At 55.9% G+C, this 227,125-nt stretch carries 216 protein-coding genes, 1 tRNA gene, 2 pseudogenes and 1 riboswitch (2 of these 220 only partly in view); of the genes and pseudogenes, 98 read left to right on the forward strand and 121 right to left on the reverse strand.

The features are described 5' to 3' along the window. From ACT3RW_RS14000 to ACT3RW_RS14015, 4 genes are all read left to right on the forward strand, one after another. A protein-coding gene (locus tag ACT3RW_RS14000) for an alpha/beta fold hydrolase (RefSeq protein ID WP_444614153.1) crosses the window boundary here: on the forward strand, positions 1–20 show its 3' portion. 523 nt of this gene lie to the left of the window's left edge; only the last 20 of its 543 coding nucleotides appear in the window; the start codon falls outside the window, past its left edge; the stop codon is at positions 18–20. A 100-nt stretch (positions 21–120) separates the two neighbouring features. Beyond that, positions 121–1,116 carry an NADP-dependent oxidoreductase gene (locus ACT3RW_RS14005; protein ID WP_444614154.1) on the forward strand — a complete coding sequence of 332 codons (996 nt, stop codon included), beginning with the start codon at positions 121–123 and terminating at the stop codon, positions 1,114–1,116. 46 nt (positions 1,117–1,162) lie between these two features. Further along, positions 1,163–2,017 carry an alpha/beta fold hydrolase gene (locus ACT3RW_RS14010; protein ID WP_444614155.1) on the forward strand — a complete coding sequence of 285 codons (855 nt, stop codon included), beginning with the start codon at positions 1,163–1,165 and terminating at the stop codon, positions 2,015–2,017. 39 nt (positions 2,018–2,056) lie between these two features. After that, a complete protein-coding gene (locus tag ACT3RW_RS14015; protein ID WP_444614156.1) occupies positions 2,057–2,851 on the forward strand; it encodes a strictosidine synthase in 795 nt (264 codons plus the stop codon). A 94-nt stretch (positions 2,852–2,945) separates the two neighbouring features. On the opposite strand, the gene ACT3RW_RS14020 is transcribed toward ACT3RW_RS14015, so the two are convergent. Beyond that, positions 2,946–3,548 carry a TetR/AcrR family transcriptional regulator gene (locus ACT3RW_RS14020; RefSeq protein ID WP_444614157.1) on the reverse strand — a complete coding sequence of 201 codons (603 nt, stop codon included), beginning with the start codon at positions 3,546–3,548 and terminating at the stop codon, positions 2,946–2,948. 165 nt (positions 3,549–3,713) lie between these two features. Here ACT3RW_RS14020 and ACT3RW_RS14025 point away from each other — a divergent pair, with 165 nt between their 5' ends. From ACT3RW_RS14025 to ACT3RW_RS14040, 4 genes are all read left to right on the forward strand, one after another. Next, complete coding sequence (locus ACT3RW_RS14025; protein WP_444614158.1) at positions 3,714–4,790, forward strand: alkene reductase; 1,077 nt, start codon at positions 3,714–3,716, stop codon at positions 4,788–4,790. 44 nt (positions 4,791–4,834) lie between these two features. Next, the gene (locus ACT3RW_RS14030) at positions 4,835–5,548 is read left to right on the forward strand and encodes an SDR family oxidoreductase (RefSeq protein ID WP_444614159.1); all 714 of its coding nucleotides are present in this window, start codon (positions 4,835–4,837) and stop codon (positions 5,546–5,548) included. Positions 5,549–5,680: 132 nt separating this feature from the next. Next, positions 5,681–6,859, forward strand: a complete 1,179-nt coding sequence (locus tag ACT3RW_RS14035) for a S8 family serine peptidase (protein ID WP_444614160.1) — start codon at positions 5,681–5,683, stop codon at positions 6,857–6,859. A 4-nt stretch (positions 6,860–6,863) separates the two neighbouring features. Then, complete coding sequence (locus ACT3RW_RS14040; protein ID WP_131089082.1) at positions 6,864–7,091, forward strand: hypothetical protein; 228 nt, start codon at positions 6,864–6,866, stop codon at positions 7,089–7,091. A 19-nt stretch (positions 7,092–7,110) separates the two neighbouring features. Here ACT3RW_RS14040 and ACT3RW_RS14045 read toward each other — a convergent pair whose 3' ends face one another. Genes ACT3RW_RS14045 through ACT3RW_RS14060 form a run of 4 tightly spaced genes read right to left on the reverse strand, consistent with a single transcriptional unit; the run spans position 7,111 to position 12,131 of the window. Next, positions 7,111–7,716 carry a sarcosine oxidase subunit gamma gene (locus ACT3RW_RS14045; protein WP_444614161.1) on the reverse strand — a complete coding sequence of 202 codons (606 nt, stop codon included), beginning with the start codon at positions 7,714–7,716 and terminating at the stop codon, positions 7,111–7,113. Then, positions 7,709–10,606 carry a sarcosine oxidase subunit alpha family protein gene (locus ACT3RW_RS14050; RefSeq protein ID WP_444614162.1) on the reverse strand — a complete coding sequence of 966 codons (2,898 nt, stop codon included), beginning with the start codon at positions 10,604–10,606 and terminating at the stop codon, positions 7,709–7,711. The genes ACT3RW_RS14045 and ACT3RW_RS14050 overlap by 8 nt, the downstream gene beginning before the upstream one ends. Beyond that, entirely contained in the window at positions 10,603–10,902 is a 300-nt protein-coding gene (locus tag ACT3RW_RS14055) for a sarcosine oxidase subunit delta (protein ID WP_262199408.1), read from the reverse strand. The genes ACT3RW_RS14050 and ACT3RW_RS14055 overlap by 4 nt, the downstream gene beginning before the upstream one ends. 11 nt (positions 10,903–10,913) lie before the next feature. Then, on the reverse strand, positions 10,914–12,131 hold the full coding sequence (locus ACT3RW_RS14060) for a sarcosine oxidase subunit beta family protein (RefSeq protein WP_262199407.1): 1,218 nt from the start codon (positions 12,129–12,131) through the stop codon (positions 10,914–10,916). Between the two features lie 152 nt (positions 12,132–12,283). On the opposite strand from ACT3RW_RS14060, the gene ACT3RW_RS14065 reads away from it, so the two are divergent. Beyond that, a complete protein-coding gene (locus tag ACT3RW_RS14065; protein ID WP_444614163.1) occupies positions 12,284–12,916 on the forward strand; it encodes a GntR family transcriptional regulator in 633 nt (210 codons plus the stop codon). Between the two features lie 105 nt (positions 12,917–13,021). Here ACT3RW_RS14065 and ACT3RW_RS14070 read toward each other — a convergent pair whose 3' ends face one another. Beyond that, on the reverse strand, positions 13,022–13,438 hold the full coding sequence (locus ACT3RW_RS14070; RefSeq protein WP_262199405.1) for a hypothetical protein: 417 nt from the start codon (positions 13,436–13,438) through the stop codon (positions 13,022–13,024). A 1,106-nt stretch (positions 13,439–14,544) separates the two neighbouring features. On the opposite strand from ACT3RW_RS14070, the gene ACT3RW_RS14075 reads away from it, so the two are divergent. From ACT3RW_RS14075 to ACT3RW_RS14085, 3 genes are all read left to right on the forward strand, one after another. Continuing rightward, positions 14,545–15,792: an aminopeptidase P family protein gene (locus ACT3RW_RS14075; protein ID WP_444614164.1), complete on the forward strand. Its 1,248-nt coding sequence runs from the start codon at positions 14,545–14,547 to the stop codon at positions 15,790–15,792. 236 nt (positions 15,793–16,028) lie between these two features. Continuing rightward, positions 16,029–17,267, forward strand: coding sequence for an MFS transporter (locus tag ACT3RW_RS14080; RefSeq protein WP_444614651.1), 1,239 nt, complete (start codon positions 16,029–16,031; stop codon positions 17,265–17,267). 10 nt (positions 17,268–17,277) lie between these two features. Continuing rightward, complete coding sequence (locus ACT3RW_RS14085) at positions 17,278–18,072, forward strand: IclR family transcriptional regulator (RefSeq protein ID WP_444614165.1); 795 nt, start codon at positions 17,278–17,280, stop codon at positions 18,070–18,072. Between the two features lie 119 nt (positions 18,073–18,191). On the opposite strand, the gene ACT3RW_RS14090 is transcribed toward ACT3RW_RS14085, so the two are convergent. Further along, a tRNA-Ala gene (locus ACT3RW_RS14090) sits at positions 18,192–18,264 on the reverse strand. A 191-nt stretch (positions 18,265–18,455) separates the two neighbouring features. Here ACT3RW_RS14090 and ACT3RW_RS14095 point away from each other — a divergent pair. Beyond that, entirely contained in the window at positions 18,456–18,881 is a 426-nt protein-coding gene (locus ACT3RW_RS14095) for a VOC family protein (RefSeq protein WP_444614166.1), read from the forward strand. On the opposite strand, the gene ACT3RW_RS14100 is transcribed toward ACT3RW_RS14095, so the two are convergent. Further along, positions 18,878–20,104: an MFS transporter gene (locus tag ACT3RW_RS14100; protein ID WP_444614167.1), complete on the reverse strand. Its 1,227-nt coding sequence runs from the start codon at positions 20,102–20,104 to the stop codon at positions 18,878–18,880. The two genes, ACT3RW_RS14095 and ACT3RW_RS14100, sit on opposite strands and share 4 nt — an antisense overlap. A 143-nt stretch (positions 20,105–20,247) precedes the next feature. Between ACT3RW_RS14100 and ACT3RW_RS14105 the strand changes: the two genes are divergently transcribed. After that, entirely contained in the window at positions 20,248–21,189 is a 942-nt protein-coding gene (locus tag ACT3RW_RS14105; protein WP_444614168.1) for an endonuclease/exonuclease/phosphatase family protein, read from the forward strand. A 5-nt stretch (positions 21,190–21,194) separates the two neighbouring features. Here the strand turns inward: ACT3RW_RS14105 and ACT3RW_RS14110 are convergent, their stop codons facing one another. Next, the gene (locus ACT3RW_RS14110) at positions 21,195–21,869 is read right to left on the reverse strand and encodes an alpha-ketoglutarate-dependent dioxygenase AlkB family protein (RefSeq protein ID WP_444614169.1); all 675 of its coding nucleotides are present in this window, start codon (positions 21,867–21,869) and stop codon (positions 21,195–21,197) included. A gap of 290 nt (positions 21,870–22,159) precedes the next feature. Between ACT3RW_RS14110 and cobA the strand changes: the two genes are divergently transcribed. The 5 genes from cobA (at position 22,160) to hutU (ending at position 28,368) form a co-directional block, all read left to right on the forward strand. Continuing rightward, a complete protein-coding gene (gene cobA / locus ACT3RW_RS14115) occupies positions 22,160–23,161 on the forward strand; it encodes a uroporphyrinogen-III C-methyltransferase (protein ID WP_444614170.1) in 1,002 nt (333 codons plus the stop codon). Beyond that, entirely contained in the window at positions 23,161–24,261 is a 1,101-nt protein-coding gene (locus ACT3RW_RS14120) for a uroporphyrinogen-III synthase (protein WP_444614171.1), read from the forward strand. The genes cobA and ACT3RW_RS14120 overlap by 1 nt, the downstream gene beginning before the upstream one ends. A gap of 83 nt (positions 24,262–24,344) precedes the next feature. Beyond that, on the forward strand, positions 24,345–25,124 hold the full coding sequence (locus ACT3RW_RS14125) for an IclR family transcriptional regulator (RefSeq protein ID WP_444614172.1): 780 nt from the start codon (positions 24,345–24,347) through the stop codon (positions 25,122–25,124). Positions 25,125–25,230: 106 nt separating this feature from the next. Continuing rightward, positions 25,231–26,307: a S66 family peptidase gene (locus ACT3RW_RS14130; protein WP_444614173.1), complete on the forward strand. Its 1,077-nt coding sequence runs from the start codon at positions 25,231–25,233 to the stop codon at positions 26,305–26,307. 390 nt (positions 26,308–26,697) lie between these two features. Beyond that, positions 26,698–28,368 (forward strand): urocanate hydratase, encoded by a 1,671-nt coding sequence (gene hutU, locus ACT3RW_RS14135; protein WP_444614174.1) that lies wholly within the window; start codon positions 26,698–26,700, stop codon positions 28,366–28,368. Between the two features lie 243 nt (positions 28,369–28,611). Here hutU and ACT3RW_RS14140 read toward each other — a convergent pair whose 3' ends face one another. The 3 genes from ACT3RW_RS14140 to ACT3RW_RS14150 form a co-directional block, all read right to left on the reverse strand. Further along, positions 28,612–29,022, reverse strand: coding sequence for a hypothetical protein (locus ACT3RW_RS14140; protein ID WP_444614175.1), 411 nt, complete (start codon positions 29,020–29,022; stop codon positions 28,612–28,614). 160 nt (positions 29,023–29,182) lie between these two features. Next, entirely contained in the window at positions 29,183–29,692 is a 510-nt protein-coding gene (locus ACT3RW_RS14145; RefSeq protein WP_444614176.1) for a Dps family protein, read from the reverse strand. 187 nt (positions 29,693–29,879) lie between these two features. Continuing rightward, a complete protein-coding gene (locus ACT3RW_RS14150) occupies positions 29,880–30,107 on the reverse strand; it encodes a hypothetical protein (protein ID WP_444614177.1) in 228 nt (75 codons plus the stop codon). Between the two features lie 895 nt (positions 30,108–31,002). Between ACT3RW_RS14150 and hutH the strand changes: the two genes are divergently transcribed. Together hutH and panD are read left to right on the forward strand one after the other, a co-directional pair. Then, the gene (hutH, locus tag ACT3RW_RS14155) at positions 31,003–32,550 is read left to right on the forward strand and encodes a histidine ammonia-lyase (RefSeq protein ID WP_444614652.1); all 1,548 of its coding nucleotides are present in this window, start codon (positions 31,003–31,005) and stop codon (positions 32,548–32,550) included. Between the two features lie 108 nt (positions 32,551–32,658). Continuing rightward, positions 32,659–33,081 (forward strand): aspartate 1-decarboxylase, encoded by a 423-nt coding sequence (panD, locus tag ACT3RW_RS14160; RefSeq protein ID WP_444614178.1) that lies wholly within the window; start codon positions 32,659–32,661, stop codon positions 33,079–33,081. 6 nt (positions 33,082–33,087) lie between these two features. On the opposite strand, the gene ACT3RW_RS14165 is transcribed toward panD, so the two are convergent. Then, on the reverse strand, positions 33,088–35,544 hold the full coding sequence (locus ACT3RW_RS14165; RefSeq protein WP_444614179.1) for an ABC transporter: 2,457 nt from the start codon (positions 35,542–35,544) through the stop codon (positions 33,088–33,090). A gap of 53 nt (positions 35,545–35,597) precedes the next feature. Continuing rightward, on the reverse strand, positions 35,598–35,870 hold the full coding sequence (locus ACT3RW_RS14170; RefSeq protein WP_444614180.1) for a hypothetical protein: 273 nt from the start codon (positions 35,868–35,870) through the stop codon (positions 35,598–35,600). A gap of 274 nt (positions 35,871–36,144) precedes the next feature. Here ACT3RW_RS14170 and ACT3RW_RS14175 point away from each other — a divergent pair, with 274 nt between their 5' ends. Beyond that, complete coding sequence (locus tag ACT3RW_RS14175) at positions 36,145–36,627, forward strand: DUF6328 family protein (protein ID WP_444614181.1); 483 nt, start codon at positions 36,145–36,147, stop codon at positions 36,625–36,627. A 9-nt stretch (positions 36,628–36,636) separates the two neighbouring features. Here ACT3RW_RS14175 and ACT3RW_RS14180 read toward each other — a convergent pair whose 3' ends face one another. Beyond that, positions 36,637–37,443 (reverse strand): oxygenase MpaB family protein, encoded by an 807-nt coding sequence (locus ACT3RW_RS14180; protein WP_444614182.1) that lies wholly within the window; start codon positions 37,441–37,443, stop codon positions 36,637–36,639. A 109-nt stretch (positions 37,444–37,552) separates the two neighbouring features. Continuing rightward, entirely contained in the window at positions 37,553–38,740 is a 1,188-nt protein-coding gene (locus ACT3RW_RS14185) for a glycoside hydrolase family 32 protein (RefSeq protein ID WP_444614183.1), read from the reverse strand. Positions 38,741–38,936: 196 nt separating this feature from the next. Between ACT3RW_RS14185 and ACT3RW_RS14190 the strand changes: the two genes are divergently transcribed. Then, positions 38,937–39,875, forward strand: a complete 939-nt coding sequence (locus ACT3RW_RS14190) for a carbohydrate kinase family protein (protein ID WP_444614184.1) — start codon at positions 38,937–38,939, stop codon at positions 39,873–39,875. Between the two features lie 32 nt (positions 39,876–39,907). Here ACT3RW_RS14190 and ACT3RW_RS14195 read toward each other — a convergent pair whose 3' ends face one another. From ACT3RW_RS14195 to ACT3RW_RS14205, 3 genes are all read right to left on the reverse strand, one after another. Then, entirely contained in the window at positions 39,908–40,351 is a 444-nt protein-coding gene (locus ACT3RW_RS14195; RefSeq protein ID WP_444614185.1) for a hypothetical protein, read from the reverse strand. 159 nt (positions 40,352–40,510) lie between these two features. Next, positions 40,511–40,894 (reverse strand): D-ribose pyranase, encoded by a 384-nt coding sequence (rbsD, locus tag ACT3RW_RS14200; protein ID WP_131089113.1) that lies wholly within the window; start codon positions 40,892–40,894, stop codon positions 40,511–40,513. A gap of 35 nt (positions 40,895–40,929) precedes the next feature. Next, on the reverse strand, positions 40,930–41,853 hold the full coding sequence (locus tag ACT3RW_RS14205) for a ribokinase (protein WP_444614186.1): 924 nt from the start codon (positions 41,851–41,853) through the stop codon (positions 40,930–40,932). A gap of 158 nt (positions 41,854–42,011) precedes the next feature. On the opposite strand from ACT3RW_RS14205, the gene ACT3RW_RS14210 reads away from it, so the two are divergent. Together ACT3RW_RS14210 and ACT3RW_RS14215 are read left to right on the forward strand one after the other, a co-directional pair. After that, positions 42,012–42,689, forward strand: coding sequence for a metal-dependent transcriptional regulator (locus tag ACT3RW_RS14210; protein WP_444614187.1), 678 nt, complete (start codon positions 42,012–42,014; stop codon positions 42,687–42,689). A gap of 201 nt (positions 42,690–42,890) precedes the next feature. Then, the gene (locus ACT3RW_RS14215; protein WP_444614188.1) at positions 42,891–43,850 is read left to right on the forward strand and encodes an HNH endonuclease family protein; all 960 of its coding nucleotides are present in this window, start codon (positions 42,891–42,893) and stop codon (positions 43,848–43,850) included. Positions 43,851–43,941: 91 nt separating this feature from the next. Here the strand turns inward: ACT3RW_RS14215 and ACT3RW_RS14220 are convergent, their stop codons facing one another. The 6 genes from ACT3RW_RS14220 to ACT3RW_RS14245 all read right to left on the reverse strand — a co-directional run bounded on the left by ACT3RW_RS14220 (position 43,942) and on the right by ACT3RW_RS14245 (position 49,184). Further along, positions 43,942–44,817 (reverse strand): metal ABC transporter permease, encoded by an 876-nt coding sequence (locus ACT3RW_RS14220; protein ID WP_444614189.1) that lies wholly within the window; start codon positions 44,815–44,817, stop codon positions 43,942–43,944. After that, positions 44,814–45,569, reverse strand: a complete 756-nt coding sequence (locus ACT3RW_RS14225; RefSeq protein ID WP_444614190.1) for a metal ABC transporter ATP-binding protein — start codon at positions 45,567–45,569, stop codon at positions 44,814–44,816. The genes ACT3RW_RS14220 and ACT3RW_RS14225 overlap by 4 nt, the downstream gene beginning before the upstream one ends. Then, a complete protein-coding gene (locus ACT3RW_RS14230; protein WP_444614191.1) occupies positions 45,566–46,510 on the reverse strand; it encodes a metal ABC transporter substrate-binding protein in 945 nt (314 codons plus the stop codon). The genes ACT3RW_RS14225 and ACT3RW_RS14230 overlap by 4 nt, the downstream gene beginning before the upstream one ends. Before the next feature lie 134 nt (positions 46,511–46,644). Continuing rightward, positions 46,645–47,601 (reverse strand): formimidoylglutamase, encoded by a 957-nt coding sequence (hutG, locus tag ACT3RW_RS14235; RefSeq protein WP_444614192.1) that lies wholly within the window; start codon positions 47,599–47,601, stop codon positions 46,645–46,647. A gap of 86 nt (positions 47,602–47,687) precedes the next feature. Then, positions 47,688–48,341 (reverse strand): peptidyl-tRNA hydrolase, encoded by a 654-nt coding sequence (locus ACT3RW_RS14240; protein WP_131089124.1) that lies wholly within the window; start codon positions 48,339–48,341, stop codon positions 47,688–47,690. 24 nt (positions 48,342–48,365) lie between these two features. Next, positions 48,366–49,184, reverse strand: a complete 819-nt coding sequence (locus ACT3RW_RS14245; protein ID WP_444614193.1) for a hypothetical protein — start codon at positions 49,182–49,184, stop codon at positions 48,366–48,368. A gap of 463 nt (positions 49,185–49,647) precedes the next feature. Here ACT3RW_RS14245 and ACT3RW_RS14250 point away from each other — a divergent pair, with 463 nt between their 5' ends. Both ACT3RW_RS14250 and ACT3RW_RS14255 read left to right on the forward strand, forming a co-directional pair. Then, positions 49,648–49,800 carry a MerR family DNA-binding transcriptional regulator gene (locus ACT3RW_RS14250; protein WP_444614194.1) on the forward strand — a complete coding sequence of 51 codons (153 nt, stop codon included), beginning with the start codon at positions 49,648–49,650 and terminating at the stop codon, positions 49,798–49,800. A gap of 12 nt (positions 49,801–49,812) precedes the next feature. Beyond that, positions 49,813–50,436, forward strand: a complete 624-nt coding sequence (locus ACT3RW_RS14255) for a MerR family transcriptional regulator (protein WP_444614653.1) — start codon at positions 49,813–49,815, stop codon at positions 50,434–50,436. On the opposite strand, the gene ACT3RW_RS14260 is transcribed toward ACT3RW_RS14255, so the two are convergent. The 4 genes and pseudogenes from ACT3RW_RS14260 to ACT3RW_RS14275 form a co-directional block, all read right to left on the reverse strand. Continuing rightward, positions 50,423–50,629, reverse strand: coding sequence for a helix-turn-helix domain-containing protein (locus ACT3RW_RS14260; protein ID WP_131089832.1), 207 nt, complete (start codon positions 50,627–50,629; stop codon positions 50,423–50,425). The genes ACT3RW_RS14255 and ACT3RW_RS14260 overlap by 14 nt on opposite strands. Before the next feature lie 160 nt (positions 50,630–50,789). Next, a complete protein-coding gene (locus ACT3RW_RS14265; RefSeq protein WP_037161208.1) occupies positions 50,790–51,608 on the reverse strand; it encodes an AAA family ATPase in 819 nt (272 codons plus the stop codon). Beyond that, the gene (locus tag ACT3RW_RS14270; protein WP_444614195.1) at positions 51,605–53,125 is read right to left on the reverse strand and encodes a Mu transposase C-terminal domain-containing protein; all 1,521 of its coding nucleotides are present in this window, start codon (positions 53,123–53,125) and stop codon (positions 51,605–51,607) included. Before ACT3RW_RS14270 ends, ACT3RW_RS14265 begins: the two co-directional genes overlap by 4 nt. Further along, a pseudogene (locus tag ACT3RW_RS14275) lies at positions 53,010–53,605 on the reverse strand (recombinase family protein). The gene ACT3RW_RS14270 and the pseudogene ACT3RW_RS14275 overlap by 116 nt, the downstream one beginning before the upstream one ends. 193 nt (positions 53,606–53,798) lie before the next feature. Here ACT3RW_RS14275 and cmtR point away from each other — a divergent pair. The 3 genes from cmtR (at position 53,799) to ACT3RW_RS14290 (ending at position 55,540) form a co-directional block, all read left to right on the forward strand. Then, positions 53,799–54,158, forward strand: a complete 360-nt coding sequence (gene cmtR / locus ACT3RW_RS14280; RefSeq protein WP_038992393.1) for a Cd(II)/Pb(II)-sensing metalloregulatory transcriptional regulator CmtR — start codon at positions 53,799–53,801, stop codon at positions 54,156–54,158. Then, positions 54,155–54,766 carry a cadmium resistance transporter gene (locus tag ACT3RW_RS14285; protein ID WP_444614196.1) on the forward strand — a complete coding sequence of 204 codons (612 nt, stop codon included), beginning with the start codon at positions 54,155–54,157 and terminating at the stop codon, positions 54,764–54,766. Before cmtR ends, ACT3RW_RS14285 begins: the two co-directional genes overlap by 4 nt. 285 nt (positions 54,767–55,051) lie before the next feature. Further along, positions 55,052–55,540, forward strand: a complete 489-nt coding sequence (locus ACT3RW_RS14290; RefSeq protein WP_131089127.1) for an Lrp/AsnC family transcriptional regulator — start codon at positions 55,052–55,054, stop codon at positions 55,538–55,540. Here ACT3RW_RS14290 and ACT3RW_RS14295 read toward each other — a convergent pair. Beyond that, the gene (locus tag ACT3RW_RS14295) at positions 55,537–55,941 is read right to left on the reverse strand and encodes an arsenate-mycothiol transferase ArsC (protein WP_131089128.1); all 405 of its coding nucleotides are present in this window, start codon (positions 55,939–55,941) and stop codon (positions 55,537–55,539) included. The two genes, ACT3RW_RS14290 and ACT3RW_RS14295, sit on opposite strands and share 4 nt — an antisense overlap. A 212-nt stretch (positions 55,942–56,153) precedes the next feature. Here ACT3RW_RS14295 and ACT3RW_RS14300 point away from each other — a divergent pair, with 212 nt between their 5' ends. After that, positions 56,154–56,987: an IS5 family transposase gene (locus tag ACT3RW_RS14300; RefSeq protein ID WP_444613281.1), complete on the forward strand. Its 834-nt coding sequence runs from the start codon at positions 56,154–56,156 to the stop codon at positions 56,985–56,987. Positions 56,988–57,017: 30 nt separating this feature from the next. Here the strand turns inward: ACT3RW_RS14300 and ACT3RW_RS14305 are convergent, their stop codons facing one another. The 3 genes from ACT3RW_RS14305 to ACT3RW_RS14315 form a co-directional block, all read right to left on the reverse strand. Then, on the reverse strand, positions 57,018–58,541 hold the full coding sequence (locus ACT3RW_RS14305) for an APC family permease (RefSeq protein WP_444614197.1): 1,524 nt from the start codon (positions 58,539–58,541) through the stop codon (positions 57,018–57,020). 88 nt (positions 58,542–58,629) lie between these two features. Continuing rightward, positions 58,630–59,502 (reverse strand): universal stress protein, encoded by an 873-nt coding sequence (locus tag ACT3RW_RS14310; protein ID WP_444614198.1) that lies wholly within the window; start codon positions 59,500–59,502, stop codon positions 58,630–58,632. Between the two features lie 3 nt (positions 59,503–59,505). Further along, complete coding sequence (locus ACT3RW_RS14315; protein WP_444614199.1) at positions 59,506–60,933, reverse strand: flavin monoamine oxidase family protein; 1,428 nt, start codon at positions 60,931–60,933, stop codon at positions 59,506–59,508. A 105-nt stretch (positions 60,934–61,038) separates the two neighbouring features. On the opposite strand from ACT3RW_RS14315, the gene ACT3RW_RS14320 reads away from it, so the two are divergent. Continuing rightward, complete coding sequence (locus ACT3RW_RS14320) at positions 61,039–61,695, forward strand: TetR/AcrR family transcriptional regulator (RefSeq protein WP_444614200.1); 657 nt, start codon at positions 61,039–61,041, stop codon at positions 61,693–61,695. Beyond that, a complete protein-coding gene (locus ACT3RW_RS14325) occupies positions 61,688–61,909 on the forward strand; it encodes a hypothetical protein (protein ID WP_444614201.1) in 222 nt (73 codons plus the stop codon). The genes ACT3RW_RS14320 and ACT3RW_RS14325 overlap by 8 nt, the downstream gene beginning before the upstream one ends. Here ACT3RW_RS14325 and ACT3RW_RS14330 read toward each other — a convergent pair. From ACT3RW_RS14330 to ACT3RW_RS14370, 9 genes are all read right to left on the reverse strand, one after another. Continuing rightward, positions 61,906–62,094 carry a hypothetical protein gene (locus ACT3RW_RS14330; RefSeq protein WP_131089134.1) on the reverse strand — a complete coding sequence of 63 codons (189 nt, stop codon included), beginning with the start codon at positions 62,092–62,094 and terminating at the stop codon, positions 61,906–61,908. The two genes, ACT3RW_RS14325 and ACT3RW_RS14330, sit on opposite strands and share 4 nt — an antisense overlap. A gap of 161 nt (positions 62,095–62,255) precedes the next feature. Continuing rightward, positions 62,256–62,627 (reverse strand): hypothetical protein, encoded by a 372-nt coding sequence (locus ACT3RW_RS14335; RefSeq protein WP_444614202.1) that lies wholly within the window; start codon positions 62,625–62,627, stop codon positions 62,256–62,258. Between the two features lie 264 nt (positions 62,628–62,891). After that, positions 62,892–63,131: a hypothetical protein gene (locus ACT3RW_RS14340; protein ID WP_262199374.1), complete on the reverse strand. Its 240-nt coding sequence runs from the start codon at positions 63,129–63,131 to the stop codon at positions 62,892–62,894. Positions 63,132–63,333: 202 nt separating this feature from the next. Continuing rightward, the gene (locus tag ACT3RW_RS14345; protein WP_131089137.1) at positions 63,334–63,822 is read right to left on the reverse strand and encodes an Lrp/AsnC family transcriptional regulator; all 489 of its coding nucleotides are present in this window, start codon (positions 63,820–63,822) and stop codon (positions 63,334–63,336) included. A gap of 53 nt (positions 63,823–63,875) precedes the next feature. Continuing rightward, positions 63,876–64,388 carry a DedA family protein gene (locus ACT3RW_RS14350; RefSeq protein ID WP_444614203.1) on the reverse strand — a complete coding sequence of 171 codons (513 nt, stop codon included), beginning with the start codon at positions 64,386–64,388 and terminating at the stop codon, positions 63,876–63,878. Between the two features lie 2 nt (positions 64,389–64,390). After that, a complete protein-coding gene (locus tag ACT3RW_RS14355; RefSeq protein ID WP_444614204.1) occupies positions 64,391–65,647 on the reverse strand; it encodes an MFS transporter in 1,257 nt (418 codons plus the stop codon). Positions 65,648–65,649: 2 nt separating this feature from the next. Then, entirely contained in the window at positions 65,650–66,786 is a 1,137-nt protein-coding gene (locus tag ACT3RW_RS14360) for an NAD(P)/FAD-dependent oxidoreductase (protein ID WP_444614205.1), read from the reverse strand. Then, positions 66,787–67,104, reverse strand: a complete 318-nt coding sequence (locus ACT3RW_RS14365; protein WP_131089141.1) for a bifunctional 3-phenylpropionate/cinnamic acid dioxygenase ferredoxin subunit — start codon at positions 67,102–67,104, stop codon at positions 66,787–66,789. Positions 67,105–67,201: 97 nt separating this feature from the next. After that, positions 67,202–68,131, reverse strand: a complete 930-nt coding sequence (locus tag ACT3RW_RS14370; RefSeq protein WP_444614206.1) for an N-acetylglucosamine kinase — start codon at positions 68,129–68,131, stop codon at positions 67,202–67,204. Positions 68,132–68,696: 565 nt separating this feature from the next. Here ACT3RW_RS14370 and ACT3RW_RS14375 point away from each other — a divergent pair. The 3 genes from ACT3RW_RS14375 to ACT3RW_RS14385 all read left to right on the forward strand — a co-directional run bounded on the left by ACT3RW_RS14375 (position 68,697) and on the right by ACT3RW_RS14385 (position 71,525). Continuing rightward, positions 68,697–70,544: a S8 family peptidase gene (locus tag ACT3RW_RS14375; RefSeq protein WP_444614207.1), complete on the forward strand. Its 1,848-nt coding sequence runs from the start codon at positions 68,697–68,699 to the stop codon at positions 70,542–70,544. A gap of 233 nt (positions 70,545–70,777) precedes the next feature. After that, the gene (locus ACT3RW_RS14380) at positions 70,778–71,071 is read left to right on the forward strand and encodes an NAD(P)-dependent oxidoreductase (RefSeq protein ID WP_444614208.1); all 294 of its coding nucleotides are present in this window, start codon (positions 70,778–70,780) and stop codon (positions 71,069–71,071) included. Positions 71,072–71,081: 10 nt separating this feature from the next. After that, positions 71,082–71,525 carry a MarR family winged helix-turn-helix transcriptional regulator gene (locus ACT3RW_RS14385; RefSeq protein ID WP_444614209.1) on the forward strand — a complete coding sequence of 148 codons (444 nt, stop codon included), beginning with the start codon at positions 71,082–71,084 and terminating at the stop codon, positions 71,523–71,525. A gap of 15 nt (positions 71,526–71,540) precedes the next feature. Here the strand turns inward: ACT3RW_RS14385 and ACT3RW_RS14390 are convergent, their stop codons facing one another. Continuing rightward, the gene (locus ACT3RW_RS14390; protein ID WP_444614210.1) at positions 71,541–74,780 is read right to left on the reverse strand and encodes a DEAD/DEAH box helicase; all 3,240 of its coding nucleotides are present in this window, start codon (positions 74,778–74,780) and stop codon (positions 71,541–71,543) included. A gap of 114 nt (positions 74,781–74,894) precedes the next feature. After that, positions 74,895–75,015, forward strand: a riboswitch (SAM riboswitch). Positions 75,016–75,047: 32 nt separating this feature from the next. Here ACT3RW_RS14390 and ACT3RW_RS14395 point away from each other — a divergent pair. Then, positions 75,048–75,599, forward strand: coding sequence for an OsmC family protein (locus ACT3RW_RS14395; RefSeq protein ID WP_444614211.1), 552 nt, complete (start codon positions 75,048–75,050; stop codon positions 75,597–75,599). A gap of 85 nt (positions 75,600–75,684) precedes the next feature. On the opposite strand, the gene ACT3RW_RS14400 is transcribed toward ACT3RW_RS14395, so the two are convergent. Both ACT3RW_RS14400 and ACT3RW_RS14405 read right to left on the reverse strand, forming a co-directional pair. Further along, complete coding sequence (locus ACT3RW_RS14400) at positions 75,685–76,740, reverse strand: L-idonate 5-dehydrogenase (RefSeq protein ID WP_444614212.1); 1,056 nt, start codon at positions 76,738–76,740, stop codon at positions 75,685–75,687. Next, positions 76,730–77,500, reverse strand: coding sequence for an SDR family oxidoreductase (locus ACT3RW_RS14405; protein WP_444614213.1), 771 nt, complete (start codon positions 77,498–77,500; stop codon positions 76,730–76,732). The genes ACT3RW_RS14400 and ACT3RW_RS14405 overlap by 11 nt, the downstream gene beginning before the upstream one ends. Positions 77,501–77,618: 118 nt before the next feature. Here ACT3RW_RS14405 and ACT3RW_RS14410 point away from each other — a divergent pair, with 118 nt between their 5' ends. Further along, a complete protein-coding gene (locus tag ACT3RW_RS14410; protein WP_444614214.1) occupies positions 77,619–78,350 on the forward strand; it encodes a hypothetical protein in 732 nt (243 codons plus the stop codon). A gap of 255 nt (positions 78,351–78,605) precedes the next feature. Here the strand turns inward: ACT3RW_RS14410 and ACT3RW_RS14415 are convergent, their stop codons facing one another. Genes ACT3RW_RS14415 through ACT3RW_RS14425 form a run of 3 tightly spaced genes read right to left on the reverse strand, consistent with a single transcriptional unit; the run spans position 78,606 to position 80,547 of the window. Beyond that, on the reverse strand, positions 78,606–79,382 hold the full coding sequence (locus tag ACT3RW_RS14415) for a TM2 domain-containing protein (protein WP_444614215.1): 777 nt from the start codon (positions 79,380–79,382) through the stop codon (positions 78,606–78,608). A gap of 50 nt (positions 79,383–79,432) precedes the next feature. After that, positions 79,433–80,068: a hypothetical protein gene (locus ACT3RW_RS14420; RefSeq protein ID WP_444614216.1), complete on the reverse strand. Its 636-nt coding sequence runs from the start codon at positions 80,066–80,068 to the stop codon at positions 79,433–79,435. After that, complete coding sequence (locus ACT3RW_RS14425) at positions 80,068–80,547, reverse strand: hypothetical protein (protein WP_444614217.1); 480 nt, start codon at positions 80,545–80,547, stop codon at positions 80,068–80,070. The genes ACT3RW_RS14420 and ACT3RW_RS14425 overlap by 1 nt, the downstream gene beginning before the upstream one ends. A 222-nt stretch (positions 80,548–80,769) precedes the next feature. Here ACT3RW_RS14425 and ACT3RW_RS14430 point away from each other — a divergent pair, with 222 nt between their 5' ends. From ACT3RW_RS14430 to ACT3RW_RS14460, 7 genes and pseudogenes are all read left to right on the forward strand, one after another. After that, entirely contained in the window at positions 80,770–82,803 is a 2,034-nt protein-coding gene (locus tag ACT3RW_RS14430) for a helix-turn-helix transcriptional regulator (RefSeq protein ID WP_444614218.1), read from the forward strand. Positions 82,804–82,847: 44 nt separating this feature from the next. Next, positions 82,848–84,416: a class I SAM-dependent DNA methyltransferase gene (locus ACT3RW_RS14435; RefSeq protein ID WP_444614654.1), complete on the forward strand. Its 1,569-nt coding sequence runs from the start codon at positions 82,848–82,850 to the stop codon at positions 84,414–84,416. Next, on the forward strand, positions 84,416–85,600 hold the full coding sequence (locus tag ACT3RW_RS14440; protein WP_444614219.1) for a restriction endonuclease subunit S: 1,185 nt from the start codon (positions 84,416–84,418) through the stop codon (positions 85,598–85,600). Before ACT3RW_RS14435 ends, ACT3RW_RS14440 begins: the two co-directional genes overlap by 1 nt. A 344-nt stretch (positions 85,601–85,944) precedes the next feature. Beyond that, positions 85,945–89,142, forward strand: a complete 3,198-nt coding sequence (locus ACT3RW_RS14445) for a type I restriction endonuclease subunit R (protein ID WP_444614220.1) — start codon at positions 85,945–85,947, stop codon at positions 89,140–89,142. 176 nt (positions 89,143–89,318) lie between these two features. Then, positions 89,319–89,894 carry a hypothetical protein gene (locus tag ACT3RW_RS14450; protein ID WP_444614221.1) on the forward strand — a complete coding sequence of 192 codons (576 nt, stop codon included), beginning with the start codon at positions 89,319–89,321 and terminating at the stop codon, positions 89,892–89,894. A 114-nt stretch (positions 89,895–90,008) separates the two neighbouring features. Continuing rightward, positions 90,009–90,683, forward strand: coding sequence for a hypothetical protein (locus ACT3RW_RS14455; protein WP_444614222.1), 675 nt, complete (start codon positions 90,009–90,011; stop codon positions 90,681–90,683). Between the two features lie 173 nt (positions 90,684–90,856). After that, positions 90,857–90,994: pseudogene (locus tag ACT3RW_RS14460) on the forward strand (ISL3 family transposase); the annotation flags it as partial. A gap of 89 nt (positions 90,995–91,083) precedes the next feature. On the opposite strand, the gene ACT3RW_RS14465 reads toward ACT3RW_RS14460, so the two are convergent. Beyond that, positions 91,084–91,791: a FadR/GntR family transcriptional regulator gene (locus tag ACT3RW_RS14465; protein ID WP_444614223.1), complete on the reverse strand. Its 708-nt coding sequence runs from the start codon at positions 91,789–91,791 to the stop codon at positions 91,084–91,086. 26 nt (positions 91,792–91,817) lie between these two features. Next, positions 91,818–93,494, reverse strand: coding sequence for an L-lactate permease (locus tag ACT3RW_RS14470; protein ID WP_444614224.1), 1,677 nt, complete (start codon positions 93,492–93,494; stop codon positions 91,818–91,820). Positions 93,495–93,640: 146 nt separating this feature from the next. Here ACT3RW_RS14470 and ACT3RW_RS14475 point away from each other — a divergent pair, with 146 nt between their 5' ends. The 3 genes from ACT3RW_RS14475 to ACT3RW_RS14485 are packed head-to-tail and all read left to right on the forward strand — an operon-like array spanning position 93,641 to position 96,503. Then, positions 93,641–94,405: a (Fe-S)-binding protein gene (locus tag ACT3RW_RS14475; RefSeq protein ID WP_444614225.1), complete on the forward strand. Its 765-nt coding sequence runs from the start codon at positions 93,641–93,643 to the stop codon at positions 94,403–94,405. Between the two features lie 17 nt (positions 94,406–94,422). Continuing rightward, a complete protein-coding gene (locus tag ACT3RW_RS14480) occupies positions 94,423–95,874 on the forward strand; it encodes a LutB/LldF family L-lactate oxidation iron-sulfur protein (protein WP_444614655.1) in 1,452 nt (483 codons plus the stop codon). Continuing rightward, a complete protein-coding gene (locus ACT3RW_RS14485; protein ID WP_444614226.1) occupies positions 95,871–96,503 on the forward strand; it encodes a LutC/YkgG family protein in 633 nt (210 codons plus the stop codon). Before ACT3RW_RS14480 ends, ACT3RW_RS14485 begins: the two co-directional genes overlap by 4 nt. A gap of 80 nt (positions 96,504–96,583) precedes the next feature. On the opposite strand, the gene aztD is transcribed toward ACT3RW_RS14485, so the two are convergent. Genes aztD through aztB form a run of 4 tightly spaced genes read right to left on the reverse strand, consistent with a single transcriptional unit; the run spans position 96,584 to position 100,806 of the window. Beyond that, positions 96,584–97,750, reverse strand: a complete 1,167-nt coding sequence (gene aztD, locus ACT3RW_RS14490) for a zinc metallochaperone AztD (RefSeq protein ID WP_444614227.1) — start codon at positions 97,748–97,750, stop codon at positions 96,584–96,586. Positions 97,751–97,769: 19 nt separating this feature from the next. Further along, positions 97,770–98,693, reverse strand: a complete 924-nt coding sequence (locus ACT3RW_RS14495) for a metal ABC transporter solute-binding protein, Zn/Mn family (RefSeq protein WP_444614228.1) — start codon at positions 98,691–98,693, stop codon at positions 97,770–97,772. Further along, positions 98,693–99,940 (reverse strand): ABC transporter, encoded by a 1,248-nt coding sequence (locus ACT3RW_RS14500; protein ID WP_444614229.1) that lies wholly within the window; start codon positions 99,938–99,940, stop codon positions 98,693–98,695. Before ACT3RW_RS14500 ends, ACT3RW_RS14495 begins: the two co-directional genes overlap by 1 nt. After that, positions 99,937–100,806 carry a zinc ABC transporter permease AztB gene (gene aztB / locus ACT3RW_RS14505; RefSeq protein WP_444614230.1) on the reverse strand — a complete coding sequence of 290 codons (870 nt, stop codon included), beginning with the start codon at positions 100,804–100,806 and terminating at the stop codon, positions 99,937–99,939. Before aztB ends, ACT3RW_RS14500 begins: the two co-directional genes overlap by 4 nt. 53 nt (positions 100,807–100,859) lie before the next feature. Here aztB and ACT3RW_RS14510 point away from each other — a divergent pair, with 53 nt between their 5' ends. Further along, positions 100,860–101,507, forward strand: coding sequence for a metal ABC transporter ATP-binding protein (locus tag ACT3RW_RS14510; RefSeq protein WP_444614231.1), 648 nt, complete (start codon positions 100,860–100,862; stop codon positions 101,505–101,507). Positions 101,508–101,565: 58 nt separating this feature from the next. On the opposite strand, the gene ACT3RW_RS14515 is transcribed toward ACT3RW_RS14510, so the two are convergent. Next, complete coding sequence (locus ACT3RW_RS14515) at positions 101,566–102,219, reverse strand: LysE family translocator (RefSeq protein WP_444614232.1); 654 nt, start codon at positions 102,217–102,219, stop codon at positions 101,566–101,568. A 158-nt stretch (positions 102,220–102,377) separates the two neighbouring features. Between ACT3RW_RS14515 and ACT3RW_RS14520 the strand changes: the two genes are divergently transcribed. Next, positions 102,378–102,824: a hypothetical protein gene (locus ACT3RW_RS14520; RefSeq protein WP_444614233.1), complete on the forward strand. Its 447-nt coding sequence runs from the start codon at positions 102,378–102,380 to the stop codon at positions 102,822–102,824. 119 nt (positions 102,825–102,943) lie between these two features. On the opposite strand, the gene ACT3RW_RS14525 is transcribed toward ACT3RW_RS14520, so the two are convergent. From ACT3RW_RS14525 to ACT3RW_RS14545, 5 genes are all read right to left on the reverse strand, one after another. Then, complete coding sequence (locus tag ACT3RW_RS14525; RefSeq protein ID WP_262199326.1) at positions 102,944–103,492, reverse strand: YceI family protein; 549 nt, start codon at positions 103,490–103,492, stop codon at positions 102,944–102,946. 379 nt (positions 103,493–103,871) lie between these two features. Then, positions 103,872–104,849 carry a glycine betaine ABC transporter substrate-binding protein gene (locus tag ACT3RW_RS14530; protein ID WP_131089182.1) on the reverse strand — a complete coding sequence of 326 codons (978 nt, stop codon included), beginning with the start codon at positions 104,847–104,849 and terminating at the stop codon, positions 103,872–103,874. After that, positions 104,846–105,574 (reverse strand): ABC transporter permease, encoded by a 729-nt coding sequence (locus ACT3RW_RS14535; protein ID WP_131089183.1) that lies wholly within the window; start codon positions 105,572–105,574, stop codon positions 104,846–104,848. Before ACT3RW_RS14535 ends, ACT3RW_RS14530 begins: the two co-directional genes overlap by 4 nt. Further along, entirely contained in the window at positions 105,571–106,773 is a 1,203-nt protein-coding gene (locus ACT3RW_RS14540; protein ID WP_444614656.1) for a betaine/proline/choline family ABC transporter ATP-binding protein, read from the reverse strand. The genes ACT3RW_RS14535 and ACT3RW_RS14540 overlap by 4 nt, the downstream gene beginning before the upstream one ends. A gap of 52 nt (positions 106,774–106,825) precedes the next feature. Further along, complete coding sequence (locus ACT3RW_RS14545; RefSeq protein WP_444614234.1) at positions 106,826–107,467, reverse strand: ABC transporter permease; 642 nt, start codon at positions 107,465–107,467, stop codon at positions 106,826–106,828. A 214-nt stretch (positions 107,468–107,681) separates the two neighbouring features. On the opposite strand from ACT3RW_RS14545, the gene ACT3RW_RS14550 reads away from it, so the two are divergent. The 4 genes from ACT3RW_RS14550 to ACT3RW_RS14565 all read left to right on the forward strand — a co-directional run bounded on the left by ACT3RW_RS14550 (position 107,682) and on the right by ACT3RW_RS14565 (position 111,507). Continuing rightward, positions 107,682–108,539 (forward strand): fumarylacetoacetate hydrolase family protein, encoded by an 858-nt coding sequence (locus ACT3RW_RS14550; protein WP_131089186.1) that lies wholly within the window; start codon positions 107,682–107,684, stop codon positions 108,537–108,539. A 100-nt stretch (positions 108,540–108,639) separates the two neighbouring features. Beyond that, positions 108,640–109,680 carry a GTP-binding protein gene (locus ACT3RW_RS14555; protein WP_444614235.1) on the forward strand — a complete coding sequence of 347 codons (1,041 nt, stop codon included), beginning with the start codon at positions 108,640–108,642 and terminating at the stop codon, positions 109,678–109,680. A gap of 38 nt (positions 109,681–109,718) precedes the next feature. Beyond that, complete coding sequence (ykgO, locus tag ACT3RW_RS14560; protein ID WP_131089188.1) at positions 109,719–109,841, forward strand: type B 50S ribosomal protein L36; 123 nt, start codon at positions 109,719–109,721, stop codon at positions 109,839–109,841. Positions 109,842–110,016: 175 nt separating this feature from the next. Next, entirely contained in the window at positions 110,017–111,507 is a 1,491-nt protein-coding gene (locus tag ACT3RW_RS14565) for an alanine/glycine:cation symporter family protein (protein WP_131089189.1), read from the forward strand. 125 nt (positions 111,508–111,632) lie between these two features. Here the strand turns inward: ACT3RW_RS14565 and ACT3RW_RS14570 are convergent, their stop codons facing one another. After that, positions 111,633–112,478 carry an HpcH/HpaI aldolase/citrate lyase family protein gene (locus ACT3RW_RS14570; RefSeq protein ID WP_131089190.1) on the reverse strand — a complete coding sequence of 282 codons (846 nt, stop codon included), beginning with the start codon at positions 112,476–112,478 and terminating at the stop codon, positions 111,633–111,635. A 180-nt stretch (positions 112,479–112,658) separates the two neighbouring features. Here ACT3RW_RS14570 and ACT3RW_RS14575 point away from each other — a divergent pair, with 180 nt between their 5' ends. Next, complete coding sequence (locus ACT3RW_RS14575; protein ID WP_444614236.1) at positions 112,659–114,161, forward strand: amino acid permease; 1,503 nt, start codon at positions 112,659–112,661, stop codon at positions 114,159–114,161. A 346-nt stretch (positions 114,162–114,507) separates the two neighbouring features. On the opposite strand, the gene ACT3RW_RS14580 is transcribed toward ACT3RW_RS14575, so the two are convergent. The 3 genes from ACT3RW_RS14580 to ACT3RW_RS14590 all read right to left on the reverse strand — a co-directional run bounded on the left by ACT3RW_RS14580 (position 114,508) and on the right by ACT3RW_RS14590 (position 116,578). Then, a complete protein-coding gene (locus ACT3RW_RS14580; protein WP_444614237.1) occupies positions 114,508–114,663 on the reverse strand; it encodes a hypothetical protein in 156 nt (51 codons plus the stop codon). Positions 114,664–114,722: 59 nt separating this feature from the next. Further along, positions 114,723–115,259, reverse strand: coding sequence for a hypothetical protein (locus tag ACT3RW_RS14585; RefSeq protein WP_444614238.1), 537 nt, complete (start codon positions 115,257–115,259; stop codon positions 114,723–114,725). Between the two features lie 143 nt (positions 115,260–115,402). Beyond that, positions 115,403–116,578, reverse strand: coding sequence for an NAD(P)-dependent malic enzyme (locus ACT3RW_RS14590; protein WP_444614239.1), 1,176 nt, complete (start codon positions 116,576–116,578; stop codon positions 115,403–115,405). Between the two features lie 380 nt (positions 116,579–116,958). Here ACT3RW_RS14590 and ACT3RW_RS14595 point away from each other — a divergent pair, with 380 nt between their 5' ends. Then, positions 116,959–117,348, forward strand: a complete 390-nt coding sequence (locus ACT3RW_RS14595) for a helix-turn-helix domain-containing protein (protein ID WP_444614240.1) — start codon at positions 116,959–116,961, stop codon at positions 117,346–117,348. Between the two features lie 178 nt (positions 117,349–117,526). After that, entirely contained in the window at positions 117,527–118,768 is a 1,242-nt protein-coding gene (locus tag ACT3RW_RS14600) for an aminotransferase-like domain-containing protein (RefSeq protein WP_131089195.1), read from the forward strand. A 14-nt stretch (positions 118,769–118,782) separates the two neighbouring features. Here the strand turns inward: ACT3RW_RS14600 and ACT3RW_RS14605 are convergent, their stop codons facing one another. From ACT3RW_RS14605 to ACT3RW_RS14615, 3 genes are read right to left on the reverse strand one after another with little or no spacing between them, the layout of a single operon-like run. Further along, positions 118,783–119,553: an IclR family transcriptional regulator domain-containing protein gene (locus ACT3RW_RS14605; RefSeq protein ID WP_444614241.1), complete on the reverse strand. Its 771-nt coding sequence runs from the start codon at positions 119,551–119,553 to the stop codon at positions 118,783–118,785. Between the two features lie 18 nt (positions 119,554–119,571). Next, positions 119,572–121,425 carry a bifunctional sugar phosphate isomerase/epimerase/4-hydroxyphenylpyruvate dioxygenase family protein gene (locus ACT3RW_RS14610; protein WP_444614242.1) on the reverse strand — a complete coding sequence of 618 codons (1,854 nt, stop codon included), beginning with the start codon at positions 121,423–121,425 and terminating at the stop codon, positions 119,572–119,574. Further along, positions 121,425–122,297, reverse strand: a complete 873-nt coding sequence (locus tag ACT3RW_RS14615; protein WP_444614243.1) for a shikimate dehydrogenase — start codon at positions 122,295–122,297, stop codon at positions 121,425–121,427. Before ACT3RW_RS14615 ends, ACT3RW_RS14610 begins: the two co-directional genes overlap by 1 nt. A gap of 152 nt (positions 122,298–122,449) precedes the next feature. On the opposite strand from ACT3RW_RS14615, the gene ACT3RW_RS14620 reads away from it, so the two are divergent. Continuing rightward, positions 122,450–123,787 carry an MFS transporter gene (locus tag ACT3RW_RS14620; protein WP_444614244.1) on the forward strand — a complete coding sequence of 446 codons (1,338 nt, stop codon included), beginning with the start codon at positions 122,450–122,452 and terminating at the stop codon, positions 123,785–123,787. Positions 123,788–123,930: 143 nt separating this feature from the next. On the opposite strand, the gene ACT3RW_RS14625 is transcribed toward ACT3RW_RS14620, so the two are convergent. Beyond that, positions 123,931–124,851: a LysR family transcriptional regulator gene (locus ACT3RW_RS14625; protein ID WP_444614245.1), complete on the reverse strand. Its 921-nt coding sequence runs from the start codon at positions 124,849–124,851 to the stop codon at positions 123,931–123,933. 84 nt (positions 124,852–124,935) lie between these two features. On the opposite strand from ACT3RW_RS14625, the gene ACT3RW_RS14630 reads away from it, so the two are divergent. Then, entirely contained in the window at positions 124,936–125,973 is a 1,038-nt protein-coding gene (locus ACT3RW_RS14630; RefSeq protein ID WP_444614246.1) for a YeiH family protein, read from the forward strand. A 34-nt stretch (positions 125,974–126,007) separates the two neighbouring features. Here ACT3RW_RS14630 and ACT3RW_RS14635 read toward each other — a convergent pair whose 3' ends face one another. After that, on the reverse strand, positions 126,008–126,787 hold the full coding sequence (locus ACT3RW_RS14635) for a 3-hydroxybutyrate dehydrogenase (protein ID WP_444614247.1): 780 nt from the start codon (positions 126,785–126,787) through the stop codon (positions 126,008–126,010). Between the two features lie 276 nt (positions 126,788–127,063). Between ACT3RW_RS14635 and ACT3RW_RS14640 the strand changes: the two genes are divergently transcribed. The 6 genes from ACT3RW_RS14640 to ACT3RW_RS14665 all read left to right on the forward strand — a co-directional run bounded on the left by ACT3RW_RS14640 (position 127,064) and on the right by ACT3RW_RS14665 (position 131,213). Next, positions 127,064–127,453, forward strand: coding sequence for a hypothetical protein (locus ACT3RW_RS14640; protein WP_444614248.1), 390 nt, complete (start codon positions 127,064–127,066; stop codon positions 127,451–127,453). Between the two features lies 1 nt (position 127,454). Continuing rightward, the gene (locus tag ACT3RW_RS14645; protein ID WP_444614249.1) at positions 127,455–128,402 is read left to right on the forward strand and encodes an FAD:protein FMN transferase; all 948 of its coding nucleotides are present in this window, start codon (positions 127,455–127,457) and stop codon (positions 128,400–128,402) included. Beyond that, complete coding sequence (locus ACT3RW_RS14650) at positions 128,395–128,964, forward strand: ferric reductase-like transmembrane domain-containing protein (protein ID WP_444614250.1); 570 nt, start codon at positions 128,395–128,397, stop codon at positions 128,962–128,964. The genes ACT3RW_RS14645 and ACT3RW_RS14650 overlap by 8 nt, the downstream gene beginning before the upstream one ends. Beyond that, positions 128,961–130,202, forward strand: a complete 1,242-nt coding sequence (locus tag ACT3RW_RS14655; protein WP_444614251.1) for an NADH-ubiquinone oxidoreductase-F iron-sulfur binding region domain-containing protein — start codon at positions 128,961–128,963, stop codon at positions 130,200–130,202. The genes ACT3RW_RS14650 and ACT3RW_RS14655 overlap by 4 nt, the downstream gene beginning before the upstream one ends. Then, positions 130,199–130,429, forward strand: coding sequence for a ferredoxin (locus ACT3RW_RS14660; protein ID WP_444614252.1), 231 nt, complete (start codon positions 130,199–130,201; stop codon positions 130,427–130,429). The genes ACT3RW_RS14655 and ACT3RW_RS14660 overlap by 4 nt, the downstream gene beginning before the upstream one ends. 61 nt (positions 130,430–130,490) lie before the next feature. Next, positions 130,491–131,213 (forward strand): NUDIX hydrolase, encoded by a 723-nt coding sequence (locus ACT3RW_RS14665; protein WP_444614253.1) that lies wholly within the window; start codon positions 130,491–130,493, stop codon positions 131,211–131,213. A 13-nt stretch (positions 131,214–131,226) separates the two neighbouring features. Here the strand turns inward: ACT3RW_RS14665 and ACT3RW_RS14670 are convergent, their stop codons facing one another. Further along, positions 131,227–131,607: a winged helix-turn-helix transcriptional regulator gene (locus ACT3RW_RS14670; protein ID WP_444614254.1), complete on the reverse strand. Its 381-nt coding sequence runs from the start codon at positions 131,605–131,607 to the stop codon at positions 131,227–131,229. 84 nt (positions 131,608–131,691) lie between these two features. Between ACT3RW_RS14670 and ACT3RW_RS14675 the strand changes: the two genes are divergently transcribed. From ACT3RW_RS14675 to ACT3RW_RS14695, 5 genes are all read left to right on the forward strand, one after another. Then, positions 131,692–132,300: an NAD(P)-dependent oxidoreductase gene (locus ACT3RW_RS14675; RefSeq protein ID WP_131089217.1), complete on the forward strand. Its 609-nt coding sequence runs from the start codon at positions 131,692–131,694 to the stop codon at positions 132,298–132,300. 131 nt (positions 132,301–132,431) lie between these two features. Next, positions 132,432–134,093: an ABC transporter substrate-binding protein gene (locus ACT3RW_RS14680; RefSeq protein WP_444614255.1), complete on the forward strand. Its 1,662-nt coding sequence runs from the start codon at positions 132,432–132,434 to the stop codon at positions 134,091–134,093. A 6-nt stretch (positions 134,094–134,099) separates the two neighbouring features. Then, complete coding sequence (locus tag ACT3RW_RS14685; RefSeq protein WP_444614256.1) at positions 134,100–135,032, forward strand: ABC transporter permease; 933 nt, start codon at positions 134,100–134,102, stop codon at positions 135,030–135,032. Continuing rightward, positions 135,029–135,826, forward strand: coding sequence for an ABC transporter permease (locus tag ACT3RW_RS14690; protein ID WP_444614257.1), 798 nt, complete (start codon positions 135,029–135,031; stop codon positions 135,824–135,826). The genes ACT3RW_RS14685 and ACT3RW_RS14690 overlap by 4 nt, the downstream gene beginning before the upstream one ends. After that, positions 135,823–137,427 carry a dipeptide ABC transporter ATP-binding protein gene (locus ACT3RW_RS14695; RefSeq protein WP_444614258.1) on the forward strand — a complete coding sequence of 535 codons (1,605 nt, stop codon included), beginning with the start codon at positions 135,823–135,825 and terminating at the stop codon, positions 137,425–137,427. The genes ACT3RW_RS14690 and ACT3RW_RS14695 overlap by 4 nt, the downstream gene beginning before the upstream one ends. Here the strand turns inward: ACT3RW_RS14695 and ACT3RW_RS14700 are convergent. The 6 genes from ACT3RW_RS14700 to ACT3RW_RS14725 form a co-directional block, all read right to left on the reverse strand. Further along, complete coding sequence (locus ACT3RW_RS14700) at positions 137,424–139,112, reverse strand: long-chain-fatty-acid--CoA ligase (RefSeq protein ID WP_444614259.1); 1,689 nt, start codon at positions 139,110–139,112, stop codon at positions 137,424–137,426. The genes ACT3RW_RS14695 and ACT3RW_RS14700 overlap by 4 nt on opposite strands. Before the next feature lie 53 nt (positions 139,113–139,165). Then, positions 139,166–139,795 (reverse strand): hypothetical protein, encoded by a 630-nt coding sequence (locus tag ACT3RW_RS14705; protein WP_444614260.1) that lies wholly within the window; start codon positions 139,793–139,795, stop codon positions 139,166–139,168. Between the two features lie 45 nt (positions 139,796–139,840). After that, positions 139,841–141,382: a nicotinate phosphoribosyltransferase gene (locus ACT3RW_RS14710; protein ID WP_444614261.1), complete on the reverse strand. Its 1,542-nt coding sequence runs from the start codon at positions 141,380–141,382 to the stop codon at positions 139,841–139,843. Between the two features lie 16 nt (positions 141,383–141,398). Then, a complete protein-coding gene (locus ACT3RW_RS14715) occupies positions 141,399–142,226 on the reverse strand; it encodes a ribose-phosphate pyrophosphokinase-like domain-containing protein (RefSeq protein ID WP_444614262.1) in 828 nt (275 codons plus the stop codon). A 114-nt stretch (positions 142,227–142,340) separates the two neighbouring features. Further along, complete coding sequence (locus ACT3RW_RS14720) at positions 142,341–143,441, reverse strand: alanine racemase (protein ID WP_444614263.1); 1,101 nt, start codon at positions 143,439–143,441, stop codon at positions 142,341–142,343. 106 nt (positions 143,442–143,547) lie between these two features. Next, a complete protein-coding gene (locus tag ACT3RW_RS14725) occupies positions 143,548–144,336 on the reverse strand; it encodes an IclR family transcriptional regulator (protein ID WP_444614264.1) in 789 nt (262 codons plus the stop codon). Positions 144,337–144,406: 70 nt separating this feature from the next. Between ACT3RW_RS14725 and ACT3RW_RS14730 the strand changes: the two genes are divergently transcribed. The 5 genes from ACT3RW_RS14730 to ACT3RW_RS14750 all read left to right on the forward strand — a co-directional run bounded on the left by ACT3RW_RS14730 (position 144,407) and on the right by ACT3RW_RS14750 (position 150,349). Further along, complete coding sequence (locus tag ACT3RW_RS14730) at positions 144,407–144,862, forward strand: VOC family protein (RefSeq protein ID WP_131089228.1); 456 nt, start codon at positions 144,407–144,409, stop codon at positions 144,860–144,862. Between the two features lie 163 nt (positions 144,863–145,025). After that, entirely contained in the window at positions 145,026–145,730 is a 705-nt protein-coding gene (locus tag ACT3RW_RS14735; RefSeq protein WP_444614265.1) for a CoA transferase subunit A, read from the forward strand. Between the two features lie 2 nt (positions 145,731–145,732). Beyond that, positions 145,733–146,383, forward strand: a complete 651-nt coding sequence (locus ACT3RW_RS14740; protein ID WP_444614266.1) for a CoA transferase subunit B — start codon at positions 145,733–145,735, stop codon at positions 146,381–146,383. Continuing rightward, positions 146,380–147,549 (forward strand): acetyl-CoA C-acyltransferase, encoded by a 1,170-nt coding sequence (locus ACT3RW_RS14745; RefSeq protein ID WP_444614267.1) that lies wholly within the window; start codon positions 146,380–146,382, stop codon positions 147,547–147,549. Before ACT3RW_RS14740 ends, ACT3RW_RS14745 begins: the two co-directional genes overlap by 4 nt. 238 nt (positions 147,550–147,787) lie before the next feature. Further along, a complete protein-coding gene (locus tag ACT3RW_RS14750; RefSeq protein WP_444614268.1) occupies positions 147,788–150,349 on the forward strand; it encodes a hypothetical protein in 2,562 nt (853 codons plus the stop codon). A gap of 70 nt (positions 150,350–150,419) precedes the next feature. Here ACT3RW_RS14750 and ACT3RW_RS14755 read toward each other — a convergent pair whose 3' ends face one another. Continuing rightward, the gene (locus ACT3RW_RS14755; RefSeq protein ID WP_444614269.1) at positions 150,420–150,980 is read right to left on the reverse strand and encodes a histidine phosphatase family protein; all 561 of its coding nucleotides are present in this window, start codon (positions 150,978–150,980) and stop codon (positions 150,420–150,422) included. Between the two features lie 63 nt (positions 150,981–151,043). After that, positions 151,044–151,874 (reverse strand): metallophosphoesterase family protein, encoded by an 831-nt coding sequence (locus ACT3RW_RS14760; protein WP_444614270.1) that lies wholly within the window; start codon positions 151,872–151,874, stop codon positions 151,044–151,046. A 247-nt stretch (positions 151,875–152,121) separates the two neighbouring features. Between ACT3RW_RS14760 and ACT3RW_RS14765 the strand changes: the two genes are divergently transcribed. The 6 genes from ACT3RW_RS14765 (at position 152,122) to ACT3RW_RS14790 (ending at position 158,370) form a co-directional block, all read left to right on the forward strand. After that, entirely contained in the window at positions 152,122–153,072 is a 951-nt protein-coding gene (locus ACT3RW_RS14765) for a beta-ketoacyl-ACP synthase III (protein ID WP_131089235.1), read from the forward strand. Positions 153,073–153,213: 141 nt separating this feature from the next. Further along, positions 153,214–153,918, forward strand: a complete 705-nt coding sequence (locus ACT3RW_RS14770) for a FadR/GntR family transcriptional regulator (RefSeq protein ID WP_444614271.1) — start codon at positions 153,214–153,216, stop codon at positions 153,916–153,918. Then, entirely contained in the window at positions 153,915–154,910 is a 996-nt protein-coding gene (locus tag ACT3RW_RS14775; RefSeq protein WP_444614272.1) for an asparaginase, read from the forward strand. The genes ACT3RW_RS14770 and ACT3RW_RS14775 overlap by 4 nt, the downstream gene beginning before the upstream one ends. Positions 154,911–154,954: 44 nt before the next feature. Further along, on the forward strand, positions 154,955–156,370 hold the full coding sequence (locus ACT3RW_RS14780) for an aspartate ammonia-lyase (protein ID WP_444614273.1): 1,416 nt from the start codon (positions 154,955–154,957) through the stop codon (positions 156,368–156,370). Positions 156,371–156,384: 14 nt separating this feature from the next. Next, positions 156,385–157,863: an amino acid permease gene (locus tag ACT3RW_RS14785; RefSeq protein WP_444614274.1), complete on the forward strand. Its 1,479-nt coding sequence runs from the start codon at positions 156,385–156,387 to the stop codon at positions 157,861–157,863. Between the two features lie 180 nt (positions 157,864–158,043). After that, positions 158,044–158,370 carry a hypothetical protein gene (locus ACT3RW_RS14790; protein WP_444614275.1) on the forward strand — a complete coding sequence of 109 codons (327 nt, stop codon included), beginning with the start codon at positions 158,044–158,046 and terminating at the stop codon, positions 158,368–158,370. A gap of 69 nt (positions 158,371–158,439) precedes the next feature. Here ACT3RW_RS14790 and ACT3RW_RS14795 read toward each other — a convergent pair whose 3' ends face one another. After that, positions 158,440–159,210, reverse strand: coding sequence for a hypothetical protein (locus tag ACT3RW_RS14795; RefSeq protein WP_444614276.1), 771 nt, complete (start codon positions 159,208–159,210; stop codon positions 158,440–158,442). Between the two features lie 280 nt (positions 159,211–159,490). Here ACT3RW_RS14795 and ACT3RW_RS14800 point away from each other — a divergent pair, with 280 nt between their 5' ends. Beyond that, positions 159,491–161,557: a S9 family peptidase gene (locus ACT3RW_RS14800; protein ID WP_444614277.1), complete on the forward strand. Its 2,067-nt coding sequence runs from the start codon at positions 159,491–159,493 to the stop codon at positions 161,555–161,557. A 27-nt stretch (positions 161,558–161,584) separates the two neighbouring features. Here the strand turns inward: ACT3RW_RS14800 and ACT3RW_RS14805 are convergent, their stop codons facing one another. The 8 genes from ACT3RW_RS14805 to ACT3RW_RS14840 form a co-directional block, all read right to left on the reverse strand. Then, positions 161,585–164,161 carry a hypothetical protein gene (locus ACT3RW_RS14805; RefSeq protein ID WP_444614278.1) on the reverse strand — a complete coding sequence of 859 codons (2,577 nt, stop codon included), beginning with the start codon at positions 164,159–164,161 and terminating at the stop codon, positions 161,585–161,587. Beyond that, positions 164,161–165,657, reverse strand: a complete 1,497-nt coding sequence (locus tag ACT3RW_RS14810) for a hypothetical protein (RefSeq protein ID WP_444614279.1) — start codon at positions 165,655–165,657, stop codon at positions 164,161–164,163. The genes ACT3RW_RS14805 and ACT3RW_RS14810 overlap by 1 nt, the downstream gene beginning before the upstream one ends. Before the next feature lie 57 nt (positions 165,658–165,714). Beyond that, entirely contained in the window at positions 165,715–166,611 is an 897-nt protein-coding gene (locus tag ACT3RW_RS14815; protein WP_444614280.1) for a sigma factor-like helix-turn-helix DNA-binding protein, read from the reverse strand. 29 nt (positions 166,612–166,640) lie between these two features. Then, complete coding sequence (locus tag ACT3RW_RS14820) at positions 166,641–167,081, reverse strand: carboxymuconolactone decarboxylase family protein (RefSeq protein ID WP_444614281.1); 441 nt, start codon at positions 167,079–167,081, stop codon at positions 166,641–166,643. A 136-nt stretch (positions 167,082–167,217) separates the two neighbouring features. Beyond that, positions 167,218–168,633, reverse strand: coding sequence for a dihydrolipoamide acetyltransferase family protein (locus ACT3RW_RS14825; RefSeq protein ID WP_444614282.1), 1,416 nt, complete (start codon positions 168,631–168,633; stop codon positions 167,218–167,220). Between the two features lie 21 nt (positions 168,634–168,654). Continuing rightward, positions 168,655–169,632: an alpha-ketoacid dehydrogenase subunit beta gene (locus ACT3RW_RS14830; RefSeq protein WP_444614283.1), complete on the reverse strand. Its 978-nt coding sequence runs from the start codon at positions 169,630–169,632 to the stop codon at positions 168,655–168,657. Beyond that, the gene (gene pdhA / locus ACT3RW_RS14835) at positions 169,633–170,775 is read right to left on the reverse strand and encodes a pyruvate dehydrogenase (acetyl-transferring) E1 component subunit alpha (protein ID WP_444614284.1); all 1,143 of its coding nucleotides are present in this window, start codon (positions 170,773–170,775) and stop codon (positions 169,633–169,635) included. Positions 170,776–170,896: 121 nt separating this feature from the next. Further along, positions 170,897–172,012 (reverse strand): histidinol-phosphate transaminase, encoded by a 1,116-nt coding sequence (locus ACT3RW_RS14840; protein WP_444614285.1) that lies wholly within the window; start codon positions 172,010–172,012, stop codon positions 170,897–170,899. Between the two features lie 82 nt (positions 172,013–172,094). Here ACT3RW_RS14840 and ACT3RW_RS14845 point away from each other — a divergent pair, with 82 nt between their 5' ends. Continuing rightward, entirely contained in the window at positions 172,095–172,481 is a 387-nt protein-coding gene (locus tag ACT3RW_RS14845) for a phage holin family protein (RefSeq protein WP_444614286.1), read from the forward strand. A 96-nt stretch (positions 172,482–172,577) separates the two neighbouring features. On the opposite strand, the gene ACT3RW_RS14850 is transcribed toward ACT3RW_RS14845, so the two are convergent. Together ACT3RW_RS14850 and ACT3RW_RS14855 are read right to left on the reverse strand one after the other, a co-directional pair. Next, positions 172,578–173,933, reverse strand: a complete 1,356-nt coding sequence (locus tag ACT3RW_RS14850) for a hypothetical protein (RefSeq protein WP_444614287.1) — start codon at positions 173,931–173,933, stop codon at positions 172,578–172,580. Between the two features lie 2 nt (positions 173,934–173,935). Further along, the gene (locus tag ACT3RW_RS14855; RefSeq protein ID WP_444614288.1) at positions 173,936–174,208 is read right to left on the reverse strand and encodes a hypothetical protein; all 273 of its coding nucleotides are present in this window, start codon (positions 174,206–174,208) and stop codon (positions 173,936–173,938) included. Between the two features lie 139 nt (positions 174,209–174,347). On the opposite strand from ACT3RW_RS14855, the gene purB reads away from it, so the two are divergent. After that, complete coding sequence (gene purB, locus ACT3RW_RS14860; protein WP_444614289.1) at positions 174,348–175,757, forward strand: adenylosuccinate lyase; 1,410 nt, start codon at positions 174,348–174,350, stop codon at positions 175,755–175,757. A gap of 96 nt (positions 175,758–175,853) precedes the next feature. Here the strand turns inward: purB and hxlA are convergent, their stop codons facing one another. Together hxlA and hxlB are read right to left on the reverse strand one after the other, a co-directional pair. Beyond that, positions 175,854–176,477: a 3-hexulose-6-phosphate synthase gene (hxlA, locus tag ACT3RW_RS14865; protein WP_444614290.1), complete on the reverse strand. Its 624-nt coding sequence runs from the start codon at positions 176,475–176,477 to the stop codon at positions 175,854–175,856. A 62-nt stretch (positions 176,478–176,539) separates the two neighbouring features. Further along, complete coding sequence (gene hxlB, locus ACT3RW_RS14870) at positions 176,540–177,136, reverse strand: 6-phospho-3-hexuloisomerase (RefSeq protein WP_444614291.1); 597 nt, start codon at positions 177,134–177,136, stop codon at positions 176,540–176,542. Positions 177,137–177,297: 161 nt separating this feature from the next. Here hxlB and ACT3RW_RS14875 point away from each other — a divergent pair, with 161 nt between their 5' ends. Then, positions 177,298–178,614: a LuxR C-terminal-related transcriptional regulator gene (locus ACT3RW_RS14875; protein WP_444614292.1), complete on the forward strand. Its 1,317-nt coding sequence runs from the start codon at positions 177,298–177,300 to the stop codon at positions 178,612–178,614. On the opposite strand, the gene ACT3RW_RS14880 is transcribed toward ACT3RW_RS14875, so the two are convergent. From ACT3RW_RS14880 to ACT3RW_RS14905, 6 genes are all read right to left on the reverse strand, one after another. After that, positions 178,611–179,120 carry a flavin reductase family protein gene (locus ACT3RW_RS14880; RefSeq protein ID WP_444614293.1) on the reverse strand — a complete coding sequence of 170 codons (510 nt, stop codon included), beginning with the start codon at positions 179,118–179,120 and terminating at the stop codon, positions 178,611–178,613. The genes ACT3RW_RS14875 and ACT3RW_RS14880 overlap by 4 nt on opposite strands. Then, entirely contained in the window at positions 179,117–180,451 is a 1,335-nt protein-coding gene (locus ACT3RW_RS14885) for an NtaA/DmoA family FMN-dependent monooxygenase (RefSeq protein ID WP_444614294.1), read from the reverse strand. The genes ACT3RW_RS14880 and ACT3RW_RS14885 overlap by 4 nt, the downstream gene beginning before the upstream one ends. 96 nt (positions 180,452–180,547) lie before the next feature. Continuing rightward, positions 180,548–181,747 (reverse strand): MFS transporter, encoded by a 1,200-nt coding sequence (locus ACT3RW_RS14890; RefSeq protein ID WP_444614295.1) that lies wholly within the window; start codon positions 181,745–181,747, stop codon positions 180,548–180,550. Positions 181,748–181,811: 64 nt separating this feature from the next. Continuing rightward, complete coding sequence (locus tag ACT3RW_RS14895) at positions 181,812–182,186, reverse strand: MerR family transcriptional regulator (protein ID WP_444614296.1); 375 nt, start codon at positions 182,184–182,186, stop codon at positions 181,812–181,814. Between the two features lie 166 nt (positions 182,187–182,352). Beyond that, on the reverse strand, positions 182,353–183,072 hold the full coding sequence (locus tag ACT3RW_RS14900; RefSeq protein ID WP_444614297.1) for a hypothetical protein: 720 nt from the start codon (positions 183,070–183,072) through the stop codon (positions 182,353–182,355). A 93-nt stretch (positions 183,073–183,165) separates the two neighbouring features. Continuing rightward, positions 183,166–184,602: an amino acid permease gene (locus ACT3RW_RS14905; RefSeq protein ID WP_444614298.1), complete on the reverse strand. Its 1,437-nt coding sequence runs from the start codon at positions 184,600–184,602 to the stop codon at positions 183,166–183,168. Between the two features lie 141 nt (positions 184,603–184,743). Between ACT3RW_RS14905 and mmuM the strand changes: the two genes are divergently transcribed. Then, a complete protein-coding gene (gene mmuM, locus ACT3RW_RS14910; protein WP_444614299.1) occupies positions 184,744–185,679 on the forward strand; it encodes a homocysteine S-methyltransferase in 936 nt (311 codons plus the stop codon). Here the strand turns inward: mmuM and ACT3RW_RS14915 are convergent. After that, positions 185,676–186,515 (reverse strand): helix-turn-helix transcriptional regulator, encoded by an 840-nt coding sequence (locus ACT3RW_RS14915; RefSeq protein WP_444614300.1) that lies wholly within the window; start codon positions 186,513–186,515, stop codon positions 185,676–185,678. The two genes, mmuM and ACT3RW_RS14915, sit on opposite strands and share 4 nt — an antisense overlap. Positions 186,516–186,664: 149 nt before the next feature. Between ACT3RW_RS14915 and ACT3RW_RS14920 the strand changes: the two genes are divergently transcribed. Then, positions 186,665–187,846 (forward strand): MFS transporter, encoded by a 1,182-nt coding sequence (locus tag ACT3RW_RS14920; protein ID WP_444614301.1) that lies wholly within the window; start codon positions 186,665–186,667, stop codon positions 187,844–187,846. Here the strand turns inward: ACT3RW_RS14920 and xdhC are convergent. From xdhC to ACT3RW_RS14945, 5 genes are all read right to left on the reverse strand, one after another. Next, positions 187,843–188,685 (reverse strand): xanthine dehydrogenase accessory protein XdhC, encoded by an 843-nt coding sequence (xdhC, locus tag ACT3RW_RS14925; RefSeq protein ID WP_444614302.1) that lies wholly within the window; start codon positions 188,683–188,685, stop codon positions 187,843–187,845. The two genes, ACT3RW_RS14920 and xdhC, sit on opposite strands and share 4 nt — an antisense overlap. Positions 188,686–188,687: 2 nt before the next feature. Then, positions 188,688–191,015 carry a xanthine dehydrogenase molybdopterin binding subunit gene (gene xdhB, locus ACT3RW_RS14930; protein ID WP_444614303.1) on the reverse strand — a complete coding sequence of 776 codons (2,328 nt, stop codon included), beginning with the start codon at positions 191,013–191,015 and terminating at the stop codon, positions 188,688–188,690. Beyond that, positions 191,015–192,502, reverse strand: a complete 1,488-nt coding sequence (locus ACT3RW_RS14935; protein ID WP_444614304.1) for a xanthine dehydrogenase small subunit — start codon at positions 192,500–192,502, stop codon at positions 191,015–191,017. Before ACT3RW_RS14935 ends, xdhB begins: the two co-directional genes overlap by 1 nt. 178 nt (positions 192,503–192,680) lie before the next feature. Next, on the reverse strand, positions 192,681–194,165 hold the full coding sequence (locus tag ACT3RW_RS14940) for an NCS2 family permease (protein ID WP_444614305.1): 1,485 nt from the start codon (positions 194,163–194,165) through the stop codon (positions 192,681–192,683). Positions 194,166–194,174: 9 nt separating this feature from the next. Continuing rightward, on the reverse strand, positions 194,175–194,660 hold the full coding sequence (locus ACT3RW_RS14945; protein ID WP_131089262.1) for a nucleoside deaminase: 486 nt from the start codon (positions 194,658–194,660) through the stop codon (positions 194,175–194,177). A 367-nt stretch (positions 194,661–195,027) separates the two neighbouring features. Between ACT3RW_RS14945 and ACT3RW_RS14950 the strand changes: the two genes are divergently transcribed. Genes ACT3RW_RS14950 through ACT3RW_RS14960 form a run of 3 tightly spaced genes read left to right on the forward strand, consistent with a single transcriptional unit; the run spans position 195,028 to position 199,992 of the window. Continuing rightward, complete coding sequence (locus ACT3RW_RS14950) at positions 195,028–196,410, forward strand: MFS transporter (protein ID WP_444614306.1); 1,383 nt, start codon at positions 195,028–195,030, stop codon at positions 196,408–196,410. Position 196,411: 1 nt separating this feature from the next. Continuing rightward, on the forward strand, positions 196,412–198,526 hold the full coding sequence (locus ACT3RW_RS14955) for a molybdopterin oxidoreductase family protein (RefSeq protein WP_444614307.1): 2,115 nt from the start codon (positions 196,412–196,414) through the stop codon (positions 198,524–198,526). Then, positions 198,523–199,992, forward strand: coding sequence for an FAD-dependent oxidoreductase (locus tag ACT3RW_RS14960; RefSeq protein ID WP_444614308.1), 1,470 nt, complete (start codon positions 198,523–198,525; stop codon positions 199,990–199,992). The genes ACT3RW_RS14955 and ACT3RW_RS14960 overlap by 4 nt, the downstream gene beginning before the upstream one ends. A 212-nt stretch (positions 199,993–200,204) precedes the next feature. Here the strand turns inward: ACT3RW_RS14960 and nirD are convergent, their stop codons facing one another. Further along, a complete protein-coding gene (gene nirD / locus ACT3RW_RS14965) occupies positions 200,205–200,582 on the reverse strand; it encodes a nitrite reductase small subunit NirD (RefSeq protein ID WP_131089266.1) in 378 nt (125 codons plus the stop codon). Positions 200,583–200,941: 359 nt separating this feature from the next. Here nirD and nirB point away from each other — a divergent pair, with 359 nt between their 5' ends. After that, positions 200,942–203,545, forward strand: a complete 2,604-nt coding sequence (gene nirB, locus ACT3RW_RS14970; protein WP_444614309.1) for a nitrite reductase large subunit NirB — start codon at positions 200,942–200,944, stop codon at positions 203,543–203,545. A gap of 53 nt (positions 203,546–203,598) precedes the next feature. On the opposite strand, the gene ACT3RW_RS14975 is transcribed toward nirB, so the two are convergent. Further along, positions 203,599–204,588 carry an aldo/keto reductase gene (locus tag ACT3RW_RS14975; protein ID WP_444614310.1) on the reverse strand — a complete coding sequence of 330 codons (990 nt, stop codon included), beginning with the start codon at positions 204,586–204,588 and terminating at the stop codon, positions 203,599–203,601. A gap of 114 nt (positions 204,589–204,702) precedes the next feature. Here ACT3RW_RS14975 and ACT3RW_RS14980 point away from each other — a divergent pair, with 114 nt between their 5' ends. Then, a complete protein-coding gene (locus ACT3RW_RS14980; RefSeq protein WP_444614311.1) occupies positions 204,703–205,584 on the forward strand; it encodes an SPFH domain-containing protein in 882 nt (293 codons plus the stop codon). Positions 205,585–205,651: 67 nt separating this feature from the next. Here the strand turns inward: ACT3RW_RS14980 and ACT3RW_RS14985 are convergent, their stop codons facing one another. The 3 genes from ACT3RW_RS14985 to fdhD all read right to left on the reverse strand — a co-directional run bounded on the left by ACT3RW_RS14985 (position 205,652) and on the right by fdhD (position 210,427). Further along, positions 205,652–207,133 carry a nucleobase:cation symporter-2 family protein gene (locus ACT3RW_RS14985; protein ID WP_444614312.1) on the reverse strand — a complete coding sequence of 494 codons (1,482 nt, stop codon included), beginning with the start codon at positions 207,131–207,133 and terminating at the stop codon, positions 205,652–205,654. Between the two features lie 84 nt (positions 207,134–207,217). Continuing rightward, positions 207,218–209,539, reverse strand: coding sequence for an FdhF/YdeP family oxidoreductase (locus tag ACT3RW_RS14990; RefSeq protein ID WP_444614313.1), 2,322 nt, complete (start codon positions 209,537–209,539; stop codon positions 207,218–207,220). A gap of 57 nt (positions 209,540–209,596) precedes the next feature. Next, positions 209,597–210,427 (reverse strand): formate dehydrogenase accessory sulfurtransferase FdhD, encoded by an 831-nt coding sequence (gene fdhD / locus ACT3RW_RS14995; RefSeq protein WP_444614314.1) that lies wholly within the window; start codon positions 210,425–210,427, stop codon positions 209,597–209,599. A gap of 63 nt (positions 210,428–210,490) precedes the next feature. On the opposite strand from fdhD, the gene ACT3RW_RS15000 reads away from it, so the two are divergent. Beyond that, positions 210,491–211,288, forward strand: coding sequence for a GNAT family N-acetyltransferase (locus ACT3RW_RS15000; protein ID WP_444614315.1), 798 nt, complete (start codon positions 210,491–210,493; stop codon positions 211,286–211,288). Positions 211,289–211,303: 15 nt separating this feature from the next. Here ACT3RW_RS15000 and ACT3RW_RS15005 read toward each other — a convergent pair whose 3' ends face one another. Further along, positions 211,304–212,071, reverse strand: coding sequence for a VOC family protein (locus ACT3RW_RS15005; protein WP_444614316.1), 768 nt, complete (start codon positions 212,069–212,071; stop codon positions 211,304–211,306). Positions 212,072–212,239: 168 nt separating this feature from the next. On the opposite strand from ACT3RW_RS15005, the gene ACT3RW_RS15010 reads away from it, so the two are divergent. After that, the gene (locus tag ACT3RW_RS15010) at positions 212,240–213,787 is read left to right on the forward strand and encodes a long-chain-fatty-acid--CoA ligase (RefSeq protein WP_444614317.1); all 1,548 of its coding nucleotides are present in this window, start codon (positions 212,240–212,242) and stop codon (positions 213,785–213,787) included. A 35-nt stretch (positions 213,788–213,822) separates the two neighbouring features. Beyond that, complete coding sequence (locus tag ACT3RW_RS15015; protein ID WP_131089290.1) at positions 213,823–214,323, forward strand: DUF456 domain-containing protein; 501 nt, start codon at positions 213,823–213,825, stop codon at positions 214,321–214,323. Here the strand turns inward: ACT3RW_RS15015 and ACT3RW_RS15020 are convergent. Genes ACT3RW_RS15020 through ACT3RW_RS15035 form a run of 4 tightly spaced genes read right to left on the reverse strand, consistent with a single transcriptional unit; the run spans position 214,320 to position 217,718 of the window. Further along, entirely contained in the window at positions 214,320–214,925 is a 606-nt protein-coding gene (locus ACT3RW_RS15020) for a response regulator (protein WP_444614318.1), read from the reverse strand. The two genes, ACT3RW_RS15015 and ACT3RW_RS15020, sit on opposite strands and share 4 nt — an antisense overlap. Then, the gene (locus ACT3RW_RS15025; RefSeq protein WP_444614319.1) at positions 214,922–216,052 is read right to left on the reverse strand and encodes a sensor histidine kinase; all 1,131 of its coding nucleotides are present in this window, start codon (positions 216,050–216,052) and stop codon (positions 214,922–214,924) included. The genes ACT3RW_RS15020 and ACT3RW_RS15025 overlap by 4 nt, the downstream gene beginning before the upstream one ends. Continuing rightward, positions 216,049–216,804: an ABC transporter permease gene (locus ACT3RW_RS15030; RefSeq protein ID WP_444614320.1), complete on the reverse strand. Its 756-nt coding sequence runs from the start codon at positions 216,802–216,804 to the stop codon at positions 216,049–216,051. The genes ACT3RW_RS15025 and ACT3RW_RS15030 overlap by 4 nt, the downstream gene beginning before the upstream one ends. Then, positions 216,801–217,718: an ABC transporter ATP-binding protein gene (locus tag ACT3RW_RS15035; RefSeq protein WP_444614321.1), complete on the reverse strand. Its 918-nt coding sequence runs from the start codon at positions 217,716–217,718 to the stop codon at positions 216,801–216,803. Before ACT3RW_RS15035 ends, ACT3RW_RS15030 begins: the two co-directional genes overlap by 4 nt. A 372-nt stretch (positions 217,719–218,090) precedes the next feature. Between ACT3RW_RS15035 and ACT3RW_RS15040 the strand changes: the two genes are divergently transcribed. Further along, the gene (locus tag ACT3RW_RS15040) at positions 218,091–218,738 is read left to right on the forward strand and encodes a DedA family protein (protein WP_131089841.1); all 648 of its coding nucleotides are present in this window, start codon (positions 218,091–218,093) and stop codon (positions 218,736–218,738) included. Between the two features lie 3 nt (positions 218,739–218,741). Here ACT3RW_RS15040 and ACT3RW_RS15045 read toward each other — a convergent pair whose 3' ends face one another. The 3 genes from ACT3RW_RS15045 to ACT3RW_RS15055 form a co-directional block, all read right to left on the reverse strand. Then, complete coding sequence (locus ACT3RW_RS15045; protein ID WP_131089295.1) at positions 218,742–219,098, reverse strand: DUF2695 domain-containing protein; 357 nt, start codon at positions 219,096–219,098, stop codon at positions 218,742–218,744. A 108-nt stretch (positions 219,099–219,206) separates the two neighbouring features. Next, entirely contained in the window at positions 219,207–220,403 is a 1,197-nt protein-coding gene (locus ACT3RW_RS15050) for a pyridoxal phosphate-dependent aminotransferase (protein WP_444614322.1), read from the reverse strand. Positions 220,404–220,539: 136 nt separating this feature from the next. After that, positions 220,540–220,806, reverse strand: a complete 267-nt coding sequence (locus ACT3RW_RS15055) for a hypothetical protein (protein ID WP_444614323.1) — start codon at positions 220,804–220,806, stop codon at positions 220,540–220,542. Between the two features lie 154 nt (positions 220,807–220,960). Here ACT3RW_RS15055 and ACT3RW_RS15060 point away from each other — a divergent pair, with 154 nt between their 5' ends. Then, positions 220,961–221,218 (forward strand): hypothetical protein, encoded by a 258-nt coding sequence (locus ACT3RW_RS15060; RefSeq protein WP_131089298.1) that lies wholly within the window; start codon positions 220,961–220,963, stop codon positions 221,216–221,218. Positions 221,219–221,282: 64 nt separating this feature from the next. Here ACT3RW_RS15060 and rlmN read toward each other — a convergent pair whose 3' ends face one another. The 5 genes from rlmN to ACT3RW_RS15085 all read right to left on the reverse strand — a co-directional run bounded on the left by rlmN (position 221,283) and on the right by ACT3RW_RS15085 (position 226,314). Next, positions 221,283–222,581, reverse strand: coding sequence for a 23S rRNA (adenine(2503)-C(2))-methyltransferase RlmN (gene rlmN / locus ACT3RW_RS15065; protein ID WP_242632499.1), 1,299 nt, complete (start codon positions 222,579–222,581; stop codon positions 221,283–221,285). A gap of 111 nt (positions 222,582–222,692) precedes the next feature. Then, a complete protein-coding gene (locus tag ACT3RW_RS15070; RefSeq protein WP_444614324.1) occupies positions 222,693–223,313 on the reverse strand; it encodes a hypothetical protein in 621 nt (206 codons plus the stop codon). Between the two features lie 332 nt (positions 223,314–223,645). Then, positions 223,646–224,308 (reverse strand): GOLPH3/VPS74 family protein, encoded by a 663-nt coding sequence (locus ACT3RW_RS15075; protein ID WP_444614325.1) that lies wholly within the window; start codon positions 224,306–224,308, stop codon positions 223,646–223,648. Between the two features lie 53 nt (positions 224,309–224,361). After that, positions 224,362–225,519: a hypothetical protein gene (locus tag ACT3RW_RS15080; RefSeq protein ID WP_444614326.1), complete on the reverse strand. Its 1,158-nt coding sequence runs from the start codon at positions 225,517–225,519 to the stop codon at positions 224,362–224,364. A gap of 51 nt (positions 225,520–225,570) precedes the next feature. Beyond that, entirely contained in the window at positions 225,571–226,314 is a 744-nt protein-coding gene (locus tag ACT3RW_RS15085) for a sulfite exporter TauE/SafE family protein (RefSeq protein ID WP_262199223.1), read from the reverse strand. 106 nt (positions 226,315–226,420) lie between these two features. On the opposite strand from ACT3RW_RS15085, the gene ACT3RW_RS15090 reads away from it, so the two are divergent. Next, positions 226,421–227,125, forward strand: the 5' portion of a protein-coding gene (locus ACT3RW_RS15090; protein WP_444614327.1) for an FAD-dependent oxidoreductase. 468 nt of this gene lie beyond the right edge of the window; only the first 705 of its 1,173 coding nucleotides appear in the window; its start codon is at positions 226,421–226,423; its stop codon lies beyond the right edge, outside the window.

Consider the following 227,125-nt stretch of genomic DNA (forward strand, 5'->3'; position numbering starts at 1 on the left):
GGCATGGTGTTGTCTCCTAACACCGTGCATCAATTTCACAAACCATCACTAAATTCTTGAGTCGCTGACCGAGCGACGTTTCGACAAATATCCATACACCAGCCAAGAGGAGCACGTAACATGCGAGCATTCGCTATCGATAAATACAAAGGTACGCTCAGCGAGACCAACGTTCCCGAGCCATCCCTCGGCGAGCACGACGTACTGGTGAAGGTACTGGCAGCTGGCGTGAACCAGCTGGACGAAAAGATTCGTGAAGGCGAATTCAAAACCATCCTTCCCTACGAGACTCCGCTAGTCCTTGGCCACGACGTTGCCGGTACTGTCATCAGTGTCGGCTCCCAGGTCCGCGGATTCAAAGTCGGGGACACGGTCTACGCTCGCCCCCGCGATTTCCGCGTTGGCACCTTTGCCGAACGCATCGCCATCGATGAGGCCGACGTTGCTTTGGCTCCAACCACCATCACTATCGCAGAGGCCGCTTCGTTGCCGTTGGTTGCGCTCACTGCATGGCAGGCCCTAGTAGTCCGCGCAAATATTCAGCCGGGACAGAAGGTGCTGATCCATGCTGGCGCCGGTGGCGTTGGCTCAATCACGATCCAGCTCGCCAAGCACCTCGGTGCGTATGTGGCCACTACTGCGTCTGCCAAGAATGCCGACTTTGTCCGCGAGCTGGGTGCCGATGAAGTTATTGACTACCGCAACCAGGACTTCGAAAAGGAGCTCTCCGGATACGATCTAGTGCTCGATTCACTCGGCGGCGAAAACCTGGAGAAATCACTGCGTATCCTGCGTCCGGGCGGCAAGGCCATCGGCATCTCAGGACCACCAGATCCTGCCTTCGCAGCTAAGGCGGGTCTGAACGTAGTGTTCCGTTTGGCCGTCACCGCGTTGAGCGCCAAAATCCGCAAGCAGGCCAAGAAACTTGGGGTCAGCTACGAGTTCTTGTTCATGGATGCCAGCGGCGAACAGCTGCGCGAAATCGCCAAGCTCATCGACAATGATGTGCTCAATCCGGTAGTTGGCAAGACCTTTGAATTTGATCAGGCACCTCAAGCTTTGGAAGCTCTAGCCAAGGGTGGCGCCCGAGGCAAAGTTGTTATCCTCGGCGCCTAGTTCTCATACCATTTAGCATTCCCCAAGCTCAGGAGGTGCAGAAATCATGTCCACAAATGAACCAGTCATCACTTCCTACGCGCAAGCACCGGCAAAAACCATCAGTGCCGGTGGCGTCAATTTTGCCTACCGCGAGTTGGGCCCAAAGGGCGGCATCCCGGTTGTCTTTTTTGTCCACTTGGCAGCAACCTTGGATAACTGGGACCCACGCATTGTTGATGCCATCGCAAAAAACCGCCACGTTATCACCTTTGATCAGCGCGGCGTAGGCGCATCTTCTGGCACAGTTCCCGACACCTTGGAGGCAGCCGCTGACGATGCGTACAACTTCATTACCGCACTGGGCTACGACAAGATCGATATCTTCTCGTTCTCTATGGGTGGCTTCATCGCTCAGGACCTAGTGGTCAAGCACCCAGATCTGGTGCGGAAATTGGTGCTCACCGGCACCGGACCACGTGGCGGCCGGAACATCGACAAGGTGGTTGCGGTGACCTACTGGGACATCTTCCGCGCCACCATCACCCGCTCAGATCCTAAAGAATTCTTGTTCTTCGAACGCAACAAGGAAGGCAAAAAAGCTGGCAAGGCTTTTGTGGAGCGTTTGAAGGAGCGCACCGTTGACCGCGACAAGGACATCGCATTTAAAGCGCTGCAAACCCAGCTCAAGGCCATCGTGAAGTTTGGCCGTTCGACACCTTCAGATCTGTCAAAGATCACCATCCCAACTTTGATCGCCAATGGCGATCATGACCGGATGGTTCCATCGATCCTTTCGGTAGACCTACACCAGCGCATCGCCGGATCCGAACTGATCATTTACCCGAACTCCGGTCACGGTGGCGTCTTCCAGTACTGGGAGAAGTTCGCGCCGGTCGCCGCCGAGTTCCTGTCCGAGTAGTCCCGTTTTCTTCGCAAGAATCAATTGGAAGGCATGAAAATGAGTGAGAAAGCAAAACCAGAGGTCGCTAAGCACTTCACTTCATCGATCTTGCTGTGGATGCGCAAGGACCAGCCACGCCAAACCGGCATGGACTATTGGAAAGGCCCCCATTCGGGGATTATCGCCAATACTCCGGGCTTGACCGAATATCGGCAGATTCATCTGGCAGAAGCTAATCCTGGACGGTGGCCAGCCCGCCCGTCCTTGGAGACGCTCACTCCCGAGGATCGGAAGATTGACGGCATCGCCGAAGTAACCTTTGAAAATGCTCTGTCCCCTTTGGCTGGGCGCGAGCAAACTGCATTGGCCTTTGCAGACGAGGTTAATGTCTTCCGCCGCACCTTGCTCTACGCCGGACCTCCGAGTTCGTCCCGGTGGTACGACGTGGCTCCTGGGTCCCATCCGGGATCTCGCGCAGTGCTGTACCTACGCCGCGGCAAGGACACCGGCACGGTGGCCTTCCATAAGTTCGTGAAGAAAACTTTGGTACCAGCTCTAGTAGAGACCGGGGTGCTTACTGAACTTCGCACCCAGGTATTTCTACCTTGGAGTCAGAAGCTGTGGGATACCCCAAATGTGGCGCACGATAATCCTGAGGACCAGCATTTACATGCTTCGGTGATTCTTGGCTTTGTTGACGACGAGGCGCGTGAGAAATTTTTCGCTGGAGGTCAGGCTGCCAATCTTTCGGAGCTAATTGCGCCTTTTACCTCGGCAGTTCACGCCTACGATGTGGAAACGACACTGCGCTACGTAAAGGGTGGCGAGATTCTCGCAGCACCCGAATCCTAGCCGCCCGGCAAACTGCTAAGGCCTGCGCCATTCGGTCAGTCCAACCCACTGACCGAATGGCGCAGGCCTTAGTGCACTGCTTGATTGCCTCAGCTTAGCTTGGCAGTATCGAGGAAATTTGGGTGCGAAGTCGCCCCATGATTTCCGAGTTGCTGGACTGGGCATTGACCGTCGCAGACAATTCCAAGAACATGATCGATGAGATCACCGAAGCAAAACTCTTTGCCTGATCCTGCGGCATATGGGAGCGCTCGACTAGAAGGTCCGCCGTCGCCGCTTGAGTCTGCTCAACGATAGCTAAGGCTTCAGCGTGGTGAGGTTCTTCCGGATCTCCAAAAACCATCTCACGCAGGTAGGTACGGCCATTTTCTACCTGGACGCGGTTACATTCAACAATTGGTTCAATAAAGGCCAGAATTCCATCCAGCGCAGTGGAGGACTTATTCGCTGCCGACAATCCGCGTTCCAGAGACTGCGCATAGTGCAGATTTTGCACCAGCAGTAGCAGTTCGCCTTTGTTCTTGGCATACAGGAATAGTGTACCGGTGCCGATATCGGCAGCGTCGGCAATTTGTTGTGTGGTCACTTCGTCTACGCCGTACTTGGCGAAGAGCTTACTGGCGGCCGCGGTGATGCGTTCAAGCTTTTCCTGCTTGTTCCGCTCACGCCGCCCTAGGGGCTGGGACGCCACTGACATTTTTTATCCTCCGGGAATAAACTATGACTACACTCAGTTTTGATTATAGTCACCGTTTGCTGGGGTTGGAAATTTACACCTTCCATTCTTCCACGATGGCGTGAGGCAACAAGGCCTCAACCCTAGGACAGTGCCCACAATTAGTAGATAAGGAAACCGCTCGTTATGACTTCCCCGTCCCTTTGGCAGCCGTTCACTCTCGGCCGGATCGAACTCCCCCACCGCCTTGCTTTGGCGCCGATGACCCGCAACCGCTCAAATGCAGACGGCACCCCGGGCGAGCATGTCGCACAGTACTACGCACAGCGCGCATCCCTCGGCTTGGTTATCACCGAAGGAACCCAGCCATCGGCTGACGGCCAGGGCTACTTCAACACCCCAGGCATCTACACCGAAGAGCACATCGCAGGCTGGCGCAAGGTCGCTGATGAGGTTCATGCTGAAGGTGGGCACCTGTTCATTCAGCTCATGCACGCTGGCCGCTCGGCTCACCCGGATAACACCCCACATCATCGTCAGCCGGTAGCGCCGTCAGCGATCTCCGCCGAGCAAGAGATCTTCACCCTTGAGGGTCAAAAGCAGACTCCCGTGCCACGCGAACTGAGCCGCGAAGATATCCAAGAAGTCATTGGCGAATTCCGTCACGCAGCTGCTTCGGCCATCGCGGCTGGAGCTGACGGTGTAGAAATCCACGCCGCTAACGGATACCTGTTGCACCAGTTCCTGGCCCCAAATGCCAACGAACGCACCGACGAATACGGTGGCTCGGTAGAAAATCGTTCACGCTTTGTCGTTGAGGTCGCTCAGGCGGTTGCCGAAGAAATTGGAGCGGATCGCACCGGCATCCGCATCTCGCCTGCTTTCCCACTCGGAGGCCTGTTCGAGGGCGAGCCAGCAGATGTCCATGCCCAGTACCAACACTTGGTCGGAGAATTGGCCAAACTGAATCTGGTATACCTGCACGTTCATCACTTGGGCGATGACGTACTACTGTGCTCCTTGCGCCAGTCTTGGCCAACGGCCGTGCTGGTAGTGCGCTATGGCCGCGAACGCGAAACTATCGGTGCGGACATCGAGGCAGGATTGGCAGATATCGAACCACTGGGACGCATTGCCCTAGCTAACCCAGATGTTGTTGAACGCCTGCGTACCGACGCACCGGTTAATGATTTGGACCCAGCCACACTCTATGTCGGTGGAGCAAAGGGCTACATCGACTACCCAACCCTGGCCCACGCCTAAAACCAACAGAAACAAATTCACAAAAGAAAGTAGGAAGCATTCTCATGACTTCACTTAAAGATGCAGTTGTTCTAGTCACCGGCGCAAACGGCGGAATCGGTGGCCACTTTGTCCGCGAAGCTCTGGCCCGTGGCGCAGCCAAGGTCTACGCCTCAGCCCGCAACCCACAAGTTTGGGATGACGAGCGTGTTGTACCGCTGACCTTGGATGTCACCGACTCGGCGTCCATCAAGGCCGCCGTCGAAGCTGCACCAGATGTCACAGTGTTGATCAACAACGCCGGCGCCTCGACAAGCACCTCGGCGATTCTGAGCCACAGCGACGAAGAAATCCGTGCCAATGTTGAGACGAACTTCTTGGGCCCACTGTTCCTGGCTCGTGCCTACGCTCCACTGCTGTCAGCCAAGGGTGGGAACACCGCAATCATCGATATCCACTCGGCTCTGGCTTGGTATGCGGTCGCCGGAATTTACTCGGCTACCAAGGCAGCCCTCTGGTCCGCAACCAACTCGCTTCGCCTGGAACTGCAGCCTGCAGGCGTGCAGGTAGTCGGCGTGCACGTAGGTTGGGTTGATACCGCCATGGCCGCTGCAAGCACCGATCCAAAGCTGGATCCAGCAGTGCTGGTGACCAAGGTACTTGATGCTACCGAGGCCGGAGAGTTTGAAGTTCTTGCTGACGAAACCTCCGTACAGGTGAAGTCCGGTCTGTCGGCACCATTGGAAGCTCTCTACCCACAATTGGCACAGGGCAAGTAATAAGGCAAGTAAAAACAGCCAAGTAAAAGCTCGCTGGGTATTCGGTGGCGAGCGTGGTGACATGTCGGGCCCTGCTTGTACAGTACGAAGCACTCGCAGGTGCAACGTCCACGAACCAGCAAGGAGCCCGACATGTTCAGCAAAAACTCTCCACGCTCAGCAGCCACCGAAGTTCCCGACCGCTTTGTGATCATCTTTGATTCGGCGGATCCGGCAACCCCGGGCATCGCTGCCGAAGCTCGCGAGCAGCAAGTTCCTCAACTGCTAACCGAACAGGGCTACTCCATCAGCGAGTACTTCCCAATGTTGGGCATCGCGGTGGTCACCAGCAAAGCTGACCAGCTTGATAATTTCCGCCAACGCTGCGCAGGCCACCGATTGCCAGCCGAGGTGGTACCCGAACTGATCTACCGCATCCTTCCGGATGCTGTAGCCAAGGACAGTTTCACCGACACGGGGCAGTTCACTTGGGGACTGCAAGCTGTGGGCGCAGATCTCAGCTCTTACACCGGCAAGGGCATCAACCTCGCGGTTCTGGATACCGGCTTTGATGCTAACCACCCGGATTTTGCCGGACGCAACGTCACCACCAAATCCCTGGTGGACGGCGAAGATGCTGCCGACAGCCACGGTCATGGAACCCACTGCATCGGCACCTCCTGTGGACCACGCACTCCTGAGCAAGGCCCGGGTTATGGCGTGGCCAGCGAGGCGAATATCTTTGCCGGCAAGGTGCTCGGCGCCGACGGCTCAGGTTCTGACTCCAATATCCTCGCTGGCATCAACTGGGCGCTGGAAAACAAGTGCCAAGTCATTTCAATGTCTCTGGGCGCCGATGTAAAAACCGTGCACCCGCCCTATGTCACCGCAGGCCGGCGCGCCTTGGAACTAGGATCTTTGATCGTGGCCGCCGCCGGCAACAATGCCCAGCGTTCAGCGGGAAACCCCGGCTTTGTAGGTGCACCAGCTAATAGCCCGTACATCATGGCGGTGGCCGCGGTGGACTCAAAACTGGCGGTTGCTGACTTCTCGGCCCAAGCGATCAGCACCGAGGGCGGCGAGGTGGACATTGCCGGTCCTGGTGTAGATGTTTATTCCTCTTGGCCAGGCTCCCGGCGCTACAACACCATCAGCGGTACCTCCATGGCGACCCCGCATGTGGCTGGACTTGCTGCACTGTTGGCAGAATCCACCGGGTTACGTGCCCAAGAACTGTGGGACAAGTTAGTCCAAGAGGCTCGCAGCCTGTCCTTGCCTGCCACCGATGTGGGTGCCGGCCTGGCCCAAGCCCCCACCAGCGCAGAAAGCTAGGCTCATGTCCGACTCTGAATTACCGGTATATGTCATCACGCTCGCCGAAGGCATTGAAGCCACCGGCGCGGTGAGTGAACTTGAATCTCACGGTTTACAAGTTAAACGAGTGCTCGCTGCCCTGGGCCAAGTTATTGGTCAGGGCAGCGAGCAGGTTGCTACACAGTTACGTGGATTAGATTCCGTGCAATCGGTGGATGCCCAACGCACCTACCGCGCACTAGACGAGTAGCCCGTCCAGGCTAACCCGGCTAGATCGATTCGGTACGAAATTCGATCATCGCATCAATGAGCCAACGCGTGGTGTGCTCGGTGAAGGAAGCTCGCGGCATGATCCGCCAGCTTTCTTCACCGGTACGCCAGAGCAATACTGGAATGTTAGCCAGTGATGTAGTGATCGCGTGATTCACCGCAAATGCTCGTGGATGAAGATCTGCCGGACAGCTCTTGCGTAGCACCAGCGGGGCTCTAGCGCCGGTAAGTTCCAGCACGCTGCGGTTGGCCGAAAGGTCCACTACCTGTCCTGGATTTTCCCCTAGAGCTTGATCGAGTTTAGCCGCCAGTTGCGCATCCTCCGGGGCCGCCACCAAGAACTCGTCCGGGCCCAACCAGAGCACTGCCACGGTATCCACTTCACCACGCACCTCTCCGACCTTTTGAGGCAAACCCACACCGGTAGCTGTTGCCACGGCGTCAAAGCCAGCACTGCCCGGTGCACAACGCACCGAGACCTTGGTGCTGAAGGCAACTTCACTCAACGACAATGCGCCGGGCACCGAAGCGTCAGCCATTTCTTGGTACAGGTGCGCTGCAGGGGACACACGTGTTTCATTTTTGATCAAAGTGTCATTAGCCATCTCGACGGCTTCCTTCCGGGTCAAAGAGGACGGTTTCACCGATGGTGACCTCAACAAGCTGGCCATTTACCGGGGTTCGCAGGGTTTCACCAATGCGGTTGCGCCCATTTTTGATTAGCGCCAAACCAAAGGTTCGACCCAATGCAGCCGAGTTGTAGGAGCTGGTGACCCAGCCGTCCATTGGGGTGATCCCCTCGGCGGCCAGTTCCTCCACCGATACCAGTGCTGCACCTTCTGGCAAGAGTAGGTTCTTATCTACCGGCAACACCGAGACCAGGTGCTTGCGGTCCTCGCGCTGGTTATCTGCTCGTGAGTAGGAGCGGTTACCGACAAAGTCCTTAAGCTTGGAAACAACCCAATCCATACCGGCATCTTGCGGGGTGACCGTACCGTCGGTGTCCTGACCGACAATAATGAAGCCCTTTTCTGCACGCAGTACGTGCATGGTTTCGGTGCCATAGGGGGTGATACCAAATTCTTGGCCGGCCTCGTACACGTCCTGCCAAACCTTGAGTCCATGCCAAGCCGGGATGGCAATTTCAAAGGCTAATTCTCCAGAGAAGGAGATGCGCGATAGTCGTGCTTCAATCCCGGAATCCAGCACGATGTCTTGGAATGCCATGAACTTAAAGGCTTCGTTGGAGACATCAACGCTGGAGGCGAGCTTGGCGATTACTTCGCGGGACTTTGGCCCCACTACTGCTACGGTGGCTAGCTGTTCGGTCACCGAGGTGCACACCACGTCCAGCTCTGGCCATTCGGTCTGCAACCATTCTTCCAACCAGTCCAGTACCGCCGCCGCGTTACCGGTGGTGGTGTGCATCAAGAAGCGATCTTCAGCCAAACGCAGGGTTACACCATCATCAAAGATCATGCCGTCGGGCTTGCACATCACGCCGTAGCGCCCCATGCCAACCTTGAGCTTGGTGTAGCCGTTAGTGTAGATGCGGTTCAAGAATTCTGCGGCGTCTGCTCCGCGAATTTCAATTTTGCCTAAGGTGGTGGCATCAAGCATGCCCACCGATTCACGTACGGCCTTGGACTCACGGTAAACCGCGGTTTCCATATCTTCGCCGGCTTGTGGGTAGTACCAAGGGCGCTTCCACTGTCCGACATCTTCAAATTCTGCACCGTGCTCTACATGCCAGGAATGCATTGCGGTCAACCGTGCAGGATCCAACTGATCCCCGCGGTTGCGTCCAGCCAAGGCGGCAAAAGCCACCGGGGTGTACGGGGCACGGAAGGTGGTGGTGCCAACGGTGGCCGGGTTTTCAATGCCCAGAACCGCAGCAATCACACCGATGGCTGCCACACCGGATGTCTTGCCCTGATCATTAGCGGTGGAGATCGAGGTGTAACGCTTGATATGTTCCACCGACTGCATGCCAGCGCCTGTAGCGCGCAAGACGTCAGCTACCGTCTGGTCACGTTGCAGGTCCACAAAGTGGAACTTGTAGTTGGCTGCGTCATCACCAAATCGTGAGGGCACCAGCCAGACCGGACGGCTTTCGCCCATCGTTGTATCCAGGGCTTGTGGCACCCGAGCAATGGTGTCAAAACCGGCAGCACTCGCTGCGGCTGCACCGGTGGCAGCACCCGTGGACAAGGCACTAGCGGTATCAAGTAGTCCGGTCACGGCACCAGCCAAATGCTGGTTGGCTACCGCGTGGCCGGGGACAAAAGCATGAATGTTGGTATTCCAGTCCAGCTTGCCCTGACGCTGCGAATGCAGGTGCACTACCGGGTTGAAGCCACCGGCCACAGCCAGCACATCTGCATCAATACGGGTCACTTCGCCCAGCTCACGCTGTTCATCTAAGGTGGCAACAAAGATGGCTGAAAGCTCCCCATCCTCATTGGCTTCGGTATCAACCACAGCAGAACCCGAGATGACTTGCACCCCGTCGGCTACCGCTTGGGCAGCCGCTGCGGAAATGCTCTGCCGTGCATCAATGACTGCCACCACTGAACCGGAGGCAGCTAATTCGCTGACCAATTGGTAGGCCGAGTCATTGGTGGTGAAGACCGCGATCTTATCCCCTGCACGAACCCCGTAACGGTTCAGGTAACTGCGCACCGCACCGGCAAGCATGATGCCCGGACGGTCATTGTTTTCAAATACCACCGGGCGCTCGTGGGCGCCTGTAGCCAGCACGACCTGTCCGGCACGGATGTGCCAGATGCGCTCGCGGGAAACACCGGCCGCTGCCGCAGCATCTAGGTGCACAGTGCGACGTTCAACTGCCACCAGGTAGTTGGCATCATAGGATCCAAAAACCGTGGTGCGCTGTAGGTGCGTGGTTTCCTCGGCCTGGGCCAATTCACCGACCACTTCGCTGATCCAGTCGGTGGAATCCTGTCCATCGATCTGCTCGCCGGCAGTATCCAGGAGTGTGCCGCCAGCTTCGGGGCGCTCATCGAGCAGCATCACCCGGGCGCCGGAACGCGAAGCTTCACGCGCTGCGGCCAAACCAGCAGGACCTGCACCAACCACCAGAACATCGGTGTGTACATGAACGTGGTCATAGTAAGCAGTGTCGGTATTGGGATCCAGCACACCCAAACCGGAGAGCAGGCTAACGGCTACGCCCTCGGTGACCGAGACGGTCGTTGCCGGAAGCATGGATTCGTTGATGTCTGCTTCATGACGAGCAGCCACGGTAATCAGTGCATTGGGCTCTTCTACCCCGGCGGCCAGGATGCCACGCGGACGCTTCAGGTAGAGCGAAGGACCACAGGCACGAATCTGGTTGGCCAACATCGCACTGGCGACGGTGTCTCCGCGGTAGGCGGAGATCTGGTGACCATCGATGCTCAAGTTCAGCGGTTCGTCTCGGTTGATCCGGGCACGTGAGCTGAGTTCTTCGCTCAGACGTTGCGGCTTGCTCATCGGGTGCCTCCTTGAAGCTGCTGGATCTCAGGTTGCGCCTCACCGGCGCCATAAACGGCCAAAAATTCGTAGCTGACGGTATCGCGTAGGGCGTTGAACCACTTGCGGCAGCCACCGGAGTGGACCCAGCGTTCGGCAAAAATGCCTTTTTTATTGCCTCGGTAGAACAGGTAACGAGACCATTCTTTGTCGCTTAGCTCGGCCGGGTTTTCTGGATAGGCAACGTGTGCTTCTCCGCCGTAGCCGAATTCGTTTTCATTGCGTGGCCCGCAGTGCGGGCAGTCAATTAGCATCATGGTGGCTGCTCCTAGTGTGCGACGGCTGCCGCGCCGTGTTCATCGATCAGGTGGCCGGTTTCAAATCGTTCCAAGCTAAATGGGGCATTTAGCGGATGGGCCTCATCGTGGGCGATGGTGTGTGCCAGCGTGAAGCCAGCACCCGGGGTGCCCTTAAACCCTCCGGTGCCCCAGCCGCAGTTCACATACAGGTTCTGGATTGGGGTCTTGGAAATAATCGGTGAGGCGTCCAAGGTGGTGTCCACAATGCCGCCCCAGGTACGCAATACGTGGGCTCGGGCGAAGATTGGGAAGAGCTCCACGGCCGCTGCCATCTGCTCTTCAATCACGTGGAATGCACCGCGCTGACCGTAACCGTTGTACGAGTCAATGCCTGCACCCATCACCAGTTCACCCTTGTGAGCTTGGGAGACGTAGACATGGATGTGGTTGGACATGACTACCGTGGGGTGTACCGGTTCAAAGAGTTCAGAGACCAGTGCCTGCAGTGGGTGAGACTGGATGGGCAGTTCAAAACCGGCCATTTCGGCCAGTACCGAGGAGTGCCCGGCTCCAGCTAGTGCGACCTTGCCCGCGTTGATGGTGCCGCGGGTGGTCTTCACTCCGGTAACCTTCTCGCCATCCTTGATGAAGCCGGTGACTTCGCAGTTCTGGATGATGTCTACGCCCAGCTCATTGGCTTTGCGGGCGAAGGCCCAGGCAACGTGGTCGTGCTTGGCGATACCGGCGCGTGGCTGCCAGGTAGCGCCCATGACCGGGTAGCGGATGTTGTCGCTGGTATTGATGATGGGGCAGGCTTCCTTGACCTGGGATGGGTCAAGCCATTCTGCGTCTACCCCGTTGAGCTTATTAGCTTCCACACGACGTACCGATTCGCGTACGTCGCCTAGGGTGTGAGCCAGGTTTAGAACACCGCGCTGGGAGAAGAGGAAGTCGTATTCCAGATCTTCGGGTAGTTGTTCCCAGAGTTTCAGTGACTTTTCGTAGATGCCAGCCGATTCATCCCAGAGGTAGTTCGAGCGGATGATGGTGGTGTTGCGGGCCATGTTCCCGCCAGCCAACCAACCCTTTTCTATGACTGCCACGTTGGTGATGCCGTGGTTCTTCGCCAAGAAGTACGCAGTAGCCAAGCCGTGGCCACCTCCGCCGACGATAACTACGTCATAAGACTTTTTAGGGTCCGGGTTCGCCCACAGGAACTCCGGGTGCTCAGGTAGCAGATCAGCCACAGTGAATCTCCAATCTCCGCCAGGACCATTTCAATGTATGAATTGCCGACAACTGATATATCAATCTGCAATTCACTGTATGATAGAAAACGAAACCCGGTCAATGGGTTGGCGAAAATTACGTGGATGCTACGCACAGCAGGAGGACTTCAGTGAGTGAATCTCTCTCAGATCGCGCCTACCAGATACTGCGCGACCGTTTAATCATGTTGGACATTGCTCCAGGTGAGCCGATCAATGAGGCTGCCTTGGTGCAAGAACTGAACATCGGGCGCACTCCCCTACGCGAAGCTCTCAAGCGCTTGGAAGTTGACCATCTAGTTCATTCTTATCCGCGTCGCGGAACCTTTGCCACGCGGGTGGACATCACTGAACTTGCGGCCATCACCGAAGTCCGCCTTGCCCTAGAGCCACTGGCAGCTGATCGCGCGGCAGCATTAGGCGGCGGATCGTTACGTGCCCAGATTGAACAGACCCTGCACGCCATTACGAACTTCAAGGGTGATGAGTCACGGCGCACGCTGATGGAAAATGATTTGGCCGTACACCGGCTGATCTACCAAGCTGCAGCAAACCATCACATGGAAGAGACGCTGATCAGGTTGGACAACCTAGCTACCCGCATCTGGTGCCTGACCTTGGACCGCTTGCCGAGCATTGAAGAACACATCGCTGAACATCAGGCGTTGTTACAGGCCGTACTGGATCAAGACTCATCTACCGCCAGCGAGCTTGCCCGCGAACATATCGCCAGCTTCGAGTCTTCGGTGCGCGCAGTACTCTAGGTTCCGCCTGTCGGTGCCTCTCACCTGCCTCGCGTGAACCATCCATTCTCTTGGGCCCCTCGCCACGATTTCGGGTTCATCATGGGAAGCGATCAAGCAGGATCACTAGCGACGGTCTGGAAAGTCTCCTTCGTAGTCATTCCATGTACCTGCTAGTTCTTGCATCGCCCATAGCTGGTGCTCCACAGAAGCGTCTTTGCCCGCAAAGTCCATGACGATGTAGTTCATTGTGAACCCGTCCTGAAGCGTATCGCCGAATTCCTTGGCGCGGTCTTTGCTCTCGAATCGAAAATAGTTGGCCTCTGTGGTGCTGTAGCTTTCAACGCAATCCACCGATGCTGCGCAGGCAATTTCAGTATTTTCTTCCGGCTGAGTCGTGACATCTACTGATCCCTGGCTGTCGGAGTTTACAAGCTCCTGCAGAGTCAGAGCACGCTGCGGGTCCGCTATCGAACACCCAGCCAACGATGGCACAGCGAGAAATACTGCGCCTAAAAGGACGAGACCCGAGCGTGAATTCATTCTTTTATTTCAACCCTTCACTTGGGAAGTACATCCTACTTGCGGATGATTTACCCCGAGCAACGAGTGTTTTTGGCATCCTCCATACACAAAGAATCCGATGCCCGAGGCCAGCGTTGAAGGTCCTACGAGTTGACCAGATGAGGTGAGCGAAATACTTGCAAGCAAGACACCTGATACTAACGCCGCAGGCACAACACGACGATCTTTCATCTCAACCTGCTTTCCATTCTGTTCTGGTAAAGCTTGCACGCTGCATCGTTAGATGCCCTGTCGATTGCGCTCAGCCTTGGCGCATGACCGAACTCGTTCGAGGTTATGTTACGGCGCTGGCTCCAAGAGCGTGGATTCATCGTATGCCTGCTGAGCTCCGAGTTCCAGCATTCGACGTCGCTCCTGAAATTTTCAAATCAAGTGAGACCATCAAGTCTTTGGCCAACGTCTTTTTCCCTTTGCCCCGCTTGAGCGGTTCGTCAAGCCAAGCCACTTCATACATCAGCATTTTTCTTCGGTAACCAGTACTTACTGAACCACTCTGAATGCTCCGCCCATATCTGACCCAACACCGTCAGTCGCTGGTCATCCACGTGCCCAGGCATCCCGAAATGCGCGTCAACAGGAGCACGAAAGCCCAGAACTGGATGGCGATGCACAGTGTTAAACGCATGATCAAACCGACCCATGAAACCTCGCACATACTCCAACGGACCGAACTTTTCTGAGAAGGCGGGCAAACAGTTCAATATTTCGCCAAGGCCTCTTTGATGCACCCAAAAATGCATTCCTTGGTCGGCTTAGCATCCCGTTACGCTGTTGAATTTGAGCATCATGAGACTGCAAAAACCCATCTCTAACGTAGGGGTAACACGTTAGAAACAAGCGACTGACCACGAGTTTTCGCGGTCTGACCTGCATTTATAAAACTTTCCCCCATTTAGAGAATATTTTTCTTGACAGTGACAGAGTGCACCCATAACCTGAATGCAACGTCGTTGCAATGAGTGCAACACAACCAATATTCTTTGCGGGTCGCCCTAGACCGACGTCCACGCAACGAAGGCGTAGTTCTTCCCCATACATTTGATGACTGATCAGGAGCTGGACCAATGACAACCATGAACGTCACCACCAACATCACCGAGTTGGCTCGTCTGAAGACTCTGCACAATGGCATTAAGCAACAACTGACGTTTTCGGATGCAGAGTTTGAACGTCGGTTGGACGGGCTTCGCCAGATCATGGCAGCCAAGGCCTTAGACGCGGTCATCCTGACTAGTTACCACGGCATCAAGTACTACTCTGATTTCCTCTACACGACATTCGGGCGCAACTACGCCTTAGTTGTCACCGCGAACAACTCGACCACGATCACCGCCAACATTGACGCCGGCATGCCATGGCGCACCAGCTACGGCGAGAACATCGTCTACACAGACTGGAAGCGCGACAACTTCTATTTTGGTCTGCAAGAGGCCCTCAAGCGCGATGGAGTAAAGGCTTCACGCATTGGTGTGGAAGATGACTTCCTACCTGCTCTAACCCGCGACAAGATTGCTGCCGCGTTCGCTTCAGCAACCTTGGTTGATATCTCGCAAGATGCCATGCGTCAGCGCATGATCAAGTCAGCAGAGGAAATTGAGGTTATCAAGCACGGTGCGCGTATCGGTGATCTTGGTGGCGAAGCCATCAAGGCAGCCATCCGTGAAGGTATCAGCGAGTATGAAGTTGCCTTGATCGGTACCGAAGCTATGGTGCACGAAATCGCCAAGACGTTTCCCCATCGCGAAGTTCGTGACACGTGGGTCTGGTTCCAGTCTGGAATCAACACCGACGGTGCTCACAACTGGGCGACTACTCGCAAGCTGGAACGTGGAGATATCCTCTCGCTGAATTGCTTCCCGATGACTTCGGGCTATTACACCGCGCTGGAACGCACGCTCTTCCTCGGCGAGCCAGATGCACGTTCCTTGGAACTTTGGAACATCAATGTTGAGGTACACAAACGTGGTTTGGAACTGATCAAACCCGGCGCAGTCTGCAAGGACATCGCAGCGGAACTCAATGAGATCTATATTTCCCACGGACTGCTGCCCAACCGTACTTTCGGTTACGGTCATTCCTTCGGAGTCCTCTCGCACTATTACGGTCGAGAAGCCGGTCTTGAACTACGCGAGGATATTGAAACAGTCTTGGAGCCAGGAATGGTTGTTTCCATGGAACCAATGATCACGGTGGCTGATGGCCAACCGGGAGCTGGTGGTTACCGCGAACACGACATTCTGGTGATAGGTGAAGACAACAGCGTCGAAAACATCACCAAATTCGGCTTCGGCCCGGAAAACAACATCATCTAAACCAATGAGCCTTCCGCAATGGTGGGGTGGGAACAGCAGCCCGCCCCACCATTGCTTTATCAGGCAACACCGTCAAGAAACTAGGATCCAAACTTTTTCGGCACGACTTCCAGAGGATTTTCACCATGAGCCCCCTACGCAATACTCATCGCAGTGCATCTCTTGCCACTGCTCAGAGCGCATCCACCACTTCCGAGACAGGTTTGATCGATACGCAAACACGTCGCAAGGTGGTCATGGCCAGCTTCATAGGCAACTTTGTGGAATGGTTCGACTACGCCGCCTATGGATATTTGGCAGTCACTATCGCAGCGGTATTCTTCCCCACCGAAGACCCCAAAGCCTCGCTACTTATGACTTTCGGTGTCTTCGCGATTTCCTTCCTAGTACGCCCAGTTGGCGGTTTCATTTGGGGTCACCTCGGCGACAAGATCGGTCGCCGATCCGCACTGTCCTTGTCAATCTTGCTGATGACAGGAGCAACTTTCTGCATCGCTTTGCTGCCGGGCTATGCGTCAATTGGTTTCGCTGCTCCGTTATTGCTTCTGTTGCTTCGTGTGGTCCAAGGCTTCTCAGCCGCAGGTGAATACGCGGGAGCTTCGGCATTCCTTGTCGAGTACGCACCAGGTAACCGGCGCGGGCTTTATGCTGCGGTTGTCCCGGCAAGTACTGCGGCTGGATTGCTCCTGGGTTCATTACTTGCTGCCGGACTAACCAGCTTGCTCTCCACTGAGGCAATGGAATCCTGGGGATGGCGCCTGCCATTCTTATTGGCAGCACCCATGGGGCTGATCGGCCGCTACATCCGCACCAAGCTGGAAGACTCACCGACTTTCCGCGAAGCGTCCAGAGGCGTTGAACATGAAGGTTCACCGGTGCGCTCACTGTTGAAGAACCACTGGCGACAGCTATTACTCGCTGCTGGTGCAGTTTTGCTTAACGCTGTTGGGTTCTACGTGATCTTGTCATACATGCCGACCTATCTATCCCAAGAATTAGGCTTGGATGCAACTCGGTCTTTCTTAGCAACAACCATCGCTCTGGTTACCTATGTCGGATTCATTTTCCTCACAGGAATGCTCTCTGATCGTTTTGGACGCAAACGTGTCTTGATCACTGCTTCAATCTTGTTTGTACTATTGACGGTTCCTGCTTTCATGGCTCTTGATTCAGGAAGCTTCCTAGCCATCGTCTTGGTGCAGATCCTACTAGGTGCCATGTTGACCTTGAATGACGGAACCCTGCCAAGCTACTTGGCTGAAATGTTCCCTACGAAGGTCCGCTATACGGGCTTCGCAGTTTCCTTCAACGTTTCAAATGCATTGTTCGGCGGCACCGCACCTTTTGTAGCCACACTACTTATTTCCGCCAGTGGAAACCTACTGGCACCAGGATGGTATTTGATGGCAGCGGCCGTAATCTCATTGATAGCTGTCCTCTGCTCGGCCGAGACCAGCCGCAAACCTCTGGGATAACCGTAGGATAGTGAGCGAGCAAGGAGGCGCAGTGACCGAATTACGCAGTGAAGCCCGAGGCACTTCGGTGATAGTCAACGTACTAGATGTGTTGCGTTGTTTCACCGTTGAACGTCCACTCAACGGGGTGACGGAAATTGCCGAGCAAGTAGGGCTCCACAAGTCGAGTATCTCGCGCATCCTTTCAACCCTCGAACAAGAACGAGTGGTTGAACGCGACGAGCAAACTCGCAAATATCGCTTGGGAGTAGGGCTCATTGCTATCGCTGGCCCATTGTTAGCGAACCTAGACGTTCGGCAGGTTGCCTACCCGATCTTGGAAGAATTGCGCGAAACTACGAGTGAGACAGCTGTGCTGAATATCTGGGATGGGAGCGAATCTATCTCCGTTGAACAGATCCCTTCGAATCGTCTGGTCAAGCACACCTCGGTCATGGGTTCGCGGTACCGTTCAGGGCTCAGCGCCTCTGTGCAGATTTTCTTGGCTCACGAAGACCCCGAGCGTTGCGCTGAGCTATTGGCCTCTGGGGAGATTGAGTTGTCCGGTCTGAGCGTGGAGGAATATTCTGCACGATTACAGCTCGTGCGAGAGCGGGGCTATGCCGTGAACTATGGCGAGACTTCCAATGAGGAAGTCGCTGTGGCAGCAGAAATTCTAGACCACCGTTCAGAAGTAGTTGCCTGCGCCATGGTCGCCGCTCCGTTTTACCGCGTCGGATCCTCCGAATTGGAAGAACTGAGCTCGGCGGCGTTGAGGGCTGCACGCAAAATTAGTCAGCGACTGGGGTACCAGCACAATAAATAGCGAACGCTAACCTGATCGCTTTTGGGCAATACACGTTGCTGCTTCTCAGGCGAAGGACTTCGCGCGAGGAAAAGAAAAATCTCCCGGTCAAATGACCGGGAGAATTTTATTCAAATTTGTGGAGGTAAGGGGATTCGAACCCCTGACCTTCTGCATGCCATGCAGACGCGCTACCAACTGCGCCATACCCCCAAAAGAGTCAGTATCAAAGATATTACTACCGTTGAACCGAGATAAGACTCTACCGGAGGGTATCGAAAAACACCAAATCCGCTCTCAGAGACCCTAATCACAGGCCACTATTCTAATTGCCCGTGCACAGTGATAAGAATGATCTCGGAGCCGATCGGTTCCAACAGACATTGAGTGAAAGGTGCGTTCCCATGGCCATTGGAATGACCCCATACCTTCGCTTCGCCGGTGATGCCCGCGAAGCCATGGAATTCTACAACGCAGCCCTCGGCGGCGAGCTATCGATGATGACTTTCCAGGAGGGAATGAACGATGGCAATCCAGCTACGGCTGATTTGATCATGCATTCCTCACTGTTCATTGAACGTGGCATCCACCTGATGGCCTCGGACACCCCACCAGAAATGAACGTCACCGGCAACGGCGTCATCGCTCTAAGCAGCGACGCCACCAACACCGCCGACGACGACGTGCTCCACAAGTGGTGGGAAGCCCTCGGCGAAGGTGCCACTATCGAAATGCAATTGGAGAAGGCCCCGTGGGGCGACTCCTTCGGTCAGCTCCGCGACAAGTTCGGCGTGGTCTGGATGTTCAACATTTCAGCTGTTCGCGACTAATCAGCAACGGTATGTTCGCGGGCCGCGACAGCGTCTCGGCCCACGAGCAGGCCAATCTTCTTGGCACGCATCTGCGTAATCAAAGCAATAAGCAAGCCCAAGACGGCCAACCCTGCGCCCACCAACGACGGTGCACGGTAACCGAAGCCAGCGGAAATCACTGCCGCGCCCAAGGCAGCGCCCAAGGCATTAGCCACGTTCAGTGCCGAGTGATTCAGCGATGCCGCTAGCGACTGGGCATGCGGTGCCGAGTCCATCAGCAGGGTCTGCAAACTTGGAATCAACAGGGACCCAACGGCACCCAAAATGAAGACCATGATCATCGTTGGGATGACCCAGCTAGCCACAGCGGCGAAGACCAGCATGGTTGCAGCCATCAGGATGCTCGAAAGCTTGATGGCACCAAACACCGACCAGTCAGCCAAACGGCCACCAATCAAAGAACCAATCACCATGCCTAGGCCATACAGCGCCAAGGCAATAGGTACTAGGTTGATCTCCAGCCCGGACTCTTCGGTCAAGGTTGGTGAGATGTAGGAATACACCGCGAAGAAACCACCGAAGCCCACGATTCCGGTCGCCATGGCCAACCAGATCTGGGGACTTTTCAAAGCGGTAAGTTCACGTCTAATACTTGCTCCGGCTTCTACCTTGCGCCACGGAACAAAGAGCGTAATTAGTGCGGCGGTCACCAAACCGATAAAGGCAACAATGTAGAACATTGAGCGCCAACCAGCTTGCTGTCCAAGCATGGTTACCAGCGGAACACCACCGACGTTAGCTACCGATAGCCCGAGCATGACCCACGCAATGGCGCGGCCACGCATGGTTCCTGGAACCAAGCTACCGGCCAGCACACCGGCCAAGCCGAAGTACGCGCCGTGGGGAAGCCCAGCAAGGAAACGGGTGATAAGCATGGTGTTGTAATCAGGAGCAAAAGCCGAAGAAAGATTTGCCAGGGTGAAGAAAAGGATCAGCAGCTGCACTGCACGCTTGCGCGGGATTTTGGCAGCCATAGCAGTCAGTACGGGCGCACCAATAACTACACCCATGGCGTAGGCACTAATCATCAGACCCATTTGTGAGTTGCTGACATTTAGATCGGTGGCGCCTTCTTGAAGCAGGCCCATCATTGAAAATTCGGTAACGCCGATACCAAAGCCACCCATGGCCAGAGCGAGGATCGCTAATAATAATTTTCCGCCGGACAGGTAGGCAGTCATTTAGTACTCAATTCTAGGCTGTTGCTTGATCGCGGCATCCTCGGCGCTCTATTCCTATCGTAGTGACTGTGTCGAATCGCCGGGGTACTTCTCCAGCTCAAAATTACGAATCCCACAGTATTTTGTGCCACTGTTTAAGTCCTATGTCTCATGCATCGCACCAACGCCTTCCGATCTCGCTGATTATCGCGAGGATCTTTTTTGTTCTGCTCTGCCTAGCGCTGGCAGGGCTCTTGGTATTCCATCAGCAGATCCCCGATGTCTTGGGACTTGGACTTGTTGTAGATAATTTGGCTCCCTGGGCAGGACTGGGCATCCCGGTGCTATTCCTTATTGCTCTGGTGGTGCGAGGCCGGGCTAGCTTCATCGGACTGCTTATTCCTGTGGTAGTCTGGGCGGTCCTGTTTGGACCTAACTTCATCCCTGCTACCCAACGTGCACCGCAGGCTGCCCTGAAAGTCGCGACCCAAAACGTGCACGAATCAGCCGGCGTAGAGGCAGCCAAGGAGTTAGCTGACGCAGGGGCAGAGGTTATTACTCTGCAAGAAATCGGCGAGGGCCAAGAAGACCAGATCAGTGAAGAACTGGCCAAATCTCATCCTTACAAGTACATGGTCAGTACCGTCGGAGTGTGGAGTGCCTACCCGCTGGAGAACCCGGAACCACTAGATTTGGGGCTGGGTTGGAATCGAGCCCTACGCGTTGATGTGAATACCGGGCAAAGTACCGTGCGGCTGTATTCAGTTCATGCTGCCTCGGCACGTCCCACCGGACACGATGAACGCGACATGATGCTAGCGTCGCTGGCTAACTTCGTCTCCAAAGATCAATCAGCAAAGATTGTTGCCGCCGGTGACTTTAACGCCGCCAGCACCGACCGTCACTTTGCCCCCATTGCCAAGGCCATGGATGAGGCCAAATACAGCAAGTGGGGACTGGCCCTGACTTGGCCGCGCTCCCCCTTCCCGATGCTGGGCATTGATCATGTGATGCTGCGTGGGGTCGAGTCTGCCGGACTTGAACGCCTAGAGATTGGCGATTCTGACCATTACGCCCTGCAAGCCACCGTCGATTTGGATAGCTAAAGCAGCTAACTGTCGCTCAGACCGGTCTGTCGGAGGGTGATGTTGATGCGTCCGGCGCCCAACTGACATTCGGCCGGGGCGGTACCCGGATGGATCTTTGTCACCCCGTGATAGGCAAAGCGCGCCGGGCCGTCAAAGATGAATAGGTCTCCTGAAGCCAAGCGCAGTTCTTGCCAGGGACGATTGCGATTTTCCGTATTGCCAAGCCGGAAGGTTGCCGAGTCCCCGATGGAAAGAGATACCACCGGGGCGTTGATACGTTCCTCGGCATCTTGATGCATGCCCATCGTGGCGTGCTGATCATAAAAATTCACAATGGCTGCGTCCGGTTGGTAGGCGGCAGCACGTGCGGCATCACCGGTAGCTTCTGCGAGTGCTTGCTGGCCTAAACGAACCAACCATTGTTCCATGGGTGCCACTGATGCACCGCCGAGGTCATCGGCGGTTTTTGAGTACCGGTTGGGACTCCAGTGCCAGCCCAAACTTAAAGATTGCACGCTCATGGGATGACCATTAATTTGCGTGCGGTGGGGAGGAACGGGTCCGTGTCCCCACTGGAAAAAGCGTGCGACAATCCAATCCTGCGCGGTAGGGCTTAGCCAACCGGGCAGGTGCCACGCTCCGGGGCGAACTTGTCCCCCGGTGCGTTCAAAGGCACTGTCATCAAATAGTGACTCCATGTACCCAGCGTGCCTGTTGCAGGCATCGACCGGCAAGCTCCCGTGTATTCGCTCACTGAATTTTGCAGGTTGACCGGCCCAGTGCCTTGCAACACTAATCACACTAATGTCGTTGTGTTTCTTCCTGCCGACTCGAAGATTTCCAGAAGGTTAACCTTTATTCGAATTATTACAGCCGAAACATTTGCGATACCTCTGGGAAAAGCTGGCACTCTAGGCTGGAAAGCACCTACTTATTCCAAGGAGCACACCATGTCATACACGAAATTCCGGCAAGGATCGAGGCAATCATGATCGGCGTTGACCTCGAACTTGCCCAGTGCATGGTGTTGATTGTTGGTAACCGCACCGCAAACAGAACCGTTACGGAGCGCTTTTTGGCCCAGGGAAGCACACTGCTGTTCGCCGAGGATCCGCAGCAGGCCGCTGAGCTAATCGGCCAGGCCGGCTTGCTGGTGGTTTGCGATGCAGAGCCAGAACGCTTCGACGCTGTGGTGAGCACCGCGCGAATCCCGGTGATGCGCGCTCAGCCAGCTGCTCCTGCCGGTTCAATTACTCTGCTCGGCGGAGGCCCCGGAGCTTTGGATCTTATGACCCTTCGCGGAGTGCGTGCGCTGGCCGAAGCCGAAGTGATCTACGCTGACCGATTAGGTCCTAGCGAGCACCTGGCCGTTCTGGCACCGCAGGCAAAAATTATTGACGCCGGCAAACTGCCGGGGCACCACAAACTTACCCAACGTGAAATTGAAGCCCAGATGATTCAGTCGGCCAAGGCCGGAGCCAAAGTGGTTCGACTAAAAGGTGGAGACCCATTTGTCTTCGGTCGCGGATTTGAAGAAGTTGATGCGGCCACCAAAGCCAATGTTCCAGTCAGCGTGATTCCAGGGTTGAGCTCCTGCATCACTGTGCCTGGCGCAGCCGGTATCCCGGTCACCGCACGCGGGGTGAACACCATGTTTACCGTCGTTTCCGGCCATGACCCGCTGAGCCTGGATCAGCTAGAACACCTTGCCAAGCTTGGTGGCAGCATCGTGATTCTGATGGGCATGGGCACCGTGGAGCAGACCGTCTCTGGACTTCTTCACGTAGGCATGCCCAAGGATATGCCGTGTGCCATCATCCAGTCCGGAACTACGGACATCCAACGCACCAGCCACACCCAACTTGATCAGTTGGCTGGCACAGCCCGCAATCACTCCAATCCTGCAGTGATTGTCATTGGTGAAGTTGCCGCCTTGCCACAATCACTGGTTCAAGCGGTACCTACAGAACAAATTTTGGAGACCGCCTAATGAATATCGTCAAACCTTTAGCCGGATTCCGAATTGCGGTTACCAGTGACCGTCGCTCAGCTGAACTGATTGAAGCTTTTGAACGCCGTGGCGCCGAAGTCACGCACACCCCCCTGCTTCGCCTGGCCCCGCTAGATGATGAACAACAGCTGCTTGCCCAGACGCACAAACTCATCGAGGCTAAACCTCAAGTTGTGGTGATTACCACCGCTTACGGGTTCCGCCGCTGGCTGGACACCGCTGAGGCTGCTGGTATTGGTGATGAACTGATTACCGCGTTCAGCCAGTCCGATCTCTATGTTCGTGGGGCCAAAGCCCACGGTTCGGTCCGTGCACTGGGTCTTGAACCTGCCGCGTTGGCTAAGGATGGACGCAGTTCCACACTCATCGAGTTGCTTAAGGGCAAGCTTGAAGGCGCCACGGTGGCCCTGCAGTTGCACGCTGACTCGGATCACGGGATGCCGCAGCAGCTTCGTGAGCTAGGTGCCAAGCGAGTGATCAAGGTTGAACCCTACCGTTGGCAAGACACCAGCAGCGACACCGGGATCTCCGCCTTGGTTGAAGGACTATGCGCCGCCCACTTTGATGCGGTGACCTTCACCAGTGCACCAAGTGTGCACGCACTGTTTGCGGCAGCCAATGCTCGCAATCGCTTGCCTGCCCTGCAGCGGTCACTAGCCGAACGTGTAGCCGTGGCCACCGTTGGGCCGGTCACTGCCTCGCCTTTGGTAGAAGCCGGCATCAGCCCCTTGGTTCCCGAACGCCACCGCATGGGTGCGATGATCGGTCAGCTCGTTGAGCACCTCGGCTCGCTAGGTACCTTGCAAGCAGAAACGGTCCACGGGCAGGTACAACTACGTGGACGAACGCTGTCTATTGATGATCAGAACTGCGAGTTGACTCCCGGTCAGGCCGAATTGGTCAGGGCGCTGATCGAGGCCGGCGGCAGTGTGCTCTCACGCGATGAACTAGGTGCCGCTTTGCCTGAGGTGAGCTCGCGTCATGCCTTGGATATGACCCTGAGTCGTTTGCGCCGGGCCTTGCCACAGCCGGAAATCATCACCACCGTGATCAAACGCGGCTACCGGCTGAACGTATAAACCACTGACGGGACCTCAATAGCTACCGGAGCTCTGCCCAAGACTAGAGTGTCTTGCAGAGCACCATGTACTAAGGAGGTCCCATGGGCAGTAAGGTCCCCGCAGCTGATAACACCTTGAGGATTCTTAGGCTTTTAGCTAGCAGGAAAACTCCCACTCCGGCCGCGATGATTGCCACCTTGTTGGAACTTCCACGTTCTAGCGTCTACCAGCTACTCTCGGTCATGCTTGATCAAGGATTTATCACCCATTACCCGGAAGAAAAATCCTACGGTTTAGGCATTGCCGCCTTCGAATTATCAAGCGCCTACACCCGCCAGGAACCTCTGGCTCGACTTGGGGCACCACTAATCGCGCAGCTGGTGGATAAGGTCGGAGAAAGCGCGCATCTGGCCATCCTCCATGGCTCGGACGTTCTGTACATCGTGGAAGAACGCGCCAAGGGCCGCCCCTCGCTAGTCACCGACGTAGGTGTTCGTCTACCCTCGCACCTTACCGCTTCGGGGCGTGCCATTTTGGCGGCGCTGCCCAAGTCCCAGGCTCGTGCCCTCTACCCCAATGCGGCCAGCTTTTCGGATCGAGTAGAACACTCATCGATCAGCAACTATTCGCAATTACGGCGCGACCTAGAACAGTGTGCACAACGCGGATATGCAATAGAACGCGGGGACGTCACCCCAGACTTCCACTCTCTTGCAGTGGAAATTCGTGACGCGAATAATTGGCCAGTTGCTGCTATCGCAGTCACTTTCCTCGCAGACCGGGTCCCAGAGCAACAATGGGACAAACTGCTGACACAGATCCGGTCCACGGCGGCAGCCTTGACCACACGGATCCAAGGACGCCGACTGAGTCAGGCGTAAATACGACCGGCAGTCAAGGTTTACACTTGCCAGGGATTCATGCCGAAAGCGGTGGTTCAGCTACGTATTCAAATTCAACACTAACGTCAGCTTAAGAAGACGACACGTGGAATGTATTCTGGGCTCACTTGGATTGGCATGGAAGTATGAATCCATGGAGATTCGATACCCGCAGCCGCTCATGACCGGTGACATCATCGGCGTTACATCACCATCAAGCGGTGTTCCAAGCGAGCTCGTGGGGCGTCTTGACTTCGCTCTACAACACCTGCGAGATCTGGGTTTTGTGGTGGATCTTGGTAACTGCATGGATGGCGCTACACACATTAGTGCGCCGGTCGAACAACGCGCCGAAGAACTCATGAGGATGCTCCTTGATCCGAAAATCAAGGCCGTCGTTCCGCCTTGGGGTGGAGTCACAGCTATCGACATATTGCCTCATCTGGATTTTGAGGCAATCTCCGCGGCGGAGCCGACCTGGCTTGTGGGATACTCCGACATTTCAACGTTGATCGCGCCCCTCACCTTGCTAACCGGAAATGCAACCATCCACGGCGGCAACCTGATGGACACGCCTTATCGGGTTCCCGATTCATTGCGGTCCTGGCTTGATGTCGCTTCATTATCTGCTGGTGACACTTTCAAACAGTCTCCACCGGGCGTTTACAGAATCAACGACTGGGATGACTGGAGCGTGGAGCCAGAAGCCACCGAACATGCATGGAACGGCAAGGGAACTTGGGAGCGCTTGGATGCAGGGCTCGATGAAGTGAGCGTGTCAGGTCGGTTGATTGGCGGATGCATCGAAACGCTTGCCAATCTTGCCGGCACTCCGTATCTGAGAACCGAATCCTTGCGGAACGACCCGGCCGATCCGCTAATCGTTTACATTGAAGCCTCCGGCGTCGAGGCCACCACGATCTGCCGTCATCTGCACGGCATGCGTTTGGCTGGATTCTTTGACGGAGCCGCCGCCATCCTTGTCGGGCGTACTGGCGCACCAGATTCTGACACTCTCACCCAAAGCGAGGCAGTTCTCGACGCTCTGGGAACGCTCGACGTTCCCATCATCGGTAACGTTGAATGCGGTCACGTTCCACCACATCTAGCCATCATCAACGGAGCCCAAGGACGGTTAGTGTTCACCAACAAGGAGCAATATTTAGCACAGACGCTGGCCTGATTCGAGCCGGATAGTCCAGTCCACGGCATCAAAAATGGTCCCATTCCTAGTTCATGCCCCAATGGCGGCGAGTGCGGCCCCTTCTAGGAGTTCGGCATCGTATGGAACTCGAAGCTCCAAATTATTGGTCATTAGCTCAAGCGATCTGTTGGACCACCTGCTGGTAGGCATGTGGTCCGCCTGGCACGGTGTCGCCTTGCTGATGGTCTTAGGTTCATACGCGAACTGATGACCTGACCGGCCAGCCAATCCTGGCCGATCCAATTCAGCGGACCCAAATTCTTTCGCATTCTGAAATACCGGACACCTCTGCCTGTTCGGAGGTACTCAGCGGATGCCCCATGACCAATGATGTAAATAGTTAGCTACGTTACATTGTTAGGAATTGTCATGAGCCACGAAGCCCGCGTCGTCCGCGCCCCCAGGGGTACTCAACTCAATGCAAAGTCATGGGCCACCGAAGCCCCCTTGCGCATGCTGATGAACAACCTTGACCCCGAGGTGGCAGAGCGCCCTGATGATCTAGTGGTGTACGGCGGCACCGGCAAGGCAGCCCGCTCTTGGGAAGCCTTTGATGCCATCGTGGAAACGCTCAAGGATCTTGAAGACAATGAAACTCTTCTGGTGCAGTCGGGTAAACCGGTTGGCGTCTTCAAGACCAACAAATGGGCACCACGAGTACTCATCGCCAACTCAAATCTCGTAGGTGATTGGGCTAACTGGGAGCACTTCCGCAAGCTGGAAGCAGAAGGCCTGATGATGTACGGGCAGATGACCGCTGGATCTTGGATCTACATCGGAACTCAAGGCATCTTGCAGGGCACCTATGAAACCTTCGCTGCCATTGCTGACAAGCGTTTTAATGGTTCCCTTGCTGGAACCCTCACGCTGACCGGCGGTTGCGGTGGCATGGGCGGGGCACAACCACTAGCGGTGACGCTCAATGGCGGTGCCGTACTGATCATCGATGTTGATGAGGCACGCTTGCGCCGTCGCTTGTCCAAGCGATACTTAGACGATGTAGAACTGGATTTGGAGCAAGCTCTGAAAAAGGTGTTTGCTGCCAAGGCCGAGGGCAGGGCGCTGTCCGTTGGCTACGCTGGCAACGCGGCAGAGATTTTCCCCGCCTTGCTCGAACGCCACAAGGCCGGTGAGTTCACCTTCGATATCGTCACCGATCAGACCAGCGCCCATGACCCACTGAGCTATCTTCCGTTGGAATTCTCTCTGGATCAGTGGCAGTCGCGGGCCTCGGCGGATCCTGCTGGCTTCACCAAAAAAGCTCAAGCATCCATGGCCAAGCACGTCGAAGCCATGGTTGGCTTCCAAGATGCCGGCGCCGAAGTCTTCGATTACGGAAACTCCATTCGCGACGAAGCCAGAAAGGGTGGTTTCGACCGCGCCTTTGAGTTCCCTGGTTTTGTTCCTGCCTACATTCGTCCGCTCTTCTGTGAAGGACTTGGCCCATTCCGCTGGGTGGCTCTGTCCGGAGATCCGGAAGACATCAAGGTCACCGACCAAGCCCTGAAGGATCTCTTCCCCAACAATGAGCATCTTCATCGTTGGCTCGACGCTGCCCAAGAGCATGTCGAATTTGAAGGACTACCCGCTCGAATCTGCTGGTTAGGTTACGGCGAGCGCCATAAGGCAGGGCTGCTGTTCAACCAGTTGGTAGCCGAGGGCAAAGTATCAGCGCCAATAGTCATCGGCCGCGATCACTTGGACTCAGGTTCTGTAGCTTCGCCTTACCGTGAGACTGAAGCGATGAAGGACGGCAGCGATGCAGTTGCAGACTGGCCGTTGCTCAATGCGCTGACCGCTGCCAGCTCAGGCGCATCGTGGGTGTCGATTCATCATGGAGGCGGAGTTGGCATGGGGCGCTCGATCCACGCCGGTCAAGTGTCCTTGGCTGACGGCAGCGAGCTAGCAGCCGCGAAGCTGGAAGCCTTGCTCACTAATGACCCAGGCATGGGTGTCATCAGGCATGTGGACGCCGGTTACGACCGGGCCATTGAAGTCGCCAAAGAGCGCTCCGTGCGTATTCCTATGAACGGTAAATGATCTGATGATTAGTTAGCGTGCATTGCCTGTTGATCTACTGGCAATGCACGCTAACCCCTTGCTTCGTCAGCCGTCAAAGAACGAAAAATTGCGTCTGACATGGACACAATGAACGGTTTCTTAACGTGTAATGACGAATACCTCAAGGCTTCCGATTAAGCCTTGAAGGAGAATTTACTCCTGCATAGCGTAGGTCAGGTCAGGAACTACCGACCCACGGAGGACGTCATGTCTGAGCAGGATTCAAACCAGCAGTTCGGAAATTTCGAGAACAACCAGTCGGAAGAAAACGGCGGCTTCGGCTCGTCGAATGACCAGCAGAACGGTCAAGAACAGTCGTACGGCGGCGGCAACGAAGAGCAGTCGTACGGTGGCGGTAACGAACAGTCCGGCGAGCAGTCCTTCGGCGGTGGCCAGGACCAGCAGTCGAGCCATGGATCCTTCGGTGGCGGTAACGGACAGTCCGGCGAGCAGCCCTATGGCGGAGGCCAGGACCAGCAGTCGAGCCAGGGCTCGTACGGTGACACCAACAGCGAGCAGTCCCTCGGTGATGACAGCGAACAGTCCAACCGCGGATCGTTCGGTGACGACAACGAAGAACAAGGCTTCGGCAACCAGGGCCAGAACGAGGGGTTCTAATCTTCGCTCTAGCACTCGGCTGCTTTCACTGATTGCAGTTGCGGTGTTTCCGTAGAGCTAAGCTCTACGGAAACAGTTCAAGAAGAAGTCGCCTTGTCTCTGACCTTTCAGAGACAAGGCGACTACTTACTATCTAAGCGGCTTTCGTTTCGGTGGCCGGTCGGAATGGCGCTAATTATGGGCGTCGGGTTTCCGCGCTGATGAACCATGCCTGCTGCTCTAGATCAGCAATGTACTGGTGCAAGATGTCAGCGGTGGTTGGATCCGCTTCGTCCACCGGATCATGCACTTCTCGGATGACACCCACTGTGCTCTGCAGTGCCTTGACCACCATGTCAACTGCATCTGTGGTCAGGATTTCGGTGTTAACTGGTTGCTCCAGCTTGCTGTACTTGGTGACCGTTGCAGCCAATCCATCTGGAGTGACGTGAAGTGCACGCATGCGCTCAGCAATTTCGTCTGATCCACGGCGGGCAATGTCTACAATCTCGTCGAGGTTCTGATGTAAATCCCTGAAGTTTGGACCCACTACGTTCCAATGGATCTGCTTGCCAACCAGTTGCAGGTCGAGGAGCTGGACAAGCACGTTCTGCAAAGCGTCGCCAAGTGAGGCTGGAGCGATAAAGCCCTGCTCGGCATTTTCCTTCGTCGTTTTCTTAGCTGTGGTTTTCCTGATGTCTGTCATGGCATCTCCCTTGCATTGAAGTTGACGTTGCCGACACCGGTTGAGTTCCGGTGCACTTCTTTGCACGTTACTTCCGCTGCACGGCGATTCCGAATTGAATCAACAATTTTGAGAAGACTTTCAGCAAGTGACCATAACGCGTCAAGACTCAAAAAACTGGCGAGCAATGATTGCTCGCCAGTGATCGTTATGCTCCGGCGACGGTTCCACCGTTCACACGGTCCAACGTTGAAGGACCGGCGATCATCCGGAAGATTCCCCATGCCATGGCCAAGCCACCCCAAATGACTCCGAGCCACATTGGAGTCAAGGCGCCGGCCCCGCTTTCTGCGGCGGTGAATATGAATAAGAGAAACAAGGTGGCGATGAGTCCTCCACCAACAACAAGACCTATCCCGTGAATTTTTTTAGGCATCTGTCCGCTCCAAGGTAATTCATCATTGAATGGACCACTGGATACGCCGTAACTCGTGATGGCTACAGTTTCCCAGGCTGTCTTTGGACTGTTGCTTCCACATTGCCTCCCATTCGCGCACCCTTGGCACACAGAGTCGCTGATAGGTAAAGGGTAGGCCTGTTTACTGCGCAGAACTAGTGGCATTTGACCTGCACTTTTCCGCAAACGCCAATTTGATTTCTACATCGTTGATCTTTTAGCTCAGCGCAGATGGACAATGAATATTCAGACGCTAAAAACTAAACGACAAGCTACTGAACCGGGAGGTTGGCCATGGACTCATCCCTAGCAAGACACTACGGGCTCGCAGTAGCGATCGGACTTCTCGCAACCTCACTTGCAGGGTGCGTGAGAATTCAAAGCTCCTCCGAATCTGAGCCATCATCCTCAAGTTCTGCAAAAACTATTGTTCGCAGTGCAGCTCCCATTGAAGGCACTGTAACTGAGCGCCGCAAGAATCCAGAAGGTGTGGCTTCCGGAACGGGTATTGTTCCCAAAAAGACTTCAGAGGATTCCGTCCGGAAGAATTTTAAGCGGGACGAGTCTCAAGCCACCGAGAAAAAGCGCTCTCGAGAATGAACCTGAATGGCGATGGACAGATCTTCAGACTCGTTGGGAACTGCATGCAGGTGAAGAACAGTGGCTTGGCGAAATAGGAATGCTTCGGGACAAGACTGTGGCCAGTCCAATACTCTTGACCCCAACGCTCATTCTCGCGTAGATCAAGGTTTCTAAACACCGATCACACCACGTCCGGTATTTCAGACATAACCCCTGATTATCCCCCACCAACCAATCATTACTGCCGAACAATAGAAGCTGGAGACCACCTTGTACAGTATCGAACGGACTGATTTTCGTGACTTCTTCGCCCCAAGTAACCCTTGAACTTCGCGGTGTCACAGCCGAGGATGTCATCGCAGTAGCCCGCCATGATGCGCACATCGAGATTTCCGCCTCGGTACTTGAAGAACTTGCTTCTGTCCGCGCTCACATTGATGCTCTAGCTTCCGCAGACACTCCCGTGTACGGAATATCTACCGGTTTCGGAGCCTTAGCAACACGCCACATTGCTCCCGAAGACCGCGCCAAGCTTCAGCGTTCACTGATTCGTTCCCACGCTGCGGGCATGGGTGCCCCAGTTGAGCGTGAGGTCGTGCGCGCGTTGATGTTCCTGCGCGCCAAGACTCTGGCATCGGGCCGCACCGGCGTACGCCCAGTGGTGCTAGAAACCATGATCGGATTGCTCAACGCTGGAATCACTCCAGTTGTGCGCGAATACGGTTCCTTAGGCTGTTCAGGAGATCTCGCCCCACTCTCCCATTGCGCTCTTGTACTCATGGGTGAAGGCGAAGCAACCGACCGCTTCGGTGTGCAGCGCCCAGTGCCCGAGCTGCTAGCAGAAGCCGGAATCGCCCCAGTTGAATTGGCCGAAAAAGAAGGCCTGGCACTAGTCAACGGCACCGACGGAATGCTCGGTCAGCTATTGATGGCTCTGGCAGATCTTGAAGAATTAGCCGATATCGCTGACGCCACGGCAGCCATGAGCGTTGAGGCTCAGATGGGCACCGCACAGGTATTCCGCGCTGAACTTCATGAGGCGCTTCGCCCGCATCCGGGCCAAGGCCGAAGCGCAGCCAACATGTTTGCGTTGTTGTCCGACTCTCCTATCGTCAATTCCCACCGTGAAGGTGATGGCCGAGTCCAGGACGCCTACTCACTTCGCTGCTCACCGCAGGTTACCGGCGCGGTGCGCGACACCATCACCCACGCGCGAATGGTTGCCACCCGCGAACTTGCCGCAGCAATCGATAACCCAGTGGTTCTTCCTAGTGGAGAAGTCACCTCAAACGGAAACTTTCACGGTGCACCGGTGGCCTACGTCTTGGACTTCCTAGCCATTGCAGTAGCCGACTTGGGTTCTATCGCCGAGCGTCGCACCGACCGCATGCTTGATCCTGCCCGTTCGCGTGACCTGCCAGCCTTCCTGGCCGATGATCCCGGAGTTGATTCGGGCATGATGATTGCCCAATACACCCAAGCTGGTCTGGTCGCGGAAAACAAGCGTCTGGCAGTTCCGGCCAGTGTTGATTCCATTCCTTCCTCGGCTATGCAGGAAGACCACGTGTCCCTAGGCTGGCATGCCGCACGCAAACTGCGCACCGCGGTAGCAAATTTGCGCCGTATCTTGGCAGTGGAAATGCTCATTGCTGGCCGAGCACTAGACATGCGAGCTCCGCTGCAGCCGGGCGCCGGCACCGGGGCGGTACTTGAACTGTTGCGCACCAAAGTTGCAGGTCCAGGCGAGGACCGCTTCCTTTCCGCTGAGCTAGAAGCTGCAGATCAGCTACTGGCAACCGGTGCGGTGCACCGAGTACTGCGAGAGCACCTTCCCGCCTAAAGAAGCAGCCCAGGGATGTGATTTCGCAGTCAGAAAAGTTCTGTGCACTAGAAGAAGCGTAAACTTTACTACTGGGAAACCACTCACCTGATGTGAAAGAAACGTCTTATGCAACGCACCATGTTCAAGTCCAAGATCCACCGGGCAACCGTCACCCAAGCCGACCTGCACTACGTCGGCTCAGTAACCGTTGACTCGCAGTTGCTGGAGGCCTCGGATATTTTGCCCGGAGAACTGGTGAGCATCGTGGACATCACCAACGGCGCACGCTTGGAAACCTACACCATCGCTGGTGAACCAGGCAGTGGTGTCATTGGAATTAATGGTGCTGCTGCACATTTGGTTCACCCCGGCGATCTAGTCATCTTGATCAGCTTCGCACAAATGGAAGATGCCGAGGCCCGCAACTACGTGCCTAGCGTGGTTCACGTAGATGCTGATAACCGCATCATTCACCTCGGTGATGACCCGGCTGAAGCTGTAGCCGATGGTGTGCAGACTCCCCCATTCGCTCAGCTACGCAGCAACTAACGACGTTTACGAGGCCAGTCGGCGCGCAAGATATTGCGCAGTTCGGCTGGCCTTGTTTTGTGCCACCTGTTCTGGTGCGCCCTCAGCAACGATGCGTCCACCGCCGTCGCCACCTGCTGGACCCATATCAATGACCCAGTCACTGGCAGCAACCACATCCATATGGTGCTCAACCACGATCACCGTATTATCTTGATCCACAAGCTGTTGCAACTGGGAGACCAGAAGTTGAACATCGGCAGGATGCAATCCCGTAGTCGGCTCATCAAGCAAATAAAGCGTATGACCACGGCGCTGACGTTGCAGTTCGGTAGCCAACTTGATGCGTTGGGCTTCACCACCGGACATTTCAGTTGCCGGTTGGCCAAGGTGAAGGTAGCCCAATCCGACTTCTCGCAAGGTCGCCAGTGCTCGGGCAGCAGCAGGAATATCAGCCAGAAATTCCTCGGCTTCTGTGACACTGAGTTCAAGAATCTGCGCGATGTTCTTGCCCCGGTATTCAACTTCTAAAGTTTGTTCGTTGTAGCGAGTCCCATGACACTGCGGGCAGGGGCCGTAAGTTCCTGGCAAAAAGAGCAACTCAATTTCCAAGAATCCTTCGCCTAGGCAGTTTTCGCAGCGTCCCCCTGCAACGTTGAATGAGAATTGGCCAGCGTTGTAGTTCCGTTCCTTAGCCAAAGGCAGCTGCGCATAGATTTTCCGGACCGCGTCAAAGAGCCCGGTGTAGGTAGCCACATTTGAACGTGGGGTCCGGCCAATAGGTTTCTGATCCATGAGCACCACACGATTAACCTGCTCAGCACCCGTGATATCTGTAATGGATGCGTGCTCAACTACCTCGGCGTCGTCGTCGGAAGCTTGACTAGCTGCCCCGCCAACGGCTTGGGCCAATGCTCCGGTGACAAGGCTTGATTTTCCTGAACCTGATACCCCAGTCACGCTGGACAAAACTCCCAAGGGGAATTTCGCTTCCACGTCCACTAGGTTATGCAGATTGATCCCGCGCAGTTCAAGCCATTGTGTTGCCGTCCTGAGTTCACGGCGTGCAGCTGGCTCCGGATCCAAGAATTTTCGAGTCACCGACTCTTCAATTTTATTAAGACCCTCCACTTCCCCGCTGTAGAGAACGCGGCCACCTCCACTGCCAGCTCCAGGGCCCACATCGACTATCCACTGCGCACGGCGAACCACATCCATATTGTGCTCCACCACAAAGACGGTATTGCCTTCTGCTTTGAGTGCAGAAAGTACCTCAATGAGCGGTTGAACATCAGCCGGGTGCAATCCTGCCGATGGTTCATCAAGGACATAAATGACCCCAAAGAGACCCGCGCGTAGCTGGGTGGCGATACGCAATCGTTGGGTCTCACCCGGTGACAAGGTCGGGGTGGCACGGTCCAAACTCAAGTAACCCAATCCGAGATCTACAAGGACTTCAATCCGATCCAGCAGATCAGCGCTGATGGTGCTCACCACATCGGCTTTCGCTTCACCACCGGCTTGGTGGGCGAAAGGACGCAACAACTGCGCCAGTGCCTGCATGGATTCATTGTTGAATTCAGAGATGTTCAGCCCAGCAAAGCTGACCCGTAGTGCTTCTGGTCGGAAACCGGTCCCGGAACATTCAGGGCAGTCCTGAGAGATCATGAATTCCAGTGCTTTTGCCCGGAGGTTCTCGCTCTTGGACGTCGCGACGGTATTGCGAACATAACGTTCAGCGCTCCAGAATTTTCCCTTATAAGGTTTGGCGACACGGTCTCGCTCTGGGGTGACTTCTACGACCGGCTGTTCCTCGGTGAATAACAACCAATCTCGTGTTTCTTTAGAAAACTGTTCAAAGGGCAGGTCAATGTCATAGCCCAGGTGCGAGGTGATGTCCCGAAGATTTTTTCCTTGCCAAGCTCCGGGCCAAGCAGCTATTGCCCCGTCTCGAATACTCAATGAGGGAACCGGAACCAGAGTCTTCTCGGTGACTGAATGAACTGTGCCTACACCGTGGCACTGAGGGCAGGCACCCACGGCAGTATTTGTAGAGAAAGCATCAGAGTCCAGCCGGGAAGCTCCTTGAGGATAGTTGCCCGCACGAGAGAACAGCATGCGCACCGAATTCGACAGGGTTGTCAGTGTTCCTACTGTTGAGCGAGAGCTTGCGGCACCACGGCGCTGTTGTAATGCGACCGCTGGAGGCAAACCGGAGATGAACTCAACCTTGGGCGTGTGGCCCTGTGCGATGAGTCGACGTGCGTAAGGTGCTACCGATTCTAGGAAGCGACGCTGGGATTCGGCAAAAATTGTCCCGAAGGCCAGTGATGACTTTCCCGACCCGGAGACCCCGGTGAAGGCGACCATTGAATCTCGTGGGATCCGCACTTCCACGTTGTCCAAGTTATTTTCGTTGGCACCACGAACATGGATAAATCCGTCCTGCGTGGCCGTTGGCTGAGGCGATGCAAAGCTGTTCATCTTCTCCACAGTATGCGTCCGGTTCAACTCAACCCAATTTCTGCGTCTGCAGCTCAGTGCCCAGGCTCATCGTCCCAGCTGGTGCAGTCTGCCTCTGGACAGCCCTGCCACGTTTTGGAGAAGTATCCAACAATGGATAGGGCTTCGCGCAGTGGATATCTTTCATCGATTCCACCATGAATCCGTTGTGCTGATTCTTCGAGTGCAAGGTGGAAAAAGCGACAGACTTCGTCGTAGCTCCAAACTTCTGCGGTCAACTCAACAAGCTCACTGTGGGTGAGCATGTGGGCTGGGTTCAGCCCGATATCTATCAAGGTATTGAACACAAATTCTTCGGTTATCTCGTGGTCCGCTCCGCAGTCACACCACGTGATCCCTCGGCTAGGCATGCTCCAAACATCAAGGCGGCTACTTGAGCTATTTGCCGGCGCCATCGTTTCCTCCCTGGTTAGTTGATGCGGGTCTGCCCAATCTAGCCGTGAGCGCCGACGCTTTAGGCTCGTCGACTATATTTGTTAGCAGGTGAGGTGCCAACAATTAACATAGTCTTTGAGATCAGATGGCAGTTTCGAATTGACGATACTTCTCAGGAGTCTTCTAATGAACACACCTTCTTACCCGGATAGCCAAGATAGCGATTCGCACCGCAAGTGGAACGAACTACTTCAAGAAATGCGTGTGATGCAGACCGGCGTGCAGATCCTTGCTGCGTTCCTGGTTGTGCTGCCCTTCCAGGCTAGGTTTGACATTCTCAACCGGCCCGAGGAGATGATCTACATAGCGCTATTGATCGCTGCAACGTTACTAATTCTTCTGATGATTACCCCTGTGGCTGTCCACCGTTATTTCTTCGGTCAACGCCTCAAGGATCAGACCGTCCAGCTGGGCCACAATGTGCTAAAAATCGTTGGCATAGGCGTGGGCCTGCTAGTTTCGGGCTGTGTTTGGTTTGTCCTGCAGGTGCTTTTTGGTTGGCAACTTGGAGCGTGGGTCGGTGGCTCACTGGTTGTAGTCACCCTGTTCCTTTTGCTCGCACTGCCACGGATTTTGATTCCAAGTCACGCACGCGAATCTGGCGACTAATTCCCGAAGCTAAACCATACGATCGATTCGTCGTAGCATCATGCGCATGGGTAAGTGCCTAAGCCGAACAGGCAAGATGCGCGTACCCATGCGCACAAAACTCACCGTCACCCGGTTGCGTCGTTGGACTTTTTGGGTGAGATCAAACCCAAATTGTTCGTGCACTGCCCGCGGCAGTTGAGCGATAGTCACGTCCCGCATCAGCGGTAGCCCTAGCCGAATCCACCACGGCGCATTGCGGCCTAGAAACAATTCGTTGGCTAAGGCTCTTGTTTGGTCAGTGACCTTTAAGGACGCCAAAGTTGTGTTCATGTACTGGTCAAACTCTTGAAGTGTTGAAGGCCAATAGTCCGTTGGCATTTGCAGGGCATCACCTAGCTGGGCGTATTGCCGATACAGCTGTTCGTCATGCTCAACTTCGTGAGGCAACACTTGAGCGGCGATCACTCGGGCTGAGTCGTAGAGCGAAGCGGCAACCCACAATTGCAACTTGGGATCCAATGCAGAATAGGCCGGCGTTCCCTTGCCCAGATCCCTCGTGCCGCGCACGTTGCGGTGTGCGTTATCTACATGACGGATCATCTTGCGCTGTTGTTCGGCGGTGCCATTACTGAGCGCATAAATGTAGCCCAAGGTGTGAATTAGCCGGCTAAGTGGGTTGCTGGCAAAATCCGAATGTTCTGCGATAGCTTGGCCGATCTGCGGGTGGGCCAGCTGCATGAGGATTGCGCGTCCAGCGCCTAGTAGCAGGCCGGCTTCCGGGGCAATTCGAGTGAACTGCTCGCGACCTCGGCTTTCAGAACCTTGGTGACTCATGACTCTGATTTTAGGCGTCAAAATAGATGGTTCGCTTAAAAGTGCAGTGTGGATGATGCCACGAATTTCTTTCGTGGCAGCATCCACACTGGTTTACACCGATGTGTTGCTATTTATCGGTGTTGGTGAACATCGATTGCTGCAATGGGGTGACCTTCAGTGTCTTGAGTTTCGCAGTGCCTCCCTTGGCAAAGAGCGCCAACTGATCTGCTCCCTGGTTCGGGAAGACCTGGTCGGTGAGGGTGCGCTGCCCGTTCTGAGCGAAAACTTCTACCGAAGAACGGTCAAGGTAAACCTGTAGGGTTACCTCACCATTGCTGTTGAGCTTCACCGGCATTTCTTCAACGGAAGCGAAGTTAGGGTTGAAGCCCACGTTCCCTGAATTGGTGCGGTCAACGTAAACCTTCTTTGAATCTGCGTCGTAACCGATCACTGTTGAACTCTTAGCATCCCCATGTACGGTGATGCCCGAAGTCTTTGCAGTTCCTGGATCAAAGGTCAGATCCACCTTGGCGGTAGATCCTGAGGCCTGGGATGGTAGCGTGCGGGTTCCTTCAGCGATCGAGCGATTGCTTTCGATGTAGCTTGGCTTGCTTCCTAGGGTCTTGACCTGGTCAACCGGCGTCTGGGTAAGCCGAGGTCCTTCTGCGGTTTGAGTCAGTCCTACCTGGCGTGGCAGCGAATTTGCACTACGCCACGGATCAGTGGGAATGTCATTGGCATAGTCCCAGTTGTTCATCCAACCAAGCATGATTCGCTGGTCCTGTGGCATGTTCCCGAAGGAAACCGACGCGTAGTAATCACGTCCGTAGTCCAACCAGTCATAGCTCTCCAAAGAGGACTTTGCTGCAGTGTCCGAAAGCGTAAATTCATCGGCAAGGATATGCCCCCAACCGTCCCGATTGTTATCAACAATCTCGATTTGGGCCTGCTTGCCAGCGAACTCTTTAACATTCCATGAGGAGAAGTCCAGGCTCTCACTATCTGAGCCTGTAGTGGTGCGCACGGTCTTATCGTCAACCACCAGATTCACTGTGGTCTCATCTGAGCGTGGAACAACTTGTTCATCGGTCTGAACTAGATTGTCCAGGGTGAGGTGTCCCCAACCGCCGGTAGCCTGATCAACGACCTTGATCTGGGCTTTCTGGCCTTTGTATTGGGCCACTTCCCATGATTTCCAGTTCATTGCCCCGGCGTTGTCTCCGGCGATGGTGTCCACGATCTTGCCGCCCACCATCAACTGCACTTCTAGTTGTTGGCTAGGGTCATTACGCCGGTGTCCACCACCAACGAGCATGCCAATGCGATCCTTAGAGATGGTGAATTCTGGGGAGGTGGCGGTGCCGACCTGGTCATCATGACCGGTGCCGCCACGGCCTAAGTTGGGCTAACGCCCTGTACTATCTAGGGGCACTGGGCACGGAACCACACACCGTGCCCAGTGCCCTAATTTCCGCCATTTTCGCCCCACCGCCCAGCTAAGAGAAGACATAATGACTACCAACGCCGCACCAACCCCATCGCACGAGATTCTGGTCATCGGCGAAGCGCTGATCGACATTGTCGCCACCGATCAAGGCTCTGTTGCCCACCCGGGTGGTTCACCTGCCAACGTAGCCTTTGGGTTGGGGCGACTCGGTGTACCTGTTGCACTGCTTACCGCCTTGGGCGATGACGAATTTGGCGCAAAAATTCAGTCACATCTAGCTACCGCCGACGTACAGTTGCTGCCCGATTCGGTGAACCTAGAGCGCACTGCCTCGGCGACCGCGGTACTGGCCGCTGATGGCTCGGCTCGCTACGAATTTGATATCAACTGGGATCTCGCACCACACACCCTTGACCCGATGCCAAAGATTGCTCATGCCGGATCCATCGCTACCTTCTTAGAGCCTGGCGCTGAAGCCGTGGCGGCACTGTTGGCCCAAGCCAAGGGTCAGGCATTGGTCACCTATGATCCGACTATCCGTCCGGCGTTGGTGGGCGAACACGACTTGGCCCTGTCCACCTTTGAACGTATGGCCTCACTGTGCGATGTGGTGAAACTCAGCGATGAAGACACCGAATGGTTGTACCCAGAACTAGATCAGCAGCAGGTCGCTACGACTATTCTGGCCCTTGGCCCCAAGCTCGTCGTGCTCACTCGTGGCGGCGACGGAGCAGAACTGACCAGCAATACTTCGCAAGTGCAGATCCCTGCAATTCTCAGCGAAGTGGCCGATACTATCGGCGCTGGAGACGCGTTCATGTCAGCCCTGCTTCATGGCCTGCTCGCACTCGGAACGGCAAATCTGACAACTACGCAGCTCGAAAAGCTGGGCCGCAGTGCCGTCGCCGCAGGCGCCGTAGCTGTTCGTCGCTCGGGCGCCATGCCACCAACTCTCCAGGAGCTGACTGCCTTGTTGGAAGAGCAAGAACTAGCTGCGAACTAGTTCGGTCAGATTTGAAAAGTAGCTCAGTAGCACTAGTTTGCACCATGCCGGATTCGAGCCCGTCGCTGCAGTGAGTATTCAATGACTCCCGCGATAACACCGAACAATGCCATGACAATAATGCCAAGCATCGGTGAATAGACGAGGCCAAGGCTGTTATTCCAATCGGCTGTGTCAGCTTGATGGCTGCTCGGATTCCAAGTGGCAATACTGACCACTACACCGAATAGCGTCGCGCCCGCAAAAACTCCTACGAGATCACGAATCACCGAGCGAGTCCTTTTAAGAATTGTCGGCGCAAAAGCAAAAAACATGACAGAGGTAAAGGGAATGAGGACGCCGCCCCACAGGGTGTAGTAACCAAACGGAGTGTCCTGCGACTTACTTACTCCCAGATCGACAAATAATGCTAAAAGTGTGAAAACCGGCAACGACAGAATCTGCGCATAGAGTCGGTTTCTAACGTACGTTTCCAACCCTGTGGACCTTTCAAAATATGCGGAACAGCTGTGATTCATCTAATCGGCAACTTCGCTGTTCGGCCCTATGCATTGGTGCCACAAGTTACGACAAGCCATCTTGCCAGTCTTTTATGGGCCGGTACCTTTATCGTAGTCACCGGCATTCCAGGAGTACTAAAAAGCGACTCCACAGTGCAATATCACGTTGGCGTAGGGAGTTGATTCCCCGGTGCGCACAATGATTTTGGCTGCAGGCAGTTCTGCTTTGAGCTCTTCATGGGAGATGAATCCAGGCTCCAGCCCCTTGCTCTCGCAGAGCTCTTGGACTGAACTGTCTTTGGCTTCCGTAGCCAAAGTGCTGTGCTCGATCACCATATTGCGGACCAGCACATCAAGCACCTGCTCAAAGCTCAATAGACCTTGAACCAGAGCCAGATCGATCACCGTTGGTCCTTTGGGAAGAGGCAAACCACAGTCGGCAATCACCACGGTATCGGTATGGCCACAGGTAGCCAGCGCTCCAAGTAATGGCGCGTTGAGAATTTCAGATTTCAGCACGAAGGCTTCCTTTGAGTCTTGCTTAAAAAGTTGTTTTAGAGGTTCGTGATCGAACGCGGGTAGGAAGCTTGGGCACCGTGTGCCTGTACCGTCAGGGCCGCAAATTTACCGGCAAATTCTGCGGCCTGAGCAAGGTCGTCACCATGAGCTAGCCGTGCCGCCACGGCACCGGTGAATGCATCACCGGCACCGGTGGTATCTACTGCTTTGACCTTTACCGCGGGCAGTGCACGAACTTGGACCCCACCATTGTCTAGGGCCACACGGTCCGCAACTAGGCAGCCGTTGGCCCCGAGCGTGATGACCACGCTGGCGATGCCCTCTTCCACCAGCATGTTGGCCAGTCGCTCATACTTGCCATCAAATTCACGGGCTGGGTGCGGGTTCAGCTGCTGGAGCACCGCTTCAGCCTCATGCTCGTTGACTACCAAAGGGTTGGCCTTGAGCAGGTATTCACGTTCCAGTTCAATCACTGGTGCCAGGTTCAGCACAATGCGATCGGTGGCGGCATCCATCGCGGCTTTGATGCCGGAAGCAGGGATTTCACCTTGTAGAACCAGAATGCCGTTAATAGCCTCTGCTGCTTTGACCGCCTCATCGGTGACGGTGGAGTTGGCTCCTGAGACCACGGCGATGGAATTTTCTGCCGCCGAGTCCACCTGAATAATGGCCACACCGGTCGGTTCGCTACTTCGGGCCACCCGGTCCAGTTTCACGCCTGCTTCTTGCATTTGACCCAAGGCAACTTCAGAGTGTGAATCGTTGCCTACAGCGCCGATGAATTCGGTAGCCGCTCCGGCCAGTTGAGCAGCCAAGGCTTGGTTGGCACCTTTGCCGCCGGGTGAGAGTTGGTAGGAATTAGCCAGCACGGTCTCTCCTGGACCGGGCAAACGTGCCATCAACGCGGTGATGTCTACATTGCTTGAGCCCACGATGGTGACCTGGATGTCCTGCTGCATTCTTTTCCTCTTAACCGCTCTTGGTGTTAATGGCCGTTACCAATACCTATAGGAAGATTACCTGTTAATAGGCCGACCACGATTCTTCAATGGTTCGGCAGTGATAAGAGGCCGGCCGAGGCCACCCCGAGGCGTCCAAAATCGCTAAGATGAAGATTGTGTCGGTAAACCAGCTCTCAGATAGCGCGCAAAACTATCTCAAGATCATCTTTGGACTCACTGAGTGGTCCAACGATCCAGTGACAGCCAGCGTCATTGCGACCAAAGCTGGCATGAAGCTTTCCACGGTCTCCGGCGCATTGAGTAAGCTGCGACAGCAGGGTCTTTTGGATCATGTTCCATACGGTGCCGTTACCCTCACCGACTTAGGCCGTGGCTACGCGATGACCATGGTTCGGCGCCATCGATTAGTTGAGACTTTCCTTGTCCAGATGCTTGGCTACCGCTGGGACCAGGTGCATGACGAGGCCGAAAATCTAGAGCACGCCGTCTCTGATTTCATGATTGAGCGCATTGACGATCTTCTAGAACATCCGACCCGTGATCCTCATGGCGATCCCATTCCCACCGCAGAAGGCCACATCAACATCCCAGAAGCGATCAATCTCAGTGACGCCGCCGACGGCAGCCGCGTCGTAGTCGAGCGCATTGCTGATGATGATTCTCAGCTGCTTCAGTATTTCTCGGATCAAGACATCCGCGTTGGAGTTCAGCTCAGCGTTTCGGTTGCAGAAGATTTCTCTGACACCGTCACCGTCAAGGTCGCTGGGAAAAAATCAACCGCTCAGCTCGGAACCCGTGCAAGCACCGCAGTTTGGGTCTCACACGTAGCTTGATGCGGTACCTACAAAGCTTTTGTCGAAGCTTTCAAATGCTGCGCTAGCACAAGTAACAATCCTCGAACGGCTTATTTTGTCGGAATGTGGATTAGAGTAAGAATCAACCAAACTTACTGAAAAGTTCAAGTTTCTTTTCCTTGGATCGATCCACCGAGTTTTGGTCATCACTCGTATTCCTTCCTGCCGAAAGACTTCACCTTGCCAAGGAAAATCTTTGCCCTGCTCTGCGCTGCAATTCTGGTTCTCGCCGGTTGCAGTGCCCCAGCAGATTCGCCCTCGTTGGCCAGCCTTTCTGAAACAGTTCCAGCACCGTTGACCACAGGTCAGACCTTGGTCATCGAACGCGCTTCGACCAGCTCCAAGAAGGTCAGCGCCGGCCCCAAGCTCAACGGTCCCAAGGCCACGACTATGCTCAAATCGCTACCGGTCAAGGGTAAAGCGGCCGCTACTGGATACAACCGAAACAAGAAATTCGGCAACGGCTGGAAAGACTTCGACAAGGACAAATGCGACGAACGCCAAGACACCCTCTCCCGAGATATGTCTAAGGTGAAGTTCAAGGATCGCAAGAAGTGCACGGTCGCTTCCGGTACGTTGAATGACAAGTACACCGGCAAGAGGATCAATTGGAAGGTCAAGTCTGGCAGCGTCGATATTGACCACGTGGTTGCCCTGAAAAATGCGTGGATTTCCGGTGCGCAAAAGCTTTCACAATCTCAGCGTCAGGCACTAGCTAACGATCCGCTGAACCTTATTGCTGCTGATGCGTCCGCTAATCGCCAGAAGGGCGAGAAGAATACGGCTGAGTGGTTGCCAAAGAATAAGAGCTTCCGCTGCCAATACGTGGCCACACAGATTAGCGTCAAGAAAAAGTACGCGCTTTCGGTGACAAAACCCGAAAAGAACGCCATGACCAAGGTGCTGAACTCTTGCAAGAACCAAAAGGGCGCCAAAGTCACCGCGATTAAGCCTGCTGGTTCAACGCCAAAAACTACTCCAAAGAAAAAGACCACTAAGTCCCCTGGCACGGTCAAGGGCACCGTACATCCTGGTTCTTACTGCAAGAACGTGGACAAGGGCAAGCGTGGAAAATCTGCCGCAGGCAAGCTGTACACCTGCAAATACGATGCCAACGGAAAGCTTCGCTGGCGCGCATAATCGAGAAATGAACATGGCGGAGGTCTTCGACCCCCGCCATGTTCATTTCTGCTGAAGCGACAGCCGCTTCGTGAATATTCGTGGATTCGTTCTAGCTAGCGGCCGCCAATGACTTGCGCCGATTTTTTGTTGCGATGTAAGCGGCAATCAATCCTTGCCGAGGGCTGAACAGGTAGACCACGGTGAAGATTAGACCTTGAGCTAGAACCACCATGCCGCCGGTGGATGCGTCGAGGAAGTAGCTTACGTAGACGCCCAATATCCCGGCAGACGCAGCGAGCGCCGGTGCAATGATCAACATCTTTGAAAACTTGTCAGTTAGCAAGAAGGCTGTGGCCCCGGGGATGATCAGCATCGCGACCACCAAGATGACTCCGACAGCTTGCAAGGCAACCACGGATGTCATGGCCAGCAACCCGAGAAGTACTGCACCAATCAGTCGTGGGTTCATTCCCAATGCGTGTGCGTGCGTCTGGTCAAAAGCGTAGAGCGTGAAGTCCTTACGTTTGAAGATCAGAATTGAGAAGGTCACCGCTCCCAAGATCAATACTTGCCACAGATCCTCAGCAGAGACACCCAATAGATTGCCGAAGATAATGTGGTTGAGATCGATGTGGCTTGGAGTGACAGAGATGAGAACCAGTCCGAAGGAAAACAGAGTGGTGAAGACAATGCCTATTGCTGCGTCTTCTTTCAGTTTGGTTGTGTCCCGCACTCCCCCGATGAGCGCCACCGCTAAGAATCCAAAGATCAATGCTCCCAGTGCAAACGGCGCTCCAACGATGTAGGCCAAGACGACCCCTGGCAATACTGCGTGCGAGACCGCGTCACCCATCAAGGACCAGCCAATAAGCACCAGCCAGCAAGAAAGTACCGCGCAGAGCACGGAAGCAATAACCGTCACCGACAAGGCGCGGATCATGAACGTGTAGCTCAGGGGCTCGGCGAGCAGTTCAAGTAGGTTCATGAGACATCTCGTTTCATCGGATCTAGCCCGAAGGCCAACGCCAAGTTCTCTGCCTGCAGCACGACCTCGGGTGCACCGTGCATCAGGACCTTGCGCATCAACAGCACCGCTTCATCAGCGAGCTGTGGCAGGGCCTGCAAATCATGGGTGGAGATCAAGATGCTTCCACCATCATCGGCAATTTCGCGCAGTAGCGTGGTGATGGTTGCTTCACTGCGTTTATCTACGCCGGCGAACGGTTCATCTAGCAGCATGATGCTGGCACCTTGGGCGATGCATCTGGCAACGAAGGCACGTTTCTTCTGACCTCCGGAAAGTTGGCCGATTTGCCGGTCTGCGTACTCGGTCAGTTCCACCCGTTCCAACGCTTCGTTGACTGCCGCATGGTCCTTCTTCTTGGCCCTTCGACTCCATCCCATCTGTCCGTACCGGCCAGTCATCACTACATCGCGTACCGATATGGGAAAGTTCCAATCCACCGCTTCGCTCTGTGGAACATAGGCGAGCATTCCGCTCTTACGCGCTTGGAGCGGATCGGTACCACCGATTTTTACGCTCCCACTGTCGGGCTTGATTTGGCCCATGATCGTTTTGAAGAGTGTGGACTTCCCGGATCCGTTCATGCCCACCAACCCGCAGACGGTGCCTTGGGCCAGCGCCAACGATGCGTTATCCAAAGCCAGCACGGGACCGTAATGAACGGTGGCCGATGAAACGTCAACGGCCAACTCAGTAGTACTTGTGACGATCATGGCGTTTGGCCTTTCAACGATCGGGCAATGAGCTGGGTATCGTGCGTAATTAGTTCCAGGTAAGTCGGCACTGGTCCATCAGCTTCTGAGAGTGAATCTACGTACAGTGTTCCGCCGTATTTTGCGTCGGTAGATTCCACCACTCGTTGCATCGCCGCATCAGATACGGTTGATTCGCAGAAGACTGCAGGAACGTGGTTCTCTCGTACATAGTCAATGGTGGAGGCGACCTTGCGTGGCGTCGCCTGAGATTCCGCGTTGACCGCCCAAAGGTACTTTTCTTTGAGCCCGGCATCTTTAGCTAGGTAGCTAAAGGCACCTTCACAAGTAACCAAGACCCGTTGCTGCGCGGGAATTGATTTGAGTTCCGTGGCAAGATCATCTTGAACTCTTTGTAGTTCAGCTTGATACCGCTTGGCGTTAGCTTGATAGTCAGCGGAATTGGTTGGATCAAGTTTGCTGAAGGCCTCTGCCATCCGGTTCACGTATTTTTGCACGTTCATTGGACTCATCCAGGCGTGAGGGTTCGGTTTGCCAGCACCTTCCCCCTGAACAATTCCAATCGGCGTGATGTCGTCACTGACGGTGACATGCGGTGCCGGGCTCTCTTGAACAAATTGGGCGAACCACGCTTCAAGGTTTAGCCCGTTATCCAGGATCAAATCAGCTTGGGAGGCACGGCGCAGGTCATCGGGGGTTGGCTCATAACCGTGGATTTCAGCTCCTAGACGAGTCAGTGATTCCACCCGCAGGTGATCGCCTGCAACGTTTTGAGCGATGTCCTGCAGCACGGTAAAGGTCGTGATCACCACAGGTCGGGAGTCAGCTGATTCGGCCATACCCGGCTGCGACTTACTTGCCGGAGTACATCCCGTAGCCACCACCAAAAACGACACAACAAGCAATGCCATCATGCGCGATGGCTTGCGTAGTCCGGACATTATTAGCACTTGTGTCCTCAAATCCTGAGCTTCGTGGCGCTACTCCTGCCTCGTTGCAAGAGAACGCGAGCGACAAACTTCGCTTACACACAGGATAATGTTTGAGGGGTCAAACAATCAATCTAATGACGCCGTTACCCCACCGCAAGATCGTAGATCAGTCGCGCTGCGCTACGCGCGGTTCGAGAGTCAACATCAAATTTCGGGTTGAGCTCAACAACATCTGCGACAGCTAGCTTTCCACTCTGCACAACCTGACGGCACACGGCATCAATGACTTCAAAAGCAACGCCAAATCCGGCGGGAGCACTGACCCCGGGAGCCACGCTTGCGGGCAATACATCAAGGTCAATGGTCAGATACAGCACGTCGATACGATCCAAGAATTCGGATACAAAACGCTGCGCGCGATCTGGCTGACACTGCTCATCAAGCAAGTAGCTAACACTTAGCTTGTCAGCCCTGGCGAAGAGAGCCGAGGTATTGCTCGGACGGCTGATCCCCACAACGGCATAGTTGAATTCTCGCCCAGATTTTTCCATGACTCGGGCAATGTCAAGAAACGATGTGCCACTGCTGCGCCGAGGTTCATCACGCAGATCAAAGTGGGCATCAAGATTAAGAATGCCAATGCGTTTCGACGTCTGCGTAGCCAGGAAATTCAGTAATCCGCTGGCTGTCCCGTAGGCGGTTTCATGCCCACCACCGAGCACTATCGGCAGAGCGTCAGCATCCAAGGCTTGCTCCACCACTGCTGCTAACCGATCCTGGCCCTGCTCCAAATCGTCACCGGTAACCACAACGTCGCCTAAGTCCACTAGTGCCCGCTGGCTATGGATGGCCAAGGGGCTCAGCGCGGCCCGCAAGCTAGCGGGGCCATCAGCTGCACCGGTGCGTCCTTGATTGCGTTGCACCCCTGCATCCGAGCAGAACCCGATCAGCGCTACGGCGCCAGAAAGATCTGGCTGAACCTGCTCACTCACACGCTGATGCCAGCGGGTGTGTTCAGGTCCATCTCCGTCGACTCGACCAGCCCATTTTGGTGCCACACGGTCCACGGAGTTTTGTTGTGCTTCTGGTAGTTCGCCCATACCTACAGCAGAACAGACTCAGCAAGAATCAACCAGAGCATTGTTTCAGGCGCTGTCTGACATTCCAGACTCAACAAGAGTTCTCGCTAGTCGGCTTGAACGAGAACAAATGCGGTAGTAGATCCGGGTTCTATCTCGGTACGGCCGGCATCCTGGATCACCGGCCCACTTGCTCGCCGTGACAATACTTCAAAGTCCTTTTTAGGCAGGTGTCGAATCCCTACCGGAGCATGCACTTTGAGCCATCCCTCAATGTCTTGACCTCTGCTTTCGGTCAACCATGCAAACAACGCGTGGGCACACTGAGCGGCTGCCTTGCCGGTAGACATTTCAAGGGAGGCATTGACGGCGATGATTACTTTAGAATCAAGGATTTCATCGCTCTTGGGTAGCTGCGTGCCTGAGACCTGAAGCTTGGCAATAAGCTTGGGAAGATCCGCGGCCGGAAGCGGTGGCAAACCGACAGCTTGAGCCTTGCCCACTTCGCTAACCATTTGCTCTGGGAACAACTCAAGGACCTTGGCGAACATCTTCGGATTCGCTCGCCGCACCGACTTAGCGAAAGCTTGTTCCGCCCACTTCTGCCAGTCCTCATTATGCGGGTCCTGAAGGTATGCAATGACCGCTGCGCGAGAAACTGCCGAAAGCCCCTCATCTTCAGTTGAAGGATCTTCTTTGTCGATCCTCAAGATTATGGGTTGGACCAGTTCTTCGGGATCGCGTTCGCGCAGTTCATCCATGAGTTCATTCTAGGTCGTATCGCCCTAGCGCCTACGTGCCTTGCGAACGATCACGATAATGACGCTGGTGAGCATGGCCGTCGCGAGGCTGATAATCAATGGCGTTTGCCATGGCACCTCAAGCACGGTTGCGCTGAAGTTCTTACCAAAAGCACGCAGTCCCTTGGCGAAACCAACCTCTGATTGGATGACGCGCGCTGCACTGTCTACTACCGCGGGCATGACCCATTGGGTAGCTAAGGACAGTACCCAAAAAATCAGATTCGAAGCACGCAGGAATCCAACAAAACCAAGGATGAGACCCAAGACTAAGGCTCCTGCATAGCCCAGATAGATTGCGTAACTTTGGGCGCCGGCGATGAGCGAAGCAACGATCTGCAACCAGTACCCAAGGCTGACCGTCAACATGGCGTAGAACAGTGCTGCCACGGGTAAACGCAACTTTGCGCTCAAGAAGTACCACGCTTGGCTAATGACCAGAAGCGAACCAAATACCCAGAGCTGGTGTACTGAAGCTTTGGACAGATCTCCACTGAAAGCCGCCGGGTTTGTCGCTTGAATTCCTTGAGCACCAAGGGCAAGCATGCCCAGGAACATTCCTACCGCGGTCACCACCGCGAATCCGGTTCGTCCTCGACCTATTCGGCGAACACACCAGCTACCAAGCAGTGCTGTCAAAGCGAATACGATAATCAATCCAAGAGCATCGTCACTAGCTACCGGGAGTATCGCTCGGTCGTTTTCACCGATCCACAACCACGGCAAGACAGCGATGGCCGCCATCAAAATGCCACCGACTAATTGCATCCACCAGTTTTGCCAGACACGCCTCATTGAACCCACAATGCTCCTTCATGTACCTACGGGCTCATTGTTCCAGAGCCGACCGAGCACTGCGCGAAGGGCACGAGGTATGTTCGCAGTTTAGGTAGGCTCACAAAAAAGATGGCCCGCAAGCATTCCAACAAACAAGAATGCTCACGAGCCATCGATAAAGTTCTTTCACCAAGTCCTGGCGTGGGTGGCCAGTTCTTCTTTAGCGATGCAGATGCAGGTGGTCTACAAACACGTTAGGTCGTAGTTGGATTCGGCGATTACCTTTCCAACGTCGTCTGATTTCATTGAACTACACATGATTCACCGTGCGCAACGGACGGTCGACACAGTAGTCAATATGATCAACGAGAATCACTTTTGCTCAGAATTTTTCGTCATTCTGGCGAGATACCTGAATCACAAGTTGCGAATAACAGATTCTTAGCTACCCGTTGACATTGACGTAGCGTCAACCGGTAGCGTGTGGCCTATGAACGAGCCAACAAACTTTGAAGAGCCTGACGAATTCTCTATTGCGTATTTGGCTCGGACCGCAGGGATCAGCAGCCGCACCCTGCGCCATTACGACCACATCGGACTGTTTAGCCCGCACCGCGTGGCTTCAAACGGCTACCGCTTCTAAGCTCAAGACCAGCTGGTTCGACTTCAACGAATCCTGGTACTCAAGGACATGGGACTTAGCTTAGAAAATATCGCCGAGATCTTAGAGCGCCAAAGCGATGAACGTGAGGCGCTCAAGAAGCACGTCGAGCAGCTTCAGCTTCAACGAGAAACGTTAGACCGGCAGATTCTCGCCCTGAAGCACTCAATTACCGCACTAGAAACTGGAGAGACCATGAAACCCGAAACGAGCTTTGACGGATTCAATGAGCAGTACAAACAAGAAGTCACCGAGCGTTGGGGGTCCGAGGCCTACAACAGCTCAAATAAATGGTGGCGCAGTAAGACTAAGCAAGGGCAGAGTGAATTCTTCGCGCTGGTTCAAGAACTAAACGACGCGTGGATCCAGGCAGGCAACGACCAAGTGAGTGCAGAAAGCGAGGTGGCCCAGTCGCTGGCCGCACGTCACCTGCAATGGTTATCTTCCGTTCCTGGAACGCCATTGGGTGCTGAAGGTCCTGAGAAACATGCTCAATACATTGAATCTTTGGCCGACATGTACGTCGCCGACGAACGGTTTGCTAAGAACTATGGCGGACATGCGCCGCTGGTACGTGACGCCCTGAAGTTCTATCTGAAGAACACTACTCAGCCCTAAGAGTGGAGTCGTTCGTGATCTCTTCGCGAGCTTGCGCATAGCGTTGCTGAATATAGTTTTCCAACTCGACGCGTTCTACGCGCCACATGCCACGGCCACCAATTTGGATTGCTGGTAGCTCGCCGCTTTTTACTAGGGCGCGGACTTGAGGAAGCTTTACATTAAGCTCCTCAGCAACATCTTCCAAGCGCATAAACCTCATAGCAATAGGGTACTTGGATTACTTCCCAAAACATCGGTGAAGCACGCTTGTGTGGACAAGAGATCACGGATGACGCGAAACCGCTTTTACTGGCATGGAGTGTGACTTCGTCTGCTGAATGGCGGGGTTCTTCGGTCGCTTCGTGGCGGGGTCAGGTGACACCGATGACCAGGGTGCTCTGTGCGGCTTCGATGACGTCGTTGGTGATGGTGTCGAGTTCGTTGATCTTCAGGACCCGCTGGATCTGGGGGAAGAGGCGTTCGAGGAGCCGGAAGTTGCCGCGGGTGATCCGTGCGATGGCTGCGATGGCTTGGGCGTCGGTGAAGTCGTCGGGGTCGAGGGTCTTGCCGAGGGATCGCCAGTGTCGCTCGAGGACGAACAGCAGTTCGTCTTGTCCCAGGGGCCGGTACTGGTGGGCGAAGCCGACTCGGCTGTAGAACTGGGGGTAGTGGCTGAACTGCTTCTCCAGGCCGGGCATGCCGATCAGGATCAGGGCGATGTCGTCGCGGTCGTAGCGATCGCGCAGCAGTTCCAGCGCGGCGGGACGTAGTCGTTCGGCCTCGTCGACGATGATCAGCTCCACGTAGTTCCTGCCGTGTCGCCATCCCCAGGCCTCGGGAGTGGCCGTGCCGGGAGGTACGAGGTGCTGCTCGATGCACATGTTGGTGCGGGTGATGGCTTGGGTCAGCTCGTCCTTCAGGGTCCGCGGGGTGGTCAGCACGCTGGGGGTGTAGAGCACGGTGCGGCTCCGGTTCAAGGCGGCGTAGATCTTGGCGTCGTTGTCGGAGCGCGGCCCCCAGTAAGTCAGCAGGTCATGAGCCTTCTCGTAGTGTGCGTAGCGGCGTGCGGAGAGTGTCTTTCCTACGCCGGCTGATCCGAAGCACAAACCGATGGTGTGCCCGCGGCGCACGGCGTCGGCGAACTCGGTGAAGCGGCGGTGCTCCTTGGTGACGATGAAGCGCTGGCTCACCTGAGGTCCTCCTTGTAGATCTTCAACGCCGACCTCGGCGCCGGAGTCGGTGCTTCGGTGATCCGTGGTGTCTCGGTAGGTGCGGCCACGAGGGCGATGCGTTCGTTGATGCCGGCTCGCAGCGCCCGGCGGCGGGCGTTGCGCGCGGCCTGGATCTCCTTGAGGCTGACCTTTTGATCGTGGTGCTCCTGGTTGACGGCCTTGCAGACGAATTCGTCGTGATCGAAGACGCGGATCTCGGTGATGTCGCGGGGGTCGTAGCGGATCACGACCGAGCGTCCGACGTAGCCGGCCAGAGTTGGGGAGACGTAGCGCAGGCCCTGGAAGCGGATGCCATCGCGGCGCACGACGCGGGTCTTGGCGACGGTTAACAGCAGTCCGTCGAGGTCTTCCAGGCTCTCGGGCATTCGGGGCAGCCAGCCGTCGGCGATCCACGCGCTGCGCGGGGAGGTTCCGAGCTCGCTGTGCGTGCGGTCGTTGTAGGTGGCCACGAACGCCTCCAGGGCGCTATCGAGTTCGGCCAGGGACAGTTTCGGTGTCGGCCAGGGGTGCCCTTCGGTGATGTGTCCGGGCAGGGTGGCGAGTAGCTCGGTGTTGATGGTGCCGAAGAACCGCTCGATCTTGCCGCGGCCCTGGGGTCGGGCGACGGTGGAGTGGATCAGTCGGATGTGGAGGTCGACGGCGGTGTGGGCGAGCTGGTCACTGGTGAAGTCGCTGCCGTGGTCGACGTAGAGCACGTCGGGCAGGCCGCACATCGGCCAGGCCGGGTCGGTCTTGTGCCAGATCGCTTGGCGCAGCGCCAGGGCGGTGTTCATCGCCGACGGTGCGCCCAGGAAGGCTGTGTAGCCGCAGACCGCCCGGGAGCAGTCGTCGAGGATCGTTGTCAGCCATGGCCGTGCGGGCTTGCCGTCGGTGCCCACCACCAGGATGTCGAGCATGGTGTGATCGGATTGCCACATCGCGTTGGGCAGCTCTGCTTGCCGGCGGAGCACCAGCTCGTGCTTGTCGCGGTAGGACGCTGCGCCCTCCAGGGCGAGGGTGACCATGCCGGGATCCAGGGTCCGCACGATGTCCCACACCACCGAGTAGGAGGGGACCGGCCACTTCCGGGCGGCGCAGATGCCGGTGACTTTGCGGTGGATGGTGGCGATGGCCGGCCGCGGCTTGCTCAGTGCCAGGCCCTCGATCAGGTGGACGAGGTCGGGCGGAAGGCGGCGGGAGCCGGTGTCCGCTCGTGAGGCTGTCTCCAGTCCGGCGTAGCCGTCGGCGCGGTAGCGGGCGTGCCAGCGCTCCAGGGTCCGCAGCCCTACATCGGTCTCGCGAGCTAAGCGCGCGAGGGGCACCTGGTCCTCGACGTGGAGCCTGAGGATTCGCCACCGCGCTCGAGCGTCCACGACGCACCTACTGCAAGGCGTTCTCGCGCCCGCGCTCGGCGCGCTGAAGGGCGCGGTAGACCGTGGAGCGGCCCACGCTGAACAGCTCGGCCAGCTCGCCCACGGTGTGCTCGTCGGCGGCATGTAGCTGGACGAGGTGAGCTTCTTGCCGGGGGTGAGTTTCGGTGACTTCCCGCGCAGCCGGCCCTTGGCCTTGGCGACCTTCATCCCCTCGCGGGTGCGGGCACGGATGAGGTCGGCTTCGAACTCGGCGACCACCGCCAGCACGTTGAACAACAGTTTCCCCATCGGGTCGGTCGGGTCGTACACCGATCCGGCGATGCTCAGCTTCACTTCCCGCGCCGCGAGGTCGTCGGCGATCTGGTGGGCATCACGGACTGAACGCGCCAGCCGATCGAGCTTGGTGACCACGAATGTATCGCCGTCCCGACAGGCAGCCAGCGCCTGCCGCAGGCCCTCACGGTCGGCGTTGCGGCCCGTGAGCCCGTGATCGACGTAGATGCGCTTGGGATCGACGCCGAACGCCGCGAGTCCGTCACGCTGCGCGGTCAGGTCCTGCTCGTCGGTGGAGACTCGGGCATAGCCGACCTTCAAGGGGGACATGCTCCCCAGTGTGTCATATAGCCTCCCTTCACCGGACAGTTCACCGGACGGGTCTTACGGGACAGCCCGCCAGGTGTGCCGTCGTTCCTCTCGATAAGTAGCGGTGGTGTCCGGTGAGGGTTCCCCTTGCGGGCATGCGATCTGGGCTGACGCCTGTGACCGAGTGTTCAGTGCGTGCTGTATAGTTCAGAGCATGCTGACTATTGCTTCGCGTCTCGACGTGATGAACCGCCTGGGTCGTGCACTGGCCGACCCCACTCGATCCCGGATCATCTTGACCCTGCTCGACCATCCCGCTTACCCGGCGGAACTGGCCCGAGATCTGGACCTGACACGCCCGAACGTGTCCAACCACCTGGCATGCCTGCGCGATTGCGGGATCGTCGTCTCCGAGCCCGAGGGTCGTCGGACACGATATGAGATCGCCGATTCGCACCTGGCGCAGGCGCTGACGGCACTGGTCGATGCCACCCTGGCAGTGGACGAAGACGCCCCGTGCATCGATCCCGCCTGCTCGCTTCCCGGATGCGACGCAGCTGGGGTGGGCGCATGATCCTCACCTCGGTCTTGCAGGCGATGGGCCTGTTCGCAGCGACCAACATCGACGACATCATCGTGCTCTCCCTCTTCTTCGCGCGAGGGGCAGGCCAGCGCGGCACTACCGCCCGCATTCTGGCCGGCCAGTACCTCGGATTCGCCGGCATCCTCGGTGCCGCGGTCCTGGTGACCATCGGCGCCGGAACATTCCTGCCCTCGGCAGCCATCCCGTACTTCGGTCTCATCCCTCTGGGCCTCGGCCTCTGGGCCGCATGGCAGGCCTGGCGCGGAGACGATGACGACGATGACGACGATGACGACGAGGCCAAGGTTGCCGGCAAGAAGGTCGGCGTGTGGACAGTCGCAGGCGTCACCCTTGCCAACGGCGGCGACAACATCGGCGTCTACACCCCTGTCTTCCTCAGCGTGGAACCTCTCGCAGTAGTCGCCTACTGCATCGTCTTCCTCGCGCTCGTCGCGGTCCTGGTGGCCCTGGCAAAGTTCGTCGCCACCCGCCCCCCGATCGCCGAAGTGCTCGAACGCTGGGAGCACATCCTCTTCCCCATCGTTCTCATCGGCCTCGGCATCGTGATCCTCGTCAGCGGCGGAGCCTTCGGACTCTGACGTAGCGGCAGCGATCCAAACGGCCCCGACCGGGCGCACCCCTCTCGGTTCAGACCGCGACACCAACCTGCAGCCAGTCCTGCGTGATCGCGGCAACAAGACCGCCACGGAGCGCTGCAAAAACCCCGCCACCAAGCGAACGAAGCCACAGCATGGAGCGCCGGTTTTTACGCAACATTATCGGGCAGTCCGCGCAACACATTTGGGCTCAACTGGTCATATTGACTAAAATCCTAAGAAGGTACTTACGCACGCGCATCACAACCTGTCACAGGAGACCAGTATATGAATTCGGATACGTATCAGCTCGATGAAACCGACCGACGTATCCTGCTGGCGCTTGATGCTGATCCACGTGTTCCGATCATGATGTTGGCGCAGCAACTGGGCCTAGCCCGAGGCACTGTTCAGACTCGCTTGGAACGTCTGGCCCACTCCGGTGCATTGCGTCCAAACACCGCTCGCATCCTGCCTGCATCCATGGGGCGCGGTGTCAGTGCTTTTGTCAGCGCTGAACTGAATCAGGCCAGCCTGAATGAAGCCATCGCAGCCCTTCGCCAGATCCCTGAGGTTTTGGAATGTGTTGCACCTGCTGGCGACACCGATTTACTGATTCGTGTTTCGGCGACGGATCCAGATGATCTCTACCGCGTCAGTGAAGAGATTCGACTGTGCCCGGGCATTACCCGCACCTCAACCTCAATGATTCTGCGCGACGTAATTCCTTACCGCACCACTGAACTGCTAAAGAAACTCAGCAAAGACAAGCACTAGTCTTCCAGCTCGTGGAAGAGTTCCCTGACTCGCTCAGCAATTTCATCTCGGATGAGATTCATGCGCTCGGCGCCGGTGATTCCATCTTCACTGGGTTCATAGGTCACCCAGCGTTCCGCGTTCACCGTCGGGGCAAGGTTCGGGTGCGCATCTGTACCTAAGATGATGACCCGGTCCACCTGATCCACAATCTGCGGATCAATAGGCTTCGGCGTTCCACCTGACATGTCGGCCCCGGCCTGCGACAACGCGGCCACAGCTTCTTGATTGATGCCAGAGCCCGGATTAGTGCCAGCCGAATAGCTGGTGACTTTGCCGTCAGAAATATAGTCCATGAGCGCGGCAGCCATCTGAGATTTGCCGGCATTGCGTGAGCAGATGAAAAGCACCGAGTTAGCCATAAACCAATTGAACCACCCACGAAGAGTTTCGTGGGTGGTTCAATGCCAAAGATTCTTTTTGTACTTAGAGATCGCGCCAATAGGTGTGCAACATCCGCAGTAAGTATTAATGACAGCGTAATTAACCACGTCAGGCACGTCATTAAGCAGTGAAGCAGGCACGGACAGTGTTAAACAAGGTTTGTCTAGAACCGTTTACACAAGAAGGTCACGTGCCTGCCCTACCATCTTCCATCATCGAGCCTCTCTGGCGCCAATTCGAAGCGTTGATCCCAGATCGGAACGTAACCCATCCACTGGGCTGCCACAAGCCACGGATCAGCGACCGGATCATCTTCGACAAACTCATCCAAGTCCTCGTCCTGGGCGCGGCCTACGAGAAAATCAGCGACACGACCTGCTCGGCCACCACCATCCGACGGCGCCGCGACGAATGGATCACCGCAGGGATCTTCCGCGAACTGGAGCAGATCTGCCTGGAATCCTACGACCGGATCATTGGACTGGACCTAGAGAATCTCGTCATCGACGGATGTCTGGTCAAAGCGCCGTGCGGCGGTGAAGCCGCCGGAAAATCCCCGGTAGACCGCGGCAAGCAAGGCACCAAACGCTCGCTGATGACCGACGGGAAAGGCATCCCGGTCGGCTGCATCACCGCAGGCGCGAACCGGCACGATTCCCCGTTGCTACGCCCCACGCTCGAACGCCTTTCCCGTTTCGGCTACCAGCTGCCAGAGCAGATTACCGTGCATCTGGATGCTGGATATGACAGCCGTAAAACACGGGAGCTGCTTACCGAGCTGGGTTGTGATTGGGAGATCAGTACCAAGGGCGAACCCTTGCAGGCCGGGGTCCGCTGGGTGGTGGAACGAACCAATTCGTGGCACAACCGGGGGTTCAAGAAATTGGCGATCTGCACCGAGCGCAAGGTCCGGGTCATTGACGCGTTGATCAGCCTCGCGAACAGTGTCATCGTGATCCGCAGGCTGATCGGGGAAGCGTGGGCGACCCATCGGTGGGATACGAGGCCTAATCGAAAGCCTTAAGAATCGTTTGTCCCCTATTGGCGCGATCTCTTACTTGATTGGCTTGTAGGTCTTGATGGTTTCTCCCTTGAAGAAGGATGGCAGGGTGATCCGCATGTAGATCATGACTACGACACCAAGCAGCAGAACTCCGACGCCAAGAATGAAGACCATTCCTACTCCCCCAATGTTGGATCCTGAACCGTAGTCGGGGTCCATCGACTCGAAGGCCGTGGCGAAGAACAACACCAGCAAAACCACGCCACCAATGAGTGGTGCCAGGAATTTGAAGATGACGTTTCTTGCACTGCTGAAGAGCTCTGCACGGAAATACCAAACGCAAGCCAATGCGGTCAGCCCGTAGTAGAAGCAGATCATCAGGCCAAGCGCGGTGATCGTATCCCAGAGGGCATTTTCAGAGACCAGACGGGTAACCACGTAGAACACTGCAGCTGCGGCAGCAGTAACAAAGGTAGCCACCGAAGGCGACATGAATCGTGGAGAGATCTTTGCGAAGCTGGTGGGCAAGGCCTTGTAGTAGCCCATGGCCAGCAAAGTACGTGCCGGGGAAACCATGGTGGACTGCAGCGAGGCTGCCGAGGAGGAGAGGATTGCCAAAGACATCAACAAGGCCAGCGGACCCATCACTGGACCGGAGAGCACAGCGAAAATTGATTCCTGATTTTCCGGGTTTCCAGCGCCTAAGCCTGTGGTTCCCACGCCCGCCCAGTACAGCACACCGAGGGATACTGCTACGTACAGCGCCATGATCAGCAGAACAGTCCACGTCGCACCTCGGCCCGGAACCTTCTTAGGATCCGTGGTTTCTTCGTTCATGGTCAGGGTGACATCCCAGCCCCAGAAAACGAAGATAGACAGTGAAATGCCGGCGGCAAAGGCCGAGAAACTCTCAACGCCAGCTGGGTTGAACATTTCCAAGGTAATCGGGGTTCGGTCAAAAGGTTGGTTTGAGGTAAAGGACATCACCGCGAACAGCAACAGCACCGCTACCTGGAACGCGACCAGACCGTACTGGAAGACCTTGGTTGCGTTCATGCCTCGATAGGAGATGAAGGCGGCAACAGCGATGAAGATCAAGGTAGTGGGAATGTTGATCCACAGATTGGTGGTCAGCTCAGCGATCTCGTCGTGACCGGTCAGTTGGGCCAGCAGGATGTAGAAGAAATCAACTGCGACAGCGGCCAGATTTGAAAGGACAATCACCGTGGCAGCCACCAGCCCCCAACCGCCCATCCAACCAATCATTGGTCCGAAGGCACGGGTAGCCCAGGTGAACGAGGTCCCTGAGTCGGGCATGGCATTGTTTAGCTCTCGGTAGCCCAAGGCCACCAACAGCATGGGCAAGAACCCTGCTAGCAAGATAGCTGGAAGACTGGTGCCTACTTCAGCCACCGTTGCGCCCAGTCCTGCGGTGAGGGTGTAGGCCGGGGCGATACTGGAAATTCCGATGACCACCAGGCCCATAACGCCTACGGTGCCCTTGGAGAGCCCTTTTTCGTGCAAACCGGTTTCAGCGGCTGCAGGATTAGAATCCTGCCTCAAGTCTTGCGACATGTTGGTTTACCTTTTGCTTTAGTGAGGCGATAAGTGCGTCGGTCAGAAGTACCGAGCCACCCTTCCTTCAAGATCTAAAAACGTGAAGCTAGTTGTCTGATCCCGGGTTAGGGATAACACCCATGGGCACCGAAAGCTTGCCGAGGATACGTTGGGCTTTAAGCCCGATAAAGAGCCTGCGGGCAGCCGCTAAGCGTGCTGAGCCAAGCAAGGCGAGATCGCCGTCTTGCCAGGAAAGCTGGCCAGTTGCTTCATCGAGGTTGCGCCCAACAACAACGTCAATAGTGGCGTCCAATTCCATGGACGCTGTCAGTTGCGAAAGGTAATCGCTGGTTGCCTGAACGTGGGCATCAAGATCCCGGTCTGGGTCTTGAACGTCGTAGGGCAAAACTAGGGTTGCTACTCGAAGTGGTACTGCGCAGGCTGTAGCAATTTGGGCCGAGAGTTCAATGACGTCTTTAGCTCCGGGCCGGTCCCCCACAAAGGCGGTCAGCCTGGTGAGCTTGCCGTTGGCAGCTCGCAAGGTTTCTATCGCAGTCGGTGAGGACATGAACACCGAAACTGGCGAGGAGTGCAACAACGCGTTGGCGATTGCCCCGGGCATGAAGAACCCTGCCCGGTGACGTTTGCGGCCGCCGAGCACGATGCCATCAGCATCAACCTGTTGAGCCAGTGAAATCAACCCTTCGGCCACGGAGGAGACTGATCTCGCCACCACCGAGGCCTGGATTCCTTCGGGCACCAGCGTCAGGGCGTGTTTTGCCCACTGGTCTACTTGAGCGGAGAGAATGGTTGAATATCCATGATCTCCACCCGGGTAGACAGCGCTAAAGGGTGCAGCAGCCGGAAGCACAACGGCAATGTGCAAGGACGCATCCGGGGTGGATGCAACAAGCGCGCTGGCCAGTTCGATAGCTTCGGCACCGCGTTCATCGGCGGTGTAACCTACAAGCAATTTCATGATTTAGGCGTTGACCTTATCTGCGGTAGAGGTCAGTGTCTGCACGCCATCGTAGTTCTCGTCGTAGCTGGTGCCATCAAGTTCTGCGATGATGCGTGCGGCCGAGCGGCGACCCATACGTACCGCGCCATCCACGTGCTGGTAGCCCTCGCCGGCTAAGTCCGAGGAGGAGAAATAGATTGGTCCGAGGTTATCGTTCTGGACGGGGCCAAAGCGGTGCAGACCACCTAGGTCATAGCTGGTTGCGTACGCTCCGCGGGTCCATTCTTCAGAGGCGAAATCCGAGAGGTAGAAGACCTTAGGATCCAGTGCCTTCTCCCCTAGGTAGTCGGCAATGCCCTGCAAGATGGCCTCGCGACGTGCCTCATCGTCTAGTTCCCACATTTCGTCGGCTTTCAGATCCGAGATGAAGCCCACCAAGGTTCCGGTGCTTTCTCCGGTGTAGGTGTTGTCGTAGAGTTCCTGGACTAGTGCGTTGGGCCCGAAGCAGGTTCCCGACAGTCCATCTTCGCGCCAGAACGGGGTTTCGTAAACGGCGTGCACCTTGATGACCAAGCCCATGGACTGGTGCTGATGGGTGACATGCTGCTTGCGTGGAAGCGCAGGAACGTAAGTGATTCGCGAGTACAGGTTAGGTGGAATTGCCACCACAACCTTCTTTGCCGAGACACTGACGGTCTGACCGTGCGCTACTACCCCGTCATCATTCCATTCCAGCTTCAGTACTGGGTTATTCAGGAAAACAATTTCTTCACCCAGTCGCGCAGCAACCGTCTTGGATACGCCCTGCATGGTGCCAACGATGCGGCGGTCAAGGATGAAATCTTCATCAACGAGGTTGTCGAAGGATCCCGCCGAGGAAGCCATCAATACTGCTTGAAGTGCAGAGAAGGTATGGGCTGGTTTGGTGAGCATGCCACCGGCAATAAAGAGGCCGACGTTGTTGCAGGCTAGTTCGTCCGAGGAGTGCTGACGCAGGAAGTGGTGGAAGGAAACCATGTCCAGTTCTTGGGCCTGTGGGTGTTCCCATGGCTTGTCTGGATTCATTTGTGCGGCCAGTTCGTTCATGATGCCGATGAGCTTGTTCATTTCGGCCACGCTGTCTTCGGAGACGGGGAAGTCTTCGCCCTCATAAACGATGGCTTCACCCTGCTCGTTCAGGTAGACACTTTTGCCGGCCTTGTAGCGTTCAAAGGTTTCGATGCCCAACTCGTTGATCAGCGAGTAGAGACCAGTTTGATCGGGACTGATCCACTGACCGCCGATTTCGATGGTGGCTCCGTCCATCTGGTCGCTCCAGGTGCGGCCGCCCACACGATCTCGAGCTTCGAGTACGGCGACAGACTTGCCTGCTTTGTTCAGCTCGTAGGCTGCGGTCAGACCCGATGGGCCAGCGCCAATGACAACTACGTCGCGTTCCAGATGTTCCATGAAAAGCTCCCTCAAACAATAAAATGAATTCGGTTCATTTACTTGTCATATAGCATAGGGGAAGAACATCGAGTTGTGAAGCAACCCACGTCAGGGAGAGAACGAATGACAGAATCCGGAACCAGGCGCGCAGGGCGACCACGCAAGGCGGTGCTCAACAGGGAACGTATTACCGTCAACGCGTTGGAACTGGTTTCCGATGGTGGTTATGAATCACTAACAATGCAGCGCCTGGCCAAGTCATTAGGTGTTTCACCCTCGGCTTTGTATAACCATGTGGATTCAAAACATGATCTGATGCAGTGGATTCAGGAACTGATCATGGCAGATATCGATACGTCAGTTTTTGATACAGAACCACTGCGAAATGCCTTAGTTCTTTGGGCGACCAACTACCGTAATATTTTCAGTCGGCACATTCCGCTCATCCCCATTATTGCGGTGCTTCCAGTCTCGGATTCGCCACGCACCTTGGGCATGTATGAGCGTGTAGCTCAAGGTCTCAAAGACTTCGGACTGGCCGAGAAGACGATCATTCCGACCATTGTTGCTTTGGAAGCTTTTATCTTTGGTTCGGCCATGGACACCGCAGCACCCCACGATATTTTTGATACCAGCAACCACCAAGATCTCACCCCACACTTCACCCAAGCGGTGGCGGCACAACGCGAAACACAGCTCAATACCAGCGATGATTCTTTCCAGCGTGGTCTCGCGGCCATGATCGATGGGCTCTTAGGCACAGGAAAAAGCAATGACTGACCCGCAGCGCAAGCCCAGCCGATTCGCGCTGAACGTCAAGCAGATCATGGCCATCGCCTTGGTGATTCTCGCTCTGGTATTCATCTTGCAGAACCTGACCTATGTGCGGGTGGAGTTTTTCTTGATCCACTCCGCGGCACCACTATGGCTGGTCCTACTAGTAACTCTGGCGGTCGGCTATGTGATCGGATGGATTTCCAAGCGCCGAGATTAGTCTTCTAAGATTGCCCATTCTCCGACTTCTTCATTCTGCGAGTCGTAGACATCTTCTTGAGACCCCGGTTCCAGCGGATACATGGCCACGCGTTGCGACCAGTCCCCCAGAATCCGTTGAAGCTCTTCTAGTGGCTTGAGTTGCATGTTCTCGGTATCGAAGTTGACTTCCAAAACAAAACGCATGGCCTGCTCCTTGTTCACCTAGGTCTGGTCATCCTATGCCCGCAGATGAAGAAAAACGAGAGCTATAAGGCGTGCCGCGTTCAAAGTTTTCTGTCCACAAAAAGAAATGGTGAGCTTCCAAGTTATCTTGGAACCTCACCATCAATTTCACACTGCGGGGTCTACTGAGCGCCACCCATATATGCCAGCGACTGGATCGCTTCGTTTCCGCCGACTTTGTACAGAGCCAAAACCAGTCCGCCAAAAACAATGCCCATCACAGCGCTGAAGCCAAGGGAAATCTTGATCAAAGAACGGACCTCACCGCGGCTCACTTCAGCTTCATCATTCAGGTACCGCACCGCACCTCGACTAAAGCTGGCGGCCGGGATCAGTGATGGGGTGGAAAAGGTGAGCAAGTTGGATGCGGTATCCATCTGACCATCACGCAACACAGCAACAGTTGAACGGGTCTTACGATCCTGGCGAAGCTTAACGATGTTGGCACCGTGCCGTGCCAAAAGAATATCTTCGCCCAAAGGGATCGTTGCCATACCTGTTGCTCCTAGTTCATTTCCATCACGTCTTTCCAGCTATAACCATCATTTCTGAACCGTTTTAGCTGCGGAAGTCTTTTGTCGAGAACCACACACGCACTTGTGATGCAATCCGCACGGTTCTGGGGCTAAATCGAGTTTTCGGTGACCGGGGACATAGCGCCAAAACAATTGACCTACATTTTTGTGGCAGCTTTTGGCATGCAAAAGCCCCAGGCTGTTTGATCAACCTGGGGCCGAATGCTCTAACGATGAATCTGTTTAGACAGTTTTCAAATCGTTCTCATTGTTCTTGCGCTGGCGCTTGGCCTCGCGGATCTGCATGTTCAGATCATGGTTTGATAGATCCTCAGGCGAGGCAATCCCATACTTATAGGCCTTGGCCACCAGAGCCTGGCGAATTTCTGTCTGGTGTTCTTGCTTGTAACGAAGAACCATCACGATGCTCACGATGGCCAAAACCGCCAGAGTCACCACGGCCGTTACGATTGTTGTTTCCAAATTCATTATCTTCTCGACCTCCCCATTCTTCAGTCGCTTCCGTATGTGGTCCATCCGTTTGGTCAAAGTAAATCTTTGACGGCCAGAGGACCGCGGTATTGCTAAGAGAAGAACAACAAGTTTAGCACATTTCTTCGAAGTAGACCCATTGCGTGGATCACTCCTACGAAAATCTGCGGGGTACTTCGCCTGAGTTTAAGGCCTAAAATTCGCCACTTCCCTGCCCGTGTTCGAACACCAGAGAAGTTTGTGTGGTCGCAACGGCAGGATTAGCTGAAAGGTTATCAAGTACAAACTGTCGCACGTCGGCAGAGTTGCGCACCGCCACATGCAAGACAAAGTCATCGGCGCCACCCAAGAAGAACAGCTGGCGCACCCCAGACTTGGAACGCATTTCACTAGCAAAGTTAGACATAAGATGTCGGGCGCCCGGGCGGATCTTCACAAAGATCAACGCCTCCAATTCGCGCCCCAAGACCTGCGGATCCACCTCGATGGTGAAGCGAGAAATCACTCCGGAATCGCGTAAAGCATTCAACCGTGCCAAACAGGTCGAAGCCGCGATACCGAGCTCCTGCGCCAACGAGTTATTTGTTCGCCGTGAGTTCTTGCTCAGCAAAGCTAACAGCTTGCGGTCGATTTCATCGAGCTGCACAGGACTGTTCTCTGACTTGGATAAGTTCAGCGACATTTGCCGTACCTACTCTCAGTGTTCGCGGTTTGACCCACTCATCATACGGCCGGTCAGCCCTTTATTTCTGAAGGTTGTTCTGCATCCGGCGCCTGCTTCTCGCGCTCGCGAGTGCGCCAGCGAAGGACAACAAACGCGACTATGGCTAGCAGGACAATGCCTGCCACAATCCATGGCCGGTCCAACGCCAACCACGCGTAGAACACAGCCATACCAATACTTGTGTAAATCAAGGCCCACAATGCCGCGCCAAGTGCCACGGCCGGGACATATCGACGCAGTGGCATCTTACTTATCCCAGCAGAGAGGTTGACCGTGCTTTGCACACCCACAGTCAAGAAACTCAACGGAACCGCTAGTGCACCCCAGCGTTGGATGAACCTTTGGGCTTTGAGATACCCCGGAGCGTGAAGCCGCTTCTCAAAGCGGCTACGCTCCACACCCTTGGCAATCCCGCGGCCCACCCAGTACGTCGCGTTGCCACGAGTGAAGGCGCCAAGAAAGAAGAACAACAACGTCACCCCAAAAGGTGCGTCGTTGATCAACCACGAGATAGAGTCACCCAAGGCTATGGAACACACTTAATTTTTCGCACCAGCACTGCACCGAGCAGCGAGACGACTACCGAGCAAAGGAACAAGGTCGGATAACCACCAAGCCAAGTCACTGCCAGCCAGGCCACCAGCGGGGCGACCACCTGAGGCAAGGAATTGGCAATATTGATCATGCCAAGATCCTTGCCGCGTGAATCGGCTGTAGGAAGCACCTGCGTCAGCAAGGCGAAGTCCACCGCAAGGTAGGCACCAAATCCGATGCCTAGCAGCACCGCAGCAATCAGTGCCATGGCAAAGGTAGATGAGACTGCCATAACCCCTGCTGCACAGGCGACAATCACTGAAGAAATGATGACGTACTTCTTACGCTTACCATCGCGATCAGAAAGTTTTCCGGATATCACCGAAGAGAAAATAACGCAGAACGCATAGACGGCGGTCAGCACCAAAACACCCTGTGCAGGGTTTGGATGACCAATGGCGTCTTGCAGGAAGTACAAGAGGTAGACCAGGCACAGCTGGCTACCGAGGTAGAGCAGGAACCGCGTCAGCCAGGCCCAACCGAAGTCCTTGTGCTTGACCGGGTTGATCCAGAAACTTTGAGCAAATTGCAACGCCGTGATGGGTTCTAGTGCTGCCTTGGGTAGCACTGAGTCCTTGCGCATCAAGACAAAAGGGACGGCGCAAATGGCCACAGCGATGGCGACCAACGCGTAACCGAAGACTAGATCGCCAGCGGCCACCATGCCGATGACCGCACCTATGAGCGAACCGCAAGTTTGTCCCAGCGCTACTAATCCGCCCACAATGCCGCGTTGTTCTACCGGGACACGATCCGGGATGGCAGCAAAGATGGCAGCTACCGCAGCGTTTCCAGCGGCCTGCATCAAAGCCCAGCCAAGGACCAGAAGCCCTACGGTATGGGCCGTTGACATGAGCAACAGGGCGAGGGCCCCGCACAGGGTTCCGCACAATACCCACGGAATTCGACGGCCAAACCGAGAGGTAGTGCGGTCACTGAGGGCACCAAAGAGTGGATTAGCAACCATGGACACGGCCGCTCCCACACCGATCACCAAGGACAAGATGGCACCCTTTTGACTAGCGTCCAGTTGCTCGGCATGCAGCCCAAGGAGCACCTGAATGGGGGCGAAAAAGCCGATATTGATACCAATGTGGACGGTGACCACCGCAGCAATCCAACCGCGGCTCACTCGCTGTGTAGGTACCTGCAGAGCCAAAGGTAGCTTCGCTGGTTCGGCTGTGCTCATTGTCAGTTCCGCCCTAATTCGCGAGGTCCCACACTCGGGTCCTCCAATTCTTCAACGCTGAGCGAGGCAGACCGAGCGATCAGCCGCTTCACGGCCTTGGCCATCAGCCCGCCATCAATCATGCTAGCTGCCACCAAAGCACCCTGAGCATTTAGCCCGAAGGTCACTTGGATCTTACCTCGACGGTTGTAACGATGAACGGTACGCACCGCTTGATCAAAATCGCCGACACTTTCCACATGCATCTCATGGCGGTCGGACCAGAACCACGGCACCGAACGCTTTACTGGGTCCGTGCCGAGGATGGTTGCTGCCGCTTGGGCCGCATCTTCCATAGCAGCTTCCCAGTGCACGGTCCGGCGAGCGCCCTGGTGTCGCGACGCATCCCCGATGGCCAGTACCTGTGGCTGTGTGATGGAGCGTTGCTGCGCGTTGACCACAATGCCGTTGTCCACGGCTAATCCCATGGAGGCAGCCAACGCGGTATCTGGTTGGACACCGATGGCGCTAACGATCAAGTCAGCTTCGATGCGCTCACCGTCCACAACTACATGATCCGCAGCGATGCTGCTTGTAGTTCCGGTGATAGTTCGAATGCCACGTTGTGCATGTTCAGCGTGTAGTTGTTCGGCCAAATCCTGGCCGAGCATGGCGCTTAGTGGAGCATCATTATTAGAAATCAGGGTGACCTGTGCTCCGAGCATGCTAGCGGTGGAAGCAAATTCGGCACCAATCAGTCCGGCCCCGATGACCACCACTTGGAAGCCAAACATGGCCGAATCGATAATTTCTGCCAGTGCCACAGCGTCGGCCGCGGTGTGCAGCGTGTGTGCGTGTTCAGCCCCGGGCAGACTTAGCCGATTCGGCACGGTACCGGTAGCGAGGACAACCCAATCCGTTTCCGAATCTGGCAGTTTAACCTCGGTGATTGTTTCTTGGATGAGGTTGATACGGTGCTGCTGGTACCAAGCAACCGGAGCAAAGGGCTCAACCTGCAAGGCTTTACTCAGCGCCGGACGATCATAGGGTAAGCCCTGGGCGTCGCTGATCGTAATGGTACCGGCATACTGCTTTTGCACCAGTTCGCGCGCCAAGGTGTAACCGGCAACGCCACCGCCGATGATGTGGACCGAAGGCATTTAGACTTCGAGCTCCAAAAAACCATCCACGACGTTCACCGTGTAGGTGCGCGCGTCTACCGTTGCTGGCATGCACTGCACTCGGCCGGTCTTTAGATCAAAGGTTGAGGAGTGAATTGGGCACTCCACCGAGCAGTCTTCAATCCACCCATCGGAGAGGGACGCAACCTCGTGGGTGCACTCGTCTTGAAGGGCATAGAAGTTGCCGTCTTCGGCATGGAAGATCGCAATGTCTTCGGTGGCACCGCTGTCCTTGGAATCTACCAGCAGGGATTCGCCTTCTGGGACTAGATCTACGGGACCGACTCGATAGCTCACGATGACTCCTTTAATGCTCAATACTGATCAGTCTCATCTTGTCATCTATTGATCGCCAGCACCTAGCTGGCAGATCACGATGACCGTGCTTTTCTGACTAGTTCCCAAATCCATAGCGCGAGACCAGCTCCTGCAGGGCATGATCGGCGGGTAGTTGCGCCAACAGTTGCACTCCGTCCAACCCCGATCCGGTGACAGACTGAATCTGCAATCCGGGGTGTAGTCGGTGCAGCTCCGTCTCGAAGGCAGCTTTCAGATACTCACCTTCAAACACACCGCCGATTGCGGCTACTGGAACGTTCCCGTCGGCTTTCTCTAGGCCCACGCGCCGCAAGGCTGTGGCAATCGAATCAGCCAGTTCCTCTCCGGCTCTGCGACAGATCTGTGCAGCAATGGCATCACTGAAGGCAAGTTCGGCAACGGTGGTGGCAAAGGAGGCCACCGTAGAAACCCTGTCGGGAAGTGCTTGTAAGTCAATGTAGGCCTCGGATAGATCGGGCCAACGTTCTTGCACAGCAGCGGTGAGTGCGGTGGCTTGTCCGCGTCCGTCAAAGTCACGCATCACTGCGATGAGTGCTTGCTGGCCAATCCAGTAACCACTACCGGCGTCGCCCATAATATGGCCCCACCCATCAACTCGGGCTACGCTGCCAGGGCCAACACCGAGGGTGACCACTCCGGTACCGGCAGCAACCACGGCGCCGTGTTCGTTGCCCAAGGCGCCGAGGTAGCTGGTGACCGAGTCATGGGCCAAGGCAACACGTTCAACTGTGGTTGATTCGATCAGTTCGAAGAGTTGATGTGCGTCGTGTTCTTCTTTGACCAAGCCGGTGGTGCCTACGGTTACCGTGCCAATGTCCACCGGGCTTGCTGCGATGAACTCATTGATCACACGTGCCAACTGAGGCAGGACCGGCTCGTCGGTTTGGACACCAGGAAATTTCGAGTCAGTGCGCTCACCATCAAATTCAAGACGAAGTTTGATCCCGCTTTGCCCACCGTCAACGGCCAATAATCCAGTTGTCATCTACCTGCTCCTGTTTGTGCTTGGTTTTCAGATTACTTTGAGAACCCGTCCGGGTGCCCCAAGAGCTCGCATTTTTGGACCGAGGACTTCGCTGCGAGTCACGCAATCGTCAGGCGAGCAGTCGTAACTACTTGACGTAGCATCGTCAGAAAAATCATCGTACCGATTACTCAATGAATTAGGCAATGAACCATAGACCCGCTTCTCCGCGCTAAAAGTCGCCGAAATTTTCACTTTATTCTCGGCCTAACCCACGGTACGTCTCGAATAAATTCCATGAGTCACGAAAAATAGTTAGGCGTTTGCCGTAGTCAGAGCGAATCTGAAATTTTTAGATCACCTTATCGCGCAAGTAACTGGCATTCATTTTTCGAAGCCTTGAAAATCGTTAGATTCCCTGCAGCGAAAGTGTGAAGTGAGTTTTTAGCACATGCAGGAATATAAAAGATTTATTTGAGAACTACTTCCTTTCTGGATATCGCAGGCGCTACGCTCCATATCGGCACACCCCATTTCGCTTGATCACCGAACCTTGTGCGCCCAAAACCCACTAAGGAGAACATCAATGGCACGTTTTTCTGCCCCACTTCGACGATCCTTGGCTGCGTCCACCGCAGTCGTGATCGGTTTGGCCGGCTTAGGGGCCGGCGCAATGTCCGCCTCAGCACAGCCCGTAACGGCACCGGCAGAAAAGTCCGCTCCCGCACCAAGCAACGATGCGAAGGTTACGATCGGTTCACCCCAGTCCGGTGAGTCCTACGACCAGTTCATCGTCACTTACAAGGCGTCAACCCAGAGCGTCGACAAGCAGAGCCGGGCCAAGGCTTGGGGCAAAGCAGCCAAGGACGCCGGAGTTTCGGTCAAGGAACTGCGCGCCATGGCCACCGGAGGTTTTGTTCTCACGGCTGACAAGAAACTCAAGGGCGCCGACGCCGAAGAGTTTATGGCAGAAATTGCCAAGTCTGGACTGGTTGAAGCAGTCGAGCCTGATGCCCTGATGGAGATCTCCCTATCGCCCAACGACACCCGCTACAGCGAACAATGGGACTTCCACGGAACCAACGGCATGCGTATCCCTTCTGCGTGGGACATCGGCACCGGCACCGGCAGTATTGTGGCCGTCTTGGACACCGGAATCACCTCCCATACGGATCTGAACTCCAACGTGATTTCAGGCTATGACTTCGTTTCCAGCTCAACTTCGGCGCGTGACGGCAACGGCCGAGATTCCAACCCACAAGACCAGGGCGACTGGTACGCAGCTGGCGAATGCGGCAGCAGTTACGCCGGAAACTCCTCATGGCACGGCACCCACGTAGCTGGCACCGTCGCGGCAGTCACCGGCAACTCCAGCGGCGTCGCCGGAGTTGCACCCAACGCCAAGATTCAACCGGTACGCGTCCTAGCGAAGTGCGGCGGCAGCCTCTCTGATATCGCAGATGCGATCATCTGGGCCTCCGGTGGCACCGTGCCTGGCATCCCAGCCAACTCGACCCCGGCTGACACCATCAACATGTCGCTCGGTGGCGGTGGATCCTGCGGAACCACGTACCAAGCAGCTATCGATAGCGCGGTCTCTCGCGGAACTTCGGTAGTGGTTGCGGCAGGTAATGAAAGCCAAAACGCTTCGAACTCACGCCCAGCAAACTGCAACAACGTGATTACGGTAGCTGCCAGCAACCCATCGGGAGCACCGTCGTATTACACAAACTACGGCTCTGCAGTTGACGTGACCGCCCCTGGTGGCGACACCCGCTACGCAGGCCAAGGCATTCTTTCCACTATCAACACCGGCACCACCACCCCATCAAGCCAGGGTTACACCTTCTACCAAGGCACTTCCATGGCTACACCACACGTGGCAGGAATGGTGGCTCTGATGAAGTCCGTCAGCCCATCCATGTCCCCTGCTCAGGTGGAAACCGTGTTGAAGAACGGCACCCGCGCTATGCCAGGCGGTTGCAGCATCGGCTGTGGTGCAGGCTTGGTCGATGCCACGAAGATCATGACAAACCTGGGTGGAACCACCCCGGACCCAACTCCCGAGCCCAGCGGCAATCTATTGAAGAACCCAGGCTTTGAAAGCGGTGCCGACTCCTGGACCGCCAATCGTGCCGACACCTTTGAAACCGGAACAGCTGCTCGCACCGGCAACGGTTTGGCCGGTCTCAACGGATGGGGTACAGCAAGCACCTACACCCTGGATCAGCAGGTCACCATTCCTTCTACTGCTACCACTGCAGATTTGAAGTTCTACCTGCGGGTGCTGACCGACGAAACCACTGCGTCCACCCAATACGACAAGCTCACCGTTCAGGTACTCGATGGTTCAAGCACCTACAACGTCGGTACATGGTCAAACCTCGACGCAAGCTCGTCCTACGCGCAGAAAAGCATCAACCTGAACAACTAACCGCGGCAAGACCGTCACCTTGCGTTTCAGGGGTGTTGAAGACAGCTCCCAGGCAACAACCTTCCGCATCGACGACACCTCGCTAGCCACCAACTAGTCCTTCAAAGAAGTATCAAGAACCAAAAAATAGTGAAGCCGGTCAGCGGATTTTGACGGTCGTCGCAGCACCGACGGTCTAGGCCTCTACAAATGATTCACGCATACGCTCGGCTGGAGTCTTCCAGTCGAGCGTTTTGCGTGGACCGATAATCAACGCGCAAGCTCTCATTGACGCGTTAGATCAACAGCTCATTGGCGGAGCAGCATTAGACGTCTGGTGGGACGCCCCGACAGGCACCGTTGCGCCCGTGCTAACTCAACGGTTGGCTGCGCATCCATTGGTCATTGCCACACCACATTATTCGGAGCACTCGCGAGAAACTTTTCTTTCTCGGGTGAAGGAAATCTGCTCCAATATCAATGACTTTGCCTCGGTAGCTGAACAGCGCAAAGGACTAAATTCTCCTGAGGTGGCCTCGACTCCCTAGAATAGTTCCTATGCAAGATGAAACGCTGTTGCAGACGGTTGAAGATGAGTTCACTGCCATACTTTTGCACGCACGAGATATGATAGTTCGCCGCGCAAAAGCGGTCCACCCGGACTTGCAAGCGCCTGGTTACCGCCTGCTCGGACTTGTCATCCGCGAAGATGCTCAGCAACAGGGCACTTTGGCCGAGAAGCTTCGTCTAGATAAGGCAACTATTTCTCGACTGGTTCAGCAGCTAGAGTCCTTGGGCCTAGTGAACCGAACCCAGGATCCCTCTGACGGCCGCGCTCAACTGGTCTCTGCCACGGCACTGGCTAGAGACAAGTGGCGCGACAGCGGAAACACCCTGCGTCAGGAACTGCGCCGCCAGCTCACCGAATGGGAAGCTAGCGAACTACAAAACTTTGGACAGCTGTTGCACCGACTGAACATCAGTTTCGAAGAGCTGACCTAAAGACAACGATTCAAGCTACTGCATCAAAGCTAAGAAGTCATCAGCGCTCAAGGCAGACTGCTGACCAGCCTCCGATTCGTCACCCAAAACGTCATTAAACAGCTGCGTCTTTTTGGCTTGTAAGGCCAGCACCTTGGACTCGATGGTGTCCTTGGCGACCAGACGATACACGTAAACCGGTCGTTCCTGACCAATGCGGTGTGCACGGTCAATGGCCTGAGCTTCCGCAGCCGGATTCCACCAAGGATCCAACAAGATGCAGTAATCAGCAGCGGTGAGGTTGATACCAAAACCGCCGGACTTCAACGAGATGAAGAAGACCGGGAAGTCCCCATTGCTGAACCCATCGATCATTTCTTTTCGCTTGATTCCACTAGTGGAACCATCTAGGTAACCGTGCTCAATATCTAGCGATACGGCAACGTCCCGCGCCTTGGTCAAGAAGCTGGTGAACTGGCTGAAGACCAAGATCTTGTGTCCTTCAGCCACTGCGTCGGCCATCAGTTCTCGTAGTAGCTCAAGCTTGGCGCTCGGGCCGTCACCTTCACCGACCAAGGACGGATCTAAGGCCAGTTGGCGTAGCAACGTGAGCGACTGCAAAATCTTGAAACGGTTGGAATCTACGTCATCAACCAATCCGAGCACTTCTTGTCGTACCCGCTGGAAGCGACGGTCATAGGCCTTACGGTGACTTGGTTCCAGCTCAACTTCCAGAATCTGTTCGGTTTTTGCTGGAAGTTCCGGAACCACCTGTTCTTTGGTGCGTCGAAGTACAAATGGACGCAACCGGCTCTTGAGACGATCGAGTCTTTCTTTATCACCGTCGGAAATCTGCTTCTGATAAATATCCTTGAAGGCCTTCTGTCCGCCCAACAGTCCAGGGGCAGCCAAGGAAACCAGAGCCCACAGCTCAAGGAGATTATTTTCCATCGGCGTACCAGTGACAACGAACTTACAAGGCACCGGCAACTGGCGCGCTTGCTTATAGCCCTTTGAGGTGTGGTTCTTCAGCTGTTGCGCTTCATCCATGATCATCACGGAGAATCCGGCAGCTTCAAACTCTTCATAGGACAGTCGGAAGATCGTGTAGCTAGTGACAATCAGCTGCGCGTCACCCAACTGATCCTTGATGCTCTGCCCGGCCTTTTTTGACGTGGAGCTAATCCCCCGCGTACGAAGGTTCGGCGCGAAACGCTGCGCTTCATTGATCCAGTTACCTACCACCGAGGTCGGGGCAAGAACCAAGAACTTTTGATCAGGGTTTTCCGTGCGCGCTTGCTCCAGACAGGCCAGCAACTGGACCGTTTTACCCAAGCCCATGTCATCTGCGAGCACTCCACCCAGTGAGTGGGTACGCAAGAAATTCAGCCAGGCCAGTCCCTGCTCCTGGTACGGGCGCAAATTCGCTTTGAAACTTTCTGGCAGAGCTACGGGCGCAAGTTCCTCGCCACTGGTCAGCTCGTTCATGGTTTCTAGCCAGGCGTTGTGCTGAGCTTCAATGATGCCCAAGTCCAGCAGTTGTTGCCACCAGTCGATGCTCAGCTTGTGGATGCGAATCGTATCGCCTTCAACTGTGCCCAGTTCCCCAGCTTCATTGACCAACTGACGTAGCTGAGCAAAGTCAGCACCGGCGATGGGAATGACGGTCAGATCATCTAAGACAAGGTAGTCCTCATGCCGAGTCAGCGCTGCGAGTAGTTGAGGGAAAGGTACCTTGACCTCATCAATGGTGACTTCAATGGAAAGGTCGAACCAGTCTCCGGTGCTTTCTCCGGCTTCAACGGCAACGGTGGCTGGTGCATCATTTATTTGGTACTTGGGCAGTCGGTTTTGCGCTTCGATCAATACGTCCGGGTGCTCTTCGAGCAGCGGAAGGGTATAAACCAAGAAGTCGATGGACTGAGAGATGCTCAGGTCTTGATCTTCAAAAATGCCCGAGGAGTTCACCGGTCCCAAGGCAGCGTCGTCTCCAAGCTTGTCCTTGATCGAGGCAAGGATTTCCTTCTCGATGCCACGTTGCCGTGGCGCCTTGGACGGGTACTTCCACGAATAGCGCAGGGCGACAACTTCTGGGCTGCTAGATACAGCCAGCCTCAGGACGGGACGAGCAGGGGCAGGAATTTTATAGCTCACGTCGACGCTTTTCAGCGGGGCCAAGTGGCGCATGCGTTCCAGATGTTTTTCCTCAAAACGCGGAACGTCTGCTGCTGGAACGAACTGAACTCCAGAAGCAATAAAAGAGGCAAGTTCTGCTGAAACAGGCTCAGCAAATTCTGCCAGTCCCCAGTCTTTAGCCTTGGCCAACGGCTTAGCCGAGTACACCAAAAATGTCGGTGGATTTCCGACGGGCAGTACATGTGAGTCTTGTGGATCAGGTGCGGAAATGAACCCCTCCATGGTCAACCCGTCTTCACCACGGCGCAGATCTACAAAAGCATTCGCCGGCTCAGGGCTGAAGGTCACAGCGGGCTTGGCGTTGCTACTTCCGTTGATGATCTGCACTCCGGCTGCTTGCAGCGCAACGAAAGCTTCGAGCAAATCTTTGCCCGGCAAATCCATTAGCGAGATCCAGTCTTTGACGTCCCAGACATAACCGTATTTTTGCTTTTCAGCCTGCTCTCGTAGCTGGTCTAGTTCGCTAATGGCACGGCGCTGTTCTTTGGAGAACCGCTTGTCAAAGGCCACAGACTTCCAGCTCACTCCTGTCTGAATCCATGGGCTCTTGGTACCTTGTCGCGCCGGACGGGCCTGAAGGGTCAGGACATCATCGCTGCCGTAGCGTGGTTCGCTGACGATTTTTAGAATGAGGCCCAGCGGCTCTTGGGCGACGTCCGGTTCATCATCAATGACGGGCAATAGGCGGTTAAGACTACGTTCCCACTGCGGCACCGCTTGACGTTGCCAGTCATGCGGCCGCACCGCACCGTCGGTAACGTACAGAGGCTCATCATCTTCGTTAATGGTTTCAATCAATAACGCGGCGACTTCTTCGCAGCGAGTACTGGTGGGGTGTTTGCTGCAACCACCTTCAAATGAAATCCCTTGCGCTTCAAATCGGAAGGTTGCGTTCACCTGCGCGCCGAGCACCTGTCCGCGCACTTGAGTAAGACCGGCTTCAACGTGGCGTTCAACGTGCGAGACCTTTCCCGACTGATAGTAGAACGCACCAATCTCCAACGTGTCCTGGTCCAGTACCAAGTCCAAGTTTTTGATAGTCAGCTGGTATTCCATATCCGCCAATCGTTGTGTACGCAATAGAGCCGGTTGCTACCCTCCATCCTATCGACGGTTACCGACAGCTTCGTAATGACGAAAAGTTAAGCGAATGCTTTACTCGCAGCGGTACTCAAGGATAAAAATGAATCACTGAATCACGAGTTCCACTCACTACGGCCCTGGCTGAGTGGACGGCAACCCTCTAGTCATTGTGCGGGGTGCCCCAGGTGAAGATTCGACGCATCTTGAGAGTCAAGAAGCGTAAACGATGGCGCACCCTTGCGTCAGAAAAGGGGAACACCTCTTATGCCTACCACAACCAAGAAACTTTCCGTAGCCGAAGACCGTTCTGCGCGTTTGCAAGAAGCTGACGCTGGGTGGGGTGAACGCATTTCGGCAGCCCCACAGAGCGCACAACTCACGTTTAGTGTTCGTGGCGAAGGCTTCGGCTCTGTTGCCAGTAACATCAGGGCCGGCAAGCACAGCTTTACCGTTGATGAACCAGCTGCACTGGGAGGCAGCGACATCGCGGCCAGCCCGGTGGAATATGCCTTGGCAGCGTTGGTTTCCTGCCAAGTAGTTGTTTACCGTCTGTACGCGGAAAACTTGGGCATCCAAGTAGATGATGTGCAGATCACCGCTGATGGCCAGCTTGATGTTCGTGGCCTGTTTGGCATTGATGAAACAATTCGTCCGGGCTTCTCCTCCGTGGACTTGCAGGTGCACATCGCTGGTCCTGAATCCGCCGAGCGTTATGAAGAACTACGCCAGGCTGTGGATGCTCACTGCCCAGTGCTAGATCTGTTCACCAATCCGGTCCCGGTCAGCACCTCGGTGCATATCGCTGGCGCGAACTAATACGATCTTGCTCTAAAACCGCTCGTGGCGGTGGCCCCATAATTATGGGGCCACCGCCACGAGCGCGTGATCTTGCTAGTTGCGCTTATTCGCTACGAAAATCCAGCAGTACTTTGCCTGAGCTGGCCGAATCCTTGGCCGTTTCAAAAGCTTGTAATGCTTGGTCCACCGGGAACTGGTGAGTGACCGCGGCGGAGATCTGTAAGGATCCATCAGCCAGAGCTGCAAGCACCTGGTCGATTTCGTCGTTAAAGCGGAAGGAACCGACCAGTTCTAGCTCGCGGGTGATGGCCAATGAGATCAGTGCTGGTTGCTCGCCGGTGGGTAGCAGTCCGACCATTACTACTCGACCGCCGCGTACCGCTCCGCGAACGGCTGAAGCCAACCCACGGTAGTTACCGCTGGCTTCAATGACCACGTCCGCTGCGACCTTGGCAATCGCCTCGGTATCATCGGCGCGCAAGGTAGCGGTGGCACCCAGTTCCCGGGCGATCTCTAACGGTTTCTCGTGCATATCCACTGCAATGATCTCTGCTGCTCCGCCGCGCTTGAGCACAGCGATAGCCAGCGCACCGATCGGACCCGCGCCAATTACCAAGGCGCGTTTGCCTTTAATTTCTCCAGCGCGAGACACCGCGTGCCAGGCGACGGCCGCCGGTTCTGCCAGTGCTGCATCTTCAAGTGAAAGTCCTGCAGGCAGTGCGCGAAGCATCCGGGCGGGCAGGTTCACTTCACGAGCAAAGGCACCCTCGGTGTGGGGATAGCGTGCGGCCGAACCCAGGTAGGTGCAGCCTGGGGAAAGGTTCGGGCGTTCGCTGGGGTAGGCCTCGCCGGTTTCCCCCGGGGTGGCTGGGTGAACGGCCACGTTGGTGCCAGCTTGTGGACCGGTGCCGTCAGCTGCAGCTTGGATGACCGTGCCAACAATTTCGTGGCCCAGAATCATAGGTGCTTTAAGGATGGATTCCCCGGCGGCGCCATGGCTCCAGTAGTGCAGGTCTGACCCGCAGATACCACCAAAGGCAATGGCTATACGTGCTTCATCAGCTGCTGGTTCTGCCACGGCGATCTGCTCGACCCGCAGATCCCCTGCAGCGTGAGCCACCACGGCCACGGTGCTGTTGGTCAAGGTATTAGACGACAACGCTCATACCTCCGTCGATGAAGATGGTCTGGCCGTTGACGTAGTTCGACCCGTCGGAGGCTAGCCATACTGCCGGGCCCGCCAAATCTGCGACGGTGCCCCAGCGAGCAGCCGGGGTGCGGCCAAGAATCCACGAGTTGAACTTTTCGTCATCCACCAGGTTTTGGGTCATCTCGGTGTGGATGTATCCCGGGGCAATGCCGTTGATCTGCAAACCGGCTCCGGCCCATTCTGCGGTCATCGCGCGGGTGAGGTTGCGCAGGCCGCCCTTGGCCGCGGTGTACGCAGAAATGGTGGGTCGGGCTAGATCGGTTTGCACCGAGCAGATGTTGATGATCTTGCCTTCGCCACGCTCCACCATGCCGCGAGCCACTTCGCGGCCAACGAGGAATGCACTGGTCAGGTTGGTGTCAATGACGCGCTGCCAGTCTGCAAGTTCTAACTCCAGCATCGGGACGCGGTGCTGAATTCCGGCGTTGTTCACCAAAATGCGGATGGCGCCGAGGTCTTTTTCGATGCTTGCGATGTTCTCGCGCACGGCGGCATCATCGGTGACATCAAAGCAGACGCTATGGATTTTTTCGGCACCGTACTGCGCGCTGAATTCGGCGGTGGTTGCAGCTAGACGTTGCTCGTCGCGGCCGTGCAGGATGATGGTGGCGCCGGCGTCGGCTAAGGCGCGGGCTAGTTCGCGGCCGATGCCACGCGAAGACCCGGTTACTAGGGCCAGTCGTCCGGACAGGTCAAAGAGTTGACTCATGAATTCCCTCGCAAAAAAGTGTCGATAGTGCACCGACGGGAACTCATCACTCCGGCTTGTGCCCGGCGTGGTCTCCAAAAGGGAGCCCCGTCGCTCTCTCAAAACATATCAGATATATGTGACGCAGGTTGCAATAAAGTACGATTTATACTTCATTGAAGGTCAACACGGTGCCACGGTAAAACAGCCTCGGGTTGTCGTCGACGATCTCAAATTACTCGATTTCAGCTCTTACTGTCAGGATGCAATCATGAACTCGCCACTGACGCTTCCTCCTGCCAACGAAAACGAACTCTGGCTCCATCTCTCTAATTCCTATCGAAACTACATCACTGACACGTCAGAGCACTACGACGAGGTACTTCTAGAGATCACGGAACGTTTTGTCGCATCTGGTTCGTTAGGAAAAGCCGACATTGGCTCTCTCCTGTTGTGGAAGCGACTCCAGGCAAACACCCGCTGGGCAAAAGCGTTGCTGAACACTCCTGATCTAGAAGTGCGCGGGGCCACGGAAAACGTGTTCAGGTTTGCTAATAACGAGGCGCTTAGTGTTCCCGATGCAGCTAGGCAAGCGCGAAGCGCAATCGGTTCCATCCCTGGATTCAAGTCAGGAGATGCTCTGGCTTCATCGGTCATTGTCGCTGCTGCACCAACTCGAATGGCTATTTATGATCGTCGCGCACATCATGGACTGACGTTGCTCGGCATAGAACTGTCAAACAAGAGTGGCCGATATTCGAGGTACATGGATGTATTGCAGAAATTGATAGCTGTCGCTGCAGAACATGATGAAAAGTGGACTGCTCGGCAGGTAGACCAAGCCCTTTTCACATTGGGAAACAGTCGATAGGACCAGTAAATATTCCGGTGCTGAATGTTCACTTTCGAGTGGGTCGCTGGTTGGCTCGGTCGATAGTTCACGTGAACTGACTGCCGAATTTCACCCAATCTGTCAGACGCGAACAGACCGGAGCCCGCAAGAGTCCAAGACTTGTGTGGGCTACAGTCTGTGTTTTAAACCCGGACAGGATCTCTCCCCAAGGAGATCCTGTCCGAGCATGTTTTCGTGTCCACTAGTCCCCGACTAATGGACACGAAATCTTTGTTAGCGCTTTTCTTCGATGGTGACGCTCCAGCCATCAAAGTTTGCAGCGTTCACATCTAGGTAGTACTTTCCTGCAGACTTGTGAAGTGCAGATTCTTCACTGATCGGGCCATCGATCATAGCTTCAGGAAGTCCACCGTCCTTCATCAGATCGGTTCCTTCATCCAGGAGGTAGATGGAACCCAAAGACATGTCTTCGCCACCCTTGAAGCTGTAGGTCATTCGCGCTTCGTTTCCGGTGAGCTCAAAGACCTGGCTGGACTTATCGGACTTACCGTCAATGGTGATTACTTCCTGCCAGGTCGCGTCCGCTGGCTCCACCTCGGCGGCTGGCTCTTCCTCTGCAGACTCTTCAGCAGCTGTGGTTGAACTAGCGGCAGGCTGGTCAACCACAGTTGGAGCTGAGCTAGTAGATGGAGAATCTGAAGCAGCACCGTTAATTCCGGTGATTCCCATGATTCCGCCAAGGACAATCAAAACAATGCTGATGATCCACGCCAGCATCTTGTGCTGTGCGTAGCCCACCAACGGACGGCGGTACTTGTCGGTCATCCCTCCGCAAAGAATGATGATCAGGTCAATGACTGACCAGAGTCCAAAACCGCCAAGCGTGATCAGCTTGAGTATTCCGGTGCCAATCTTGCCCAGGTAAAAACGGTCAATGCCCAGTCCGCCCAGAAGGAGGGACAGAAGCCACGTCGTCAGGAACGACTTTGGTGGTAGGTACGGGGCGGGGTATTGCTCCATTGGAGCAGGTTGCTGATTGATGTTGCTCATGATGACTCCTCAGATGGGTGATGAAAGGTAAATTTGGTGAGTTGCGGGTTCTACTGCTTGACCCAGGTTCCGCAGCGCTGAGTCTCGAAGTCCTGACCCTTTTTCAGCGAGACCGTGGGACGCCCGCCTCCAGGAATACCGTTGTCGATAATGTCGCTGCCGTTGGTACCGGTCGCCAGCACCGCCCAATAGCATTCGCTATCGACAGATTCCTTGGTCCGGTAAGTGCCGGCTTTGATGTCGGTTCCAACCGTCCAAACTCCGCTTTCGACGGAGTTTTCTAGCTGTTCAGCTTCGATCTTGCCGACAGCCTTTTCTCGCTCGGCAACTTCAGCTTCTGCGTCGCTCAGTTCTTCTTCACGTTCGTCTAGCTCCGTCGCGCGTTCGTTCAACGCGGTGTCTTTTTCGTCCGCAGCGTCTTCGCGTTCACTGATCCCTGAATCAAGATCCGCATAGTCAGCCTGAGCCTTGTCGCGTTGCTCGGTTACTGTTGACACTGTCTCGGCTAATGCCAGATACTCGTCAGATTTCTTGGGATCCAAGATGTTCATTCCCCAGAAGACTCCACCAATCAGGGAACCGACCACTAGTACTGAGGTGAGGATGAGCGCCCAACGCTTCTTCTTATTCTTGGCTTTCACAGGGGAGATTTCAGGCTGTGACTGCATCGGTGTTGCTTCGCTCATTACTGATCACCTTCTTCAATCAAGACGCTGGAACCGTTGTCTGGGTGGTAAGTCCAAGTGGCTTGCAATGAACCCCACGAGTCGGTTTGCGTACCGTCCAAAGCTCGGGTGCGACTGATCTTCTGTTGCGTTGACTCAGGTACGCCAAGTTCGGTCAGCATGCAGCTAGAGGCGGTCCAATCCGTGGTTCCACCATCCAATAAGTCCTCACCCTTGGTATCAAGCTCAATGGCAGCACCTGCATCAAGGACGGTGTAACCCTCAGCCTCGATACCGCAATTTTCAACTGCTTGATCGATGACCTTTTGGCTCAAGGCCTTGGCATTTCCGGCAACGCCGCTAGGGACGGAAATTCCAATAACGAGTCCTAGAACGGTGCCGGCTACTAGGCCGCCAAGCGCCGGCATCAGCCAAGACTTCTTGGCGCGTTTTCTGAGCATCTCCGGCGGGACAATTGGTCCCTGCATCTGTTGATCCATGATGGCCTCCTGGGCGAGTAAGCGATGAAATAGACGTTCTCGGCCCCGGCATCCTCTGGAGCGTATTGGCTTGTTTACGTCGTAGAACCAGACTGAGGGACAATTGATTATTATGGATACTAAATTGCTGATAATGGGGGTTATCAGCTGATCTATATACCAAGACCAACTACTCCTATAGGCTCAGAACATATCGACCGCTCGCGCCAAGGAGGAATACCGATGAACTTGCAGGAACTTATCTCGCTGCCCGACATCGCCCGCCTTGCTCAGGTGCAGCGGCCGGTCGTTTCCGTCTGGCGCACCAGAAGTCGCGGAAGCCAATTCCCATTTCCAGAAGCACAGCAAATCAGCGGTTCTCAGGAACTTTTTTCCTCGTCTGAAATCGTTCAATGGCTTCAAGAAACTGGACGTGGCAATAACCCAGAGTTCAAAGAAGACTCGGCGGCTTACACAACTTTGGCCCGCGAGAATTTCCACGTCGTGACAGCACTTTTGGCACTACAGCAACAGGTAGGCCAACCATTGGCCAGCTTCTCGCCTAACGACATCCTTGATCTTGCGGACAACGTAGATGAAGAGGACGAGATCTTGTACTCGGAAGTCGAATCGGTGCGAGATCACTTGGAGATTTTGGCACCTTACGTGGACAAGTTGGTGGACGCTTCGTACGGAGCGCTGCCAGCTTTTGAAGCTCTCTTCGCTGATCGGTTCCGCGCCAATGAAGACGCTCTGAGCAAGACTGCAATCTCTGAACCAACGCGCCGGCTCGTTGCCCACTGCGCACGGGAACTTGCTAGCACAGCTATGGTCTTCCAAGAAAGCAGCGCTGGTGGCAGCGACCTCCTCCACGAACTAACGCATGGACTGCCCGAAGCAGAAACCTTGTGTATCCTTCTTCCTGAATCAGGCGACGCCCAGAATGTAGAAGCTAGGCTCACCAAGCGTCGAATAAAAATGCTGGTCGCTTCTAATGAGTCCCTTGTACTCACAGCAGATCCAGTCGACGCTTTGCAAGCTACTCGCTTGGCTCAGTTCCCTGCTCCGGGTGCGCTAGACGATGATCCTAAAACGATCCTGCAGGGCATCGATAACCTCGTCTTGGAACTTGCCCCGAATCAAAGTGCAGTGATCATTGCTCCAGCAAACGTCTTGGTGGATTCGTCACGAGACAAAGAACTGACGAACACCCGAGCCTCTATTCTGCGCATGGGACGTATCCTCGCTGCCGCTCGCCTTCCACAAGGACATTTCCTCTACAAGCCTCGCACCGCCTTGGCCCTATGGGTGATTGGCCCAGATAATTCTGAGGTCCCACTCGTCGAGCGTCGAATCATGCTTGCAGACCTCAGTGAGCTAGCACTAGACGACGGAGTCATTGCTGACTTCGTTTCAGATTTAGCGGCAAGCTTTTTGGATGTTCAAGGGCTGCGGGCTCACTCGTTCCGGTTCGCCCAATGGAGACGCACCAGCAAGCTGATCGCAAGCTCAGATGGATTAATTCCACGCCATCGGTTCAGCCGTAAGTTTATCGGTGAAGACTCAACGATCCGTGCCAAGCACCAAGTTGAGTTTGAACAATCTGTCCTTGCGCTCAACCAGGCTACCCCCGAGCGCCCAACCTTTCAGATGGAACTGCGGCCCCGAAATTCTCAGGAAGCTACCGAATACGCGCCCGAGCAGCTCACGGTCTCTGACCTCATTGTACGAGGAGCGTTGCAGCTCTTGTCCGGCACCAGATTCACCGAGGAATCTCTGCAGAGCGATTGGGCTGACGGTATCGGAGTTTGGTCCCCCGCCGATCTTGTGTCTGGGAGCCCCTCCTCCGTCATTTCATATTTTGATCTTGCACAATCTTACGGACGGGCAGTGATTACTGAACCCGGAGATGTCATTTTCACCTCCATCGGAATCCCAGCAGCACAGGTAGATCTAGAAGGATCAAAGGTTGTAAATTTCCCGGCACGAATTCTAAGAATCAAACCCACCTCCTCCCGAAGGATTCATCCTGCAGTCCTTGCCTCAGACATCAACAGTCAACAGCCTGCTGACTGGCACAAGTGGGAAATTAGGCAGGTTCACCCAGATACTTTTGAAGCCATGGACCGAGCCTTCCAGCTGCTAGACACAGAGCGAACGATAGCTGCCCAGCGAATAAAACTTTTAGACGACATGTCTCAGCAAATAACCAATGCACTATTGTCCGGCGAACTTGAGATACTTGTTCCAGACAGCTTTAAGGAAGGACGTCCCTAGTGGCACGTATTAAGAAGGAGGCAGCTGCGGCTGCCCCAAGCACGATGAAGGAACTCAAAGATACTCTGTGGAAAGCAGCAGATAAGCTTCGTGGTTCCATGGATGCTTCACAATACAAGGACGTAATTCTCGGCCTCGTATTCCTCAAGTATGTTTCTGATGCTTTTACCGAGCGTCGCGAGCAATTGGAATCTGAACTTGCCGCAGACGGCATGACCGAAGAACAGGTAGCGATGCTGCTAGACGATGTAGATGAGTATATCGGCCAGAACGTGTTCTGGGTCCCTGCAAACGCACGTTGGACGTACCTGACCGAGAACGCCAAGGGACTTCCTGCAGTTGGCAGTGAGGCTCCCAAGAATATTGGTGAGCTAATCGATGCTGCCATGGATGCAATCATGGCTTCCAACCCACCACTTGCAGCAACACTTCCACGCATCTTCAACCGTGATTCCGTGGACCAACGCCGTCTGGGCGAATTACTTGATCTGCTTAATACCGCGCGCTTTACCGGCCAAGGTTCCGGCCGAGCCCGTGATCTGCTCGGTGAAGTTTATGAATATTTCCTAGAGAAATTTGCTCGCGCCGAAGGTAAGCGTGGCGGAGAGTTCTATACTCCTGCTGGCGTGGTGCGCGTATTGGTAGAGGTCCTAGAACCCACAAGTGGCCGAGTCTATGACCCAGCTTGCGGTTCCGGAGGCATGTTCGTCCAGACCGAAAAATTCTTGGACTCGCATAACGCGGACCGTACCGCGATCTCTGTATACGGTCAGGAACTGAACGAGCGCACTTGGCGCATGGCCAAGATGAACTTGGCAATCCATGGTCTGAACGCCAATCTCGGTCCACGCTGGGGTGACACATTTGCCCGTGACGTGCACCCAGAGATGCAGGCTGACTATGTCATGGCCAACCCTCCATTCAATATCAAGGACTGGGCACGCAACGAGTCTGATCCGCGCTGGCGCTATGGTGTCCCACCGGCAAACAACGCCAACTATGCCTGGATCCAACACATCATTTCCAAGCTGGCTCCAGGTGGTACTGCGGGTGTAGTCATGGCCAATGGTTCCATGTCCTCTAGTGCAGGCGGCGAAGACGATATCCGTGCCCAGCTGGTTGAGGCGGATCTCGTTTCCTGCATGGTCGCGTTGCCTACACAGCTTTTCCGCTCCACCGGCATTCCTGTTTGCACGTGGTTCTTAGCGAAGGACAAGACCGCTGGCGAACAGGGTTCAATGGACCGTTCGGGACAGGTACTCTTCATCGATGCCCGCAATCTTGGCTATATGGTGGACCGCGCCGAACGAGCATTTAGCGATGACGATATCGCGAAGATCGCTGACACCTTCCATGCATGGCGTGGAAGCGCCTCAGCTGGAGGTAAGGAATACACAGACGAAGCTGGCTTCTGTTACTCGGCAAGATTGTCGGAAATCAAAGACGCCGAATACGCGCTCACTCCTGGACGCTACGTCGGGGCAGCCGAAACTGAAGACGATGGCGAACCCATCGAAGAAAAAATCGCGCGGTTGAAGACTGAGCTATTCACACAATTTGAAGAGTCAGAGCGGCTGGCCGCAAATCTACGAGTGCAATTAGGGAGAATCTAATGACTGAGCTTAAAGAACGCCCGCTGACAGATCTCCTTTCACATATAGTGGATAACCGCGGACGCACTTGCCCAACAGCCGATACTGGCGTTCCGTTGATTGCAACTAACTGCATCAAAGATGATGAACTCTATCCGGTATTCGAAAACGTTAGATATGTAGATTCTGCTACCTACAGTAGTTGGTTTCGCGGACATCCAGAATCTGGGGACATCATTTTCGTCTGCAAAGGAAGCCCCGGTCGAGTTGCGCTTGTCCCCGACCCCGTTTCATTTTGCATCGCGCAAGATATGGTGGCCCTGCGTGCCGATCCAGCAATCGCCAATAACCGGTACTTGTACTATTTGATGTCAGCGTCAGAAACTCGGCGAAAAATCGAAAACATGCATGTCGGCACGATGATTCCGCACTTCAAGAAGGGTGACTTTCACAAGTTGCTTCTGTCAGTACACGAAGATCTTTCGGTCCAGACAGCCATCGCTGAAGTGCTAGGCGCGCTCGATGACAAGATCGTTGTCAACACAAACCTTTCACAAACAATCGACCAGTTTCTGGCCGCCTCCTTTGCACGTATAACGCGAAGCTCTCCAACTATCAGACTCGGCGAGATCGCATCTGTAAATCCTGATTCTTGCAAACCCCTTGCCGGTGGGTCTCTTCGGTATATTGACATTTCGTCTGTCGCACAAGGGTCTTACGAATTTCCGGAGGTCTCCAGCTGGGACGACGCCCCTTCTCGTGCGAGGAGACAGGTAAAAAGCGGCGATACATTGTGGTCCACGGTTCGTCCCAATCGTAGATCCCATGCACTGAATCTCTCCTCAGATCAACTGCTCGTTGGCTCGACGGGACTCGCCGTGCTACGTCCTCACAGTATCGGCTACGCCTACTTATACGAGTCAACTAAAACTCGTGAATTCTCCGCATACCTCGAAAACGTTGCCGAGGGCAGCGCATATCCAGCCGTTCGATCGAGTCGATTCGAGGAAGCGCCAATCAGTTGGCCGGAGAGTGTGGCTAGGGATTCGTTCGAAACAACTGCTGATCCACTGCGCAAGATGCAGCACAGCATTGAACTTGAAAACCGGCATCTTGCGGTCATACGTGACATGTTGCTCCCCCAACTCATGTCGGGCAAGCTCCGCGTCAAGGATGCCGAAGCAATTGTTGAGTCTGTTGTGTAACCGGCCTCCAATTGATCACGCGCACCTGAGAGATTGTAGCCAAAGGTAGTTCCACAGCAGAGAGGAAACGGTATGAACTGGCCTACCGTTGTACAAGCTCAAGAACTCTGTGGTTACCGAATGTGCGCTGAGCGCGGTCTCTACTCCCCATCCTGCATTACCAAGTGGGCGACTGCGTCTAAGGAATAACTTCCAAAAGAGGACTCCCGCAGTCTGCCGAGTATCGATGAATTGGAAACGGAATTTGCTGCTACCGGTAGCGGCGAAGGTAACGGTTCCTCATGAAAACTCCCCAAAACAGTAACCAAATTGATTGTTCGCTTAGTGATTAAGGATCTAGCTCAATGACGACTCACACCAGCTTCTCCGAGGCGGACCTCGAAGGACTCGTCCTCGAATGGCTCGGCGATGGATGGCGGCCCACCCACGGCCACGACATCGCGCCGGGCACCGGCGAACGCGAATCATGGGACGAGCTATTGATCCGTCCGCGTCTGCTCGCCGCGCTGCGCCGCCTGAATCCCGGTATCCCGGAGCAGTACCTGCAGCAGGCCTGCGCGGAAATCGCAGCTCCTGCATCCCAGGATGCAATCACCGAGAACTACCGCATGCACAAGATGTTCGTGGACGGCTACCGTCTAACCTATCTTGACCCGGACGGAACCGAGCAGAATCCCACGCTGCGCCTGATCGGTGCCGAAGAGACGGACAATGATTGGTTGGCCGTCAGCCAGGTCACCCTGGTCCAGGGCGACTACAAGCGCCGCTTCGATGTCGTCTTGTACTGCAATGGCATGCCGGTGAGCATCATGGAGCTCAAGCGCGCAGGGGCCAAAAACGCGGACGTCGCTGCCGCCCATGCCCAACTACAAACCTACTTGCGCGAATTCCCGCTGGCTTTCCGTTTCTGCGTTTTCACTTTCGCCTCCGACGGCCTGGATGCCAAGTACGGCACCCCGTTCACGCCGCTGAACCACTTCTCACCGTGGAATGTCGATGATGACGGCGTCCCAGTCCCGGCTGACCTGGTTATCGATGGCGATGCGGTTCTGCCCATCGAGACTGCGATTGACGGGTTGTACAACCCAACACGATTCCTTCAGCTGATGCGTTCCTTCACCGCCTTCGATTCCGGAGCCGAAGGACTGCTAAAACGTATTGCCAAGCCCCACCAGTATTTTGCTGTCACCAAGGCTGTTGGATCCACCATTGACGCTGTGCGCACCAATGGAAAAGCCGGCGTTGTCTGGCACACCCAAGGCTCAGGCAAGTCAATGGAAATGGAACTCTACACCGCTTCAGTCATGCGCCACCCTGCGTTGAAGAACCCCACGGTCGTATTGATCACTGACCGCAACGAACTCGATGGTCAGCTCTACTCAGGCTTTGCCCGTTCCCAGCTGTTGCCCGACACCCCCAAACAGATTCGTCGCCGTACCGAGCTGCGTTCCGAACTCTCAGGACGGGTCACCGGTGGCATCTACTTCACGACTTTACAGAAGTTCGGGCGCACCAAGGACGAGAAGGACGCTGGTACTGAACACCCACTGCTCAGCGACCGGAAAAATATTATCGTCATCGTAGATGAGGCACACCGTAGCCATTACGACGACTTAGATGGCTACGCCCGCCACTTGCGCGATGCCTTGCCCAACGCAACTCTGATCGCATTCACTGGTACCCCGATCTCGTTTGAAGACCGTAACACCCGTGATGTTTTCGGTGACTACATCGATATTTATGATCTCTCGCGTGCAGTAGATGATGGCGCAACCGTACCTGTTTACTTTGAGCCTCGCCTGATTAAGGTTCAGTTGGCGGACGGCCGCACTTTGGAAGATCTGGATGCTGATGCTGACCGCGCAACATTGGGTCTAGACGACATTGAGCGTACACGCATTGAACAGTCAGTGGCGGTGGTCAATGCGGTCTACGGCGCGCCCGAGCGGCTGGCTGCACTAGCCAGGGACCTAGTCTCGCACTGGGAACAGCGCCGGGACACCATGGCTCCGTTCATCGCTGACGTCTCTGGCGCCCCGACCTCCGGCAAGGCCATGATCGTGGGAGGCACGCGCGAAATCTGCGCGAATCTCTACTCGGCCATCACCGCCCTACGCCCCGACTGGCACTCGGATGAAATGGACAAGGGCAAGATCAAAGTGGTGTACTCCGGTACTGCTTCAGACGTACCCCCAGTATCCGACCACGTTCGCCGCGACTCGGCGAATAACGTCATCAAGGAACGCCTCAAGAATCCTGAGGATGAACTGGAATTGGTCATCGTCAAGGACATGATGCTTACCGGCTTCGACGCTCCTCCCCTGCATACTTTGTACTTGGACCGCCCGCTCAAAGGCGCCTTGCTCATGCAGACGCTTGCCCGCGTCAACCGCACCTTCCGCGGAAAGAGTGACGGTTTACTTGTTGCATACGCTCCGCTTGCCGAAAACCTCGCCAACGCGTTGGCTGAATACACGGCAGATGACCGCAAAAACCAACCAGTTGGCAAGAATATTGATGAAGCTATCGCTCTGGCAGTTGAGCTGGTCAACCAACTTCGTGTACTGCTCGCCGGGCACGATTGGAAAGCAGCGCTCAGCAAGCCTGGGCCGAAGTCCTTCTTGAATGCTGTCACCGGTGCGGTCAACTACTTGCGTGATCCTGCCACTGCAGGAAATTCTGGAGCTGCCGAAGGCGCTCAACCTCTTGCGGTTCAGTACCGCACTACCGCTGGCCAGCTGGCACGAGCATGGGCTCTTTGCACGGGCTCAGGCAAGTTGGAAGAGCTCCGTCCCGAGATCCAGGTTTATGAGGAAATCCGTGTGTGGATGGGCAAGTTTGATGCCCAAGACCGTCAAGCACGTGGGCTGCCTGTTCCAGAGGATATCCAACGACAACTCGCCCAAATTATTGCTACGGCAACTGACGCTACCGGCAAGGTTCTTGATATCTACGAGGCCGCGGGCATGCCCAAGCCGTCTCTTAGTGACCTCACTCCGGAATTCATTGCTAAGACGCAAAAGTCACGAAACCCACAGCTGGCCATTGAAGCGTTGCGCAAGTTAGTGGCCGAAGAATCCGCGAAGTCCACTCGCAATAACGTCATCCGCCAGCGGGCGTTCTCTGAACGAATCACAGAGTTGATGACCAAATACACCAACCAGCAGTTGACCTCGGCAGAAGTCATTGCCGAGTTGGTGGAACTGGCAAAGGAAGTAGCCGAGGAATCCAACCGCGGTCAAAAGTTCTCGCCACCCATGGACCAGGACGAGCTGGCATTCTACGACGCAGTTGCACTGAATGAATCTGCACTTTTGGAACAAGGCGAAGATATGCTGGCCACCATTGCCCGCCAACTGGTTCAAGTCATGCGTCGAGATGTACGCACCGACTGGACCGTCCGCGAGGACGTCCGCGCCAAACTGCGCTCGTCCGTGAAACGGCTACTGATCTTGAACGGTTACCCGCCAGACAAGCAGCCCGAAGCCATCAAGCTCGTTATCGAGCAGATGGAAGCGATGGCTCAACGTCAGGTCGCCTAGTTCGCATTGCAAACGCCAATGTGTTCAACGGATGCATCCAGCTTCCGGTCTTGGTTGGGTTCCGCCATCATCGGAGAAGTCACAGGATTATGACGCTTGATGGCGGTTTTTCACGTTCTGTGTACATTGATAGGACAACGCGTACTAGACATTACTTATTAGGATGAGGCGAATTGATGGAAAATTTAGCGCCAGAAGCAATTGCGTTGGGAGCCCAACTCGCACGAATCGGCGCAACCAACGGTGCAACCGCGGTTACAGATAAGATCAAGGCGCTGAGAAGTGGCAAGAAACAAGACCAAATCATTGCTGGTCTTGAAGAGCTGATCAGCGAGCTCGTAGATGAAAAAGCAGAACTACTCCGAATCGCGCAATCCTACAGGCAAGAACTCACTTCTCAGGAGTTGAGCGCAGGCGATGTGCACTACATAGTCAACAGTGTTGTGCCACTTATTGAAGAGCTCGTTCCTGAGAGCGGAGACAGCGAAGAAACGCAAGCCATGATCGACAAGATCAAACCAATTTTGTCGGTGCAAACCATCAACATTTTACAACTCTTGGGGTTCAATTTCCGGAGAGCAGTTGGTGAACCACTAACTGATCTAGTTGCCAACCTGATTTCCAAGCCTCTGAAACAATCCGAAGCTGTGACCATGAAACGGTTTGAAATGGACAAGATCGCCAGCGACTTGGCAAAGAATCCTGAAGCTTTCGAACGTTTTAAACAAATTCGAGGAATCAACGCTGAGTGACTCAAAAAACTACAGTGTGGGCGCCATTACGCATACGGCGTTTTCTTAATGTTGTGTGCGGTGCAGAAAACTTCTGGTGAGGTTGTTCCGAAACCAATCACATAGCATGTGAACATGACACTCGCTGAACAATTCAAATGCGCAATACCCACACCTGACGCGCTCAAAGAAGGTGTGCTCTACTGCAGCACCAACGCTACAAATGGGGCGGACATTTGGTCTGCTGTCGGCACCTGTTTCGGCGTGCTTGTAACGGTTGTCATGGCAATATTCGCGTGGAAGGCCTGGGACACTTCGCGCCAACAGCTAAGCGTTGCACAGCACGAAGTCTCCGAAAATGCGTTTCGCTATGAACGCACGATTCAACTGGAATCACTGTTTGAATTGCTCGGGGTATATTCCGATCTTGATTCAAGAGTGTTAGAAGGGCCGGACGCTGTGAGAGAGATAGCCGGTCGCATGAGGGCGTCCGAACAAAAGTTCGCCATGCTCTGGGAGTACCCGCATTTTCCAGAGGGACTGGCGGCCTTTGATGATTGCCTTCTTGACGCTGCCTACGCTGCCAATGTATGCAGTAATAAAACATCTGGGGACATTGTCATCTATCGGATGCTCACGACTTCTAAGAATCGACTGTTCCGCGACTTCTACTCTGGCAAATTAGATGGCCCGTTAGAGCTCGATCGGACGTTGAGGGACTTGGCCGAGGTCTATACGGAAGCCCACCCTAAGATCTTCAAGCACACATTGGGTCCCTATTCTATGGAATCTTCTAAAAACCACGAATAAACAAGAGCACGCGCTCAGGCTAAGTACTAGAGCTAAAGGGGTTCCTCCGGATCCAGAGTGCAAACACCTAAACCCGCACGACAGATTACGGGCTTGTCCTAAAGTAACAAAAAGTCGAGGCCTTCAAGACGAATGAAAGTTACCACATTATCCATCGTTGAAAGACCTCGACTGTGCACCATTCGATCTATTCCCCAGCGGATCTGACCACTTTCACCGGCCTCGACACTCCAGGTCTAACGGCTATTGGTCAACACGTGACCTCAACCAGGGCAGAGATCCTCTGCGAAGTCACCGCCCCGAGCGCGTGGTTTGAACCGCCAGAATTAAGTGTAAAGAGACAATCCCACCTACGAAGAGCTACGACCCGACCACCAATGTGCCTTCGCACCGGCCGCTTCTACCGGGTCTGCGAGTAGAACCAGGTGATGTGTTCTTCGAGCAGCTGGGCTGCGCGCTCGCGCTGTCCAGTAGCGAAGGCATGATGGATGGCCTTGTGTTGGCGGCGTAAGACCTTCACCACCGGTTGCCATGATTCGTCGTCGGGAATCGACGCAGAAACATAGTCACTGATCGAATTGCGCAGCGATTCCATCATGGACTCCACTACCGCGTTGCCGGCCATGGACGCCAACAGCACGTGGAACTCGGCATCAATGCGGTGGAAGGATTCGCGGGACAGCTGCGAGTCATCCATGCGCATGATCAGCACCGCGGTGCGGTCAATGACCTGTTGCGCATGGATCGGGTCGCGGGGGTTCATCTGCGCGGCCCAGGTTTCCAGCAGAATGCGCGATTCGACGATCTCGCGAACGTTGATCCCCTTGGCCGCCAGATGCAGGCGCAAGGCCTGGGAGATCCCGGCCGAAGGGTTGGAGATAATCACTGCCCCGGAGTTGGGTCCGGAGCCCGTGGAGGTCTTGATGATGCCCATCACATCAAGGATGCGAATGGCATCTCGCACCGAGGCGCGAGAGATCCCATGTTGCTCCGCGAGCGCACGTTCACCGGGAAGCTGGTCCCCAACGGACAGCCTCTCGGTCAGCAGATCTTCCTCAATTGCTTGAAGCACGATCTGGTACGCACGCGGAGCTGGGTTAATTGGCATCGGATCTATTTTAGCCGGTCAGCGGGCTACGGAAGCATCCATGAGAGCACCGGAGTGGACTGCAGGTAGACCAAGCAGCACAGCACCAGCAGCATACCAACGGACCAGCCGGCGACCTTCTTGAGGATGACCGATTCTTGGCCTTCCATCTTCACGCTGGTTGCGGCGATTGCGAGGTTTTGTGGCGAGATCAACTTGCCGACCACACCACCGGAGGTGTTAGCTGCCACCAAAAGGTTGGGGTCGATGCCCGCATTGACTCCGGCCGTCTGCTGCAACTTAGCAAAGAGCGCGTTAGCCGAGGTGTCCGAGCCGGTCACCGCGGTGCCGATCCAGCCAAGGATTGGCGAGAGGAAGGCGAAGAATCCACCGGTTCCAGCCAGCCACGTTCCCACGGTAATGGTCTGGCCGGACAGGTTCATCACATAGGCCAAGCCGAGGACCGAAAGGATGGTCAAAGCGGCAAAACGCATGTTGTAGATGGTCTTGCCGATTTCCGACAGCCCTTCGCCGAAGGTCATCGCGTACTTGCCTCCGGAGGTATTGCGTGAATAAACGAAGGCGACAATCACGCCGGTGATGAGCAGCAAAGTACCCGGTGAGGATAGCCACGAGAAGGTGTACATGGTTGACGAGACAGCCTTACCGCTCGAATCCACCACTTCCCCATAGAGTCCTGGCCAGCCGAACTTAATGTCGGTGCTGGTCAGCCATGCTGGGATATTGATACCCAGCTTCCACAGTTTGGCCAGACCAAAGATCACGATGACCAAAAGGTAAGGGAACAGTGCCATCCAGGTATTTGGACCGTGCAGTTTGGTGCCCTGCTCCACTGGCAACGCGGCAGCTTCAGGGGTCAGTACGCGCTCGCGTGCTTCGGCCGCACCCTTAGGAGTCCAGAAGCGCAGCAAGATGACCGCTGCCGCCAATCCGACGAGCGAGGCCACAATGTCGGTCAGTTCGTAGGAGAAGTAGGTGGAGCACAGCCACTGGGCGATACCGAAGGAAATACCGATGGTCAGCGTAGCCGGCAGTACCTGGCGCACGCCGCGCCAGCCATCGAGGATCAAGACCAGGATGGTGGGAACGAACAGCGCCAACAGTGGCGACTGGTGGCCGACGACGGCACCGATTTCCTTCGCGGGGATACCGGTCAGGGCTCCGGCGGTAGTGATCGGAATAGCCACAGCACCAAAGGCCACTGGCGCGGTGTTGGCAATCAGCACGGCACAAGCTGCACGCAGCGGAGATAGCCCCAGCGCCAGCAACATGGTCGCGGTAATCGCTACCGGAGCACCAAACCCGGCCAGCGCTTCAAGCAACCCACCAAAGCAGAAAGCGATCAGCACCGCTTGGATGCGCACGTCCCCTCCACCGATCACGTCAAAGACACGACGTAGGTCTTCAAAGCGTCCCGACTTGACGGTAACTTGGTAGAGGAAGATGGCCATGACAACGATCCAGACGATCGGGAAGGCGCCAAAAACCATTCCCATCACCCCGGAATTCAGTGCCATCAATACCGGCATTTTCCAGCCAACTATGGCGATGATAATGGCGACTGCCAGGGAACCTAATCCGGCCCAGTGAGCCTTGGTTTTGATCACCGCCAACAGTACAAAGAAAGTGATCAACGGGATCAACGCAACCAGCGCTGAGAGGGCAACACTGCCCGCTATCGGCTCGGTGGATGGTGTAAACACGGTGTGGGCGTCCTTACTAGAAGATGGTCTGACCATATGTGGTCCGACCACCAAGAGTACAACGTGAGTGCCATCACAACAAGTCTTGACTATTACAAAATCCTTGGCATAGTATGGTCAGACCACACCTGAAAGAGTCATTTATTATGCGAATTACTCTCTTTGCCACGTGCATTGTTGACGCCATGTACCCAGAAACAGCCAAGTCGACAGTGAAAATACTGGAACGTCTTGGCCATGAAGTGATCTTCCCGAAGGCTCAAGCCTGCTGCGGACAGATGCACATGAACTCCGGCTACATGCCTGAAGCTCTGCCCGTAGTCCAAAACCACATCAATGCCTTCGACACCGACGACTATGACGTCGCCGTTGCCCCATCAGGCTCCTGCGTTGCTTCAGTGAAGCACCAACACCCCTACTTGGCCGAGCGTCTGGGCAAACCCGAGCTCAAGGAACGCGCCAAAGCAGTTGGCGAACGCACCTATGAACTCACCCAACTGCTGGTGGACGTTTTAGGTGTCACCAATGCGGCCGAACAACTCGGTAGCTACTTCCCCGAAACCATCACCTACCACCCTTCCTGCCACGGGATGCGTTCTTTGGGTCTGGGCGACCGTCAACTGGATCTGCTCAAATCCGTTGGTGGCATTACCGTCAACGAACTCCCAGAGGCTGACCAGTGCTGCGGTTTCGGCGGCACCTTCTCAATTAAGAACGCCGATGTTTCCTCGGCCATGCTAGATGACAAGGTGAAAAACATCTGCTCCACCGGCGCCTCAGCCTGTTCCGGTGGCGACGCCTCCTGCCTCATGCACATCGGCGGTGGTCTTTCACGCACCGGCGCCAAGCCAAAAACCCTGCACCTGGCCGACATTCTGGCCAGCACCATGGAAGAGACGGTGTCACTGTGACTCAGGTATTCCTCGGCATGCCAGCCGGCGGACAGGGCAACCTGTTCGAGCAAGAGCCATTCCCCAAGGCAGCGCACCGCGAACTGGGCAACACCCAGATGCGCAAAAACCTGCGCCATGCCACCCACACCATCCGCGATAAGCGCCTGAAGGTCGTTGGAGAACTTCCCGACTGGGAAGCCCTGCGTGATGCGGGCAGCGTCATTAAAAACAATTCGATGGCCACCTTAGAAGAGCGTCTGCTGGAATTCGAAAAGAACTTCACCGCACGCGGTGGCATTGTCCACTGGGCCCGCGACGCGGATGAAGCGAACCAGATCGTCACCGATTTGGTGAAAGCCACCGGATCTACCGAGGTGGTCAAGGTTAAGTCCATGGCCACTCAGGAAATCGGTCTCAACGAGCACTTGGAAACCGAAGGTATTAGTGCTTTTGAAACCGACCTCGCCGAACTGATCGTCCAGCTAGGCCACGACAAGCCAAGCCACATCCTGGTTCCTGCCATCCACAAAAACCGCACCGAGGTGCGCGACATCTTCCTGAAGGAGATGCCGGTGGTGGATCCGAACCTGACCGATGAGCCAGCCAAGTTGGCCGAAGCGGCTCGTGCCCACCTACGCAAGAAGTTCTTGGCTGCCAAGGTCGCGATCTCCGGAGCCAACTTTGCCCTAGCCGATACCGGCACCTTGGGCGTGGTCGAGTCCGAAGGCAACGGCCGCATGTGCCTGACCCTGCCAGAAACCCTGATCACCGTGATGGGTATCGAGAAGGTACTGCCGCAGTGGGAGGACATCGAGGTCTTCATGCAGCTGTTGCCACGCTCCTCCACCGGTGAGCGCATGAACCCGTACACCTCACTGTGGACCGGTGTCACCGAAGACGACGGCCCGCAGAATGTGCACATCGTCTTGCTCGATAACGGACGCACCCGAGCCCTGGCCGATCGTTTTGGCCGCACCGCGCTGAACTGCATCCGCTGCTCGGCCTGCATGAACGTCTGCCCGGTCTACGAGCGCACGGGCGGTCACGCCTATGGTTCAACCTACCCGGGCCCGATCGGCGCGATCCTCTCCCCGCTGCTCACCGGCATCGAGGTTGAGGAAAACGGATCTCTTCCTTACGCTTCCTCACTGTGTGGGGCTTGTTATGAAGCCTGCCCGGTAAAGATCAACATCCCAGAAATCCTTGTGCACCTGCGCGGCGAAGATGTGGATGCCAAACGTGAGAAGCACAAACTGCCTACCCAGATGGATCTATTGATGAAGGGCGGATCTTGGGCTTTGGGCAAGGGCAAAAATATTGGTCTGCTCGAAAAAGCACTGCCACTGGGTCGATTGGCCGCCGGTAAGGATAAGAAGATCAAAAAGCTGCCGGGCATCGCTGCCGGGTGGACCCAGAGCCGCGACATTCCCGCACCACCAAGTAAGTCTTTCCGCGACTGGTGGAGCGACGAAAAGGAGTCCAAGTGAGCGCCAAAGATGAGATCCTCTCAAGGATTCGTACGGCCCTAGCCGATACCCCGGTGACCGAAGAAGTGCCGCGCGAATACCGCACCACCTCCGCCATGAATGAAGAGCAGCTCATCGAACTCTTGGTAGACCGTTTGGTGGATTACAAGGCCGGCGTTGAGGTCATCGATGCGGCGCAGATTCCTGAATTTGTGGTAGCCAAGCTCAAGGACGCCAGCAGTGTTGTCTACCCGCAGGGCCTAGATACCAACTGGCTTTCGGCGCTAGACAAAGATGTGGAACAGCGTCTTGATGCTCCCGGCGCCCGCTTGAGTGTGGCCGAACTAGATGCCACCAGTGCGGTGGTGACTTCTTCAGCAGTCTCCGTCGCGGAGTCGGGCACCATCATCCTTGATGGTCAGCCAGATCAGGGACGTCGTGCCATCTCGTTGGTACCGGATCACCACGTGTGCATTGTGCCGATCTCCACGATTGTGCAGCTGCTGCCCGAAGCCATGCCACGGCTTTCTATCACCCGCCCGCTAACTTGGATTTCTGGGCCTTCGGCCACCAGTGATATCGAGCTCGAACGTGTTGAGGGTGTGCACGGTCCACGAACCTTGGATGTACTGATGGTGCGCGGTCTGTAATTGTACGCGCTCAGACTTGTGGCCGATTCCCCACCCAGATTCGGGCGGGCAATCGGCCACAACTATTTCTTCTGCAAGCTCTACTTGGTGGTCACAGCCATTTCGTTAGGCTCCGCGTCCAGTTTCACGGTCGCAGTCTTTTTACCGGTCTCAAGGTCGATGGCGTACACCGACTTCTTAGCTGGTTCGCTGACGTAGGCGGTGTTGCCATCAATGCGCAGGGACGGGTGGGCTTCCTGCCATTCGGCCGGTCCTTCCCACGGGTCAATAACATCGATGTCACGGGTGATCTTCCCGGTGCTTGGATCAATCACGTGGATCTTACCGTCGGTACCTAACAGGTAACCAAGATCCTGTGGACCACGGGTGAGTCCGCGCCAGGTGTATTCAATTCCCTTGGGCAGATCTACTACCTTGTAGCTGAGCTTGGCGGTATCGATCAGGGTGATCTGGTGCAGCAAATTGCCCTCGGCATCTGGGTCATCCTTGTAGTCGCCAATGACTAATTCACTGGTTGGTGAGACGTAGGCGTTGCCCATGCGACCGTAGGTATCAGGTGCGGTGAGCTTCGTGAATTTTCCGTCAGCAAATACCAATGCCCCGTCCTCACAGCCGAAGACTGCACGGCCATCGGCAGCGGTACCTTCACCGTGCACTCCCGGACAATCGGTGCTTTCGGCGATCTTCTGCTGTTTGTCATCAAGCAGCTTCACACCGGTACGTGAGGTGTCATCACCAACGGTGGTTAACAAGGAACCGTCGTCCAAGGCCACCGAGACCCCGTGGTGAGCTGGGGATTCAACCGTTTGAACCTCCGGCAGTTTTCCATCGGCCTCTGCGAGCTTATTGGTGTCGAAGATCGTGGTGGTTCCGCTGCCGTCGTCAAAGAGCGCTGTCTTGCCAGCATGTGGAACCACATGTCCAGCAGCTCCGGCGTCAAAGGTGGTCTCGGTCAGTTCAGGAGCCGTTCCATCCAGAACTTGGAATCCTTTGGAGGTGGTGAGCAGGAAGTTTTTGCCATCTCCTGCCGAGTTCAATCGCGTGAATTCTTCGGTGTCAAAACTCTTGAGTACTTTCAGTGACTTCCCGTCGAGTACTGAGACGCCGTCTTTATAGGTCACCGCGATCCTAGTTGGTGACACAGTTTCGGATTCGGCAGCACTGGGTGCGGTGCATCCGGTGGCCAGTAGACCTAGGACGGCTAGAGCTGACCCGGCTTTGAGGGTGCGAGGCGAGATGAGATTCATGATTCCTTTCTTGTTGCGCTTAGTTGCGCAGGGCATGGGTGATTCGTTCGGTGTTCACTTGCATCATCTGCAGATAGCTATCGGCCCCTTGATGCGGTGGCGTGAGCGATTCTGAATACAATTCGACGATTTGTACCTCTACTTGGGCTTCTTCGGCCAGGGCGCGTGCCAGCTTGTCCGGCTGGGCCGACTCAACAAAGATCGCGGGGACCTTTGAACTACGAATGGCTTCGGCCAGCGACGCTAGATCCGCTGCACTTGGAGAGGCCAGTGTTGTCCCCGAAGGGATCACTGCCCCAATGGTTTTGAATCCGAAGCGTTCGGCGAGATAACCAAAAACATGGTGGTTGGTTACCAACGCCCGAGACTGTTCGGGAATCTGCGCGAAAGAAGCGGTCATCTGCTGTTCAAGCTCAGTGAGTTCGGCGCGGTACCCCTGGGTATCGGAAGCCAACTGTTCCGCAGAAATTCCGGGGAGATCCTTGAGTTGCTGGTGTAAGGCGTCAACCACCTGGATCATCTTTGCTGGGTCGGTCCAGAAATGTGGGTCGTCTGCACCGTTAGACCCTGCAACCTCTAGAACCTCAAAATGATCGCTGGCGACAAAGTGGTTGTTTTCGGCCTCATCAACCGCGTCCAGCTGATGTTGCAGGCCTTCTTCCAACTTCAATCCGTTGGAAACCACCAGGTCTGAATCATGGAGCAAGGCGGCTTGCTGCGCAGAGATTTCGAAGGAGTGTGGATCAACATTCGGTGGCATCAGCGTGTGAACTTGGGCTTGGTCACCGACTAGGTTCTGCACAACATTTCCAAGAATGTTGGTGGTGACCACAATGCTCGGTTTCTCATCTTGCTGTGCCGTGCCGATGCAGCCAGTCAGTAACAGCGATACGCCCAGCAGCAAGGCCAGCGCTTTACCTGAGTGCCTTATATTGTTGCTCATCAATTCCCCACCTGAGTCATCCAGGTCGGATCTATTTGCGGGCTAAGGGTGCGGGCGATCCGTGCTGAATCAGCAAAATCGATTTCAAACACTCTCTTCTGCGCAGGGGCATTCACGTAGGCTCGCTGAGCATCGACGACCAAATTTGTGCTCGCCAAGGCCTGAGGATTTTTCACAGTTTCCTGAAGCACTGGCTTGCTGACTCCGGTAGTTTTTCCGGCTTCTGTGGAGTAGACCAGCACCCGTCCGCTTGCATCTACAGCCACCACGTTGCCGTCTTTATCCCCCACGGCAGTGACCTTCAGGAGGTTCTGATCCTCCATAATTCTGTTCATGCTCAGGTCTCGGGTATTAATAACCCAAGCCCCTCGCTCCCCTGCCAGACCAGCCACCACAGGGCGGGCCTTGCGATGTTCAAGCTGGTCAACTCGTTCATCAGCGGTAGTCCCTTGGGGATATTTCACCAGTTCAAATTCTGGGTGTCCAGGCTGTTCTTCGTTGGCAACGAGGATGCCTTGTTCACACGCGATAGCGAGTCCTGCAGCAGTCTGTGTGGCATCACTCGGGTTAGCGCAGGGAGCGTTTGCACCGTCTACCGGGTGGCCCTCGGCGTCCAAATATTGCACTTGTGCCGGAGACGTTTCACTTTTAGCTTCGCTAGTTATGGCACCTTCTCCCAGCGGAGTCAGTAGACCTTGATGAGGTGAGGCTTGAGTAGTGAATTGTTCACTGACGTTACCCTTGGCCAGTTCAGAATTCTTTAGCAGAATTCCCTTTCCCGTCTTTGGGAAATAAACACCGGTACTTCCTGCGGTGGAGAGCGGTCCACCGGTGATCTGCGCTGGTCCCTCGCCATCGAGATGACCGACAGTTTGCGCTGTGCCGCGGTAGTAATGGAAATGGTCCGTGTGGTTCCAGCTCCACATCCCGCTATCAACGATGTCTACCCCTGCCCCCGTATCGGCAAAGAGGTAGCGTCCCTCGGTTTGTAGATTCTGGATGTTCTTTAGTTCGCTCAGTTCAGTTTCTTCATCGGTGAGCAGATCCAGCATTCCGCTTGTGCCGCTAGCGTCCACTGTCACTAGATGTAGTGGTGCCTCGGGCATTTCTTGTGCTCCTTCAACGGCTCCGTGATCTGCCGGTTCCACGGCGCTATCGTCGTTGGTGGCGGACGGAGAGGCGGCGCATCCCGCCAGTAGTACTGCGCTTAGTAGTACTGCGGTAAGTGAGTAGGACTGAGCCTTCATGTGGCACTTTCAACGTGTAGTAGCGATTTATTGTGTGCCGTTTCAGTCATGCACTTGTGAGTACTCAGAAGCTTTTGAATCAAGGCCGAAATGCCGGCCAACGCAATGGCCAGGCAAGAGATTGAAGGCCCCGCTGCCGTTTGTGCGTACCAAGAAATTAGTAGTCCGCCGCTCACACCGAGCACTCCGAAAACGGTGGCCAGGATCATGATGGCGGGAATGCGCGCTACCCAAACCTTGGCCGCTACGACTGGCGCCAGAAGCATGCCAACCACCAGCAACGTTCCGACAGACCGGAAAGAGGCTGTGATAGCCAGCGCTACTAAAAGCACCAGCATGATTTGTGCTAGTCCTGGCTTGAAGCCCAAGGTCAAGGCGATTCGAGTGTCGAACGCACTAGCTACGAAGGCTCGGTGAAACTTCACGGCAATGGCCACGCTCAGCAACAAGGCACCGGCTAGAAGCCACAGGTCCGCAGTGTTGATGGCCAGGATGTCGCCAAAGAGCATGCTTGTGGCGTCCGTGGCAAAGCTACGTGAGTGGGAGACGATGATGATTCCCAGTGACAGCATGCCCACGAAGACCAGACCGATGCTGGTGTCGTAGGAAAGTTTTCCTTTCCGTTGCATTGCACCAAGTAGGCCAGTCATCACCACGGCACTGGCCGCAGCGCCGAGCATTACCGGCAGTCCCAATACGGTCGCGAGGGCAACTCCAGGGAGCATGCCGTGGCCTATCGCTTCGCCGAGAAAAGCCATCCCACGAATCACGACCCATGTACCGGCGATGGCACAAATAACTGCGACCAAGCTGCCGCCGATCAGGGCGCGCTCCATGAACTCAGAAGTGAAAGGAAGTATCAACACATGACACAGAGTAACCTTAAATGAGAATCATTATCAATTGCTACACTGGAGCTATGACAACACCCAACACTTTGATCCACGTTCGCTCGGTGCATTTTTCCTATGCTCAGGAAGAAATGCTGCATGGAGTATCACTGACTATCAACAAGGGAGAAATACTGGCCATCACAGGCGCCAATGGGTCAGGAAAGTCAACATTGCTTGAACTGATTGCTGGTGTCATGCTGCCCAGCCACGGTCACATCGAACGACCGGTTCCAGTTGCGCTGGTGGTTCAAAGACCCAACACTCCCCCGGCTCTGCCACTGAGTGTGGCCGATGTTGTAGCGATGGGGACATGGCACACTCGATCCACACGAATAGAACGCAATCGGGTCGTCGCACAGGGACTAGAGCGCGTGGGCCTTAGTGGATTTGAACGCCGAAATTTCTCCACGCTTTCCGGCGGGCAGCGCCAGCGTGCGCTAGTGGCTCAAGGATTGGTCCAGCAAACCCCGGTGCTGCTGCTTGATGAACCGCTAGCTTCGCTGGATACATCAAGCCGAGATGCGATTCATAAGATTTTGCGCGACGAAGCGGACCGTGGACGAGCAGTGGTGCTGGTGACCCATGATCACGACTCTCAAATGCTTGCGGATCGAGCCATCGCTTTGCGCGACGGTGCCATCGCGCAGTGCCCAGCACCAAGTCTGGCCACCTAACGCTAGCTATCGATGCTACAGATGCCTCCTCGATACGAGTGTTGTGCCACGCCTCGGTCTACAAGAACGCGTGAACAAGTACGCCCACACCCATGATGAATAGCGCTGCGCAAGCAACCCATTCCAAGCGCAAAGCGATCTCTGGGCGCTTGAACCAGTGCATCGCTTTTGACGCTGCCGTGCTCAAAATCAGCATGTAGATGAATCCAACCGAAGCGAAGATTGCGCCCAGCCCCATGCCCCACACGAAGGTATTAGAACCTTGGGGAATAAAGCTTGGCATCATCGCTAGAAACAGTAGGCCCAGCTTCGGATTGAGCGCAGCCGAGAGCATGCCGGCGGTAAAAGTTTTGCCCAGCGAGTGAACCTGCCGCGCGGTGGTGGAACGGGTTTCGGTGCGAGCGATAGCGCTGTCGGCTTTAGCGACCGCTCGTGATTTGAAAAAACCAGAGAGCCCGAGATAGATCAGATACAGTCCACCGAGAGTCGAGATGACCGTCTCAACGATAGGGAATCGTTGAATGACCGAAGCTGCTCCAGCCCCTGCCAGAGTGGCCCAAGCAAAGATGGCCACCATCATCCCGAGAGCCGCGATGACTCCGTGTAGCTGACGAACCAGCGAATAGCGCAGTACCAAAAAAGTATCCGGTCCGGGTGAAAGTGTCACCATCACGCACACGCCAAGATACGCGCAAAACGAAGCCCAAGTCATGATTCACCATTCTAGAAACCAATTGGCTTGCCCGACTAACTGATGACTTTTCTAGCGCCCCGAAGTGACATCTCATTGGCCCAAACACAATTTATTTGCGTGAATTGGCCGCATGATTGATTTAATGAACTAACCACCTAGTTTGAAAGCAGGCCGCAATGTCGACTCCGAATGGCGAACCACAGAATCCGTACACTTCAGGCCAGCCAAACCAAGGACAAAATCAGCAGTATGGCCAGTCCCGTCAGTATCAGCAGTTCGGATACCAGCAGTCGCCTAATCAGAACTCGCCGTACCAACTGGGTTTTCAGGGTTACCCAAATCAGGGGTACCCAAATCAGAATCAGTTCGTAGGCAGCCAGCTCGCGCAAACTTCAATGATTCTGGGCATCATCTCACTCTTCCTTCTCGGAATCATCCTCGGCCCCATCGCCATCATCAAGGCTCGTCAGGCCGAGCGCGAGTTTAATACTCCAGCAACCGTTGGCAGGGTAACCGGCTGGATCGGCTTAATCCTTGGCCTCATCTACGTGCTGAGTTTTGTCGGTGTGATCGTATTTGCGATCATGGCACCGGAAGCGTCTGAATCCGCTTACAGTTACTAAGCTCAGAAAACGCTTCATACAACAACAACAAAGCCTCCGAACCACGAATGGTTCGGAGGCTTTGTCTGTATCGGCCCTCTATTCCGTCACCCCATGCGACGGCCTTCGGGAAGTTTTATTTAGGCTTCGGTTGGAAGCACGAAGGAAGCATCGATTTCGATCTTGACCTTGTCGCTGACCAAAACACCGCCAGCTTCAAGAGCTGCGTTCCAGGTGATGCCGAATTCCTTGCGGGAAATGGTGGTGCTTGCGAAGAAGCCAGCGCGGGTTGCACCGAATGCGTCCACTGCCTGGCCACCAAGCTCTACGTCGAATTCAACTTCCTTCGAAACGCCACGGACGGTCAGCTCGCCGACCAAGACGAATTCTTCCGAGTCACCCTTGATGCCGGTGGACTTGAAGGTCATGGCTGGGAACTGCTCGGCGTCGAAGAAGTCAGCGCTCTTGAGGTGACCATCGCGGTTTGCGTCCTTGGTGTTGACCGAGGCGATCTGAACGTTGGCAACAACGCTGGAGTCAGCCAGGGTTTCGCCGACGGTCAGGGTTGCATCGAATTCGGTGAAGCTACCGCGAACCTTGGAGATACCAGCGTGACGGACCGAGAAGCCGACCTCGGAGTGTGAAGCGTCAAGGTTCCAGGTGCCGGAAGTCAGTGCAGATGCAGTCATATCTAAGTCCTTTCATCACGCCAACAATTAGTTGACGGTTCAATTTGTTTTGCTGATACAAGTATTGCACGAAGAAAGTTGAAGCGTCAACAACTTTGCTAAAAATTTTCCTCGTTTTAGAGACTCAACCCGATAAATCGTTTCTGACTTGAATGTTTGCCAGAAAACTTATTTTGCCTCGGCTCCTGTGACGCCCTGAACGTGTCCGCGAACAGCCACACCAGTCTCATTCACCTTTTCAATCATGCGCCCATCACTTGCCGTTGGGAATAACTTCCCGTGAATCTTCAATGACAAAGGCTGGATCCCGACACTTTCAAGTGTCAGGATCCAGCCTTTGGTAGTGAGCAGTTGTCATTGAGCAGTAAGAAGATCAGGCCTACGGCTTGGAGACTAGCCCCTCGCCAACCATCCATTCAAAGGCGACGTCCGCCGGTTCGCGCCCAACCACATCAACTTGGTAGTTCAGTTCCATCAACACCTCATCGGTGAGCAATGGAGCGATCTCACCCATGATCTTTTTGACGTCTGGATGTTCCTTCAAGAATGCCTCGTTGAAGGCCGGAGCAGCGTTGTAACTTGGGAAGTACTTCTTATCGTCCTCCAGCACCGTCAGATTCAGCGCCTTGATACGACCGTCGGTGGTGAACACCTCTCCGAAGTCACAGGCTCCTGAAGCCGTTGCTTGATAGATGGCACCTACGTCGTAGAGACCGATGTTGTTCTCAGATACTTGAGACCCACGATCAATGCCATAGTGTTCCAGCATTGGAGTCAAACCATCACGACGTGAGTTGAATTCAGGATCAACACAGAAGGTTAGGTCTTTCGTATCCAAACTCTTCAGCTCTGAGAGCTTAGTGATGCCCAGACGCTTTGCCGTCTTTTCGTTCATGGCCATGGCGTACGTATTGTTCAGTGGTGCCGGCTTGCCCCAGTTGATGCCATTGGGCACGTCTTCCTTCTGCACCGCTTCCCACTGAGCTTTTTCGCCAACCACTGGTTTCTCATGCCCGAGGTACGTCAACCAGGCTGTGCCGGTATATTCCCACAGCATGCTTGCATCTCCAGAGAGCAAGAGCTGACGTGCAGGCTGAGATCCCGGAACGTTGGTCAAGTCGGTGACATCATATCCGGCAGCTTCCAAGGCAATCACGGAGATCTTGCCCAACAGCAGCTGCTCGGTGAACGACTTAGAAGTCACGGTCACCTTCGGAGCATCAGCAGCGTCGGCAACCGGCTGAATTTTCCCGGGCCCCACTTCTGGAACGGTGCCAGTGGATGGACTCAGGCCACAACCGGTCAAACCGATCACGGCGGCAACGGACAACACCGATAGTTTTAGTACGTGTTTCATGACAGTCCCTTCGGACGTGCAACCTGTTCAACTACTCGCCCTAGCCAATCAATGGTCAGAGCCAGTAAAGCCACCAGCAAGGAACCGGTAATCAGTACGACGTTCAGGTTCAGGTTCACGCCGGTAGTGATCAAGATGCCCAGTCCACCCCCGTTGATGAAAGTGGCCAGCGTTGCTGTACCCACCAAGAGGACCAATGCGGTGCGGATGCCCGAAAGCATGACCGGAACTGCCAGAGGCAGCTCTACCTTGAACAGCACAGACATCAAAGACATGCCAATACCGCGCCCGGCTTCCACGATGCGCTGGTCAACCTGTTGCAATCCCACGATGGTGTTGGAGAGCACCGGAAGAATCGCGTAGATCACCAGTGAAACGATGGCAGTTTTCGATCCAAAGCCAAGCCAAAAAGCTAACAAGACAATGACACCGATAGCCGGTGCAGCTTGCCCGAAGTTAGCGATGGCGCGAACGATTGGGGCAGCGCGCCGCAATGAGGGACGGGTCAGTAGGATGCCCAACGGGATGGCGATAATCAGAACAATGATCGTTGCAATCACCGTCAGTTGCAGATGCTGAAGCGTGTAGCCCCAAATGGTGGCGGGATCCAGTGTCTGGCGCTCAGTCTCGGTGAGATCTGCGCTTAACAGCCAGATAACCAGCACCGCGAAGGCGATGGCAATGCCAATGATCTGCCATATCAGGCTTCGTTTTTCTCCGCTCATACTGGTTCACCATCCGGCGTGATGGCTTCACTTTCAATGTCCACCACATTGATCGCACCAGAATTCAAACCGACCGGCGCGTTGTGGGCTCCATCCTGGGAACCGTTAGCTGCCGCAATGGCTTCCATAACGGTCTGCACCGAGATGACGCCAAGAAGCACGTCGCGACGACCGGTGACCAAAGCGGACTCGGAACTGGCTACCAGCATCGTATCCAGCGCGTCATTCAGGGTTGCCTGCTCGCCAACTACTGGCAGATTCTGATCACGCGTGCCATCGATGATTTCTGCACGCGATAGCTGACGTCGATCCAAGCGACGCAATGGGCGGCCACGCGAGTCCAAGACCACAGCGTGTTTGCGCCCGGCACCCTGCAGATGGGAAAGCACCTCTGAAGCTCGCTTGCCCGGAGTGGTTGTGACTGCTTCTTCCAGCTCAACTTCGTTGACTCGGGTCAAGGTCAGCTGCTTGAGCCCGGCGCCTGAGCCGATGAAGTTTTCGACAAACTCGCTGGCGGGGTTGGCCAGAATTCGTTCTGGCGAATCGTACTGCTCCAGTTGTGCACCTTCGTTGAAGATGGCAATCCAATCCCCCAGCTTCACGGCCTCATCAAAGTCGTGGGTGACACAGACGATGGTTTTCTGAACTTCAGACTGAATATTCAGAAGCTCATCCTGAAGTCGCTGACGGGTAATCGGATCCACCGCGCCAAAAGGCTCATCCATCAGCAAGACCGGTGGATCAGCGGCCAGGGCGCGGGCTACACCAACACGCTGCTGTTGTCCGCCGGAAAGTTCCTTCGGGAAGCGGTCGCGGTACATCTCGGGATCCAGCGAGACCAACTCGAGAAGCTCATCAACACGAGCAGCGATCTTTTCCTTTGACCAGCCCAGCATCTTAGGAACCATGGCGATGTTAGTTGCCACGGTCATGTGCGGGAACAGGCCGCCAGCCTGAATGACGTAACCGATGCGACGACGTAGTTCATCGCCGTTCATTCCGGTCACGTCTTCGCCGTTGATGACGATTTTTCCGCTGGTGGGCTCGATCAGACGGTTGATCATCTTCAGTGTGGTGGTCTTGCCACAACCGGAAGGACCAACAAACATCACGATTGAACCGGCTGGAATTTCCAGGGTGAGTCCCCCGACGGCAGATTTCTTCTGCCCGGGGTAGGTTTTGGTGGCTTCTTCAAGCATGATCGAAGCGCCAGTGACATTCTGGGCAGTCAAAGTTTCGGAATTCTTATTTTCAGACACGGATACCTCGCGGGGTAGTTAGTCGGCCGATGCCGAGCAAAATCAGGTCAAGAATGAGAGCCAGAATCACGACGCCGACAACGCCGGTAACCACTGATTCAAGGGCATTAGCGCCGCCTAAACGGGAAAGACCTTGGAAGATAAATCCGCCAAGTCCAGGGCCCAAGGCGTAGGAAACAACGGCGGCTACACCCATCACCATCTGCGCCGAAACACGCACGCCGGTGAGGATCACTGGCCAAGCAATGGGCAGTTCAACGGAAACAAGGGTTTTCATTCGGCTCATGCCGATGCCCCTGGCTGATTCGACAATGGTTGGTTCAATGTTGTTCAGGCCTACGATGGCGTTGCGCAGAATCGGCAAGGCGGCAAAGAAGGTCACAACGATCACTGCTGGTCCGACACCAAAACCAAACGGGACAATGAGCAAACCGATCAGTGCAAAGGATGGGACGGTCAGGCCGATGGCACTGACGGAGTTCGCGATTCCAGATAATGCCTTATTGCGATACACCAGTACGGCAAGCACTACTGAAATGATGGTTGCCAGAATCAGGCACTGCAGGACAAGCGAAAAGTGTTGCCAGGAGGCGAAGAGGATATTGCGATATCGCTCCTCAAAAAATTCACCCACATTAAAACCTACTTCACTTTAGTTACGTATCAAGCTCGATCTCAGGACGCATAAATCGCCCTGTTCCTGCACTGAGCTTACCGGGGGTTATCTAGCTCACCAAGGTTCGCGGCGTTTCCTGACTTGGTACATGGGCAGTTAGCTTGCTCAAAACAATGCTTTTGGAACCTGAAACAGGGTGTGATTTCAACGAGAAATGTAGTGAGATGGAATCATGAAACTTGCAACGCTCCGCCTCACCAGCGAACCAGGACACACCACCGCAGCCGTCATCGAAGATGGCCGAGCCTACTACCTAGACAACCTTGATACCGTCCAGCGATTCCTGCGCTTGGATGAGCCAACGCAGCAGGAAGTCATCGCTCGTGCACTGGTGGGTGAGTCTATTGCTGAAGGTGAAGCTCACTACGCGCCGCTGATTCCTAACCCGTCAAAGATCTACTGCATCGGACTGAACTACAAGTCCCACGCTGCTGAAGTTGGTCAAGAGTTGCCTAAATACCCCACAGTGTTCGCGAAGTTCGCTTCGTCGCTGTGCGGCGCAAACGACGAAGTAGAAATCCCTGTCGAAGATCACCGGGTGGACTATGAAGCTGAACTAGCAATCATCATTGGTACGCCGGGCCGGCGTATCGCCGAAGAAGATGCCGCATCACATATCGCGGGTTACGCCGTATCCAGTGACGTGTCGATGCGAGGCTTCCAAGGACGAAGCTCCGAATGGCTTCAAGGAAAGATTTGGGACCACTCCACTCCGCTAGGTCCATGGCTGGTGACGCCAGATGAGCTAGATCCGGCAGCAAAAATCACCAGTGCCGTGAACGGAGTTATCGTCCAGGAAGGCCAGATTGATGATTTGATCTTCAACGCTGAGCAGTTGGTGTCCTACTTGTCGACGTTTAACGAACTTCAGCCAGGCGATGTCATCCTCACCGGCACGCCTGCCGGAGTGGCGCTGGGACGTCGCGATGAAAATGGCCGTCACCCGTGGCTCAAGCACGGCGACGTGTTGGAGACTCGCATCGACGGTCTGGGTGTCGCCCGGACAACCTTCAACGCTGCACAGCACTAGCTAGCTTTCCCTCATGGCCTGTCAGTTAGAACTGGCAGGCCATTTTTGTCCGCGCTTCATTATTTGTTATTGAGACTCATTCTCATATAGTCTTCAAGACGTGAATGTTATCGTCCTCTCTGCCCTCGACACCTCCTGCCGCGATGCTGGGCTGGAACACCTACGGCGCCACTATCCAGAGGCCATAATCCTTTCCTACGATTTCATCGAGGGAAATCGTTTGGTACGCACCGTTGCAGGGAACGCTGCAGCCGAGCATAGTGAAGCGGTCCTCGAACATCCGTGCATCGGTTGCGCCGTCAAATACGAAATCTTTCCCGCTATTGAACGGCTGGCGCCCCAGGATAACGAAGCCACAATGCTCCTCGGTCTGCCCGCAACGTGGCATAGCGGGTCGGTGCTGGAAACATTGGCCCAAAAGCTTGCCACTGTTGACATCAGCATCAACAGCATCGCACTCTCGCTGGACCCCACTGAACTTGAAGATCACATGTGGGACAAGCGCTCCTTATGGGAGTCAGGATTCAGCTCCATGGAGCGCGACCAACGCACCGCCGGAGAGTTTTTCTTCACCGAGCTCATGCAAGCTGACACGGTCCTACCCGTAGAAGGGATGCACACACGGCTGCTGGAATCCCCCAAGGGGCCTCGTCGCATTGGCGGCGAAGACTTTGACACCGGACTTGGCGTGGTTCAACAGATGGCCCCACACGCCACTATCTGCAGTCATGACAGCCAGGTCGGCTCGTTCAATCCCGGTGCCGCCCAGCAACGTACCAGTGCTGGGCACATACCTGATATCTCAGAAGCCTCGTCACCAACAAAACACGCACCAATCCACCTAATCGCAGAACGACCCCTTCATCCCGAACGGTTCCGTGAAGCGCTCCCTGCGCTAGCCGCGACCTGTACCTGCATCCGGGGACGACTCTGGGTGGCCAGTGCACTAAGTGAACGAGTAGCCATCGGAAGTGCAGGACCGCGTCTCTGGATGGAAAATACCGGCTCATGGTCAACTGAAATCGCCGCTTCCGAGCTCTTGCTCTACGGCTCAGAACACGAAGCAAACGAGATTACTAACCTATTCCACCAATGCCAGGTGACAGAGGAAGAGCTGCAAGGGCTATTCTCCGCATCCTGAGTTACCGCCAACATGACCTGCCCCAAAGGAGGTGAAAAATGAAAGTTCGCAACTCTCTTCGCGACCTCAAAAATGCGCCAGGATCCCAAGTGGTTCGGCGTCGCGGACGTATCTACGTCATCAATAAAAAGAATCCAAGACTCAAGGCTCGTCAGGGCTAACGGTCCTCTCTTGCCGGCATCGCGTCTTCGATGCCGGCAAGGCGCCGTCCATCGTGATGATTACCCCGCTCACCAGAGCATTCAGTGACACACATCGCACTCTGCCATAAGATGTCAGCTATGGGAGCTACAAGCTTTCTCTTTGTCACTCACTCGCACAAGGGATGTTGTATACATGGAAGCTCTGGGAACTCTCTTCGGAGATATTTCATCAGTTATTTGGGGACCATTCTGTCTGATCCCGTTGCTACTAGGCACTGGCCTGTACCTGACCATTCGCCTCGGCGGATTGCAATTTATCAAGCTCGCCGCTTCGCTTCGCCTAGGATTGCTCAAACGCAAAGATGATGGTGCTGAAGGCGACGTCTCGCAGTTCCAAGCGTTGACGACGGCCTTGGCCGCCACGGTTGGAACTGGCAATATCGTCGGCGTGGCAACAGCCATCGGCATTGGCGGACCGGGCGCGCTGTTCTGGATGTGGGTCACCGGCCTGCTGGGAATGGCATCCAAGTACTCCGAGGCTTACCTCGGCGTCCGCTACCGCGGCACGGATATTGCAGGTGAAAAATCCGGCGGACCGCAGTACTACCTGCAGCGCGGCATCAAAGGCCCATTCGGTAAATTCTTGGCTTTGTTCTTCGCTGTCGCCGCGACTCTGGCCAGCTTCGGCATCGGCAATATGACCCAGGGAAACTCGATCGCCGCCAACCTGGATAATTCCTTTGGCGTCACCCCGTGGGTCACGGGCCTGATCCTCACCATTCTGTCACTGGCTGTCCTTGTTGGTGGCATCAAGTCCATCGGCAAGGTCACCGCCGGCTTCGTGCCGATCATGATCGTGTTCTATGTGGTTGCTTCGATCTACATCTTGATTGCCAATGTCGGTGGCATCCCCGCCGCTTTTGCAGAGATCTTCACTGACGCCTTCACCGGCACCTCGGCCGTAGGTGGCTTCGCCGGGTCTGCAATCATCATCGCCGTACAGTACGGTGTTGCTCGCGGTATTTTCTCCAACGAATCCGGCATGGGCTCGGCGGCTATCGCGGCTGCCGCGGCACAGACCACCCACCCGGTCCGTCAGGGTCTGGTCTCCATGACTCAGACCTTCATCGACACGATCATCGTAGTTACCTGCACCGGATTGGTGATCATCACCACCGGTACTTGGAACAAGATTGATGAAGCCACCGGCGAGCAAGTCTCCGCCGCGTTGATGACCGGCCAAGCCTTCACCCACGGCCTGCCCGGCCAGTGGGGACACTGGGTTGTCACCATCGGCCTGGTTATGTTCGCCTTCTCAACCATCCTTGGCTGGTGCTACTACGGTGAACGCAATATTGAGCGTTTGATTGGTCGACGCGCAGTGATGCCATTCCGCGTTCTCTTCTCGTTGATTGTCTACGTAGGTTGCACCACCGAGCTGACCGCCGTATGGAACTTCTCCGACATGATGAACGGTCTTATGGCCCTACCAAACCTCGTGGGCTTGCTCATCATGTCCGGTTTGATTGCTCGTGAAACCCGCTGGTACCTCAAGAATGATCCGAAGCTGGAAGCCAACAAGGCACAGATTGAGGACTTCATGAAGGACCGCGATGGCTGGAGTGAGTGGAAGTCCGGTGACGTTGTTGGTTCCTCCCAACATCGTCAAGCACATAGCGGATAACACCTCGCTTAATGAGCTAGGCGCGAATTGATGCAAAAAAATGATCTCGGTGCGGATCCTGTTTCCAGGATCCGCACCGAGATCATTTGCTGTTAAACCAGGTTCGCAACTAGCCCTCGGAAAGCTTAGGCGTTCCACAGTCCGTAGGAGTCAGCCAGATCCGCAATCTTCTGCGCACGGGCCAAACGCGGCAAGTACGAGCCGTCACCCACCGAAGCGCCAGCGGCGTGGGCTTCGAGCAGTTCCATGGCCCATGACAGTTCGTCTTCGCTCGGAGCCAAGGCCGCGTTGATGCCGTCCACGTGGTCGCGGGAGAGCGAGAGCTTGCCGGTCATTCCCATGGATGCGGTGACACGAGTTTCTTCGCTGACCTTCGCTGCGTCCGAACCAGCTGGTGGTGGACCATCAATGGCGCCGGGAAGCTTTCCAACACGTGATGCGATGACCAGCTTGCCGCGAGCATAGGCCAGCGCCAGTGGGTCATCGGAGACACCAGTGTCTTTGCGGAAGTCATTCACGCCGAAGGCTAGACGGAAAGTGCCAGGAGCCGATGCGATCGAGGTAGCATTCTCGATACCCAATGCGGTTTCGATCAAGGCCAGCACCGGGGTGCCCGCGCGCAGACGCATGGCGCTGTAGGTGACCTGCTCTGGCTGCTCGGTCATGGCCAGCATAATGCCGCGCAGACCTGGTGCCTCAGACAGGGCTGCAAGATCATCGGCCCAGAAGTCGGTATCAATGCCGTTGACGCGCACCCATGCGGTCATGCCATTGGACAGCGCGCGGACTACATTGTCGCGAGCTTGAAGTTTTTTGTCATCAGGGACAGCAGCTTCCATATCGAAGATGACTGAGTCGGCCTCGCTCGCGAGAGCCGGCGCAAAGTCCTCCTCTTTTGCTGCATTCACCAAAAGCCAGGAACGGGACAGTTTTGCCGGAAGAGCCGCTGCTCGACGATTTCGAATTGCCATAGTTCCCAGACTACTCACTTGGGCCTGAGGGCTTCCACTAGGTATGTACACTATTTGCCTCAATTGAGCCGACCAACACAGTCTGATGTGAGGACAATTACAAACAACGAGACGTTTTCCGGTAATGTCACTAGACGTGGCACTAGGCGAATCTGTCTCCACAAAGATTTATGCTTCACGATGAAGCTGCACGATAAAGGACCCTGCGTGGCAAATATAGAAACTACTGATCCCGCAGAGACTGGACCCGAGCTTAAACGAGCGTTGTCCAACCGACACATTCAGCTCCTTGCCATTGGCGGTGCAATCGGCACTGGCCTATTCATGGGCTCGGGAAAAACCATCTCTGTTGCTGGCCCATCGGTCATCCTGGTCTACATGGTCATCGGCTTCATGTTGTACTTCGTGATGCGCGCTATGGGCGAATTACTGCTCAGCCGCACCGATTACCGCAACTTCTCCGACTTCGCCGGAGACATCCTTGGACCATGGGCTGGCTTCTTCACCGGCTGGACCTACTGGTTCTGCTGGATTGTTACCGGCGTCGCCGACGTCATTGTGATCGCCTCGGTGTACGTCACTTACTGGCTGCCAACCATTCCGCTGTGGATCCCAGCATTGGCAGTCATCGTGCTGCTGATTCTGCTGAACCTACCTTCAGTACGCGGATTTGGTGAAACCGAGTTCTGGTTCGCATTGATCAAGATTGTCGCGATTGTTGTCTTGATTGTCGTCGGCCTGGTCATGATCGTCACCGGCTTCGAGCACGATGGCGCTCAGGCTTCCTTCCTGAACCTATTCAACGGTGAAGGCGGATTCTTCGGTGGCGGACTCATGGGCTTCGTTATGGGCTTCCAAATCGCCGTCTTCGCCTTTGTTGGTATTGAGCTAGTTGGTACCGCAGCTGCTGAAACAAAGAACCCGGAACACAACCTACCAAAGGCTATCAACGCCATCCCAGTGCGTATTCTGCTCTTCTACGTAGGTTCGCTGGCCATCTTGATGTCGGTCGTTCCTTGGGATCGCTTCACCGCTGATCAGTCGCCATTCGTGATGCTCTTCTCGCTGGCAGGCCTTGGCGCTGCAGCTCACCTGGTTAACGCCGTGGTGCTGACTTCTGCGACGTCATCGGCTAACTCGGGCATCTACTCAACTTCGCGTATGGTCTTCGGACTGGCAACCGACGGTGATGCACCAAAGCTCTTCGGCAAACTCACCAGCCGTCAGGTTCCACGCAATGCGTTGTTCCTTTCCGGCGTTGTGTTGCTCAGTTCGATTGTTCTGCTGGTCTTCGGTCTGGATAAGTCCACCGGCTTCTCGGTAGTCACCACGATCTCCTCGCTGTGCTTCATGTTCGTCTGGACGATCATCTTGATCAGCTACTTGGTCTACCGCAAGCGTCGTCCGCAGGCTCATGACACGTCGGTCTTCAAGATGCCGGGCGGCACCTTCATGCCGTACGTAGTCATGGCGTTCTTCGTGTTCCTGCTGTGGGCTTTCACTAAGGATGCAGACACCTTGACTGGCCTGTTGGCAACGCCAATCTGGTTCGTTGTGGTTGGTATCGGCTATCTGTTGCTGCGCAACAATCCTCAGCATCATAAGCTGCGTCAAGCACATGTGGAGCGTGTAGCTGCAGAGAAGCGTGAGGCAGCAGCCTACCTCGCTTCGAAGAAGCACTAATAAGGATCAATCTTCCTTTTTAGGCAAAGCCGTGATCATCCGAATCCATTCGGGTGATCACGGCTTTTCTTTATCCAGGCAAGGACTGCAACGGGTCAATTATTTGGGGATATCATCGCGCCAAAGGGAAGATCTCGACTCACAAAGAGCACTTCTAGCAGTCTCATATTCTCGCCGTACCGACTAAAAGCCCATGGTGCCTCGTGCCTGATCCCGCTGGAAATCTTCGAGAAGTACAACAACGTGGTCTCATTCCACGAACAGTTATGGCCGTGCGCAAAAACTTCATTGTCCTCTAACACTGATCCTGAAAGGCCGTTGAGCAGGTACAAACTATCGGCAAAGTTCAGGCCACGAACCAAAATTCTGGATGCCCTCGCAGGCTGAGCCCGATGGTGTAGGCGTAGGGCTGGCTGAATCGGCCCGGTTCTACAAAAAGTACCTGACGTCCAAAATCACGAATGCACTGATCGCTTCTGGCCTCCACATCTGCAAGGCTCATCCCATCACACATATCGCACATGCTTGCGCTCCTTCTTACTTCGATTGCTGTCCATGAGCTCAGGCTGCTTTGCGTTGGACCTGGTGCAGCGCCTTGCGTGCCGGTCTTGATCTGCGCGATGGAGACTCGCAAACTAACAAACGTGGACGATACTCGCCCAGCGCGTCGTCGAAGTCATCAAGATCGTCAAAGTCCTCAGGGTCTTCAAAGTCGTCAAAATCCTCAAAGGCATCAAGGAGATACGCCTCGGCAGACAAGTCGTGGAACTTCAATTCTCCAAAGAAGGCTGTTCCGCTGGTTCCCTCTGTGAAATGTCGGCCGTGGTCGAGGACTTGTTCAGCAAGGTACTTCAATAAGCCAAAGGCTTCGTCTTCACTGCCGGCAAGGGTGGCGATTTCAGCGTGGCCCGAATCCTCAAGACCCTTGGTTGATGCCATGACAAGCGGCGACAGAGGAATACGGTAGGCAAACAACGCATAGCCGCGGCGCTTTATCTCTAATTCGGCCAGAAAGGCCGCTTCTTCCGCAGTGGATAAGGTGCTTCTGATCGTGCACCATTTCGTTACGAAGTCTCTCACTACTACTCCTCCTTGCATGATGTGATGTCAGCAAGTCTCACGCTGATATCAGGCTTGGAGGTTAAGAATCAAACTAGGTGTGGACAACAAAAAAGCGCTGCCCGCAATCACATCGATTGCAGGCAACGCCTTAGGTGCGACACCGACAGGTGCCTACGAGACTACTTAGCCGACTGTGCTTCAGCAGCCACCGCGGCGGCTACAGCTGGCATCACTCGATCATCCAGAGCCGAAGGAACAATGTAGTCCTCAGCCAAGTCATCACCGACCAAATCAGCGATGGCATGAGCCGCGGCGACCTTCATTTCCTCGGTAATTTTCGTGGCGCCCGAGTCCAGCGCACCACGGAAGATTCCAGGGAAGGCCAGAACGTTGTTGATCTGGTTTGGGAAGTCACTTCGTCCGGTGGCAACCACTGCCGCATACTTCTTGGCCACATCCGGCATGATTTCCGGAGTCGGGTTAGACAGCGCAAAGATGATGCCATCCTTGTTCATCTTGGCCAATGCTGCTTCGTCAAACTTCGACGAAGATAGTCCCACCACTACGTCAGCGCCTTCCAAGGCTTCAGCCAATCCGCCCATCACGTCATCACGGTTGGTGCGTCCTGCCAATTCGGCCTTGATGGGGTTCAAGTCATCACGCTCGCGGTGAATGGTTCCCCGCGAATCGAGAACGATCACGTCATCCACTCCTGCCTTGAGCAACAGGTTAGTCACGGCTACACCGGCTGAACCCGCGCCGGAGACAACAACCTTCAGCGAGCTGATGTCCCGTTTGGTCTGACGAGCGGCCCCAATAAGTGCAGCCAGGACCACCACGGCGGTGCCGTGCTGATCATCGTGCATCACTGGGATATCCAACGCTTCTATGAGGCGCTTTTCGATCTCGAAACAACGAGGCGCCGAGATGTCTTCGAGGTTTACCGCACCGAAGCTTGGGCGTAGACGAATCACTGTCTCAACGATTTCATCAACGTCGGTGGTGTTCAGTACCAGCGGGATGGAATCTAGTTCAGCGAATTCTTTGAATAGTGCGCTCTTACCTTCCATCACCGGCAGCGACGCTGCTGCACCGATGTTGCCTAGGCCTAGCACTGCGGTGCCGTCGGAGATGACGGCAACCAGACGCGAGGCCCAGGTGTGGGTGGAGTGCATGGCTGGATCATCAGCGATCGCTTGGGAAACCTTGGCTACTCCGGGAGTGTACGCAATGGACAGATCACGCTTGGACTTCAGTGGCATCTGCGACTGAACGGTGAGTTTGCCACCGATGTGAGCGTCGAATACTTCTGCATCGGTGATGGTGGACAGGTCTTTGGAGGATTCAATCGACATTGAATGATTCTTCTTTCAAGAAAGTTTTGAACGACGAAAACGCAGTACCCACAAAGCTTGTGGCATAGCGTAGGAACGCGCATGACCATTCATCCGACCGCAACAGAGCTTGACCCGACGCAATTAAGGAGGGCATCAAGCTTCTATGTACACAGTTCCCCGAGGAGCTCAGCCGGGTAAGGCTGAAGGTTCCGTCGTGGTGTGCCGGAAGATGGCTGGTCAGTACTTTCTTTAGACCTACAATTTCCACCATACGGGAACCGTTTGTCGCAATACAACCCCCTTTCGTCGTGGAGCTCTAATATGACTTGCCGTAGCAATATCCACCTCTGGTGCTCATTGCACGCACTTGGTGCGCATCTTGAGGCAAAATGAATTCCATGGCATCACCGACTTCAGCCTTGGGCAAAGTACGTACTTTCGAGTCACTCGACGAAAAGACCACCACACGGTTGCGACGCGCGCTGGATGAATCAAACGACACCACGGTGTTTGTGAATGGCACTGCACTACAGCTACCTAAGGAAGCTCATCAGGCGCTCATTGAAGTGCTCGCGCGTTTTGCCAATGGAGAGTCGGTCAGCATCGGAACTCCAGAGTTACTGCTGAACACTTCTCAGGCCGCTCAGATGGCTGGCATTTCAAATAGCTACCTTCGAAAGCTTGCTGATGCAGGAATTATCGAGGTGGAATACCGCGGCACACACCGGCGTATCCGCCCTAGCTCCATTCAGGATTGGTTAGATTCTCGCGCCGAATCCGAGAAGTAGCCGGACGAATACCTGTCCTAGGTTAAGGGCAATGGCCGCACATTGCTGAAGTTCTTGCCAACCGCGAGTTTTCCTGTTGGAATACCAAAGTATTCTATTTGAAAACACATCCTCGCATGGAGCCTGAATGCGAGGAGCGCGCTCCTTACATCAGTGGGAGCCTTGGCCAAGGAGGACCATGAGCACCGCACCCCAGTCCCTAACATCTGCCCACGAAGAATTGCTCTCCGAGCGGGCAGCAGGTATCAAACAGTCTGCGGTACGAGACGTTTTTGAACTCTCCTTGGATCCTTCATTGGTTTCCCTTGCTGGCGGCAATCCTTTTTTGCAATTACTGCCACTGGAAAAGATTGGTGAAATCTCCCAGCGCATCATCACCGAGCAGGGGCCTGAAGCGTTACAGTACGGCTCCGGTTTGGGCACCGCTCAACTCCGCGCGCAGATCCTCGATGTCATGGCCGCAGAAGGAATCACCAACGTCAAAGTTGAAGACGTAGTGGTAACCAACGGATCCCAATCGGCACAAGATATGGCCTGCAAGGTCTTCTGCGATCCTGGGGATACCGTACTGTGCGAGGACCCGACCTATGTTGGTGCGCTGAATACTTTTGAGGCCTACCAGGTCAAAGCACGTCCGGTAGGCACCGACGATAATGGTCTGATTCCTCAAGCGTTGCGTGAGCGCATCACTGAGCTGCGAGCCTCCGGGGAACGCATCAAGTTCCTCTACACCATTCCGAATTTTAACAACCCTTCAGGCATCACGCTGGCAGCCGAGCGACGCGAAGAAATCGTGGCCATCTGCCGTGAAGAAGGCATTCTGATTCTGGAAGATAACCCTTACGGAATGCTGCGTTACGAGGGAGAAGCGGCGCCAACCCTGCGCAGCTTGGATCCCGAGAACGTCATCTACATGGGTTCCTTCTCCAAGATCTTTGCACCCGGTCTACGCATTGGCTGGGCCGCAGTGCCTACCCATCTGTTCCGTCGTTTCTACTTGGCTGGCGAAGCTGTGGCGCTGTGCCCACCAACCCTGAATCAGATGATCATCAGTGCTTATCTTGAAGAGCATGACTGGAAGGGACAGATCACTAAATACAACGATCTGTACCGTTCCCGTCGCGACGCAATGCTTGATGCCCTAGAAAAGTACCTACCAGCAGAGGTCAGCTACACGCGACCTGAAGGTGGATTTTTCATCTGGTTGACTCTTCCCCAAGGAATCGACACGTATGCGCTGCTGCAACTTGGCGTGAAGGCCGGAGTCATTTTCATTCCAGGAGCGGCGTTCAGCCCAAGCGGACAGGCAGATAACAAGCTTCGTCTAGCGTTCTGCGCCGTTGATGAGGCCACCATCGCTGAAGGTGTGCAGCGTCTATCGACCCTGCTAGCTTCCGCTATCGAAGCAAACGCTAGCTAGGGTCCGCCTCTCGCTTAGCTCAGGCGACCGCCAAAGTCATCAGCGATTTCTTTGGCGGTACGTCGCAGCCTTGGCAACAGCTCTTCTTCGATGACTTCAGAGTTGTTCCGGCTGGTCTGTACCGAGATGTTCAGCGCGCCTAGAAGTTTCCCACCGCGAAGCACCGGAACAGCCAGTCCGCGCAGTCCCTCGTCGAGTTCCTGATTAACCAGTGACCATCCCTGCTCGCGGACCTTTGCCAGTTCCTTCTTTAATGCCGCAAGATCAGCCACCGTGTGTTCGGTGTACGGGTGCAGATCTACCCGCTCAAGGAATGTCTCTTGCTCGGCAGGCTCTAGGTGAGCGATCAGCACACGGCCCATCGATGTCACCCAGGCCGGCAGTCGATTGCCGATGGAGACGTTTAGCGCGTGCAGTCGTGGTGCAGTAACGCGTTCAACGTACAGAATGTCTTGGCCTTCAAGCACACATAATGAAGCGGTCTCTTCCAAGTCGCGCGCCAGAGACTGTAGGTGACCCACCGCTGCCTGTGGCAGAGTGAGTCCCGACAAATAGGCAGCACCGATATCCAAAACGCGCGGGGTCATCCGATACGCGTTGCCGTTAGCTTGTAGATAGCCAAGGTCCGTAAGGGTCAGCAGGAACCGGCGAGCCGAAGCGCGGGTCTGGTCCGTTGCCGTAGCCACTTGAGAGACTGTCAATTCGGTGTTGCCAGCTGAAAATGCGAGCAGCACGGCCAAAGTCTTATCCGCAGACTTAACAAAGTAATCTGGCCGCTCTGCCACGTGTATTTCTCCCCAGCTTTATAGGTTTCTGCTCCAGCGGTTGCTCTCAAACTGAGAGGCCAGTCGCACCGGAGCATTAGGCGCTCCATACCCATCGTAGCTAGAACGACGTTCAACTACCTCCAAGAACATGTTGCCAATGGTCTTGGTGTAGAAATGCAAGAACTCCCCCGCTTCATCACGATCATAGAGCAGGTGCAATTCTTTGAGCGTTGTGAGCAGTTGCGAATCAAGGTCAAAGCGTGCGGCCAAGTCTTCATAGTAGTTCGCCGGAACCTGCAAGAACTCCATGCCTCGTGCGCGAGCATCCTTGGCCAACCCAATAATGTCCTCGGTGCGCAGGGCAACATGTTCTGGATATTCATGGTTGCGCTCGATGGCGCTCTCCAGACCATGCGGAACAATATTCAACGCCAGACGCACGCTGGAATCCTCGGTGGAAAGCACCTGCGAACGCACCAGACCCATGGGGCTAGGAACTTCGGTTCCCGGCTGTGCTTTGAGGTTGATGACACTGCTGTAAAACAGCACGGATTCATCAAAGCACTGCCATGGTTGAGCCAGGTTGATGTGGTCAATGCACAGGATGGGCCCATCGTTGACGCCCGTATTAGGCAGCGTCGCTTCTTCAAATTCAATGATCCAGTTTTGTGTATTCTCTGGCGAACTAAAGAAAATCTCGGTGCTGTCAGGGGCAACAAATCCTGGAAGTTCTTGTTCATTAAAGCTTCGCAAGCGCGGGACCTTGGTGGCCAACAAGCTGTTGCCCCGTTCGCCGCTCGCACCGGGATCTAGTACCTGAACGCCAAAACCGGACACCGCTGCTTCAACTCCGCGACTGCGCTGCGAGTTGATGATGATCCGCGCGTCCCCCGAGGTCCATAGCTGCACCGGCTTACGGCGGTGTTGGCCGCGGAAACTAAAGCCCAGTTGGGCCAGCATCCCGCCGACAAGTTCAGGATCCTCGGTACGAATCTCAGCAAAGTCGAATCCGGTGGCGTCTTGAATGCCCGGAAGTTCTTTGAGCTCCAGCGCGTACTGTTCGCCGTTGGATTTTAGTAGCTGTGCCGTCTGAGACTGAAGCCATTGCAGGGACCGCAGGCCGTCGATGGCAGTACGCTCTACGTTGGACTGACGGAATACGTCATTGAAGATTTCAAGGGAAATGATGCCGCTGTACCCCGAGCGCACCAGTTCCGCCAAGAACTGATCGAGTGCAAATCCACCCTGCCCCGGGAAGAGCCGGTAGTGGCGGGACCACGACAAGATATCCATCGAAAGCACTGGGGCGTCAGCCAACTGAACAAAGAATATTTTCTCGCCAGGGATATTCGCAATCTCTGCCGGGTCATCCCCGCGCGAAAGAATGTGAAAGCTATCGATGCACAGGCCCACATTCGCGCGGTCCACCTGCTTCACGATCTCCCAAGAGTGCTGATAGGTGTCAACGTACTTGCCCCAGGCCAGCGCCTCATAGGCAATGCGCACATTGTATTTTGCCGCCAGATCCGAGAGCTGTCGGATCTGCTCGATAAACACTTGGTCGTCGTTGATGGTTGCGGTGCCAACGTTGGAGCACAACAACATCAAATCCATGCCCAGTCGATTCATGAGTTGGAACTTCGCTTCGGCCCGATGCAGGTTAGCTTTCAGCTGACTCTCGGTGACTCCCTCAAAATCTCTGAAGGGTTGGAACAGATCCAAGGTTAGCCCCAGGCGTTGCGCCATGGCTTTGACTTCTTCTGGTGACATCGGGCTAACCAAGAGGTCTTGTTCAAAGATTTCGATGCCGTCAAACCCTGCTTTGGCGCAGGCCAGCAGTTTCTCTTCGAGTGTTCCTGAGAGGCATACGGTGGCGATGGATGTACGCATTACAGTCCCTTTTCCAGCAGTTCCAGCAGGTGCTCGCGCACCTGCTGGGCATCTGGCTTGATGCCGGTGATGATTTCAAAAGCGTCCACGGCTTGTCCCACAGCCATATGTCCGCCGTCCAGAACTTGGCAGCCCAAGTTTCGAGCGGCCACGATCAGTTCTGTATCCACCGGGCGGTAGATGCAATCTGCGACCCAGTGTCGGGCTTCCAGAGCGGCAATATCTAGTGGCACCCCTGGGTGGTGATGCATGCCAATCGGCGTGGCATTAAGTAGCCCATCAACTTGTGCCAGCAACTCAGGCACCTGATCTGGCGTGGCAGCGTGGATGCTGGCCTTGGGGAAGTTTTTGCGAAGTTCTTGGACTCGATGATTCACGCGCTCTTCATCAAGATCAACGATATGCAGTTCTTGGGTTCCAGAATCCAGCAATGCGCACGCGACGGCGGCACCGGCGCCGCCGGCTCCTAGCTGCAGGACGCGCTGCTTGTTAGCTGCGGGAAGACCGGTGTCGAGAGCGCGAGAGAATCCTGAGGCGTCGGTGTTGTGCCCGTGGAATTTGCCGTCGGTGATGACCACGGTGTTAACCGCACCGATGGCTTTGGCGGTGGGTGAGATGTCATCTAAGTGATCAAGTACGAGTTGTTTGCAAGGATGGGTAACGTTGAATGCGTTAAAACCAAGCTTTGCTCCGGCAATGAGCAATTCTCCGATGTCGCTGGCCGGTAGTTTCAGTTCGGTCAGGTCAATAGGCCGGTAGAGGTATCGCAGACCGTGAACCTCGGCAGCTCTTTCGTGCATCGGTGGGGTGAGCGACGGCATCACACCATCACCGATCAAACCGACCAGATAAGACTCAGCACGTGTACTCATTTTCTCCCGCAACTCTTCTTGTTTACTTCAGGTATTGCCTGAGATGTGATTTACATCTACTGTAATGCAATGAACACATTCCGAACAAGTGTACGCATAGCGAACAGTGTTCTTGAGCTTCAGCTTTAAACACTCGACGAGGAGTACCTCCGATGCCATCTCCAGATAGCCTCAACGCATCAGCCGATTCAGGCAGTCAGGGCCGCACCCCGGTCAAAGCTGCCGTCGCTAGCTTCATGGGAAGCGCTGTTGAATACTATGACTTCTTCATCTTCGGTTCAGCGGCTGCACTGATTTTTCCGCACATATTCTTCCCTGGTACAAACACCAACGCCGCCGTTATGTCGCTGGCTACCTTCGGCTTCGCCTATGTCGCCCGGCCAGTTGGCGCGATCTTTGTGGGCCACTTTGGTGATCGCATTGGACGGCAAAAAGTCTTGATGTTCACCCTCATCTTGATGGGTGGTTCAACCTTCCTTATCGGCTGCCTGCCTACCTTTGACCAGGTCGGCTGGCTGGCGCCTATCTTGTTGGTCTTCGCCCGCCTCTGCCAAGGACTGTCGGCAGCTGGCGAGCAGGCAGGTGCTTCCTCTATGTCACTGGAGCACGCGCCGGATAACCGCCGTAGCTTCTTCACCTCGTGGACGTTGACGGGCACTCAGGGTGGTCAGATTCTTGCCGCCATGATCTTTATTCCTGTGGTGGCCTTGCCTGATGAGATCAAGTATGGCATCGGCTGGCGTATCCCGTTCTGGCTTTCGGCCCTGGTTGTTATCGTTACCTTCTTCATTCGTCGTTCGTTGAATGAGACTCCAGAGTTTGAAGAAGCCAAGAAGAACAATGAAATCGCCAAGCTTCCGTTGGCTGTACTGCTTCGTTTCCACTGGAAGGACGTTCTGCGCGTCGTATTCTGTGCCTTCATCGCAGCCGTTTCTACCGTTTATGGAACCCTGGCTATTTCCTACGGCAAGACCATCGGCAACATGGACGAATCCATTACTCTCTGGCTGGTTGTCGCCGGTAATATCGGCGCCCTGATCACGCAGCCATTCTTCGGCATGCTCGCGGACAAGATTGGCCGCAAGCCGGTATTCATCTACGGCGCGCTAGCATCAGCGGCCATCATGCCGTTCTACCTGCGCTCCATGGAATCAAGCAACGCACTACTGCAGTTCACGCTGTCGGTCCTAGTCTTCTCCTGCGCATACGCTGCAGCGAACTCGGTATGGCCAAGCTTCTACGGCGAAATGTTCTCTTCGCAGGTACGATTCTCCGGACTGGCAATCGGTACTCAGTTGGGCTTCCTCATGGCAGGCTTCGCGCCATCCATCGTGGCTGCACTCGGCGGGTTGGAAGCCAATGGCTGGATTCAGATCAGCTTGTTCACCGCAACAATTTCCGTGGTCGCTTCAATTTCTGCGCTGACCGCACGCGAGACTTACCGCGTACCTACCAAGGAACTGGGCCACATCATCCAGAAGGTCTCCTAGCTAAAAATAACTGACCTGGTCGCTTCAGCGTTTTTCTTGGAGCAACAAGACCACTAAACATCCCGGCAGCGTGACTACAGTCTTTTGCGAAAGACTGATCATGCTGCCGGGTTTGTGCTTTAAGGAGCACCACAGTTCTTCGTCTACTGGCTTGCGTGGCCCTGACCGGTAGCGATCTCCAAGAGTGTTAACTCATTGGAATTCAAGACTCTCTTCTCTGACCAGATTGCTCGCAGCTCCCGCAACAGGGCCGGACCTGCAAACGGCACCTCGACCAGACTCCCCTGCGTCAGCTGATTTTCAACGGCCAGTTGGCTCAGTACCGCCGGCCCCATTCCGCCGGCAACACACTGCCCGATGGTTGCGTTGCTGTTGAACTCAGCAATCGGTTTGGGCCTGACCACGGTGGAGATCGAGTCCAAGAACGCGCGGGTCCCCGACCCTTCTTCACGTTCAATCAGTGCAGTGCCCTGCAGTTCTTCGAGACTCAGCGATTCTGTGCGTGAGGCCCATGGGTGAGTCGGGGCGACAACGATGAGCATTTCATCTCTAAAGACTTCAGTGCTTTGGACATTGGACGGCAACTGTGGAGTCTCAACAAATCCAAAGTTCAGCTTCTCTTGCTCAATTGCCTCGATCACGTCATGCGAATTCATGATGCGCATTCGCGGGGTGACGTTGGGTAGTTGCTGGTGCAGCCGCCCGATCCATAACGGAGCCAAATACTCGGCTACCGTCATGCTGGCGCCAAATTCGAGCTCGGCCTGGCCATGCTCTGCCAACGATTGAACTCCGGCAGCAAAAGCGTTCACGCCAGCTAAAGCTTCGCGTGCCCACTGGACCGTCAGTGCGCCTTTTGGTGTCAACGTTGAACCGCTGGTTTTCCTTGTCACCAAGGCATAACCCAATCGACGTTCCAGAGTTTTTAACGCTCTGGATGCATTGGATTGAGCCATACCGGCAGCACGCGCTCCAGCGCTAAGGCTGCCATGATCAGCGATGCCTACCAGCAGTTCCAAAGAAGAGAGCTGGAGCCAATGAGTCATGCTCTGCGGTGACGACAAGACGCTATCCATATCATGATCATATGCCCGTGATAGCCAGAAGGTGAATACTGCTGGGGACCATTGAGGCGAAGACTTAGAAGTATGAACCAGCACCTAGCTTCCCCGATGCGGTCCACCGAAATTCTGGCGTCTTCTAAACGGACGCCGACTGCGGCGACCGGGGTCTTGCTTTGCCTGGCGGTTGGCGCGCTGTGCCTACTGGCCAACCACTACTTCAACTCACTGAGCGCCTTGCTCCTGGCCATCGTTCTTGGCATCGTGTGGCGAAATCTTGTATCAGTTCCTCAAAACCTTGATCCCGGGATTGCGGTGTCGGGCAAGAGCCTCTTACGTCTGGGAATTGTTGTCATGGGATTTCAACTCTCACTGAATTCAATTCTGAGCCTTGGTCCCGGTGTGCTCCTAGTAGTGCTTTTATCTGTATCGGTGACTTTTCTTCTCACCGCATGGATTGGAAAGCTTCTAGGTTTGGAGCTTGAACAGCGCCTGTTGATTGCCTTTGGCTTTTCTATTTGTGGTGCCGCAGCTGTTGCCGGCGCGGAGGGAACCATCAAAGCCAAAGAGCATCAGGTGGCCACCGCCGTGGGGCTGGTGGTTCTATTTGGCACGCTCATGATTCCGGCCATGCCTGCCATAGCCATGGTGTTGGGTCTAGATGAGCACGGTGCGGGAATGCTTATTGGAGCATCCACCCATGAGGTGGCGCAGGTAGTGGCAGCAGCCGGTTCGGTCGGTAGTGCTGCGTTGAGCGTTGCTGTCACTGTCAAGCTTGCCCGGGTTTTGCTTCTTGCCCCAATAGTCGCCGGCGTTGGAGTGTACATGCGGACCAAGCACTCGGTTCACGGAGAAAAGCATCCCCCGCTGGTGCCGCTGTTCATCGTTGGCTTTGTCGCCACGATGCTGTTGCGCAGCACTGTGGACCTACCAGAGGCAGTACTTCATAGTGCTTCAGTAGTTCAAACACTGCTGTTGTCCTCGGCCATGTTTGCACTCGGTCTGGGAGTTCACTTACGCAGCATCTTCTCCAAAAGCGGCAAGACTCTACTACTAGCTCTGGCCGCAACGGGGACCATCATTGCGGTTGCTGCCAGCGGGACCCTACTTTTCCCGCCAGCCTAAAAGCGCAACAGCCTGGAAATTGAGTCGGCGTAATCTAGCGTGCGCTCCATCCTCCATCCATTGTGTAGGAAGCTCCGGTAACCATTCCCGCCGCATCGGCGCTTAGCCAGGTCGCTAAGGAGGCCACTTCCTCGGGCTCAACAAGCCGTTTGATCGCGGCCTCGGTGAGCATGATCTTTTGAACTACATCTGCCTCTGGAATCTGGTGAATCTTCGCCTGATCCGCAATCTGCTTTTCAACCAACGCCGTGCGGACATAGCCCGGGTTGATGCAATTACTGGTGATCCCGTGCTCCGCTCCTTCAAGCGCAGTCACTTTCGAAAGCCCTTCCAACCCATGTTTGGCCGAAACATAGGCGCTCTTAAACGCGCTGGCCCGCAAACCATGGACCGATGAAATATTGATGATTCGACCAAAACCGCGTTCGCGCATTCCCGGCAACGCGGCACGAATCAGCAAGAACGGCGCCTCCAACATCAGCCGGTGAATCAGTCGCCATGCTTCTGGATCAAATTCATGGATGGGAGCTACTCGCTGCACTCCTGCGTTATTGATCAGGATGTCGGTATCAACACTGCAGCTTTCCAATGCTTTGGTATCCGATAGATCCACCGCCCATGCTTTGCCGCCCAGACTCGCCGCGGCCTGGTTGGCGGCCTCTTCATTAAGATCTGCGATAGTCACGATGGCACCAGCGTCAGACAAGGACTGTGCACAGGCCAAGCCGATACCCGAGGCTCCTCCAGTCACCAAAGCTCTGCGGCCTTGCAAACCATTTCCACTGTTCACAGGCTGCTTCAATTCTTGAGTCATTGGCTTTGTTACCCCTTCTTGCGCGTCATTGCGATGCAGACCTGAGTTGCAAGTCTCACTGCAAAGTTATGGCTCTGAGACATTCCGGGTCAACGATTTCGTGTTGTGCAGATTCCGCAGGTCAGTGTGCGTTCGTGCACGGTCCAGCATTCAAAAGTGAAACTTGCGTGCTCAAGTATTCATAGGATCCTGCTACAAACAGCAGGCAATGGCCAAAGAATGCCTTGCGAATATCAAGGTACAAACTTCAAGACATTCAACTACCAAAGGGCCATCATGAGACCATTTGCTCAACAGCGTCGAACCTCCCGGCGTATCAGCGCCGCAGTCGCTGCCACCAGCGTGGCCGTCATCGGGCTCGGGGCCATCGTTACAGCTTCGCAAACCGACGAGTCTGTGCAGTCCCAAGAAGTTGCACCAGCCTCAGAAAACACCACCACCGATAGCTCAACTACCGATTCATCAACTGACACCGGAACTGATTCCAGCACCGGTTCGACCACCGAGTCTTCCACTGGCTCAAGCTCTGACACCAGCACCGATGAGTCGGCTACTGATTCGGGCACCGACACCTCTTCCCAGTGGGATACCCCAAGCGACGAGGATTCTTCTGCAGTCACCCCGGGTTCTGGCGGTTCGGTCAGCGGCAAGTCTTCGGGGTCCTAAGATGAACAACAAAATTACCTGGCGTATCTGGGGTCTGGAAGCCAGCCTGGCTGTTCACGACGGCAAACAAATTCAGCAGGCCAAAGCCCTCGTGGATTCAGTACTCACCGATGTGGAACTAGCAAGTAGTCGCTTCCGTGATGATTCAGAATTGATGCACCTTGCCCGCACAGGTGCTAATGCAACCCCAATTTCCGCCACCCTCGCCATGCTGGTTGATGGCGCATTACAGTCAGCTAGGGCCAGTGACGGGAATGTTGACCCGTTGCTTGGACATGATCTCGTTGAATCGGGCTATGACCGCGACATCCAGCAGCTGCCACAAACTTCCGTGCACGGTGTGCAGATCAGCCAACGCCCACTGCGCCCCATCTTGTGGCCACAGATCAAGCTGGAGGGAAACAAGCTCACCTTGCCGCAGGGCACCGCGCTTGATTTGGGTGCTACTGCCAAGGCGACGGCCGCAGACTGGGCCGCAGCCAGAGTTGCCGAAGAGCTGAACACCGCCGTACTGATCTCGTTAGGTGGTGACATCGCCACCGCCGGAGTAACCGATGCTCCATGGCAGGTGATAATTCAAGACACCGAGGATGATCCTGGGCAGCAGATTTCGTTGCAAGCCGGTTTTGCCCTGGCTACCTCCAGTACTCGCAAACGTCGCTGGAGTAACCGCGGATTGCCTATGCACCACATCTTGGACCCAGCATTTGGCCTACCAGCCGAACCACTTTGGTCCAGCATTACGGTGGCAGCCCCAACCTGCCTGGTGGCCAACACCTACAGCACCGCGGGCATTGTGCGTGGGACCAAGGCTTTGGACTGGTTTGAATCATTAAATCTCGCGGCCCGATTGGTGGACTCCGATTTTCAGGTACACCGCACCTCACGCTGGCCAGCACCTGCCAGCGAGGAAAGTAGCACAGAAGGGCAGATGAGCCTTTATGGATGAGCTCTTTTGGTCCATCGCGCGCACCAGCGGCATCATCAGCCTTTCCCTTCTCACCGGGTCAGTTTTGCTGGGTATCCTTAATCGTTCGGGCCGCCCTTTAGGCAAGCTTTCGCGCTACACGTTGAGCCTAATGCACCGCAGTTTCTCCCTGCTCGCTTTGCTGTTTGTGGGTCTGCATGTGCTGAGCCTGCTCGCCGATTCCTACGCGAAGATGCACGTCATTGATCTCTTTGTCCCCTTCTTGGGCGAGACCAAACCTTTTTGGCAGGGCTTAGGAACAGTGGCATTGCTGTTGATGCTGCTTATAACGATCACCGGGTTGCTTCGACAGAAAATCAGCCAAGGCGTCTTCAACGGCATCCATCTTTCCTCCTATTTGCTGTGGCCGATTTCAGTAGCGCACGGGTTGGGCAACGGCACCGATGCAACCAGCCTTTGGTACCAAGGCGCCACCATTGTGAGCATCGTGCTCTTCCTTGCCGCCATCATCTGGCGCATCACCTCGAACTACCACGACCATGCGGCTGCCCGCCGCCAAGCCCGCGAAGGAGTCAAGCAATGACAACCACCAGCATTCCAACTGCCCCTTTGGGCACACTGGATGAACCGCGGCTTCTCACAGCCGGACCCCAAGCACGATTGGCTGAACACCTTTCAGCTTTCGGACCACTACCCAAAGCCACCAAAGATCGATGGATCTTGGCTGAATGGAAGCTCTCTAACCTGGCCGGACGCGGCGGTGGGGCCTTCCCCACCTCCCAAAAGATCGCCGCAGTACTTCGTTCGGTGGCTCGCACCGGCCGCGCACCGGTAGTGATTGGCAACGGCTCTGAAGGCGAACCACTCAGCCACAAGGACCGCATGATGTTAACCCACGCACCTCATCTGGTACTCGATGGGCTGGCGCTGACCGCCAGGATCATCGGTGCTAATGAAAGCTATCTTGTTGCTGAAGCCGTGGACCACCCGCTGCTCAAACAAGCGCTGGCCGAACGCGGCGACACTCAGGTTGAATTGCATGCCAGCGAAGACCATTTCCTGGCCGGGCAAGCTACCGCCGTACTTTCCTCTTTGGAAGGTGGCGCATCACTGCCACAAAATCCACGTTGGCATCTGAGTGATCTCGGGCTGGGCGGTGCCCCAACGCTGTTACTGAATGTGGAGACCCTGGCTCATCTGGCACTCATAGCCCGTTACTCCGCCATGTGGTTTCGGACCGTCGGGACCAACAAGGATCCGGGCAGTCGGTTACTGACCGTCCATGACCAAGGCCAATATCAAGTGGTAGAGGTGCACGGCGGATGCACACTGGACTTGGTGCTGGATCAGTTGGGCATCAACCCGCATTCCGCGCAGGCGGTACTGGTGGGCGGCTTCCATGGGACGTGGAGTAGGAACCTGTCGACGCGGCTGGTCACTGACATCAACAAGTATCCCGGCACAGAAACAATGGCTGCTGGAGCTGGGGTCATTGAACTTCTCCCACATGGCAACTGCCCATTAGTCCGAACAGCCGAAATCGTAAACTACCTGGCTAAGTCTTCGGCCGGCCAGTGTGGACCATGTGTGCATGGTCTGCCGACCCTGGCTCGTGACATGCATGCCCTGGCTACGTTGTCTGAAGACTTTGAACTCCCAGAACGCATCGCCCGACTCAGCTCTTTAGTGACCGGTCGCGGGGCCTGCCATCACCCGGATGCTACCGCCCGACTGGCGCTGAGTTCCTTGCAAATCTTTGACGATGAACTCACCGCCCACCTGAACGGAACCTGCCTACATACATCGGAGATGCACTCATGAGCGCCGAACTACACATTGATTGGACCCGCTGTCAGGGACGCGGACTGTGCGTTGAACTCTTACCCGAATCACTAGCTTCTGATCCTTGGGGATACCCGTTGTCTCGAACGTCAAACCCAGAAGGTTCGGCAATGCTCACGGTGTCTGACACGCAGCTTCCAGCAGCTAAAGAGTCCGTCAAAATGTGTCCGCTGGCGGCACTGTCTCTGCGCGAAGAACGCTCCTAGCGCTCGGGTGAGGGCCACTAGTTGCTGGCTTAGCCCCAGATAACAGGACATACTGGTGCTCATGAGCCAACAACGCCTCGTGCCCACCGATACCGTCCCGATTCGTCGAGCAGCCAGTGTGCTGATGCTGCGTGAACGGGTTGATGGGCTGGAGGTATTTGTTCAGCATCGGGTGTCCACCATGGACTTCGCTGCCGGCATGGTGGTATTTCCAGGTGGCCGAGTAGACCCGCAAGATGGTGAATCTGTAAACCGCGGAGAGCTTGATGCCGCGATCATTGAGGCACACCGCCAGCAATGGGCCAACACCGCCGTATGGGATGAAGGCGAAGGACAAGCGCATCAAAAGGCCGGAGAAATTCTGGCGGCTGCACTTCGTGAAGTTTTTGAAGAAACCGGCCTGAGACTTCAGGCTGATCAGCTGTTCCCGTGGGCTAATTGGGTAACTCCGCAGGGATTCCCCCGCCGATTTGATACCTACTTTTTTGTTGCAGCCTTAGACCCAGAACAAGCACCAGCACATCAAACTACCGAGGCCGTACGCTCCCATTGGGCCAAGCCTGCCGAGCTATTTGCGGCGCAGGAGCGTGACGAACTAAAAATGATGCGTCCTACCCAACGCACCTTGCTTGATGTCATGGCATTGGACGGAATCGACGCGGTCATCTCTTCCACACCTCTCATCCACGCGGTCCATCCGGATCCCAAAGACTCATTATCTGCTAACCCGGTGAGCGCTGCAGAACTCCTGACCGGCAACAACCAGAATCCGCTAAGCGGTTAAGTCTTGAGCTCTTTTAGGTGTTGATCTCTTCGCGCGAATCAAATTCGTCGCGTGCTTTGAGCACCTTAGCTGCGTGCTGTTCTGACCAACGACGCAGAATTTCCATGGGATCAAGCAGGCTGAGTCCAACATCAGTGAGTTCGTAGTCCACACGAACCGGCACCTGCGCAAAAACCGTACGCTTGACCAGTCCGTCGCGTTCTAAGGTGCGCAGGGTGCTGGTCAGTACCTTTGGGGTGACGCTACCGATCCGCGAACGTAATACAGAGAAACGTTGTGGTCCTTCAGCAAGCGCGAGCAGCACCAGAGGTGTCCATTTATCCCCTAGTCGTTGCATAATTTCACGTGAAGGACAGTTTTGCACGAAGACGTTAAATGACTCATGGCTATCCATTAGGAAACCTAGTTTCGTTGTAGTAGTCAGTATTCAAAGGATACCATCGTGTCATAACGCATTCCACTACCAAGGAGATTCACTATGAAGATTGCAGTTTACGGAGCCACTGGCATGGTCGGCACTGAAGTTGTTGCAGAAGCCATTTCCCGCGGACACGAAGTCACCTCGGTAACTCGTTCAGGCAACGAAGTTGCCGGCACCACCGCCGTCGCAGCTGAACTCAACGACATCGCAACCTACCGCGATCTAGGCAAGAACAATGACGTTATCGTCATTTCCGTGCCACCATCGCGCACGGGCGGGGATCACCAGGAATACCTGGATGCCTTCGAGGAAATCACCGAAACCCTCATCCCAGCTCGCCTGATCGTTGTTGGCGGCGCAGGCGCAACCGAAGTTAACGGTGTTCGCTTGGTCGAAAGCCCAGACTTCCCAGAAGCTTACAAGGCTGAAGCACTGACCGCAGCAGCTGTTTATGACATGTTCACCTCGGTCTCTGGAATCACCTGGACCGTTGTTGCACCAGCTCCAGTGATTGCACCAGGTCGCCGCACCGGTAGCTACGCGCAGGGCACCGATTCACCTGCTGGCGATTTTGTTTCCAGCCAGGACTTCGCCGTCGCAATTCTCGACGAAATCGAAACTCCAGCTCACGAGAACCGTCGCCTGACCGTAGCCAGCGAAAAGTAAAAACTGGCGTTGCCCAACCTGCGTTGAAGTTCGTCAGATCGGCGCCATAGTGCGCCGATCTGACGAATTCTCTGCACAGGGCTAAAGTTGGAATGGTCATTCCACTAGCTCACCGAGGTAAGTCACTTCTCATGCAACGCAACTCGCGCTCTTCGCGCATTCTGGCCGGGGCTTTTGCCCTGCCTCTGATCGGCGCACTTCTGGCCAGCTGCTCATCTGCGGGCAGCACCGGCTCATCAACACAAGATGCAAAACCGGTCACCGGCGGCACCATGGTTTACGCTTCGGGCGATGCCGAGCCAAGCTGCCTCGATCCGCATGTGGGCGGCAATTACCCACAAGCCCTGGTAGCAAGCCAATTCCTTGAATCCTTGTTCACCAAAGATTCTGAAGGCAAGATCATCCCTTGGCTGGCCGAAAAGACCGAAGTCTCCGAAGACGGATTGACCCGCACGATTACCTTGCATGACGGTATCAAGTTCACCGACGGCACCAAGCTCACCGCCGAGGCAATCAAAAAGAACATTGAACACCTCAAGGACCCAAACACCGCTTCCTCCACCGGCTACCTCGCGGTGGGCAAGGTTGTTCGGGTTGAGGTTAAAGATGAGCTGACCGCGACGCTGAAACTCTCCTCCCCAGATAACGCTCTGCTTGAATCGCTCTCTATGCCTTGGACCGCCATCGCGTCCCCCAAAGCACTAGAGCGAGATCAGGCCACCAATTGCACTTCGCCAGTTGGCACCGGTCCCTTCAAGGTGGCTTCGTGGGAACATCAGAAGGCCGTCAATTTGGTCCGCAACGATGACTACGTCTTGCCGGTCCCTAATGATCAGCGTGCTAATTCCACGTCTTACCTCGACGGCATTACCTGGCGCTTCATCCCGGAAGCGGCCACCCGTTATGCCGCCCTGCAGTCCGGCGAAGTTGATGTCATTGATAACGCCCAGCCAGATACCATCGCGTCTGCAGCAGATGCTGGCCTAGGCCACCTGGATGCACCGCGTCCGGGTTCGGCAAACCGCATTGAGCTCAACAGCTCCAAGGCACCATTTAATGACCAAAAAGTGCGTGAAGCCTTTATCCGCGCAGTGGACGCCAACACCGGTGTTGGCGCATTATTCTTCGGCACAGCGAAGCGTAGCTACTCGTTGCTCTCCTCGGTAGAACCACTGGGTTACTCCGATGAAGCGCTCTTTGGCACCGATACTGCCAAGGCCAATACCCTGCTTGATGAGGCCGGCTGGAGCGAACGTGATGCTCAGGGTTACCGCACCAAGAATGGCAAGCGCCTTTCCGTGCGTTTCCCGGTATCCACCAACCAGTCTGTACCTGCCGAGCAGTCCCTGTTTGAGCAGTTCCAAGCACAGGCCAAGGCCGTGGGCTTTGAAGTGAAGATCGACTTGCTTGACCTGTCCAGCTGGTACGGCGCACTGGCCAAGCATGAGTACAACCTAGTCTCGGCTCCTTACACCAAGGTTGGCCCATCGGTACTGCGCGTTCTGTACCACTCCGATTCCACCGTTCCAGCACCGTCGGGTTACTTCGCCAACAATGCACAGGTGAAAAACGACAAACTAGACAAGTTACTGGTGCAGGCCGAAGAGACCGAGGACGAAGCGCAGCGCGCATCGCTCTACGAGCAGGCACAGAAGATTGTGCTTGAGGGCTACTACGTTTTGCCGCTCTATGACCAGCAGAACCACTTCCTCTACGGCAAGAACGTGCACGGTGTCGGCGCCACCACTGCGGTGTCCTCCCCGATCTACTTCGACACCTTCTTGGATCAGTAACATCTGATGAACACGCTGGCTTGGGCCGGTCGCAAGGTCGGCGGGGCGTTGGTGGTGTTATGGCTGGTGGCTTCGGCCATCTTCATCGCCATCCGGTTGATCCCCGGCGACCCGGCCGAGGCAATTATGGGCGGACCAGGCTCTCAAGCCTCCGCTCAAGCTTTGGCCGCGGCCCGAGCCGAGTATGCACTGGACCAACCGGTCATCACCCAGTACTTGCTGTACCTAGGCAAGCTCGCCACCTTTGATTTTGGCACCTCCTATTCGCTGAAACAGCCGGTGACCCAGGTAATGGGCGAGGTACTGCCCAACACCTTATGGCTATCGTTGATGGCGCTGGCCGCCGCCTGGCTTTTGGCGCTCTGTTTTTCTGCACTGGCCATGCGTGCAGGCCGCATCGGATCCCAGGTGGGTAACCTGCTAGAGATCATTGCTGCTGCGGTTCCACACTTCTGGCTTGGTGCCGTGCTGATCATGCTCTTCTCCTCAGCGCTGGGTTGGCTTCCAGCGGTGGATAACGGCACCGGCCACGGGTTGGTACTTCCGATTCTCACCCTGGCTCTGCCTTTGGCTGGATTCCTCACCCAGCTAATGCGAGATTCACTCAGCGAAGCGATGGGTAGCCAGTTTGCGCTGGCCGCCCGAGCTCGCGGTGAAAGCCGACTGAAACTCTTCTGGCGCCATGGCCTGCGCCATGCCGCCCTGCCCGCACTGAGCCTGACCGGTTGGGCATTTTCTTCATTACTCTCCGGCGCGGTAGTGGTTGAGGCGATTTTTGCCCGCCCGGGACTGGGACGTTCTTTACTCTCAGCGGTGCTGGCCCGGGATATTCCCATGGTTACCGGCATCGCTTTGTTCTCCGCGTTGGTTTACATCGTGGTCATGGCCATCTCCGAAGGCATTGAACGAATGATCAATCCAGCAGGTGAGTCACGATGAGCCGCACCGCAAAAATCTGTTGCCTACTGGTTATCGGCCTATGGCTACTGATGGCGTTGGCACCATCTGTTTTGGCTCCCGGTGACCCACTGGCCATCAACCCAACGCAAGCGTTTGCAAAGCCAGGGCTGGCCCACTTTTTCGGTACCGACGAATCGGGCCGCGATATCTATACTCGCGTCATCCACGGGGCCGGCGATTCGCTAGCCATTGGTTTGGCCGCGACGGCATTGGGCATGGGACTAGCCATCGTGCTGGGCACCATTGCTGCGCTGTCTCCGCGCTGGCTTGATGAGATCATACTGCGCATCCTTGAGGCCCTCTACGCTATTCCATCTCTGTTGATGGCCCTGCTGATCATTGCTTTCACCGGGCCCGGCGTCGGACCGGCCATCGTTGCCGTGGGCCTGTCAACGGCCCCTGGTTATGCCCGACTGGTACGCAGCCAAATCCGTAGTCTGAAGAATTCAGAGATGCTTGAAGCTGCCACGGTCCTAGGACGTGGCACGTGGCGCAAGTCGCGCAACCACTTAATCCCGAACGCACTGAAACCACTGTTGGCGCTGGTCACCTTGGGCATCGGTCAAGCAGTGATTTGGGCGGCAGCGCTATCCTTCCTCGGCTTGGGCACGCCCCTTCCAGCACCTGAGTGGGGCGCCATGTTATCGGCAGGACGCACCTACCTTCACCTCGCGTGGTGGATGAGTCTGTTCCCTGGCTTGGCCATCGTTGCCGTGGCAGTTTCTGCAACCCTGATTGGCCGCGCTTTGGGCGGAAAGGTGAAGTCACTATGAGCGAGCAAACTCTGATCACCGTCAAAGATCTGTCCGTAAGTTTTGACGGAACACCGGCAGTAAAAAACATTTCCTTTACCGTTCAGGCGGGAAAGGTCCTTGCCTTGGTGGGCGAATCAGGGTCTGGAAAATCGGTGACCGCACGAAGTCTTCTCGGACTTTCCGGTGGCACCGTCACCGCAAGTACCTTGGACATCTGTGGGCACGATGCTCGTTCGCTTTCGGACCGAGCCTGGCAGAAAATCCGCGGAAATACTCTCTCCCTGATCTTGCAAGATGCCTTAATGGCGTTGGATCCTTTACGCCCGGTGGGACGCGAGATCAATGACGGGCTCAAAGAACACACTGCGTTGAAATCCGCAGAACGCAAACAGCGAGTTCTCGAAGTGCTCAAATCCGTACGCATGCCAGAACCTGAGGTGCGAGCCAATCAGCGCTCCACCGAACTCTCGGGCGGTATGCGTCAGCGTGCGTTGATTGCGCAGGCTTTGGTTGGCAACCCGCAGGTGGTCATTGCCGATGAGGCCACCACCGCGTTGGACTCGCAACTTACCGCTCTAGTCCTCTCGCAGCTTCGCGCGCTGAAACAACAGGGCCGTGGCATCCTCATGATCAGCCACGACTTGGCCCAGGTAGCCCACCTCGCCGATGACATTGCAGTGATGCGCCACGGTGAGATTGTTGAGTCCGGGCCTACACAGCAAATCTTGGAACACCCGCAACATGACTACACCCGCAAGCTCTTAAGGGCCGTGCCTTCCTCGGTCCCTCGCTTCACCGCGCTCTCGGATCTTGGAGCCGAGGAAACAACAAGTCCGGCACGAAAGATTCAGGACTCCGAACAACACTCCCCGGCATTGTCGGTAAAAGACTTATCCAAGAGCTTCGGCAAGCACCTAGCCGTCAGCTCGGTCAGCTTTGAGCTACCGCGAGGTAAAACGCTGGGCATTGTGGGCGAATCAGGCTCGGGAAAAACCACGACCGCGCGTATGGTTTTGGGTTTGGAAAAGCCCGATAGCGGCACCGTCGAATTGCTCGGCGAGCGCTTCGCCCCCAGCACTGCCTCACAGCGACAGAACCTGCGAGAGCAGATGGGTGCGATCTATCAGAACCCGCTGGGCTCATTTGATCCGCGCTACACCGTAGGACAGTTGCTCACCGATGCGTTGAGCCGCGGAAAATCCAAGCGCGCCAGCGAATACCGAAAGCCCGTAACTCAGCTTTTGGAACAGGTAGAACTTTCCGCAGACCTCTTGGCCCGCAACCCACGCGAGCTCTCCGGGGGTCAGCGCCAGCGCTTAGCTATCGCCCGTGCGCTGGCACCGGAACCCTCGGTGTTAGTTCTTGATGAACCGGTATCGGCGTTGGATGTGTCCATTCAGGCCACCGTGCTGGATCTGCTGGATCGGATCCAGTTGGAGACCGGAACCAGCTACCTGTTCATCAGCCATGATCTGTCGGTCATTGAACACATGAGCGACACCGTGGCCGTGATGCACCAAGGAAAGCTCATCGAGCACGGTGATACCGCCTCGATCTTCGGCTCCCCGCAGCGCGAGTACACCCAGAAGTTGCTCTCGGCGATGCCACGCTTACGTTAGATCGTGTCGGTCAGCTCGTCTTTGACTTGCTTGCGAAGGATCTTGCCAAGCAATGAGCGGGGCAATTCCTCGACCGCCACTACACGCTTGGGTACCTTGTAGGCAGCTAGTAGTTCACGGCAATGGGTCCGCAGGCCGTCTTCGTTCAGTTCAACACCTGGTTCCAGCTGGACCGCCGCTACAACCATCTCGCCACCGCGAGCCAAAGGCTTGCCGAAGACCGCCGCGTCAACCACATCGGCGTGCTGGCGCAGGGCTACTTCAACTTCTGTGGGGGAAACATTAAACCCACCGGTAATGATCAGTTCCTTGGCACGGTCAACCACCTGGGTGAAACCATCTTCATCCACGGTGACCACATCACCTGAGTGTAGCCAGCCATCGGCAGTTTTGGTTTTGGCAGTCTCTTCAGGATTGTTCCAATAGCCTTGGAAGACCTGCGGTCCCTTGATCATCAGCTCGCCAGCTTCACCTTGAGCTACTTCCTTGGAGGGATCTTCCACGTCAACAACCTTCATCAGGGTTGATGGGAATGGAACACCAATGGTTCCGGTACGACGGGTTGGGTGGAAAGGATTGCCCAGTGCTACCGGGGAGGACTCGGTCATACCGTATCCCTCAACCAATAGGCCGCCGGACATCGATTCCCACAGTTCCACTACGTGGTCTGGAAGATTCATCGCGCCAGAGATGCAGTACTTGGCACTCTTGAGCGACATGCCACGTTCCTTAGCAGCCAACGCGGTGCGCTCATAAATTGGTGGAACTGCGCAGTAAACCGTGGCTGGAGATTTCTTCCAGGCATCAAGTATCATCTCGGCATCAAACTTCGGGAACAGCACCAGCAGGCCCTGTTTTTTCACCCCGAAGGTTAGATAAAGGGTCATGCCAAAGGCATGGAACATTGGCAGGATCGCGTAGAGAATTTCTTCGCGTTCCTTGGCCCCTAGCATCCACGCTTCACCCTGCAAGGCGTTGGAATAAAGGTTGAAGTGGGTGAGCATTGCGCCCTTGGGATGGCCGGTCGTTCCAGAGGTGTACTGGATGACAGCCAGGTCATCTACCCCAGGGTGTGGATGACTCGCATCCAGACGTCCGCCGCTGAGCAGCTCTTTCCAGCTGGTGGTTCCCGAAATGCGCACCGTCAGCGAAGCCTTGGTTTCACGCAGTTTTTTGACCGGAAGATTTAGTGCCAAACGCTTGATCGGTGGGAACGCGTCAAGTAGGTTGACCGACACAATGGCGTCGATCTGCACGTCCTGAGGGAACTTTTGCACCGTTGAAACAACTTTGTCCCAGACAATGACCACACGTGCTTGGTGGTCCTCAAACTGGTGGCGAAGTTCGCGGGAGGTATACAGCGGATTGTGTTCCACTACAACTGCGCCAAGACGCAATACCGCGTAGAAGGCGATGACGTGCTGTGGGCAGTTGGGCAGGATCAGCGCCACACGATCCCCAGCGCGCACGCCCAGTGTGCGCAAGCCTTCGGCAGCCTGTTCAACCTGTTCGCCTAGTTGCGTGTAGCTGGTGCGGCGACCGAAAAATTCAGTGGCTGGACTGGCTCCGGCTTCTGCCACCGACTGCTCAAACATACGGCTCAGTGGCTCAGTAGGCAGATCGATCTCGGCAGGGACACCGGGCTGATAATTAGCTACCCAAGCGGGCGCAGCGCTTTTCTCCATAGCCTCTATCATGCCCTACGCGGCGGTAACCTTGCGATTTTTTGTGCAGGTTTTTATGCGTTCTCGGCCCACTGCCACCGTGCCGGTGGGCGACCGGTGCCCACGGCCACGGCCGGTAGTTTGGCTACCGACTTGTTGGTGGCCAGTGCACGGCCAACATTGTTCATCACCGGTTCGGGGCGGCCAGCAGCGACAGCCAGCTCCTTCATGCGTGCCACCACATCTGCGGTGGTGAATTGCTCACCCAGCAGAGCCCTAGTCACTTCCTGATTGATCCACAGCGAGTCCAATAACATCGCCGCGGTGCGGGTGATGATGGCGTTGTGGTCAAAGGGAAGCACTGGCAGGTTCAGCAGCGGTTCCGCTGCAACATTCTCATCCTCGGGCATGTGGCTCAGGATCACTAGGTGCGCCATGGACAACGTGGGTCCACGCTCATCACGCTCAAAGTCGTCAAAGACGGCAACCAGTTGGGGAGTGACTTTTTCAGTGACTCCGGCCTTATCGGCCAGCGCCCGTGCCACGGCTTCATTGAGTCGTTCGTGTGCGTTGAGCAAAACACCTGGCAGTGCGTACTGCCCGATAAATGGGTCCCACTGGCGACGTGCGGTGATCACGTGCAGTGAATCGTCCACGACGATAAAGGGTACGGCGTCAATGGAGACCAGGGGCTGTTGCGGCATAACTCCCATCTTATTCGCCTGCTCCTGCCCTGTGCTCAATGCCGGCTACGCGATGTTGCCCAAGACGTTGCGAACATCCTTGAAGGACTGGGTCTTGAGGAACTCGCCGTCCTTCCACGCTGGCTCCAATAGTGAGGCTGCTTGGGCCTTGGCATCTGCACGTTCTACCAAGTACAGCTCCCCTTGTTCATCACGTAGCACCGCTAATCGACCAGTTGCGGACTTTTTCATGCCAGAGTCAGTGACTGGATCTTTGAGCAAGTCATAACCCTGACCATCGATTTCTGCCCAGGTGGCCTTGACTGCCGAAGAGAAGGTATCGCGGGTGACGTACTGGTAGGTGAATGAGCCAACACCAAAGACAATATTTGAGGCGGCAAACCCAGCCTTCTCCAACCGTTCGGTGATGTCCTTGGCCCGAGCTGGGGTAATGGAGTCCCCGTAGATCAGCCCGATGTGTGGATCGAGTTCTTTAAAACCTGCGGCGTTGATAGTGCCACCAAATTCATTCCAGAGCAGTTGCACGGCTCCGAAGTAAGCGGGGTTTTGCTCAGGTGTTTGATCCTGCTCGGGCTCTGGGAAATCGGGGTTGCTTCGGGTGCCACAGACAATGTCAGCGGGGTCTCCCGAATCCGGGCGGATTACCAGTTTTCCTTCGCGGGCCATGATCTTGTTCTTAAGCGCTGGCAGGATTTCTCCCAGTACACTCCAGAAATTCATGGTGTCCGAAACTACCGACACATTGCCTACCGGGTGCTTTTCGAGGATGCGTTCAAAGGTTGCTTGTTCATCTTCGTGGGCAATTCCGGCACACATGACCGAGTGCTCTGTAGCAGGGATGGATCCAAGGATCTGTCCGTTCTCACTTCCAGCAGTTGATGGGTAGTAGCGGTTGACCCAGTCGATGGTTCCTAGTGAATCTGACCCGGTGAAGGAGAGTAGGTGACCGGCGCCGGACATGGCTGCTGCGTGGGCTCCACCCATTCCGCGGAAGCTGAAGTCGTGGAGCTGCCAATTCACAAATGCCGAGTCGTCGCCGGTGCGCTGCGCGGCTGCGTCCAGTAACTGGCGGTAGACATCTGCGGTGGTTGCCGAGGTGGAGGCCTGCCAGATTTCAGCCGACAGGATGGTCTCGATGTAGTTGGTCAACCAGAAGAAGTCAGCTTCTGTGTTTTCCACGGTGAAGCTTGGTACACGCAACGGGACGCGTGTGCCTTCAGGCAACGAGCGGAAGACCAGCGGCAGGTAACCGAGCTGGTGCAATTCGCGGATGTGGCTGGTATCAATGCCGTGCTCCGGGCCCAAGACGCTAATCAAAGATTTTTCATACTCGGCGATAGCTTCGTCTTCATCAGCGGCAAAGAAGGGAGCAAAGGCTTCAACACAGTAGGACTGGATGAAGGCCTGCAGACCGAAGTGCACTACGTGATCTACCCCGTCGATGCGGGAGGCACGGTTGGTGTAGTTCGAGTAGACCTTGGTGGTGCCGGTCGGGTAGAGGTCCTTGTGTCCGAGCTTGTAGCAGTCGGTGAGGAACAGCGGTGCGGTGATCGCGGCAGTGGTGGTGGTGTCGGCGAGCAGGTTCATGATGACTCCCTGAGGATTAGAGGTAGGTGGGGATGATTGAGGCGATGGGCAAGATGCGGGCGTTGACCTCTGGGTTGGTATGTCCAGGGTGAGAGTCGGTGGTGAAGATCTGTCCGAAGTGATTTTTCAGTTCACCGGCGGCTCCCGAGAACACCCCGTGGCTAACCCAGAGATCCAGGTTTTCCTTTGGCAGCCCGGTCGCAGCGGCTAGACCTCTGAAGGTCCCTCCCCCGTCGCAGATATCGTCAACTACTAGGTAGCGGCCGCCAACAGGAAGCTCTTCGCAGTGAAAGCCGGTGAGCTTCCCGGTTTCAAAGTCGCGCTTCTTTCCTGCTTTATAGACCGGCAGTCCGAAGGCCTTGGCTGCCTTAGTTGCCCGGTTCACCGCTCCGGCGTCCGGAGCGATAATGCCGTCGTAGTGCTGGCCGAAGTGCCCCAGCCATTTGGCTAGCGGTTCAGCTGGATCAATAACAGTCAGGTTATTGACCAAGGTGGTGATCACTGGTGAGTGTGGATCAAAGCAGATCACCCGATCAGCTTCAAGCGCGTTGATCATATTTGCGTAGACCTTGGCACCGAAGGGTTCTCCACGGTCGGCCCGCGCTGCTGGCAGATATGGAATGACCACACTGACCTCGTGACCATGCTGGTGTGCGTAGTCAATCCAGAGACCAGCTCGCATGAAGTCGTTGGCGTCAGTACCGGTGATGATGATGTGGCTTGGGGTCTGCTCGTTGGCTGCGGATCCAATTTTGAAGTGTGCTTCCCCGGCAGGAAAGTTCATGAATTCAACGTCGGAGTAGACCGTGTATCCGGCTGCAACGGTGGCGTATGGCTTGATCATGAATTCAGCGTAACACATAAACATCACTTGATGTTTATTGCTGGCAAAAAAACTTCCCTGCCCACTTTTGGGGTCAGCTAACCGCCAAACCACCTTAGAGAGCTAGGGAAGTATTTAGTAGTTCAGCCCGCGAGCAGCCACGTCCCACACCTCGGTGGAATCATCGGGGTGCACGGCCAACACAGAATCAACCAGGTTCACTGCCTGGCACACATGATTCGGGATCACCTGCAGGCGAGTGCCGTGCGCAGGCAGCTCAAGATTTTCGGGCCACAAGACCGTGGAGTGGTGTTCGGAGAGTGCACTAATTCTGGCGTCCGGACATTCCACAATGCGCCCGTACCCGGTAGCCCAGCTGGGACGGTCACTGCCAAGAATTTTGCTACCGGCATCCAGTACTACTCGGCGAGGGATCTGCTCATTTCCTTCATGACGGCTCACTACGGTTGCCGCAACAGTCAATGAGATCTCGTCAAAGCCAATACGTCCAAGTTCAAATTGCTGAGCGTCCCCAAAAACGTAAACCCCGGGACGTACTTCGGTCAGCACAGAGCTATCGCTCAAGGCAGCGGTCGGTGAGGAGCCACCGCTGATGCGTTTGATTACAAATCCGGCTTCACGCAACAACCTTGTCGCCTCGGCCAACGCTTTAAATTCATCATTAACCGCAGCGTCGATTCCATCGGGATCATAGCTGTGCCCAGGGAAGGTAAAGACTCCGTGCACGCGCATGCCAACTGCGCTGGCTGCTTGCGCAATGGCCACCGCATCTTGTGGTCGCACACCGCTGCGGTGGTGCCCGCTATCAATCTCAATCATGAGCCTGATTTTTGCGGCCTTCTCCCCCAGCATCTGGGACATCTGCTGGACGGCTTCGACCGAGTCGGTACCGATGCTCAGCTTCGCCCGTCGCATCAACTCCACAATGCGAGTTGCTTGAGACTCATCAACCCATAGCGGATAGGCAATAAAAAGCTTAGCCACGCCTTGCAGCGCAAAGCTCAGCGCTTCACCGACGGTAGCCATGGTCAGCCCGACGGCACCAGAATCTAGTTGACGGCCAGCGACTTCCAGCATCTTGTGGGTTTTTGCGTGCGGGCGTAATTTCAAACCTTGGCTGGCGACCCGTTGGGCCATTTTGGAAATGTTCTTTTCCAGCTGGGCCACATCGATCATGATGTGTGGCGTGCTGATGCCAGCAGGGATTGAGACCACGTCTACCGTTCCTTTAATACTTGTACTGCGTCGCGGTGACGGTCGTGTTTTTGTTGAATCCGCCGATCAAAAAGATTACCGCAGCTTTCTAGCAACCAGCTAAGCGCTACATCCGAGCACCACTGGTCCGCGCGGCCAGCTTGGTCGAGAGCTCATGGGCGTGGTGCAAAAGAAGTTGCCCCAATTCCTCGCGACGATCTTGTTCAAAGCGCGTGTGGATGCCGGTCAAGCTCAACGCCCAGGCAGGTTGTCCAGAGCTATCAAAGACCGCTGCACCCATTCCCCAGCTGCCCTCAACGATGAGTCCGGGGTTGATGGAGTAACCAGCTTTTCTGGTTTCGGCGATCTTCTTACGCAATTCCTTAGCACTGTGCGCAGAACCGTATTCGGCCTCTAACTGAGCGCTAGCGAGATAGCGCTTCATACTCTCCTCGGGCAGGAAAGCAAGGATGGCCATGCCCGCCGATGCCACACCCAGCGGGAAGCGACGCCCTTCGTAAAGCACAAAGGAACGAATGGGGAAGGCGCCATCTTGACGTAGGAGGCACACCGTTTCATCTGAGCGTCGCGCAGAAAGAAAGGCAGATTCTCCGGTAGCTTCTGCCAATGCCGTGACGTGTTCACGAGCCAGCTCGCTGATGTCGTATCGCTCGGCGGCCACCGCTCCCATGAGGTAGAGCTCCGGGCCAAGTAGCCACTTGCCGGTTTTTCGGTCGTGGTCGCAGAAACCCTCGGTGGCCAAGGCCGATAGCAGTCGATGCACTGTAGGCCTGGCCAAGCCTGCGGCACGCGCGGCCTCACTGGTTGTGATGCCCTGCGGCATCGAGGCGCTCACCGTTCTCAGTACGGTAGCCAGTCGGCCAACCACTTGGGCTCCGGCCGGTAAATTGCTCATGCCCATATTATGGACGATTCTTTTTGACTCTCCCTCTTTTATGTCGCCAACTAGGTGCATACTGTGGGGCATGAAGAGTTCATGGCAATTGGTAATTGACTGTAATGATCCGCGCGTAATGGTCGAGTTCTGGTCGCAGGCAATGCACTACATCCCCGAACCACCACCAAGCCCCCACACCACCTGGCGTTCATATTGGCAGGCCATGGGCGTGCCCGCCGAAGAGTTGCCACCAGGCGCCGGCGATATCCCCGAGTCGCTCATCGATCCGCAAGGGCACGGACCGCGCTGGTGGTTCCAGCAGGTTCCTGAATCCAAGAGCATCAAGAATCGTCTGCATGTTGATCTCTTAGTTGGCGGAGGACGCAGCGTCCCTTTTGAAGAACGCAAGACGCAGGTCAACAAAGAAGCCGAACGTTTGGTGGCTCTCGGCGCGAGCATCCGCAGCGTGATGGATCTACCGGAGATGGATCATTTCGCCGCTTGCATGGCAGATCCTGAAGGCAACGAATTTGACGTCGTCTAGCTTCAAAACTTGCGTTCATATTATGGACAAGCTGTCTAACTTTCTTCACTATCCGATCAATATGCGTCCAATCCAGTGATCACTATTGAATGCTCATCTGCGACTACGTAGGTTTATAGCAAGACATAACCGCTCTCCACATAGTGGACGCAGGGAGAAATCGATGACAACGAAGTTTCGAGAAGACGCGGCAGCAGAACTAGCCGCAGTAGTAAAAGATGGAATGACCATCGCCGTAGGCGGCTTTGGCCTTTCCGGCATTCCCAACAGACTGATCACCGCATTGCGGGATTCCAAAGCAACCAACCTCACCATCGTCTCCAACAACATGGGCGTGGACGGTAAAGGCTTAGGGATCCTTCTAGAAAATCATCAGGTATCCAAGGTTCTGGCCTCCTACGTTGGCGAAAATAAACTCTTTGCCAAACAGTTCCTCGACGGAGAACTTGAAGTTGAGTTTTGCCCGCAAGGGACACTAGCCGAAAGATTGCGTGCTGGCGGAGTGGGCATTCCTGCGTTCTTCACTCCGACCGGAGTCGGAACACCGGTGGCTGAAGGCAAAGAAGTCATGGAATTCAACGGCAAGCATGCAATCCTAGAGCGAGGCATCTTTGCGGACATCGCTTTAGTCAAGGCCTACCAAGCAGACGCCGAAGGCAATCTGCGCTACCGCATGACCTCAAAGAACTTCAACCCGTTGGCTGCCATGTCTGGCCGCCACACCTTCGCCGAAGCCGAAGAAATTCTTGATGACTATCTTGACCCTTCATTGGTAGAGACCCCGGGTATTTTTGTGCAGACCTTGGTGGCCACCGACGGAGTCAAGGACATTGAACAGCGCACCGTACGCAGCAAGCAGGAGGCCTAAACATGTGGACACGTGATGAAATGGCATCCATTGCAGCCAGCGAATTAGCCGACGGACAATACGTCAATCTCGGTATTGGAATTCCTACCTTGGTCGCCAATCACCTACCCGAAGGTGTCTCGGTCAAACTCCAAAGTGAAAATGGTCTGCTGGGCATGGGCCCGTTCCCATACGAGGGTGAAGAAGACGCAGATCTAATCAACGCCGGAAAACAAACCGTTACCATCTTGCCCGGTGGCAGCTTCTTCGACTCAGCAACCTCGTTCGGAATGATCCGTGGAGGCCATGTACAGACCGCTATTCTTGGTGCATTACAGGTAGCCGCCAACGGCGACCTCGCCAACTGGACCATCCCTGGCAAACTCGTCAAAGGTATGGGTGGCGCCATGGACCTCGTTGCTGGAACGCCACGAGTGATCGTGCTAACCGACCACACAGCCAAAGACGGCACCAGCAAGATCGTGGAGAGCTGCGATTTACCGCTGACCGGCGTTGGCGTAGTCAACAGAATTATCACCGACCGGGCAGTGTTCGACATTGAGAACGGCGCCTTGACCTTGCGCGCAGGGGCCCCCGGTGAAACCGTAGAAACTATTAAAGAGATCACGGCAGCTAAATTTGCCGTCGACATCCTGGAGGATCTGAACGCATGAGCGCAAAAATTGTTGGTTACGCCCGCACACCCTTTGTAAAGTTCAACGGCGTTTTCGCCAATGTTCCAGCCACAGAGCTTGGTGCACACGCGGCTAAAGCCGCGTTGGAACGCGCCGGTGTTGACCCCAAAGAAGTAGAGCAAGTTATCGTCGGTCAGGTACTTCAGGGGGCAGCCGGTCAGAACCCTGCGCGCCAATCTGCAGTTGGCGCAGGTATTCCCCTGAACGTTCCATCCATTGCGGTGAACGCGGTCTGCCTCTCCGGCGCCGAGGCAGTGGTCGCCGGTGCCCGACTCATCAATAGCGGTGAAGCAGATGTAGTTCTTGCCATCGGTCAGGAGTCCATGACTCTTGCTCCCCACGCACAACGAGCTCGTGCTGGTGTTAAGTACGGTGCCATCGAAATGATTGACACCATGGCCCACGATGGTCTGACCGACGCGGCAGAAAAACGTTCCATGGGTGCTTCGACGGAAGAGCACAACGGCGAACTTTCCATCACCCGTGAGTCTCAGGACAAGATTGCCGCGCAGTCGCACCAGAAGGCTGCAGCCTCTCGCGAATTTACTGCCGGTGAAATTGCTCCGTTCACCGTCACCACCCGCAAGGGCGAAACAACCTACTCCGAAGATGATGGCATTCGTGACACCACCACTGTAGAAACCCTAGCTAAGTTGCGCCCCTCATTCTCGAAGGACGGAACGATCACGGCTGGTAACTCTTCTCAGATCACCGACGGTGCTGCCGCCGTGGTCTTGGCCAGCGACGCCGCCATTAAACGTCTTGGCCTGACCGCTTCGGCCGAAATCGTCTCGCACGCATTTGTCGCTGGCCCAGGACGCACCTTGCATGAGCAGCCTTCAAATGCGATTGCCGCCGCCTTGCAGAAGGCCGGCGAAAAGGCTGAAAACCTGAAGGCGGTTGAAATCAATGAAGCCTTCACCGCGGTAGTTGTTGAGTCCACCAAACTTCTGGGCATCAATGAGTCCATCGTAAATCAGCATGGTGGAGCCACCGCTTTGGGTCACCCGATCGGCGCTTCGGGCGCTCGCATCATTGGCACCTTGGCTCGACAGCTGCAGGAGCTACCTGCCGGTTCCTTGGGCGCCATTGGTATTTGTGGTGGTGGCGGACAGGGCACCGCGGTACTGCTTCGTTCTCTCTAAATCGGAGTTCCGGTGACCAAGCCGGGGTCAATGAATTTTGATATTCATTGACCCCGGCTTTTTATGTGCGTAATGAAAAGCGAATTCAGGCTTTGAAACAGCGTCACAGTCTCTATTCGGAGGTATTTTGTCCGCGTTCTGTGATATGAAATTGGTAGGCCAAATTTCAACTCGTTCGACTTTAATGCGACGAGTTTTGCCATTGCTTGATCATCATCGCACCACGTCAGGACTTCCATTGGAAAATTTGCAACAACCGGATGAACCAAAGGCGCCTCAAACGCCCTCCAATCCTCCGCCACCACCGCTGGCACCAGCCGGACAAAATCCGCAGGTAAAAAAGGTTATTGACGCGCTAGTGGACCTCAAGTCCAAAGCTAGCCTTCAATTGCTCGCAATTCAGGCCGGCGCTATTGCGGTTATCGCTATCGTACTTGCCCTTTGTTACCTTATTCCGTTGGCATCCGCGGCTAAGGAATCAGGGGCTAGCGATTACTCTGACTACTCAGACGCAGGGTTAGCCTCGCAACTCAACTCATTCAAAGCCTTCATCTTGCTATTTAGCACCATGCTCGGCGGTGGCCTGAAGATTTCGGGCAACGGTGGTGGCTTCGGCATGTCCGGAGAAGCGCACCTAGCGCTCTCGCTTGTCTCGATCACTGCGATTCTCGCAATCTGCATTGCAAACTACCTGGTAGTTCGCAAACTCAAGCGAGGCGTTCCTGCCGGTGGTTGGAAGAGCGCCGCTCTGAATTCGGGACTGCACGCACTGGTTCTTGCACTGGTCTTCTTGATCATTTCGCTCTTTGGCAAGCTCAGTATGGAAGCCATGGAATTCGTGAGTGCAACGATTTCGCCGCGGTACGCTGGCGTCTTCTTCACTGTTCTGCTCACTGTATTCTTCTCACAGTTCATTGCCACTGCCCCAGCTCGATCCAGCGCTGAAACTCCGCTGATGAACGGTGTACGTGAGGCAATTACTCTTGTTGTTGCTGTCTTGACGGTCTTTGCCGTAGTCGGCGTCATCATCGTATTGGTCAACAAGAGCGAAGACATGCCGTGGAGCATGACTCTGATGTTGCTTCCTTTGCTTGGAACCCTAGGCGCCTACCTTGGTGCTTTGGGCTTCCTCGGTGCGGTGGCTCCAAACATTTCTGGTGCCGCTTCGACCCTGGAAAACTTCACCGGAGATTCCATCCCAACCTCCGCGTACCGGATCTGGGACTTCGCCGACGGTAAGGGCGCTTGGCTGATTGTCCTTACTGTTCTCTTGGTTGTTGCCGTGGCGATTCGAGTCGGCATTCACCGCACCCGTACCAGTGGAATCAACTGGCAGCGGGTATGGCAGCTACCGGTTGTCACACTCGTCCTATGGATGATTCTCGCGTGGCTGACCAGCCTTTCCTTGGGCGGCAAGATCAGCGCTGGCGAACTGGGCAACATGAACGCAGATGTCTCCTTCGGCATCACTTGGTATTCCGTGATTTTCCTAGCCATCGGTGCAGCTATCGTCTCGGTGCTCGCCGAACTTCTGCCGCTTCAGGTCTACCGCTACTTCCCAGCGCTACTCGGCGTACTGGGTGGTAAAGCTGCTACGGAACACTGGATCTCCGGACAGTCACAGGCTCCAGTCGCGACGGCACCTGCAGCACCAGCAGCCTCAGTAGCACCAGCGCCAGCTGCTCCGACCACGACCATGCCGGTCACCACCACCGAACCGGCCACAACTTCGTTTGCCGCAGCACCAGCTGCGAGCGCCAACACCGCACCGGTCTCCCCTGTAGGCCCAGCGCCTGCACTTCAGCCAGCCTCCGCAGCTTCCAAGAAGAAGGCAAAAGCTGTTGGATTTGGCGTACTCGGTTTGGCGGTCCTTGTAGGTCTCGGCATTGGTGCCGTGGCCTACCTGAATTCTCAGCGAAAACCAGAGGCACAGGTTGAGCAGTATCTGTCCCTGCTGGCTGATGGAAAAGCAGACAAGGCCGGGGAAATGGTTGACCCGGGCATTGATAATGCTTCCCGCGTTCTGCTCACCGATGACGCAATGGCTGGGGCCGAGCAGCGTTTGGAGGTTGTTGATGTTAATCGTGAGTCCAAGGACGACAGTTCAGCAACTATCCGCGCGACCTACGCCATTAACGGTGAACAGCATGAAAAAGTCTTTAGCGTAGACCGCGGGGACAAAGAGTTCGGGTTGCTTGATACCTGGGAACTGAACGAACCGCTACTGGTGCCAGTAAAAATCAGTTCGGGTCTAGTCTCGGATGTCACCGTTGGCAAGGAACAGGTTCACCTTGGTGAGGGCGAATCGTTCTTTGATGAAACTTCCTCCTCCTACAGCGGTGACTACTACGTTTACCCTGGCATCTACAACGTCACGGCTCCAAGCACTGAATACCAAGAAACTGATGTTCAGCAATTGCGCGCAAATCACCCAGATGATCTGGAAGCCGCCGTTACTCTGAGCACCGTGGCCACGGCAAAGGTTGATCAACTTGTGCTGGAGAAGGTACGAGCGTTTTCTACCGCTTGTGTCACCGCACCGACCAATCTCGATGAGGGCTGCCCTTATGAGTTGCAGGCCAAAGATCTAGAGTCCTTCTCGGTGAAGAAACAGGCCGAGCAAGTAACGCTTGAAGGAATGGATACCTTCGAAAGCTCGCCTGTCACGTTCAAATACAAGCAAACGGACAAAGAGTACATCGACTACGTCGAGGAAGAAATCGAACGGAGCTTCACGGGCAACATCGATTGGAGCACTGGACAACCGGTTGTTACCGTCACCGATTCATCTTGGTGGTAAAAACGCCTAGCAAATAAGTCCGAGGGTTGGTCTCCTGACCAGCCCGCGGACTTGTTCAATGCAGTCGCTTTTAGTGGCTCAGTGGTTCTCGGGACACGTAGTTGTTCAGCAGCCGCGCATCTAGTTCGCGATAGGTTCCGTTGGCTACCTGCGGATCAGATTCACCGGTCAGCGCGCTAAGTACAGAGCTGATCAGTGCTCCGTGGCTGACTACCAAAACATTATCGCCTGCGTGTTGCTGGCAAATCTTGAACAAGGCGTTGACGGCTCGCTCCACAAGATGTTTCTCCGTTTCGCCGGAACCAATATGCAACTGTCGCTGCTCATCAGCAGGGTGGCCAACAAGCTTGCCTTCCCAGTCGCCAAAGTCTTGTTCCATGAGTTCAGGGTTTTCGTACAGGGCACGGGTGCCGATTCCCTTGGAAATAATCTGTGCAGTTTGTAATGCCCGGAAGAGCGGCGAAGAATACACGGCGGCCCACGGGCCCTGTACGGCAAATTCCTGAGCCAGCTGCTGGGCTTGGCGTACGCCGGTTTCGTTCATTGGCAAGTCGCTTCGTCCATGAAGTCGGCCTGCTTTGTTCCATTCGGTCTGTCCGTGGCGGATCAATACAATTTTCTGTTCGCTCATCGTCTTCTTCTTTCTGGCGTGCACCGCTAGTTTTCTTTCCTGCGGTGCGAAGTTCTCTGTGGATCAGTCAGTGTTCTCGTGAATACTGACTGGAGCGGGTAAGGCCACGTCCCGTGGCATACCGGTGGACTGATCGCTTGAAGCACCGGACCAGTTCACTGTGTTCAGTCCCAATTGCAGGAGCGCAAATTTCGCTCCGGATTCTTCCAGAACTTCATCTGAAGCAAATGGATTCATGTTGTAGGAGACAGCCGGCGCCATGAATACCGGAGTATTTAGTAGCTGACTGCTTGCGGCCTGGTGGTAGTGCCCGCACAAGATGGCTCTGATGTCACTGCCCGCAATGACCGCGGCCAATGCCATGGGATCTTTGAGTCCTCGGCCGGCTCTAAACTCGCTGGTTGCTTCCACCGGGGGATGGTGAATCAGTAGGAGCGAACCGCGCGGAGCTGGAACCGTCAGCAACGATTCGAGCCATTGCAGCTGGGCGCGATCCAGCTCTCCTTGCCTTTGCTGGTACCCACCACTGTCTAGACCAATAATTCTTAGACCCATAACCTCGTGCACGGTATTGGCCGGGTGAGGTCCAGTTGAAAGTCTTCGGGTATTAAATTCCGCTCCAATGCTTCGGGCTGGATCGTGGTTGCCTGGAATGCTAATCACCGGACAACCCAGTTCCTCTTGGAACTCGTTGAACAGTTTGGCTGCCCGAGAGTGAATGGGTGCTCCGCGGTCCGCAATATCCCCGGTGAGGACAATCGAGTCGGGCGAGAACGCCCGTGCTGCTTCTAGCGCAAGTTCAATTTGCTGCCACGAATCGATGGTCTCGTGGAGTAATTGCCCGTCGCGGCAGAGGTGAGTGTCGCTCAGATGAATAACTGTCAGTGGCTTCATCGTTCCCTCCCCGCGTCGTGCTGCTGTTCATTCCATTGAACTGTTCTGCTCTAAAGAAGAGATGAACAAGGAACTGACACGATGTGAAGTCCTAACAAATCCCAGCTTCTCGATAACCGAACGAATTAGGACAAAATACACGGATGTAGCCAGCAATACATGCATTCTGAGGTACATGAACAGCGAGTAGCACATTAAACGACTAACCTTAGAAGAGCAGATTTGAATCCACCGAGGAGCTATATCCATGACCGGCAGCAAAGTCGTCGCCTTTGGCCATTTCCAGCCAGAGCGCATCGTCCCTAACACCGAGCTGGAAAAGTTGGTGGAAACCAGCGACGAGTGGATCACTCGTCGCGTTGGCATTGAAGAACGTCGTTGGGGCACCGGAGTAGAAACCGTAGACTCCATGGCTATCAAGGCTGCCGAGATGGCATTGGGCAACGCCACCGATATCACCGCTGCTGATATCGACATGGTTATTGTCGCCACCTGCACCGCCACCGACCGCTCGCCTAATATGGCAGCTCGTGTTGCCAATGCATTGGGCATGGATCAGGGTCCAGCCGCACTGGACGTCAACGTCGCTTGTGCAGGCTTTGCCCACGCTGTTGGTCTAGCCCAGGGCGCCATTGCTTCAGGCTCAGCCACCAAGGCATTGGTTATCGGGTCGGAAATGCTGACCGATTACACCGACTTCACCGACCGCACCACCTGCGTTTTGACCGCAGACGGCGCCGGCGCTTTCATCATCACCGCTTCGGAAGACAACGGCATCTCACCAGTTGTTTGGGGCTCAGTTCCTTCCTTGTCGGACGCGGTCCGCATTGAAACCGAAAACAACATGAAGTTCGCGCAGAACGGTCAGAGCGTTTACCGCTGGACCGTCACCCAGCTTCCAAAGATCGCTTCGAAGATCATTGACCGTGCAGGTCTGAAGCCAGAGGAGCTGGACGCTATCGTCCTGCACCAGGCTAACTTGCGCATCATTGAGCCACTGGCCGAAAAGATTGGTGCTCCCAACGCACGAGTCGCTACCGACGTGGTTCACTCGGGCAATACTTCAGCTGCTTCCATGCCGCTGGCTTTGTCCAAGATGATGGCATCGAATGAGCCATTGGCATCCGGTTCCAAGGTATTGCTCTTCGCTTTTGGTGGCGGACTGGCCTACGCAGGTCAAATCATCACCATCCCGTAAGTAGCTGAAAAAGACTTTTCTTCTATCTACCCAAATCAGGGGCTTGGTTTACGTGCCGTGAACCAAGTCCCTAATTTTGTGCAAAAAATTAGTGACCCAGCGAACTTGACGTTGGGTGGATCACACCGCAGACTGGTAAACGTGAACCTGTCAGACAGCTGGACACCCGGACAACGGCCGATTGAGCGACGCTCTGCTGCCGAAGCCGTATTCCACGCACTCCGCTTGGCCATTGAAGCCCAAGAAATCCCACTTGGCAGCAAGTTAGGCTCAGAAGCCGCCCTCGCTGCCGGCTACCAAGTCAGCCGCTCGGTGATTCGCGAAGCCCTTCGCTCCTGCGCAGCCCTTGGACTGACACGGACCGAAACCGGCCGTGGCACGTTTGTTATTTCGCACCGCCCCACCCGCGAACTCAAGCTGGGCACCTTCTCCTCCGATGACTTATTCGAAGCCCGCCCACATATCGAGATTCCGGCCGCCACGCTCGCCGCAACCCGACGCACTTCCGAAGACCTAGAACGCATCAGCGGGCTCATTGAGCAGATGGATCAGGAAGATGACGCGGCCGCCTGGGTAGAACTAGACGCAGCCTTCCACGCCGCCATCGCCCAAGCCAGCGGCAACTCGGTGTTCACCAAAGTGGTAGCCGATATCCGCGAAGCCATGGCCCGCCAGTCCGAAACCGTGAACCTCGTGGCCGGTCGCCGAGACCCTTCTAAAAACGAGCATCTCGCCATTTTCCGGGCCATCGAAGCCAAAGATCCTGATGGCGCCAACCAAGCCATGAGTGATCACCTTTCCGCAGTACAACACGCAGTGTCCACCATCGTCAGGAGCAATCAGTGAACCCCGCCCCGTCCCAGCCGCAGATCACCCAGCTAGAAAACCCGGTGCTGGCCAAACATGAGCCGTTGGTGGTGGCTACCCGTGGTGATGCAGTGGAGTCCATCCACTACGGCTCGGCAGTTCTGCTTGATGCCAACGGTGAAGTCCGCACCAGCTATGGCGAACCGCAGGCTGCGTACTACCCACGCTCAGCCCTGAAGCCACTGTTCGCGGTAGGCATGCTGCGTGCCGGTCTTGAACTTGATGACCAGCAGTTGGCCCTGGCTTCGGCTAGCCACTCCGGTGCCCCGATGCACCAGCAGGTGGCCGCTTCCACACTGAAGGCTGCTGGCCTCGACGCTACGGCCTTGGGCAATTCCACCGACTTGCCCTACGGTGTGCCCGAACGCCAAGCCTATGTGGCACAGGGCGGCACCGCTACCCAGCTGGCACAGAACTGCTCGGGTAAGCATGCAGCTCTGGTAGCGCTGAGCAAACTAAAGGGTTGGGATACCGCCAACTACCTGCACGATGAGCGTTTGCTACAGATGCTGCAGGACACCGTCGAAGAGCTCACCGGTGAAAAGATCAGCGGGGTGAGCACCGATGGTTGCGGCACCCCGGTGTACCTGATCAGCCTTGTTGGTTTGGCCCGCGGTTTTGCTCGCCTGGCATCTGCCAAGGCCGGCACCCCCGAGGCCCGCGTGGCCAAAGCGATGTCCACCCACCCAGAATTGGTGGCCGGTGAGGGCCGCGATGTCACCGCTCTGATGCGTGCACTTCCCGGGGCCGTAGCCAAAGACGGCTTTGAAGGTATTCAGGCGGTCGCACTACCCGATGGCACCGCGCTGGCAGTAAAAATCGCCGACGGCGGGGACCGTGCACGCATGCCGATCACCATCAAGCTACTCACCGAGTTCCTCGGCGAAGCAGCACCCGCGGCCCTGGCCGAACTGGCCACCAGCCCAGCACTTGGTGGCGGTGCACCCGTCGGTGTGCTCAAGGCTCTCTAGATTTCTCTTTTTCGCATAACTACCTTTTTGGAGATACATCCACCATGTCTGAAACCTTGCTCAGCGGCGAAACGCGTAGCGAGCATGATCTGATTGGCGACCTCGACATCCCTGTGGAGGCCTACTGGGGCGTGCACACCCTGCGCGCCAAGAACAACTTCAACATCACCGGCACCACCCTGGCTGGCAACCCGCACCTGATCCGCGCACTGGCGCGCGTGAAGCAGGCCGCGGCCCGCGCCAACCACGAGCTGGGACTGCTGGACGCCGACCGCGCCCGTGCCATCGACCAGGCCTGCGAGTCCATCGCCCACGGCTCGCTGCACGACCAGTTCATCCTGGATCCGATCCAGGGCGGCGCCGGCACCAGCACCAACATGAACGCCAACGAGGTCATCGCCAACCTGGCCCTGGAAATCCTGGGCCACCAAAAGGGCGAGTACCAGTACCTGCACCCGAACGACCACGTGAACCTGTCGCAGTCCACCAACGACGCGTACCCGACCGCGGTCAACATCGCCACCCACTTCGCCACCCAGCCGCTGTTGGAAGCGATGAAGACGCTGGAAGATTCCTGCAATGCCAAGGCCGCAGAATTCCGCACCGTGGTGAAGATGGGCCGCACCCAGCTGCAGGATGCCGTGCCGATGACCGTGGGCCAGGAGTTCCGCGGCTGGGCCGTGACCCTGGGCGAGGACCGGGCCCGCCTGGCCGAGTCGCTGTCCCTAGTCACCGAGATCAACTTGGGCGCTACCGCCATCGGCACCGGCTTGAACGCGCCGGCTGGCTACGCCGAGGCAGCCTGCCGCCACCTGCGCGAGCTGACCGGGCTGCCGCTGACCACCAGCCCGGACCTGATCGAAGCCACGTCCGATGTGGGCGCCTTTGTGCACCTCTCCGGCGTGCTCAAGCGCGTGGCCTTGAAGATCTCGAAGATCTGCAACGACCTGCGCCTGCTCTCCTCCGGTCCGCGCGCGGGCCTGAACGATATCCACCTGCCTGCCGTGCAGTCCGGTTCATCGATCATGCCCGGCAAGGTCAACCCGGTGATCCCGGAAGTCGTCAACCAGATCGCCTACCAGGTAGTCGGCCATGATCTGACCGTGACCATGGCAGCCGAAGGCGGCCAGCTACAGCTGAACGCCTTCGAACCAGTAATCGTCCACTCGATCGGCCTCTCGCTCAAGCACCTGACCAATGGCTGCTTGACCCTGGCCGAAAAGTGCATCGACGGCATCACCGTTGATGAACAAGCGCTACGCCGCGAGGTGGAGAACTCCATCGGCTTGGTGACCGCGCTGAACCCACGTTTGGGCTACGCGGCCAGCACCTCGGTGGCTTTGGAAGCGTTGCACACTGGACGCGGCGTGGCAGAGCTGGTGCTCGAACGCGGGCTGCTCTCTGCACAAGACCTCAATGAGCTGCTCTCCCCCGAGCGCCTCGCTAACCTCTCCGACTAGCTTCAAGGATCCTCATGGACTCATCCACCCCGCACGCCACAGCGGCACATGTGCCTGACGCAGCGCTGACCGCCGGCGACAATGATTACCACAAGGGCCTTTCCTCCCGACAAATGCAGATGATCGCCATTGGCGGCGCCATCGGCACCGGCCTGTTCATGGGTGCAGGTGGCCGACTGGCCGACGCCGGTCCCGGCATTGTCATCAGCTACGCAGTCTGCGGCTTTTTCGCCTTCCTGATTCTGCGTGCCCTGGGTGAACTGGTCATGCACCGCCCATCCACCGGCTCCTTCGTTTCCTACGCTCGCGAGTTCTACGGAGAAAAGGCCGCCTTCGCCACCGGCTGGCTGTACTGGCTGAACTGGGTGATGACCGCCATCGTGGACATCACCGCGGTAGCCCTGTACATGGGCTTCTTCGGCAAGTACGTCACCTGGATCGGTGCGGTGCCACAGTGGGTCTGGGCGTTGCTAGCCCTGGCCGTGGTGTTGACCATGAACCTGATCTCAGTCAAGGCCTTTGGCGAGATGGAATTCTGGTTCGCACTGATCAAGGTGATTGCACTGGTTGCCTTCCTGATTATCGGCTGCTACTTTGTCATCTTCGGCACCCCGGTAGAGGGCCACGACGTGGGCTTCTCGCTGATCACCGATAACGGCGGGCTATTGCCCAACGGCTTCATGCCGGTGCTGGTGCTCATGCAGGGCGTGGTCTTCTCCTACGCTTCGATCGAGCTGATCGGCACCGCCGCAGGCGAGGCCAAGAACCCCGAGAAGGTCATGCCCAAGGCCATCAACACCGTGATCATCCGCATCGCCGTGTTCTATGTTGGCTCCCTGGTTCTGCTCTCGCTGTTGCTGCCATACAGCGCCTACAGCTCGGGCGAGTCCCCGTTCGTGACCTTCTTTGGCTCCATCGGCATCCAGGGCATGGATGTCATCATGAACCTGGTGGTGCTCACCGCGGCGCTGTCCTCGCTGAATGCCGGCCTGTACTCCACCGGCCGCATCATGCGCTCGATGTCGCTGAACGGCTCGGCTCCGCGCTTCGCCGGACGCATGAACAAGGCTGGCGTGCCATACGGCGGCATCGTGATCACCGCCGTGGTGGCAGTGCTCGGCGTTGTCCTGAACGCCATCGTTCCCGCTGCGGCCTTCGAGATTGTGCTGAACTTTGCCGCCATCGGCATCATCGCTTCCTGGGGCATGATCGTGTTGTGCCAGATGGCCCTGGTGAAGTCGGCCAAGCGTGGCGAACAGGATCGTCCAAGCTTCCGTATGCCACTGGCGCCGATTTCCGGCTGGGTCACCCTGGCCTTCCTGGTCATGGTGCTGGTCATGATGGCCTTCGATAACCCGGTAGGCACCTGGACCGTCGCCTCACTGGTCATCATCATTCCGATGATCATCGGTGGCTGGTACCTGTGCCGCGGCCGTATCAACGAGCTGGCACAGGCTCGCATGAACGCCAAAGCGCCGGCGAACGAGGTCTAAGCGACTTCGCTTTTACCGCGTAAACTGCGGCCCGGGAAACACAGCTTCAAGCTGATTTCCCGGGCCGCTGTTTTGTTTTGAAAGACCCGCCAAGGTACTGACTCCGATAATTGCTGGTCTTGTTTTAAGCGTTGAATCCCGCGACGCATAACCCCGACTTACTGGTGCAATCGGCACAAGATGATGTTGCGCTTTGCGAAGCTATTCGAAGCGCCGCTGGTCCTCAGAGTGTTCATCGCAAGTCCAGATTTTCTTGGAACCGCTGGTCTACCAGAAGCTAGTTCGCTCCACCTGTCTGACAAGGTCACTTGGCAGGGAAAAATTCGCTGGCTACCTATCGAAGAAGGCTGGCGTCTCTTCGTCGAAAACTTCGCCAACCTTCTTCAACAGAACCTATTGCGTGGTCCTACTCCTGGCGCTGTGAATCGCGGTCCAGATGAGACGTTTCTCGAGCTGAAAAACCCACCAAAAATTGTCGAACCAAAAAGACAACGAACGTCACGATAGCAATAGCGATTATTGCAACGACAATCTGCCACGGTTGCATTTCAAATACTCTCTTTCAATATGCTTCGATCATGAACCGAACGATGAGGTGGAGCCACCACCAGTATTGACGTTTAGGATCACTCCTACATCGCGACTAGTTGGTATTCCTGCAATTTTCACGGTTTGTCGGGCCTTCAACTGAGCTTTGGCCGTCTGACTTGAGTATGCAGAGCGCTTGATGTAGCTCAACGAGCCTTTTCCCATCCCGATTCCGCCTGTTTTGGGGTTGCTAATACTTTTGATGTAATGACCATTGCTCAGACTATAACGGAAGCTGGCCGTAAAACCTGCTGACCAAGTTACTGCTTGGTGCCACACCTGGCAACTGCTTTTATGCGTCATACCTACTTCGTACTTGGTTGTGCATCCCTTGACGCTAGCAGGCAATGCTAGCGGGAAACCACCCGTTGAAGCAGCGGCAGACTTGTCAGGAAATACGGTTTCACTGATCGCCGAACCATCCTCCCAAGATTTGGTAACGGTTTGCGAACCATCAGGATTTAATGCCTTGGTGACCTTCACAGGCGATTTCATCGTCTCAGAATCCAATTTTCTTCCTGATGAAATTTTTTCGAGAAGAGCACTTTGTTTAGCAACAGGGATATTCAGCTTTTCGAATGATTTCTCGATATATTCTAGGTCGTCCGCGCCCAAGAGCGATTCCGCATCAGAGATCCTTGTCTGCGATGACTGGACTGTTGAGGTGGCTGCGTAGGCCGGTGACATGCTGACAGCGAGACCCGCTGTTAATGCGCAACTAGCAACGGCAACTGACACTTTTTTGACTGAAATTCTCACTTATCCTCCAACTAGATTTTCTGGATACTGTAAAAATTACCGGCGGACAGCCTGGTTCCATCTGTACAAAAGTACAGAAGCCGAGAAGTTCTTAACTGTAGGTTCCTGGCCACAGGTTCTGGACAGAAATCGGGAGGTCAAGATCATTTACTCAACAACATCGGGGCAAGGCGTGGGTTACGTGAATCGTCCAGAAATCCTTCGCCTCAATCGGCTGGCACATTATCGGTTTAGCGTAACTTTGCCCCGACAGTAGTTTCGGGCTCTTATCAGTGGCAAGATGAGTGAGGTGGAACACTCTAAGCATTCATTTCATAATTTAGACAGCTACATCGGACTAGCCCGCGTCGGCGGATTGACGCTCTCCCCCGACGGAACACAATTGGTCACCACCATGAGCACCCTGTCCGAGGATGAAACTAGCTACGACAGTGCACTGTGGTCTATCGACCCCAAAGGACAGTTGCCAGCGCGCCGGCTCACCTTCGGCGAACACGGCGAATTCCAACCTCAGTTCACCGCTAACGGCGACCTACTATTCGTGGCCAAACGTTCCAGCAAGGACGACGCCAAACCTGAAGGATGGCTACTACCAGCGGCAGGTGGTGAAGCCCGTCCGGCCATTTCTCACCCGGCCGGCGTGCAATCACTAAGCGTCTGCAGTAAGTCACCGCAAACCATTGTGTTAAAAAGCAGCGGCCACAGCCGCGCCAAAGACCTTGAAGCCGAAGAAAAACTGCGCACGGACCGCAAAGACAAAAAGGTCTCCGCCATTTTGCACACCGGATACCCGGTGCGTTATTGGGACCATGATCTGGGTCCAGCAACTGCCCACTTCTATTCGGGCAACCTTCCTGAAGTCCAAGATTCTAAGCGCGCAGAACTCACCGATCTGACACCAGGCATCGGTGCCAACCTGCAAGAAACAGCCTTCGATGTTGCCTCGAACGGTGATTTTTTGATCACCGAATGGCAAGTTCCTGAAGGTCGAGCTTCCAGCGCACCGGGTCTGATGCGTATCGATCTACATACCGGCGCACAAGAAATGTTGTTGAGCCCGGATGACACCTACGAATACACCATTGGCAAGATCAGCCCAGACTCCAAGGAGCTGGCCTACGCACGCTGGCACCGTTCCACTGCGCAGACCGCCCCGGTCTTCGAACTGTGGCTGATGCATTTGGCCGATGGTTCAACCCACCAGATCGCCGATGGCTGGGACCGCTGGGTCAACGACATCCAGTGGGTGCCCAATGGGCGTTCGCTGCTGCTCACCGCGGATGACAACGGGCACAGCCCGATCTTCCACCTGAGCCTGTACAACGACAAGATCACCCGGCTCACGGATGACGGCAGCTTCACCGACGTCACCATCAGCAGCGATTCACGCACCGCCTACGCGCTGCGTTCCAGCTACCTCTACCCGGCAGAGCCGGTGGCCGTGGACCTGACCCACGTCCACGAGCTCGAAGCCGGCGACTTCGCCGAAGCCACGCTACTGATCTCCCCCGCCGAGCGCCCCGCGCTTCCCGGCACTCTGACCGAGGTCAGCACCACGGCCGAGGATGGTTCCACCGTCCGCGCCTGGCTGGCCCTGCCGGAGACGGCCTCGGCGCAGAACAAGGCGCCACTGCTGCTCTGGATCCACGGCGGTCCGCTGGGTTCGTGGAATGCTTGGAGCTGGCGTTGGAGCCCCTGGTTGCTGGTGGCCCAAGGCTACGCGGTATTGCTGCCGGACCCCGCCCTGTCCACCGGCTACGGCCAGGACTTCATCCAGCGCGGCTGGGGCCGCTGGGGCCAGGAGCCCTTCACGGATCTCATGGCCATCACCGATGCGACCGAAGCCCGCGAGGATATCGACGAAACGCGCACCGCCGCAATGGGCGGTTCCTTCGGCGGCTACATGGCCAACTGGGTGGCCGGGCATACCGACCGCTTCAAGGCCATCGTCACCCACGCCAGCCTGTGGGCCTTGGAAGGCTTCGGCAAGACCACCGATGCGGCCTTCTACTGGACCCGCGAGATGAGCCCGGAAATGCGCGAGCAGAATTCTCCGCATCATTCGATCGGCAATATCGTCACCCCGATGCTGGTCATCCACGGCGACAAGGACTACCGGGTGCCCATCGGCGAGGGCTTGCGCCTGTGGTACGAGCTGCTCGCCGATTCGGGTTTGCCGCAGAAGGAAGACGGAAGCACCGAGCACCAGTTCCTGTACTTCCCGGACGAGAACCACTGGATCCTCAGCCCGCAGCACGCGAAGATCTGGTACGAAGTGGTTACCGAGTTCCTCTCCCAGAAGGTCTTGGGCAACGCCCCTGGCGAGCTGCCTGAGCTATTGGGCTAAGGCATGCTGGTTTTGCCGGGGTGAGCGCTACGCTTGCCCCGGCAAAACCACCTTCTGCGGTGCATCGCCGCCGGCACCTCGGCTGGCCAGCACCAGATCACGGGCGCGCTTGGCCACGTCGGCATCTCGTTCATCAAGCAAAGCCACCAGACGCTGCAGGTGCTCGGCCCGTGCCCCGAAGCTGGAGCCAAGGCGCTCGGACAGGCTCATGTTGGACAGCTCTTCTGCCTCGCGCCAGGCCATCATCAATGCGCGTTCGAATAGCCGCTGCCCAGCCTCATCCGCCCGGCCGGACTCTGAGGAACCCAAGACCGCCACCGCATTGATCTGCGAATCCTCCAGCCCCAAGGCCAGCTGCTCCAAACGCCTGCGGGTCTGCTCCAAGGCCCGCGAACCGTGGGAGAACCGGTTGATCCGCGACGTCGCACCCAACAGGTAGGCAACTAGCTGGATCAGGTTGAGCACGGTGAAGAAGAACATGAACGCGAGGATCCAAAACAGCAAGGTCGCGTTGTAGTCAGGTTCTTCATATCCTGCGCGCTTGAGCACCGTTGCGAAGTCCTCGGCCGCGTGGGCCACTTCCATCGATGGGTATCGGGATTCGTAGATGCTTCCGTACTCCCATCCCAAGGTGGACCCCCACGTAGCGGTTCCGCTGATCACTGCACCTGAGATCAGGCCGGGCATGATGCCCTTGCCTTCATCGGTGATCAGCAAAGGAACAATGGTGAGGTCTTCAGGCAATTCCTGATCGACCGGATCTATGCGGTCCTTGTACTCGTTCTTGATCCACCAAATTGCCTGCTGCACGCTGCGCGGAGTTGACTCGCGATATTCAGAGCCTTCCCTGGCATGCAATTCCAAATAGGATTCAGCATCACGCACCGCGACCAAGAGGTGCTGCTCTACTTCGAAGTCCTCTTCCATGTACTTGCGGATCTCGGATTCATCAACCAGACCGTTCTTGTCATCGATTTCCAGCACCATGCCCTGGCCCGAGCCCTCATAGGTGGCCCGAGGTTTTTTGGTGGCGTTGTAGACGATGATTCCCGCGGCAATCAGGCTGGCGCACAACAGTACTGCGAGTAGTCCGATGATCTTGGCACGGCCGAGTTTGCCCGGTTCATCCTTGCCTCCAGGGCGTGCCGCAGCCAGTTTGTCCAGCAACGCAGCTAGCCACGAGGTGCCCTTGGTTTCTGTTTTCTGGCTTTGGTCGGTGCTGAGCGTATCGCCGAGAATTGACCGAGCCACGCTGTTGGCCACATGCAATTGATGCAAAGCGCCCTGCTGCGAGACCGGCGCCAAACCCAGGGTCGAGCGCAACTGGTTATGCTCCGCTGCTACCTCGGGGATGGGTGAGCGCTTCCCGTGGGGATAACGGCGCAACTGGCGGATCAGGCGCCCAGCGATCCTCGACAATTCTTCTTCGGCGCTCGCCCAGGCTTGCACCGCGTTGTTCTGTTTCGCGTCGCCTTCGGCGGCATCCAGCAAGGCTCCCAAGGATTCGCGAAGCGCCGTCAGGTCGGCGCCGGCCACCATTTTTCCGGGGGCGTTTTCCAACCTGATCAGCAGCTCTGTGGCGGCATCGTTGATCGGGGTGCTGAGCTGGTCGAAAGTGGATCCGGTACCGGCCAGGCGCGCATGGACCGATCCGGCGCCCATGAGGCTGTCGGCCAGGGTGGTGAGCTTGCGGGTGGTGGCTTCAAAACCGGCGAGCTGTTCGCCAGTTTTCTTGGCCAGGCATTGTTCGCCATCGAAGATCGCTGCAACCAGCGGATCTTCATTGCGAGCCGCATTCAGGGACAGCTTCTGCAGCTGGTTCCAGGCTTTGGTGAACCCTTCGGGGCGCTTCGACTCATCGGTAGCGACGTAGGTGGCTTCCAAGGCTGCCAGATCCAGTACCACGCGGGCCAGCTTGCGTTGGGCTACAGCCAGCCGACGGTGCCGGGACTCCCACCGCGAACGGAAACGCAACGCCGGAACGAGGAACGCGGCCGTGAGCATTGCGCTCAGACCCACCGCCGAGAACCAGAACATGACCGAACTTGTCGGGGATTGATCCAGCACCACCGAAGCGGTATGCGCCGCAGCTACCACGGCTTTGACGCCGTGGCCTACGGAGACGTTCTTGGTGAAGGCATTCTCGATGTCGTAGCGGGCGTCGGTCCGCTCTTCCTTGCTGCCAGTGAGATTCTCGGCCAGCGCCACCCCGCTGAAACGCTCATCAACGTCCGTGTTCTTGGGATCCAGGTCCTCCAGCTTGGACGAGATGATGATCTGCCCGTCAGGCACTTGGCCGCGAAGAGTTTCATCACCAGTCAGCCAACGGTCCACCAGGATCACGGTCAACGGCTGCGAGGACCGCACCGGATGCTCAGCTAATTCGGCGTTGACGCGTTCCTGGCTGATATTAAAATCTTGCTGTCCCTGGACCTGCACGGTGACTTCATAGGGCAGCGGGACGCTGGCCGCGTGAAGTGCGAACGCTGCGCGGACGCCGAGCATCGCGGTGACCACCGCAAGGAAAAGAGCGACAAAAGCCGTCCAATGATAGGGCCGGCGCAAACGGCGCCCCATGGAATCGTGCATCAACCGGGCGGCCATTATTTCCGCCCGCCAACGGGTGCAAATACGCGGAGCACCGAAATCGGGTCATTGGGTTTGGCTCCCTCACGCGGCAAGAAGGCGAACAGTTGCTCCTCAAGCTTCGCGTCGACTTTAATCTGGACCGCCTCGGCTTGGGACAGCGCCAGGTCAATCAGGGAATCCAGCTCATCACGGAGCACCCACAAGTCTTCCAGCAGCTGCGCTGGCTCCGCAGGTCCAGGCTTGGATGTGGCGCGTTCATGCAACTGGTCAAGGGCATCGGTGTGGGTGACGATCGCGGTGCGAATCTGCGGCACCACCTGCAGGCCGGAGGCCCCTTCGTGGTCGATCAGCTGAACCAGCAGCTGCAGTCCGCCGCGATGTTGTTCGATGATCTGGTTCCATGACTTCACCGAATTGCCGGCGGTGTCGCTGAGGCTGCGGGCCAGCTCTACCGCGCGGCGCAGCAAGCCCAAGTGCTCGGCTTGCTCTTCGAGCCGCAAGGCCTGCTTTTCGGAAATCTTCCCTTCGACGATGGCGCCCTGCATGTCCTCGGTCACCGACCCATTCTCAGCAAGCTCGCGCTGCGCTTGGATTTCTTTCAACGTCTGAGCGCTGCGGTTCGAAACCCGTGCATCAACAGCGGTCGTCGGAGTACGGCGCAGTGCGTTGAGATCCTGCTGAATCGTGGATTCCCAGACTTCAGCTTTCTTGAGGCGCTTCTTGGCTGCGGCCTGCACATCATTGCGGCGCTTCTGGCGAAGTCCGACAAAGACGAGAACCGCGACAATCAGCAAGAGCACGCCGAAAACAATGCCCATGGCAATTCTCTTGTCCAGCGGCGCACGGAGATTCTCGGTGGTGGAGATGGCGACTGCGCTGATTCCAGCGGTGTAATCGCCAGCCTCGAAATACCTAGTGCCGGCGTCCAGGATCTTGTCTTTGCTTCCGGTTTCGGTTTCCCTCACGTTGCGCCCGGGATCAACGAAGACTTCGACCTCGCCGTCGGGCGATTCGGGGAGCATTACGCCTACCGCAATCCAGCCCTCGCCAACGTAGCCTTTCGTTTTGCCGTTCTCCAGCCAGTCATCGCTCATGGCGTCGCTGTCGCCGAACATCAGCATGCCTCGTACCAGTTGGCTGGCGCCTTTGAGATTATTGGGTTTTTTATCCACGCCCAACAGGATTTTTGCGTTCTGCCCATCGACGGCTTCACGGACCGCATCCATGATTTTCTGCGAATCAACGTCATCGATCGCGGTATCGGTGACGGCAAGATACATCTTGCCTTCTTGGGAAGTCACCGATGGGATGAGAATGGTGTCCTCATCCTCTGATTCGCTGTTTGGCGAGGCCGAGGGGTACACGGGTTCCGAGGATTGCATGGTGGTAGCCTGTATGGCCCCCTGCGCCGGATGGCTGGGCGCGCCAAGACTTAAGGTGCCTGCTAAGGCCACCGTGCAGGCTACTGAAACAGCGCGGCGCAGTGACTTTTCTAGGCTGGTGCGAGTCATGAAAACTACTGTATCAACAGGGCGTTGACTAACTATTGCAGCATGTCGTCGTCTCAACTAGGTCGCAAGCGCGTCCCAGTCCCCGCCAACGAGACCTAATTTGTCGGGGTTCGAGACCTGCAGTATCTGCTGAACCGACCCGGAAACCACGTCGATGACCAGCACGTCTTCCCGGCCTTCAATGGCAAACCGCAAGGCCGGTTCGCCATTGACCCTGCCGGTGGATATCTGGCGTCCCGGGTTCTTCCGCTCTACACCAATCATGAAACGAGCAATCCGCTGTGCCCCAACAACCGGGTTGCGCGCTGCCCGGACCTTTCCTCCGCCGTCGGAGTACAGCACTGCATCCTGGGCCAGAAGCTTGACCACACCATCGATGTCAGCACGATGGATGGCCTGGACAATCTCGGTCAGGATCGACGAGACACTGGAGACATCGTGTTGTGCAGTCCTAGCTTGCCCCAGCTTCTTGGCCGCCCTGCTCAGCAGCTTCCGCACGGCCGCCGGCGAGCTTTCAAGCACTGGCGCGATGTCAGTGGCCGAATACCCCAAGGCATGGTGGAGCACGTAGGCGGCCCTGGCCTGCGGGGAAAGTTCCTCAAGCAGCATCAGGACCCCCAGGCGCAGCATCGAATCATTGATCGCGGCCTCTTCGGGCAGCATCTGCTGGTCGATAGGCTCCGGAAGCCAGGAACCGACATAGTCGGTGCGCTGGTGCTCGGCCGAGCGCAAGACATCGATGGATCGGCGGGTGGTCAACGTCGTGAGGAATGCCGGCCAGTTCTGCACCGCATCCGCCTGGCCAGGCTCAAGCTTGAAGACCTGTTCGCCGACTGCGGCGACCACGTCTTCAGCCTGAGCCCAGACACCGAGCATGTTGTAGGCCAGCACCGTCAGCCGGGGCTTGGACTCGTGCCAATGCTCCAGCGCGGCCGTCGCTTCTGGTTGTTCCACGCGCCCGATCGTATCAGCAGCTCTGGGCATTAACCGCGTACGGGTGGTTCCAGCTGGGTGGTGATCGCGATGCGATTCCAGACATTGATCGTGGCAATAGCCAAGATCAGATTGCCTACTTCTTCCTCGCTGAATTCTTCGGCAGCGTCATTCCAGACTTCGTCGCTGACCCCGCGTGAGGAATCCAGTCGCGTGACCTCATCGGTCAAGCGCAGGGCCGCGCGCTCTGCATCGCTGAACAGCGGCGAATCGTTGTATGCGGCCACGGCGAAGAGCTTCGCCGCCGGGATGCCCATGGCCATCGCGTCATGCGAATGCATGTCCGTGCAGAACGAGCATCCGTTGAGGATCGAAGCACGCAGCTTGACCAGTTCGTAGAGTTCCTTCGGCACCGACGAGCTGGCATAGGATTCCAATCCCAAGACAGCTGCGTAGCCCTTTTTATGAGTATTGCTCAAGTTCATGCGCATGGCGCTGCTCCCCTTCAATCGATGTTGTAGGCATTGTTTGTGCCTTCACTACATACGTCGAAACAGGGAGCTTAACTGTGACACCCCCGAAGAAGAACTTTTCAAAGTCTTCCTCGGGGGTGCCAACCAGGTCGTGCTAGTCGAGCAGCATCGCTGGCTCCTGCAGGATGGAAGCCACATCAGCCATGAAACGAGCCGAGAGGTCACCGTCTACAACGCGGTGGTCGAAGGAACCGCCCAGCGTGGTGATCCAGCGTGGAACGACTTCGCCATCAACGACCCATGGCTTCTGGCGGATGGTGCCGAAGGCAACGATCGCGACTTCACCCGGGTTGATGATCGGGGTACCGGTATCAATGCCCAGCGCACCGATATTGGTGATGCTCAGCGAACCATCACGCATGTCCTCTGGACGGGTCTTGCCGGCACGAGCGGTGGTGGCCAGCTCGTTCAGGGCAATAGCCAGTTCCTTCATGTTCAGGTTCTGGGCATCCTTGATATTCGGTACCAGCAGGCCGCGCGGGGTGGCTGCGGCGATGCCCAGGTTCATGAAGCGCTTCTGGTGGATTTCCGCTCCGTTTTCGGTTTCCACCCAGCTGGCGTTCACCGAAGGGTTGCGGGCCGCAGCCCAGATGACCGCGCGAGCCAGCACCAGCAGCGGGGAGACCTTGATGCCTTCGAAGTCGCGGGACTTCTTCAGCCGCTGCACGTACTCCATGGTGCGGCTGGCATCCACGTCAACGAAGATCGAGACATGCGGCGCAGTGAAGGCCGAGTCCACCATCGCCTTGGCGGTAGCCTTGCGGACGCCGCGCACCGGGGTGCGTTCCACACGGGCATCTGCCAGCTGGCCGTGAGCCCAGTAGGTTGGCGCTGCGGCGTGCTCGGCTTCGCGCTGGGCCTGGTAGCTGTTCACATCTTCGCGGGTAATTTCGCCCTGGGTTCCGGTGCCGACAACATCGTTGATATCGATGCCCAGCTCCTTGGCCAGGCGGCGTACCGGCGGTTTGGCCAATACCCGGTCTACGAAGCTGGCCATGGCAGGCTTGCGGCGATCGACTTCTTCGCGCACGACGCTGCCCAGCGACTGGGCGCGACGGGAAATGGTGTCAGCCAGTGCTGCGCCGGAGTTGCGCACTGCCGCAGTGCGGGCGCCGGTGGCCGATGGGGCTGGACGGCTGGTGCGCTGGCGGCGTACTGACGAGTCAGCGGTGGGCCCGGAGCCGACCAGCGGGCCGGGTTCTTCGGAGGCCTGCGGGGCCGCGGTATTCAGCGCTTCCACCGGTTCTGGCACGCCGGTTGGCGGTGTGGCATCGCCGTCCTGGTCAATGCTGATCAGCGGGTGATCCACCAATACGGTGTCGCCTTCGGCGGCGTGCAGTTCAGTGACAACGCCGGCAAACGGGCACGGCAATTCAACAAGTGACTTTGCGGTTTCAATTTCCACAAAAATCTGGTTGACCTCGACGGTGTCGCCGACCTTGACCTTCCAGGAAGCAATGTCCGCTTCGGTCAGGCCTTCGCCCACATCGGGGAGATTAAAGACTGTCATGTTTACTCCTTGGGTTCCGCTTTAGTAAGCGAAGGACCGGTCGAGGGCTTCAAGCAACTTGTCGATGTCCGGCAGGTACTGGGACTCCACTTTGGAAATTGGATACGGCATGTGGAATCCACCAACACGCAGTACCGGAGCTTCCAAGGAAAGGAAAGCACGTTCGGTGATTCGCGCAGCGATTTCGCCACCAATACCGCCGAAGGTCGGAGCCTCGTGGGTGACGATCAGGCGTCCGGTCTTCTGCACCGACTCGGTGATGGTGTCAAAGTCGATCGGTGAAATCGAGCGTAGATCAATGACCTCAATGCTGCGGCCATCTTCCAGCGCAGCGTCCGCGGTAGCCAAGGCAATTGGAACCAGTGGACCGTAAGCCACGATGGTGGCGTCGGTACCTGGGCGAACTACCTGTGCTTTGAAAGCATCCAAGGCCGGAGTTTCGGTATCGACTTCACCCTTGAGCCAGTAACGGCGCTTAGGTTCAAAGAAGATCACCGGGTCCTGGCATGCGGCAGCTTGCTGGATCATCCAGTAGGCGTCGTGTGCGTTGGATGGGGTGATGATGCGCAGGCCTGCGGTGTGGGCAAAGAGCGCTTCCGGGGATTCAGAGTGATGCTCAATGGAACCGATGCCGCCACCGTAAGGAATGCGGATGACTACCGGAGCAGTCAAACGTCCCTCTGAGCGTGCGTGCATTTTGGCCAGCTGGGTAGTGATCTGGTTAAAGGCAGGGAAAACAAAACCATCAAACTGGATCTCAACAATGGGGCTGAATCCACGAAGGGCCATGCCCACCGCGGTGCCAACAATGCCCGCTTCACCCAGTGGTGAATCGATCACACGATGTGCACCGTGCTTGGTGATCAGTCCGTCGGTGACACGGTAAACGCCGCCAAGGCGTCCGATGTCTTCACCCATAAGCAACGACTTGTCGTCACCCTCAAGAATTTTGTCCAGGCCGGAGGTAATTGCTTTGGCCAGGGTCATTGTGGTGGTCATTTACTGCTCTCCCTCGGCCGCATCAGCGAATCCTGCTTCATATTCCAAATGCCAGGCCAGTTCTTCCTGGATCAGTGGATGCGCTTCTGCATATACCTGTTCAAAGGACTTCGCCAGTGGTGGAACAGGGAAGGCCATGGCGTCTTCGCGGACCTTGGCTGCCATTGCGTCTGCGTCGGTGGAAAGCTGTTCAAAGAACGCTTCATCAACGAGGTTGTTGTCGCGTAGGTAGGTTTCGAGTCGAATCAGCGGATCCTTGGGAGCCCACTGCTTTTCCTCTTCGCTCATGCGGTACTTGGTGGGATCATCGGCGGTGGTGTGTGCACCGAGTCGGTAGGTCACCGCTTCGATCAATACCGGTCCCTTGCCACTGCGGGCATGTTCCAGCGCCCAACGAGTTACTGCAAGAACAGCCAAGACGTCGTTGCCGTCAACGCGTACACCAGGCATGCCGTAGCCGATGGCACGGTTGACCAGTGGGACCTTGGACTGTACTTCGAATGGCACAGAGATGGCGTATTGGTTGTTCTGGCAGAAGTACACCACTGGGGCGTTGAACGAGTTGGCGAAGACCATGGACTCGTGGGTTTCACCTTCGGTGGATGATCCGTCACCGAAGTACGCTACGACGGCGTTGCCTTCGGCTGCACGGCGTTCTTCGTCCCAGCCATGCTGCTCCATGTTCATCGCCATGGCGTAGCCAGCTGCATGTGGCATCTGTGCGGCAAGAACCATGGTGTACATGTGGAAGTTGTTTTCCCGAGGATCCCAACCGCCACCGGAAATGCCGCGGAAGAGGCGGAGCATCTCCGAGAATGAAACGTCGCGGGTCAGCGCTACGCCGTGTTCGCGGTAAGTAGGGAAGATATAGTCGTTCGGCCGGGTGGCACGACCCGAACCAATCTGGGCTGCTTCCTGTCCGCGCAGCGGAACCCAAAGCGCCAGTTGGCCCTGACGCTGCAGCGCCGTGGCTTCTTGGTCAAAACGGCGAGTCATTGCCATATCGCGGTAGAAACCGCGCAGCATCTGATCGTCAACGTCACCCAGATACGCGTCATACGTTTCGTGGGAGTGACGCTGGCCGTCCGGGGTCAGGATCTGAATTAGATCCGACTCCGTCGCCTCGGTAGCAGCACGCGTCATTTATCTTCCTTTGATCATAAATATGCCCCAGACGGAATACATTCCGCATGGGACATATACGGCTTGTCTAACTCCTAAGCCTATAGCTATTGACCGCTAAAACGCGAGATAACGAGTCCGATCAGCTGTCCGCCAAGTCCCGTGATTCCTTGCACAGTTCAATGAATCGATCATTCGCTTCAATTTCACCGATGGATACTCGCACACCTTCGTTCGCAAAACCGCGCACCGAAAGTGCCACCGCATTGGCTCGCTCAACGAACTGGCTGGTCTTTTCAGCCAGTGGGAGCCAGACGAAATTTGCCTGCGTTGAAGGAATATTCCAGCCTTGTTCTACCAAGGCAGCAACCACTCGTTCGCGCTCCTGAACCAACGATTCAACGCGTTCCAGAACTTGATCAATATGTTCTAGCGACGCCACAGCTGCGTCTTCGGCGACGCTGGATACCGCAAACGGCGTAGCCATCACGCGAATGTTGTTGGTGATTGAGGGGTGGGCGACTGAGTAACCCACGCGGAGATTAGCCAGACCATGAGCTTTAGAGAAGGTACGCAGCAGAACCACGTTTTCATTCTCATTGTAGGTATGGATTCCATCCACGGATTTCTCATCACGGACAAACTCGATATAGGCCTCATCCAAAACCACAAGGACGTTCTTGGGCACCCGGGCCAGGAAGTCATCAACTTCGGCCTGAGTCAGAATTGGACCCGTTGGGTTATTTGGGGTGCATAAGAGAATCACCGATGTGTTTTCGTTCACGGCCGCGATCATTGACTCAAGATCATGGCGACCATCCTCGAGCAACGGGATCTCAACAGGAAGAGCACCCGCAGTCTGAACCAGAATCGGGTAGGCCTCGAAGGATCGCCAAGCGTAGATCACTTCATCTTGTATGCCATCTTCATTCTGTCCCGCAAAGGTATTGAGGATCTGAGTCAGCGCACCGAGGGAACCAGCCCCGGTCACGATATCTTCGGCAGGTACATCCAAGTAATCAGAGAGTGCTTCGCGCAATTTGCTCGATAGCGGATCCGGGTAACGGTTCAAGTTGCTCTGCCCATTGACCGCCTGTTGCACCGCTTCAAGCGGTCCAAAAGGGATCTCATTCGACGAGAGCTTGTAGGGCGTAATACCTTCCACCACTTTAGGCGGCTTGCCCGCTGCGTACTTTGGTAAACGTGCAACAACGGGACGTGGCTGCACCTGGCCTGGGGTCACCGGATTCTCAGTCATGCTTCAAAGCCTAGTACGCAATTCAAGGCTGATTACATCCATCCCACATTCTTGTCTCAGCTTTTTATGCCAGAGTTAAAGCATGAGCTTCCTGATTCGAGTCATCATTAATGCTTTGGCTTTGGCCGCGGCAGTCTGGATTGTCCCAGGCCTGAAGATTGGCGCCGTAGGCGACGGTGCAGTAAACACCGCCATCGCGTACCTGATCGTCGCAGTGATCTTCGGTTTGGTGAACGCCCTAGTTCGCCCAATCGTCAAGTTCTTCACCCTGCCCATCACCTGCTTGACCCTAGGCTTGTTCACCATCGTGATCAACGCACTGATGCTACTGCTGACGTCATGGCTGACAACTTTCACGCCCATCGAATTTGTGATCGAACATTTCTGGTGGGATGCCATCGCCGGAACCATCATCATTGCGATCATTTCGGCAGTTCTGGGATTGTTCGTCAAGAGCGACAAGAACTAAACGACAATAACTAAACACAGCAACTTCGCCTAGCTGCGCAGAAGGTGGTTTCCATTGGAAGCCACCTTCTTTTTGGCTCCTCACACCGTCCTCTATTTAGTGCCCGGGCGAGATAGTGCCGAGATGTTTAACCACTTTTTCTTGCTGTTCCTTAGTCATCGTCCTGGGCTTTCGTTGGATTTTGAACTTTTGAGTCTTGATCGGAGTTCTCGGCAGGTGGAAAGCATCAAGTTTCTCCCTGACTTCTGGCCGAGTGTCCAGATCAAGTTCTTGTAGGTGGTCTCCATAGTTGATGAGCTTGTGTGGAGTCCCGAAAGTGGATTCCTCACGAGTGAGCCGTTTGATGCGTTCGCTTGGCCCATCAAAAATCGTGGTGAGATGGTGACGCCCACGATTCTTATTCGGGGTGCCATCTAGGCCTGGAACCATGTCTTTCTGATCTTCAAGGGACAAGCTGCGCACATCATCCGGGATGTCGATACTGGCTATAGGCGAGCCCAAGGTAATCATCTTGTTCAGTTTGAACTTGCCCTTCAGCTTCTTGTTCTTCATCAGCTGCGCGGCGTGAATACCGCCTTGAGAATAACCAGAGAACGTCACCTTGGACCCATCTTTGGCTCCGCTGTCTTCTAGAGCTTGAGCTATGGCATCCGCATAGTTCTCGGACTCATACCCGAAGCCATCTCCAACGCCCACATCATCAAACGGCGACTCGTATTCTCGTCCGTCCTGGGTTCCCGGCAGCACAACGATATAACTGTCCTTATCGGTCTGCACGACCATGAACTTTCCATTTTCTTCAGGTCCTTGGTCTTCAAGCATGCTGTGTAACTCATAATAGCTATCTAACCCACCGCCCACGCTGACATATTCAGGTGGATCCTTCTGCGTAATCACGATTTCTTTGTTCTGCTGGTTTCTGAAATGCCGAAGCACGGTTGCAAGATGTTTGGTTTGGTTCACGATTTGCTGCCCAAAAGTCTGCCCCCATCCCGAAGTTAGATCTATGCGGAAGAACATCATCAGCCGGAGCGCCGTTTCCATGTCTTCGGTGGACGGCCGCATGTCGTTGTCTTTCATCCCGGAAAAAATCTGGGAGATCGCGTGTGGAACTGAGGTCAAGAGAATTTCATGCTCAACTCTGGCTTCCGCCGCTTCGTAGTTCCCGCGTGCCTGACCAATAGTCGCTGTGATGTCTTTGCTCTCTGCACTGGAGAGGTTAATCAGCACCAGTCCCCCGTCCAGTTTGGAGGCCAGGACGTCAAGGCTCGGGCTGCGCACAACTTTGCACACACTCATGCCCAGCGCGCTGAGCCGATGTTGGCTTTGTTCTGCAGCACGCTGCGCTGCTTTGACCCGCTGTTGAACCTCTTCAAGATCTCGGGTGACCTTTTGACACACCAGATAGGCCTTGGCGTAATCAAACTCGTTGTAACTGACTTCATACCCCATGATCAGAAGACCAATTTCTGCTTCATGATTTCTAGTTCCAGCTCCTGAATCTCACGAGTCGCACTGCTCATGTAGCCCTCAGCGTCAGCCAGCACCTGGTTGAGATTCTCAAGCCATGAGCTCAGATTAACCACGCGATCATAAAAGGCCTGTCCAGCCTCAGATTGCCAAGTCAGTGAGCCAATGGAATCAAGCTGAGTAATGGCAAATCTCGTCGTCTTCTGAGCATCATCCAGCTGAAACGCCATCGAGTCCAACGTCGCCGAGAACATCATTTTCTTGCTCCTTATCAATCGATTCTTGAACCTCATCATGAGCGCGAGAGGTTAGCTAGAACCAAGGAATGCTCCCCGTTGTGGAAACCTGTCGGATGTAAAAGATGTGATGGACGGCAAGGGATGGAAGAATATGAGTATGGCTGAGATTGCGCGCACTTCCCTTGCTAATGAACCACTGGCACTAACTGCCCTAGACGGTCGCTACCGCAGCGCCGTGGCACCGCTGGTTGACTACCTATCCGAAGCGGCTCTGAACCGCGATCGTGTTCACGTTGAAGTTGAATGGCTGATCCATTTGACCGACAACTCCGTTCTTCCGGGCACCTCCCCGCTCACCGATGAGCAGAAGGCGGCCCTACGCAAGATCGTCACCGACTTCAACGCAGAGTCCGTGAAGGAACTGGCTGAAATTGAAGCAGTGACCGTTCACGACGTGAAGGCAGTCGAGTACTACATCGCTAACCGTCTAGAAGCTATTGGCATTGGCAACCTCAAGCCATTGGTCCACTTCGGTTGCACCTCGGAAGACATCAACAACCTCTCCTACGCACTGGGTGTTCAGGGCGGCGTCACCGGAGTTTGGCTGCCAGCAGCCCGCGACCTGGTAGCTCAGATCACCAAGATGGCTGAAGAGTCCCGCGAAGTTCCAATGCTCTCGCGTACCCACGGCCAGCCAGCGACCCCAACCACCTTGGGCAAGGAACTGGCAGTACTTGCATGGCGTTTGACCCGTCAGCTGGACCGTATCGAGAAGACCGAGTACTTGGGCAAGATCAACGGTGCCACCGGTACCTACGCTGCTCACTACGCTTCGGTTCCATCCGCCGACTGGCAGCAGGTTTCCCGCAGCTTTGTTGAGCACTTGGGTCTGACCTGGAACCCACTGACTACCCAGATCGAATCCCACGACTGGCAGGCCGAGGTCTACGCAGATATCGCGCGCTTCAACCGCATTCTGCACAACCTCTGCACCGACGTGTGGAGCTACATCTCCATTGGCTACTTCGTACAGATCCCAGTGGCAGGTGCCACCGGTTCCTCGACCATGCCACACAAGGTCAACCCAATCCGTTTCGAGAACGCTGAAGCGAACTTGGAAATCTCCAACGGCCTACTGGACACCTTGGGTTCCACCTTGGTCACCAGCCGCTGGCAGCGAGATCTGACCGACTCCTCCTCGCAGCGCAACATCGGTACCGCCATTGGTCACTCGGTGCTTGCTATCTCCAACGTTGCCAAGGGTCTTGACCGTTTGGACGTTGCCGAGGCTGTACTGGCTGACGATTTGGACCACAACTGGGAAGTTCTTGCCGAGGCTATCCAGATGGTTATGCGCGCCGAGGCTATCGCCGGCGTTGAAGGCATGGACAACCCATACGAGCGTCTGAAGGACCTGACCCGCGGACACCGTGTGGATGCAGCTCGACTGAAGGAATTTGTTGGTGAGCTTGGATTGTCCGCAGATGCGCAAGAGCGTTTGCAGAACATGACTCCAGGTACCTACAACGGTATTGCTTCGCAGTTGGTTGACCACCTGAAGAAGTAGATCCTCGAGGATCTCGGGATCAAAAATAGAACGGTGTCGCAGCCATCTGGCTGCGGCACCGTTCTATTTTTAGGTCAGCTAACTGCTCTTCGCAGTTTAGACCAAGGCCTCGCGCAGTGCGCGGGCAGCAACTGCAGGATCTGCAGCGCTGTAGATTGCTCCACCGGCAACAGCCACGTCGGCTCCGGCCTTCTGAACCTCGGCAATGGTGCTGATGCTAACTCCGCCGGCTACCGAGAATGGAACGGCAGCTAGGGTTCCCGCGGTGAGCAGAGAAGTCAGGTCGTAGCCTGGCTGCGCCTGCTCATCAAGGCCGGCGTGGAACTCGACAAACTGGGCACCCAAGGCAATAACTTCCTTGGCACGTGCAGCCTTGTCGGCAACGCCGATCAGGTCAACAACGATGCCCTTGTTACGCTCTTTGGCTGCCTTGACTGCGCCGGCCACGGTGGAGTCATCGGCGCTGCCAAGAACAGAAACCAAGTCTGCTCCTGCGGCGAAAGCAATGTCAGCTTCCAGTTCACCGGCATCCATGGTCTTCATATCGGCGAATACTAGCTTGTCTGGGTGAGCACTCTTGATCGCTGCAACCGCAGAGAGGCCCTCAGCCTTGATCAACGGGGTACCCAATTCAATGATGTCCACGTACGGTGCAACTTTCGCTGCAAGTTCCAGTGCTTCCTGAGTGGTGAGCAAATCGATAGCTACTTGAATTTTCATGATGGTGCCTTTCAATCGGTTTTTGGGTCAAAAAATTTGGGGTCTTCGCCAGTACTTGATGACTATTCGAGGTTGGCGTGCCGCAACCAGAGTTCTTCTGCGGATGCCTCGACGGTGTCCCACAAGCTGTGGAACAAGGACTCGGTCACCAAGAACAGGGCCTGTTCAAACAGGCTTCCGGAGTACTGAGCAGATACTGCCGAACCATGATCAGTTTTGCGCGCTGCTGGTACTTCAATCACCGCGTTGGCCAACAGTGCCAAGGGCGACTGTGAGTCAGTGGTTACAGCTGCAATAGTTGCGCCGAGCTGCGCCGCGGTCTGCGCGTTGCGCACTACCCCTGCAGTAGTTCCTGAACCGGAAGCCACCAGCAAGATGTCGGATGCGGTGATTGCTGGCGTGGTGGTATCGCCCACCACGTGCACATTCATTCCTAGATGCATCAACCGCATTACTGCCATACGCAGGGCCAATCCACTACGTCCCGCACCGGTGACAAAGACACGTTCCGCTGCGCGAACTAGCTGTGCAACTTCCGCCACTTGCGCCGGATCTACCGCCTGCAAGACCTCGGTGATCTCGCGTTGGATCAAGTCTTGTGCGGCCGAGATATTTGCGCCGCTAATCTGCTGCCGTGGTTTGCTTTGCGTGGTGCTCATGGCGCTCCCCTCGATTCTCTGACTCGGGTTTCGCATGAAATCCCGTCTGCTTCTATTCCATCTTCGCCAAAACAAGGAGTGGGCAATACTCCTTTTTTTGACGGTCTTTCCCTACCCATACGGGTAGGGGCATTCGGGTTGCGTGGCCTACACTCGAGACTATGGCCCCATCTTCTAAAGCAACTTCCGGCGAACGGATCTCCCCGGAGCGACTCTGGACGCTACTCGACTCGATCTCCCAGTTGGTCAGCGCCCCACTACTGGAAATTGCTGAACGACTACATACCGCATTGCTTCCGTCGCTGCGCTGTTCCGCGCTGCTGATTTTCACCGAAGAATGTACGGGCAGGCCGCAAAAGAAGTCGGGTCCCGAAGCCATCACCTCCCGGGTGACCATCAATGAATTAGATGAGATTCGCAGCTCAAACCCACAGCAGAATCGGTGGTTAGGTCGGGCCATGATTGGCGGGGAACAGCGCGAGATTCTTGCTGTACGTTATCCGCCGAGCAATGCCATCTTGGTACTTATCAATCCGGTACTGGCACAAGATGTAGTCGATGCCGGTGATACCCGTGATCTGCTTGGCTACCTCTGGGAGCTGGCGGCAGCTCGAATCCGCGAGAAGGTCGCGGACGCCTCCCCTTCTTACCTTCGGGAATCTCGGGCCATGTCTACCGAACGTACTCGGGTGACCACCGAATTGGTGGACCAGTATTCCACCAGCCTGGAATTGATGCTGGCGACCCTGCGCAGCCCTGCGATCAGTGATGCGTTGGCACGAAACAAAACCACCGACATGGCGGCCAAAACCCTGGTCGGATTACGCTCACTTGATGACCGCGTTAATGGGTTGGTCGAGGAACCTGTTGTCAGTGCTTTCACCCGGTTGCGCGAGGACTTACGTCCATTGATCGAATCAGGCGGCGTTGAATTGCAGCTTGTTGAGCCGCCAGCCAATGGCCGAGCCCTGCCCGGCGAAGTCGCTCACGCAGCTCGCTCAATTATGCGCGGGCTAGCGCTAGAGATGATGGAACAAAAACAGATCACCAGGATCCGTGCCCAGTGGGACTGCGATGGTGAAAACTTACTGATTAACGTGCGTGATGACGGACGCGGTGCCTTGGACCACGCGTCCGCCACCATTGCGCGGCTCAACCGTCAGGTGCAAGCCCTCGCAGGCAAAATGCAACTGGAAGCCATCCCTGACTGGGGTACCGATGTATCCATCGCGCTCCCGCTCGATGCCCCTGAACAAACACCGGCCGATCTGGCGCAGTGGAAGCTGGCTGCCCGAGAATTCGAGGTGCTGCAGCTACTGGCCGCAGGTCAATCGAACCGGGCAATTTCCAGTGGCCTGGGCATCAGTGAGAACACGGTAAAGTTCCATACGCGCAACGTGTTCAAGAAGCTGGGAGTGCGTTCGCGCGTTGAAGCCGCTACATTAGCGCACAACGCGGGCATCGTGGCTTCAGCCTAGAGAACACGTGCTTCGTTGGCTAGCGTTCGATACTGAGCGTCAAAATAAACCAGTGGCGCCGCAGTATCGGTTTGCTCCGTGTGAATTTCGTGGACTTGTCCGATCACTATCACGTGGTCTCCGGCGTCGTGCTCGGCCCAGATCTTGCGGTCGAGCCAGCCGAGCGAGCCATCGATGACGGGATTGTTTTGTCCGGTTGGTTTCCACACAATATTCACCCATTTGTCGTCGCCGCCGCGCGCAAATTGATTGGCCACGGACTCTTGCACTTCGGACAAGATATTCACTGCGAACTTGCCGGTGGCACGAATTTTTGGATAGCTGCTCGAACTCTTCATAACGCTGAAGGAGATCAGTGGCGGCTCCATGGAAACGCTATAAAAAGACTGGCAGGTAAAGCCGATGGGTCCTGCCTCATCCAAGCCACTAATCACCGTAAGACCCGACGCATAACGACCGAGCGCACGTCGAAAATCTACCGCATCAATTTTTGTGGCCGGACTCATGCATCGGCACCATTCAGCCGAGGATCCAGCCCATACTGCGCTGGAGCACCCAAATGATCCCAAAGTGTCGCTCCCTCATAATCATGATGATAAAGTCCCCGTTCTTGAAGCAGCGGAATCACCTCGTCAACAAAGGTATCGATGCCGTCTTCATTAACATCAATGTTGATCCAGAAACCGTCGCAGGCCCCAGCTTCAAACCATTGCTGCATGTGATCAGCGGTGACCCCGGCGGTACCCACAGGGGTCGGATGATAATCAATGACCCCGTGCGCAAGAATGTCTCGAATAGTCCAACCCTCGCGAGCAATTTCCAAGGCCCTCTGTGAGCGTGGATCAAATCCACTAGCCTGCGCGACGGCGAGCTGGCCTGGACGCAACGGTTCGTCAATCTGGCTCACATCCAGTTCCCGCCCCAACATGCTCCCCAAATATGGAACTCGTGACGGTGCGGTCTGATCGCCGAGCGCTACACGTCGGTCCAGTGCCGCCCGCTTGGTTGCTCCGATGGCAGGTTGCACACCAGCGAAGAACTTAATTTCATCTGGGTTACGCCCAGCGCGGCTGGCCGCAGCCCGGTAGGCATTGCGCTGCCTGCGGGCGTCGTCAATCGTGTACGTGGCACCGATGACGGCATGGGCATAAAGCCCGGCGAGTTCAATTCCGTTCTCCCCGCCGCCGGCCGAGAAAACAACCGGTTGACCTTGTTCCGAAGGCGGAATAGCCAAGGGGCCGCGGGAGGCTACCTGCTTGCCCTGCATGTTGATCGGTTGGATCTTTGATGCATCAGCCAAGCATCCTGCGGCGGTGTCCTTGATCCAGGCTTCCTGCCCCCAGCTGCCCCACAGACCTTGAACAATTTGAATGGTTTCGTGGGCGCGTTCGTAACGTTGCGGGCGTGGTGCAACATTCTTGCCAAAATTAGCTGCCGATACTGGATCACTCGTGGTGACAGCATTCCATCCCACTCGCCCGTGGCTCATCACGTCCAATGTCTTATACATGCGGGCTAAGTTGTAAGGTTCGTTGAAGGTTGTCGACCCGGTGGCGACCAGCCCTATCCGCTCGGTTTCCCGGGCAATGGCGGCCAGCGTCAGCATGGGTTCCAGGGTGATCGGTGGAGCGTCGCGTTCCACATCTGCCTGCAAACCTAAGAAGTCGGGAAGAAAGAGGAAGGCGAACTTGCCACGTTCAGCAGCCTGCGCGTAACGCACCTGAGCGTCAAAGTTGGTGTAGTTGTTCGGGTCGACTCCCGGTGCACGCCAGGCAGTGCCCTGTGTGCCGTATCCGTTGGCCAAAGTCATGCCTAAGATCATCTGTGGCTTATCCATGGTGGTTATTGCTCCTGCCTCGATGAGGACTTATGAAGTTTAATTGCGCTGATGCCCTGACCAACGGTCGGACATCAGCGCAAAACTGTTGGGTGGTTACTTGGTATTTGGTGCCGGGGATGCGTGACGTCGGGACATCACGACCACAACAAATACCGGTACCAAAAGTGCCAAAGTGGCCCACGGGAGGGTGGACGGTCCACCGTTAGCTAGCACGATTCCGCCAAGTACTCCGCCGGCGGCAATGCCAAGATTCCAGCCGGTGACCAAGACGGCCTGTGCCGTATCCACTGCGCTCCCCGCGGCATTGGTCAGCGCGGTTTGCTGGATACTGCCGGATCCACCAAAGGCGATGCCCCACGCGGCGACCGCAACAAACACTAGTGCCGGCGTTTGTGAAAGGGTTGCCAGGACCAACATGCCCAGTGCAAAGAGCAATACGCTGCCGATCATCATTCGTCGAAGATGACGATCGATCATCAGTCCGACACCCCAAAGTCCCAGTAACGCGGCGAGACCAAATACTAGCAGGACGGCGCCGACGCTAGTGGACATGACTAGCGGATTAAGGAATGCCGCAACATAGGTGTAGATCAAGATGTGGGCGGTGATGTAGAGAACCGAAGTGATGACGATCGGGGCAATTCCAGGCAGGGCAAGAGTTTTGAGTGGTGAAGTGCGTAGAGACTTTTCTTGACCCGGGAAGTTGGGAACGACTGACAGGACCCAGACGAGCACCGCTGCACTGAGTACCGCCATCAGGACAAAGGTTAGTCGCCAACCGATGGCATTGGCGCAGATCACTCCGGCCGGTGTGCCTAGCGCCAAAGCAATGGGCGTGCCGGCCATGGCGATGGTGACGCCGCGGCCACGTTGTTCAGCAGGTACTAGACGGCCAGCGTAGGCGGCCAGACTGCCCCATAGAACTCCGGCACTGATACCCGTGAGAAAGCGGACTACCAAGGTGAACACATAAAAAGGTGAGACGGCTACCAACAAACTGGTGATCACAAAGCCCGATAGGGCTAGAACAAGCAGCCGTTTACGTGGCCATCCCATCGTGGCACTAATGATGGGAATGGCACCGGCGATGGAGCCGATGGCGTAAACCGTAATTGTTTGTCCGGCGGAGGCTTCTGATACGCCGAGATCCGCGCTGAGTCTCGGCAGGATTCCGGCCGGCAGCGTTTCAAGCATTGCGGTAAGGAAGCCAGCGGCGGCGAGCGCAAGCAAGCTTCCAAGTGGCAGCTTTCGCTTGCTCCGCGCCGTGGAAGAATTAGTGAGTGAAGTAGTCATGGAATCATTTTCTAACCTTCACGCCTATGAGAAGGTCAAGTAATTCCAAGCAGATGTGACCTGCTTAACTTGCCAAGACTTTTACGCCGTCCATCGCCTCAACATACCTGGTGATGGAATCCCGGTTTTGAGTCAGTAGATTAATCTGTTTAGCCATGCGATCGCGCTCCCGTAACAGCACTTCGCGTAATCCTGGGTCAGGATCAACAACAACGATTTCCCGCTGCCGATCCAGGCAGGGCAAGATATCGCTGATGATGCGAGTGGGGATACCCGCCTCAATGAGGCCACGGATCTTTTCCACTCGTTCCAGATGTGGCGCCTCATAATACCGGTACCCGTTCTCACTGCGGCCCGGGGTCAGTAGGCCCTGCTCTTCGTAGTACCGAAGCATCCGCGTGGGCACTCCCGATCGTTCCGACAGTTCACCAATGCGCACAATTCCCCCCCCCTTTGCATTTTAGAACCTTAACACTACTGAAAAGGTTGGCCAAGGGCCACAACTGTGTTGCAGATCCACCTTGTAGCCACAGTGCAGCTTGCGCAATCACTGAAAAAGCTGGCAGCCACGCGCTCTGCGTGACTGCCAGCTTTTGCTGAACTATTTAGAACTCGAAGCCACCAAAGTCCCCACCAGATCCGCCGAGGAAGTCGCCCAGACCGCTCTCGCCAGCTGCGGAGATCTGATCCCCGGCACCTGAGAGGCTCTCACCGAACCCATCGGCGATCGAACCAAATTCGTCACCGATACCAGAGAATCCTTCCAGCAACGGTCCGGCAATCGCGGTGCCAATGAAGGCGCCTGCGACACCACCGAGCAGACCTACACCGAGTCCACCGGCACCGGCAGCCAAGCCACCTGCCATGCGTGAGCGTCCCGAGCCAGAACCTAGGATTTTCTCCATGAACCCTGGACGCGATACCTCGGCGCGAGTAGCAGCGCGGGCCAAGTCTTGAGGCTGATCGCTAACTGGTCGTTCTGCCGCCGGCAATTGTTCGGAAAGTTCATTCTGCAACAACGCACGCTGTTGCGGGGTCAGCCGTGAGAAAGCTTCAGTGTGGGCACGCTCCATATCCTGAGGTGGAGCGGTGCGCAGCATGTACTTGTACTTCTCGATAGCTGCTTGGTCTTCTCGCGAAACCCCAGAAGCCGCCGTCTGCTGACCGGCATAATTCTGATTGCCGTAGCCTGACTGCTGCTGCTGTCCATAAGTCGGAGCATTGCCACGCGAACGTTGCGACCCATTAGAGCTACGCTCATTGAGTTGCTCGCGCACGTACTCGCCGGCCATTTGCTTGCCCTTGCGGATCAATTTATTAAACATGGACACGACTATCACTCCTCATATAGGGGAAAGCGGAGCGCTCTGCGCCCGCGTTTCCCCTTTTAACTCCTCAGCAGTGAACTAAGTTCCCTTTTACTGGGCAACGCGTGCTACTTCACGTTCTGGGGTGAAGACTCCGGCACCATGGCGCCAGCGGTAGTACCCAAGGCAGACCAACGTGAATGGAATACCAAACCACAACGCAGGACGCTGGACCGGATCAAAGGCCACGCCTACCAGTGAAGCGGTCAGCAAGACTAGGGCGATGATTGGCAAGATCGGGAACAGCGGAGCCCGGTAAGGCAAAGAATCAGTAGAGCCGTGAACCGCTACATAGTGGCGTCTAAATGACAGGTGAGAAGCGCAGATGACTATCCAGACAGCCACTACAGCAAAACCCGCCACAGAGACCAAAGCGAGGAACAGCGACTCGGCAGCGATAAAACTGGAGAACAGTGAAACCAGTCCGCCGAGCATGGACAGACTCAACGCCAGCATTGGAATGCCACGGCTATTGGTCTTGGACAGTACCTTCGGAGCCTGCCCGGCAACACCCATCGAGTGCAACATGCGAGCGCAGGAGTACAACCCGGAGTTACCTGCGGAGAGCAACGCAGTGATGATGACAAAGTTCATCACGTCAGCTCCGGCAGGTAGACCGGCCACGTCAAGCACGGTGACAAAGGGAGACTCATTCGCTCCAGCTTCAGCAAAGGGAATGATCGCGGCAATCACAACAATGGCGCCGATGAAGAAAATGGTCAGACGAACCACCGCGGTACGGATGGCCCGAGGGATGCTCAACTGTGGGTTCTTGGCTTCGCCGGCGGCTACACCGATCAGCTCGGTACCGCTGAAGGCGTAGAACACCGACAAGATTGTTACCAGCACCCCGGAGATTCCGGTGGGGAACAGACCGTCTTCGGTGTTGAAGTTAGACAGACCAATAGTCCCGGCGTCACTAGCTGGGTTGATTCCAAAGATGGTCGCAGCACCCACAACGATCACCAACAGCACCGCGGCAACCTTGATCAGCGCAAACCAGAACTCCGTCTCACCAAAGACACGTGAAGAAATGGCGTTCAACGCAAAGAGGATGGCGGCGAAGATCAGTGAAAAGACCCAGACGGAAACCGAGGGGAACCAACGTTGCATCAGCAGACCGGCGGCCGTGAACTCACTGGCCAAGGCTACTGCCCAGCACAACCAGTAGAGCCATGCGGTAGCAAAGCCCCACGCCGGACCAAGATCTCGGGTGGCATGGGCGTGAAAGCCGCCGGCCACTGGATAGCGTGCTGAAAGTTCACCTAATCCGCTCATCACCATGTAGGCCACCAGCGCGCCCACCGCATATGCCAGTACGGCTCCTAGCGGTCCGGCTTGAGCGATGGTGTAACCAGAGGATACGAACAGACCCGAACCGATCACACCGCCCAAAGCAATCATCACCAGGTGACGCGAGGTCATAGTTCTTCGCAGCCCGGACTCAGATTCTGAGGTCTCTTGGTTGCTGATGATGCTCTCGGTCATGGGGCTCCTTCTGAAATGAATGCGTTTCAGAATATCGGGATTTGTCACCTAGTTTCGCTGTGCACGTCATCTTCAGTCATGCGGCGTCAAACTCAGTCTTTCAACGCCTTGGGCTGTACCCTCGAGGACGTGAATATCACTGTGCATCCCGCTGATTTCCTTCAAGCCCTGCGTGCCGAAGGCACCACACCGATCATCCTCGATGGTGGTCTGGGCACCCATCTAGCAGAACGTGGCAATGACGTCACTGGGAAACTTTGGTCAGCGCAGATCCTCATGGACCGTCCCGAAGAAGTTCGCGCTGCACACCAAGACTTTTTTGCTGCTGGCGCGCAAGTTGCGACCACTTGCTCCTACCAAGTGAGCCTCGATGGGCTGGCGGGTGTCGGTTCCTCCGACAAGTTCGAAACCATGCTGCACACCAGCGTGCGGCTGGCCAGAGAAGCGGCCACGACTGAAACCTCAGAAACTCCACGCTGGGTCGCCGTCTCGGTCGGACCCTACGGCGCAGGACCCGGTGCGGGTACCGAATACGATGGCGCCTATGATCTGGATGCTGCGCAGCTGGCTCAATGGCACCGCGCCCGAGTAGAAATTCTGGCCGAGACCGACGCAGACCTGATCATTTTTGAAACGGTGCCTAGTCTGGCCGAGGTGGAAGCCTTAGCCTCAGTGGCCAAGGAGCTGACGCTGCCAGTTTGGCTCAGCCTTGCGGTTCGCGCTGATGAGCAAGGAAATGTGGTGCTGGGTGATGGCACCGATCTTCGCGCAGCTGCCAAGCTGATTGAAGACTCTGGTGTCTGGGCAGGTGTGGGTGTGAACTGTTGCCCAGTGCCTCAAGCGGTGGACGCCCTGAAAATTCTTGGCGAAGAAACTAATCTTCCACTCTCCGCCTACCCGAACAGCGGTGAGATTTGGGATCATGAAGCACGCGTCTGGATTCCGGGAACTGAAGGCAACGACCTTCCTTCCGCTGTCCCTGCGCTCATCGCCGCTGGCGCCCGGCTGATCGGCGGTTGCTGCCAGGTCAGCCCAGAACAGATCACCCGGGTGCGCGAAGCAGCACAACAAGGCTAACGCCCGGAAAGCGTGTTAATCGCTAGTCGGCTTGGGCTATCAGCTTCGGTGGTATAGAACTCGACCCGATAATCCGGGAATGCCGGCTGGCTCAATACGTGATAAGTCAGCTCGATGGTTCCTGCTTGTGGATGATGCAAGATACGTTGTCCAAAGCTGCATTCGCGGACCTTGGTACTCGCCCAAAATTCTGCGAACTCACTGCTGCGCATCATCAGCTCACCAATGAGCTCGGCTAAGTCCCGGTCCTCGGGGTAGCGTCCGCTGAGCATCCGCAAGAAAGCGACATGGGTCCCGGCACAGTGCTCCCATTGACCCTCTTGGGCTCGAGTCTGGGAATCAAGGAACAGCATGCGGGTGGTCGATGGACGCGTTGCTGGGTTCAGCGGTGCGTCAAAGTCTAAATGGCTACCAAGTAATTGATGCCCGAGCTGATTCCACGCAAGGATGTCATTGCGACGGCCTAACAAGAGTGCCGGCACCTGCGGCATCGCAGCCAATAAATCCAACATCGGTGCCGGTGCACTTTCCGCCTTGGGTCGGCGCAACTTGACGGCGGGCCGCGCACCATTCAAATCCTTCAGATGTGCACGCTCAGCTTCGTCGAGCATCAGCACCTTTGCTAGCGCTTCTAGTACCCGCTCCGAAGCGTTGGTACTACTGCCCTGTTCCAAACGTGTGTAATAAGCAACGCTCACACCTGCCAGGTGGGCAATTTCCTCTCGTCGCAGGCCCGATACCCGGCGTCCTCCACGCACTGAAATGCCATGGTCTGCTGGCGAAACGGCGGCCCGGCGGTGTTTGAGGAAGGTTCCTAGATCATTGGTTTGCGTCACGCGGACAGTCTAGTCCTCCACCTAGCATCCGGACGAAGATCAAGGTAACCCTGCCAGGAGTACCAAAAGCAGGTGTCTGTTTGCGCCGCGAAAAACCAGCGAGCATGGATTCTAAGACAATAACTACCCATTAAGGATCCCGCACTCTTATGCCTCTGGCTCTGCTCGCTTTAGCTCTTGGCGCTTTCGCCATCGGAAGCACAGAATTTCTGACCAATGGACTGTTGTCATCGCTCTCGGGCGAATTGGACGTCACCATTGCGCAAGCCGGCATGGTCAGCACTGCTTACGCGTTGGGTCAGATGTGTGGACCAGTTCTGGCGCTGGCGTTGCTGCGTCTTCCAACAAAACGCACCCTGCTCATACTCATGGCGATCTTCACCGTGGGCAACTTCCTCGCCTCTTTAAGCCCGAGCTTCGGATTTTTGCTGGGCAACCGTTTTGTCACCGCGTGGTCCCACACAGCGTTTTTCGGCGTTGCCTCCGTGGCCGCTTCCGGCTTAGTTCCAGCCAAAAAGCAGGGCAGCGCCATCGCGCTGGTATTCACCGGGTTGACCCTGTCGATGCTCTTGGGCATGCCCTTAGGCACGTTGATCGGTCAGGCCGCCGGCTGGCGAGCGTCCTTCGTAGTAGTCACCATCATTAGCCTGATCAGTTTGGTGGGCCTGGCCTTGTTGTTGCCTGCCGATCGCAGTCTCGAACCGGTTAGCTACCGAAACAGTTTGCGCCCCTTCACGAATCCTCGCCTTTGGGTGGCTTTGAGCGCCACTGCGATCGGCTTCGGAGGACTATTCGCCTCATTTACCTTTATTGAACCGATGCTGACACAGGTTTCAGGGTTCAGCAGTGGCCAGGTAATTTGGCTATTGGGAATCTATGGCGCTGGATTGGTAGTGGGCAATTCGCTCTCAGGCAAAGCCGCAGACCGCGCATTGGTCCGCACCACGGTGGTCCTATTACTTTTGCTGGCTACGGTACTAGCTGTCTTGGCTTTTGGCGCCACCCATAAAACGGTGGTCATTCCGTCATTATTCTTGCTTGGTGCGTGCGGGTTTGGATTGCTCACTCCGTTGCAAACTTTTGTGCTGCGTTTTGCAGGATCAGACTCCCCTTTGGTCGGAACGGCCAACACCGCAGCATTGGGCGCAGGGATCATGCTCGGATCATTGCTTGGTGGATTCATACTGGATTCCTCCGGCAGCTTCACGGCAATAAATCTGGCAGCCTCGGCCATGACCCTCCTTGGCTTTGTGGTGTACGTGGTTGCTGCCAGTACCTCTAGGCAGAAACCACGTACTGCTCACCTTGTTGGGCATCCGGCCGGCGACTAGGCGCGCAGCTCAACCACGTTGTGACTCTGAGATTGGCTTTGCGTATGGTGATCTCCCAAGAGCTGCATTAGCTGCGCGGCAACACTCACCGCGATCACCGCAGGCTGTTTGCCGGTGACCTCAGGAATGCCAATGGGGCACTGGATCCGTGAAATCTCTTGTTCGCTGTGTCCACTGTCGCTCAGGTTTTTGCGAAAACGGGTCCATTTGGCTTTGGAACCAATCAACCCGATGGATCCCAGCGAAGGATGAGCTAACGCAGCGTCACTGAGGTGGAAGTCCTCGGCATGATCATGAGTCATGATCAGCACATGACTTCCCTCCGGAAGAGTACTGAGCACCTGTTCACCCATGACCGCCACCTGCGCCTGAATTGAAGCAACACTGTGTTGTAGCAATGAAGCGGCCTCGATCGCTTCAGGACGCGAGTCCGTGAGATACAGGTCAATGGGGTGACGGGAGAGGATACGGGCCAGCTCCATGCCCACATGCCCCAACCCAAAAATCGCCACAGTTTTTGGCACCGGCAACGGTTCAAGCAAAAGCTTCACTTCCCCACCACAACATTGCCGACCATAGGTGGCCGGGGCCTTGTCATTAAGCCGCAGCTCCATGGTTTCCGGTCGCGTTGCACCTTCGCTGATCAGCTGTCGGGCACGGGTGATGGCAGCCATTTCCAGGTTGCCACCACCGACCGTGCCAAAGGTTTTATCTTGGGAGATGACCATCTTGGCCCCGGCCTCGCGCGGGGCATGCCCACGCACTGCAGTGAGCGTCAACAAGACCGCGGCCCGGCGCTGGCTTCGCAAGGCAGTGACCGCATCAATCCACGATTCCACTGTTACTCACGCACCGAGTCGATAGCCCAGAACACCGCTTCGGGAGTTGCCGGGGACGCCAAGGTGACCGAGCTACCTTCCGGACCAAAAGCGGCAACCGCTTGGCGCAATGCTTCGCGTACCGAGAAGGCCAACATCAAAGGCGGTTCACCAACAGCCTTGGAACCGTACACCACGCCTTCTTCATGCGCCTTATCCAGCAAGGCAACATTAAAGACTTCGGGCATCTCGGAGAAGCTCGGGATCTTGTAGGTGCTGGCCGCTTGGGTTGCTACCCGTCCACGCCCTGGACCATCAGAGGTGTCCCAACGTAGATCTTCAAGGGTCAGCCAACCGGTGCCTTGAACAAACCCACCTTCGATTTGTCCTAGGTCAATCATGGGCGAGAGCGAATCTCCAACGTCATGCACAATATCGACTCGACGCAAGACGTAGGAACCATCAAAGCAGCTGACTTCTACCTCACTGGCTGCTACACCATAAGAGAAGTACTTAAACGGGCTGCCGGTCATGCGTGCCAGGTCCCAGTGCAGTCCCTCGGTGCGGTAGTATCCGGCAGCCGATAACTGGATGCGCTGCATATAGGCATCACGGACAACGTCATTCCATTCCAGCTCTTCGGTTTTGCCCAACGCCGTGATCTTGCCGTGGGCAAAACGAACATCTGCAGCTGGAACCCCAAACTTTCCGGCCGCCACGTGAGCCAGTCGAGCTTGGATCTGCTCACAAGCGTCCTTGACCGCACCACCGTTAAGGTCACTGCCGGAGCTGGCGGCGGTGGCCGAAGTATTGGGCACCTTGTCGGTACGTGTGGGAGCGATGCGCACGCTGGATAGCGGAACACCCAAACTGGTCGCGGCCACCTGCAGCATCTTGGTGTGCAGGCCTTGACCCATCTCGGTGCCACCGTGATTAACCAGCACTGATCCGTCTTTATAGACCAGCACCAGTGCCCCACCTTGGTTAAAGGCAGTGAGGTTAAACGAGATACCGAACTTCACCGGGGTGATAGCCAGCGCTCGCTTGCTGTACGGATTACTGGCATTGAACTGAGCAATCTCTGCTTCACGCCCAGCTATATCTGCCGAATCAAGCACCTGCTGCCAGGCAGCATCAATACGTTCTGGATGACGCACCGGCTGGAAGTAGGGAGTGTCCTGGCCTTCGGTGTAAAAATTACGTCGGCGCAGTTCTCTGGCTTCGATACCAAGTTGCGGGGCGACCCGTCCCAAAATATCTTCCATGACCAGCATGCCTTGGGGCCCACCAAATCCACGGAATGCGGTCTGCGAGGTTTTGTGGCATTTAGCTACCCGCCCGGCAACCCGAATATTAGGGATCCAGTACGAGTTGTCGATATGGCACATGGCGCGGGTCAGCACTGGCTCTGACAGGTCCAGGCTCCACCCGCCATCAGCGGTGAGCTGCGCGTCTAAGGCAAGGATTCGGCCTTGGTCATCAAAACCGATTTTCCAGCTGGCATAGAAGCCATGACGTTTGCCGGTCATGGTCATATCCAAGGTGCGGTCCAACCGCACCCGCACCGGACGCCCAGTGAGTTTGGCGCCCAAAGCGGCTACCGCTGCATAACCGTGCGGCTGCATTTCCTTGCCACCAAAACCGCCGCCCATGCGCAGCACCTGCACGGAAATCTCGTGCGCTGGTATTCCAAGCACGTGCGAAACGATGTCTTGAGTTTCGGTGGGATGCTGGGTTGAGCAGTGAATCAGAATCTGTCCACTCTCATCAATCAGCGCCAACGAGTTCTGCGTTTCTAGGTAGAAGTGTTCCTGCCCAGCAAAGTCGAAGTCACCTTCAAACACGTGTGCTGCCTGTTCAAAACCTGCATCCCAATCGCCCTTTTGGATCACCGGCTGAATACCGTGGAAGCTACCGGCTTTGATGGCATCTTGCACGGTGATCAAGGATTCCAGCGGCTCATAGTCCACGGAAACTGCTTTGGCTCCGGCCTTGGCTGCTTCCAGATTTTCGCCGAGTACCCAAGCCACCGGTTGGCCATAAAACATGACCTCATCTACCGGCAGCAGTGGCTCATCGTGTTTGGCGCCTTGGTCATTAACTCCGGGAATATCCCCTGCAGTGATGACCTTGATAACGCCCGGGATATGCAGCGCTTCGCTGGTATCCAGGTTCAAGATTTTGGCGTGGGCCACGGTGGATTGCACTGGGTAGGCGTGTAATACTCCCGAAAGTCGGTGGGCCAGATCATCGGTGTACAGCGCGGTGCCCGTGACGTGGGCAGCGGCCGATTCATGGCGTTGACGCTGACCAACAATGGGCGCTTCGGGTCGTTGAGATAGCTGGCTCATTACTTCGCCTCCTTCATAGGGGCTTGCACCGCTAGTTGTTGGGCGTAGAAACGTTCAAGCGACGAGGCAAGCATCGCTTTGCGATACTTGGCGCTGGCCCGATGGTCATCCATTGGTGTGCCTTCTTCAGCCATCACGGCGGCCGCTTCACGAATCGTGGTGATATTCCAGGCCTTGCCTTCCAGCATGGCCTCGGTGGCCACCGCACGGAGCGGGGTTGCGGCCACACCGCCCAAACCGATTCGAGCTGTGCTGATCACTCCGTCCACCACGGTCAGCGCGTAGCCCACGGCAACAGATGAAATATCGTCAAAGCGTCGCTTGGAAATCTTCTGAAAACTGGTGTGTGTAGCCAGCGGCAGCGGAATGCGGATCGCGGTAATCAGCTCGCCTGCACTACGCACGGTCTGTCGGTAGCCGGTGAAGTACTGGGCTAGCTCCACCACTCGTTGACCTTGCACGCTGGTCAAAACTAATTGCGCTTCCAAGGCCAGTAAGGCCGGTGGTGTGTCACCAATGGGCGAGCCGGTGCCAAGATTTCCGCCAATGGTGGCCGAGTTTCTAATCAATCTGGACGCAAACTGTCCAAAGAGCTGACCCAACAACGGCACGCGGCCAGCGAGGTGCCGTTCCACCTCACTCAAGGTCAGGCTTGCACCAAATTCAAGAAAGTCATCCTCCCCACGAATTTGACGCAATTCTTCCAACCGGTCAATCGCCACCACACTGCGAGCGCGAGCGCCTTTAATATTGACCTCAACACCCCAGTCGGTACTGCCAGCCACGACGGTGGATTGCGGTTCATCGGCCAAGATCTGTAACGCTTCGCTCAGTGAGGCTGGGCGGCGGAAGCGTCCAAGTTCACCGGTGGGAGTATCGGCGGTGTACAGGTCGGTGGCTACCGGTGCCGGTGCGCTGTTGGATTGGCGGGCTGCTAACGGATCATCTGCTGCCGGCTCCCCCAGTGCGTAGGCGGCGTCGCGAATCGGGCGGTAGCCGGTGCAACGACACAGGTTTCCAGATAGTGCGTGCAGGTCAAAACCATTGGGTCCGCATTCATGGCCTGGCTCCGCTGTGCCCTGCGCCGAACGCTCTGGACGGTAGTACTCAGCTGCCATCGAGCAGATGAAGCCGGGTGTGCAGTAACCGCACTGCGACCCTCCACGCTCAGCCATCTCTTCTTGGACCGGGTGCAGGTTTTCAACCGGACCCAAGCCTTCAGAGGTGATCACTTCTTGACCGTCTAGGGCCGCGGCTGGAACTAGACAGGCGTTCACCGAGGTCCAACGGCTGCCGTCGCCATCGGTGCGTGCCACCAAAATGGCGCACGCACCGCACTCGCCTTCAGCGCAGCCTTCCTTGCTGCCAACCAAACCTTGGTTGCGCAAAAAATCTAGTGCGTTGCTGTGTGGCGGACCATTGAAGTCCAGTGGGTTGCCGTTGACCGTGATCTGGCAGTCGGTTTGTAGTGAATTTTCGGCACTCATGCCGTTAACACCTCCTGCACCCAGCTAAATGGGTGCACCATGAATGAAATGGATACTGTGCGGGACGTACCGCGGTTAGTGTCCGTGCGCGATCTGGCCCTTGGACCAGGCGGTGGTTTCACCCATGGGTTGTTTCTCCTTCAACTGCGTACTGAACTCAAATATAACCCGGATCACATCACCCAAGCAGGAGCGTGAGCGGTCCTCTGGCAAAGTAGATCAGGAATCCGAAGGCCACGACCCACATCAGTGGATGCACCTTCTTGTGGCGCCCTGCTGCAGTATTGACCACAACCCAGGCGATGAACCCAGCACCAATTCCGTTGGCAATTGAATAGGTCAACGGCATGGTGATCAGGGTCAGGAATGCTGGCATGGCTGAAGAGAACCGCTTAAAGTTGATCTCGCGGATCTGCGCGCACATCATGGTTCCTACCAAGACCAGCGCTGCGGCGGCCACTTCCATGGGCACCACCGAGGTGAGCGGTGTGAAGAACATGGAGCCAAGGAACAATACTCCGGTGATTACCGAAGCCAGTCCGGTCCTTGCGCCTTCGCCAATGCCGGCGGCCGAATCAACGTACACCGTATTGGACGAACTAGATCCAGCACCACCAGCAACCGCTCCCAAACCTTCGCTCACAAAGGCTGCCTTGAGCCGTGGGAACGTGCCGTCCTTGCTGGCTAGTCCGGCGTTTTTGGCCAAACCCGTCATCGTACCCATGGCGTCAAAGAAGTTCGTGAAGACCAGGGTGAAGACCAGCATGGTGGCTGCCAACACTCCGATTCGGCTGAAGGAGCCGAGCAAGTCAAAGTTCCCGGCCAATGACAGATCTGGCAGCGAGACAATATTGCCCTGAAGTATGGGCATGTTCAGATGCCAGCCGTGCAGATTGCTATCGCTGCTCGGTCCGATCTTAAAGACCTGTTCAGCAATGACCGCCAGCACCGTAGAGATGATGATGCCAATCAGGATCCCGCCCTGTACTCCGCGGGCTACCAGCGCCCCCATGATCAGCAGTCCGAGGACAAAGATCATGGTCGGTATCGAAACAATTGATCCACCCTCCCCTAGCTGCACCGGAGGTCCGGCCGGGGTGCGGGTGACAAACCCGGAATCTACAAAGCCAATGAAGGTGATAAACAGTCCGATACCTACGGTGATGGCAGCCTTCAGGTCCTTGGGGATGGCCCGGAAAATCGCAGTACGGATACCGGTCATTCCAAAGATGACAATCAATACACCGTTGATCACTACCAGTCCCATGGCCTCCGGCCAGGTGACATCTTGGACCACCGAAACGGCCAGGAAGGAATTCATCCCCAGCCCGGCGGCCAGTGAGAAAGGAAGGTTGGCGACCATGCCAAACAGGATGGTCATCACCCCAGCCGTCAGCGAGGTCATCGCTCCCACCTGGGCTGCCGGCAACCAGTTTCCTGCCATGTCAAGCGGTGCTGCATCGTTGCTGAATCCACCAAGGATCAGCGGGTTGAGGATGACGATATAGGCCATCGTAAAGAAGGTCACCAACCCGCCGCGAACCTCGCGGGCGAGGGTGGATCCACGGCCGGTGATGTTAAAGAAGGAATCGAGAATCTTCTTTGGTCCGCTTGGTTTTGGTGCGGACGCGACAGGGGCTTGCTGACGACTAAGCGTTGTCATGACCGGCGCCTAGTAATCGGTGCGGGATTCCAAGGAGTCCCAGGCCTGGAAAGGCTTGAGATATTGGACTGATTCGTGCTCGAAGTGTTGCACCGGCATTAGCGCGCGGTTTGATTCTTGCTCGAAATATTCGTAGAAGACTGCGTCATCAAAGCCTGCTTTCGCAGCATCGTGACGGTCTGCGGCGAAGTAGACCTTGCCGATGCGTGCCCACAATGAGGTGGCCAAGCACATGGGGCAAGGTTCGCAGCTGGTGTAGAGAACGCAGCCGCTCAAGTCGAACGTTTCTAGTGCTGCGGCCGCGGTGCGGATGGCAACTACCTCGGCGTGAGCCGATGGGTCGTTGGTTGCGGTAACGCGGTTGACTCCTTCGAAGACCTGTCCGTCTGCCGTGACCACTACGGCGCCGAAGGGGCCGCCTGCATTGTTCACGTTCTGGGTGGCAAGGTCGATGGCCATCGAAAGATAGTCCTGGCCAGTGGTATTAACGCTCATCGCGTGTCTCCTCATGCTTTCGTCAAGCACGACGCATCACGAGGTAACCCACCACGACCCGACCGTACTTGGCTGCTGAAATTTATCAGTTGCACGCCCGGTAGATAGCGACCCATTGATGGGTGCCCGCCATAGACACGTATGAGAGTATCAGTGTGATCTGGGGCTCGCAATCTTTTTGAGATTGTTTTTTCACATTATGAATAAATCGCTGTTTTTTGCGTTTCCAACGGATTACCAATCTCTATCGGCCCAAAATTGTGGTCGGTGAGATTAAGTTCCCCTCGGTGCAACACCCACCGCACGTAAGTGAAATACCGGTTTGTCATGCTCTAAGCATCAGTCATCTGCGAAGGGATAAACCGCCGTGAGTTCACAAGTCGACCCAGGTACGCAACTGCGCACCTCCAGCGCACCATCCCTTGATATCAGCCCTGGACGCTGGATCAACAACTGGACCCCTGAAGATTCCAACTTCTGGAACGGCGTTGGTCAAACGACCGCCGGCCGTAACCTCAAATGGTCCATCTTCGCCGAGTTCCTTGGCTTTAGCATCTGGCAGCTTTTTGCCATCGTGGTTGTCTACCTGCCAACGGCAGGATTCACCTACAGCACCTCCCAGCTCTTCTGGCTCATCTCCATGCCAAGCCTGATCGGCGCCACCCTGCGCATCCCATACACCTTCATGGTTGCTCGCTTCGGCGGACGCAACTGGACCATCGTTTCGGCTCTGCTGCTGCTAGTCCCCGCGGTGGGACTCTCCTTGGCCCTGGCCAACACCTCCACCCCATTCGGCGTCATGCTGCTGCTAGCGGCCCTCACCGGTTTTGGTGGCGGCAACTTCGCCTCCTCGATGGCTAACATCACCCACTTTTACCCAGCAGCACAAAAGGGTTGGGCACTGGGCCTGAACGCGGCCGGTGGTAACCTCGGTGCCGCCGTAGCTCAGCTGTTGGTTCCCATCGCCATCACCGTTTTTGCAGCCGGATCCCTGCAGTTGCCACTAGCTGGTGTCATCTGGATTCCATTGATCCTCATCTCCGCTTATGGCGCATGGCGCTACATGCACAACCTGACTTCAGCTAAGTCAGATGTTCGTGGAGCGATTGCCTGCCTGAAGGAAAAGCACCTGTGGATCATCTCCTGCCTGTACGTAGGAACCTTCGGCTCCTTCATCGGGTTTGCTGCCGTCTTCCCTAAGCTGATCGTTGATACCTTCCCGGCCTTCTCTCACTTGCCACTGGGCACCGCAACTATCACCTTGGCGTTCCTGGGCCCACTGGTCGGTTCGCTCTCCCGCCCTTATGGTGGCAAGCTGGCTGACCGCATTGGTGGAGCAAAGGTCACCGTGGCCGCCCTGGCCACCATGGCTCTGATTACCGCACTGGTTGTGGTGACCTTGCCACTGGCGAACTTCTGGCTATTCCTTGTATTGTTCTTGATGCTCTTCGCCTCCACGGGTATCGGTAACGGTTCCACCTACCGCATGATCCCCGCAGTATTTGCCCTCGGTGTCGGCTCCAAGGGTGCCGAAGCATCACGCAAGTCGGCAGCTGCCCTGGGCCTGATCTCAGCCATTGGCGCCTACGGTGGATTCCTGATTCCGCAGGCCCTGGGACTATCGATGTCCAACGCCGGTTCCTACACCCCAGCGTTTATCGTCTTCATCGTGGCCTACCTCGGGCTGATGCTGATGACTTGGTTCAACTACGCTCGTCGCGGGACCCGTTTCGCCCAGCATGGAGTCTAAAATGGCCGACACCCACTGCCCCTACTGCGCACTGCAGTGCGGCATCACCCTCGAAGGCACCGGCGCGCAAACCTCGTTGCGTGGCCGGGACTTCGAGACCAACGGTGGTGCACTGTGCCGCAAAGGATTCAGCGCCGCTAAATTACTCGAGCACCCGCAACGCATCACCGACCCGATGCAACGCCAAGCCGATGGTAGTTTTGCGCCGGTGGATTGGGATACCGCACTGGATTTGATTGCCCACAAGGCATTAGAAATCCGCGCCGAGTCTGGCGCAGACGCAGTGGCAATGTTTGGTTCAGGCTCACTAACCAATGAAAAGGCCTACCAGTTGGGCAAGTTTGCCCGGCTGGCCCTAGGCACCTCACGGATCGACTACAACGGCCGGTTCTGCATGTCCTCGGCAGCTGCGGGAACCAACAAGGCTTTCGGCCTGGACCGCGGTCTTCCTTTCCCCTTGGCCGATCTTGATAACGCGGCCATGATCTTGATGCTCGGCTCCAACGTAGCCGACACCATGCCACCCTTTGTCCGCCACCTGGAAACGGTGCGGGCACGCGGTGGCCTGATTGTGGTGGATCCGCGCCGTTCGGCCACCGCAAAGCTGGCCGATGAAGGCGCCGGCTGGCACCTGCAGCCCACCCCATCAAGTGACCTGGCGTTGCTTTTGGGTCTGGCTCATGTGGTGCTCACCGAGTCCTTGGCCGATACCCAATACCTGGCAGAGCGCACCGTCGGCTTAGACTCACTGCGTTCTTCGGTAGCCAGCTGGTGGCCAGAGCGCACCGCCAAAGTCACCGGTATTCCAGCCGATCAAATCCGTCGCACCGCTCGCGCCTTGGCCGCTGCGGCCAAAAGTGCCAAAAACGGTGGCAACCCGGTTTACATTCTTACCGGACGCGGCATTGAACAGCATGCCAACGGCACCGATACCGTCACCGCAGCCATCAATCTTGCGCTGCTCTTAGGCCTGCCGGGAACACTGGCTGGTGGCTACGGCACCATCACCGGTCAGGGCAACGGACAGGGCGGACGCGAACACGGTCAAAAGTGCGACCAGCTTCCTGGCTACCGCAAAATTTCTGACCCGGAACACCGCGCCCACGTGGCCAAAGTCTGGGGCGTTGACCCAGAGATCATTCCCGGTCCAGGGATCCCAGCCGTTGAACTTCTGAACACTTTGGGTACCAAGTCCGGGGCACGTATGCTCATGGTTCACGGTGCCAACCCGGTCATTTCCGCACCGGATGCCAACCAGATTTTTGCCGCCCTGCGCCGCCTAGACTTCTTGGTAGTCAGCGATTTCTTCTTCTCCGAAACCGCCGCCGAAGCGGACCTGGTCCTGCCGGTGTTGCAGTGGGCTGAAGAAGAAGGCACGATGACCAATCTAGAGGGACGCATCCTTCGCCGCCGCGCCGCGATGCCAGCCCCCGGTCAAGCCAAAAGCGAATTGTGGATCTTCTCCCAACTCGCAGAACGCCTCAACGCCCCAGGCACTTTCTCCCCCAACGCTTCTGAAGTCTTCGACGAGCTAAAGCTTGCCAGCGCCGGCGGCATTGCCGACTACTCCGGAGTGAACTGGGAGGACGTGGATCAGGGTGCAGCCATCTACTGGCCTTGCCCCGAAGGCAGTGAAATCAGTACCATGACCGGCGAGCGCAACGGCACCCCGAGGTTGTTCCTCGACCGCTTTGCGCACAGTGATGGCAAGGCACAGATCATCGCCGTCTACGCACCTAACCAGCTGCCAAACAAGCAGATTTCCTTGGTGACCGGTCGCCTGCTGGAGCACTACCAGTCAGGGGCGCAGACCCGTCGAGTTGATGAGCTGGCTACCGCCGCACCTGAGGCAGCCCTGGAAATCCACCCGAGCACTGCCCTGGCCCACCAGATCAGTGACGGGCAAATGGTCAAGGTTTCCAACCAGCGTGGCACCAGCATTGCCCGTGCAAAGCTGAGCACGGATATGCGTCTGGACACGGTGTTCCTGCCCTTCCACTTCCCGAATACCGGCACCGCCAACCTACTGACCGATCCAAGTGTGGATCCATTCAGCAAGATGCCCGAGTTTAAACATGCCCATGTGTCTCTGAACCCGATTAAAGGGGAATCATGAAGCGTCCTGAACAGATTGTCATCATCGGCTTCGGCCCGGTAGCAGCCTCACTGATCGAAGGGCTGCTGCCCTCGGTCACCGCTGGCGACTGCGAACTGACCGTCATCAGCGCCGAAAAGCACCTGGCCTATAACCGTGTGCTTCTGGCCGAACTAGCTATCGGGGCTGCAGAACTTGAGCACCTGCTCATGGTGGATGCCGCACGTCTTGATGCCGCTGGAGTGAACGTTTTGCTTGGCGCTCAGGCCACCGGTGTTGACCGTGCACGCCGCCAGGTGCTGGTCCGCGATCACGAACCGGTGTCCTATGACCGTCTGGTCTTTGCTACCGGGGCCAGGGCAATGATCCCGACGCTGAACGGGTTGAACTTTGACCCGCACGCCGATACCGCGTTGCCCGACGGAGTCTTCGCTTTACGCACCGTGGATGATGCCCAAAAGCTGCAACATTCACTGAGCATCGGCGGGAGAATCTTGATCCTCGGTGGCGGAATTCTCGGCATCGAAGCTGCCCTAGCCATTGCCGCCAGCGGAGGCAAGCCCGTACTGGTTCACCACGGGGCCGCTCCCCTAGGCCGAGTTGTCGATAGTGACGGCGGAGCATTGCTCACCCGCTGTCTCAAAGACGCCGGCGTTGAAGTGATCTCTGAAGTTAAAGCCACCGGTATCAGCAAAGATGAACATGGATTTACCGCTCTTTCCACCTCCACCCATGGAGAGATCCTCGGCGGCGCACTGCTGATTTCCACCGGTGTTCGCGCACGCACCGAACTGGCCGAAGGTTGTGGCCTGGCGGTAGGACGCGGAATCAAAACCAACCAATTCCTCTGCGCCGATACCGAACAGCGCATCTACGCTTTGGGTGACTGCGCCGAAGTGGACGGCCAAGCCCCTGTCGGCCTGTTGGCTCCGGGCTGGGCCCAAGCCAGCTGGCTTGCCCAGCACCTATCCACACCTACCGAAGTTCCGGCCCCAGATTTTTCTGCCTCTGATGTGTTGATGCTCAAAGGTCAAGGTATTGAGGTGGCCGCCGCCGGAGATGTCAGCGCTGGCTTCTGGGATAAACCGGAACTACAGGCCACCGTATTTGCTGACCCATCGGCCGGACGTTATCTCAAAGTGGTCACTCGCGATGGTGTGGTGACTGGTTTCCTTTCCATCGGACTGCCACAGACTAGCGCCGAGCTGGTCTTGGCTTATGAGCGCGGAAATCAATTGCCTGTTGATCGCTCAACGCTTCTGCGCCTGGATGATCCTGCCGCTTTGGACTTGAGCTCCGTAGTTCCCAGCGATGAAGATCAGTTGTGCCGTTGTTCGGGAGCTACCTACGGGCAGGTTGCCCATGCAGTAGGTGAAGGTTGCACCACTGTCGCGCAGGTTGGTGACTCTTGCCGTGCTGGCACCGGTTGCGGTGGATGCAAATCCAAGATTGAGGAACTACTCAAGAAGGCTCCCGCGCTGGCCTAAACCCGCTCGCGGTTGGGCGCGTAAAACATAGACAAATGAGCTCACGCACGTCGTCACTATCCATTGACGACCTGCATGAATTCTCTGTGCCTGGAATCAATACCACCGAATCAGTACTTTCTACGCAACTAAAACGCAGGGACCGAAGTCCCTGCGTTCCTTTTTTGCTATGTCGTTGTTGGCTGGTGGTTTGTGATTCCTGGGTGCGACGTTTATTTGGTCTTCTCCAGCCACAGCTGGCCGGCGACCTCAACCAGTTCATGCATTTGAAGTGCCGGCGAATCCGCGTTCAAGCATGAGCCGGTATCCAAACGGTAAACCTCTTTGTGCAGCGGGCAAGCAACCGTTGCCACAGACTGACCATCAACCATGGTGCCACCCAGAATTCCGCGAGCCATCACCTTGGCGCCGGTGGTCGGGCAGTGGTGTGAAGCAGCGTAAAAAGAATTGGATTCGGTGCGGAAGAGTGCCAGCTGAGCACCATCAAGCAAGAGGGCTTCGCCCCAGCCTGCTTCAAGTTCTTCGCTACGGCATACCGGCGCGAAGCTGACTGACTTCTCTAGGGTTTCTTCGGCAAATTGCGTGCTCATGAACCTGTTCCTCTACTAGTGGACGTTCGCTGATATACCGAGCATAGAAGTCTCATGTTTCGCTCAACGCCGTGAGCGGTTGCTAGGTCGTAAACCCTGACTAACATTCACAATTGGCAGAGTGAGACCGCAAAATTACCGTCATTTCCACGTTTTTGATCTGTCGCGGCCTGCCCAAGTAAGGCGATCATCAGTGCAATGAGTCCACGATGTTTCATGAGTTTCACTGCCCCAAAATCTGTTGGGGAAGAAAGTTACATCGACCGAAACACAAGAGAAATTGGACTGCAAAAACGACTTTCTACAGTAGAGCTATCAGCCTGAAACTCCTCGTTTCCAAGCGAAAGTCGAATTTGATCATGGGTACAACGAACATCGCACGCCGCGTCCTAGTAATTGGTGGCGGACCGGCAGCACACCGTTTCACGGAGTCGCTGTCCAGTCGCGCACCACAGAATCTAAACATCACGGTGCTGACCGAAGAAGTCCACCTACCTTATGATCGAGTTGCTCTCTCCAGGGCACTAACCGACCGCACTGTTGATCTCACCCTGGGTGATACCACTTTGTGGGAAGCAGAGCACGTCACTTTGGAGACCAGCGCTAAAGCGGTAGCCATCGATAGTGACCAGCGCATCGTCACCACCGAAGACGGTCGCACCTTCGGCTACGACGAGCTTGTACTTGCCACCGGCTCCGACGCCACCGCACTGAAAATCCCAGGCAACGAGCACAGTTTTGTATACCGCACCCTAGAAGATGTTTGGTCTATCGCGGAAAAGATCGAGGAACTCAAAACTACCCTTGGCCGCACTCCAGTAGTAGCCACCGTCGGTGGCGGTCTGCTCGGCTTGGAAGCTGCCGCCGGCGCACAGGCTTTAGGTGCCGAAGCGCTAGTTATTGATAGTGGTAACTGGTTGATGCGCTCCCAGCTCGATGAAGGTGCCGGTCAGGCGATGGGCCGATTGATCAAGGAAACCGGCTTCACCGTGCACGGCGGGTTCCGCCCTAAGGAAATCATCACCCACGACGGCGCGGTCACCGGCGTCCTGCTCACCAACGATAAAGTTATCGACGCAGATATGGTCATCGCTTCCATCGGTGTCTCCCCGCGTGATGAGCTGGCCCGCACCTACAACAAGACCCTCGACCAGGCCGGCAGCGAAGCTCGCCGCTTCGGCATGGGCCCACGTGGCGGTGTGGTCATCGCCTCGAACTGCTCCACCGGAATCCCAAACATCTGGGCCATCGGTGAAGTAGCCAACTTCGACGGAATGTGCGTCGGTCTGGTCGCTCCGGCCAACTCCATGGCTGAAATTGTTGCCGAACAGCTATCCGGCGGACACGCAGAATTCCCTGGCTTTGATACCGCCACCAAGCTCAAGCTCTCCGGGGTAGACGTCGCCAGCTTCGGTGATGCTTTTGCCCAATCCGACGGTGCACTGGAAGTTGTTTACGCTGACGCACCGCGCGGCCTCTACCAAAAACTTGTTGTTTCAGCCGACGCAAAGACCTTGCTCGGTGGCATCTTTGTTGGAGACGCGACCCCGTACCAGTCCTTGCGTCCCATGCTTGGCCGTGAACTTGCTGCCGAACCCGGTGCTTACCTGAGCGCAATTGGCGGAGAAGCACCGGAAGGTGAACTGCCCGATGACGCGGTGATGTGTTCTTGCAACAACGTTTTGGTAGGAGACATCCGCGACGCAGTCTCCGGTTGCGGCAGCTGCGAGGGCAAGGATCCAGTCACCACGGTGGCTGGCCTGAAGGCTTGCACCCGTGCCGGAACTCAGTGTGGTTCGTGTGTTCCGATGATCAAAAAGCTGATGGAATCCCAGATGAAGAAGGACGGAGCCGAGGTTTCCACGGCTTTGTGCGAACACATCTCCTTCTCCCGCCCAGAACTCTTCGAAGCCATCCGCGTTGCCGGTGCGGCCACCTTCACTGAAGTGATGGAACGCTTCGGCACCGGGCCAGGTTGCGATATCTGTAAGCCGGCCATCGCCAACATCCTCTCCTCGCAGACCTCGGTACACCCCATGGATGCAGGTCTAGCCGGCGCCCAGGATACCAACGACCGCGCACTGGCCAATATGCAAAAGGATGGCACCTACTCGGTAGTCCCACGTATTCCAGGTGGTGAAATCACTCCAGAGAAGCTCGCAGTGATTGCCGCGGTGGCACAGAAATATGGTCTGTACACCAAGCTCACCGGTGGCCTACGTATCGACATGTTTGGTGCCCGACTCGACCAGTTGCCTGAAATTTGGCGTGAACTGGTGGACGCCGGATTTGAGTCCGGTCAGGCCTACGGCAAGTCCCTACGCAATGTGAAAACCTGCGTCGGTTCCTCCTGGTGCCGTTACGGCATGCTCGACTCGGTGGCCATGGGCATCGAAATGGAACTGCGCTACCGCGGGCTGCGTGCCCCACACAAGTTCAAGATGGGCGTCTCAGGTTGTGCCCGCGAATGTGCCGAGGCTCGGGCCAAGGACATTGGCGTGATCGCCACCGCCGAAGGTTGGAACCTCTACGTTGGCGGTAATGGTGGAGCCAACCCGGCCCACGCTCAGCTGCTGGCCGGTGGCCTAGATGACGCCACCCTGCTCAAATACATCGACCGCTACCTGATGTACTACATCCGCACCGCAGACAAGCTGCAGCGTACCGCGCACTGGTTGCAGGATCTGGATGGCGGACTGGATCGTGTGAAGCAGGTAGTGATCGACGATTCCCTGGGTCTGGCTGAAGAGATGGAAGCGGCCATGGAACGCCACGTTGCCAACTATGAGGATGAGTGGGCCGCTACCCTGGCTGACCCAGTCAAGCTCAAGCGCTTCCGTTCCTTCGTGAACACCGCAGAGCCGGATACCGACTTGGCCTACGTTCCAGAGCGTGGCCAGAAGCGTCCGGCCGAGCCGGTGGCGTTAGGCACCCACATCCCCATCGGAGCACCCCAGCACTAAGTAACCCAGCACTAAGTGCCCCCAAATCCACCCGCGCTTACAGTTTCGAGCTGTTACCAGCGCGGGTGGATTTGTGCGCGCAGCTTGGCATCGTAGAGATCACGAACCGCAGTGTTGAACTGGCCTGAGATCTCTAGTGAACCGGCCGCGGCATTAGCGCGTGCCTGCTGCTCATTACGTGCCCCGGGAATGATGGTGCTGATTCCCTCTTGAGCCGCCAACCAAGCCAACGCAACCTGCGCGCTGGTAGATTCTGGGGATTCCTTTTTGGCTAACTGTGCAAACTGACCAGCAGCCTCAACCCCGGTGGCAAAGTCGACGCCGGAGAACGTCTCGCCTACGTCAAAGGCCGAACCGTCCCGGTTGAAGTTTCGATGATCGTCTTGGGCAAATTCGGTGTTCAAGTTGTATCGATTGGTGAGCAACCCGCTGGCCAAAGGAACCCGAGCGATGATTCCTACGCCGGCTTCGCGTGCTGCTGGCAGGACAACTTCTAAAGGCTTATGTCGGAAGGCGTTGATAATGATCTGCACTGTTGCGATGTTCGGCCGAGCAATGGCAGCCAATGCTTCATCCACGGTTTCTACCGAAACGCCGTAGTTGGCCATGCGGCCTTCATCCACCATCGTGTCCAGCGCGTCATAGACGGCATCGGTGGAATACACCGAAGTTGGCGGACAGTGCAACTGCACCAAATCCAGGGTGTCCACTCCAAGGTTTTTACGCGAGCGGTCATTCCAAGCTCGGAAGGCATCAAGGTTGTAGTTTTCCGGTACCTGCTCAACCCTGCGGCCCATTTTGGTGGCCACCGTGATGCCAGCTTCTGGGTTTGCTTTGAGCCACTTACCAATCGCCTCTTCGCTGCGTCCGTCGCCGTAGACATCCGCTGTGTCAAAGAAGGTCACGCCAGCTTCATAAGCGGCTTCTAATACTGCCAGCGCATCGGCTTCATCGACCGATCCCCAATCAGCTCCGAGTTGCCATGTTCCCAGGCCGATAACAGATACCTTGCGGTTGGCGCGTGAGAGTTCACTATATTTCATAGCTTTGAGTCTATGGCGCATCAGCAAAAAACGATACTGACGACGGTGTTTCAACCAACTACTTTATTTTCCATTCGATAGAATATTGACTGTTATCACTACACTGAGGAGATCATGTTCCCCGCAATTTTAACGCTCATCTGCGCCTTCATCGGTCTGATTGTCATCCTTGTTGGCAAGTCAATGAAACCCGAGAACAAAAACCGCACGTCCACTCGATTCACCGGCTTCGGCATATTCTTTGTCTCGCTGATCATTCTCGCTTTTATGTGTGCCACCATCGTTCAGCCACGAACCGTGGGTGTGAAGGTCGCGTTGGGCAAGCCAACTTCGGTGGTAAGCAACGGCTTCCACCTGAAGTGGCCTTGGGAAAAGGTCGAGAAGCTGGACGGTTCAGTCCAGAACGACGTCTACTCCGGAGATAGCGGCATTCCAGTTCGTTTGGGAAACAATGGTCGCGCCAACGTTGATGCCTCGATTCAGTGGCAGCTGAAAACCGATGACGCGATGGATGTGTTCCTGGATTACCGCACCTTTGAAGGTATCCAGTCCAACCTTGTTGATCGAAACTTCCGCGCCACTTTGAACGAAGTGATGGCCACCTATGATCCGTTGGCATACACCGAACCAAGCAAGGGTGGTCAGGATCTTGAGGGGCTTGCAAAGTCCGTTCAGGAAAAGATGCAGGCCAAGGTTAAAACGCAGATTGAGATCCGCTCGGTAACCCTGCCAATCATCAACTTTGATGAGCCAACGCAGAACCGCATCAATGAGCTGCAGTCTGAAGCCGCTAAGACGCGTGTTGCTGAACAGCGCAAGCAGACCAGCACCGCTGAGGCAGAGGCCAACAAGATCTTGGAACGCTCTTTGACTCCTGAGACGCTGACCTCCAAGTGCTTGGACATCGTTGCTGAATCCAACCAGAGTCCTATTGGTTGCTTCCCTAATTCGGGAGTTCAGCCCATCACCATGACTGGTAATGAGAAGACAAAGTAGTTTCACCTAGATACAGCAATCGCCGCAACATAGGTTGCGGCGATTGCTGTATCTGAGAGCTGTGGCTCTAGCCTTGCGGCATAGGCCGGTCACCGGCCTGGCCGGGCTGTTCAGTAATAACCTGAACTTCAAGACCCTGGTGATCATAGAGCTTGCCATCAATAAGACGGTCACCGTCTTCGAGTCCGGCAAGCTGGTACTTGTAGACCGAACGCAGCGAGGTTTCTTTTTTGCCCCAGGACAGTTCGTTGAAGATGATGTTCAGCAGTACCGCCATGATGGTGGCCGAAGAAATGCTGGACTGGAAGATGGTGCCGACCCACGTCGGGAAGGCAGCATAGAAGTCAGGCTTCACCATAGGGATGCAGCCAAAGGCCAGCGAGGTCGCGACGATCAGCATGTTCATGTTGTCGTCTTTGACCTTGGCCAAGGTGCGGATACCAGCAGCTGCCACCGAGCCAAAGAGCACAATGCCAGCGCCTCCGAGCACCGGTTGCGGCACCGAAGCGATAACGCGTCCCAGCACTGGCAGCAAGCCCAGAATCACCAGGATGCCACCGCCAGCTGCCACCACAAAGCGGCTCTTCACACCAGTAATTGCTACCAGTCCGACGTTCTGTGCGAAGGCCGACTGGGTGAAGGTGTTGAACACTGGCGCGACGGTCGAGGAAAGCATATCGGCGCGCAGGCCATTGGCGATACGACGGGCATCAATCTTGGATCCCGTCACCTCAGCCACCGCGAGCATGTCCGCCGTGGTTTCGGTATAGGTCACCAAGATGACGATCATCATGGAAATAATGGCACTGATTTCAAAGACTGGGGCGCCAAAAGCGAATGGCGTTGGTACCGCAAAAATGTCACCGGTAAGTACCTGAGAGAAGTCAGCCATGCCCATAAAAACGGCCACAATCGTACCCAGGACGATAGAGAGCAGAATCGACAAACGCGAGAGTGCTGCAACCCCGGACTTAGATAGAGCCAGCAGGATGACCAGTGTAATGACGGCCAACGTAATGTTTTTCATCGACCCGTAGTTATCCCCTGCATTCGATCCGCCCATGGCCCAATCGGCAGTCACTGGGAATAGCGAGACACCGATAATGGTGATCACCACGCCGGTAACCACCGGCGGGAAGAACCGCAAAAGCTTGGCGAAAAACGGGGCAATCACAATGCCGATGGCACCGGCCGCAAGCACCGCGCCAAAGACCGCGGGCATGCCACCTCCACCGTTCATGATGGCGATCATCGTGGCCACACCGGAAAACGACGTACCCTGAACCAGCGGCAGCTGCGCTCCGAAGAACGGAATACCTAGGGTCTGCAAGATGGTAGCCAGACCACCAACAAACAGGCAGCACGCGACCAACACACCCATCTGGGCGGTATCCATCCCCGCGGCTCCACCCATCACCAGTGGCGGGGCAATGATGCCGCCGTACATGGTCAACACGTGTTGGAAGCCGTAAGCCACCGTGCGACCGGGGCTCAGGCGTTCATCTTCGGGTCTTGTACTCAGTGCAGGTTGGCGACTGGCAGCACTCATGGGGTTGTTCCTCTTCAGTTCGCTGCGGTAGATGATGCTTTTAATTCTCGCCCATCACCACCGCAGGCCTGCGGAACTACGGCTTTAGGAGTCCAATGTTGCGCCCGGCTGTTGGGTATGTTCGACGAAACGCACCATCATTGCCTTAAAACCTGGAGTGTTGGATTCGCGGGCCACCAAATCACGATGTACCAGCGCATTGGCTTCTGGATAGTAGGCGGCCACACAGCCCTTAGCCGTTGGGTACGAGACCAAACGGAAACGGTTGGCCCTTCGCTCGGTGCCTGCAAACGTGGAGATCACATCAACCAGATCACGGTCGGCAAAACCGGATTCTGCCAGATCTTCTGGGTTGATCAAGATGACACGACGACCATCTTTGATGCCACGGTAACGGTCATCAAGTCCGTAGAACGTGGTGTTGTACTGGTCGTGACTGCGCATGGTCTGCAAAATCAGGTGACCGGCAGGAGCTTCCAACGCTTCAAAAGGTGAGACGGTGAAGCGACCCTTGCCGATATCCGTGGCGAAAGAACGCGTATCGCGTGGCGGGTTGGGCAACACAAAGCCATTTTTTTCGCGCACCCGGCGGTTGAAGTCCTCAAATCCTGGCAGCACCTTTTCAATGTGGTCGCGGATGACGTCATAGTCCTCGGCCATGGCACGCCAGTCAATGGGGTGCTCGTCGCCCAGAATCGCTTGGGCCATACGCGCCACAATCACTGGTTCGGCCAGAAGATGATCAGAGACTGGGCTGAGCCGTCCTTGGGTTGATTTGATAACCGACATCGAGTCTTCCACCGAAAGGAACTGTGCACCGCCCGGGTGCTTATTGTCCTTATCGGTGCGTCCCAAGGTGGGCAGGATCAGCGAGGTCTTACCGTGCACCACATTTGAGCGGTTTGGTTTAGTGGAAATATGCACGGTGAGCTTGGCCCGTTGCATGCCCGCTTCTAGCGCGGCTGTATCGGAGTTGGCCAAGGCAAAGTTTCCGCCCATGGAGACAAAAACATCAACCTCGTCTTTTTCAAAGGCGTGCAGGGCTTCGGTGGAATCGTAACCATGCGCGCGTGGTGAGGTGATGCCAAATTCTTTATCAATGGAAGCCAACAGCTTTTCGGTGGGCTTCTCCCAAATGCCCATGGTGCGGTCTCCCTGAACATTGGAGTGACCGCGTACCGGGCAGGCCCCAGCGCCGGGCTTGCCAAAGTTGCCCTGGAGCAACAAGAGGTTGATGATTTCCTTCAGCGTTGGCACCGAGTGTGGCTGCTGGGTCAATCCCAGCGCCCAGCAGATGATGGTCGCTTTGGACTTGATCAGCAGTCCGGCGATTTCGGTGATTTCCGCACGGGTGAGACCGGTGGCCTCTTCGGTGGCATCCCAGTCCAAGGTTGCGCGCGCTTCACGGTAGGCCTCAAAACCATCAGTGGATTCGGCAATGAACTGGTGATCCGCCACGGTGCCGGGGTTCTTGGCTTCTTCTTCAAGCAACAGGTGTCCGAAGGCTTGGAACAGTGCCAAGTCTCCGCCCACCTTGATCTGCAGGAAGTCGCTGGCTACCGGGTCTGGACTACCGAGCATGCCCTTTACGGTCTGCGGATCTTTGAATCCGAAGAATCCAGCCTCAGGCAGTGGGTTGACCGCAACAACTCGTGCTCCGCGCTTGCGTGCATCGGCGAGCGCCGAGAGCATCCGTGGGTGGTTGGTGCCGGGGTTTTGGCCAACAACAAAAATCAGTTCGGTGTGTTCAAAGTCTTCAAGACTGACCGTGCCCTTGCCGATACCGATCGTTGGGTTCAACGCGGTGCCCGAGGATTCGTGGCACATGTTCGAGCAGTCTGGCAGGTTATTGGTGCCCAAGCTACGAGCCAGCAACTGGTACATAAACGCGGTCTCATTGGCGGTACGACCGGAGGTGTAAAAAACGCAGCGTTCAGGGGTGGAATCATGAACATGCTGCGCGATGGTTTCAAAAGCGTCGCCCCAGCTGATTGGCTGGTAGTGGCTTTCACCTTCACGAATGATCATGGGCTGGGTGATGCGGCCTTGTGAACCCAACCAGTATTCGGTCTTGTCCTGCAGTACCGAAATTGGGTGCTGCGCGAACCACTCAGGGGTGACGGTGCGGGAGCTGGCTTCTTCAGCGATCGCCTTGGCACCGTTTTCGCAGAACTCTGCGGACTTACGACGTGCGGTAATGGATTCAGGCCAGGCGCAACCCGGGCAGTCGAATCCGCCATGCTGGTTAACTCGCAACATCGCATGCAGCGTTCGGCTAGGGCCTGCCTGGCTGAATCCGCGCTCCATGGATACCATGACAGCCTTCAGACCGGCCGCCGCGTGGGCTGGTTCGCTGACTTTCAGATCATCTTCGTTGATGTCTTTTTTAGGTGCCGAACGATGCATGAGGCTCTCCTCTGGTTGTGTAACCTGGTCCTGATATCCAGCTCACATATTACTAGGCTACGCCTCGATCACTCGATGCGCATGTGTATAAATGTTCACGCTGGTATTGCGCGAAAATGCTGCCAGCGTCAGACCTGTTTCCTCAGCTAGATCTACTGCCAAGGACGAGGGAGCACTAACTGCGGTGAGTAGCCCGATTCCTGCCATCGCAGCCTTCTGAACCAGCTCAAAGGACGCCCGCCCGGAAACCTGCAGTACCGCGTCATTTAGTGGCAACATCCCTTGGCGCAGGGCCGCGCCAATCACCTTATCCACCGCATTATGCCGTCCCACATCTTCACGCAGAATTAGCAATTCCCCGGCAGTAGTAAACAGTCCGGCGGCATGTACTCCGCCGGTGGAAGAGAAGAGTTGCTGGGATTCACGTAGCGTATCGGGTAGGTCCAGCAAGGTGTTGACATCAATGATCCCGCTGCGATCAGCCAGCTTAAATCCGGCCTTTTTTCGCACCTCATCAATGGAATTAGTTCCGCAGATTCCGCAGGCAGAGCTGGTCACCACATTGCGGGCCGCCCCTAGATCCGGCGGCGTAGCTCCTGCACCTAGCTGCACCTCAATGACGTTGAAAGTCTGATTACCTTCCTCGTCGGTGCCCGCGCAGTAGCGCATGGAAACAAGTTGTTCTGCTTCGCGAATGACGCCTTCACCCACCAAGAAACCGGCGACCATATCAAAGTCGTCTCCGGGGGTGCGCATGGAGGTGGTGTAGGAGGTGTGCCCAAAACGAATTTCCAGCGGCTCTTCGCCCGCCAGTTTCTCCTCGCGGGTACGCCAGCCGCCCTCACGGGTTGCACGAATAACTCGACGGCGAACGATCTTTCGACCCATGCTCTGCTCCTACATTGCTATTTCACTGCTCCGAGTCTTCCACCGTGGTCGTAGACTGAGCAAATGCCCTCACCAAGTGAAGAATTTTTGGCCCTCTACGACGCGCAGCTACGAACCGACGCAGAGACACCCAGTGCGCTGTCCGTGACCATGCTCGGTGAACTGCGCTTGGTCACCTTCGCCAACGGGCGCGGGTTCATTACCTATCCGCACATCACCGACCAGGCACCGCAGTCTTTGGCCGAACTAGTGCCTGCTGCGCTGGAACACTTCACCCAACAACCTGAGATCCGGACGGTGGAATTCAAAACTCGCGGTCATGACCATGCGCCGGGTTTGGCTCAGCGCTTGGAAGAGCTGGGCTTTGTTGCTGAACCTACCGAGTCAATCATGATCGGTTTAATGCAAACTCTGATCAGTGATCAGCCCACGCCCGAAGGTGTGGAAGTCCGGCAGGTAACCACTCCGGCCGAGATTGAACAAATGTGTCGCATGGTCGATCAGGCTTTTGGCGAACCCTATGACCCAGCCACCACCGATGCGTTGATCTCTCGTTCAGCCACAAAGGATGGCATGGAACTGTGGGTTGCGATCATCGATGGGCACATGGTGGGTGCAGGACGTTTGGAGCCGGTGGTGGGTACCGAATTTGCTAGTCTATGGGGTGGCGGCGTTTTACCCGAGTACCGCGGCCGCGGAATCTACCGCGCGCTCACCGACGCTCGGGCACGCAGCGCCTTGTCCCACGGCTTGCGCTACGTCCATAGTGACTCCACCGAATACTCGCGCCCCATTTTGGAAAGCCAGGGCCTGCTCAAAGTTTCCACCACCACGCCATACGTTTGGAATCGCGAAGTGTAGTTAGTTGCGCGCCAGCTATTTGTGAGCTGGTGCGATCACCGCAAATTCGGCGCCACCCCGATCACTGAGCATGGCGGTGCGCCCAAAGTACGAGTCATGCGGTGCGTTCACCACTTGTCCACCCAGGCTTGTACAGAGCTGCGCTACTTGATCTGCGTCATCTACCGCGAAGTAGGTTCGCCAGCCCTCGGTAGAGTCTTGGCCGCTGATGTCATAGAGTCCTGCGGCCGCATCGGCTCCTTGGCCCAGGGTGTAGTAACGGAAGTCGGGAGAATCAACGACCTGGTTTAGATCCCACCCCAAGGCTTCGCGGTAAAACCGGCAGGCGGTTTCAAAGTGTTTGGTATGCAGCTCATTCCAGATGCGGTGACCGTGAATTTTCCGTGCCGGATAGTTAGTCGGGTCAAAGGACTGCCAAAGTCCCACTCCGATACCTGCGGGATCCCCAATTAGGGCCACGGTCCCCTGACCGGGCATGGCCACAGGTTTCAGATAACGCTGACCGCCATGTAAATGGGCGGCAAAGACGGCCGCATGAATATCGGCCACATTCAGATACGTGGTCCACGTATCCGGGGCCGCCGAATCTTGGTCGTTGAGCACAAGGCCGGTGACCGGTTGATCATCCAACGTGACTGGAAGGTATCCGTCACTGCGAGTTTGCGGATCATCGTGAATTTTCCATCCAAAGAGTTCCGAGTAAAACTCGATGGCACCATCAATATCGCTGGTGAGTAAATCCACCCAGCAAGGTTCGGCTCGTGGACCTCTGACTACCGGCATCGCTACCCCATTTCGCGCTCATACCAGCTCAATGCGCTGAGTCTATTCCGGTTCGTTGCTGAAACGAGCATTATTACGAAACTTAGTACCTTGATTTGAATCGCGGTTCCATTAGGCTTGTTTGTGACATGGAGCACATCTAAACTCTGCAGCGTCGAGGAGACTTCTATGACCACTTCAAACCTCACCCTTTCGGTAGCCGCCATCGTGGCCGAAGGTGCCAACCGTTTCCCGGATCTGAACGCCATCACCATGAACGGCGTAAGCACCACCTACCGTGAGCTTTGGGAGGAAACCAAAGCCTACGCCGGAGCTCTCAAAGAACAGGGCATCACCGAGGGTGACCGGGTAGCAGTGCTCATCCCCAACGTCACCGACTTCGCCCGCGTCTACTACGCGGTGCTATCCCTCGGCGCCACAGCAGTTCCCATCCACGCGCTACTCAAGGCCCGCGAAATCTCCTATGTATTAGAAGACGCTGAAGCCAAGATCTTGGTCTGCGCTGCAGGACTCTTAGGCGAAGGCGCCAAGGGAGCCCAAAACTCCGGGATCAACTTGGTGAGCGTAATGGAACCTGAAGCCGGGGAAATCACTCGCTTAGAAGACTTGGCAGCCAAGGCTGAACCAATCACCACCTACCTGCCTCGCAAGGCCGAAGACATTGCCACGATCCTCTACACCTCGGGCACTACCGGCAAACCCAAGGGCGCCTTGGGGACACATCTGGCACTAATCGAACAGACTCACTCCACGCTGCTGAACACCATGGACATTCGCCAAGGTGACAAGCTATTTGGCGGATTGCCACTGTTCCATACCTTCGGCCAAACCTGTGTACTGAACACGGGCCTGAGAATCGGTGCCGAAGTCATGTTGCTGCCCAAGTTCACCGCGGACGCTGCTTTAGATCTGGTTTTGGATGCCGAGATTGACGTGTTCTTTGGTGTGCCAACCATGTACGTTGCCCTCGTTGAAGCCGGGGCAAACCGTGAAGGCAAACCAACCAACCTTCGTTATGCCATCTCGGGTGGTGCCTCCTTGCCACTGTCGGTACTCTCCGCCTTTGAACAGCGTTTTGGCGCACAGATCTACGAGGGTTACGGACTAACTGAAACTTCACCGGTAGCCTGCTTCAACCATGTCGGGCGCGAACCTCGTCCAGGCACCGTCGGCACGCCGGTATGGGGCGTGGACGTGGAAATTGCTGACCCCGCCTACCCCAACGAGATCCGGTTGATGCCACGCGGAGAACTGGGTGAACTGGTGGTACGTGGTCATAACCTGTTCTCCGGCTACCTCAACCGCCCCGACGCAACCGCCGAAGCAGTAGTGGATGGATGGTTCCGCACCGGAGACTTGGGAACCAAGGACGAAGAGGACTACCTGCGGATCCTAGACCGAACCAAAGACATGATTCTGCGTAATGGCTACAACGTCTACCCGCGCGAAGTTGAAGAGGTGCTCACCAGCCACCCAGAGATTTCCAACGCTGCCGTCTACGGAGTAGCTCATGACAAGCACGGTCAGGAAGTGGTTGCCTCGGTGACCTTGGTGCAGGGTTCAACACTCAGTGTCCAAGAACTGATCCGTTGGTCTAGTGAGCAGATGGCTGCCTACAAGTACCCGCGCTTCATCGAGATAGTCAAAGAATTCCCGCTGGGCCCCAGCGGTAAGATCCTCAAGCGAGAACTGATCGCGCAGTTCGACCAGGAATAGCCCGCTCACCGGGAACTTCGTGCCACACTGGGTGAGTGGATACACAGATTATTTACACCATCCTTGCCGGACTACTATTGGTAGTTTCGGCCTTTGGCACCATTTTCCCGGTGCTGCCCGGTTCATTATTGACCATCGGCACCCTGCTTGCGTGGGGTTGGCTCTTAGGTTCCAGCGCTTCATGGTGGGCAGCTGGCCTGGGCATGGCTATTACCTTCTTGGGATGGTCAGCCTCCGCAGTACTCACCGGACGCAAACTCAAAGAGCATCAAGTTCCCAAGGGAACAATTCTCTTTGCGGTGATCGGAGCCATCGCCGGAGCCTTCATCATCCCCGTGCTGGGTTTGTTCATCGGCTTTGCTGTGGGACTGTTCCTCGGAGAGAGCGTGCGGCGTCGTGAAGTCTCCGGTGCGTTCAGTTCTTCTTGGGCCGCACTGAAGGCTATGGGACTAGGCATTGTAGTTGAATTCGGCTGTGTACTTTTGGCTTCATCCATTTGGGTGATCGGGCTAATCGCGCACTTCGCGACCCGCTAGAGCCAGCCCATCTGTTTGGCCCTACGGGCGGCTTCGATCCGGTTGGCAGTATTGGTTTTGCCGATCGCGTTAGACAGGTGGTTGCGCACTGTCCCAGTAGAAAGATGCACGCTGGCGGCGATGTGAGATACCGGGGCGCCGGTAGCCGCATGCTCAAGGATTTCGCGTTCCCTCTCGGTGAGCGGATTTCGTTTGCTCTCCACGCTCAGCATCGCTCGCTTTGGGTCAACTACTTTATTACCAGCATGGACTTTGCGGATCGCCGCGATCAGCTCAGCTGGCGGCGCATCCTTTACGAGGAACCCGCTGGCTCCAGCTTCAAAGGCTTGACGGAAGTATCCAGGCCGATCAAAGGTCGTCAGAATTAGCACCTTCACTTCAGGGTGCGTGGAGCAAAGTTGCTCGGCTACTTGTAACCCGTCAAGTCGAGGCATCTGAATATCCAGAAGTGCTACATCAGCTGGATGGGTCGCTAGGGCATCTGCCACTTCGTCACCGTCAGCGCATTCAGCCACGACATTAAGGTCATCTTCCAGATTCAACAACGCCGCTATGGCGCCACGCACCAAGTGCTGGTCATCGGCAATCAATACTCGAATCACTGTTGCTCCTTGATGCTGCTCGCAAAAATCAATTGAAGACGAGTTCCACCAAAGGGCGATGGGCCCACGGTAGCTGTTGCTCCGATCTGCTTGGCACGTTCGACCATACCCCGGATACCGTGTCCCGTATCCTGCTCCCGCAACCCGTCTCCGTCATCATCAACAGTCACCTCAACGGCAGTGATCGTGACTCGCACTGCACCAGCGTGAGCATGGCGTAGAACGTTTGTGAGCGCCTCGCGCACAATCCAAGCGGTATGAGAACGCCACCGTAGCTCAATCTGCTCGGCGTTACCCACCAAAGTGAAAGACAGTCCCGAATCGTCACAGACTTTGCGAAGTAGAGCCAGCTCCGCGTCTAGGTCCTGACGCTCCAGTCCTTGAACGGTGGTCCGCACTGAAGCAAGCGCATCGAGCGCCAATGTCGAGAGCTGTTGAACTTCCGTGCGGGCCCGATCAATTTGTCCGGCATCAATCAAACGCAGGGCTAACTGTGCTTTGAGATTCAGAGCTGTGAGTGAATGACCAATTCCATCATGAACATCGCGGGCCACTCGCTCCTGTTCAGCCATCACCAGATAGTCGCCACGCAACTCTTCAGAGGCAACGGATCTGCTAATCGCTGCCACGGTCACCGCATATACCACCATCATTGCCAGGTTTAGACCAATGAGGAACAGTCCATCCGAGAACTGACCTAAAAATATTGGTAGTCCAATGCTCAGCGCGGCCGCAACAGCATAGGTGGCAATCACCCAGCGCTTCGTCAGCAAGAAGGCAGCAAAGGAGGTAATGAACGGGAGCAGTCCTAGAGCATTGACTTCGATGAAGAAAATCGCGGGAACTACCAAGACGGCCAAGAGCAAGAAGCTGAGTAGCGCTTCTGGCTCATTGGTGCCTCCTTGCCCCACAAGATGCGAATATTTTCTGAAGCCCCTCAGGTACGTGAAGGAAAATATGACAAGCAATCCGAGCCCGGTAATTCGCACATGGCTTGGGTACGGGTTCTGCAACAACTGAAGAATTGGGAAGATCAAGAAAAGAAGCCATACGCCGGATAGCATCCATCCCCAACGGCGCCAGAACTGCTCTTCGGCATCCATTGCGTTACCCGCGCTGTTGTTCACTGACGCGCCTTGGCCCGGCGCGTGGCGAGTACCGCGAAGACGGCGAAGATCATTGCCCATACCACTAGGTTAGTAGCGATCATCCACAATGGGTCTGAGCTCATAGGCTCGCCAGCAGGAATATCAGCGAGCATCGGATAACGGGCAAGGGCTACGTAACCGAACATTGGTGTGAAACGGGCCGCATCTAGCATCACTCCCTCCAACGGCATGAAGACGTTACCAAAGAATGCGAAGAACACCATCAGCCCTGACGCCAGACCTAAAGCGGACTCCGACTTAAGAATCATGCCCATTCCGATTCCGTAGCATGCAAAGATCATGGCTCCGAGCAAGGTGATTAGGTAACTAACGCTCCAGATCCAGCTGTCTAGAACCACCGCGCCGGTGGCCGCACCTAGAACGAAAACGACGGCCGCAGAAATTGCGGCAACGGTGGCGGCGACAATCATCTTGCTAGCAACAAAAGCGGTAGGAGACATTCTGGTCAACGCGATTTGTCTGCCCCAGCCCTGCATTGTTTCGGTGGCCACCGTTCCTGCGATAGAAACAGTGCTCACCGCTGCACCGTAGGCAGCCATGGAGATCATCAGATAAAACTTGACGTTTCCTCCCCCAAGCTCGGATTGTCCGTAACTCGGGATGTTTCCGAAGAGGATGTACATTGCCGCCGGTAACAACAATGCAAAAACTAAGTTGTAGCCGTCGCGGAAGTGCCGAGCAAACTCCACTTGGATGTAGGTAGTCATCATGATGCAACCTTGGTGAGTTGGATAAAAGCGTCTTCAAGGCTCGGGGACGAGATCTCAATATCTCGCGCCCCGAAGTGTTGCAACAGCGCCAGCGTGAACTGATCAGAGTTGGCACATTGGAATGTGTAGCGCAGCCCTTGACGTCCGGTGATGAAGACCGAATCGTCAAAATTGCGCGCTTGGTCTGCCTGGGATTCAGTAGTGAAACTGGCACTAACTACACGGCCAGAGATGAGATGCCGCAATTCTTCTGTTGCCCCATCCGCCACAATTTGTCCTTGGCTCATCAAGACGGTGCGTTGGGCAAAATTTTGGGCTTCTTCCAAATAGTGAGTGGCAAAAATGATGGTGCGCCCTGCTGTAGCCTCGCTCTGCATCGTTTGCCAGAACTCTCTACGCGCCATCACATCCATGCCAGCGGTTGGCTCGTCCAAGATCAGCACGTCTGGGTCTGGTAGCAGAGCCAACGCAAATTTGATGCGTTGCTGTTCACCACCGGAGCATTTGCCAACTTTGCGCTTGGCAATCTTATTCAGACTAGTTCGTTCCATTACCGAGTCGATTCGCTCTGTGCACTCTTGCATCGCTGCGATGACTTTAATGGTTTCCCTCACGGTCAGGTCGCGCAGCAGTCCTCCGGTTTGGAGTACTGCCGAAACGTTTCCAGAAGAGATTGCTTGGTGGGGACTGTTACCTAATACTCGGATGGATCCAGACGAGGGAGAAATCAGCCCTAACATCATGTCGATAGTGGTGGTTTTCCCGGCACCATTTGGGCCCAGTAGCGCGACAATTTGTCCCTGCTCGATTTGAAGGTTTATCCCTCTTACTGCCTGAACCGTACTTTTTCCCGACGTGAACGTTTTCTCCACCGCACTCAACGAAATGGCATTGGCCCCAATTATCGTTTCCATATTTCTATTCTTTGCTTCAGAACAACACCACAGAAGAGCGGAATGTCATGACCTACGCATGACAGTTGTCATGGCTTCAACAAACTGGTTGCAACAAAACAACGATCTGGCCTGAGCTTTAATATACGCTGTGACTTAGACAACAGTTGGTCGCGAAGTGGACCGAGGCTGTTGGAGTGAGAATTTCAAAGAAGTAGTGATCAATACCGGTTAGCGATCAAAAGGTCGATCTCTTGCCTTGCGAACCTCTGATCTGACAAACCTTTCTCTGCCGAGTCCTATGGGAAACTCACAGTGACTTCCCGTAGGATTTTTTCTGTGCTTGATCAAACTTCTTTCCTTTCCACGCTGACGAATTACGTCTCACCAACTATGGGTGCCGCGTTCCTACCGGACTGGCTTAACCCTGCGGTTTTCCTAGATAACCCAGACCTCGGCCCATGGGTCGTCGTGCTTGTCTGCGCCATCGTTTTCGCTGAGACCGGCTTGCTCGTTGGCTTCTTCCTCCCTGGTGACTCAATGCTTTTCACCGTGGGTATGCTCATCGCAACTGGCACCATCCACATCCCACTGTGGCTCTTCGCGCTAGCAATCTTCATCAGCGCTTTTGCAGGAGATCAAACTGGATTCATGATTGGCAGGAAGTCCGGCCCGGCCATCTTCAACAAGCCTGACTCACGGTTCTTCTCGCAGAAGAACGTAGAACGTGCCCACGAATTCTTTGAAAAGTTCGGTGGTCGTGCAGTGATCCTCGCACGCTTTGTCCCAGTGGTACGTACCTTCGTCCCGGTCATTGCCGGTGTTGCGAAGATGGACCACAAGACTTTCGCCACCTTCAACCTGATCGGTGCCGCCCTGTGGGGTATCGGCGTCACCATGCTGGGTTACTGGCTGGGACAGTTCACCTGGATCGAAGAAAATATCGACATCATCTTCATCTTGATAGTGCTGGTCTCGGTCATCCCGATCGGTATTGAATTGCTCAAGTCCCGCAAGCCAAGCAAGAACATCGAAGACTAATTTCTAAGCACTTCGGCGGCTAAAACGACCGCCACCCCACTGTACGCCGCGGCGCATCAACCAGTTCTCACACGGTTGGATTGTGCCGCGGCGTACTCCTTTACAGACCAAATCTTCGCCCGCATCAATCAAACGCATGGCTTGGGTAGATGCTGGCCGCACCGCGTTGAGCAACACCTCGCAGTCGCAATACCCGCCCAACAACCGCATCTTTTTCTCCAGTGCACTGGCCCGCGGGGCGCATTGGTCCCGGTAGTGACTGAGCATCTGCAGGGTCCCATCGCAGGACTGCGACCCGGCAACCCGGTACAGATAACAAGGCAGACATTCGTGTTCAACCGGTAATGGCAGCTGGGACATCAGAACTCCTTAAAGACGTAATGGCAGGAGCAACCAAGTTGTTGCTCCTGCCATTACTTTCCAGCTTTGAGCCGGCCCAGCACGCTACGTCTAACGAGTTGTGGACATCTATGCTCCAGCAAGGCTCTGCCGCAAGAAGGCATCTACTCGTTCCAGCGCCTCGGCCACTTGTTCATATCCGGCGGCAAAAGACAGTCGGATAAAGAGGTGACCTTCAAACGGATCAAAGTCTCCACCAGGGGTCAGAGCAACATGTGCGTGCTCAAGGACTGCCTGAGAATACTCGCTAGCCGAACCAAAATGTTCCAGTACTTCCGGGGCCAACCGTCCGTAGAGGTAGAACGCGCCATCAGCCGGTGCGGCTTCAGCGATTCCTAGCCTCTTCAGGTTTTCAAGAACCAGCGTGCGAGTGCGAGAGAACTCTTCAACTCTTTGGTTTGCTTCCTTCAGACTCTGGGGCGTGAAGGCAGCAACCGCAGCGCGCTGCGCTGGAGCAGGTGCGCACAACGCAAGATTGGAAGCCAAGGCGTCAACGGCTGACAGCAGGTCGTCGGGAACAACCATCCAGCCCAGTCGCCACCCAGTCATTCCCCAATATTTAGAGAAGGATGAGACAACAATGGACGTCTCGGAGAACTCCCATGAGGTGTGCCCCTTACGCTCAGGATCAAACTCGATGCCGTGATAAATCTCGTCGCTGATTAACCGAACCCCGTTGGATTCGCACCACGTAGCCAACTCGTTCAGCTCCTCGGAACTGAACATGGTTCCGGTGGGATTATTTGGCGAGGCGACTACTAGCCCATCCAAACGGCCATGCTCTTTTTTGGCCTGTTCCAAGTTGGCGATAGTCGGCTGGAAGCGTTGTTCGGCGTTGGTAGGAAGATCCACTACCTTCAGGCCCAGCGCTCTGAGGATGTTGGCGTAGGCCGGGTAGCCCGGACGTGCCAGTGCGACGACATCTCCGGCATCAAAGGCCGCGAGGAACGCCAGCTGGAAAGCACCCGAGGAGCCAGTGGTCATCACGAAGTTTTTCGCCGGAATCTGCACGCCGTAGGAATTGCGGTAATGCTCGGCGAGGGCTTGGCGGGTTTCAGCCAAACCAGCAGTAGAGGTGTACCCAAAGTCGGCCTGCTCAGCGTGCAGTTGCGCCGCAAGCCCATTGACCGCAGCCGGTGCTCCCCCACCAGGTTCGCCGACGCATAAGGAGATCACGTCGTGACCCGCTTGGCGCATTGTGGACACCTGATCAACTATTTGCATCACTTCAAAGGGAGCAACTTGGGCGCGCTGGGATACCTGCACTTTTTGTCCTCACTACTTGCACTCGCGCTTGACCTGCGCCTAACTCTCAGCCTCCAACGCTACACCGGCTGGCCTTGAGCCAAGCGCATAGTGCCAATCAGTCGTCCACTTCATCTTGAGATCTTGATCCTGAGCACTACTCAAGCGTCGGCGCATCTACAGGCAACTCGAGCAGGACCTGACGAAGTTCGGCCGTTTTAGCTTCAATGGCTGCGCGGCTGCGCGGGTTAACCTCACGCGCTTCCTTCTCCACCCGTAGCCATTCCTCGCGCCAATGATTCGCCTCGCCATCATTGCTCGCTTGATCTTCCCAAGCAACATATCTACCGGCAACCCGGGTGCTCAGCTCGCGCATGACGTCGTAAATCATCGGGTCAAAATTCTGGTCATCATTCTGATTCATACCATCCCCTTATCCCTACTTCACCAAATCTATCAAGGCGTAGAGATCAGAGCTTTATTGCGGCCGGGCAACTGACCATCAAGGACGAGTATGGTGGACTATTAACGCAGACGGCAGGATTCTGCCCCGACAACGCAGAGAGCAAAGGCAACACATGAGCAAGCAAAAAGTATTCCAAGCCGTCGTCGGCAAAGAAGGCGGCTGGTGGAACATCTGGGTCCCGGAAATTGATCAGGTAACCTGCACCCGAAAGTCACGCAAGATTGCTGGCTATACCCGCACCCTGATTGCAGCGGTGCTTGGTATTCCGGAATCGTCCTTCCGCGTTGAGCGCGAATTGGTCTCCGCCGAAGAATTTGAGCGTCGCTTCACTGCGGCCGCTCGCAACGTTGACTCGCAGGAAAAGCTGTAGCTTCCAGCTCACTGAGCTTAACTAAAAAAATCGGGACCCTCTCGGGTCCCGATTTTTTCTTTGCTTACTTGTCGCCGTCAGCTGCGAGCTGGCCGCATGCTCCGTCGATTTCCTTGCCGCGAGTATCACGCAAGGTGGTTGGAACACCCAACTCATCGAGGCGACGCACAAACTTGGAAGTGATGTCCGGTTCGCTTCGGGTCCAGATGGAACCCGGTACTGGGTTCAACGGAATTGGGTTCACGTGAACCCATCCGCGACCGCGAGCGTTGAGCTTCTTGGCTAGCATTTCTGCACGCCACTCGTGGTCGTTCATGTCCTTGATCAACGCGTACTCAATTGAGACACGACGTCCGGTCTTCACGTAGTAGTCAAACGCGGCATCCAATGCCTCATCGACCTTCCAACGTGAGTTCACTGGGATCAGCTCATCGCGCAGCTCATCATCTGGTGCGTGCAGCGACAGAGCGAAGGTCACTGGGACGTTCTCTTCTGTCAGCTTGCGGATGGCAGGAACCAAACCAACGGTGGAGAGGGTAATGCCGCGGGCACTCATACCCAGGCCTTCAGGTGCCTCAGCGACCATGCGGTGCACGGCGTTCATGACGCGCTTGTAGTTAGCCAGTGGCTCACCCATACCCATGAACACGATGTTGCCAACGCGCTCCTCTGGGTGCTGCTGTCCACCCAGACCGCCTTCGGCGATCACGCGGTTAGCCTGAACGATCTGGTCCAGGATCTCAGCGGTGGACATATTGCGAGTCAGGCCCGCCTGTCCGGTGGCGCAGAATGGGCAGTTCATGCCGCAACCACACTGTGAAGAGATGCACAGGGTGATGCGGTTTGGGTAACGCATCAATACGGATTCAACGAGCGAACCGTCAAAGAGACGCCAAAGGAACTTGATGGTCTTGCCATCATCGGTCTCTAGGCGCTTAACCTCGGTGAGCAGCTTCGGGAACATGGCCTCGGCCAGTTCCGCACGGCGCTCCTTAGGAAGATCACTCATCTTCTCAGGATCGGTGGTGTAGTGCTGGAAGTAGTGCACCGAAAGCTGCTTAGCGCGGAATCCTGGCAGACCCAGTTCCTTCAGCTTGGCCTGACGCTCAGCTAGCGACAGGTCGGCTAGGTGCGTTGGCGGCTGGGAGACGCGGCGCTTGGTCGCGAACTGTAGTTCGGGACGACCATCGGCACCCATCTCCTGCTTCCAACCTTCAGCGGTTGGGATGACCTGGGCGCGCCCTTCGGCGTCGGCTCGGGACTTGGAGATGCGCAGCTGCTGGGCGCGCTGAGCTGCGGCCTGCTCGGTGCGCAGTGCCTTGCGTTCGTCAGCGGAAAGTGGGGTGGAATCGATGGAAGTCATTACTACCTATTGTTTCACGTATCGGAAGCGTCTTGGCGGTGAGTTTGGGCACGCGCTAATGGTGCTGCACCGTCAGCTTAGCGACAATGCAGCACCAATTGATTCGAGCGGCTAGTACTTGTAGGTTTCATTCACCTGTTCAATCTTTCCCACGCTGCCAGCCAGGTCCAATTCACTGACTTGACCACTGGTGACCACGGCAGGACGTTCCCTAGCGGTGCGAACGTATCCGTCCTGCCGGTCCTTCGTGGTCACGAGATCACCGGTGGCCTGCATGGTGAAGTTCAGCTGTCGAGCTTGGCCCCAGATCGGCTCACCTGATTCAGTTTCACCTTCGTAGACGCGAACCGTTGAATCAACCGTGGCCTGTGACAGCTTCTTATTGATGCTGACATCAGCGGCGTAGCCATACATGCCAACTATCCCCACTTCTTCACACCCGCTGTCCGGATCCCATGATGGAAGTTGACCCTCAGGGCAGTTGAAGCTCACCACCGAAACGTCACTAAAGCCGTCGGTGTTCCCGGAAAATCCGATCAGGTGCGAGGTGCCAGTGAACCCTTCTAGTTCCCCCACCTGCGCAATCTCGGCAGTGGCCCAGGTGACGTTGCTCTTTTCAGATGGCGCTGCAGAGGCAGGTGCGAATGCGGTCACTGCTAGCGCGAGCGCCCCAACTGCGGACAGAACTCCGCGAATCTTCGTATTCCTGCTGATTCCCTTCTTTCTCCGCATGCGCCGTTGCACGCGAATGTAGGCTCAGCCAGTCTCCAACTCCTCGCACCATTAATGCAATAGATTGATATAAAAGTTACGGTTCCGAGACCTACCAGCGGTCAGAAAAGCGAATTTGGCATAGCTAAATTTCGCGTCGTCATGTCGGTTCGAAGCCACGAAGTTCCGTCCCTGATTCAAGACACTCATTCGACTCCCGTCAGTGGAATCCATGGCTGGCCACTGCAGGGAGAATTCCGGTGGGAGCGAGGACCCAAAAGGCAGATCCGTTCACGTAAGTGATCAAAACGAGTCGTAGTTGTTATGACCTAGTTACCCGCCACCGGGGATTTCTACTTGGATCCCGTCGCGGGAGGGATGACTTGCGCGCTGGTGATGATCGCATTCATCTCGGCCACAGCCCGCTGGGCAGAATCTGCTGCCGGCGAGTCTTGAGCTAGTTCAGCGATACGCGTTTGTGCTTGCCCGGAACTCATCGGAGAGATCTCATCGGCTAGTACTTTTTGAGCGATTCCCAATGCTTGCAGGATTGCTAGCACCGTGGTGTCACTGATCCCCGAAGGACGCTTGCCGTGGATCTGGGCGCTGAAATCCGCGCGCATCTGACGCTCAATTTGTTCGTTGAGAATATTGACCCGCTCTTTACCCAAACCGAGCATTGTCCGCGGACCGTATTCAACGATGCCCTGCTTGGCTAAAGAATCGGTAACCCGACGAACATTGCACAGACCTGGAATCTTGACCGCAGCGTCTAAGGTGAGACTGCCCTTTTTCTCCAACTTTTCCAGCGAAGAAGCCAAGACCGGATCCGGGCAAGGACCGGCGCCAATGAGTTTGATCCGTGGAACCGTGTCATCACTGAGCGCAACCCGTCCAGCAATCATTAAGTCAGAAAGTACTGCGGCATTCATCCCGTAGCCGGCAGCTGTCATCACCGCTTCGGGCTTCTGTTGATTATCGGCCATCAGTAGGTAGAGCTTTTCTGAGATCAGCATGCCTACAGGCTACCTACCCGACCAATGCTCAGTCCTCAGCATTTCGACGGATATTAGGAACTAATTTTTGTCGCAGAGTCGTGCGAAAAACCGGCAGGTTCACGTTCTTCACCATCTCGGGTCATCGCCGCTGTGGTACGAATGAACACCGAGATCCACGCAAACATGATGGCTACGACGGAGAGTTCAAACCCGGTCAAGTTGTAGTAAGCCCAGTCATTCCACAGCAGGAAGGCCACCCAAACTGCACCAACAGCCGCATAGGACATCAGATGGAATACGGCAGGATAACCCGGCAGCAAGACTGCCGTACCTGCCAAAAGGATGATCATTGCTACCGAAGCGAGCTGCACAAATACCGAATGTATTTCCATAGACACATTCACCGGCACCAGACCGATCCCGATAATGCCCACGGCCACCACTACCAAGCACCAGCGCACAATCCTTGGACGGGGACGTAGTTTCCGTGCAAGTTTATATCTGCGTAGTGCTGGTCGGCAGCGATAGGTCCGAGAGAGCAACATAAGATCACGGGTGAGGAACTCGGTGAAGGCCGCCAAGACCAAACCCGAAATGATCAGCGTCAGGTTAAACGTCCAGAAGGATCCTCGGCCAGCCTGCGCAGTACCCAAGAAGGAAAACATGCTGCGCCACCAGCCTTGTTCTTCAGCCAGCAACATGCTGATCAAAACACCGGCGGCCATGAAGATTCCCAAGACCACCGAGAGCGTTTCAGCACTCGTACGAGCGGTGGCCACCAAGCATAGGTAGGCCGTCAATCCAGTCACCGCGCTGACCGCCAACGCCCCAGCAAGAACATCAAGGTGCAAACCAAAAAATGCTTGTTGGAACAGGTGGAAGACCACCAAAATGATCATGACTGAGCTGGCCATATGCACCAGGATCAACCCGATACCGGTGACCAATTGGCGCCATACCGGGATGCGCCGCAACCACGGTTCGCGATATCTAAGGATCGAACGGAAAGCATAGGCACTACTTGATGCTGCTGCGGTTGCACCGCAGACCGCCGATACAAAGCCCACCGACCAACGTCCAAAAAGTGCGGGACGTTCACCGGCAAAGAAGATCAGCGCCGCGGTCAGGCCAAAAAGAGAACAGAACAGTCCGGCCCACAGCGCACGCCGCTCAATAGCAAGCTCGCTGATCCGGCGGTTAGCTGGGACTTCGGAATACTGGTATGGCACGTGTTCTATTCTCTCATTACCGTAGAGAAACTGTCGTGGCACCGCTAGCCATCAGCGAGCTGCGAGCGCGGTGATTCCTTCAACCATCAGACTCAGCGCACCGGCAAAGGCAATCAGCACAACAAATGCGCGACTGTATTTGGACGGGATCTTTGGTGCCAAATAATTACCCAGCAAGATGCCTATCAGCATGGCAGTGAAACAACCGATCCACTGACCAGCGGGTAAATGTGGCAGTCCGCCTTTAGCTACCAAGGAGGTGCACGAGAGCACCAGGAAATACAGCTGCACCGAGACAGCGAATTGGCGTTGTGGCCAACGACTGGCCACCGCGTAGCCGGCAATGGCAGGACCCGAGACTCCGGCGGTCACCGACATGAATCCAGAGACTGCGCCGGCGCCAATAGCCAGTGACTTGCCTTGGGCCGCGGGAAGGTTGCGGATCATAAAGCTAGAACCCAGTGCCAAAAGCACCATCAGAGCAATGCCAATGGATAACCACGGACCCTGAACTCGGGCTGCTACCCAGGCACCGGGAATGGTCATGAGCATTGCCGGAATCAAGATCAGTGCAACCTTTTTATATTGCACCTTTCGGAAGACCTGAACAAAAATCATCAGGCTACTACACGCTCCGAGCAGGTTGACCAAGGTAATTCCTGCATGCGGTCCGAGTAGCAAGACCAGGAATGGGGAGGCCACCATGGCGAAGCCCATTCCGGAGATGCGCTGAGTGGAGGCTCCAAGGAATACTGCTGCTACCAGCAAAAGCACCGTTGCTAATTCCCCGCTCAAACCCACTCTTCCTCTGTGTCTTTGGATGTCCTGACTATTACGTTAGCCCAGCGAGAATACGACTCATTGCGCAGCTAGGCACTGACTAAGGTTTTAAGCTTTAAACGTGAGCAACAACGTAGAATTTTTGATCATCGGCGGCGGGGCCATGGGCTCAGCAACTGCGTTATCTTTGGCGCAGAGCGGGCACGAAGTGTTGTTACTTGAGCGCTTTGAACCGGGGCATCAGCAGGGCGCTTCCCATGGCAGCACCCGCAACTTTAATGCTGCTTACGCACGGTCCGAGTACCTGCGACTGCTACAGCGAGCCAATATCCTCTGGGATGACATCTCGGCTCAGGCAAACACCCCACTGCTGACTCGTACCGGGCTGGTCAACCACGGCGTTGTCGCGGAACAACGGCACATGCATGAGGTACTGGCCGGTGCAGGTTTTGCTAGCGAACTGTTGAGCATCGATGAGGCTCAAGAACGCTTTAGTGGCATGAAGTTTGAAACCGAAGTGCTGCACATTCCAGCGGGCGGGCAGATCAACGCTGATGCCGCCGTGGCCGCAATGCAGCGATTGGCGGCCGAGGCCGGCGCAAGAATCCAGCATGAGCACCCAGTCGTAGGCATCGAGGTGATCAACGACGAACAGGTAGCGGTGCGCGTTCGTGATGAGTCCGGCGAGCGCACTGTGTTTGCCAAACATTTGATCGTCACCGCTGGAGCTTGGACCCATCAGCTACTGGGTCAGCATGATTTGCCAGCCATCCACGTCACCGAAGAGCATCCCGTGCACTTCGCATTGCGTTCCTCCGAGGCCAAG

The organism is Glutamicibacter sp. AOP5-A2-18 (assembly GCF_052446055.1).
Lineage (GTDB): Bacteria > Actinomycetota > Actinomycetes > Actinomycetales > Micrococcaceae > Glutamicibacter.

What these genes read in the sequence shown, in the direction of transcription:
- ACT3RW_RS14725 (WP_444614264.1), bottom strand. Translation starts at nt 144,336, where the DNA reads ATGAGCAATTTACCGGCCGGAGCCCAAGTGGTTGGCCGACTGGCTACC.
- ACT3RW_RS14360 (WP_444614205.1), bottom strand. Translation starts at nt 66,786, where the DNA reads ATGCCTTCGGTCCACATCATCGGCGGTGGCGTTGCCGGTTACACCTTG.
- ACT3RW_RS14270 (WP_444614195.1), bottom strand. Translation starts at nt 53,125, where the DNA reads ATGCCGCCGACGAGCACACCGTGGGCGAGCTGGCCGAGCTGTTCAGCG.
- ACT3RW_RS14325 (WP_444614201.1), top strand. Translation starts at nt 61,688, where the DNA reads ATGACTGACCCGCAGCGCAAGCCCAGCCGATTCGCGCTGAACGTCAAG.
- ACT3RW_RS14900 (WP_444614297.1), bottom strand. Translation starts at nt 183,072, where the DNA reads ATGTTTAATAAATTGATCCGCAAGGGCAAGCAAATGGCCGGCGAGTAC.
- ACT3RW_RS14420 (WP_444614216.1), bottom strand. Translation starts at nt 80,068, where the DNA reads ATGAGCGAAGCAACACCGATGCAGTCACAGCCTGAAATCTCCCCTGTG.
- ACT3RW_RS14430 (WP_444614218.1), top strand. Translation starts at nt 80,770, where the DNA reads ATGAACTTGCAGGAACTTATCTCGCTGCCCGACATCGCCCGCCTTGCT.
- ACT3RW_RS14660 (WP_444614252.1), top strand. Translation starts at nt 130,199, where the DNA reads ATGAGCGCCGAACTACACATTGATTGGACCCGCTGTCAGGGACGCGGA.
- ACT3RW_RS14690 (WP_444614257.1), top strand. Translation starts at nt 135,029, where the DNA reads ATGAGCCGCACCGCAAAAATCTGTTGCCTACTGGTTATCGGCCTATGG.
- fdhD (WP_444614314.1), bottom strand. Translation starts at nt 210,427, where the DNA reads ATGGGTCGAAAGATCGTTCGCCGTCGAGTTATTCGTGCAACCCGTGAG.
- ACT3RW_RS14630 (WP_444614246.1), top strand. Translation starts at nt 124,936, where the DNA reads ATGAACCAGCACCTAGCTTCCCCGATGCGGTCCACCGAAATTCTGGCG.
- ACT3RW_RS14810 (WP_444614279.1), bottom strand. Translation starts at nt 165,657, where the DNA reads ATGACTCGCACCAGCCTAGAAAAGTCACTGCGCCGCGCTGTTTCAGTA.
- ACT3RW_RS14015 (WP_444614156.1), top strand. Translation starts at nt 2,057, where the DNA reads ATGAGTGAGAAAGCAAAACCAGAGGTCGCTAAGCACTTCACTTCATCG.
- hutG (WP_444614192.1), bottom strand. Translation starts at nt 47,601, where the DNA reads ATGGGCGAACTACCAGAAGCACAACAAAACTCCGTGGACCGTGTGGCA.
- nirD (WP_131089266.1), bottom strand. Translation starts at nt 200,582, where the DNA reads ATGAGCACGCAATTTGCCGAAGAAACCCTAGAGAAGTCAGTCAGCTTC.
- ACT3RW_RS14805 (WP_444614278.1), bottom strand. Translation starts at nt 164,161, where the DNA reads ATGGCCGCCCGGTTGATGCACGATTCCATGGGGCGCCGTTTGCGCCGG.
- ACT3RW_RS14665 (WP_444614253.1), top strand. Translation starts at nt 130,491, where the DNA reads ATGAGCCAACAACGCCTCGTGCCCACCGATACCGTCCCGATTCGTCGA.
- ACT3RW_RS14150 (WP_444614177.1), bottom strand. Translation starts at nt 30,107, where the DNA reads ATGCCTAAAAAAATTCACGGGATAGGTCTTGTTGTTGGTGGAGGACTC.
- ACT3RW_RS14475 (WP_444614225.1), top strand. Translation starts at nt 93,641, where the DNA reads ATGCGAATTACTCTCTTTGCCACGTGCATTGTTGACGCCATGTACCCA.
- ACT3RW_RS14580 (WP_444614237.1), bottom strand. Translation starts at nt 114,663, where the DNA reads ATGAGCCTTGCAGATGTGGAGGCCAGAAGCGATCAGTGCATTCGTGAT.
- ACT3RW_RS14650 (WP_444614250.1), top strand. Translation starts at nt 128,395, where the DNA reads ATGGATGAGCTCTTTTGGTCCATCGCGCGCACCAGCGGCATCATCAGC.
- ACT3RW_RS14715 (WP_444614262.1), bottom strand. Translation starts at nt 142,226, where the DNA reads ATGATCAAGCCATACGCCACCGTTGCAGCCGGATACACGGTCTACTCC.
- ACT3RW_RS15075 (WP_444614325.1), bottom strand. Translation starts at nt 224,308, where the DNA reads ATGCTGATCTCAGAAAAGCTCTACCTACTGATGGCCGATAATCAACAG.
- ACT3RW_RS14565 (WP_131089189.1), top strand. Translation starts at nt 110,017, where the DNA reads ATGGAAGCTCTGGGAACTCTCTTCGGAGATATTTCATCAGTTATTTGG.
- ACT3RW_RS15010 (WP_444614317.1), top strand. Translation starts at nt 212,240, where the DNA reads ATGACCACTTCAAACCTCACCCTTTCGGTAGCCGCCATCGTGGCCGAA.
- ACT3RW_RS14935 (WP_444614304.1), bottom strand. Translation starts at nt 192,502, where the DNA reads ATGAGTGCCGAAAATTCACTACAAACCGACTGCCAGATCACGGTCAAC.
- nirB (WP_444614309.1), top strand. Translation starts at nt 200,942, where the DNA reads ATGGGTACAACGAACATCGCACGCCGCGTCCTAGTAATTGGTGGCGGA.
- ACT3RW_RS14730 (WP_131089228.1), top strand. Translation starts at nt 144,407, where the DNA reads ATGAAGAGTTCATGGCAATTGGTAATTGACTGTAATGATCCGCGCGTA.
- cobA (WP_444614170.1), top strand. Translation starts at nt 22,160, where the DNA reads ATGATCGGCGTTGACCTCGAACTTGCCCAGTGCATGGTGTTGATTGTT.
- ACT3RW_RS14875 (WP_444614292.1), top strand. Translation starts at nt 177,298, where the DNA reads ATGGCCCCATCTTCTAAAGCAACTTCCGGCGAACGGATCTCCCCGGAG.
- xdhB (WP_444614303.1), bottom strand. Translation starts at nt 191,015, where the DNA reads ATGAGCCAGCTATCTCAACGACCCGAAGCGCCCATTGTTGGTCAGCGT.
- ACT3RW_RS14745 (WP_444614267.1), top strand. Translation starts at nt 146,380, where the DNA reads ATGAGCGCAAAAATTGTTGGTTACGCCCGCACACCCTTTGTAAAGTTC.
- ACT3RW_RS14005 (WP_444614154.1), top strand. Translation starts at nt 121, where the DNA reads ATGCGAGCATTCGCTATCGATAAATACAAAGGTACGCTCAGCGAGACC.
- ACT3RW_RS14530 (WP_131089182.1), bottom strand. Translation starts at nt 104,849, where the DNA reads ATGAAACACGTACTAAAACTATCGGTGTTGTCCGTTGCCGCCGTGATC.
- ACT3RW_RS14285 (WP_444614196.1), top strand. Translation starts at nt 54,155, where the DNA reads ATGATCCTCACCTCGGTCTTGCAGGCGATGGGCCTGTTCGCAGCGACC.
- ACT3RW_RS14480 (WP_444614655.1), top strand. Translation starts at nt 94,423, where the DNA reads ATGCCAGCCGGCGGACAGGGCAACCTGTTCGAGCAAGAGCCATTCCCC.
- ACT3RW_RS14450 (WP_444614221.1), top strand. Translation starts at nt 89,319, where the DNA reads ATGGAAAATTTAGCGCCAGAAGCAATTGCGTTGGGAGCCCAACTCGCA.
- ACT3RW_RS14370 (WP_444614206.1), bottom strand. Translation starts at nt 68,131, where the DNA reads ATGACAACTGGATTATTGGCCGTTGACGGTGGGCAAAGCGGGATCAAA.
- ACT3RW_RS14495 (WP_444614228.1), bottom strand. Translation starts at nt 98,693, where the DNA reads ATGAGCAACAATATAAGGCACTCAGGTAAAGCGCTGGCCTTGCTGCTG.
- ACT3RW_RS14540 (WP_444614656.1), bottom strand. Translation starts at nt 106,773, where the DNA reads ATGCTTGAAGAAGCCACCAAAACCTACCCCGGGCAGAAGAAATCTGCC.
- ACT3RW_RS14585 (WP_444614238.1), bottom strand. Translation starts at nt 115,259, where the DNA reads ATGCAAGGAGGAGTAGTAGTGAGAGACTTCGTAACGAAATGGTGCACG.
- ACT3RW_RS14990 (WP_444614313.1), bottom strand. Translation starts at nt 209,539, where the DNA reads ATGCATCGTTCGGCACCTAAAAAAGACATCAACGAAGATGATCTGAAA.
- ACT3RW_RS14075 (WP_444614164.1), top strand. Translation starts at nt 14,545, where the DNA reads ATGACAACCATGAACGTCACCACCAACATCACCGAGTTGGCTCGTCTG.
- ACT3RW_RS14705 (WP_444614260.1), bottom strand. Translation starts at nt 139,795, where the DNA reads ATGCCGCAACAGCCCCTGGTCTCCATTGACGCCGTACCCTTTATCGTC.
- ACT3RW_RS14680 (WP_444614255.1), top strand. Translation starts at nt 132,432, where the DNA reads ATGCAACGCAACTCGCGCTCTTCGCGCATTCTGGCCGGGGCTTTTGCC.
- ACT3RW_RS14045 (WP_444614161.1), bottom strand. Translation starts at nt 7,716, where the DNA reads ATGGCTAATGACACTTTGATCAAAAATGAAACACGTGTGTCCCCTGCA.
- rlmN (WP_242632499.1), bottom strand. Translation starts at nt 222,581, where the DNA reads ATGACTTCCATCGATTCCACCCCACTTTCCGCTGACGAACGCAAGGCA.
- ACT3RW_RS14070 (WP_262199405.1), bottom strand. Translation starts at nt 13,438, where the DNA reads ATGAATTCACGCTCGGGTCTCGTCCTTTTAGGCGCAGTATTTCTCGCT.
- ACT3RW_RS14105 (WP_444614168.1), top strand. Translation starts at nt 20,248, where the DNA reads ATGTCTCATGCATCGCACCAACGCCTTCCGATCTCGCTGATTATCGCG.
- ACT3RW_RS14515 (WP_444614232.1), bottom strand. Translation starts at nt 102,219, where the DNA reads ATGACTTGGGCTTCGTTTTGCGCGTATCTTGGCGTGTGCGTGATGGTG.
- ACT3RW_RS14230 (WP_444614191.1), bottom strand. Translation starts at nt 46,510, where the DNA reads ATGTCCGGACTACGCAAGCCATCGCGCATGATGGCATTGCTTGTTGTG.
- ACT3RW_RS14175 (WP_444614181.1), top strand. Translation starts at nt 36,145, where the DNA reads ATGAACACACCTTCTTACCCGGATAGCCAAGATAGCGATTCGCACCGC.
- ACT3RW_RS14095 (WP_444614166.1), top strand. Translation starts at nt 18,456, where the DNA reads ATGGCCATTGGAATGACCCCATACCTTCGCTTCGCCGGTGATGCCCGC.
- ACT3RW_RS14830 (WP_444614283.1), bottom strand. Translation starts at nt 169,632, where the DNA reads ATGACCACCACAATGACCCTGGCCAAAGCAATTACCTCCGGCCTGGAC.
- ACT3RW_RS15005 (WP_444614316.1), bottom strand. Translation starts at nt 212,071, where the DNA reads ATGCCGGTAGTCAGAGGTCCACGAGCCGAACCTTGCTGGGTGGATTTA.
- ACT3RW_RS15060 (WP_131089298.1), top strand. Translation starts at nt 220,961, where the DNA reads ATGAGCAAGCAAAAAGTATTCCAAGCCGTCGTCGGCAAAGAAGGCGGC.
- ACT3RW_RS14120 (WP_444614171.1), top strand. Translation starts at nt 23,161, where the DNA reads ATGAATATCGTCAAACCTTTAGCCGGATTCCGAATTGCGGTTACCAGT.
- ACT3RW_RS14225 (WP_444614190.1), bottom strand. Translation starts at nt 45,569, where the DNA reads ATGATCGTCACAAGTACTACTGAGTTGGCCGTTGACGTTTCATCGGCC.
- ACT3RW_RS14440 (WP_444614219.1), top strand. Translation starts at nt 84,416, where the DNA reads ATGACTGAGCTTAAAGAACGCCCGCTGACAGATCTCCTTTCACATATA.
- hutU (WP_444614174.1), top strand. Translation starts at nt 26,698, where the DNA reads ATGAGCCACGAAGCCCGCGTCGTCCGCGCCCCCAGGGGTACTCAACTC.
- ACT3RW_RS14790 (WP_444614275.1), top strand. Translation starts at nt 158,044, where the DNA reads ATGATGTTGCGCTTTGCGAAGCTATTCGAAGCGCCGCTGGTCCTCAGA.
- ACT3RW_RS14310 (WP_444614198.1), bottom strand. Translation starts at nt 59,502, where the DNA reads ATGAAATTGCTTGTAGGTTACACCGCCGATGAACGCGGTGCCGAAGCT.
- ACT3RW_RS14335 (WP_444614202.1), bottom strand. Translation starts at nt 62,627, where the DNA reads ATGGCAACGATCCCTTTGGGCGAAGATATTCTTTTGGCACGGCACGGT.
- ACT3RW_RS14100 (WP_444614167.1), bottom strand. Translation starts at nt 20,104, where the DNA reads ATGACTGCCTACCTGTCCGGCGGAAAATTATTATTAGCGATCCTCGCT.
- ACT3RW_RS14960 (WP_444614308.1), top strand. Translation starts at nt 198,523, where the DNA reads ATGAAGCGTCCTGAACAGATTGTCATCATCGGCTTCGGCCCGGTAGCA.
- ACT3RW_RS14535 (WP_131089183.1), bottom strand. Translation starts at nt 105,574, where the DNA reads ATGAGCGGAGAAAAACGAAGCCTGATATGGCAGATCATTGGCATTGCC.
- ACT3RW_RS14465 (WP_444614223.1), bottom strand. Translation starts at nt 91,791, where the DNA reads ATGCCAATTAACCCAGCTCCGCGTGCGTACCAGATCGTGCTTCAAGCA.
- ACT3RW_RS14575 (WP_444614236.1), top strand. Translation starts at nt 112,659, where the DNA reads ATGAAGCTGCACGATAAAGGACCCTGCGTGGCAAATATAGAAACTACT.
- cmtR (WP_038992393.1), top strand. Translation starts at nt 53,799, where the DNA reads ATGCTGACTATTGCTTCGCGTCTCGACGTGATGAACCGCCTGGGTCGT.
- ACT3RW_RS14640 (WP_444614248.1), top strand. Translation starts at nt 127,064, where the DNA reads ATGAGACCATTTGCTCAACAGCGTCGAACCTCCCGGCGTATCAGCGCC.
- ACT3RW_RS14455 (WP_444614222.1), top strand. Translation starts at nt 90,009, where the DNA reads ATGACACTCGCTGAACAATTCAAATGCGCAATACCCACACCTGACGCG.
- panD (WP_444614178.1), top strand. Translation starts at nt 32,659, where the DNA reads ATGCAACGCACCATGTTCAAGTCCAAGATCCACCGGGCAACCGTCACC.
- ACT3RW_RS14500 (WP_444614229.1), bottom strand. Translation starts at nt 99,940, where the DNA reads ATGAAGGCTCAGTCCTACTCACTTACCGCAGTACTACTAAGCGCAGTA.
- ACT3RW_RS14205 (WP_444614186.1), bottom strand. Translation starts at nt 41,853, where the DNA reads ATGCAGCAGGACATCCAGGTCACCATCGTGGGCTCAAGCAATGTAGAC.
- ACT3RW_RS14940 (WP_444614305.1), bottom strand. Translation starts at nt 194,165, where the DNA reads ATGACAACGCTTAGTCGTCAGCAAGCCCCTGTCGCGTCCGCACCAAAA.
- ACT3RW_RS14825 (WP_444614282.1), bottom strand. Translation starts at nt 168,633, where the DNA reads ATGACAGTCTTTAATCTCCCCGATGTGGGCGAAGGCCTGACCGAAGCG.
- ACT3RW_RS14780 (WP_444614273.1), top strand. Translation starts at nt 154,955, where the DNA reads ATGTCTGAAACCTTGCTCAGCGGCGAAACGCGTAGCGAGCATGATCTG.
- ACT3RW_RS14295 (WP_131089128.1), bottom strand. Translation starts at nt 55,941, where the DNA reads ATGGCTAACTCGGTGCTTTTCATCTGCTCACGCAATGCCGGCAAATCT.
- ACT3RW_RS14110 (WP_444614169.1), bottom strand. Translation starts at nt 21,869, where the DNA reads ATGGAGTCACTATTTGATGACAGTGCCTTTGAACGCACCGGGGGACAA.
- ACT3RW_RS14010 (WP_444614155.1), top strand. Translation starts at nt 1,163, where the DNA reads ATGTCCACAAATGAACCAGTCATCACTTCCTACGCGCAAGCACCGGCA.
- ACT3RW_RS14040 (WP_131089082.1), top strand. Translation starts at nt 6,864, where the DNA reads ATGTCCGACTCTGAATTACCGGTATATGTCATCACGCTCGCCGAAGGC.
- ACT3RW_RS14635 (WP_444614247.1), bottom strand. Translation starts at nt 126,787, where the DNA reads ATGACTCAAGAATTGAAGCAGCCTGTGAACAGTGGAAATGGTTTGCAA.
- ACT3RW_RS14190 (WP_444614184.1), top strand. Translation starts at nt 38,937, where the DNA reads ATGACTACCAACGCCGCACCAACCCCATCGCACGAGATTCTGGTCATC.
- ACT3RW_RS14240 (WP_131089124.1), bottom strand. Translation starts at nt 48,341, where the DNA reads ATGGATGAACTGCGCGAACGCGATCCCGAAGAACTGGTCCAACCCATA.
- ACT3RW_RS15035 (WP_444614321.1), bottom strand. Translation starts at nt 217,718, where the DNA reads ATGGAAACGATAATTGGGGCCAATGCCATTTCGTTGAGTGCGGTGGAG.
- ACT3RW_RS14510 (WP_444614231.1), top strand. Translation starts at nt 100,860, where the DNA reads ATGACAACACCCAACACTTTGATCCACGTTCGCTCGGTGCATTTTTCC.
- ACT3RW_RS14610 (WP_444614242.1), bottom strand. Translation starts at nt 121,425, where the DNA reads ATGCGTACATCCATCGCCACCGTATGCCTCTCAGGAACACTCGAAGAG.
- ACT3RW_RS14020 (WP_444614157.1), bottom strand. Translation starts at nt 3,548, where the DNA reads ATGTCAGTGGCGTCCCAGCCCCTAGGGCGGCGTGAGCGGAACAAGCAG.
- ACT3RW_RS14435 (WP_444614654.1), top strand. Translation starts at nt 82,848, where the DNA reads ATGAAGGAACTCAAAGATACTCTGTGGAAAGCAGCAGATAAGCTTCGT.
- ACT3RW_RS14885 (WP_444614294.1), bottom strand. Translation starts at nt 180,451, where the DNA reads ATGGATAAGCCACAGATGATCTTAGGCATGACTTTGGCCAACGGATAC.
- ACT3RW_RS14080 (WP_444614651.1), top strand. Translation starts at nt 16,029, where the DNA reads ATGGCCAGCTTCATAGGCAACTTTGTGGAATGGTTCGACTACGCCGCC.
- ACT3RW_RS14525 (WP_262199326.1), bottom strand. Translation starts at nt 103,492, where the DNA reads ATGACTGCATCTGCACTGACTTCCGGCACCTGGAACCTTGACGCTTCA.
- ACT3RW_RS15070 (WP_444614324.1), bottom strand. Translation starts at nt 223,313, where the DNA reads ATGCGGAGAAAGAAGGGAATCAGCAGGAATACGAAGATTCGCGGAGTT.
- ACT3RW_RS14050 (WP_444614162.1), bottom strand. Translation starts at nt 10,606, where the DNA reads ATGAGCAAGCCGCAACGTCTGAGCGAAGAACTCAGCTCACGTGCCCGG.
- ACT3RW_RS14345 (WP_131089137.1), bottom strand. Translation starts at nt 63,822, where the DNA reads ATGTCGCTGAACTTATCCAAGTCAGAGAACAGTCCTGTGCAGCTCGAT.
- ACT3RW_RS14700 (WP_444614259.1), bottom strand. Translation starts at nt 139,112, where the DNA reads ATGGAGAAAAGCGCTGCGCCCGCTTGGGTAGCTAATTATCAGCCCGGT.
- ACT3RW_RS14425 (WP_444614217.1), bottom strand. Translation starts at nt 80,547, where the DNA reads ATGGATCAACAGATGCAGGGACCAATTGTCCCGCCGGAGATGCTCAGA.
- ACT3RW_RS14035 (WP_444614160.1), top strand. Translation starts at nt 5,681, where the DNA reads ATGTTCAGCAAAAACTCTCCACGCTCAGCAGCCACCGAAGTTCCCGAC.
- ACT3RW_RS14220 (WP_444614189.1), bottom strand. Translation starts at nt 44,817, where the DNA reads ATGAACCTACTTGAACTGCTCGCCGAGCCCCTGAGCTACACGTTCATG.
- ACT3RW_RS14685 (WP_444614256.1), top strand. Translation starts at nt 134,100, where the DNA reads ATGAACACGCTGGCTTGGGCCGGTCGCAAGGTCGGCGGGGCGTTGGTG.
- ACT3RW_RS14590 (WP_444614239.1), bottom strand. Translation starts at nt 116,578, where the DNA reads ATGTCGATTGAATCCTCCAAAGACCTGTCCACCATCACCGATGCAGAA.
- ACT3RW_RS14880 (WP_444614293.1), bottom strand. Translation starts at nt 179,120, where the DNA reads ATGAGTCCGGCCACAAAAATTGATGCGGTAGATTTTCGACGTGCGCTC.
- ACT3RW_RS14055 (WP_262199408.1), bottom strand. Translation starts at nt 10,902, where the DNA reads ATGATGCTAATTGACTGCCCGCACTGCGGGCCACGCAATGAAAACGAA.
- ACT3RW_RS14330 (WP_131089134.1), bottom strand. Translation starts at nt 62,094, where the DNA reads ATGCGTTTTGTTTTGGAAGTCAACTTCGATACCGAGAACATGCAACTC.
- ACT3RW_RS15030 (WP_444614320.1), bottom strand. Translation starts at nt 216,804, where the DNA reads ATGATGACTACCTACATCCAAGTGGAGTTTGCTCGGCACTTCCGCGAC.
- ACT3RW_RS15000 (WP_444614315.1), top strand. Translation starts at nt 210,491, where the DNA reads ATGCCCTCACCAAGTGAAGAATTTTTGGCCCTCTACGACGCGCAGCTA.
- purB (WP_444614289.1), top strand. Translation starts at nt 174,348, where the DNA reads ATGGCTGAGATTGCGCGCACTTCCCTTGCTAATGAACCACTGGCACTA.
- ACT3RW_RS14385 (WP_444614209.1), top strand. Translation starts at nt 71,082, where the DNA reads ATGCAAGATGAAACGCTGTTGCAGACGGTTGAAGATGAGTTCACTGCC.
- ACT3RW_RS14670 (WP_444614254.1), bottom strand. Translation starts at nt 131,607, where the DNA reads ATGGATAGCCATGAGTCATTTAACGTCTTCGTGCAAAACTGTCCTTCA.
- ACT3RW_RS14595 (WP_444614240.1), top strand. Translation starts at nt 116,959, where the DNA reads ATGGCATCACCGACTTCAGCCTTGGGCAAAGTACGTACTTTCGAGTCA.
- ACT3RW_RS14395 (WP_444614211.1), top strand. Translation starts at nt 75,048, where the DNA reads ATGCCTACCACAACCAAGAAACTTTCCGTAGCCGAAGACCGTTCTGCG.
- ACT3RW_RS15045 (WP_131089295.1), bottom strand. Translation starts at nt 219,098, where the DNA reads ATGTCCCAGCTGCCATTACCGGTTGAACACGAATGTCTGCCTTGTTAT.
- ACT3RW_RS14145 (WP_444614176.1), bottom strand. Translation starts at nt 29,692, where the DNA reads ATGACAGACATCAGGAAAACCACAGCTAAGAAAACGACGAAGGAAAAT.
- ACT3RW_RS14920 (WP_444614301.1), top strand. Translation starts at nt 186,665, where the DNA reads ATGCCTCTGGCTCTGCTCGCTTTAGCTCTTGGCGCTTTCGCCATCGGA.
- pdhA (WP_444614284.1), bottom strand. Translation starts at nt 170,775, where the DNA reads ATGACGCGTGCTGCTACCGAGGCGACGGAGTCGGATCTAATTCAGATC.
- hxlB (WP_444614291.1), bottom strand. Translation starts at nt 177,136, where the DNA reads ATGAGCACCACGCAAAGCAAACCACGGCAGCAGATTAGCGGCGCAAAT.
- ACT3RW_RS14305 (WP_444614197.1), bottom strand. Translation starts at nt 58,541, where the DNA reads ATGTCGCAAGACTTGAGGCAGGATTCTAATCCTGCAGCCGCTGAAACC.
- ACT3RW_RS14675 (WP_131089217.1), top strand. Translation starts at nt 131,692, where the DNA reads ATGAAGATTGCAGTTTACGGAGCCACTGGCATGGTCGGCACTGAAGTT.
- ACT3RW_RS14570 (WP_131089190.1), bottom strand. Translation starts at nt 112,478, where the DNA reads ATGGCAATTCGAAATCGTCGAGCAGCGGCTCTTCCGGCAAAACTGTCC.
- ACT3RW_RS14695 (WP_444614258.1), top strand. Translation starts at nt 135,823, where the DNA reads ATGAGCGAGCAAACTCTGATCACCGTCAAAGATCTGTCCGTAAGTTTT.
- ACT3RW_RS14185 (WP_444614183.1), bottom strand. Translation starts at nt 38,740, where the DNA reads ATGCTCGTTGGTGGTGGACACCGGCGTAATGACCCTAGCCAACAACTA.
- ACT3RW_RS14855 (WP_444614288.1), bottom strand. Translation starts at nt 174,208, where the DNA reads ATGATGTTCTCGGCGACGTTGGACTCGATGGCGTTTCAGCTGGATGAT.
- ACT3RW_RS14755 (WP_444614269.1), bottom strand. Translation starts at nt 150,980, where the DNA reads ATGAGCGAACAGAAAATTGTATTGATCCGCCACGGACAGACCGAATGG.
- ACT3RW_RS14800 (WP_444614277.1), top strand. Translation starts at nt 159,491, where the DNA reads ATGAGTGAGGTGGAACACTCTAAGCATTCATTTCATAATTTAGACAGC.
- ACT3RW_RS14375 (WP_444614207.1), top strand. Translation starts at nt 68,697, where the DNA reads ATGGCACGTTTTTCTGCCCCACTTCGACGATCCTTGGCTGCGTCCACC.
- ACT3RW_RS14355 (WP_444614204.1), bottom strand. Translation starts at nt 65,647, where the DNA reads ATGAGCACAGCCGAACCAGCGAAGCTACCTTTGGCTCTGCAGGTACCT.
- ACT3RW_RS14820 (WP_444614281.1), bottom strand. Translation starts at nt 167,081, where the DNA reads ATGCGCATGAACTTGAGCAATACTCATAAAAAGGGCTACGCAGCTGTC.
- ACT3RW_RS14845 (WP_444614286.1), top strand. Translation starts at nt 172,095, where the DNA reads ATGAGCTTCCTGATTCGAGTCATCATTAATGCTTTGGCTTTGGCCGCG.
- ACT3RW_RS14945 (WP_131089262.1), bottom strand. Translation starts at nt 194,660, where the DNA reads ATGAGCGTTAATACCACTGGCCAGGACTATCTTTCGATGGCCATCGAC.
- ACT3RW_RS14980 (WP_444614311.1), top strand. Translation starts at nt 204,703, where the DNA reads ATGTTCCCCGCAATTTTAACGCTCATCTGCGCCTTCATCGGTCTGATT.
- ACT3RW_RS14520 (WP_444614233.1), top strand. Translation starts at nt 102,378, where the DNA reads ATGTCGACTCCGAATGGCGAACCACAGAATCCGTACACTTCAGGCCAG.
- ACT3RW_RS14760 (WP_444614270.1), bottom strand. Translation starts at nt 151,874, where the DNA reads ATGAAGCCACTGACAGTTATTCATCTGAGCGACACTCACCTCTGCCGC.
- ACT3RW_RS15055 (WP_444614323.1), bottom strand. Translation starts at nt 220,806, where the DNA reads ATGAATCAGAATGATGACCAGAATTTTGACCCGATGATTTACGACGTC.
- ACT3RW_RS14290 (WP_131089127.1), top strand. Translation starts at nt 55,052, where the DNA reads ATGAATTCGGATACGTATCAGCTCGATGAAACCGACCGACGTATCCTG.
- ACT3RW_RS14975 (WP_444614310.1), bottom strand. Translation starts at nt 204,588, where the DNA reads ATGAAATATAGTGAACTCTCACGCGCCAACCGCAAGGTATCTGTTATC.
- ACT3RW_RS14550 (WP_131089186.1), top strand. Translation starts at nt 107,682, where the DNA reads ATGAAACTTGCAACGCTCCGCCTCACCAGCGAACCAGGACACACCACC.
- ACT3RW_RS14030 (WP_444614159.1), top strand. Translation starts at nt 4,835, where the DNA reads ATGACTTCACTTAAAGATGCAGTTGTTCTAGTCACCGGCGCAAACGGC.
- ACT3RW_RS14405 (WP_444614213.1), bottom strand. Translation starts at nt 77,500, where the DNA reads ATGAGTCAACTCTTTGACCTGTCCGGACGACTGGCCCTAGTAACCGGG.
- ykgO (WP_131089188.1), top strand. Translation starts at nt 109,719, where the DNA reads ATGAAAGTTCGCAACTCTCTTCGCGACCTCAAAAATGCGCCAGGATCC.
- ACT3RW_RS14260 (WP_131089832.1), bottom strand. Translation starts at nt 50,629, where the DNA reads ATGCGCTTGGAAGATGTTGCTGAGGAGCTTAATGTAAAGCTTCCTCAA.
- ACT3RW_RS14840 (WP_444614285.1), bottom strand. Translation starts at nt 172,012, where the DNA reads ATGACTGAGAATCCGGTGACCCCAGGCCAGGTGCAGCCACGTCCCGTT.
- ACT3RW_RS14890 (WP_444614295.1), bottom strand. Translation starts at nt 181,747, where the DNA reads ATGACTACTTCACTCACTAATTCTTCCACGGCGCGGAGCAAGCGAAAG.
- ACT3RW_RS14415 (WP_444614215.1), bottom strand. Translation starts at nt 79,382, where the DNA reads ATGAGCAACATCAATCAGCAACCTGCTCCAATGGAGCAATACCCCGCC.
- ACT3RW_RS14165 (WP_444614179.1), bottom strand. Translation starts at nt 35,544, where the DNA reads ATGAACAGCTTTGCATCGCCTCAGCCAACGGCCACGCAGGACGGATTT.
- ACT3RW_RS14615 (WP_444614243.1), bottom strand. Translation starts at nt 122,297, where the DNA reads ATGAGTACACGTGCTGAGTCTTATCTGGTCGGTTTGATCGGTGATGGT.
- ACT3RW_RS15040 (WP_131089841.1), top strand. Translation starts at nt 218,091, where the DNA reads ATGGGTGCCGCGTTCCTACCGGACTGGCTTAACCCTGCGGTTTTCCTA.
- ACT3RW_RS14320 (WP_444614200.1), top strand. Translation starts at nt 61,039, where the DNA reads ATGACAGAATCCGGAACCAGGCGCGCAGGGCGACCACGCAAGGCGGTG.
- ACT3RW_RS14765 (WP_131089235.1), top strand. Translation starts at nt 152,122, where the DNA reads ATGACCGGCAGCAAAGTCGTCGCCTTTGGCCATTTCCAGCCAGAGCGC.
- ACT3RW_RS14955 (WP_444614307.1), top strand. Translation starts at nt 196,412, where the DNA reads ATGGCCGACACCCACTGCCCCTACTGCGCACTGCAGTGCGGCATCACC.
- ACT3RW_RS14315 (WP_444614199.1), bottom strand. Translation starts at nt 60,933, where the DNA reads ATGGAACATCTGGAACGCGACGTAGTTGTCATTGGCGCTGGCCCATCG.
- ACT3RW_RS14735 (WP_444614265.1), top strand. Translation starts at nt 145,026, where the DNA reads ATGACAACGAAGTTTCGAGAAGACGCGGCAGCAGAACTAGCCGCAGTA.
- ACT3RW_RS14740 (WP_444614266.1), top strand. Translation starts at nt 145,733, where the DNA reads ATGTGGACACGTGATGAAATGGCATCCATTGCAGCCAGCGAATTAGCC.
- ACT3RW_RS14025 (WP_444614158.1), top strand. Translation starts at nt 3,714, where the DNA reads ATGACTTCCCCGTCCCTTTGGCAGCCGTTCACTCTCGGCCGGATCGAA.
- ACT3RW_RS14445 (WP_444614220.1), top strand. Translation starts at nt 85,945, where the DNA reads ATGACGACTCACACCAGCTTCTCCGAGGCGGACCTCGAAGGACTCGTC.
- hxlA (WP_444614290.1), bottom strand. Translation starts at nt 176,477, where the DNA reads ATGAAAATTCAAGTAGCTATCGATTTGCTCACCACTCAGGAAGCACTG.
- ACT3RW_RS14645 (WP_444614249.1), top strand. Translation starts at nt 127,455, where the DNA reads ATGAACAACAAAATTACCTGGCGTATCTGGGGTCTGGAAGCCAGCCTG.
- ACT3RW_RS14125 (WP_444614172.1), top strand. Translation starts at nt 24,345, where the DNA reads ATGGGCAGTAAGGTCCCCGCAGCTGATAACACCTTGAGGATTCTTAGG.
- ACT3RW_RS14710 (WP_444614261.1), bottom strand. Translation starts at nt 141,382, where the DNA reads ATGAACCTGCTCGCCGACACCACCACCACTGCCGCGATCACCGCACCG.
- ACT3RW_RS14600 (WP_131089195.1), top strand. Translation starts at nt 117,527, where the DNA reads ATGAGCACCGCACCCCAGTCCCTAACATCTGCCCACGAAGAATTGCTC.
- ACT3RW_RS14620 (WP_444614244.1), top strand. Translation starts at nt 122,450, where the DNA reads ATGCCATCTCCAGATAGCCTCAACGCATCAGCCGATTCAGGCAGTCAG.
- ACT3RW_RS14180 (WP_444614182.1), bottom strand. Translation starts at nt 37,443, where the DNA reads ATGAGTCACCAAGGTTCTGAAAGCCGAGGTCGCGAGCAGTTCACTCGA.
- ACT3RW_RS14250 (WP_444614194.1), top strand. Translation starts at nt 49,648, where the DNA reads ATGAACGAGCCAACAAACTTTGAAGAGCCTGACGAATTCTCTATTGCG.
- ACT3RW_RS14785 (WP_444614274.1), top strand. Translation starts at nt 156,385, where the DNA reads ATGGACTCATCCACCCCGCACGCCACAGCGGCACATGTGCCTGACGCA.
- ACT3RW_RS14655 (WP_444614251.1), top strand. Translation starts at nt 128,961, where the DNA reads ATGACAACCACCAGCATTCCAACTGCCCCTTTGGGCACACTGGATGAA.
- ACT3RW_RS14905 (WP_444614298.1), bottom strand. Translation starts at nt 184,602, where the DNA reads ATGACCGAGAGCATCATCAGCAACCAAGAGACCTCAGAATCTGAGTCC.
- ACT3RW_RS14985 (WP_444614312.1), bottom strand. Translation starts at nt 207,133, where the DNA reads ATGAGTGCTGCCAGTCGCCAACCTGCACTGAGTACAAGACCCGAAGAT.
- aztD (WP_444614227.1), bottom strand. Translation starts at nt 97,750, where the DNA reads ATGAATCTCATCTCGCCTCGCACCCTCAAAGCCGGGTCAGCTCTAGCC.
- ACT3RW_RS14850 (WP_444614287.1), bottom strand. Translation starts at nt 173,933, where the DNA reads ATGGGGTATGAAGTCAGTTACAACGAGTTTGATTACGCCAAGGCCTAT.